Annotated in this window: 211 protein-coding genes, 9 tRNA genes, 1 other RNA gene and 1 pseudogene (1 of these 222 cut by a window edge); 138 read left to right on the top strand and 84 right to left on the bottom strand. The window is 68.9% G+C overall.

The window, feature by feature from the left end; genetic code table 11:
- The 3 genes in view from AC3ENX_RS08100 to AC3ENX_RS08090 are tightly spaced (at most 33 nt apart) and all read right to left on the bottom strand, a layout consistent with a single transcriptional unit that may run on beyond the window.
- Nucleotides 1–316 carry the beginning of an SOS response-associated peptidase gene (locus tag AC3ENX_RS08100; RefSeq protein WP_434811353.1) on the bottom strand. It extends 398 nt beyond the left edge of the window, so 316 of the gene's 714 nt are visible here — the first part of the coding sequence; it begins with the start codon at nt 314–316; the stop codon falls past the left edge of the window.
- A gap of 33 nt (nt 317–349) precedes the next feature.
- On the bottom strand, nt 350–1,378 hold the full coding sequence (locus AC3ENX_RS08095; protein WP_434811352.1) for an App1 family protein phosphatidate phosphatase: 1,029 nt from the start codon (nt 1,376–1,378) through the stop codon (nt 350–352).
- 5 nt (nt 1,379–1,383) lie between these two features.
- A complete protein-coding gene (locus AC3ENX_RS08090; RefSeq protein WP_434811351.1) occupies nt 1,384–2,067 on the bottom strand; it encodes a DedA family protein in 684 nt (227 codons plus the stop codon).
- 41 nt (nt 2,068–2,108) lie between these two features.
- Here AC3ENX_RS08090 and AC3ENX_RS08085 point away from each other — a divergent pair, with 41 nt between their 5' ends.
- The 5 genes from AC3ENX_RS08085 to holA all read left to right on the top strand — a co-directional run bounded on the left by AC3ENX_RS08085 (nt 2,109) and on the right by holA (nt 10,075).
- The gene (locus AC3ENX_RS08085; protein WP_434811350.1) at nt 2,109–3,392 is read left to right on the top strand and encodes an anthranilate synthase component I family protein; all 1,284 of its coding nucleotides are present in this window, start codon (nt 2,109–2,111) and stop codon (nt 3,390–3,392) included.
- Nucleotides 3,393–3,442: 50 nt separating this feature from the next.
- On the top strand, nt 3,443–6,046 hold the full coding sequence (gene leuS / locus AC3ENX_RS08080) for a leucine--tRNA ligase (RefSeq protein WP_434811349.1): 2,604 nt from the start codon (nt 3,443–3,445) through the stop codon (nt 6,044–6,046).
- A gap of 102 nt (nt 6,047–6,148) precedes the next feature.
- Entirely contained in the window at nt 6,149–6,733 is a 585-nt protein-coding gene (locus AC3ENX_RS08075; protein WP_434811348.1) for a ComEA family DNA-binding protein, read from the top strand.
- On the top strand, nt 6,730–9,030 hold the full coding sequence (locus tag AC3ENX_RS08070) for a ComEC/Rec2 family competence protein (RefSeq protein ID WP_434811347.1): 2,301 nt from the start codon (nt 6,730–6,732) through the stop codon (nt 9,028–9,030). Before AC3ENX_RS08075 ends, AC3ENX_RS08070 begins: the two co-directional genes overlap by 4 nt.
- A 10-nt stretch (nt 9,031–9,040) precedes the next feature.
- Nucleotides 9,041–10,075, top strand: coding sequence for a DNA polymerase III subunit delta (gene holA, locus AC3ENX_RS08065; protein ID WP_434811346.1), 1,035 nt, complete (start codon nt 9,041–9,043; stop codon nt 10,073–10,075).
- A 120-nt stretch (nt 10,076–10,195) separates the two neighbouring features.
- On the opposite strand, the gene rpsT is transcribed toward holA, so the two are convergent.
- The 3 genes from rpsT to AC3ENX_RS08050 form a co-directional block, all read right to left on the bottom strand.
- On the bottom strand, nt 10,196–10,456 hold the full coding sequence (rpsT, locus tag AC3ENX_RS08060) for a 30S ribosomal protein S20 (RefSeq protein WP_434811345.1): 261 nt from the start codon (nt 10,454–10,456) through the stop codon (nt 10,196–10,198).
- A 115-nt stretch (nt 10,457–10,571) separates the two neighbouring features.
- Nucleotides 10,572–11,315 carry an alpha/beta fold hydrolase gene (locus AC3ENX_RS08055; RefSeq protein ID WP_434811344.1) on the bottom strand — a complete coding sequence of 248 codons (744 nt, stop codon included), beginning with the start codon at nt 11,313–11,315 and terminating at the stop codon, nt 10,572–10,574.
- Nucleotides 11,316–11,370: 55 nt separating this feature from the next.
- Entirely contained in the window at nt 11,371–16,098 is a 4,728-nt protein-coding gene (locus tag AC3ENX_RS08050) for an ExeM/NucH family extracellular endonuclease (protein WP_434811343.1), read from the bottom strand.
- A 191-nt stretch (nt 16,099–16,289) separates the two neighbouring features.
- On the opposite strand from AC3ENX_RS08050, the gene lepA reads away from it, so the two are divergent.
- From lepA to hemW, 3 genes are read left to right on the top strand one after another with little or no spacing between them, the layout of a single operon-like run.
- A complete protein-coding gene (gene lepA / locus AC3ENX_RS08045) occupies nt 16,290–18,134 on the top strand; it encodes a translation elongation factor 4 (protein ID WP_434811342.1) in 1,845 nt (614 codons plus the stop codon).
- Between the two features lie 21 nt (nt 18,135–18,155).
- Entirely contained in the window at nt 18,156–18,806 is a 651-nt protein-coding gene (locus AC3ENX_RS08040; RefSeq protein ID WP_434811341.1) for a DUF1990 domain-containing protein, read from the top strand.
- Entirely contained in the window at nt 18,806–20,023 is a 1,218-nt protein-coding gene (gene hemW, locus AC3ENX_RS08035; protein ID WP_434811340.1) for a radical SAM family heme chaperone HemW, read from the top strand. The genes AC3ENX_RS08040 and hemW overlap by 1 nt, the downstream gene beginning before the upstream one ends.
- A gap of 4 nt (nt 20,024–20,027) precedes the next feature.
- Here the strand turns inward: hemW and AC3ENX_RS08030 are convergent, their stop codons facing one another.
- Entirely contained in the window at nt 20,028–20,480 is a 453-nt protein-coding gene (locus tag AC3ENX_RS08030) for a hypothetical protein (RefSeq protein WP_434811339.1), read from the bottom strand.
- Nucleotides 20,481–20,537: 57 nt separating this feature from the next.
- Entirely contained in the window at nt 20,538–21,212 is a 675-nt protein-coding gene (locus tag AC3ENX_RS08025; protein ID WP_434811338.1) for a TetR/AcrR family transcriptional regulator, read from the bottom strand.
- A gap of 126 nt (nt 21,213–21,338) precedes the next feature.
- On the opposite strand from AC3ENX_RS08025, the gene hrcA reads away from it, so the two are divergent.
- From hrcA to era, 8 genes are read left to right on the top strand one after another with little or no spacing between them, the layout of a single operon-like run.
- Nucleotides 21,339–22,373 (top strand): heat-inducible transcriptional repressor HrcA, encoded by a 1,035-nt coding sequence (hrcA, locus tag AC3ENX_RS08020; RefSeq protein ID WP_434811337.1) that lies wholly within the window; start codon nt 21,339–21,341, stop codon nt 22,371–22,373.
- A 39-nt stretch (nt 22,374–22,412) separates the two neighbouring features.
- Nucleotides 22,413–23,522: a molecular chaperone DnaJ gene (dnaJ, locus tag AC3ENX_RS08015; RefSeq protein WP_434811336.1), complete on the top strand. Its 1,110-nt coding sequence runs from the start codon at nt 22,413–22,415 to the stop codon at nt 23,520–23,522.
- Between the two features lie 3 nt (nt 23,523–23,525).
- On the top strand, nt 23,526–24,263 hold the full coding sequence (locus AC3ENX_RS08010) for a 16S rRNA (uracil(1498)-N(3))-methyltransferase (RefSeq protein WP_434811335.1): 738 nt from the start codon (nt 23,526–23,528) through the stop codon (nt 24,261–24,263).
- Between the two features lie 39 nt (nt 24,264–24,302).
- Entirely contained in the window at nt 24,303–24,650 is a 348-nt protein-coding gene (locus AC3ENX_RS08005; protein WP_434811334.1) for an HIT domain-containing protein, read from the top strand.
- Between the two features lie 46 nt (nt 24,651–24,696).
- Nucleotides 24,697–25,722: a PhoH family protein gene (locus AC3ENX_RS08000; protein WP_434811363.1), complete on the top strand. Its 1,026-nt coding sequence runs from the start codon at nt 24,697–24,699 to the stop codon at nt 25,720–25,722.
- Nucleotides 25,719–26,186, top strand: coding sequence for an rRNA maturation RNase YbeY (ybeY, locus tag AC3ENX_RS07995; protein ID WP_434811333.1), 468 nt, complete (start codon nt 25,719–25,721; stop codon nt 26,184–26,186). Before AC3ENX_RS08000 ends, ybeY begins: the two co-directional genes overlap by 4 nt.
- Complete coding sequence (locus AC3ENX_RS07990) at nt 26,183–27,520, top strand: hemolysin family protein (protein WP_434811332.1); 1,338 nt, start codon at nt 26,183–26,185, stop codon at nt 27,518–27,520. The genes ybeY and AC3ENX_RS07990 overlap by 4 nt, the downstream gene beginning before the upstream one ends.
- 1 nt (nt 27,521) lies before the next feature.
- Nucleotides 27,522–28,433, top strand: a complete 912-nt coding sequence (gene era / locus AC3ENX_RS07985; protein WP_434811331.1) for a GTPase Era — start codon at nt 27,522–27,524, stop codon at nt 28,431–28,433.
- Between the two features lie 63 nt (nt 28,434–28,496).
- Here era and AC3ENX_RS07980 read toward each other — a convergent pair whose 3' ends face one another.
- On the bottom strand, nt 28,497–29,126 hold the full coding sequence (locus AC3ENX_RS07980) for a hypothetical protein (protein ID WP_434811330.1): 630 nt from the start codon (nt 29,124–29,126) through the stop codon (nt 28,497–28,499).
- A 206-nt stretch (nt 29,127–29,332) separates the two neighbouring features.
- On the opposite strand from AC3ENX_RS07980, the gene leuA reads away from it, so the two are divergent.
- Entirely contained in the window at nt 29,333–31,093 is a 1,761-nt protein-coding gene (leuA, locus tag AC3ENX_RS07975) for a 2-isopropylmalate synthase (protein ID WP_434811329.1), read from the top strand.
- Between the two features lie 104 nt (nt 31,094–31,197).
- Here leuA and AC3ENX_RS07970 read toward each other — a convergent pair whose 3' ends face one another.
- A complete protein-coding gene (locus AC3ENX_RS07970) occupies nt 31,198–31,884 on the bottom strand; it encodes a trimeric intracellular cation channel family protein (protein WP_434811328.1) in 687 nt (228 codons plus the stop codon).
- Nucleotides 31,885–32,028: 144 nt separating this feature from the next.
- Here AC3ENX_RS07970 and recO point away from each other — a divergent pair, with 144 nt between their 5' ends.
- From recO to AC3ENX_RS07955, 3 genes are read left to right on the top strand one after another with little or no spacing between them, the layout of a single operon-like run.
- Entirely contained in the window at nt 32,029–32,757 is a 729-nt protein-coding gene (recO, locus tag AC3ENX_RS07965; RefSeq protein WP_434811327.1) for a DNA repair protein RecO, read from the top strand.
- Nucleotides 32,754–33,560, top strand: a complete 807-nt coding sequence (locus tag AC3ENX_RS07960; protein WP_434811326.1) for an isoprenyl transferase — start codon at nt 32,754–32,756, stop codon at nt 33,558–33,560. The genes recO and AC3ENX_RS07960 overlap by 4 nt, the downstream gene beginning before the upstream one ends.
- A gap of 29 nt (nt 33,561–33,589) precedes the next feature.
- Nucleotides 33,590–34,255, top strand: coding sequence for a DsbA family oxidoreductase (locus AC3ENX_RS07955; protein WP_434811325.1), 666 nt, complete (start codon nt 33,590–33,592; stop codon nt 34,253–34,255).
- A 13-nt stretch (nt 34,256–34,268) separates the two neighbouring features.
- Here the strand turns inward: AC3ENX_RS07955 and AC3ENX_RS07950 are convergent, their stop codons facing one another.
- Nucleotides 34,269–35,186 carry an alpha/beta hydrolase gene (locus AC3ENX_RS07950; protein ID WP_434811324.1) on the bottom strand — a complete coding sequence of 306 codons (918 nt, stop codon included), beginning with the start codon at nt 35,184–35,186 and terminating at the stop codon, nt 34,269–34,271.
- 16 nt (nt 35,187–35,202) lie between these two features.
- Nucleotides 35,203–35,700, bottom strand: coding sequence for a glutathione peroxidase (locus AC3ENX_RS07945; RefSeq protein WP_434811323.1), 498 nt, complete (start codon nt 35,698–35,700; stop codon nt 35,203–35,205).
- A gap of 11 nt (nt 35,701–35,711) precedes the next feature.
- On the opposite strand from AC3ENX_RS07945, the gene dusB reads away from it, so the two are divergent.
- The 5 genes from dusB to AC3ENX_RS07920 all read left to right on the top strand — a co-directional run bounded on the left by dusB (nt 35,712) and on the right by AC3ENX_RS07920 (nt 41,079).
- Entirely contained in the window at nt 35,712–36,923 is a 1,212-nt protein-coding gene (dusB, locus tag AC3ENX_RS07940; protein ID WP_434811322.1) for a tRNA dihydrouridine synthase DusB, read from the top strand.
- Nucleotides 36,895–38,286: a deoxyguanosinetriphosphate triphosphohydrolase gene (locus AC3ENX_RS07935; protein WP_434811321.1), complete on the top strand. Its 1,392-nt coding sequence runs from the start codon at nt 36,895–36,897 to the stop codon at nt 38,284–38,286. The genes dusB and AC3ENX_RS07935 overlap by 29 nt, the downstream gene beginning before the upstream one ends.
- Nucleotides 38,286–40,136 (top strand): DNA primase, encoded by a 1,851-nt coding sequence (gene dnaG / locus AC3ENX_RS07930; RefSeq protein ID WP_434811320.1) that lies wholly within the window; start codon nt 38,286–38,288, stop codon nt 40,134–40,136. The genes AC3ENX_RS07935 and dnaG overlap by 1 nt, the downstream gene beginning before the upstream one ends.
- 33 nt (nt 40,137–40,169) lie before the next feature.
- Entirely contained in the window at nt 40,170–40,964 is a 795-nt protein-coding gene (locus tag AC3ENX_RS07925; RefSeq protein WP_434811319.1) for an ATP-binding cassette domain-containing protein, read from the top strand.
- 42 nt (nt 40,965–41,006) lie between these two features.
- Nucleotides 41,007–41,079 (top strand) — tRNA-Asn (locus tag AC3ENX_RS07920).
- Nucleotides 41,080–41,114: 35 nt separating this feature from the next.
- Here AC3ENX_RS07920 and AC3ENX_RS07915 read toward each other — a convergent pair.
- The 6 genes from AC3ENX_RS07915 to def are packed head-to-tail and all read right to left on the bottom strand — an operon-like array spanning nt 41,115 to nt 45,657.
- Nucleotides 41,115–41,669, bottom strand: coding sequence for a hypothetical protein (locus AC3ENX_RS07915; RefSeq protein ID WP_434811318.1), 555 nt, complete (start codon nt 41,667–41,669; stop codon nt 41,115–41,117).
- The gene (locus AC3ENX_RS07910; protein WP_434811317.1) at nt 41,666–42,955 is read right to left on the bottom strand and encodes a DUF58 domain-containing protein; all 1,290 of its coding nucleotides are present in this window, start codon (nt 42,953–42,955) and stop codon (nt 41,666–41,668) included. Before AC3ENX_RS07910 ends, AC3ENX_RS07915 begins: the two co-directional genes overlap by 4 nt.
- Nucleotides 42,952–43,926, bottom strand: a complete 975-nt coding sequence (locus AC3ENX_RS07905) for an AAA family ATPase (protein WP_434811316.1) — start codon at nt 43,924–43,926, stop codon at nt 42,952–42,954. Before AC3ENX_RS07905 ends, AC3ENX_RS07910 begins: the two co-directional genes overlap by 4 nt.
- Nucleotides 43,927–43,931: 5 nt before the next feature.
- The gene (locus AC3ENX_RS07900) at nt 43,932–44,366 is read right to left on the bottom strand and encodes a hypothetical protein (RefSeq protein ID WP_434811315.1); all 435 of its coding nucleotides are present in this window, start codon (nt 44,364–44,366) and stop codon (nt 43,932–43,934) included.
- Between the two features lie 17 nt (nt 44,367–44,383).
- On the bottom strand, nt 44,384–45,085 hold the full coding sequence (locus AC3ENX_RS07895; protein WP_434811314.1) for a DUF4129 domain-containing protein: 702 nt from the start codon (nt 45,083–45,085) through the stop codon (nt 44,384–44,386).
- Nucleotides 45,086–45,090: 5 nt separating this feature from the next.
- Nucleotides 45,091–45,657 (bottom strand): peptide deformylase, encoded by a 567-nt coding sequence (def, locus tag AC3ENX_RS07890; RefSeq protein WP_434811313.1) that lies wholly within the window; start codon nt 45,655–45,657, stop codon nt 45,091–45,093.
- Between the two features lie 43 nt (nt 45,658–45,700).
- On the opposite strand from def, the gene AC3ENX_RS07885 reads away from it, so the two are divergent.
- From AC3ENX_RS07885 to AC3ENX_RS07875, 3 genes are all read left to right on the top strand, one after another.
- Complete coding sequence (locus tag AC3ENX_RS07885) at nt 45,701–46,846, top strand: DMT family transporter (RefSeq protein ID WP_434811312.1); 1,146 nt, start codon at nt 45,701–45,703, stop codon at nt 46,844–46,846.
- A 14-nt stretch (nt 46,847–46,860) separates the two neighbouring features.
- Nucleotides 46,861–46,934, top strand: a tRNA-Ile gene (locus AC3ENX_RS07880).
- A 145-nt stretch (nt 46,935–47,079) separates the two neighbouring features.
- Entirely contained in the window at nt 47,080–47,583 is a 504-nt protein-coding gene (locus AC3ENX_RS07875) for a DUF3145 domain-containing protein (protein ID WP_434811311.1), read from the top strand.
- Nucleotides 47,584–47,738: 155 nt separating this feature from the next.
- Here the strand turns inward: AC3ENX_RS07875 and AC3ENX_RS07870 are convergent, their stop codons facing one another.
- From AC3ENX_RS07870 to aceE, 6 genes are all read right to left on the bottom strand, one after another.
- Complete coding sequence (locus AC3ENX_RS07870; RefSeq protein WP_434811310.1) at nt 47,739–48,980, bottom strand: beta-ketoacyl-[acyl-carrier-protein] synthase family protein; 1,242 nt, start codon at nt 48,978–48,980, stop codon at nt 47,739–47,741.
- A 55-nt stretch (nt 48,981–49,035) separates the two neighbouring features.
- Nucleotides 49,036–49,284, bottom strand: a complete 249-nt coding sequence (locus tag AC3ENX_RS07865) for an acyl carrier protein (RefSeq protein ID WP_028495632.1) — start codon at nt 49,282–49,284, stop codon at nt 49,036–49,038.
- A 92-nt stretch (nt 49,285–49,376) separates the two neighbouring features.
- Nucleotides 49,377–50,378 carry a beta-ketoacyl-ACP synthase III gene (locus AC3ENX_RS07860; RefSeq protein WP_434811309.1) on the bottom strand — a complete coding sequence of 334 codons (1,002 nt, stop codon included), beginning with the start codon at nt 50,376–50,378 and terminating at the stop codon, nt 49,377–49,379.
- The gene (locus AC3ENX_RS07855; protein ID WP_434811308.1) at nt 50,375–51,295 is read right to left on the bottom strand and encodes an ACP S-malonyltransferase; all 921 of its coding nucleotides are present in this window, start codon (nt 51,293–51,295) and stop codon (nt 50,375–50,377) included. The genes AC3ENX_RS07860 and AC3ENX_RS07855 overlap by 4 nt, the downstream gene beginning before the upstream one ends.
- A gap of 114 nt (nt 51,296–51,409) precedes the next feature.
- Nucleotides 51,410–52,618: a PucR family transcriptional regulator gene (locus tag AC3ENX_RS07850; protein WP_434811307.1), complete on the bottom strand. Its 1,209-nt coding sequence runs from the start codon at nt 52,616–52,618 to the stop codon at nt 51,410–51,412.
- A gap of 6 nt (nt 52,619–52,624) precedes the next feature.
- Nucleotides 52,625–55,354: a pyruvate dehydrogenase (acetyl-transferring), homodimeric type gene (gene aceE / locus AC3ENX_RS07845; RefSeq protein ID WP_434811306.1), complete on the bottom strand. Its 2,730-nt coding sequence runs from the start codon at nt 55,352–55,354 to the stop codon at nt 52,625–52,627.
- A 144-nt stretch (nt 55,355–55,498) separates the two neighbouring features.
- Here aceE and AC3ENX_RS07840 point away from each other — a divergent pair.
- The 4 genes from AC3ENX_RS07840 to rnpB all read left to right on the top strand — a co-directional run bounded on the left by AC3ENX_RS07840 (nt 55,499) and on the right by rnpB (nt 58,488).
- Nucleotides 55,499–55,571: transfer RNA gene (locus AC3ENX_RS07840), tRNA-Val, on the top strand.
- A 55-nt stretch (nt 55,572–55,626) separates the two neighbouring features.
- Nucleotides 55,627–56,358, top strand: a complete 732-nt coding sequence (locus AC3ENX_RS07835) for a zinc ribbon domain-containing protein (RefSeq protein ID WP_434811305.1) — start codon at nt 55,627–55,629, stop codon at nt 56,356–56,358.
- A gap of 21 nt (nt 56,359–56,379) precedes the next feature.
- The gene (locus tag AC3ENX_RS07830) at nt 56,380–58,083 is read left to right on the top strand and encodes a bifunctional 3'-5' exonuclease/DNA polymerase (protein ID WP_434811304.1); all 1,704 of its coding nucleotides are present in this window, start codon (nt 56,380–56,382) and stop codon (nt 58,081–58,083) included.
- A gap of 46 nt (nt 58,084–58,129) precedes the next feature.
- Nucleotides 58,130–58,488, top strand: an RNA gene (rnpB, locus tag AC3ENX_RS07825) — RNase P RNA component class A.
- Between the two features lie 16 nt (nt 58,489–58,504).
- Here rnpB and ppgK read toward each other — a convergent pair.
- On the bottom strand, nt 58,505–59,266 hold the full coding sequence (gene ppgK, locus AC3ENX_RS07820; protein WP_434811303.1) for a polyphosphate--glucose phosphotransferase: 762 nt from the start codon (nt 59,264–59,266) through the stop codon (nt 58,505–58,507).
- A 74-nt stretch (nt 59,267–59,340) separates the two neighbouring features.
- Here ppgK and AC3ENX_RS07815 point away from each other — a divergent pair, with 74 nt between their 5' ends.
- The 3 genes from AC3ENX_RS07815 to AC3ENX_RS07805 are packed head-to-tail and all read left to right on the top strand — an operon-like array spanning nt 59,341 to nt 63,930.
- On the top strand, nt 59,341–59,547 hold the full coding sequence (locus AC3ENX_RS07815) for an SPOR domain-containing protein (RefSeq protein WP_434811302.1): 207 nt from the start codon (nt 59,341–59,343) through the stop codon (nt 59,545–59,547).
- A gap of 44 nt (nt 59,548–59,591) precedes the next feature.
- Nucleotides 59,592–60,929, top strand: coding sequence for a glutamine synthetase family protein (locus AC3ENX_RS07810; protein WP_434811301.1), 1,338 nt, complete (start codon nt 59,592–59,594; stop codon nt 60,927–60,929).
- Nucleotides 60,930–60,933: 4 nt separating this feature from the next.
- Entirely contained in the window at nt 60,934–63,930 is a 2,997-nt protein-coding gene (locus AC3ENX_RS07805; RefSeq protein ID WP_434811300.1) for a bifunctional [glutamine synthetase] adenylyltransferase/[glutamine synthetase]-adenylyl-L-tyrosine phosphorylase, read from the top strand.
- An 81-nt stretch (nt 63,931–64,011) separates the two neighbouring features.
- On the opposite strand, the gene glnA is transcribed toward AC3ENX_RS07805, so the two are convergent.
- Nucleotides 64,012–65,436 (bottom strand): type I glutamate--ammonia ligase, encoded by a 1,425-nt coding sequence (gene glnA, locus AC3ENX_RS07800; RefSeq protein WP_434811299.1) that lies wholly within the window; start codon nt 65,434–65,436, stop codon nt 64,012–64,014.
- 130 nt (nt 65,437–65,566) lie between these two features.
- Here glnA and AC3ENX_RS07795 point away from each other — a divergent pair, with 130 nt between their 5' ends.
- Nucleotides 65,567–65,995 carry an RDD family protein gene (locus tag AC3ENX_RS07795; RefSeq protein WP_434811298.1) on the top strand — a complete coding sequence of 143 codons (429 nt, stop codon included), beginning with the start codon at nt 65,567–65,569 and terminating at the stop codon, nt 65,993–65,995.
- Between the two features lie 21 nt (nt 65,996–66,016).
- On the opposite strand, the gene AC3ENX_RS07790 is transcribed toward AC3ENX_RS07795, so the two are convergent.
- Entirely contained in the window at nt 66,017–66,727 is a 711-nt protein-coding gene (locus AC3ENX_RS07790) for a DUF4191 family protein (RefSeq protein WP_434811297.1), read from the bottom strand.
- A 119-nt stretch (nt 66,728–66,846) separates the two neighbouring features.
- Between AC3ENX_RS07790 and AC3ENX_RS07785 the strand changes: the two genes are divergently transcribed.
- On the top strand, nt 66,847–68,082 hold the full coding sequence (locus tag AC3ENX_RS07785; protein ID WP_434811296.1) for a ubiquinol-cytochrome c reductase iron-sulfur subunit N-terminal domain-containing protein: 1,236 nt from the start codon (nt 66,847–66,849) through the stop codon (nt 68,080–68,082).
- A gap of 7 nt (nt 68,083–68,089) precedes the next feature.
- Here the strand turns inward: AC3ENX_RS07785 and sucB are convergent, their stop codons facing one another.
- From sucB to AC3ENX_RS07770, 3 genes are all read right to left on the bottom strand, one after another.
- Entirely contained in the window at nt 68,090–69,847 is a 1,758-nt protein-coding gene (gene sucB, locus AC3ENX_RS07780) for a 2-oxoglutarate dehydrogenase, E2 component, dihydrolipoamide succinyltransferase (RefSeq protein ID WP_434811295.1), read from the bottom strand.
- Nucleotides 69,848–69,909: 62 nt separating this feature from the next.
- On the bottom strand, nt 69,910–71,280 hold the full coding sequence (gene lpdA, locus AC3ENX_RS07775; protein WP_434811294.1) for a dihydrolipoyl dehydrogenase: 1,371 nt from the start codon (nt 71,278–71,280) through the stop codon (nt 69,910–69,912).
- Nucleotides 71,277–72,752 (bottom strand): leucyl aminopeptidase, encoded by a 1,476-nt coding sequence (locus AC3ENX_RS07770; protein ID WP_434811293.1) that lies wholly within the window; start codon nt 72,750–72,752, stop codon nt 71,277–71,279. The genes lpdA and AC3ENX_RS07770 overlap by 4 nt, the downstream gene beginning before the upstream one ends.
- Before the next feature lie 83 nt (nt 72,753–72,835).
- Here AC3ENX_RS07770 and AC3ENX_RS07765 point away from each other — a divergent pair, with 83 nt between their 5' ends.
- The 5 genes from AC3ENX_RS07765 (at nt 72,836) to AC3ENX_RS07745 (ending at nt 78,037) form a co-directional block, all read left to right on the top strand.
- Nucleotides 72,836–73,759, top strand: coding sequence for a proteasome assembly chaperone family protein (locus AC3ENX_RS07765; protein WP_434811292.1), 924 nt, complete (start codon nt 72,836–72,838; stop codon nt 73,757–73,759).
- Nucleotides 73,760–73,895: 136 nt separating this feature from the next.
- Complete coding sequence (locus tag AC3ENX_RS07760; RefSeq protein ID WP_434811291.1) at nt 73,896–75,269, top strand: RNA polymerase sigma factor; 1,374 nt, start codon at nt 73,896–73,898, stop codon at nt 75,267–75,269.
- A complete protein-coding gene (locus AC3ENX_RS07755) occupies nt 75,266–75,964 on the top strand; it encodes a coenzyme F420-0:L-glutamate ligase (RefSeq protein ID WP_434811290.1) in 699 nt (232 codons plus the stop codon). Before AC3ENX_RS07760 ends, AC3ENX_RS07755 begins: the two co-directional genes overlap by 4 nt.
- Before the next feature lies 1 nt (nt 75,965).
- Nucleotides 75,966–76,988 carry a sugar-transfer associated ATP-grasp domain-containing protein gene (locus AC3ENX_RS07750; protein WP_434811289.1) on the top strand — a complete coding sequence of 341 codons (1,023 nt, stop codon included), beginning with the start codon at nt 75,966–75,968 and terminating at the stop codon, nt 76,986–76,988.
- A gap of 35 nt (nt 76,989–77,023) precedes the next feature.
- The gene (locus AC3ENX_RS07745; RefSeq protein ID WP_434811288.1) at nt 77,024–78,037 is read left to right on the top strand and encodes a sugar-transfer associated ATP-grasp domain-containing protein; all 1,014 of its coding nucleotides are present in this window, start codon (nt 77,024–77,026) and stop codon (nt 78,035–78,037) included.
- A 70-nt stretch (nt 78,038–78,107) separates the two neighbouring features.
- Here AC3ENX_RS07745 and AC3ENX_RS07740 read toward each other — a convergent pair whose 3' ends face one another.
- Entirely contained in the window at nt 78,108–78,329 is a 222-nt protein-coding gene (locus AC3ENX_RS07740) for a DUF7455 domain-containing protein (protein ID WP_434811287.1), read from the bottom strand.
- A gap of 208 nt (nt 78,330–78,537) precedes the next feature.
- Between AC3ENX_RS07740 and AC3ENX_RS07735 the strand changes: the two genes are divergently transcribed.
- Nucleotides 78,538–80,607: a DNA gyrase/topoisomerase IV subunit B gene (locus AC3ENX_RS07735; RefSeq protein ID WP_434811286.1), complete on the top strand. Its 2,070-nt coding sequence runs from the start codon at nt 78,538–78,540 to the stop codon at nt 80,605–80,607.
- 6 nt (nt 80,608–80,613) lie between these two features.
- On the opposite strand, the gene AC3ENX_RS07730 is transcribed toward AC3ENX_RS07735, so the two are convergent.
- Nucleotides 80,614–83,064 (bottom strand): DNA gyrase/topoisomerase IV subunit A, encoded by a 2,451-nt coding sequence (locus AC3ENX_RS07730; RefSeq protein ID WP_434811285.1) that lies wholly within the window; start codon nt 83,062–83,064, stop codon nt 80,614–80,616.
- 83 nt (nt 83,065–83,147) lie between these two features.
- Between AC3ENX_RS07730 and AC3ENX_RS07725 the strand changes: the two genes are divergently transcribed.
- Nucleotides 83,148–84,287 (top strand): alkaline phosphatase family protein, encoded by a 1,140-nt coding sequence (locus tag AC3ENX_RS07725; protein WP_434811284.1) that lies wholly within the window; start codon nt 83,148–83,150, stop codon nt 84,285–84,287.
- Nucleotides 84,288–84,300: 13 nt separating this feature from the next.
- On the opposite strand, the gene sepH is transcribed toward AC3ENX_RS07725, so the two are convergent.
- Nucleotides 84,301–85,350 (bottom strand): septation protein SepH, encoded by a 1,050-nt coding sequence (gene sepH, locus AC3ENX_RS07720; protein ID WP_434811283.1) that lies wholly within the window; start codon nt 85,348–85,350, stop codon nt 84,301–84,303.
- 217 nt (nt 85,351–85,567) lie between these two features.
- On the opposite strand from sepH, the gene AC3ENX_RS07715 reads away from it, so the two are divergent.
- Nucleotides 85,568–85,861 carry a DUF4193 domain-containing protein gene (locus AC3ENX_RS07715; RefSeq protein WP_434811282.1) on the top strand — a complete coding sequence of 98 codons (294 nt, stop codon included), beginning with the start codon at nt 85,568–85,570 and terminating at the stop codon, nt 85,859–85,861.
- A gap of 41 nt (nt 85,862–85,902) precedes the next feature.
- Here AC3ENX_RS07715 and AC3ENX_RS07710 read toward each other — a convergent pair whose 3' ends face one another.
- Nucleotides 85,903–86,370, bottom strand: a complete 468-nt coding sequence (locus AC3ENX_RS07710; RefSeq protein ID WP_434811281.1) for a DUF3093 family protein — start codon at nt 86,368–86,370, stop codon at nt 85,903–85,905.
- 12 nt (nt 86,371–86,382) lie between these two features.
- On the opposite strand from AC3ENX_RS07710, the gene dut reads away from it, so the two are divergent.
- From dut to pepN, 6 genes are all read left to right on the top strand, one after another.
- Nucleotides 86,383–86,832 carry a dUTP diphosphatase gene (gene dut / locus AC3ENX_RS07705; RefSeq protein ID WP_434811280.1) on the top strand — a complete coding sequence of 150 codons (450 nt, stop codon included), beginning with the start codon at nt 86,383–86,385 and terminating at the stop codon, nt 86,830–86,832.
- Nucleotides 86,829–87,407 carry a DUF3710 domain-containing protein gene (locus AC3ENX_RS07700; protein ID WP_434811279.1) on the top strand — a complete coding sequence of 193 codons (579 nt, stop codon included), beginning with the start codon at nt 86,829–86,831 and terminating at the stop codon, nt 87,405–87,407. Before dut ends, AC3ENX_RS07700 begins: the two co-directional genes overlap by 4 nt.
- The gene (locus AC3ENX_RS07695) at nt 87,404–88,123 is read left to right on the top strand and encodes a DUF3159 domain-containing protein (RefSeq protein ID WP_434811278.1); all 720 of its coding nucleotides are present in this window, start codon (nt 87,404–87,406) and stop codon (nt 88,121–88,123) included. The genes AC3ENX_RS07700 and AC3ENX_RS07695 overlap by 4 nt, the downstream gene beginning before the upstream one ends.
- A 151-nt stretch (nt 88,124–88,274) precedes the next feature.
- Nucleotides 88,275–91,106, top strand: coding sequence for an aconitate hydratase (locus AC3ENX_RS07690; RefSeq protein WP_434811277.1), 2,832 nt, complete (start codon nt 88,275–88,277; stop codon nt 91,104–91,106).
- An 81-nt stretch (nt 91,107–91,187) separates the two neighbouring features.
- Nucleotides 91,188–93,167, top strand: a complete 1,980-nt coding sequence (gene dxs, locus AC3ENX_RS07685; RefSeq protein ID WP_434811276.1) for a 1-deoxy-D-xylulose-5-phosphate synthase — start codon at nt 91,188–91,190, stop codon at nt 93,165–93,167.
- A gap of 22 nt (nt 93,168–93,189) precedes the next feature.
- The gene (gene pepN, locus AC3ENX_RS07680) at nt 93,190–95,691 is read left to right on the top strand and encodes an aminopeptidase N (protein WP_434811275.1); all 2,502 of its coding nucleotides are present in this window, start codon (nt 93,190–93,192) and stop codon (nt 95,689–95,691) included.
- 75 nt (nt 95,692–95,766) lie between these two features.
- Here the strand turns inward: pepN and AC3ENX_RS07675 are convergent, their stop codons facing one another.
- The 5 genes from AC3ENX_RS07675 to AC3ENX_RS07655 form a co-directional block, all read right to left on the bottom strand.
- Nucleotides 95,767–96,429 (bottom strand): SPFH domain-containing protein, encoded by a 663-nt coding sequence (locus AC3ENX_RS07675; RefSeq protein ID WP_434811274.1) that lies wholly within the window; start codon nt 96,427–96,429, stop codon nt 95,767–95,769.
- 237 nt (nt 96,430–96,666) lie between these two features.
- The gene (locus AC3ENX_RS07670; RefSeq protein WP_434811273.1) at nt 96,667–98,811 is read right to left on the bottom strand and encodes a 3-hydroxyacyl-CoA dehydrogenase NAD-binding domain-containing protein; all 2,145 of its coding nucleotides are present in this window, start codon (nt 98,809–98,811) and stop codon (nt 96,667–96,669) included.
- A gap of 11 nt (nt 98,812–98,822) precedes the next feature.
- A complete protein-coding gene (locus AC3ENX_RS07665; RefSeq protein WP_434811272.1) occupies nt 98,823–100,025 on the bottom strand; it encodes a thiolase family protein in 1,203 nt (400 codons plus the stop codon).
- A gap of 71 nt (nt 100,026–100,096) precedes the next feature.
- The gene (locus AC3ENX_RS07660) at nt 100,097–101,293 is read right to left on the bottom strand and encodes a ribonuclease D (RefSeq protein ID WP_434811271.1); all 1,197 of its coding nucleotides are present in this window, start codon (nt 101,291–101,293) and stop codon (nt 100,097–100,099) included.
- The gene (locus tag AC3ENX_RS07655) at nt 101,286–101,876 is read right to left on the bottom strand and encodes a DUF3000 domain-containing protein (RefSeq protein ID WP_434811270.1); all 591 of its coding nucleotides are present in this window, start codon (nt 101,874–101,876) and stop codon (nt 101,286–101,288) included. The genes AC3ENX_RS07660 and AC3ENX_RS07655 overlap by 8 nt, the downstream gene beginning before the upstream one ends.
- A 25-nt stretch (nt 101,877–101,901) precedes the next feature.
- Here AC3ENX_RS07655 and AC3ENX_RS07650 point away from each other — a divergent pair, with 25 nt between their 5' ends.
- The 4 genes from AC3ENX_RS07650 (at nt 101,902) to AC3ENX_RS07635 (ending at nt 106,187) form a co-directional block, all read left to right on the top strand.
- Nucleotides 101,902–103,119, top strand: a complete 1,218-nt coding sequence (locus tag AC3ENX_RS07650) for an alpha/beta hydrolase family protein (RefSeq protein WP_488184908.1) — start codon at nt 101,902–101,904, stop codon at nt 103,117–103,119.
- A gap of 9 nt (nt 103,120–103,128) precedes the next feature.
- Nucleotides 103,129–104,157, top strand: a complete 1,029-nt coding sequence (gene zapE / locus AC3ENX_RS07645) for a cell division protein ZapE (RefSeq protein WP_434811267.1) — start codon at nt 103,129–103,131, stop codon at nt 104,155–104,157.
- 197 nt (nt 104,158–104,354) lie between these two features.
- The gene (locus AC3ENX_RS07640) at nt 104,355–105,572 is read left to right on the top strand and encodes an ammonium transporter (RefSeq protein WP_434811266.1); all 1,218 of its coding nucleotides are present in this window, start codon (nt 104,355–104,357) and stop codon (nt 105,570–105,572) included.
- A 69-nt stretch (nt 105,573–105,641) separates the two neighbouring features.
- The gene (locus AC3ENX_RS07635) at nt 105,642–106,187 is read left to right on the top strand and encodes a type II toxin-antitoxin system PemK/MazF family toxin (RefSeq protein WP_434811265.1); all 546 of its coding nucleotides are present in this window, start codon (nt 105,642–105,644) and stop codon (nt 106,185–106,187) included.
- Nucleotides 106,188–106,238: 51 nt separating this feature from the next.
- Here the strand turns inward: AC3ENX_RS07635 and AC3ENX_RS07630 are convergent, their stop codons facing one another.
- Entirely contained in the window at nt 106,239–106,541 is a 303-nt protein-coding gene (locus AC3ENX_RS07630) for a DUF427 domain-containing protein (RefSeq protein ID WP_434811264.1), read from the bottom strand.
- A gap of 289 nt (nt 106,542–106,830) precedes the next feature.
- On the opposite strand from AC3ENX_RS07630, the gene AC3ENX_RS07625 reads away from it, so the two are divergent.
- A complete protein-coding gene (locus AC3ENX_RS07625) occupies nt 106,831–107,520 on the top strand; it encodes a hypothetical protein (RefSeq protein ID WP_434811263.1) in 690 nt (229 codons plus the stop codon).
- 21 nt (nt 107,521–107,541) lie between these two features.
- Here AC3ENX_RS07625 and AC3ENX_RS07620 read toward each other — a convergent pair whose 3' ends face one another.
- The 9 genes from AC3ENX_RS07620 to AC3ENX_RS07580 form a co-directional block, all read right to left on the bottom strand.
- Nucleotides 107,542–108,387: a phage major capsid protein gene (locus AC3ENX_RS07620; RefSeq protein WP_434811262.1), complete on the bottom strand. Its 846-nt coding sequence runs from the start codon at nt 108,385–108,387 to the stop codon at nt 107,542–107,544.
- Between the two features lie 233 nt (nt 108,388–108,620).
- A complete protein-coding gene (locus AC3ENX_RS07615; protein WP_434811261.1) occupies nt 108,621–109,037 on the bottom strand; it encodes a hypothetical protein in 417 nt (138 codons plus the stop codon).
- The gene (locus AC3ENX_RS07610) at nt 109,030–109,710 is read right to left on the bottom strand and encodes a hypothetical protein (RefSeq protein ID WP_434811260.1); all 681 of its coding nucleotides are present in this window, start codon (nt 109,708–109,710) and stop codon (nt 109,030–109,032) included. The genes AC3ENX_RS07615 and AC3ENX_RS07610 overlap by 8 nt, the downstream gene beginning before the upstream one ends.
- Nucleotides 109,707–110,456, bottom strand: coding sequence for a terminase large subunit domain-containing protein (locus AC3ENX_RS07605; protein WP_434811259.1), 750 nt, complete (start codon nt 110,454–110,456; stop codon nt 109,707–109,709). Before AC3ENX_RS07605 ends, AC3ENX_RS07610 begins: the two co-directional genes overlap by 4 nt.
- Nucleotides 110,453–110,854 (bottom strand): hypothetical protein, encoded by a 402-nt coding sequence (locus AC3ENX_RS07600; protein ID WP_434811258.1) that lies wholly within the window; start codon nt 110,852–110,854, stop codon nt 110,453–110,455. Before AC3ENX_RS07600 ends, AC3ENX_RS07605 begins: the two co-directional genes overlap by 4 nt.
- A gap of 77 nt (nt 110,855–110,931) precedes the next feature.
- Nucleotides 110,932–111,513 (bottom strand): hypothetical protein, encoded by a 582-nt coding sequence (locus tag AC3ENX_RS07595; RefSeq protein ID WP_434811257.1) that lies wholly within the window; start codon nt 111,511–111,513, stop codon nt 110,932–110,934.
- A gap of 8 nt (nt 111,514–111,521) precedes the next feature.
- Nucleotides 111,522–112,661: an AAA family ATPase gene (locus AC3ENX_RS07590; RefSeq protein WP_434811256.1), complete on the bottom strand. Its 1,140-nt coding sequence runs from the start codon at nt 112,659–112,661 to the stop codon at nt 111,522–111,524.
- Nucleotides 112,658–112,903, bottom strand: a complete 246-nt coding sequence (locus AC3ENX_RS07585; protein ID WP_434811254.1) for a hypothetical protein — start codon at nt 112,901–112,903, stop codon at nt 112,658–112,660. Before AC3ENX_RS07585 ends, AC3ENX_RS07590 begins: the two co-directional genes overlap by 4 nt.
- Complete coding sequence (locus AC3ENX_RS07580) at nt 112,900–113,064, bottom strand: helix-turn-helix domain-containing protein (protein WP_434811253.1); 165 nt, start codon at nt 113,062–113,064, stop codon at nt 112,900–112,902. The genes AC3ENX_RS07585 and AC3ENX_RS07580 overlap by 4 nt, the downstream gene beginning before the upstream one ends.
- Before the next feature lie 268 nt (nt 113,065–113,332).
- Between AC3ENX_RS07580 and AC3ENX_RS07575 the strand changes: the two genes are divergently transcribed.
- Together AC3ENX_RS07575 and AC3ENX_RS07570 are read left to right on the top strand one after the other, a co-directional pair.
- Nucleotides 113,333–113,902: a helix-turn-helix domain-containing protein gene (locus AC3ENX_RS07575; protein ID WP_434811252.1), complete on the top strand. Its 570-nt coding sequence runs from the start codon at nt 113,333–113,335 to the stop codon at nt 113,900–113,902.
- A gap of 53 nt (nt 113,903–113,955) precedes the next feature.
- A complete protein-coding gene (locus tag AC3ENX_RS07570; RefSeq protein ID WP_434811251.1) occupies nt 113,956–115,251 on the top strand; it encodes a site-specific integrase in 1,296 nt (431 codons plus the stop codon).
- An 18-nt stretch (nt 115,252–115,269) separates the two neighbouring features.
- Here AC3ENX_RS07570 and AC3ENX_RS07565 read toward each other — a convergent pair.
- Nucleotides 115,270–115,342 (bottom strand) — tRNA-Val (locus AC3ENX_RS07565).
- 95 nt (nt 115,343–115,437) lie between these two features.
- Between AC3ENX_RS07565 and AC3ENX_RS07560 the strand changes: the two genes are divergently transcribed.
- From AC3ENX_RS07560 to AC3ENX_RS07545, 4 genes are all read left to right on the top strand, one after another.
- Complete coding sequence (locus tag AC3ENX_RS07560; RefSeq protein ID WP_434811250.1) at nt 115,438–117,000, top strand: D-alanyl-D-alanine carboxypeptidase family protein; 1,563 nt, start codon at nt 115,438–115,440, stop codon at nt 116,998–117,000.
- A 108-nt stretch (nt 117,001–117,108) separates the two neighbouring features.
- Nucleotides 117,109–117,181, top strand: a tRNA-Gly gene (locus tag AC3ENX_RS07555).
- Nucleotides 117,182–117,237: 56 nt separating this feature from the next.
- A tRNA-Cys gene (locus AC3ENX_RS07550) sits at nt 117,238–117,311 on the top strand.
- 26 nt (nt 117,312–117,337) lie between these two features.
- A tRNA-Val gene (locus tag AC3ENX_RS07545) sits at nt 117,338–117,412 on the top strand.
- Nucleotides 117,413–117,447: 35 nt separating this feature from the next.
- On the opposite strand, the gene AC3ENX_RS07540 is transcribed toward AC3ENX_RS07545, so the two are convergent.
- The gene (locus AC3ENX_RS07540; RefSeq protein WP_434811249.1) at nt 117,448–118,731 is read right to left on the bottom strand and encodes a glutaminase; all 1,284 of its coding nucleotides are present in this window, start codon (nt 118,729–118,731) and stop codon (nt 117,448–117,450) included.
- Nucleotides 118,732–118,802: 71 nt separating this feature from the next.
- Between AC3ENX_RS07540 and AC3ENX_RS07535 the strand changes: the two genes are divergently transcribed.
- The 5 genes from AC3ENX_RS07535 to AC3ENX_RS07515 all read left to right on the top strand — a co-directional run bounded on the left by AC3ENX_RS07535 (nt 118,803) and on the right by AC3ENX_RS07515 (nt 123,364).
- Nucleotides 118,803–119,315, top strand: coding sequence for a glycine cleavage system transcriptional repressor (locus tag AC3ENX_RS07535; protein WP_434811248.1), 513 nt, complete (start codon nt 118,803–118,805; stop codon nt 119,313–119,315).
- Nucleotides 119,312–119,989, top strand: a complete 678-nt coding sequence (locus AC3ENX_RS07530) for a DNA alkylation repair protein (protein ID WP_434811247.1) — start codon at nt 119,312–119,314, stop codon at nt 119,987–119,989. The genes AC3ENX_RS07535 and AC3ENX_RS07530 overlap by 4 nt, the downstream gene beginning before the upstream one ends.
- A gap of 139 nt (nt 119,990–120,128) precedes the next feature.
- Nucleotides 120,129–122,138, top strand: a complete 2,010-nt coding sequence (gene thrS / locus AC3ENX_RS07525; RefSeq protein ID WP_434811246.1) for a threonine--tRNA ligase — start codon at nt 120,129–120,131, stop codon at nt 122,136–122,138.
- Nucleotides 122,135–122,689: an HIT family protein gene (locus AC3ENX_RS07520; RefSeq protein ID WP_434811245.1), complete on the top strand. Its 555-nt coding sequence runs from the start codon at nt 122,135–122,137 to the stop codon at nt 122,687–122,689. Before thrS ends, AC3ENX_RS07520 begins: the two co-directional genes overlap by 4 nt.
- A 93-nt stretch (nt 122,690–122,782) precedes the next feature.
- Nucleotides 122,783–123,364: a hypothetical protein gene (locus AC3ENX_RS07515; RefSeq protein ID WP_434811244.1), complete on the top strand. Its 582-nt coding sequence runs from the start codon at nt 122,783–122,785 to the stop codon at nt 123,362–123,364.
- A gap of 9 nt (nt 123,365–123,373) precedes the next feature.
- Here the strand turns inward: AC3ENX_RS07515 and pdxY are convergent, their stop codons facing one another.
- Nucleotides 123,374–124,225, bottom strand: a complete 852-nt coding sequence (pdxY, locus tag AC3ENX_RS07510) for a pyridoxal kinase PdxY (RefSeq protein ID WP_434811243.1) — start codon at nt 124,223–124,225, stop codon at nt 123,374–123,376.
- Nucleotides 124,226–124,232: 7 nt separating this feature from the next.
- The gene (locus AC3ENX_RS07505) at nt 124,233–125,552 is read right to left on the bottom strand and encodes an aminotransferase class I/II-fold pyridoxal phosphate-dependent enzyme (protein WP_434811242.1); all 1,320 of its coding nucleotides are present in this window, start codon (nt 125,550–125,552) and stop codon (nt 124,233–124,235) included.
- 100 nt (nt 125,553–125,652) lie between these two features.
- Here AC3ENX_RS07505 and pdxS point away from each other — a divergent pair, with 100 nt between their 5' ends.
- The 10 genes from pdxS (at nt 125,653) to AC3ENX_RS07455 (ending at nt 135,909) form a co-directional block, all read left to right on the top strand.
- Entirely contained in the window at nt 125,653–126,543 is an 891-nt protein-coding gene (pdxS, locus tag AC3ENX_RS07500; RefSeq protein ID WP_434811241.1) for a pyridoxal 5'-phosphate synthase lyase subunit PdxS, read from the top strand.
- Complete coding sequence (gene pdxT / locus AC3ENX_RS07495) at nt 126,540–127,157, top strand: pyridoxal 5'-phosphate synthase glutaminase subunit PdxT (RefSeq protein WP_434811240.1); 618 nt, start codon at nt 126,540–126,542, stop codon at nt 127,155–127,157. Before pdxS ends, pdxT begins: the two co-directional genes overlap by 4 nt.
- Nucleotides 127,158–127,187: 30 nt before the next feature.
- Nucleotides 127,188–127,949: a YebC/PmpR family DNA-binding transcriptional regulator gene (locus AC3ENX_RS07490; RefSeq protein WP_434811239.1), complete on the top strand. Its 762-nt coding sequence runs from the start codon at nt 127,188–127,190 to the stop codon at nt 127,947–127,949.
- A gap of 59 nt (nt 127,950–128,008) precedes the next feature.
- Nucleotides 128,009–128,572 (top strand): crossover junction endodeoxyribonuclease RuvC, encoded by a 564-nt coding sequence (gene ruvC, locus AC3ENX_RS07485; RefSeq protein ID WP_434811238.1) that lies wholly within the window; start codon nt 128,009–128,011, stop codon nt 128,570–128,572.
- 50 nt (nt 128,573–128,622) lie between these two features.
- Nucleotides 128,623–129,255 (top strand): Holliday junction branch migration protein RuvA, encoded by a 633-nt coding sequence (gene ruvA / locus AC3ENX_RS07480; protein WP_434811237.1) that lies wholly within the window; start codon nt 128,623–128,625, stop codon nt 129,253–129,255.
- Nucleotides 129,248–130,285, top strand: coding sequence for a Holliday junction branch migration DNA helicase RuvB (gene ruvB, locus AC3ENX_RS07475; RefSeq protein WP_434811236.1), 1,038 nt, complete (start codon nt 129,248–129,250; stop codon nt 130,283–130,285). The genes ruvA and ruvB overlap by 8 nt, the downstream gene beginning before the upstream one ends.
- A 75-nt stretch (nt 130,286–130,360) precedes the next feature.
- Nucleotides 130,361–130,813, top strand: a complete 453-nt coding sequence (locus AC3ENX_RS07470; RefSeq protein ID WP_434811235.1) for a preprotein translocase subunit YajC — start codon at nt 130,361–130,363, stop codon at nt 130,811–130,813.
- A 43-nt stretch (nt 130,814–130,856) separates the two neighbouring features.
- Nucleotides 130,857–132,596, top strand: coding sequence for a protein translocase subunit SecD (gene secD, locus AC3ENX_RS07465; protein ID WP_434811234.1), 1,740 nt, complete (start codon nt 130,857–130,859; stop codon nt 132,594–132,596).
- Complete coding sequence (gene secF, locus AC3ENX_RS07460) at nt 132,596–133,576, top strand: protein translocase subunit SecF (RefSeq protein ID WP_434811233.1); 981 nt, start codon at nt 132,596–132,598, stop codon at nt 133,574–133,576. The genes secD and secF overlap by 1 nt, the downstream gene beginning before the upstream one ends.
- Before the next feature lie 53 nt (nt 133,577–133,629).
- Nucleotides 133,630–135,909, top strand: a complete 2,280-nt coding sequence (locus AC3ENX_RS07455) for a RelA/SpoT family protein (RefSeq protein ID WP_434811232.1) — start codon at nt 133,630–133,632, stop codon at nt 135,907–135,909.
- On the opposite strand, the gene AC3ENX_RS07450 is transcribed toward AC3ENX_RS07455, so the two are convergent.
- From AC3ENX_RS07450 to AC3ENX_RS07440, 3 genes are all read right to left on the bottom strand, one after another.
- On the bottom strand, nt 135,896–136,465 hold the full coding sequence (locus AC3ENX_RS07450; RefSeq protein ID WP_434811231.1) for a type IV toxin-antitoxin system AbiEi family antitoxin: 570 nt from the start codon (nt 136,463–136,465) through the stop codon (nt 135,896–135,898). The two genes, AC3ENX_RS07455 and AC3ENX_RS07450, sit on opposite strands and share 14 nt — an antisense overlap.
- A gap of 102 nt (nt 136,466–136,567) precedes the next feature.
- The gene (locus AC3ENX_RS07445; protein WP_434811362.1) at nt 136,568–138,142 is read right to left on the bottom strand and encodes a DUF349 domain-containing protein; all 1,575 of its coding nucleotides are present in this window, start codon (nt 138,140–138,142) and stop codon (nt 136,568–136,570) included.
- Nucleotides 138,143–138,178: 36 nt separating this feature from the next.
- On the bottom strand, nt 138,179–138,502 hold the full coding sequence (locus AC3ENX_RS07440) for a dioxygenase (RefSeq protein ID WP_434811230.1): 324 nt from the start codon (nt 138,500–138,502) through the stop codon (nt 138,179–138,181).
- Nucleotides 138,503–138,665: 163 nt separating this feature from the next.
- Between AC3ENX_RS07440 and AC3ENX_RS07435 the strand changes: the two genes are divergently transcribed.
- From AC3ENX_RS07435 to pyk, 42 genes are all read left to right on the top strand, one after another.
- Nucleotides 138,666–139,931, top strand: a complete 1,266-nt coding sequence (locus AC3ENX_RS07435) for a replication-associated recombination protein A (protein ID WP_434811361.1) — start codon at nt 138,666–138,668, stop codon at nt 139,929–139,931.
- Nucleotides 139,932–140,014: 83 nt separating this feature from the next.
- Nucleotides 140,015–140,911 (top strand): hypothetical protein, encoded by an 897-nt coding sequence (locus tag AC3ENX_RS07430; RefSeq protein WP_434811229.1) that lies wholly within the window; start codon nt 140,015–140,017, stop codon nt 140,909–140,911.
- Nucleotides 140,912–141,056: 145 nt separating this feature from the next.
- Nucleotides 141,057–141,986 carry a tetratricopeptide repeat protein gene (locus tag AC3ENX_RS07425; protein WP_434811228.1) on the top strand — a complete coding sequence of 310 codons (930 nt, stop codon included), beginning with the start codon at nt 141,057–141,059 and terminating at the stop codon, nt 141,984–141,986.
- Nucleotides 141,987–142,140: 154 nt separating this feature from the next.
- Nucleotides 142,141–142,770 carry a 30S ribosomal protein S4 gene (gene rpsD / locus AC3ENX_RS07420; RefSeq protein ID WP_434811227.1) on the top strand — a complete coding sequence of 210 codons (630 nt, stop codon included), beginning with the start codon at nt 142,141–142,143 and terminating at the stop codon, nt 142,768–142,770.
- Between the two features lie 156 nt (nt 142,771–142,926).
- Nucleotides 142,927–143,208, top strand: a complete 282-nt coding sequence (locus tag AC3ENX_RS07415) for an ATPase (RefSeq protein ID WP_434811226.1) — start codon at nt 142,927–142,929, stop codon at nt 143,206–143,208.
- 61 nt (nt 143,209–143,269) lie between these two features.
- Nucleotides 143,270–145,936 (top strand): alanine--tRNA ligase, encoded by a 2,667-nt coding sequence (gene alaS / locus AC3ENX_RS07410; RefSeq protein WP_434811360.1) that lies wholly within the window; start codon nt 143,270–143,272, stop codon nt 145,934–145,936.
- The gene (ruvX, locus tag AC3ENX_RS07405; RefSeq protein WP_434811225.1) at nt 145,933–146,406 is read left to right on the top strand and encodes a Holliday junction resolvase RuvX; all 474 of its coding nucleotides are present in this window, start codon (nt 145,933–145,935) and stop codon (nt 146,404–146,406) included. Before alaS ends, ruvX begins: the two co-directional genes overlap by 4 nt.
- Complete coding sequence (gene mltG / locus AC3ENX_RS07400; protein ID WP_434811224.1) at nt 146,406–147,833, top strand: endolytic transglycosylase MltG; 1,428 nt, start codon at nt 146,406–146,408, stop codon at nt 147,831–147,833. The genes ruvX and mltG overlap by 1 nt, the downstream gene beginning before the upstream one ends.
- A 1-nt stretch (nt 147,834) precedes the next feature.
- Nucleotides 147,835–148,668 (top strand): shikimate dehydrogenase, encoded by an 834-nt coding sequence (locus AC3ENX_RS07395; protein WP_434811223.1) that lies wholly within the window; start codon nt 147,835–147,837, stop codon nt 148,666–148,668.
- A gap of 4 nt (nt 148,669–148,672) precedes the next feature.
- Nucleotides 148,673–149,884 carry a chorismate synthase gene (aroC, locus tag AC3ENX_RS07390; RefSeq protein WP_434811222.1) on the top strand — a complete coding sequence of 404 codons (1,212 nt, stop codon included), beginning with the start codon at nt 148,673–148,675 and terminating at the stop codon, nt 149,882–149,884.
- Nucleotides 149,881–150,435, top strand: a complete 555-nt coding sequence (locus AC3ENX_RS07385) for a shikimate kinase (RefSeq protein ID WP_434811221.1) — start codon at nt 149,881–149,883, stop codon at nt 150,433–150,435. Before aroC ends, AC3ENX_RS07385 begins: the two co-directional genes overlap by 4 nt.
- Nucleotides 150,432–151,508 carry a 3-dehydroquinate synthase gene (gene aroB / locus AC3ENX_RS07380; RefSeq protein WP_434811220.1) on the top strand — a complete coding sequence of 359 codons (1,077 nt, stop codon included), beginning with the start codon at nt 150,432–150,434 and terminating at the stop codon, nt 151,506–151,508. The genes AC3ENX_RS07385 and aroB overlap by 4 nt, the downstream gene beginning before the upstream one ends.
- A 129-nt stretch (nt 151,509–151,637) precedes the next feature.
- The gene (gene aroQ, locus AC3ENX_RS07375) at nt 151,638–152,096 is read left to right on the top strand and encodes a type II 3-dehydroquinate dehydratase (RefSeq protein ID WP_434811219.1); all 459 of its coding nucleotides are present in this window, start codon (nt 151,638–151,640) and stop codon (nt 152,094–152,096) included.
- Between the two features lie 82 nt (nt 152,097–152,178).
- Nucleotides 152,179–152,739: an elongation factor P gene (efp, locus tag AC3ENX_RS07370; RefSeq protein ID WP_434811218.1), complete on the top strand. Its 561-nt coding sequence runs from the start codon at nt 152,179–152,181 to the stop codon at nt 152,737–152,739.
- A gap of 3 nt (nt 152,740–152,742) precedes the next feature.
- A complete protein-coding gene (nusB, locus tag AC3ENX_RS07365; RefSeq protein ID WP_434811217.1) occupies nt 152,743–153,153 on the top strand; it encodes a transcription antitermination factor NusB in 411 nt (136 codons plus the stop codon).
- A gap of 79 nt (nt 153,154–153,232) precedes the next feature.
- A complete protein-coding gene (pyrR, locus tag AC3ENX_RS07360; RefSeq protein ID WP_434811216.1) occupies nt 153,233–153,772 on the top strand; it encodes a bifunctional pyr operon transcriptional regulator/uracil phosphoribosyltransferase PyrR in 540 nt (179 codons plus the stop codon).
- Complete coding sequence (locus tag AC3ENX_RS07355; protein WP_434811215.1) at nt 153,769–154,743, top strand: aspartate carbamoyltransferase catalytic subunit; 975 nt, start codon at nt 153,769–153,771, stop codon at nt 154,741–154,743. The genes pyrR and AC3ENX_RS07355 overlap by 4 nt, the downstream gene beginning before the upstream one ends.
- Nucleotides 154,740–156,044 carry a dihydroorotase gene (locus AC3ENX_RS07350; RefSeq protein ID WP_434811214.1) on the top strand — a complete coding sequence of 435 codons (1,305 nt, stop codon included), beginning with the start codon at nt 154,740–154,742 and terminating at the stop codon, nt 156,042–156,044. Before AC3ENX_RS07355 ends, AC3ENX_RS07350 begins: the two co-directional genes overlap by 4 nt.
- Complete coding sequence (locus tag AC3ENX_RS07345) at nt 156,041–156,574, top strand: PH-like domain-containing protein (protein ID WP_434811213.1); 534 nt, start codon at nt 156,041–156,043, stop codon at nt 156,572–156,574. Before AC3ENX_RS07350 ends, AC3ENX_RS07345 begins: the two co-directional genes overlap by 4 nt.
- Nucleotides 156,571–157,761, top strand: a complete 1,191-nt coding sequence (gene carA, locus AC3ENX_RS07340) for a glutamine-hydrolyzing carbamoyl-phosphate synthase small subunit (RefSeq protein WP_434811212.1) — start codon at nt 156,571–156,573, stop codon at nt 157,759–157,761. The genes AC3ENX_RS07345 and carA overlap by 4 nt, the downstream gene beginning before the upstream one ends.
- Nucleotides 157,761–161,048: a carbamoyl-phosphate synthase large subunit gene (carB, locus tag AC3ENX_RS07335; protein WP_434811211.1), complete on the top strand. Its 3,288-nt coding sequence runs from the start codon at nt 157,761–157,763 to the stop codon at nt 161,046–161,048. The genes carA and carB overlap by 1 nt, the downstream gene beginning before the upstream one ends.
- Nucleotides 161,045–161,920, top strand: coding sequence for an orotidine-5'-phosphate decarboxylase (gene pyrF, locus AC3ENX_RS07330; RefSeq protein WP_434811210.1), 876 nt, complete (start codon nt 161,045–161,047; stop codon nt 161,918–161,920). The genes carB and pyrF overlap by 4 nt, the downstream gene beginning before the upstream one ends.
- The gene (gene gmk, locus AC3ENX_RS07325; protein ID WP_434811209.1) at nt 161,913–162,809 is read left to right on the top strand and encodes a guanylate kinase; all 897 of its coding nucleotides are present in this window, start codon (nt 161,913–161,915) and stop codon (nt 162,807–162,809) included. The genes pyrF and gmk overlap by 8 nt, the downstream gene beginning before the upstream one ends.
- Nucleotides 162,810–162,921: 112 nt before the next feature.
- Nucleotides 162,922–163,176 (top strand): DNA-directed RNA polymerase subunit omega, encoded by a 255-nt coding sequence (gene rpoZ / locus AC3ENX_RS07320; protein WP_434811208.1) that lies wholly within the window; start codon nt 162,922–162,924, stop codon nt 163,174–163,176.
- 124 nt (nt 163,177–163,300) lie between these two features.
- Nucleotides 163,301–164,494, top strand: coding sequence for a methionine adenosyltransferase (gene metK / locus AC3ENX_RS07315; protein ID WP_434811207.1), 1,194 nt, complete (start codon nt 163,301–163,303; stop codon nt 164,492–164,494).
- Nucleotides 164,495–164,508: 14 nt separating this feature from the next.
- The gene (locus tag AC3ENX_RS07310) at nt 164,509–166,521 is read left to right on the top strand and encodes a primosomal protein N' family DNA-binding protein (RefSeq protein WP_434811206.1); all 2,013 of its coding nucleotides are present in this window, start codon (nt 164,509–164,511) and stop codon (nt 166,519–166,521) included.
- An 8-nt stretch (nt 166,522–166,529) separates the two neighbouring features.
- Nucleotides 166,530–167,462 (top strand): methionyl-tRNA formyltransferase, encoded by a 933-nt coding sequence (fmt, locus tag AC3ENX_RS07305; protein ID WP_434811205.1) that lies wholly within the window; start codon nt 166,530–166,532, stop codon nt 167,460–167,462.
- Entirely contained in the window at nt 167,459–168,847 is a 1,389-nt protein-coding gene (locus AC3ENX_RS07300; RefSeq protein WP_434811204.1) for an RsmB/NOP family class I SAM-dependent RNA methyltransferase, read from the top strand. The genes fmt and AC3ENX_RS07300 overlap by 4 nt, the downstream gene beginning before the upstream one ends.
- Nucleotides 168,848–168,856: 9 nt before the next feature.
- Nucleotides 168,857–169,531: a ribulose-phosphate 3-epimerase gene (rpe, locus tag AC3ENX_RS07295; protein ID WP_434811203.1), complete on the top strand. Its 675-nt coding sequence runs from the start codon at nt 168,857–168,859 to the stop codon at nt 169,529–169,531.
- A 43-nt stretch (nt 169,532–169,574) separates the two neighbouring features.
- The gene (locus AC3ENX_RS07290; protein ID WP_434811202.1) at nt 169,575–169,838 is read left to right on the top strand and encodes a phosphoribosyl-ATP diphosphatase; all 264 of its coding nucleotides are present in this window, start codon (nt 169,575–169,577) and stop codon (nt 169,836–169,838) included.
- A gap of 40 nt (nt 169,839–169,878) precedes the next feature.
- Nucleotides 169,879–170,721, top strand: coding sequence for an ATP phosphoribosyltransferase (gene hisG / locus AC3ENX_RS07285; RefSeq protein WP_434811201.1), 843 nt, complete (start codon nt 169,879–169,881; stop codon nt 170,719–170,721).
- A 1-nt stretch (nt 170,722) separates the two neighbouring features.
- Entirely contained in the window at nt 170,723–171,484 is a 762-nt protein-coding gene (gene hisF, locus AC3ENX_RS07280) for an imidazole glycerol phosphate synthase subunit HisF (RefSeq protein ID WP_434811200.1), read from the top strand.
- Nucleotides 171,481–171,834: a phosphoribosyl-AMP cyclohydrolase gene (gene hisI, locus AC3ENX_RS07275; RefSeq protein WP_434811199.1), complete on the top strand. Its 354-nt coding sequence runs from the start codon at nt 171,481–171,483 to the stop codon at nt 171,832–171,834. Before hisF ends, hisI begins: the two co-directional genes overlap by 4 nt.
- Nucleotides 171,835–171,868: 34 nt before the next feature.
- Nucleotides 171,869–172,459, top strand: coding sequence for a Trp biosynthesis-associated membrane protein (locus AC3ENX_RS07270; RefSeq protein ID WP_434811198.1), 591 nt, complete (start codon nt 171,869–171,871; stop codon nt 172,457–172,459).
- A 78-nt stretch (nt 172,460–172,537) separates the two neighbouring features.
- Nucleotides 172,538–172,768 carry a DUF6704 family protein gene (locus AC3ENX_RS07265; protein WP_434811197.1) on the top strand — a complete coding sequence of 77 codons (231 nt, stop codon included), beginning with the start codon at nt 172,538–172,540 and terminating at the stop codon, nt 172,766–172,768.
- Nucleotides 172,769–172,770: 2 nt separating this feature from the next.
- Nucleotides 172,771–173,547 (top strand): indole-3-glycerol phosphate synthase TrpC, encoded by a 777-nt coding sequence (gene trpC, locus AC3ENX_RS07260; RefSeq protein WP_434811196.1) that lies wholly within the window; start codon nt 172,771–172,773, stop codon nt 173,545–173,547.
- On the top strand, nt 173,544–174,767 hold the full coding sequence (gene trpB, locus AC3ENX_RS07255; RefSeq protein WP_434811195.1) for a tryptophan synthase subunit beta: 1,224 nt from the start codon (nt 173,544–173,546) through the stop codon (nt 174,765–174,767). Before trpC ends, trpB begins: the two co-directional genes overlap by 4 nt.
- Nucleotides 174,764–175,546 (top strand): tryptophan synthase subunit alpha, encoded by a 783-nt coding sequence (gene trpA / locus AC3ENX_RS07250; RefSeq protein ID WP_434811194.1) that lies wholly within the window; start codon nt 174,764–174,766, stop codon nt 175,544–175,546. The genes trpB and trpA overlap by 4 nt, the downstream gene beginning before the upstream one ends.
- A gap of 36 nt (nt 175,547–175,582) precedes the next feature.
- A complete protein-coding gene (lgt, locus tag AC3ENX_RS07245) occupies nt 175,583–176,554 on the top strand; it encodes a prolipoprotein diacylglyceryl transferase (RefSeq protein ID WP_434811193.1) in 972 nt (323 codons plus the stop codon).
- Between the two features lie 56 nt (nt 176,555–176,610).
- Nucleotides 176,611–181,200: a glutamate synthase large subunit gene (gltB, locus tag AC3ENX_RS07240; RefSeq protein ID WP_434811192.1), complete on the top strand. Its 4,590-nt coding sequence runs from the start codon at nt 176,611–176,613 to the stop codon at nt 181,198–181,200.
- Nucleotides 181,193–182,659 carry a glutamate synthase subunit beta gene (locus AC3ENX_RS07235; RefSeq protein ID WP_434811191.1) on the top strand — a complete coding sequence of 489 codons (1,467 nt, stop codon included), beginning with the start codon at nt 181,193–181,195 and terminating at the stop codon, nt 182,657–182,659. The genes gltB and AC3ENX_RS07235 overlap by 8 nt, the downstream gene beginning before the upstream one ends.
- A 43-nt stretch (nt 182,660–182,702) precedes the next feature.
- On the top strand, nt 182,703–184,151 hold the full coding sequence (pyk, locus tag AC3ENX_RS07230) for a pyruvate kinase (RefSeq protein ID WP_434811190.1): 1,449 nt from the start codon (nt 182,703–182,705) through the stop codon (nt 184,149–184,151).
- A gap of 70 nt (nt 184,152–184,221) precedes the next feature.
- On the opposite strand, the gene AC3ENX_RS07225 is transcribed toward pyk, so the two are convergent.
- Nucleotides 184,222–184,304: transfer RNA gene (locus AC3ENX_RS07225), tRNA-Leu, on the bottom strand.
- 85 nt (nt 184,305–184,389) lie between these two features.
- Between AC3ENX_RS07225 and AC3ENX_RS07220 the strand changes: the two genes are divergently transcribed.
- Nucleotides 184,390–185,004, top strand: coding sequence for an ANTAR domain-containing response regulator (locus AC3ENX_RS07220; RefSeq protein ID WP_434811189.1), 615 nt, complete (start codon nt 184,390–184,392; stop codon nt 185,002–185,004).
- A gap of 94 nt (nt 185,005–185,098) precedes the next feature.
- Here the strand turns inward: AC3ENX_RS07220 and AC3ENX_RS07215 are convergent, their stop codons facing one another.
- Nucleotides 185,099–185,530, bottom strand: coding sequence for a hotdog fold thioesterase (locus AC3ENX_RS07215; RefSeq protein WP_434811188.1), 432 nt, complete (start codon nt 185,528–185,530; stop codon nt 185,099–185,101).
- Between the two features lie 50 nt (nt 185,531–185,580).
- Between AC3ENX_RS07215 and polA the strand changes: the two genes are divergently transcribed.
- From polA to AC3ENX_RS07185, 6 genes are all read left to right on the top strand, one after another.
- On the top strand, nt 185,581–188,214 hold the full coding sequence (polA, locus tag AC3ENX_RS07210; RefSeq protein WP_434811187.1) for a DNA polymerase I: 2,634 nt from the start codon (nt 185,581–185,583) through the stop codon (nt 188,212–188,214).
- A 64-nt stretch (nt 188,215–188,278) separates the two neighbouring features.
- Complete coding sequence (locus tag AC3ENX_RS07205) at nt 188,279–189,955, top strand: DUF885 domain-containing protein (protein ID WP_434811186.1); 1,677 nt, start codon at nt 188,279–188,281, stop codon at nt 189,953–189,955.
- A gap of 64 nt (nt 189,956–190,019) precedes the next feature.
- On the top strand, nt 190,020–191,066 hold the full coding sequence (locus tag AC3ENX_RS07200) for an LLM class flavin-dependent oxidoreductase (protein ID WP_434811185.1): 1,047 nt from the start codon (nt 190,020–190,022) through the stop codon (nt 191,064–191,066).
- A gap of 9 nt (nt 191,067–191,075) precedes the next feature.
- Complete coding sequence (locus tag AC3ENX_RS07195; protein ID WP_434811184.1) at nt 191,076–192,419, top strand: MFS transporter; 1,344 nt, start codon at nt 191,076–191,078, stop codon at nt 192,417–192,419.
- Nucleotides 192,420–192,449: 30 nt separating this feature from the next.
- A complete protein-coding gene (locus AC3ENX_RS07190; RefSeq protein ID WP_434811183.1) occupies nt 192,450–193,214 on the top strand; it encodes an SGNH/GDSL hydrolase family protein in 765 nt (254 codons plus the stop codon).
- Nucleotides 193,215–193,309: 95 nt separating this feature from the next.
- Nucleotides 193,310–193,570 carry a DUF6458 family protein gene (locus AC3ENX_RS07185; protein WP_434811182.1) on the top strand — a complete coding sequence of 87 codons (261 nt, stop codon included), beginning with the start codon at nt 193,310–193,312 and terminating at the stop codon, nt 193,568–193,570.
- A gap of 9 nt (nt 193,571–193,579) precedes the next feature.
- Here the strand turns inward: AC3ENX_RS07185 and AC3ENX_RS07180 are convergent, their stop codons facing one another.
- Complete coding sequence (locus AC3ENX_RS07180; protein WP_434811181.1) at nt 193,580–194,896, bottom strand: MFS transporter; 1,317 nt, start codon at nt 194,894–194,896, stop codon at nt 193,580–193,582.
- A 277-nt stretch (nt 194,897–195,173) separates the two neighbouring features.
- Between AC3ENX_RS07180 and AC3ENX_RS07175 the strand changes: the two genes are divergently transcribed.
- Both AC3ENX_RS07175 and AC3ENX_RS07170 read left to right on the top strand, forming a co-directional pair.
- A complete protein-coding gene (locus AC3ENX_RS07175) occupies nt 195,174–196,094 on the top strand; it encodes an AEC family transporter (RefSeq protein WP_434811180.1) in 921 nt (306 codons plus the stop codon).
- Between the two features lie 96 nt (nt 196,095–196,190).
- Nucleotides 196,191–196,736: an HdeD family acid-resistance protein gene (locus AC3ENX_RS07170; RefSeq protein WP_434811179.1), complete on the top strand. Its 546-nt coding sequence runs from the start codon at nt 196,191–196,193 to the stop codon at nt 196,734–196,736.
- 53 nt (nt 196,737–196,789) lie between these two features.
- Here the strand turns inward: AC3ENX_RS07170 and AC3ENX_RS07165 are convergent, their stop codons facing one another.
- Both AC3ENX_RS07165 and AC3ENX_RS07160 read right to left on the bottom strand, forming a co-directional pair.
- Nucleotides 196,790–198,766: a prolyl oligopeptidase family serine peptidase gene (locus tag AC3ENX_RS07165; protein WP_434811178.1), complete on the bottom strand. Its 1,977-nt coding sequence runs from the start codon at nt 198,764–198,766 to the stop codon at nt 196,790–196,792.
- A 1-nt stretch (nt 198,767) separates the two neighbouring features.
- Nucleotides 198,768–199,532, bottom strand: coding sequence for an SDR family oxidoreductase (locus AC3ENX_RS07160; RefSeq protein ID WP_434811177.1), 765 nt, complete (start codon nt 199,530–199,532; stop codon nt 198,768–198,770).
- Between the two features lie 132 nt (nt 199,533–199,664).
- Here AC3ENX_RS07160 and AC3ENX_RS07155 point away from each other — a divergent pair, with 132 nt between their 5' ends.
- From AC3ENX_RS07155 to AC3ENX_RS07140, 4 genes are all read left to right on the top strand, one after another.
- On the top strand, nt 199,665–200,159 hold the full coding sequence (locus AC3ENX_RS07155; RefSeq protein ID WP_434811176.1) for an NfeD family protein: 495 nt from the start codon (nt 199,665–199,667) through the stop codon (nt 200,157–200,159).
- On the top strand, nt 200,156–201,103 hold the full coding sequence (locus tag AC3ENX_RS07150) for an SPFH domain-containing protein (RefSeq protein ID WP_434811175.1): 948 nt from the start codon (nt 200,156–200,158) through the stop codon (nt 201,101–201,103). The genes AC3ENX_RS07155 and AC3ENX_RS07150 overlap by 4 nt, the downstream gene beginning before the upstream one ends.
- Nucleotides 201,100–201,873, top strand: a complete 774-nt coding sequence (locus AC3ENX_RS07145; protein ID WP_434811174.1) for a glycerophosphodiester phosphodiesterase family protein — start codon at nt 201,100–201,102, stop codon at nt 201,871–201,873. The genes AC3ENX_RS07150 and AC3ENX_RS07145 overlap by 4 nt, the downstream gene beginning before the upstream one ends.
- Nucleotides 201,874–202,024: 151 nt before the next feature.
- Nucleotides 202,025–202,390, top strand: coding sequence for an RNA polymerase-binding protein RbpA (locus tag AC3ENX_RS07140; RefSeq protein WP_434811173.1), 366 nt, complete (start codon nt 202,025–202,027; stop codon nt 202,388–202,390).
- On the opposite strand, the gene lnt is transcribed toward AC3ENX_RS07140, so the two are convergent.
- From lnt to AC3ENX_RS07095, 9 genes are all read right to left on the bottom strand, one after another.
- Complete coding sequence (gene lnt, locus AC3ENX_RS07135) at nt 202,380–203,927, bottom strand: apolipoprotein N-acyltransferase (RefSeq protein WP_434811359.1); 1,548 nt, start codon at nt 203,925–203,927, stop codon at nt 202,380–202,382. The genes AC3ENX_RS07140 and lnt overlap by 11 nt on opposite strands.
- A 107-nt stretch (nt 203,928–204,034) precedes the next feature.
- Nucleotides 204,035–206,506, bottom strand: coding sequence for a DEAD/DEAH box helicase (locus AC3ENX_RS07130; protein ID WP_434811172.1), 2,472 nt, complete (start codon nt 206,504–206,506; stop codon nt 204,035–204,037).
- Entirely contained in the window at nt 206,503–207,258 is a 756-nt protein-coding gene (gene tatC / locus AC3ENX_RS07125; protein ID WP_434811171.1) for a twin-arginine translocase subunit TatC, read from the bottom strand. The genes AC3ENX_RS07130 and tatC overlap by 4 nt, the downstream gene beginning before the upstream one ends.
- 66 nt (nt 207,259–207,324) lie before the next feature.
- A complete protein-coding gene (gene tatA, locus AC3ENX_RS07120) occupies nt 207,325–207,567 on the bottom strand; it encodes a Sec-independent protein translocase subunit TatA (RefSeq protein WP_434811170.1) in 243 nt (80 codons plus the stop codon).
- A 76-nt stretch (nt 207,568–207,643) separates the two neighbouring features.
- The gene (locus tag AC3ENX_RS07115) at nt 207,644–208,603 is read right to left on the bottom strand and encodes a helix-turn-helix transcriptional regulator (RefSeq protein WP_434811169.1); all 960 of its coding nucleotides are present in this window, start codon (nt 208,601–208,603) and stop codon (nt 207,644–207,646) included.
- A complete protein-coding gene (locus AC3ENX_RS07110) occupies nt 208,600–209,595 on the bottom strand; it encodes a helix-turn-helix transcriptional regulator (RefSeq protein ID WP_434811168.1) in 996 nt (331 codons plus the stop codon). The genes AC3ENX_RS07115 and AC3ENX_RS07110 overlap by 4 nt, the downstream gene beginning before the upstream one ends.
- Before the next feature lie 103 nt (nt 209,596–209,698).
- On the bottom strand, nt 209,699–210,622 hold the full coding sequence (locus tag AC3ENX_RS07105) for an FKBP-type peptidyl-prolyl cis-trans isomerase (RefSeq protein ID WP_434811167.1): 924 nt from the start codon (nt 210,620–210,622) through the stop codon (nt 209,699–209,701).
- A gap of 4 nt (nt 210,623–210,626) precedes the next feature.
- Nucleotides 210,627–211,637, bottom strand: coding sequence for a tRNA (adenine-N1)-methyltransferase (locus AC3ENX_RS07100; RefSeq protein WP_434811166.1), 1,011 nt, complete (start codon nt 211,635–211,637; stop codon nt 210,627–210,629).
- A complete protein-coding gene (locus AC3ENX_RS07095) occupies nt 211,634–212,314 on the bottom strand; it encodes an HAD family hydrolase (protein ID WP_434811165.1) in 681 nt (226 codons plus the stop codon). Before AC3ENX_RS07095 ends, AC3ENX_RS07100 begins: the two co-directional genes overlap by 4 nt.
- 91 nt (nt 212,315–212,405) lie before the next feature.
- Here AC3ENX_RS07095 and AC3ENX_RS07090 point away from each other — a divergent pair, with 91 nt between their 5' ends.
- Nucleotides 212,406–213,269, top strand: a complete 864-nt coding sequence (locus tag AC3ENX_RS07090; protein ID WP_434811164.1) for a PAC2 family protein — start codon at nt 212,406–212,408, stop codon at nt 213,267–213,269.
- A 13-nt stretch (nt 213,270–213,282) separates the two neighbouring features.
- On the opposite strand, the gene AC3ENX_RS07085 is transcribed toward AC3ENX_RS07090, so the two are convergent.
- The 6 genes from AC3ENX_RS07085 to AC3ENX_RS07060 form a co-directional block, all read right to left on the bottom strand.
- Entirely contained in the window at nt 213,283–214,116 is an 834-nt protein-coding gene (locus AC3ENX_RS07085; RefSeq protein WP_434811163.1) for an undecaprenyl-diphosphate phosphatase, read from the bottom strand.
- A 24-nt stretch (nt 214,117–214,140) separates the two neighbouring features.
- Complete coding sequence (locus AC3ENX_RS07080) at nt 214,141–215,445, bottom strand: M20/M25/M40 family metallo-hydrolase (RefSeq protein WP_434811162.1); 1,305 nt, start codon at nt 215,443–215,445, stop codon at nt 214,141–214,143.
- Between the two features lie 69 nt (nt 215,446–215,514).
- A tRNA-Leu gene (locus AC3ENX_RS07075) sits at nt 215,515–215,599 on the bottom strand.
- 68 nt (nt 215,600–215,667) lie between these two features.
- Nucleotides 215,668–216,756 (bottom strand): VIT1/CCC1 transporter family protein, encoded by a 1,089-nt coding sequence (locus AC3ENX_RS07070; RefSeq protein WP_434811161.1) that lies wholly within the window; start codon nt 216,754–216,756, stop codon nt 215,668–215,670.
- A gap of 38 nt (nt 216,757–216,794) precedes the next feature.
- A complete protein-coding gene (locus AC3ENX_RS07065; protein ID WP_434811160.1) occupies nt 216,795–217,313 on the bottom strand; it encodes an SRPBCC family protein in 519 nt (172 codons plus the stop codon).
- Nucleotides 217,314–217,334: 21 nt separating this feature from the next.
- Nucleotides 217,335–219,173: a DEAD/DEAH box helicase gene (locus AC3ENX_RS07060; RefSeq protein ID WP_434811159.1), complete on the bottom strand. Its 1,839-nt coding sequence runs from the start codon at nt 219,171–219,173 to the stop codon at nt 217,335–217,337.
- Between the two features lie 104 nt (nt 219,174–219,277).
- Here AC3ENX_RS07060 and AC3ENX_RS07055 point away from each other — a divergent pair, with 104 nt between their 5' ends.
- Nucleotides 219,278–220,162, top strand: a complete 885-nt coding sequence (locus AC3ENX_RS07055) for an SGNH/GDSL hydrolase family protein (protein ID WP_434811158.1) — start codon at nt 219,278–219,280, stop codon at nt 220,160–220,162.
- 1 nt (nt 220,163) lies between these two features.
- On the opposite strand, the gene AC3ENX_RS07050 is transcribed toward AC3ENX_RS07055, so the two are convergent.
- Nucleotides 220,164–220,955, bottom strand: coding sequence for a TrmH family RNA methyltransferase (locus tag AC3ENX_RS07050; RefSeq protein ID WP_434811157.1), 792 nt, complete (start codon nt 220,953–220,955; stop codon nt 220,164–220,166).
- A gap of 60 nt (nt 220,956–221,015) precedes the next feature.
- Here AC3ENX_RS07050 and AC3ENX_RS07045 point away from each other — a divergent pair, with 60 nt between their 5' ends.
- Entirely contained in the window at nt 221,016–221,867 is an 852-nt protein-coding gene (locus AC3ENX_RS07045; protein WP_434811156.1) for a Sir2 family NAD-dependent protein deacetylase, read from the top strand.
- Nucleotides 221,868–221,898: 31 nt separating this feature from the next.
- On the top strand, nt 221,899–222,501 hold the full coding sequence (locus AC3ENX_RS07040) for a histidine phosphatase family protein (RefSeq protein ID WP_434811155.1): 603 nt from the start codon (nt 221,899–221,901) through the stop codon (nt 222,499–222,501).
- On the opposite strand, the gene AC3ENX_RS07035 is transcribed toward AC3ENX_RS07040, so the two are convergent.
- From AC3ENX_RS07035 to AC3ENX_RS07015, 5 genes are read right to left on the bottom strand one after another with little or no spacing between them, the layout of a single operon-like run.
- A complete protein-coding gene (locus AC3ENX_RS07035) occupies nt 222,489–223,304 on the bottom strand; it encodes an HpcH/HpaI aldolase/citrate lyase family protein (RefSeq protein ID WP_434811154.1) in 816 nt (271 codons plus the stop codon). The genes AC3ENX_RS07040 and AC3ENX_RS07035 overlap by 13 nt on opposite strands.
- Nucleotides 223,301–223,783, bottom strand: a complete 483-nt coding sequence (locus AC3ENX_RS07030) for a MaoC family dehydratase (RefSeq protein ID WP_434811153.1) — start codon at nt 223,781–223,783, stop codon at nt 223,301–223,303. Before AC3ENX_RS07030 ends, AC3ENX_RS07035 begins: the two co-directional genes overlap by 4 nt.
- Before the next feature lie 9 nt (nt 223,784–223,792).
- Nucleotides 223,793–224,959, bottom strand: a complete 1,167-nt coding sequence (locus AC3ENX_RS07025) for an acyl-CoA dehydrogenase family protein (RefSeq protein WP_434811152.1) — start codon at nt 224,957–224,959, stop codon at nt 223,793–223,795.
- Nucleotides 224,956–226,869, bottom strand: coding sequence for an acetyl/propionyl/methylcrotonyl-CoA carboxylase subunit alpha (locus AC3ENX_RS07020; protein WP_434811151.1), 1,914 nt, complete (start codon nt 226,867–226,869; stop codon nt 224,956–224,958). Before AC3ENX_RS07020 ends, AC3ENX_RS07025 begins: the two co-directional genes overlap by 4 nt.
- Nucleotides 226,870–226,874: 5 nt before the next feature.
- A complete protein-coding gene (locus AC3ENX_RS07015) occupies nt 226,875–228,479 on the bottom strand; it encodes a carboxyl transferase domain-containing protein (RefSeq protein WP_434811150.1) in 1,605 nt (534 codons plus the stop codon).
- A gap of 109 nt (nt 228,480–228,588) precedes the next feature.
- On the opposite strand from AC3ENX_RS07015, the gene AC3ENX_RS07010 reads away from it, so the two are divergent.
- A complete protein-coding gene (locus AC3ENX_RS07010) occupies nt 228,589–229,197 on the top strand; it encodes a TetR/AcrR family transcriptional regulator (protein ID WP_434811149.1) in 609 nt (202 codons plus the stop codon).
- A gap of 62 nt (nt 229,198–229,259) precedes the next feature.
- Here the strand turns inward: AC3ENX_RS07010 and AC3ENX_RS07005 are convergent, their stop codons facing one another.
- Both AC3ENX_RS07005 and AC3ENX_RS07000 read right to left on the bottom strand, forming a co-directional pair.
- Complete coding sequence (locus tag AC3ENX_RS07005) at nt 229,260–229,733, bottom strand: hypothetical protein (RefSeq protein WP_434811148.1); 474 nt, start codon at nt 229,731–229,733, stop codon at nt 229,260–229,262.
- Between the two features lie 114 nt (nt 229,734–229,847).
- Nucleotides 229,848–230,210 carry an SdpI family protein gene (locus tag AC3ENX_RS07000; protein ID WP_434811147.1) on the bottom strand — a complete coding sequence of 121 codons (363 nt, stop codon included), beginning with the start codon at nt 230,208–230,210 and terminating at the stop codon, nt 229,848–229,850.
- Nucleotides 230,211–230,263: 53 nt separating this feature from the next.
- Here AC3ENX_RS07000 and AC3ENX_RS06995 point away from each other — a divergent pair.
- A pseudogene (locus AC3ENX_RS06995) lies at nt 230,264–230,686 on the top strand (HNH endonuclease); the annotation flags it as partial.

Genomic DNA, 230,686 nt, shown 5'->3' with positions numbered 1-230,686 from the left:
CCGTGGCAGGAACCACGGCACGACGCTTGATCAGCGCCTGGCGGAACATCGGCTTGTCCTCGACCTCTTCGGAGCGCGCGTTGAACGCGCGGGTACCGATCGAAGGATCCTTCGCCCAGGCCGGGACGAGCCCCCACCGCGCGCTCTCCAGGCGGCGCGTGGGCGGATCGGTCTTGGCCGAGTCCAGCACGATCGCGGCGCGCGCGGTCGGCGCGATGTTGAACGACGGCGCCGGCAGGTCGTCACCCTCGACGTCGACGCGCAGCACACCAACGAGTTCAGACCCGACGTCTGCCACTACGAATCGCCCGCACATACCGCCAGCGTACGCGGCCCGTCCGACACGCGATCAGTCGTCGACGACGCCGACGTCGGTCAAGCGCTCGAGCAGTTCCGCACCGTCGTTGCCCGTCACCCACGGCACTGCGGCAGCCGAATGGTCATCGACCGCGGTGCGTCCGCCCGCCAACACCGCCTCAGCAGGCGACAGGCGACGGATGGCGACGGCGGCGACGTGCTCTGGGAATTCGCTCGTGAACGCCGTGTACAGCGCGTCGTCGTGTTGACCGTCGTCGCCGATCAGCATCCACCGCACGTTCGGAAACTCTGCCGCCAGTCGGCGCAGATTCTCGCGTTTGTGGTCCTGACCGCTGCGGAACAGTCGGTCATGGGTCGGGCCCCAGTCGGTGAGCAGCAGGGAACCGGCGGGGAACAGGTGTCGGCGCAGGAACCTTCCGAGCGTCGGCGCGACGTTCCACGCTCCCGTCGACAGATACACGACAGGCGAGCCCGGGTGATCGCGGACGAGACGTTCGAGCAGCACCGCCATGCCCGGAACCGGCTGCCGTGCATGCTCGTCGAGGACGAACGAGTTCCAGGCCGCGACGAGGGGCCGGGGGAGCGCCGTGACCATCACGGTGTCGTCGATGTCGGAGATGACTCCGAACGTGACCTCGTCGGAGACGATGAAGACACGCGTCGACACCGGCTCGGACCCTTCGACCGACATCGTGATCGGCTGCCAACCGGGCTTGAGCGATGCGGGCAGGACGGTGTCGACGACTCCGCCGCGGTCGGCGACGACGGCGTGGGTCACCCCGTCGACCGTGATCTCGACCTGCGCGAATCCGACAGGCACCGACACGAAGCTGCGCCAGCCTCGCACGCTGGCATATTCCCCCCGCGCCCTGGTGGGGACGGGCGGCACGATGAGCACGCGGCCGACCACCCGCACCCACTTCTCGCCGCCGTAGCCGGGGAACGCGGCGACGGTCGGTCGCTGTCCGCGTTTGCGCGCCCGGCGCTCGCGCCAGGCATGGAAGCGGTACTCCAGGCGCGCCAGCCAGAGCACGTCGGAGGAGCGGGACGAACGGGACATCGTCCTCAGTCTTTCATGCCCTCCGCCTTCGGCGAGGAGTCGGGCGCGGCATCCACCCGCAGGTGATGCGCTTCGCGCGCGAGGATGACCCGCTTGATGACGTAGGCGACCACCAGGAACACCACGATCACACCGACGAACAGGTATCCCGCGTAGTGCAGCTGGTCCGCGAGCTCGCGGTAGGTTCCGGCGGCGGCCGCGGCGACGGACACGTACAGCACCGACCAGATCGTGCACGCGGGGGCTGTCCAGGCGAGGAATCGCCGATACGAGAAGCCGCTCATGCCCACCGTGAGCGGGACGAGCGAATGCAGCACCGGCAGGAACCGCGACAGGAAAATCGCCGGTCCGCCCCGCCTGCGCAGGTACAGCTCCGCGCGCACCCAGTTGTGCTCACCGACCTTCGCGCCCAGCCGGGAGAAGCGGATGTGCGGACCCAACCACCGCCCGAGCCAGAACCCGATGCTTTCGCCGACGAGCGCCCCCACGATCACGACGACGACGAGGATGCCACCCTCCCAGAAGGAGGAGACGGCGGTCCCCGAGACGATGACGATGGTGTCGCCGGGGACGACGAGTCCGATCAGCACGCTGGTTTCGAGCATGATCGCGAGTCCTGCCAGCACGGTCCGCAGCACCGGGTCGACACTCTGCACGGCATCGAGCAGCCAGGTGAGGAACTCGTTCACGGCTCCAGCGTAGGCGTCTAGGCGGCGACTAGCCTGAGAAGGTGGATCTGACCGCCCGCCCCCTGCCGTGGACGGACCCGGAGACGCTCTTCTGCGCCGGGCCGGCGAACGCCGACGGCGGGTTCTGGCTGGATGCCGGACCAGCAGCCGTCGAAGGCTGGAGCTACCTCGGCATCGGCGAGTCGCCCGTCGGCGTGCCCCGCGAGGTCGCCGTCGCGCCGTCGACGCCGGCGCCGAAGCGGTGGGGGCCGTTCTCCGGGGGATGGGTCGGATGGTTGGCGTACGATCCCGCCGCCGGTCGTGCCGGTGCTCCTGCCCGTGATGAGGGTCCGGGCTCACGCGGTGTCCGCGTGCGGGCGTTCGTCGCGATCGACCATGCGTCGCGACAGCAGTGGGCCGTCGCCGCGCCGGACGAGCTGGACGCACACGTGCAGCGCGTCGCCCGGTGGGCAAAGACGCACGCCCCTGCACTCGCTCCTGCGCCCGCGATCCCGACCCGATCCCGGCACTCGGCCACACGCTATGCGGACCTCATCGAGGCGTGTCGCGACGTCATCCGGGAGGGCGACGCCTACCAGCTCTGTCTCACGACGCGGTTCGAACTCGACGGCGCGGTCGACGCCGTCGCGGCGTATCGACGGCTTCGCCGTGCGACACCGTCGCACCACGGCGGTTTCCTGCGGGTCGGTGATCACGTGCTGGCCTCGGCGAGCCCGGAGCGCTTCCTCGACATCGTGGGCGGTACCGTGCGTACGCATCCCATCAAGGGCACGCGACCGCGCGGTCGGACGCCGGACGACGACGCGCAGCTCGCAGCGGAGCTTCGTGCGAGCGCGAAGGAGCAGGCCGAGAACGTCATGATCGTCGACCTGATGCGCAACGACCTGCAACGCGTGTGCGAGCCGGGTTCGGTGACGGTCGAGCGCCTCCTGGAGGTCGAGTCCTACCCGGCGGTCCACCAGCTGGTCAGCACGGTGGCAGGCCACGTGCGGGAGGGGACGACCATCGGGCAGGTATTGGATGCCGCGTTTCCCGCCGGCAGCATGACCGGCGCCCCGAAGCTGTCGGCCATGACCGTCCTGCACCGGCTGGAGGATGGCACACGGGGTGTGTTCGCCGGGTGCTTCGGCTGGATCGGTGACGAAGGTGCCGCTGACCTCGCGATGGTGATCCGCTCGATCTTCGTCGGGCCCGACGCCGCGTATGTCGGCGCGGGCGGCGGCATCACGTGGAGTTCGATCACGGCCGACGAGGTCGCCGAGGTCGGGATCAAGGCGCGCGGTCCGCTGGCAGCGGCGGGCGGACGTCTTCCGGCCGGGTGGTGAGCGCTGCTCCGGTAATCTGAGGGGACGCCTTGCGGCGTTCCCTGCTTTCGATGATTGGTACCTCCTCCGTGTCACAGATCAACGCCACCGACACCGACGCGCCCGCCGACGGCTTCGACGCGTACGCGATCCAACAGAAGTGGCAGGCCCGCTGGGCCGAGGCCGACCCGTTCCGTGCGGGCGGCGAGGAGGACACGCGCCCCCGCAAGTACGTGCTGGGCATGTTCCCGTACCCCTCAGGCGACCTGCACATGGGTCACGCTGAGAACTACGCGTACGTCGACGTCGTCGCGCGCTTCTGGCGACACCGCGGCTACAACGTGCTGAACCCGATCGGCTGGGATTCCTTCGGCCTCCCCGCCGAGAACGCCGCCATCAAGGGCGGCGCAGGGTCCGACCCCCGCGAGTGGACCTACCGCAACATCGACCAGCACAAGAAGAGCTTCCGCGAGTTCGGTTCGTCGTACGACTGGAGCCGCGTGCTCCACACGAGCGACCCCGAGTACTACCGCTGGAACCAGTGGCTGTTCCAGCGTCTCTACGAGCGCGACCTCGCGTACCGCAAGGACAGCCCCGTCAACTGGTGCCCGAACGATCAGACGGTGCTTGCGAACGAACAGGTCGTCGACGGGCACTGCGAGCGCTGCGGCGCCGAGGTCGTGAAGAAAAAGCTCACGCAGTGGTACTTCAAGATCACCGACTATGCCGATCGGCTGCTCGACGATCTGAACCAGCTCGAGGGCTTCTGGCCGTCGAAGGTCATCCGTATGCAGCGCAACTGGATCGGTCGCTCGGTCGGCGCGGACATCGACTTCGAGATCGAAGGTCGCGCCGAGAAGGTGACCGTCTTCTCGACGCGTCCCGACACGCTGCACGGCGCGACCTTCATGGTCGTCGCGCCCGACAGCGACCTTGCGGCGGAACTGGCTGCCGGCTCGACGGCCGAGGTGCGCATGCGCTTCCAGGACTACCTCGATCAGGTGCAGCGCCAGAGCGACATCGAGCGTCAGAGCACCGACCGGCCGAAGACGGGTGTCTTCCTCGATCGGTTCGCCGTCAACCCGGTCAACGGGGAGCGGCTGCCGATCTGGGCGGCTGACTACGTGCTCGCCGATTACGGTCACGGCGCGGTCATGGCCGTTCCCGCCCACGACCAGCGCGACCTGGACTTCGCTCGTGCGTTCGATCTGCCGGTGAGAACGGTCGTCGACACGACCGCCCCGGTCACCGGCGCGATCCCGGTCATCGAGACCGATGAGGACGGTGTTCCCATCCTTCCCGAGGACGAGAGCCTCGAAGAGATCGACCCCGCGCGGACCGGTATCGCCCTCACCGGCGATGGACGCATGATCAACTCCGGCACCCTCGACGGGCTGTCGAAGCGTCATGCGATCACCCGCGTCATCGAGCAACTCGAGGCCGCCGGCACGGGTCGTGCCGCGAAGTCGTACCGCCTTCGCGATTGGCTCATCTCACGTCAGCGGTTCTGGGGGACGCCGATCCCGATGATCCACACGCAGGACGGTCGCATCGTGCCGGTGCCCGACGAGCAGCTTCCGCTGCGCCTGCCGGACGCGACCGGCCTCGATCTGAAGCCGAAGGGCACCTCGCCGCTGGGCGGGGCGACCGAGTGGATGCAGACGACCGATCCCGAGACCGGTGAACCGGCGCTGCGGGATGCCGACACGATGGACACGTTCGTCGACAGCTCGTGGTACTTCCTGCGCTTCCTCGCCGCGAACGATCCGACGCAGGCGTTCCCGTCGAGCGAGGCCGACCGGTGGGCGCCGGTCGACTCGTACATCGGTGGCGTGGAGCACGCGATCCTGCACCTGCTGTACGCACGCTTCATCACGAAGGTGCTGTACGACATGGGCCTCATCGACTTCACGGAGCCGTTCTCGAGCCTCATCAACCAGGGCATGGTGCTGCTGGACGGCTCGAAGATGTCCAAGAGCAAGGGCAACCTGGTCGAGTTCGCCTCGAGCATGATGGACCCGGGCGCCGACGTGGTGCGCACCGCCATCGCCTTCGCCGGTCCGGTCGAAGACGACATCAACTGGGAGGACGTGTCGACCACCGGTGCCCAGAAGTTCCTGGCGCGGGCATGGCGCGTCGCCAAGGACGTCACGAGCGACCCGGACGTGCTGTGGAAGACCGGCGACCCTGCACTCCGCCGCGTCACGCACCGGCTGCTGGCCGACGCTCCGAGCCTCGTCGAGCAGACGAAGTTCAACGTCGTCGTCGCGCGCCTCATGGAACTCGTGAATGCGACGCGCAAGGTGATCGATTCCGGTGCCGGCCCGGCCGACGCCGCCGTCCGCGAAGCAGCCGAGGCGACCGCGATGATCCTCGACCTGTTCGCGCCGCACACGGCCGAGGAGATGTGGGAGGTCCTCGGCTACGACGGCTTCGTCGGGCTCGTCGCGTGGCGCAGCCCCGACCCGTTGCTGCTGGTGGAAGAGTCGGTGACCGCCGTCGTGCAGATCGACGGCAAGGTTCGCGGCACCCTGACCGTCTCGGCGAAGATCTCGGCCGATGAGCTCGAAGCGCTCGCGCGTGCCGACGAGAAGGTGCGCCGTTCACTCGGTGACCGCGAGATCGCGCGGGCCGTCGTTCGAGCGCCGAAGGTCGTCAGCTTCACGACCGCCTGAGTCGCCGCTTCCGCCGTCTGCACAGCACGGCGCTTCGTCGCGTTCTCCACAGATCGTCCGCTGAAGGCGTGGGCAGGTCGTGGCGCCTGAAACCGTGGAGGCGTGGGATCGGACGGGTCCGCCACCGGCGGGATGCGAAAGTTCGGCGTCGGCGCGGCTGTCGTCGCCGTGCTCGTCGTCGCTGCCGTCGCGGTCGCGATCGGCGCGGTTCGAAGCCTGGGGGACCAGCCCCAGACGGTTGCCCTGTCGCCGACGGCCGCCGCTGTCGAGTCCGCCGTGTACGTCCACATCCACGGCGAGGTGGTCGCGCCGGGGATCTACCGCCTCGGCTCGGATGCACGCGTCGTCGATGTCATCGCCGCCGCCGGGGGCCTCACGACGGATGCGGACGACTCAGCCGTGAACCTGGCACGCCTCGTCGTCGACGGCGAGCAGCTGCGGGTCCCGGCCGTCGGCGAGGAGGCCGCGCCGCACTCCGGCGCACCCACGGCCGACGGCCGCGTTGCGCTCAACAGCGCCGATGCCGCCGCGCTCGAGACGCTGCCAGGGATCGGTCCCGCTCTCGCCGAGCGCATCATCTCCTGGCGCAGCGAGCATGGCCCGTTCCGCGCCGTGGAGGACCTCCTCGGCGTGCCGGGCATCGGAGACAAGGTCCTCGCCGGATTGCGTGATCAGGTGACGCTGTGAGCGGGCGCCGTGCGCGCAGGCGCGATGTGCGCCTGCTCATCGTCGTCGCCGTCGCGTGGCCGGCCGCGATCGCCGCGATCGTCCTGCCGGAGGCTGCACCGGTCCTTGCCGCCGCGTTGGGCGTGACGATGATCGGGTTGCTGTTCCTGGCCCGCACCCGCCCGGAGCCCGCGCGCACGGTCGCGGTGCTGGTCGCGGTCGGGTGCGCTGTCGGGGCCGCCGTCGCCGTGCACGTGTCGTCGACCTTGCCGTCGCGCGGCGAGGCGACCGCGCTCCTGGTCGACGGCGGTTCCGCGGAGTTGACGGCGATCGTCGTCGGCAAGGTGGACCGCTACGGGGACCGCTGGGCGTTCGATGCCGCCACGGTCGTCATCGACGGCGGGCAGGGCGCCGAGGCGCGACTCTCCGCCCCCGTACAGGTGATCGTGAGCGACCCGCCCGATACCGTCGACGTCGGCGCGCGCGTTCGCATCCGCGGGACGGGGCAACCGCTGCGCCCCGGAGACCGAGCCGTAAGCCGGGTCATCGCCGACCGCATCGAGGTCGAAGCCGGTCCCGTAGGCATCCTCGAGACCGCGGCGGCGTTGCGCAACGGGCTCTCCGACGTGACGGCCGGCCTTCCTGCCCCGGCATCCGGACTGGTCGCGGGCCTCGCCGTGGGCGACACCTCGAACGTGACCACCGAACTCGACACCCGCATGCAGGATGCATCGCTGTCGCACCTCACCGCGGTCTCGGGCGCGAACTGTGCACTCGTCGTCGCCATCGCGTTCTTCGCCGCCGCCGCATGCGGGTTCGGGCGACGAATGCGGGTCGTGTTCGCGCTCGGCGCCCTCGCCGGCTTCGTCGTCCTCGTCACGCCCGAACCGAGCGTCGTGCGTGCCGCCACGATGTCGGCGATCGCCATGCTCGGGATTCTGCTCGGCAGGGTGGGCGCGGGCGTGTCGTTGCTCAGCACGGCGATCATCGGCGCACTCGTGCTCGACCCCTGGCTCGCACTGTCGCTCGGGTTCGCCCTGTCGGCATCGGCGACCGCGGCACTGCTCCTGCTGGCCGGCCCGCTCGCCGCGGGTCTGGAACGCTGGCTGCCCACGCCACTCGCCATCGCGCTCTCGGTTCCGGTCGCGGCGCAACTCGCCTGCGGACCCCTGCTCGTTCTCCTCACCCCGTCGATTCCGGTCTACGGCGTCATCGCCAATCTGCTCGCCGCTCCTGCCGCGCCGATCGCGACGATCGTCGGCCTCGCGGCGTGCCTGCTGTCAGGAGTCCCGCTGCTGGGCGCGGGGCTCGCGACGCTGGCCTGGGTGCCGGCCGCCTGGATCACCGGTGTCGCGAACGTCTTCGCCACGCTGCCCGGCGCGCTCCTACCGTGGTGGTCGGGACCCGTGGGACTGCTCGTGCTCCTGGGCGCCGGTGGCGCCGTTGCGGGCGTGCTGATGGGGCGCGCCCGGCGCACGTCGGCCACCGTGCTCGCCCTCCTGTGCGCGGTGCTGATCGCGATGGGTCCCGTCTCGCGGATGGTGGACCGCACCCGCGTTCCGGCATCGTGGTCGATCGCCGCATGCGCTGTGGGTCAAGGCGATGCCCTGCTCATCCGTTCGGCCGAGCACATCGCGCTCGTCGATACCGGGCCCGACGAGGCGTCGCTCGGGCGATGTCTCGATCGGTTCGGCATCGAGAAGATCGATCTGCTCGTCCTGACGCATTTCGATCTCGACCACGCCGGGGGCGCGGCCACCGTGATCGGAGACGTGGCGACTGTCCTCCACGGCCCCGTCGCCGACCCTGACGACGACGCACTGCTCGCGGCGTTCGAGTCTGCCGGCGCGGCCCTCCACGCAGTGAAGCCGGGAACCTCCGGACCTCTCGGCGACGCCACCTGGCGCGCGCTCTGGCCGAGCGCCGACACGCCACCGGGCAACGATGCGAGCGTCGTCATCGAGGTCTCCGGCGGTGGTCTGCCGCGCACACTGTTCCTCGGCGACCTCGCCGCGCGTCCGCAGGCGCGCGTGGCCGGTGCGCTCTCGGGCACATACGACGTCGTCAAGGTCGCCCACCACGGCAGCGCGGACCAGTACCCGCCGGTGTACACGAACGTGCAACCTCGGCTCGCGCTCGTCACCGTGGGGGAGAACACCCACGGACACCCTCGCGACGAGACCCTCAAGGTGCTCGAGGCGGCCGGTGCGTCGATCGCGCGGACCGACACCGAAGGCGATATCGCGGTGTGGACAGACGGTGGTGCACTCAACATCTGGCGCTCCCGGCCTCTGCCCGGCGTCGGTGCCGATCGGTAGGCTGGTCCCCATGCCGCCTGCACCGCGTCGTGCTCCCGCCCGAGCCGCCTCCACGATCCCGCAGGTGTCGTGGCGACAGCCCCAGCCCGCCCCCATCGTGCTCGTCTCCGGACCCGAGGACGTCTGCGCGGAGCGTGCGATCGCCGGCATCCGCGACTACCTCCGCGCCGAAGACGCGAGTCTCGAGGTGTCCGACATCCGCGCCGACGACTACGCCGCGGGTCAGCTGCTCGGATTCACCTCGCCGTCGCTGTTCGGTGAGCCCCGGCTCGTCCGCGTCGCGGGCGTCGAGAAGTCCAGCGACACCTTTCTCGCCGAGGCGCTCGCCTACCTCGAAGCGCCGCAGGACGGCGCGACCGTGATCCTGCGTCACACGGGTGCCAGTGTGCGGGGCAAGAAGCTGCTCGACGCCGTGCGCGCCGGAACCGGTGGTGGCATCGAGATCGCGTGCGCCGCCATCAAGCGCGATGCCGACCGGTTCGATTTCGCGGCGGGGGAGTTCCACGCCGGGCAGCGACGTATCGCACCCGCAGCGCTGCGCTCGCTCGTGTCGGCGTTCGCGGACGATGTCACAGAGCTCGCCGCGGCCTGCCAACAGCTCATGTCGGACGTCGCCGGAGACATCGGTGAAGACGTCGTGCAGCGCTACTACGGCGGCCGCGTCGAGACGAGCGCGTTCACGGTCGCCGACACGGCCATCGCGGGTCGCTACGGCGATGCGCTCGTCGCCCTTCGGCACGCGCTCGCGAGCGGCGCCGACCCGGTGCCGATGGTCGCTGCGATCGCGAGCAAGCTGCGGACGATGGCCCGCGTGGCCGGCAACCGCGAACCCTCGAAGGCGCTTGCCGCCCGCCTCGGCATGAAGGACTGGCAGGTGGACCGCGCCCGTCGCGACCTATCGGGGTGGAACGAGGCGTCGCTCGGCATCGCCATTCAGGCCGCGGCGCGGGCGGATGCCGAGGTCAAGGGCGCTTCGAGGGACCCCGTGTACGCCGTCGAAAGGCTCGTCACGGTGATCGCGACCCGCGCGCCGTACGGCGCCTGACCGACGTCTCGAATCGCGGTCTGCGGTCTCCTCTCCGTGTCGGCGCTGTGCGCGATCGGGGTGTGCCACAAAGGACGAAGCCCCGTCCCACAGGGGGACGGGGCTTCGATGTCAGTGTGCTCAGAGAGCGGCGACCTGCTTGGCGATGGCCGACTTGCGGTTCGCAGCCTGGTTCTCGTGGATGACGCCCTTGCTCACGGCCTTGTCGAGCTTCTTGGTCGCCTTGGCGAGCGCCTTCTCGGCTGCGGCCTTGTCGCCTGCGGCGATGGCCTCACGGGTGCGGCGCACCTCGGTCTTCAGCTCGCTCTTGACGGCCTTGTTGCGCTCGTGCGCCTTCTCGTTGGTCTTGTTGCGCTTGATCTGCGACTTGATGTTCGCCACGTTCGACGGCTCTTTCGTTCGGAGTGTTTCGGTTGAGTGTGCCGGACGACGGTAGAGGGGCGCCGAACGGCGGCGCATGAGGTGGGACTCACACGCAAGCCAATGCACGAGTCTATCAGGTTTCGCCTGGCGTCCCCGCGGGCGGGTGCTCGACCGTGGCGATCGCGACGTCGAGCAACGCGTTGAACACGCGAGGGCGCATCGCGGTCACGAGGTGGCTCGTGCGGGGCACCACGATGAGTTCCGCCTCAGGCAACAGGCGCGTGAACAGGCGCTCGTTGAGTCGCAGTTGGTCGTACTGCCCGTTGATGAACCAGGTGGGCACAGCGATGCGACGCAGCGCGTCGAGCAGGTCGAGCACCGAAAGGCTCTTCAATGCGACGTCCTGGGCGTCGTACGCGTAGCCTCCGGCTCCGAAGTCCGCTCGTGTCTCGGCGGGCAGCGTGTTGTCGAGGACCCAGTCCGCGATCGGCTGTCCGCGCCCGGGGAGTCGATCGAGCCCGCGCGCGAGTGCACGGTAGGCGGCCAGCCCGACGCCACGGGGGAGGGCGGTGCACGACGCAGCGATGAATGCCGCGATCGGCGGCGGATCGGTCCGTCCGGCGTAGGCGATCGACAGCAGGCCGCCCATCGAGTGTCCGACGAGGATGACCGGCCCGTGCGCAGCGGCCGATCGCACGGCCGCGTCGATCGTGTCGAGTGCCACGTCGAGCGTGAACGGCTCGGCCATGCGGGTGCCGTGGCCGGGCAGGTCGAGGGCCGTGACGCCGACGCCCCGCTCGGTCAGGTGTGCCACCTGCGATCGCCACATCGTGGCCGATGTGCGGATGCCGTGGACCAACACCGCCTGCGCCGTCATGCGACCCAGCCTACGCAGGGCCGGCTGGGGAGGTGCCGACCCTGCGTAGTGGGGGTCACAACAGCGATCGGACGGTGACGGTGCGGCTGGTCGACCCGGTCGCGACCGACTCGTCCTCGGGGACGAAGACCGCCACGTATCGGTGCGTGCCACGGCTCAGCGTGCCCAGTCGCAGGGTCGCGAAGCCGCTGCGCGAGAGCGTCGCCGTGCCGACGACCGCTCCGTCAGCACCGTCCTCGCGGAACTCGACCACACCGGCGGGACGCCCCTCGTCCTGTCGCACGTGCGCGACGAGCGACGTCGGCAGGACGCGGTTGATGTGGATCGGGAGCACCGCGTACAGGCTCGTGCGCGTGGCCGACGGGTCGGCGACCTGTTCGACCGTGAGCGCGACCTGGACGACGGTGCCGGATGCAGCCGACGTCAGCGTCACCGGATAGGTTCCCGCGGGGGCTCCCGCGGGCACCGTGAAGGTCACGGTCGACGATCCCGCCGTGATCGCGGCCGTTCCGAGCGATGCGCCGCCGGAGGTGATGTCGAACGCCGTGTTCTCGGGTGCTCCTCGACTGGTCATGTCGACGCCGCTCACCTCGAACGTGACCTCGTCACCGGCCGCGACGACCTCGGGGATGCCGGTGACCTGCACGGCCTGCTTGGCGAACGACGGCGCCAGCGGCGAGCCGTCGGCGATGTAGTCCATCCATGCCTCGTAGTCGACCAGTCCGGTGTCGACGGCATCCGCGCCTTCGGTGAAGACCCGGAAGTTGTCGCCACCGGCGGCGAGGAACGAGAACGTGCCGATCCGGTAGGTCGCTGCCGGGTCGATGGGTGCACCGTCGATCGTGACCGACGTGATCCGCTCGCCCTCGGGCAGCGTCTCGTCGAAGGTGTAAGACACGTTGTCGGAGAGGCCGAGCTGCAGGTACGGCCGCGACGGCACATTGCCGTCTGCGTCGCGCTGCCACTGCTGCTCGAGCAGGGTCGTGAACTGCGCACCCGTGAGGGTCACCAGCGCCAGCGTGTTGTTGAACGGCAGCACAGCGTTCGCCTGCGAGAACGAGACCTGGCCGTCGGCCAGACCCGCCACGGCGTTCGCCCCGTACTCGGCCTGCGTGTCCCACAGGTCCGCCCGTAGCCCGCCCGGGTTGGTGACGCCGATGACGGCACCGTCGGGAAGATCCGCGAGGGAGTCGCGCAGCATGTTGGCGACCGTGTTGCCGAGGGCCGATTCGGCCGCACGGTTGTCGCGCGTCCCGCCCGTCCAGACGCCGTCGACGAACGAGCCGCCGGCGTGCGCAGTCGTGATGTCGGCAGAGACCTCACCGACCGCCGTGTTGCCGATCTCCGCGGCTGCGTCCAGCGCGGCCGTGACGATCCGGTCCACCTCGGCGACCCGGGGATAGGCCGCGATCAGGGCGGCCGCGTCGTCTGTCGTGCGGGGCACGAGACGCTCGGTGTGCGCGTCGACGGTGAACGTCTCCGGGTCGACCGTCAGCACGACCTCGCCGATGTTCGCGCCGTACGAGCCGGTCTGCACGATGGGGCGGGTGCGATCGGTGCCTGGCAGGGGAGCCGACCAGACGTACTCCTTGTGCGTGTGTCCCGTGAAGATGGCGTCCACCTCGGCGCTCGTGTCGTTCACGATCGCCTCGAATGCGCCACCCGCAGCCAGTTCCGCGTCGAGGGTCGACCCGTCGGGCGTGCCGGCGCCGGCGCCCTCGTGGTACAGCGCGACGAGCACATCCGCTTCACCGTTCGCGTCGTCACCGTCGGTGAGCTGCGCAGCGACGCGGTTCACCGCCGCCACCGGCTCGCCGAACTCGAGGTCGGTGATGCCTGCGGGAGAGACGAGCGCGGGGGTCTCTTCGGTGACCGCGCCGATGACGCCGACCGTGATGCCGTCGGCGTCCAGCAGTGCATACTCGGGCAGCGCGGGGGTCTCCGTGCCGGCGAGGTACACGTTCGCACCCAGCTGCGGCGCATCGAAGGCGTCCGAGACCCGACCGGAGAGGTCGTCCCAACCGCGGTCGAATTCGTGGTTGCCGACGGCCGTGGCCGACAGCTCGAGAGCGTTGAGCACGTCGATCGTCGGCTGATCCTGCGCGACCGCGGAAGGGAACAGCGACGCGCCGATGTTGTCGCCGCTGGAGAGGAACAGCACCGGACCGGACGCCGCCTCACGCAACTGCTCGACGGTGCCGGCGAACTCGACGGTGTTGCCGTCGATACGGCCGTGGAAGTCGTTGATGCCGAGGAGGGTGACATCCACCGGTGCGGCGTCGGCGGAGAGGCCCACGATAACCGGGTCGTGATCGCTCGAGCGGTAGACGTCGTCGGCGTAGAACAGCGTGCCGTGCGAGGCGTAGCGGCTGTATTCGAGCGCGACCGACTCGCCGGAGTTGATGTTCCAGATGTCGGCGTCGGTCGCTCGCCCCAGCGCTGCGGTGTTGAGCAGCACGTGGTCCAGCGATCCCGAGAGCCCCGAGAAGCTGTACGACGACGTGTCGAGGTCGAACGCGTGCTCCGCGTCGGTATAGCCCGCCTCGTACAGCACCTGCAGCGGGTCCTCCTGGCCGTAGGAGTTGAAGTCGCCGACGAGTGCGACCGCTTCGACGTCGCCCTGGATCTCGCCGACCCAGTCGCGCAGCGCCGTGGCCTGTCGTACGCGCGACTCGTTCGACGCGCCCTGACCGTCACCCGTGTCGACGTCACCGGGCCAGGGCCCGGCCGATCCCTTCGACTTGAAGTGGTTCACCGCGAACAGGAACGGCGCGCCGCCGGCTGCCGGTTCGAACACCTGCGCGATGGGTTCGCGCGCGTTGCCGAACGCTTCGCCGTCACCGCTCTGATCGCCGAGGGCACGTGAGGCGCCGACCGTGTCGACAGCCGCGGTGCGGTAGATGATCGCGTTGGTGATGACGTCCTGCTCGGTCGCGGCGGGCAGATCTGCCGACGAGGGCACGAACGCCCAGGTATCGGCGCCAGCGGCCGCGTTCAACGCGTCCACGAGGGTCGCAGTCGCCTCGTCGACCGGCTCGCCGAGCGCAGCGGAGTTCTCGATCTCCATGAGGCCGACGACATCCGCATCCAGTGCGTTGATGGCGGCGACGAGTTTGTCCTGCTGCCGGTCGAGGTCTTCGGCATCCCACGCGCCGCGCTGGTCGCAGCCCTCACGCACGGTCACACCGTCGCCGAACCGGTCGGTGTACGCCACGCACGACGCGTTCTCGTCACCGAGGGTCGTGAAGTAGTTGAGGACGTTGAACGAGGCGATCGACAGGTCGCCGCCCACCGACTCGGGAGCGGCGGTGCGAGGAGAGGAGAACGCCACCCCATCGGCGCCAGTCCCGTCCGCAGTCAGGGGTGCGGTCGGGTTCAGCTTCCACGTGTTGTTGCGCCAGTCGACGATCACGGGGTCGACGAACGAGACACCGCCGCCGACGACGATCGGCTCACCCAGCGAGACGTAGGCGGGAGTGAGCTCGCGGTTCGCGGTCGAGAGGAAGTTGAGGGTCGTGCCGTCGTCGAGCACGACACCTCGAGCGGCGTTGTCGGCCGCGACCGCGTCGGCCTCGGCGGTTCCGGGGCGGGCCACGTCGGTGGGCTGGCGCAGCGGCGTCGTGCCGGCGGCAAGACCCACCTCGCCGTACTGGTTCGTGGAGTAGGTGTTCGTGACGGTGTACTCGCCGGCGGGCGCGATCAGCATCGACTCGAGTCGCTCGCGTTCCACTTCGGTCTCCGGCCATGCGACGGCGGCGGGCGAGACCGGCTCACCGGCGGCGACCACCGTCGCGTCGCCGGGTTCGACGGTGAGCTCGGTCAGGCCGTTCCACTCCGAGACGACGCCGGTCACCTCGACGGTGTCGCCGAGCGCGACCTCGTCGACCGCACCGGGCGCGTAGACGAAGACGGCGTCGGATGCGGTGTGGGCGGCCAGATCGATCGCGCCACCGGTGCCGGGGGTCTGGATGACGTAGCCGTTGAAGCCGCCGGTCGGGTAGTGCGCGGTGACGACGCCGGTCGTGATGACCGTGGCGCCCTGGTGCCCACTCGCGGCATCTGTGCCCTGGATCTCCGCGATCGACAGGGTCTCGGGGTCGGGCTCGGGTTCGGGATTGGTGCCCGGGTCGCCGAGGCCGGTAGGTGTCGGCGTGCCGGTCGTGAAGTCCGCACCGTTGTCGGCGGTGTTGGTCCACGACGCGTCCCGCGCGATGCTCGTCGAGTTCGACGTCGCCGGCGCCGCAGCCGCACCGGCGAAGTGGGTCGCCCCGCCCCAGCCGACGAAATCGACCACCTGGGGAAGGTCGACGAGCCCGCTCGAACCGCTCAGCGCGTTCTGATCGGATACCAATGCGACCTTGCCCTGTTGGCCGCCCATGGCGATACTGCCGTCGACGTCCGCGGCGATGTCGGTCGCGTCGAGGTTTGCCCCGAACGCCTGACCGACGAGCACGTTGCCACCGGCCGGAATCGTGATGCCGGTCAGCGGCGTCAGCTGCCAGCTCGACCCGGTCGGCGACGCGTACTGCACGCTGTACCCCGACAGGTCGACCGCTGTGTCGCTCACGTTGGCGAGTTCGACGAAGTCACGGTCGAACGGCGCACCGCTGTTGCCACCGCCGCCGTAGACCTCGGAGATCACCACCGCGGCATCCGGCGACACGGCCGCCGAAGCGGCTCCAGGTGTCAGCGCGAGGCCCGCGATCGCGGTGGCGCCTGCCGTAGCGGCGGCGATCCACCGACGATGCGGACGAAGGGCAGAGTGTGCTGCGTCGTTCGTCACGTCGTCTCCCGTGCGGCCGCGCGCGTGGGTGAGCGCTGAGAAACGACCGCAACTCCGAGCGTGCTGGGAATCCGCTGAATGCCGCAAGGTAAGGGGCGGTTAACTCTTTCTCATGTGGAGGCGAACCGCAGGAGATGGCTCCCGGTCGGTGGCGCGGCGGCCGCCACGCGCGCCGGTAGACTGCTGCAGACATGTCACCGCGCGCCCTGAAGCCCCTCGAGCCCGCCGCAACGCCGCCCGAGCTGATCCGCAATTTCTGCATCATCGCCCACATCGACCACGGCAAATCGACGTTGGCCGACCGCATGCTGCAGATCACCGGCGTCGTCTCCGACCGCGACATGCGGGCGCAGTACCTCGACCGCATGGATATCGAGCGCGAGCGCGGCATCACGATCAAGTCGCAGGCCGTGCGGATGCCGTGGTCCCTCGACGGATCGACGTTCGCGCTCAACATGATCGACACCCCGGGCCACGTCGACTTCACGTACGAGGTCTCGCGCAGCCTCGCCGCCTGCGAAGGCGCGATCCTCCTCGTCGACGCGGCACAGGGCATCGAGGCGCAGACCCTCGCGAACCTCTACCTCGCGCTCGAGAACGACCTGCACATCATTCCGGTCCTCAACAAGATCGATCTGCCGGCAGCCGACCCCGACAAGTTCGCCGCCGAACTCGCCGGCCTCATCGGCGGCCGCCCCGAAGACGTCCTTCGCGTCAGCGGCAAGACCGGCGTCGGGGTCGACGCGCTGCTCGACCGCCTCGTCAACGAGATCCCGGCGCCCAAGGGCGACGCCGATGCGCCGGCGCGGGCGATGATCTTCGACTCGGTCTACGACTCGTACCGCGGCGTCGTCACCTACGTGCGCATGGTCGACGGTGCGCTCAAGCCGCGCGAACGCATCCAGATGATGTCGACGAAGGCCACGCACGAGCTGCTCGAGATCGGTGTGTCGAGCCCCGAGCCGACACCGACCAAGGGACTCGGCGTCGGCGAGGTCGGGTACCTGATCACCGGCGTGAAAGACGTGCGCCAGTCGAAGGTCGGCGACACCATCACCAATCAGCGCACCCCCGCCACGGCGGCCCTGGCCGGATACACCGACCCGAAGCCGATGGTCTTCAGCGGCATCTATCCGATCGACGGCAGCGACTACGCCGACCTGCGTGAAGCGCTCGACAAGCTGAAGCTCTCGGATGCGTCGCTGCAGTATGAGCCCGAGACCTCCGTCGCCCTCGGGTTCGGCTTCCGCTGCGGGTTCCTCGGTCTCCTGCACCTCGAGATCATCACGGAGCGACTCTCACGCGAGTTCGACCTCGACCTCATCACGACGGCGCCGTCGGTGACCTACACGGTCACCACCGACACCGGGGAGACGGTCACCGTCACCAACCCCAGCGAGTACCCCGACGGCCGCGTCGCCGAGGTCTCGGAGCCGGTCGTGAAGGTCGGCATCCTGCTGCCCAAGGATTACGTCGGCACCGTCATGGAACTGTGCCAGTCGCGCCGCGGCACCCTGCTCGGCATGGACTACCTCAGTGAGGATCGAGTCGAGCTGCGATACAACATGCCGCTCGGTGAGATCGTGTTCGACTTCTTCGACCAGCTCAAGTCGAAGACGCAGGGCTACGCGAGCCTCGACTACGAACCCGCCGGGTCCCAGACCGCCGACCTGGTGAAGGTCGACATCCTGCTGCAGGGCGACAAGGTCGACGCGTTCAGCTCGATCGTGCACCGCGAGAAGGCCTACAGCTACGGCACGATGATGACCGAGCGGCTGCGCAAGCTCATCCCTCGGCAGCAGTTCGAAGTGCCGATCCAGGCCGCGATCGGCGCCCGCATCATCGCGCGCGAAAACATCCGCGCGATCCGCAAGGACGTGCTCGCCAAGTGCTACGGCGGCGACATCACCCGAAAGCGCAAGCTGCTCGAGAAGCAGAAGGAGGGCAAGAAGCGCATGAAGATGGTCGGGCGCGTCGAAGTCCCTCAAGAGGCGTTCATCGCCGCGCTCTCCGGTGACGTCGAGAGCAAGAAGTAGCCCCGAACTAGGCTGGAGACCATGCGCCGCGGAAGCTTCCAAAACGGAACGGTCGACTACGCCGCTGTCGGCGCCACCCAGGCTGCCGACCTCATGGGCTATCCGCCCGAGAGGAGCACGCCCGCCGAACAGTCCTGGCGGATCGGCAGCGGCGAGGAGCGGTTCACGACGTCGGCCGACGCACTGTTGTCGTGGTCGGCGCTGCGCGGAGCGGGCCTCGACGTCAGCGACGTGCGCCCTGCCGCAGGTCCGATGTATTCGGGTGTGAGCTTCGACGAAGAGGGGGCGCCCGTCGCGCCCAGTCGCCTCGAAGCCGATCAGCGGTTCGACGCCGACGGCACCCCGTACGTGAGCGCCGGCACGACGATCCACGTGCACGGTCGCGTCAAGGGCTTGAAAGCCGACGGCGAACTCCGCGTCATCTACTCGATCGAGGAGCCTCGACGGGTCGGCTTCGCACTCGGCACCGTGTCGGGCTCCGTCGTCAGCGGTGAGGAGTCGTTCGTCGTCGACTGGCGAGACAACGACGAGGTCTGGTTCACGGTGCGCGCGTTCGATCGCGCCACCGGCATCGTCTACCGGCTGCTCCCCGGGCTCGTCAAGCGTCGCCGCCGCGAGCTGTTCCAGGGGTATTTGCGGGCGATCTCGCCGCTGTACCAGACCCCCGCCTGATGGGCTCGGCGCTCCCGCTCGGCGACCCCGTTCCGACCGATGGCGCACTGCCGGCCGACCTCCGAGTCGACCCCGGCGTCGACTTCGGCGTGTACGTCCACGTGCCGTTCTGTCGCGTGCGGTGCGGGTACTGCGACTTCAACACCTACACCGCCACCGAGTTGCGCGGGGCGCGGCAGGACGCGTACGCCGACGAAGTGCTGCGCGAGATCGCGGTGGCCCAGCGGGTGCTGTCCGAGGCCGGCGCGGTGCGCGCGGCATCCACGGTCTTCTTCGGCGGCGGCACCCCGACGCTGCTGCCGCCCGGTGACCTCGCCCGCATGCTCGCGGGTATCCGCGACGCGTTCGGCGTGCAGCCGGACGCCGAGGTGACCGTCGAGGCGAATCCCGACACCGTGACGGCCGAGGTGGCGCTCGAACTCGCCGCCGCCGGCGTGACGCGGATGTCGATCGGCATGCAGTCCGCCGTCCCGCACGTGCTCGCAACCCTTGATCGCACGCACGACCCGGCCGGCGTGCGGACCGCCGTCGAGGCGGCCCGTGCGGCGGGGCTCGGCGTGAGCGTCGACCTGATCTACGGCGCTCCGGGAGAGGGGCTGGACGACTGGCGGCTGTCTCTCGAAACGGCGATCGATCTCGCGCCCGACCACGTGTCCGCGTACGCCCTGATCATCGAGGACGGCACCGCGCTGGAACGGCGCATCCGGCGCGACGAGCTCGCTGCACCCGATGACGATCTGCAGGCCGACATGTACGAGCTCGCCGACGATCTGCTCACCGCAGCCGGTCTGCACTGGTACGAGGTGTCGAACTGGGCGCGGGGCGAGGAGCATCGGTCGCGGCACAATCTCGCCTACTGGCGCGGCACCGATTGGTGGGGGTTCGGCCCGGGAGCACACAGTCACGTCGCCGGGTTGCGCTGGTGGAACGTGAAGCACCCGGCCGCGTACGCCCAGCGCCTGGCGGCGGCGCAGTCACCCGCGGCGGCGCGGGAGCGGCCGGACGAGGCGGCACGGCGCCTCGAGCGCGTGCTGCTGCGCTCGCGCATCGCCGAGGGGCTGCCCGTGTCCGAACTCACCGGCGCCGGGCGGCACGCGGTGGCCGAACTCATCGCGGACGGACTGATCGAAGGCGCATCGGCGCTGCGCGGCCGCGTCATCCTGACACGCCGCGGCCGCCTGCTGGCAGACGCCGTCGTCCGCGCGCTCACCGGTTGAGCGGTCAGCGCGGCCGCGGGCTTTCCAAACCGGGGCGGCCGAGCGCGAGCAGGTAGCACGCTTCGATTGCGGACCCCACACCAGGCCCCACGCCGGTCGCGACGCCCACCGGGCCATCTTCGATCGGCACCCTCGCCGTCGGTGAGCCAGCGCGATCGACTGCGAGTTCAAGGATCCACCCGCTGAGCCCGCCGGGACGCAACTCGGGCGGATGGACCACAACGCGGTGCCAGGTGTCCGGCGTTGCAGAGCCCGCGATCATCTCCCCGCGCCGCTCCAGGCGCCGGCGGGGCAGCCCGCGAGATCCCGTCGTTACGAGCGTGAGAAAGCCGGTGGCGTACCCGGCGGCGAGATCACGCTGATTGCTGACCAGCGAGTACGGCACGACGACGATCTCCCCCGGAAATCGCTCCGCGAACGCCAGGGTCTGGTCCAAAGCGGCCTGAAGCGATTCCATTTACCCTACCGTTCCATTGCAGTGACACTGCAATTGAACGGTAGGGGTGGCTCCGTGTCAAGCGTCGGCGGCGGCTTGCGCGGCTCTCGTCATCGACGTCACGACCCACTGCTGGTACACGGCGCGCCGCCACCCCATCGTCCTCGTGATGAGCAACCGGGACTCGGCCGCGGTGAGCACCGTCGTGGTGTCGATCAGCCACGGGAGATCGACGCTTGCAGGAAGGAGCCCATCGGTTCGCATCGTCGTCCAGAACAGCGCCAGGTAGTCGCGGGTGGCCGCGCGCCACCGTCCTGCCGAGTCCTGCACGCTCGGCTCGGATCCCTCCACCTCGCCGTTTACCGCCATCAGCGGGCCGAGGCGTTCATGCATTGCAGACACGCCGTCGGCGAACGCGGCGATGCGTGCCGATGTGGTCGCTGCGGTCAGTGCGTCCACACTCCACTCACGCTGCGGCATCGGCGTCGCGTCAACATCGCCGACGATCCCGACTTCGATCACTCGCTGGAAGAGGACCACTTTGCTCGCGAATCGGACATAGACGGTACGCTCGCTGACGCCCGCCGCCTCGGCGACCGCTGCGATGCTCGTGGCGGCGTAGCCCTCTCGGAGAAACAACTCCGTTGCGGCCGCAACGATGCGCTCCTCGGTGCGGCGGCGCCGTGTCGCGGCAGCTTGTTCACGCGCCGTCGGCGGTGTGAGGTCGTCGGATCGGGGCGAGTTCGGGCGCATGGGTGCCCACGCTACCCGCGCGCGGCACCGTCGATGCGGAGGTGGTTCATGCACGCGGTGTACCGGGCGTTGCGCGCCGCGATAGAATTGGCACTCAGGGATCGGGAGTGCCAACGAGGAGGGGTCATGGTCTCGGAACGCGGACTACAGGTCCTCCGCGCCATCGTGCAGGACTACGTCGACACACACGAGCCCGTCGGCAGCAAGGCGATCGTCGACCGGCACCACTTCGGTGTGTCCGCAGCGACCATCCGCAACGACATGGCCCTCCTCGAAGACGAAGAGCTCATCACCGCGCCGCACACGTCGTCAGGCCGGGTTCCCACCGACAAGGGGTATCGCGTCTTCGTCGACCACCTCGCCGAACTGCGGCCGCTCACCTCCGCGCAGCGGACGGCGATCACCTCGTTCCTGCAGGGTCCCGCCGACCTCGACGATGTGCTGGTGCGCACCGTGCGCGCCCTGACGCGCCTCACCGGTCAGGTCGCGCTCGTGCAGTATCCGTCCTTCGAGCGGGCCAACGTCTCGCACGTGGAGGTCGTGCCGTTGGGGGCGGGGCGTCACGTCGTGATCGTCGTGACCGACAACGGCCGCGTCTCGCAGCGGGTCGCCGCACTCAGCGTCGATCTCGACGACGACGAACTGCGCATCGTCAAGGGTCGCATCGCCGACCTCGTCACCGGCAAGCGGATCCGTGACGGGTTGCAGGCGGTCACCCAGTTCGCCGACACCCCGACCACCGGCGCGGCCGATCAAGCTGCGCACGCCGTGGCATCGATCGTGGCCGAAGAGCTGGAGGAGTTCCGGCAGGACCGCCTCGTGCTGGCAGGTTCGGCGACCCTGGCACGCAGCGAGTCCGACTTCCGCGGCAGCATCTCGCCGCTGCTCGAGGCGATCGAGGAGCAGGTCACGCTCGTGCGACTCATGAGCGAGATGGTCGCTGACGAGCAGGGGCTCGCGGCGAGCATCGGTCGTGAGAACGAGGCGTTCGGTCTCGATGAAGCGTCGGTGGTCGCCAGCGACTACGACGCCTCCGTCTCACGCGCCCGGGTGGGCCTCCTCGGCCCGACCCGCATGGACTATCCCACCAACCTCGCGGCGGTCCGCGCCGTCGCGCACTATCTCAGCCGGCTGCTCGAAGAAGACGAGCGCGCCCGCTGACCCGAGCAGACCGCGCCCGAATGGGCAGGAAAGGCGACTGTGGCTGACCACTACGAGGTCCTCGGCGTGTCGAAGGACGCGTCACCCGAAGAGATCAAGAAGGCGTACCGCCGGCTTGCCCGTGAGCTGCACCCGGACGTGAATCCGGGCGAGGACGCATCAGAGCGCTTCAAGCTCGTGACGCACGCGTACGACGTGCTCAGCGACCCCGAACAGCGCCAGCGCTACGACATGGGGGATGCCGGCGGCTTCGGCGGCGCCGGCGGCTTCGGCGGGTTCGGCGACATCTTCGAGACATTCTTCGGCGCCGCCGGCGGCGGGCGCGCGGGCCGTCCTCGGGACCGTCGCGAACGCGGCCAGGACGCCCTCGTGCGGGTGACGCTCAGCCTCGGCGACGTCGTCTTCGGCACGCACCGCGACATCGAGGTCGACACCGCAGTGCTGTGCGAGTCGTGTCAGGGGTCGTGCTGCCAACCCGGCACCCAGCCCGCGACGTGCGACATCTGCCACGGCTCCGGTCAGGTCCAGCGCACCGTGCGGAGTCTGCTCGGAAACGTCGTCACCTCTGCGCCGTGCACGACATGCCAGGGCTACGGCACGACGATTCCGTATCCGTGCGCAACGTGTCAGGGACAGGGTCGCGTGCGCGCCCGTCGCACGGTGTCGCTCGACATCCCCGCCGGCGTCGAGTCCGGCCTGCGGCTGCAGCTGCCGGGATCGGGCGAAGTCGGTCCGGCGGGCGGCCCGAACGGCGACCTCTACCTCGAGGTGACCGTCGAACCGCACGACACCTTCAGCCGTGAGAACGACGACCTGCTGGCGACGCTCGAAGTGTCGATGCCCGACGCGATCCTCGGCACGACCACAACGATCGAGTCCCTCGATGGTCCGGTCGAACTCGAGGTGCGGGCAGGTGTGCAGTCCGGCGACGTCCTCACGATCAAGGGCCGGGGCATCACGCCGCTTCGCGGCACGCAGCGCGGCGACCTGCGTGTCGGCGTCCATGTGATCACCCCGACGCGCCTCGATCACAAGGAGCGCGCGCTGATCGAAGACTTCGCCAAGCGGACGAAGGCGCCGTCGCCGCGCCTGGCCGAGTTCCACCAGGGCCTGTTCGCGAAGCTGCGCGACCGCTTCCGGAGCAGCTGACCCGTGCCGCTGCACTTCGTCGTCGAACACGCGCTCACCCAGGCGCCCGGTGAGACGGTCGAGCTCACCGGGACGGAGGCGCACCACGCCGCGGTCGTGCGGCGGGTCCGGACGGGTGAGACCGTCACGGTGGGAGATGGCGCCGGTGCGTGGTTGACCGCGACCGTCGAGTCCGCCGAGCCCACGTCGGTCCTGGTGCGGGTCACCGATCGGATGGATGTCGCCCCCGCGACGCCCCGGCTCGTGCTTGTGCAGGCGCTCGCCAAGGGTGACCGCGACGAGCTCGCCGTGCAGGCGGCGACCGAACTCGGGGTCGACGAGGTCGTGCCATGGCAGGCCGCGCGGAGCGTCTCACGGTGGGAGGGTGCCAAGACGGCCAAAGGGGTCGCGCGCTGGTCGGCGATCGTCCGCGAGGCCGGCAAGCAGGCCCACCGCGCCTGGCTTCCCGCCGTGACCGCGCCGGTCACGACGAAGCAGCTCGCGGCGCGCGCGGGCGCACGCATCCTGGTGCTCGAACCGACTGCCACCACCGCGCTGAGCTCGCTCGATCTCGACCAGAGCGGCGATCACCGCGACATCGTGCTGGTCGTCGGCCCGGAAGGCGGGATCGCTGCGGAAGAGCTGACCGCGCTGTCGGCGGCAGGCGCCGAACGCGTGCGCCTCGGCGACACCGTGCTGCGCACGTCCACGGCGGGTCCCGCCGCCCTCGCGCTGCTCAACGCACGCCTCGGCCGTTGGTGACCCGAGACCACGCCTGACCCGAAAGCTAGACTGGAGCGCATGAGCGAGCCGTCGATCTTCACCCGCATCCTGCGCGGCGAGATCTCATCCGAGATCATCGCCGAGACTGAGAACGTGTTCGCGATCCGTGACATCGCACCCCAGGCGCCGGTGCACCTGCTGGTGATCCCGAAGACCGAGGAGTACCGCAATGTCGTCGAGCTCGCAGCCGGCGACCCGGCGTTGCTCACCGAGATGATCGGGCTCGCGAATACGCTCGCCGCCGAGCACGCGGACGGCGATTTCCGACTGATTTTCAACACCGGCGAAGCCGCCGGGCAGACCGTCTTCCACGTGCACGCGCACGTGCTCGCGGGCGGTCTCGAAGAAGGGAGGCTCGGTGGCTGACGCCCCCGAACCGACCGTCGAGCGCATCCTCGCCGACGGTGTCGCCATGGTCCAGCTGCTGGGCCCCCAAGATCGCCTGCTCCGCGTCGTCGAACGCGAGCACCCGGACGTCGACGTGCACGTGCGCGGCAACGAGATCACGCTCTCGGGATCACCCGAGCACGTCGCCGCGGCACGCTCACTCGTCGACGAGCTGATCGCGATGGCACGCACCGGGCAGGGACTCGACCCCTCCGACGTGTCGGCGTCCAATCGCATCCTGCGCGACAACGGCCCCCGCCCGTCCGAGGTGCTCGGCGAGGCGATCCTGTCGTCGCGCGGCAAGATCATCCGCCCGAAGACGCTCGGCCAGAAGGCCTATGTCGACGCGATCGAAGACCACACGATCGTCTTCGGGATCGGCCCTGCCGGCACCGGCAAGACCTACCTCGCCATGGCGAAGGCCGTGCAGGCGCTGCAGCGCAAAGAGGTCAACCGCATCATCCTGACCCGGCCCGCCGTCGAGGCAGGGGAGCGGCTCGGCTTCTTGCCCGGCACACTCACCGACAAGATCGACCCGTACCTGCGGCCGTTGTACGACGCGCTCAACGAGATGATGGACCCCGAGATCGTCCCGAAGCTCATCGCGTCGGGCACGATCGAGGTCGCGCCGCTCGCGTACATGCGCGGCCGTACGCTCAACGACTCCTTCGTCGTGCTCGACGAGGCGCAGAACACGACGCCCGAGCAGATGAAGATGTTCCTCACCCGTCTCGGGTTCGGCACGCGCATGGTCGTCACGGGCGACATCACGCAGATCGACCTCCCGCAGGGCGCGTCGGGGCTCCGACTGGTCACGAGGGTGCTGAAGGACATCGACGACATCCACTTCGCGATGCTTACGAGCGAAGATGTCGTCCGCCACACGCTCGTCGGCCGCATCGTCGACGCGTACAGCGTGTACGACGAGCAGCGTCTCGCGGGCCGTCGTGAGCGAGACGAGGCATCAGAATTCGCGAACCGCGCGGAACGACGTGCTGGGATGCGCCCCCACAACCCCCGCGACCACATGCCCAAGCGAGGACGCTCATGACCATCGAGATCACCAACGAGTCCGGCGTCGACATCGATGAGACGGTGCTGCTGCGCCTCACCGAGAACAACCTTGCGGAGCTTCGGGTGAGCCCTGACGCCGACCTGGCGATCCTGCTCGTCGACGAAGGCGCGATGGAGGCGCTCCACGTGCAGTGGATGGATGAACCCGGCCCCACCGATGTGCTGAGCTTTCCCATGGACGAGCTGCGCCCCGGCACCGAGGAGGCGCCGACCCCTCCGGGCCTGCTGGGTGACATCGTGCTGTGCCCGCAGGTCGCCGAGACCCAGGCGCAGGCGGCGGGCCACGCGACCGTCGACGAGCTCATTCTGCTCACGACGCACGGCCTGCTCCACCTGCTCGGGTTCGACCACGCCGAGCCGGCGGAGGAACGCGAGATGTTCGGGCTGCAGCGCGAACTCATCACCGCCTTCCACCATTCCGAGCGTCGACGACGCGCATGATTCCGACTCTGCTGCTCATCGGCGCGGTGCTGCTGGTCGCGCTCGGCGGGCTCATGGCGGCCATCGACGCAGCGCTCGGTGTGACGTCGCGGGCCGATCTGGCCGACCTCGCCGACAGCGGTCGCAACCGAGGGTTCCTCCGCAAGATCGCAGCCGACCCCGATGCGCACGACAACGCCGTCGTCTTCATCAGGATCCTCGCCGAGACGGCTGCCGCCGTGGTCGTGACGGTCGCCTTCAACCTGCTCTTCGACAACATCTGGTGGGCGATGCTCGCCGCTGCGGTGCTGATGACGGGGGTCTCGTTCGTCCTCGTGGGCGCCAGTCCTCGCTCGGTCGGTCGTCAGCACGCGAAGGGACTGCTGCGTCTGTGCGCGCCGTTGATCCGCGGGGCACGGCTCGTTCTCGGACCCCTCGCGCATCTCCTCGTGATCCTGGGCGACCGATTTACCCCCGGCGTGCGCCGCAACGCCTCGTTCGCGTCCGAAGAGCAGCTGCTCAGCATGGTCGACGAGGCCGTCTCGCAGGATCTCATCGAGGAGGACGATCGCGACCTCATCCACTCCGTCTTCGACTTCACCGACGCGTTCGTGCGCGCCGTCATGGTGCCGCGCACCGACATGGTGACGATGGATGCCGGCACGACGACGCACGAGGCCATGCAGTTGTTCCTCGATAAGGGCGTCTCGCGTGTGCCGATCGCAGACGACGAGGCCGACGACATCACCGGCATCGTCTATCTGAAAGACCTTGTGCAGTTCGCCTACCGTGACGAGACGGCGTGGCGCGACGCGCCGGTGAGCCGCATCGCGCGCCCGGCGGTGTTCGTGCCCGAGTCGATGCGTGCTGAGACGCTGCTGCAGCAGATGAAGCGCGACGCCGTCCACGTGTGCATGGTGGTCGACGAATACGGAGGCGTGTCGGGCCTTGTCACGCTCGAGGATCTCATCGAGGAACTCGTGGGGGAGATCGCGGACGAGTACGACCCACGCCAGGCCGAGATCGTCCCGCTCGAGGACGGCCGCTTCCGGGTGAGCGCGCGACTCGGGCTCGACACCGTCGGCGAATTGTTCGACATCGAACTCGACGACGACGACGTCGATTCGATCGGGGGCCTGTTGGGCAAGGCGCTCGGCCGGGTGCCGCTGCCGGGTGCGACGGCGACCTACGGCGGCGTCGTGATGACCGGCGGTGCTTCGCGCGGTCGCGGGCGAGGTCTCGCGACGGTGTTCGTGGAACGCGCGCCGCGCGAACACGACGACGATGACGACGGGCCCGGCACCGGGCCGATCCGCATCGGTACGATCCTCGACGATCGCCGGAAGGGTGAATGAGATGACCGATGCAGACCTGACGCCGGCGAGGTCCGGATTCGTCACGTTCGTGGGCCGCCCCAACGTCGGGAAGTCCACATTGACGAACGCGCTCGTCGGCGAGAAGGTCGCGATCACGAGCGACAAGCCGCAGACGACCCGCCGCGCGATCCGAGGCATCGTCAACCGCCCGGGCGGGCAGCTCGTGATCGTCGACACCCCCGGCATCCACAAGCCGCGCACGCTGCTCGGGCAGCGCCTGAACGACCTCGTCGAGCAGGTGCTGGGCGACGTCGACGTGATCGGCTTCTGCGTCCCCGCCACCGAGAAGGTCGGCCCCGGAGACCGGCGGATCGCGGACTCGCTCGACGGCTACCCGCGGGCGAAGAAGGTCGCGATCGTCACGAAGGTGGATGCCGCGGCCCGTGACGAGATCACCGAGCGCCTGATGGAGGTCGACAGCCTGCGCGAGGACTGGGCGGCGGTCATCCCGCTGTCGGCGGTCACCGACGACCAACTCGATGTGCTGTCCGATGAACTCCTCAAGCTCATGCCCGAAGGTCCTGCGCTCTACGAGGACGGCGTCGTGACCGATGAGTCGCTCGAAGACCGCATCGCGGAGATCATCCGCGAAGCGGCGCTCGAGGGTGTCCGCGACGAGCTTCCGCACTCGATCGCCGTCACGATCGAAGACATCGCTGCGCGCGAGGGCCGCGACGACCTCACCGACGTGTTCGCGAACATCGTCGTCGAGCGCGACAGCCAGAAGGCGATCATCATCGGCCGCAAGGGCTCCCGCCTGAAGGACGTCGGCGCCCGTGCCCGGGCGGGCATCGAACCGCTCGTCGGCACGAAGGTGTTCCTGTCGCTGCATGTGCGGGTCGCCAAGGAATGGCAGCGCGACCCGAAGCAACTGGGCCGACTCGGCTTCTGACGAAGAAGCCCGTCCGCGCCGGAGAAGCCGTTCCGGCGCAGACGGGCGGTGTCGGCGGCGCGGTCAGCCGACCGGGCGCAGCGCCGACTGGATGACGACGACATCCACCCCGTAGTCGTCGTCGGCCGCGCTCTGCCAGGTGCCGTCATCCCACAGCACCTGCACCCACAGGCGCCCGTCCTGCGGCCACGAGCCGAGCAGTTCCGCACCGAGCAACGCCGGCAGCTCGTCCTGGATGCGCACGAGCTGTTCCTCGTCGGTGTCGCCGGGCACACCACCCGTGGGGTCCTCGGGCATCATCGGGTCGTAGAGGGCGAGCATGATGGGCGGCTGCGTCACCGCGAACGAATCGCCGTCGTATGTGCCCTGCACGGCATACGACCCCCAGCGCACGTCGCCTTCGGACTCGGAGCCGTCGAGACCGTCCCAGGACCAGCCTGTGAGGGGGATGCCGCTGCACTGCGGCGGCCAGGACTCGGCGACCGCTCCGAGGCACAGCTCGACCGTGCCCGCCACGTCCATGACGGTGCCCTGCCCGATGACCTCACCCGTCGGCGGGTCGGGCCACGTGACGCCGAGCGCGGCACCCGTGTCCGGCGCATCGGGGGAGGTCCCCTGGGGCGGGACCTGCGTCGCACATGCGCTCAGCACCAGCACGGGTGCCGCGACGAGGAGGAGGGAACGGAGCTTCATGCCTGTGGAGTGTCGCGATCGGCCGCTCCGTCTCACGGCACTGCGCGGGCTCGCGCGGCGGCACCGCGCCGTGCGGGTGTACGCTGGTCGCATGCGCGTGCGCTCGCTTCTTCTTAGCAGCCGCGGCGAGGCCTCGATCTAGGGCACTCCTCGTCGCGGAGTTCGTCGCGTGCCCGCATCCCGACGACGAAGAGAAGCGACACATCATGGAAAACACCCAGAAGCCCTCGGCGATGCCGATCCACAAGTATCGGCCGTACCACGAGCAGATCCGCGTCGATCTGCCTGATCGCACCTGGCCCGACGCCCGCATCACGACCGCACCGCGCTGGTGCGCCGTCGACCTGCGTGACGGCAACCAGGCGCTCATCGACCCGATGAGTCCCGAGCGCAAGCGCATCATGTTCGAGCTGCTCGTGCAGATGGGCTACAAGGAGATCGAGGTAGGGTTCCCGTCGGCATCGCAGACCGACTTCGACTTCGTGCGTCAGCTCATCGAAGAGGATCTCATTCCCGATGACGTGACCATCCAGGTGCTGACGCAGGCGCGCGAGCACCTGATCGAGCGCACGTACGAGTCGATCGCCGGCGCGAAGCAGGCGATCGTGCACCTGTACAACTCCACCAGCGTGCTGCAGCGCGAGGTCGTCTTCCGCACGGACAAGCAGGGCATCGTCGACATCGCGCTCGAAGGCGCTCGGCTATGCCGGCAGTTCGAGCAGCGCATCCCCGAGACCAAGGTGTTCTACGAATACTCGCCCGAGAGCTACACGGGCACCGAGCTCGAGTTCGCGGTCGACATCTGCAATCAGGTGCTCGAGGTCTTCGAGCCGACGCCCGAGCGCAAGGTCATCATCAACCTGCCCGCGACCGTCGAGATGGCGTCTCCGAACGTCTACGCCGACTCGATCGAGTGGATGAGCCGGCACCTGAACCACCGCGAGAACGTGATCTTGTCGCTGCACCCGCACAATGACCGTGGTACCGCGATCGCGGCCGCAGAGCTCGGCTACATGGCAGGTGCCGACCGCATCGAGGGGTGCCTGTTCGGCAACGGTGAGCGCACCGGCAACGTCGACCTCGTCGCACTGGGAATCAACCTGTTCACGCAGGGCATCGACCCGCAGATCGACTTCAGCGACATCGACAACGTCAAGCGCACCGCGGAGTACTGCAACCAACTGCCGGTTCCCGAGCGCAGCCCGTGGGCGGGCGACCTCGTCTTCACGGCGTTCAGCGGGTCGCACCAGGACGCCATCAAGAAGGGCTTCGAGGCGATGGCCGCCCGAGCCGATGCCGCCGGTGTCACCGTCGACGACATCCACTGGGCCGTCCCCTACCTGCCGGTCGACCCGAAGGACCTCGGCCGCTCGTACGAGGCCGTCATCCGCGTCAATTCGCAATCGGGCAAGGGTGGCGTGGCCTACCTACTCAAGAGCGACCACGCGCTGGATCTGCCCCGCAAGCTGCAGATCGAGTTCTCGGGTGTCGTGCAGGCCAAGACCGATGCCGAAGGCGGTGAGGTCTCGAGCGACCAGATCTGGTCGATCTTCACCGACGAGTACCTGCCCGCCGACGAGGCGGACGCCAAATGGGGCCGGTTCGAACTGCTGTCGACCGCGACCAGCAGCGACATGTCGGGCGATGTCTCCCTCGAGGTCACGTTGCGCGACGGCGGCACGGCGACCCCGGCATCCGGTCGCGGCAACGGCCCGGTGGCGGCGTTCCTCGAAGTGCTGCGCGCACAGGGCTTCGACGTCGCCGTGTACGACTACGTCGAGCACGCGCTGAGCTCGGGTGGCGACGCCCAGGCCGCCGCGTACGTCGAACTGCAGGTCGACGGCGAGCGGCTGTGGGGCGTCGGCATCGACGGCGACATCTCGACCGCAAGCCTGAAAGCGATCGTGTCGGGCGTCAACCGTGCGATCCGCACCCGCGACCGCTCCGGTGCCCTCGCGGGCGTCTGAGTCGTCTCGCTCCGTCTTGTTTCGTCTCGCTCCGCTCGCTCAACGACCGGGTCCAGCATCCCGGTCGTTGAGCGAGGAGGACAGCGACGAGACGAAACGCCGCGTCAGGGCTTGACGATCGGGATCGCCGCGGTCTCGAGCGCGACCTTGCGGCGGTGCAGGGCGCGCTGCTCTGGCAGTGAGATGTCGAAGATGACGGCGAGCAGGCGGATCACGGCGGTGACCGTGACGCCGGCGACCGCCGCCCAGACGAGGTCGGCGCCGAGTGCTTCGGCAGCGACGAGAACGATGCTGCCGCCCGCCGCTGCGACCGCGTAGAGCGAGCCCACGTGCATGATCGCGACGGGCAGGCCCATCATCATGTCGCGGAGCACGCCACCGCCTGCCGCGGCGCACACACCGACGAACACGGCCGGAACGACAGGCAGCCCGACCACGAGCGCCTTCGCAGTGCCGAACGCCCCGAACAGGCCGATGACCACGGCATCCAGTCCGACGATGACGCCGTTGAGCCGGTGGAAGAAGCCGGCAAGCAGCATGCCCACCAATGAAGCCGCCGTCGCGGTGAGCAGATACCAGTTGCTCTGCAACGTCACCGGCGTCGTGTTCAGCAGCAGGTCACGGATGAGGCCGCCGCCCATGCCCATGAGCATGCCGATGATGGCGACGCCGAGCAGGTCGAGGCGCCGTTGGCCGACGAAGCCCGATGCGAACAGGGCACCCTGCACGCCACCGAGTCCGACGGCGAGAAGGTCGGCCCACAGCGGGATCACGAAGAGCGGCTCGTCCACGGCATCCATTCTGCCTCGACGCGCGCAGGACCGGCGGGCAGGTCGACGTCGACCGGGTGCTCCAGTGCGATCCGCACGTTGGTGAACACTTGACGGTCGCCGCGCCTCCAGCCCGCTGTCGGGAGCGCGACCGATAATGGAGGGGTGCCCACCTACCGCGACGAGGTCGTGATCCTGCGCACCCACAAGCTGGGTGAAGCCGATCGCATTCTCACGCTGCTCAGCCGTCGCCACGGCAAGGTGCGCGCCGTCGCGAAGGGTGTGCGACGCACGTCGTCGCGGTTCGGATCCCGCCTCGAGCCCTTCATGGTGGCCGACGTGCAGCTCTCCAAGGGCCGCAGCCTCGATGTCGTCCAGCAGGCCGAATCCCTCGGCTCGTACGGGGCTGACATCGCGGCACACTACGAGCGCTACACCGCTGCGCACGCGATGGTCGAAGCCGCTGACCGGCTCAACGAGGCCGAGGCCACCCCGCAGCAGTATCTGCTGCTCGTCGGGGGCCTGCGTTCCCTCGCCCGCGGCGATCACGACTCGCGCGCGATCCTCGACTCCTATCTGCTCCGAGCGATGGCCCTCTCGGGTTGGGCCCCGGCACTCGACGGCTGCGCCCGGTGCGGCGCGCCCGGTCCGCACACCGGATTCGTCGCGCAACTGGGCGGCAGCATCTGCGACGACTGCGCTCCCGCGGGCTCGGCCCGCATCCGCTCTGAGGCGCTGCAGCAGCTGCGCAGTCTGATGGCCGGCGAATGGGACGTCGTCGATGCCGCGGCGCCCGCGACAAATGCCGCCGCTTCGGGCCTCGTGGCGGCGTACGCCCAATGGCACCTCGAACGCGGCATCCGATCCCTGTCCCACCTGGAGGCCATGCGGTGACCCCCAAGCCCTACACCCACCCCGACGCGGTGCCGTACCGGCCACTGGATTGGACCGGCATCCACCCGCCAGCCTTCCCGAAGGGATCGGTGCCCGGCCACGTCGCGATCGTCATGGACGGCAACGGCCGGTGGGCCAACCGCCGCGGGCTCACCCGGATCGAAGGGCACCGCGCGGGCGAGGAGGTGCTGCTCGACGTCGTCGCGGGAGCCATTCAGGCCGGCGTCAAGCACCTGAGCGTGTACGCGTTCTCGACCGAGAACTGGGCGCGATCGCCCGAAGAGGTGCGGTTTCTCATGGGCTACAACCGCGACGTGCTGCACCGACGTCGCGATCAGCTCAACGAGTGGGGTGTGCGGGTGCGGTGGGCGGGGCGCAAGCCGCGCCTGTGGGGATCGGTGATCAGAGAACTGCAGTACGCCGAGCAGCTCACCGCCGGCAACGATGTGCTGACCCTCACGATGTGCGTCAACTACGGCGGGCGGCACGAGCTCATCGACGCGATGCGCTCGATGGGGGAGCAGATCGCCGCCGGGCGCCTCAAGCCGTCGGCCATCACCGAGAAGCTGCTGCGCAAGCACCTGTACGTGCCCGACATGCCCGACGTCGACCTGTTCCTGCGATCGTCGGGGGAGCAGCGCACCTCGAACTTCTTGCTGTGGGAGTCCGCGTACGCCGAGATGGTGTTCCTCGACACGCTGTGGCCCGACTTCTCACGCACCGAGCTGTGGCGTGCAATCCAGCTCTACCTCGATCGCGATCGCCGCTTCGGCGGCGCCGTCGACGCGCCGACGACGGAATAGATCCGCCCGGGCGAGCGGTTGCATCCGGTGTGACGGATGCCATCAAGATCGACGTGTGGAGTGACATCGCCTGCCCCTGGTGCTACATCGGCAAGCGCAACCTCGAGAACGGACTCGCCGCGGCAGCCGCCGATGACGACGCACCCGTCGTGGAGGTGACGTACCACTCGTTCGAGCTGTCGCCCGACACCCCCGTCGATTTCGACGGCGATGAGGTCGACTTCCTGGCGGGGCACAAGGGGATGCCGCGCGAACAGGTCGGGCAGATGCTCGAGACCGTCACCGGCAAGGCGCGCGAGGCGGGTCTCGAGTACCGCTTCGATCTGCTCAAGCACACCAACACCGTCAAGGCGCACGAGCTCCTCCATTTCGCGAAGGAGCAGGGTCGCCAGCACGAGATGGCCGAACGCCTCATGGCCGCGTATTTCACCGAAGGACGCCACGTCGGCCGCGTCGAAGACCTCGCTGCCCTGGCGGGCGAGGCGGGATTGGATGCCGATGCCGCGCGCACGGCGCTCGACGACGGCCGGTATCTCGACGCCGTGCGCGCCGATCAGGATCAGGCACGCCAATTCGGGATCAACGGCGTGCCGTTCTTCGTCATCGACGGCAAGTACGGCGTCTCGGGTGCGCAGCCGGCCGAAGCGTTCACGCAGATCGCCCGTCAAGTGTGGGCGGAGCACCGCGCCGGCTGAGGGGCCGACCCGGTCAGAACACCTGCCCGAGGAATCCAAGAAGGGCCGCGTCGTACGCGTCCGGATCATACGCCCATGCATCGGCATGCTCGGTCGGGGTCTCAACCAGCGTGACGAGATCGGGATGCCGCGCCGCGAGCTCCCTGCTCTGCGTGATCGGGACCATGTCGTCTGATGTGCCGTGCATGACCAGCGCCGGCATCACGAGCGGGTCCGTCGGCTCCAGGTAATCCACCTGCTGCCAATCCAACCCGGTGCGCCACGACGTGACCTGCTTGCCCAGCCACAGGACCGTCGGCGGAATCCAGACACCGAGCCGATCTGCGCCGGCGTCGACGGCATCCGAGAAGTCGAGGATCGGCGAATCGAGTACGACCGCCGACACCGCCGGGTCCGCGCCGTCACGCAGGGAGCTCATCACCGCCGCTCCGCCGAGCGAGACGCCCATGAGCACGACTCTTGTCGCCCCGTTCGCCACCGCATAGTCGACGGCCGCGGTGACATCCTCACCCTCCGTGGCACCCATCCCGTACCGGCGATCGGGCGCGGATGGTGCGCCGGCATCATTGCGATAGGTGATCGTCATCGACGTGTAACCGGCGTCGTGGATCGTGTCGATCTGCGCCATCCAGTCCTCGGGTGCACCGGCCCGGCCGTGGACGAGCACCACCCAGTCGTCCGGTGCCGCACCGGGAACCACCCACGCCGGTGTCGGGCCCAGCGGCGCGTCGTAGTGCACGGTTTCGAACGGCAGTCCGAGCGCCTGCTCCGGATCGGTCGCCGTCGGCGGCCTGTCGATCACGTCCAGTTCGGCGGCGACTTGATCCGACATGCCCCACGCCGCCGCGACGTGTCCGCCGATCAGGACGACGAGCAGCGTGGCGACGACCCAGATCAGGATCCGTCGGCGACGCGCCTTCCTCGGTGCCATCACTGCACGATGCCGATCAGGCCAGGGCGGCCTCAATCGCCGCGACGACTTCCGGCGCGTCGGGCGTGGTCTTCGGTCGGAACCGGTGCACCTCACCCGACGGCGTGATGAGGAACTTCTCGAAGTTCCACTGGATCGGCCCCTTTGCACCCTCGACGTTCTTCGTCTTCTTCAGCGCCTTGTACAGCGGGGCCGCGTGCGAGCCGTTCACGCGCACCTTGTCCATGATCGGAAAGCTCACACCCCAGGTGACCGAGCAGTACTCGAGGATCTCGTCCATCGAGCCCGGCTCCTGACCCATGAACTGGTTGCAGGGGAAGCCGACGATCGTCAGCCCTTTCTCGCCATAGGTGCGCTGCAGCTGCTCGAGTTGCTCGTACTGGGGGGTCAGGCCGCACTTGCTGGCGACGTTGACGACCAGGATCGCGCCGTCTGCGACGCCCCCGAGGGTCGTCTCGGCACCGTCGGCGGTGCGGAAGGGGATGCTGCGCAGGTCTTCGGTCGATTCGCTCACATCCCCAGGCTATGCCGGTTCCGCCCCGCGCGGTGCGCTTCTGGGAGAATGGTCGGGTGACCACCCCCGCCACCGCTGTGCGCCCGCTGCGCATCGGCCCGCTCACCCTCGACGCGCCCGTCGTGCTCGCCCCGATGGCGGGCATCACGAACACCGCGTTCCGACGGCTGTGCCGCGAATACGGCGCCGGCCTGTACGTGTCCGAAATGATCACGACGCGCGCGCTCGTCGAACGCAACCAGACCACGCTGCGCCTCATCCGCCATCACGAGTCCGAGACACCGCGAAGCATCCAGCTGTACGGCGTCGACCCGGCCACTGTCGAGGCGGCCGTGCGCATCCTCGTCGAAGAGGATCACGCCGACCACATCGATCTGAACTTCGGCTGCCCCGTCCCGAAGGTGACCCGCAAGGGCGGCGGCTCGGCACTGCCGTGGAAGACCGGACTGTTCCGCGACATCGTCACCCGCGCCGCGCGCGCGGCGGAGCACATTCCGCTGACGATCAAGATGCGCAAGGGCATCGATGCCGACCACCTCACCTACCTGGATGCCGGCCGCATCGCCGAGGATGCCGGTGTGGCCGCCGTCGCCCTGCACGCCCGCACGGCAGCAGAGTTCTACTCCGGCTCGGCCGACTGGGACGCGATCGCGAAGCTCAAGGAGGCGGTCACCTCGGTGCCGGTGCTCGGCAACGGCGACATCTGGTCGGCCGACGACGCGGTGCGCATGATGTCCGAGACAGGCTGCGACGGCGTCGTCGTCGGGCGCGGATGCCTCGGTCGTCCGTGGCTGTTCGGCGACCTGGCGCGTGCGCTCGGCGGCGCGGACGCGGCCCCCGGGGAACCCGTCGACGCGGACCTCGCGTTCGTCGCGCGTGCGTTCCGCCGCCACGCAGAGCTGCTCGTCGAATTCTTCGAGAGCGAGGACCGCGGCTGCCGCGACATCCGCAAGCACGTCGCCTGGTACTTCAAGGGGTATCCGGTCGGCGGCGACCTGCGCGCACGACTGGCGACGGTGTCGAGCCTTGCCGAGATCGACGACCTGGTCGGCGAGATGGACCTCACCGCGCCGTACCCGGGCGCCGCCGCCGAGGGCCAGCGCGGCCGGGCCGGCAGCCCGAAGCGCCCCGCCCTGCCCGACGGGTGGCTGGATTCCCGTGACCTCGGCGAAGATGCCACCTGCGCCCTCGCCGATGCCGAACTGGACCACAGTGGCGGTTGAGCTCGCCAGCGGCGTCGGTGTCGCAGCGGGCCGCCCGCACGGATACACCGATCACGACGCCGAGCGATTCCACCCCGAGCGGCACCGTTCCCAGCGCGACAGCTTCGCGCGCGATCGCGCCCGCGTGCTGCACTCGGCGGCGCTGCGCCGCCTCGGCTCGAAGACGCAGGTGCTGAGCCCGGCGAGTCCCGCGGATTTCGCGCGCAACCGGCTCACGCACTCGCTCGAGGTCGCACAGGTCGGCCGCGAGCTCGCGATCGCGCTCGAGCTCGCCCCCGACGTCGTCGACACGGCGTGCCTGAGTCACGACCTGGGGCATCCGCCGTTCGGACACAACGGCGAGCGGGCCCTCAACGAATGGGCCGAAGACATCGGCGGGTTCGAGGGCAATGCGCAGACACTCCGCATCCTCACCCGTCTCGAGGCGAAGGTCATCGACGATGACGGCGCCAGTTTCGGCTTGAACCTCACGCGGGCGAGCCTGGACGCCACCTGCAAGTACCCGTGGACGGTCGACAATCCTGTTCCCGATCCCGGCGGACGGCTCAAGTTCGGCGTGTATCCCGAAGACGAGGCGGTGTTCGCCTGGCTGCGCGCCGACGCGCCGGGACGCGTGCGCTGCATCGAAGCCGAGGTCATGGATCTCTCCGACGACATCGCCTACTCGGTGCACGACGTCGAGGATGCGATGCTCAACGGCTACCTCGACCCACGCCGCCTCGCCGATCCGCGCGAACGCGAAGCACTGCTGACGGCGATCCAGGCGTGGGTCGGGTACGACTACACCCGCGACGAACTCGCCGACGCGTTGTACCGGCTGTCGCAGCTGCCCGAGTGGCTCACGTCCTTCGACGGCACGCGGGCCGCCGTCGCGCGCCTGAAGAACCTCACGAGCGATCTCATCGGCCGGTTCGCGCGCGCCGCGACCGCAGCGACCCGCGAGCACTACGCGAGCCCCGTCCTCACCCGTTACGCCGGGCGAGTCATCGTGCCCCGCGTCATCGAGGTCGAGATGGCCGTGCTGAAGGGCATCATCGGCGCGTTCGTCGTGACGATCGAGGGGCGCAAGGGGCTGTACAAGGAACAGCGGCGCGTGCTCAAGCGGCTCGCGTCGGCCCTGCTGGCCCACCCCGAGCACCTCGATGCGCTGCACGCCGAGGACTTCGCCCTCGCCGAGACCGACGCCGCCCGCAAGCGCGTCATCGTCGACCAGGTCGCGAGCCTCACCGACCGCTTCGCGATCGAATGGCACGGGCGCCTGATCGGCCCCGTCGACCTGCGCGAACTGGGCTTGTGGTCTTCGGATGCCAGGGTGATCACATCCAACGCGTTCGCACTGCCCGAGCCGATCGAGGGGCTGTAATGCCCCGCATCCGGCAGGCCGACGTCGACGAGGTCAAGGCGCGCACGAACATCGCCGACATCATCGGAGAGCGTGTCGCGCTGAAGACGGCGGGCGTCGGATCGATGAAGGGCCTGTGCCCGTTCCACGACGAGCGCAGCCCCAGCTTCAATGTGCGCCCCCAGGTCGGGTACTACCACTGCTTCGGATGCGGCGAGTCCGGCGACGTGTACTCGTTCCTGCGCGCGATGGACCACCTCTCGTTCACCGAGGCGGTGGAGCGGCTGGCCGCGCGCATCGGCTACCAGGTGCACTACGAAGACGGGGGAGCGGCGCCCGAGACGAGCGGCCGCACCCGGCTCTACCAGGCCAACACCGCCGCCGCCGAGTGGTACCGCGGGCAGCTGTCGAGCCCCGAAGCCGATGCCGGTCGTCGCTTTCTCGGGGAGCGCGGGTTCGACGCCGGCGCGGCAGCGCATTTCGGCATCGGCTACGCGCCGAAGGGCTGGAACAACCTGCACCACGCGATGCGTGCACAGGGGTTCACCGACGAAGAACTCACCGCGGCCGGGCTCGTCTCACAGGGTCAGCGCGGTGTGTACGACCGCTTCCGTGGCCGGGTCGTCTGGCCGATCCGCGACATCACGGGGCAGACGATCGGCTTCGGCGCGCGGCGACTGTTCGACGACGACAACGGCCCGAAGTATCTGAACACCCCCGAGACCGCGATCTACAAGAAGGCGACCGTGCTCTACGGCCTCGACCTTGCGAAGAAGGCCATCTCGCGCGACCACCGCGTCGTCGTGGTCGAGGGCTACACCGACGTTATGGCGTGCCACCTCGCCGGCGTGACCACGGCGATCGCGACCTGTGGCACGGCCTTCGGCGCCGACCACATGAAGGCGGTCGGCCGCATCGTGGGGCAGGAGGCGTCCGGCGAGATCATCTTCACCTTCGACCCGGATGCCGCAGGCCAGAAGGCCGCTGTCCGCGCGTTCGCCGAAGCGCGCGGTTCGAACCTGCAGAGCTACGTCGCCGTCGGTCCGGACGGTCTCGACCCCTGCGATCTGCGGCTCGGCAAGGGCGACGGCGCTGTGCGCGCCATGATCGACATGAAGTCGCCGCTGTTCGAGTTCGTCATCGACCAGCGTCTCGCCGGCTTCGATCTCAACTCGGTGGAGGGTCGCTTCTCCGCGCTCACCCACGCCGCGCCGATCGTCGCCGAGATCCGCGACCACGGCATCCGCACCGGCTACGAGCGTGTTCTCGCCCGGCGACTGGGCGAAGACCTGCGCGACGTGCACCGCGCCGTGACCCGCGCCGCTGCCCGCACGAACGACACGAGCGACGGCGCCCACCCGGCACCGGAAGCAGGCGACCAGCAGGGCGAGCCGGCCGTCCGTGTCACCCTCGCCTCGCTCCCGCGCTCGGTCGACGTCGGGCTCGAACGCGATGCGCTGATGGGCATCTTGCAGTACGGGCACGTCGTCGACGCCGTCGAGGTGGATGCCGCACTGTCGCTGACCATGCTCCATCCCGCGCTCGACGCGGTCCGCCAGGCGATCGTCGAGGCGGGCGACCGCTCCCGCGTCGGCTGGACCTCCACGGTGATCGACACGACACGGGAGCCGTACCGCTCCCTTGCCGCAGAACTGCTCACCGGCGCGTTCCCGGCGTTGACCGAAGAGGAGGCTCGCGCTTCGACGAAGTCTCTCGCGCGACGCCTTCGGATGCGCGCCCTGGAGCGTCGCAAGGCAGATCTGATGAGTGCGCAGCGTCGCGCGTCGACGGACTTCGATGAGGTGCGCCGCATCGGCCTCGAGATCCGCGATCTCGACCAGCAGCGGCGCGCGCTGGCCGAGGCGCAGTAGCGTCCGCCCGGTCGACCAGGCAGGATGAACCGCATGCGTGCGCCGATCTCCACTCCCGAGGCGGGGGCCGTCGCGATCCAGTGCGACGACCTGTCCCTCGCGCGGGCGGGAGAGCGCGTGATCGAGGGTGTGAGCATCACCCTGCGATACGGCGACGCGCTGGCGGTCATGGGCGGCACCGGGTCGGGCAAGTCCTCTCTCGCCTCGATCCTCGGCGGCGGCGCCGAGCGTGGGCTCGTCGTGGCCGGTGGTTCGGCACGGGTCGCCGGCATCCCTGTGCACAAGCGCGGACGGTCGCTGCGGGTCCGCGAGTACCTGACCGGCCGGCTCGCGCAGGGTGCTGGGGCGGCGCTGCCTGCCAGGCTGACAGTCGCCGACGTCATCGGCGAGCCGATCACCGCTCGCGACCGCACGGTCAACCGTCGCGCGCTTGCGGTTCGCGTCGCGGGCCTGCTCGACGAGCTCGAGCTGCCGCTCGGCGCGGCCCCGAAATACCCGTACGAGCTGAGCGCGGGCATGCGGCAGCGTGTCGCGCTGGCGCGCGCACTCGTGCTCGACCCGCAGGTGCTCGTCGCCGACGAACCGTTCGCGAACCTCGACCCGGAAGTGCGCGCGACGGTGCGCGGCGCGCTCGCGCGGCGCATGCATGAGCGTCCGATGGCGCTGCTGATGATCACGAGCGACCGCGAAGCGATCGACGAACTCGAGGCCGATGTGCTCGTGCTTCGCAGTGGCCATCCGGTGGCGTTCGGCCACGGTGTCGACGGGCTGCAATGGACGCCCGGGGACGCGCCGCCGGTGGGTACCGAGGTCACGAGCACGCCCTGAGCTTTGCTATGATCGTCTGGTTGCCCTCGCGGGGGTGACTGATCCTCGGTAGCTCAATTGGCAGAGCAATCGGCTGTTAACCGATAGGTTCTTGGTTCGAGTCCAAGCCGGGGAGCGCAACGGCTCCGAGCTCCACCTCGGGGCCGTTCTTCATGTGCCACCACCCTGCCCGTCTTCGACAGCGGGCCAGAGGATGAGCGCCGCGCCGACCAGCAGGAGCAGCACGGTCAACAGGCTGATCGGCGCCGCTTCGGGGAGCGCGACACCCGCCGTGAGCGCGGCGATCGCGGCGATGAGCAGGACAGCCGCGGCCGTCATGGCCGTGGGGATCAGGAACGCGCGACGCACCCGTACGCCGACCCGCGCCCACGGCCTGCCCATCGACAGCACCGTCGCGCACGCGTGCCAGAGCGACAGCAGCACGGCGACGGGCGCGAGCCAGAGCGCCCCCAACCCGGTGACCGCCGCTTCGGCGATGATGACTCCGGCTGCAAGCAGCGGGAGGATCGATCGCGGAAAGCACACGCCGAGGGCGATCGCGAGCCCGGCCGCCACCGACCAGAGCGCATCACCGGTCGCGACGACGAGCCACAGCTGCGCCGCTGCACCGCTGCACGCCATCGCCGCGCGCGCAGCCCAATGGGAGGCCGGACGGCGTCGGGCGGCGTCGACGACATCGACGATCATCTGGGACAGATCGCTCATCGGCCCGCCGTCCGCACGACGGGACGCTGCACGGCGAGCGATGCCGCCAGCGCTGCAACGCCGTCGATCCCACGCCAAGGCGCGACCGGGATGCCGACGTCGCGCAGTTTCGCGACTGCGACGTCGCGCTCCAAACGCCGCAGGACCCAGGCCTCTGCCCGCAGCGAGGACTGCGCGTCACTGCCCAGCAGATTCCGCCACACACCGCCGCGTGCCCGCCACCCGTCCGTGCTGCCCAACGCGGCCGGGAGGGTGTCGACGACGAGGACGGTCGCTCCCCGGCGCGCCACGGTCGCGATCTCGGTGAGGACCCGTTCGTCGAGGAGAGGTGAGCACACGACCGCGAACGTGCCCGGCCGCAGGTGGGCGACACGGTGGAAAGCGCCGTGGACCATGCCGTCGGTGTCGACCGCGGCCAGACGCGCGGTGAGCGCCGCATGCTGGCGCGCGCCGGCGCGAGCGGGGAGCGGCCCCACGAGCGAACCGAGGTCGTGCACCGCGACCCGGTCGCCGAGGCGCAGGTAGTGTTCCGCGAGCGATGCGGCGGCCACCACGGTCGCGTCGAGGCTCGATGCCTCCGTCGTCGGGTCCACGGCATCCTCGAGGGTGTCGAGCATGATGAGCACATCGGTGTCGCGGTCTGCGGTCGTCGTGTTGGTGTGCAGCGCACCGGTGCGTGCCGTGACCCGCCAATTGATCTGGTTGAGTCGGTCGCCGGGCTGGTACTGCCGGATGTCTGCGAGGCTGCTGCCGTCACCGGGTCGCCGCGAGCGGTGCAGGCCGGCGAGTCCGATCGGATGCGGAATATCATCGCCGCGTCCCGGCACCGCCGCCGCGGGCGAGACGTCGACGGTGCCGAGCGGATGCCGATCCCGTGTGCTCCACATGCCCCACGGATCGGTCACCGACACCTCCGCCGCACCGAGGTCGAGGCGTCCCCATCTGCGCGGGCGCACCGCCACGCTGACGGTGTCGGCGTCGCACGCAGCGCCCCAGACCGGCGAATTGTCGACCGCGCCCGACATCGGCAGCGACAGATCCACGACGTGCCCTGTGGCGGTCGCTGTCACGCCCACCGCCTCCCCGGAGCGCACCTGTCGCGTCGAGACCTCGATGTGCGGCGGGCCGCCCGGCCGGGGACGACGCAACAGGCCCATGACGCTCCACACGACGAACGGGGCGGCCAGCACGGCGAGTTCACCGCGTCCGGTGACGACGGCCAGCACCGTGGTGCCTGCAGCCAACAGCACAGCGCGCACGAGCGAGGTCGTCGGGAAGAAGGTCATGTGTGGGGGAGGTATTCGGCGGGCACGGGCACCCGCGCGACCGCGCCGCGGACGACCTGCTCGCCCGTCACACCGCTGAGCCACAGTTCGGGGCGGATGGTCACACGATGCGCCAGTGCAGGCTCAGCGAGCGCCTTGATGTCTTCCGGGGTCACAAAGGCGCGGCCGTCGATGAGCGCGCGGGCGCGCGCGCAGGTCAGCGGGGCGAGGCTGCCGCGGGGAGACGCGCCCACGAGCGTCGCCGACTCTTCCCGGGTCGCCGCGGTGACGGCGACCGCGTAGCGGCCGACGGCGGGGTGGACGAAGACGTCCTCAGCGGCCTGCTGCACGGCCATCAGACTTTCGGTGTCGAGCACCTGGGCGACCGCGATCTCGTCGGTGCGCCGCGCGATGCGGCGTTCGAGGATCTGCCATTCTTCCGCCTCGGTGGGGTACCCGAATCGCAGGCGCAGCAAGAACCGATCGAGCTGCGCTTCAGGCAGGGGATAGGTCCCCTCCGTCTCGATCGGGTTCGCGGTCGCCATCACATGGAACGGTCGGGGCAACCGGTGCGTATGCCCCTCGACGGTCACCTGACGCTCCTGCATGGCCTCCAGCAGTGCCGCCTGCGTCTTCGGTGGCGTGCGGTTGATCTCGTCGGCCAGCAGGAACCCCGCGAACAGCGGACCGGGGCGGAACACGAACTCCGATCGGGTCTGGTCGAACACGTAGCTGCCGGTGAGATCAGCAGGCAGCTGATCTGGCGTGAACTGCGCGCGACGGAACGGCAGGCCGAGGGCCTGCGCGAAACTGCGCGCGGCGAGGGTCTTACCCAGTCCGGGAAAGTCCTCCAAGAGCACGTGGCCGCCGGCGACCACGGCGGTCAGCACGAGCGAGAGGGCGTCGCGTTTGCCCACGACTGCCCGCTCGACCTCGTCGAGCACCTGCCGGCATCGTGCCCCGGCTTCGGTCACCGATTCCGCTGCGTTCATTCCTGTCACAGGCTGCTCAGCTCCTTGAGGATCATCCGCAGATGCCTGCGGTCGACGGTGCGCGGCGCTGCACGCAGATAGCGCTCGAGGTTCGGCGGATAGGTTCCCGCACCGGCTCGCTGCCGGGCGAGCTCGCCGATGGTGGCGTGGAGGGCGCCGGTCGTCGTGCCGACCCCGGGCTGCGCGCCGCGCACCTGCGCTTCGAGCACGCGGGTACGCCGGTCGGCGAGCCCCACCACGCCCGCTCGGTGCGCAACCGGTTCGTCGAGGGGACCGTCGTCGGCACGGATGCCGGATCGCCGAATCACCCACCACGCCAACCCCGTGCACACGCCGCCACCGATCCACAGCGCGGGCGGGACCCCCACGCCGAGCTGCCCGAGCAACAGCGACACCAGAGCGCCGATCGCACCCCCAACCGCGCACGCGATCAGCGGCATCCGTATCACCCTCACCTTCACGCGGAACCTGCCCGGGTCGCGCTGATGGCGGTCGCAATGCGCGTGACGCACTCGCGCGCGTCGTCGACGGCGCGCGCGTCGAGCCGCTCCGACGAGAAGAGTGCCCGACCGTAGAGTCGCGCGAGTTGCTCCGCGGGCGCGCGCGGCACGTCCATGGCGGCGAGGATGCCGATGACGTACTCCGAAGCGGTCTCGCTCTCGGATCGCGGCACGCCCGCCGAGGCGCCGAGCGCCTCGAGCGACTCCCAGCATCGGATGACGGCGATGTTCGGGTCATCGTCGGTCATGATCCGTTCCTGCGCGTGCCGCAGCACGTCCTGCACCTGGCCGACGTCGACCGTCGACTGCACGATCACGCCATCGATCGGCTCAGGGGCCTGCCTGGAGGCGAGAATTCGCGCCGCTCGTGCGATCGCGAGCACGACCGCGATGCACATCAGCACCACGAGGATCAGCCCGACGACGCCCAGCGTTCCGTCGCCGACGCCGCCGTCGGATGCGGCCGGCAGGTCGATCGGGTCGGATGGTGGGGTCTGCACATCGGGTGCGTCGGTGGCACGCGGTTGCTCGGCCGGTGTCGGATTCGGCATCGAGGTGATCCACACCGGCGCCGCCAGGGCGCTCACGGCGACGACGCCCGCACACACTGCACAGCCGACCAGCGCGGCGATCGCGGAGGTGCGAGTGCGGGTCGACATCGCAGTCAGGCTTCGAAAGCGTCGACGCCCGGCATCCAACTCGAACCGGGGCGACCCCACCCGCGCTTGCGTGCGATCTTCTGCACGGTCTTCCAGTCGCCGTCGTCGAGCCGATCGATGTACAGGATGCCGTCGAGGTGGTCGAACTCGTGCTGCATGATGCGCGCGCGCCACCCGGTCACCTGGATCTCGACGGGTTCGCCGTCGAGGTCGGTGCCCGTGACGAGCACCTCGTCGGACCGTCGCAGCCCGAACCGCTCGCCAGGGAACGACAGGCAGCCCTCGGACTCCTCGTCGGGGTCCGGGGCGCCGGGCTCGAGCGGTCGCATCCAGAGCTTCGGATTGATGATGACGCCGCGCCACGGCGCACCTTCATCGTCCTCGTAGTTGTACGTGTAGATCCGCAGGCCCACGCCCACTTGGGGGGCGGCCAGACCGACGCCGGGCGCGGCATCCATCGTCTCGAACATGTCGGAGACGAGCGTACGGATGTCGTCCGTGATGTCTTCGACCTCGGCGGCGACGGAATGGAGGACGGGATCGCCCATGATGCGGATCGGGAGAACTGCCACGTCCTGAGCCTAATCCAGGCGGGTGTGCCGTTAGGGTCGAGGAGTGGAATGGGCGCGCGGGGTCGAGCACGTGATCGACGACCTGGATCAGCTCACCGATGAGCTGGTCGGCGTCTTCGCCGACCCCGGCATCCTCATCGGCATTCCGCTGGCGCTGCTCGGCGCGGTCTTCATGTCGTTCGGCGCGCAGTACCAGCACCGCGGCGTGCAGAAAGTGGAAGCCGAATCCCGCGCTTCGGGGGGCGCAGGCCTGTCCGGCGGTCAACTCGTCCGACTCATCCGACGCCCCTCGTGGGTCGCGGGGACGGCGATGCTGGGGCTTGCGATCGTCTGCCAGTTGTCTGCGCTGTCGTTCGCGCCGCTGATCCTCGTGCAACCGCTGGGCGCCATCTCGCTCGTCATCACGACGCTCCTCAACGCACGGATCACCGGCCACCGTCCGACGCGCAGATCGATCACCGCCATCGGGCTGTGCGTGGGCGGGATCCTCGTGTTCGTCACGGTCGCGGCACTGTACGCCACGGAGCGCCCGGTCTCGGACGCGCAGTTGATCACCGTGCTCGTCATCCTCGCCGCCGTCATGGTCGTGCTGACCGGCCTGTGGATCTGGCTGCGCCACCGCATGAAGGCGCTCTTCTACATCGTCGCTGCGGGCATCGTCTACGGCTTCGTCGCCACCCTCGCGAAGATCGTCATCAGCCGTGTGCAGTCCGGGGACTTCGAATGGCTCACGCTGCTGTGTCTGCTCGCGCTGCTGACCGGCACCGGTATCGGCGCGTACTTCGTGCAGAACGCGTACGCCTCCGGCCCCCCCGACCTCGTCATCGCCGGCCTCACGGTCATCGATCCCATCGTGGCGATCGTCATCGGCCTCGCCGTGCTCGGCGAGGCGCGGTATGCGCCGTTCGGCGCATACATCGGCTTCATGATCGCCGGTGCCATCGCCACCTTCGGCGTGTATCAACTCGCCCGCCATCATCCGCAGATCGTCAGCGACAGTCAGGATCTGCCGATCGTGCGGGGGAGCGGCACCCCCGCCGATGCAACCGATGCGCCGGTGGACGAGTCATCGCCGAAGACCGGAGCGATCCGCATCACCGAAGCTGTGTCGAAAGTGTGGCCGAACCCGCCCGTCGACGACGACCACGAGATCGGCCCGCATCTCGGACCGCGGCGCTCCAAACGGTAGGCTCGATGCCGCAGGGGGCGGTGGCCAAGCTGGTCAAGGCAGCGGGCTCATAACCCGACGATCGTGGGTTCAAGTCCCACCCGCCCTACAACATGTCCGACAGGCGCGACGCGCCGAATGACAGGCTTGTGATTCGCCCGGCCCATGGGCGATACTTGAGCCACAACCGCATATCCCGCCGCACTCCGGCACCAGGTCGTAGGGGAAGACGTACCTGATGAAACGGAGAGATGATGGCGACACCTCAGGCGCGTGGAGTGATCCTCATTCACTCTGCGCCACGCGCGTTGTGCCCACACCTGGAGTGGGCTGCCGGTCGTGCCCTCGGGCAGGCCGTCAACTTCGACTGGACCGATCAGCCCGTCCTCGACGGCAGCCGGCGCACCGAGTTCTACTGGGAGGGCCCCGCCGGCACCGGCGCGGCGCTCGCGACCGCGATCCGCGGGTGGGAGCACCTGCGCTTCGAGGTGAGCGAGGACCCGACGCCTCGCAGTGACGGCGGCCGCTGGATGCACACCCCCGGCCTCGGCATCCACTTCGCGCAGACCGACACCGCGGGCAACGTCGTCATCGGCGAGGACCGCATCCGCTACGCGATGGAGATCGCCGCCGGCGACGCGTTCGAACTGCAGCGCGAGCTCGATGTCGCACTCGGCGCGGCGTGGGACGAAGAACTCGAACCCTTCCGGCACGCAAGCGACGACGCACCGGTCGTCTGGCTGCACAAGGTGGGCTGACGCGAACGGACACCCCACAGACTTCAGGCGGCGTGAGAGCGCCGGTACCCAGCCTCGGAAGGGCTTCCCGGGGACGGGGAGCGCGCATCACCCGCCTGACACGAAAGACGCCCCCGGTCGGCTTCCCGGGGGCGTCTTGACGTATGTGCGGCGATTCAGACCGATGCGAAAGCGGCGACGGCGTTGTGCCCGCCGAAGCCGAACGAGTTGCTGATCGCCAGTTGGTCGCCGGCACCGAGCGGCGTCGGCTCGCCCGACAGACGGAACGGCACGGCCGGATCCTGCTCGGTGAGGTTGATCGTTGGCGGTGCGATGCGGTTCTGCAGTGCGAGGATCGTGAAGATCGCCTCCAGCGCGCCGGTGCCGCCCAGCAGGTGTCCCGTCGACGCCTTGGTCGCCGAGACCGGGATCTCGTCGATCCGAGCGCCGAAGACGCTCTTGAGGGCCACGTACTCGTTCGGGTCGCCGACCGGGGTCGACGTCGCGTGCGCATTGATGTGCGTCACCTCGTCGGCCGACCGACCGGCCATCTCGAGCGCCGTGCGCACGGCACGGGCCGCGCCGGTGCCCTCGGGATCGTTGGCCGTGATGTGGTACGAGTCGGCGGTCACGCCGCCACCCACGACCTCTGCATAGATCCTGGCTCCGCGAGCCTTCGCGTGCGCGTCGGTCTCCATGATGAGCACCGCGGCGCCCTCACCCATGACAAATCCGTCACGGGTGATGTCGCCCGGACGGGATGCCGTCTCGGGGGAGTCGTTGCGCTTGGACAGCGCCTGCATCGACGCGAACGAGGCGATGGTGACCGGGTGGATGACCGACTCGGTGCCACCGGCGATCACGACGTCTGCGAGGCCGTCGCGCAGGTGTTCGACCGCGTTGACGATCGACTCCGTGCTCGACGCGCATGCGCTCGCGACGGTGCGTGCATAGGCACGCGCACCGAAGTGCAGCGAGAGGTTGCCCGCCGCGGAGTTGGGCATGAGCATGGGGACCGTCATGGGCAGCACCCGCCGCGGCCCCTTCTCGCGCAGGGTGTCCCAGGCATCCAGGAGCGTCCAGAGACCGCCGATGCCCGTCGCGAAATCAACACCGAGGCGTTCCGGATCGACCTCGGGGGCGCCGGCATCCGCCCACGCCTCCAATGCCGCGACCAGCGCGAACTGCGACGACGGATCGAGGCGCTTGGCGACCGGGCGCTCCAGCACCGTATCGGGGCGCACCTTCGCCTGCGCGGCGAACGTGACGGGCAGCTGGTACTGCTCGACCCAGTCGTGCTCGAGCGTGCTCGCGCCGGACTCACCGGCCAGCAGCGCCTCCCAGCTCTCTGCGGCGGTGCCGCCGATGGGGGAGCTCGCGCCGATTCCGGTGACGACGATTCGCGGTGTGCTGCTCATGGGTGTCCTCGTTGGTCTTCCGGTGGGGGCGGTGCCGCCCCCACCGACATGGGGCTTACGCCTGGTTCGACGTGATGAAGGTGACGGCGTCGCCGACGGTCTTCAGGTTCTTGACCTCTTCGTCGGGGATGGTGACGCCGAACTTCTCTTCAGCGTTGACGACGATCGTCATCATCGAGATCGAGTCGATGTCGAGGTCGTCGGTGAACGACTTCTCGAGCGCGACCTCGTCGGCCGAGATGCCCGTCTCGTCGGTGATCAGCTCGGCGAGCCCAGCGAGGACCTCGTCGTTGGTGAATGCCATGGTGTTCTCCTTGTTTCCAGTGGTTCGCCGGCCCGGGCGGGCCGAGATTCAGTTTAGGTGCGGGGTACGTGTGCAGCCGGGATCTGCGCCGGTCAGGGCAGAACCACGACCTGCGCCCCGAAGACGAGGCCTGCGCCGAACCCGATCTGCAACGCGAGTCCGCCGCTGAGTTCGGGACGCTCCTCGAGCAGTCGGTGCGTGGCCAGTGGGATCGAGGCGGCCGAGGTGTTGCCCGTGGTCTCGATGTCGCGGCCGATCGCGACCGATTCGGGCAGACCCAGCTGCTTGGCGAACTCGTCGATGATGCGCATGTTCGCCTGGTGTGGCACGAACGCGGCCAGGTCCGACGCCTTGACACCGGCAGCCTCGAGGGCGCGGCGGGCGACCTTGACCATCTCCCACACCGCCCAGCGGAACACGGTCGGCCCCTCCTGCCGGAGCGTGGGCCACGGCGCTGCACCGTCGCGGAATTCGGTGAGCGTGTGGTTCATGCCGACGGCATCGGCCTTCGAGCCGTCCGATCCCCAGACCGTCGGACCGATCCCGGGGAAATCGCTCGGCCCGACGACCACAGCGCCGGCGCCGTCACCGAGCAGGAACGAGATGGATCGGTCGGCGGGGTCGACGATGTCGCTGAGCTTCTCGGTCCCCACGACGACCGCATACGTTGCGGCGCCGGAGCGGATGAGCGCGTCCGCCTGCGCGACGCCGTACGCGAAGCCTGCGCACGCGGCGTTCACGTCGTAGGCGGCCGCAGGGTTCGCCCCGATCCGGTCGGCCACGATCGCCGAGACGGACGGCGTCTGCTTGGGGTTCGAGATCGTCGCGACGATGACGGCGTCGACCTGGGAGGGCACGACACCGGCCCGCTCGATGGCCTCCGCGGCGGCCGTCGTCGCGAGGTCGATCGCGTCGACGTCGGCGCCGGCACGGGTGCGGGTCACGATACCCGTGCGCTGGCGGATCCACTCGTCGCTCGAGTCGATCGGGCCGACGAGATCATCGTTCGGCACGAAGTGCTCGCCGCGCGCAGCGCCGTACGAATAGATGCGGGTGTGGGCGGGCCCGGTGGCCTGCGTGAGCGTGACGCTCATGCGTCGCCTCCTGTCAGCAGTGCCGCAGCGGCCTCGAGGTCTTCGGGGCTCTTGACGGCGACGGTGGGAATGCCGCGCAGCGCGCGCTTGGCGAGACCGGTGAGCGTCCCCGCCGGCGCGAGTTCGACGATGCCGGTGACGCCGGCGCCCGCGAAGGACTGCATGCAGAGGTCCCATCGAACGGGGGAAGCCACCTGCGCGACAAGCAAGTCGACCGCGGAGCGGCCATCGTCAACCGTCGATCCGTCGCGGTTCGTCCAGAGTGTCGCGGCAGGTGCGGCCACCGCGACGTCGGCCGCGGCAGCGCGCAGTGTGTCGACGGCTGGAGCCATGTAGTGCGTGTGGAACGCGCCGGCAACCTGCAGCGGAATGACGCGGGTGCCGCGGGGAGCCTGCTCGCCCAACCGGGCGAGTGAGGGCAGGGCCCCTGCGGCGACGATCTGCCCGCCGCCGTTGTGGTTCGCGGGCGTGAGGTCGAGTTCGGCGAGCAGATCCAGCACGACCTGCTCATCGCCGCCGAGCACGGCGCTCATGCCGGTCTGCTCGATGGCAGCGGCTTCGGCCATCGCGCGACCACGAATGCCCACCAGGCGCATGCCGTCTTCGGCGCTGAACACACCGGCCGCCGCGAGTGCGGCGATCTCGCCGACCGAGTGACCCGCGACGCCGGCCGGACGCGCGCCGGCCGCAGACACCAGGGCGTCGAACGACAGCAGAGACGCGGCCACGATGAGGGGCTGTGCGACCTTCGTATCGCGGATGGCGTCGGCATCCCACTCGGTGCCTGCTGCGACGAGGTCCACCTCGGAGAGCTCGGAGAAGCGTTCGAGGCGCTCTCGCACCCCGTCGATTTCGAGCCACGGGGTCAGGAACCCGGGGGTCTGCGAGCCCTGACCGGGGAACACGGCAATGATCACGCTTTTCATCCTCCCAAGAACCTCGATCCCCCTCCTGGCGGATCGCTCACAAGAAAGTCTTGATGCTTTGTGCGTGGCCTACAGCGCCACGCCGCCGTTCAGGCTAGCGCGCGATCAGGGCCGGCGCACGGGTGAGGCGCGTCGGCGTGTCACCTCGGTGCCGATCGAACCGATGATCAGCGCGGTCTGGAGGATGAGCGCCTCACGCGGACCCGTGGCATCCCACCCGATCACGTCCGAGACGCGCTTGAGTCGGTACCGCACCGTGTTGGGGTGAACGAACAGCTCGCGAGCCGTCGCTTCGAGCGACCGACCGTTGTCGAGGTAGCTCCACAGCGTCGTCACGAGATCGGTCGAATGCGCCTGCAGCGGCCGGAAAATGCGCTCGACGAGCGTCGTCTTCGCGAGCGGGTCACCCGCGAGCGCGCGCTCCGGCAGCAGATCGTCGGCTTCGACCGGCCGTGGCGCGTGGCGCCAGGCCTTCGCGACCGCGAAACCCGCCAGGGCTGCACGCGCACTCTGACTGGCGTCGACGAGCGCCGAGACGGCCGGGCCGAGCACGAGGTGTCCGGCACCGAATCCAGGCTCGAGTCGCCGTGCGATCTCGGGAAAGGGCAGCGGGGCGACCTCGTCGGCCGCGGGGGCTTCGGAACGCCCGATCACCAGCACCAGCCGCGATCCCTGCACGCCGATGAGCACGTCGACACCGAGCTTGCGGGCCATGCGTCGCAACTGGTCGACGTCGAACTGCGCGGGCGTCGTCCCGACCAGCACCGCGACTTCGCCGTGCCCGTGCCACCCCAGCGCCGCGATGCGGCTCGGCAGTTCCTCGTCGGCTTCGCCCGTGAGGATTGAATCCACCACGAGCGCTTCCAGACGCGCATCCCAGAGCCCTCGGGCCTCGGCTGCACGGGCATACACGTCAGCGGCGGCGAAGGCGACGTCCCGCGAGTACAGCAACATGCTCTCGCGGATGTCTTCGCCGCGACCCGCCACGCGCTCCTCGGTGACCTCGACGGTCACGCGGATCAGTTGGAGCGTCTGCGTCAGGCTCACGCTTCTCAGCAGTTCGCGGGGCGCCGCGGCGAACACGTCGGCCGCGATCCACGGCGTCGCGCCCGGGTCGTCATACCACTCGATAAAAGACGTGATGCCGGCCTGTGCGACCAGTCCCACCGCGGAACGACGAGCCGGCGGCATCTCGGCGTACCAGGGCAGCTGGTCTTCGAGCCGTTTGATGGTCGCTGTCGCCAGGTCACCCGAGATGCGGCGCAACCACGCCAACGTCTCGGCCTTCTGCTCCGGGGTGGGACGTTCGGGCACGCCGGGTCAGCTCTCGCCGCCGGCGTTCCCGCTCGTTCCCGCGGTGACGTCGTGCAGGCGGTACTTCTCGATCGCCTGCGCCGAGAGCGAGCGGTCGACGACACCCTCATCGGCCAACGCCTGCAGGGTGCGCACGACCACCGAGGGGCCGTCGATCTTGAAGAACCGGCGGGCCGCGGCGCGCGTGTCCGAGAAGCCGAAGCCGTCTGCGCCGAGCGTGGCGAATCGACGCGGCATCCACGGGCGGATCTGGTCTTGCACGGCGTGCATGAAGTCGCTGACGGCGACGATCGGGCCCGCGGTGTCCTGCAGCTTCTGGGTGACGTACGCGGTACGCGGTTCGTCCATCGGGTGCAGGAAGTTGTGCTCGTCGGCGGCGAGGCCGTCGCGGCGCAGTTCGGTCCAGCTGGTGACCGACCAGACGTCAGCGGTCACGCCCCAGTCGTCCTGCAGCAGCTTCTGCGCCTCCATCGCCCACGGCACACCCACGCCCGAAGCGAGGATCTGGGCGCGATGCCCCTCACCCTCGCCGACCGAGACGCGGTGGATGCCGCGGACGATGCCCTCGACGTCGACGTTCTCGGGCTCGGCGGGCTGCACGAGCGGCTCGTTGTAGACGGTGATGTAGTACATCACGTCGGGGTCGGGGTGGTTGCCGCCGTACATGCGGTCGAGGCCGCTGCGCACGATGTGGGCGATCTCGTACCCGTAGGCCGGGTCGTAGGAGACGGTGGCCGGGTTCGTCGATGCGAGCAGGTGCGAGTGCCCGTCGGCGTGCTGCAGGCCCTCACCGGTCAGCGTCGTGCGACCGGCTGTCGCGCCGATGATGAAGCCGCGCGCCATCTGGTCGCCGGCGGCCCACTGAGCGTCGCCGGTGCGCTGGAAGCCGAACATCGAATAGAACACGTACACCGGGATGAGCGGCTCGCCGTGCGTCGCGTACGACGTGCCGACGTTCGTGAACGCGGCGACTGCGCCGGCCTCGTTGATGCCGACGTGCATGATCTGCCCTTGCGGGCTCTCCTTGTAGGCGAGCAGCAGTTCACGGTCGACCGACGTGTAGTTCTGGCCGTTCGGGTTGTAGATCTTCGCGGTCGGGAAGTACGCGTCCATGCCGAACGTGCGCGCCTCGTCGGGGATGATCGGCACGATGCGGTGGCCGAAGTCCTTCGCGCGGAGCAGATCCTTCAGCAGCCGGACGAACGCCATCGTGGTGGCGATCTCCTGCGTGCCCGAACCCTTCTTAGGCAACGCGTACGCGCTGTCGTCGGGGAGCGTGATCGGCACGTGGTGCGTACGGCGCTCGGGCAGGAAGCCGCCCAGGTCGCGACGCTTGTCGACCATGTACTGGATCGTCTCGTCCTCCATGCCGGGGTGGTAGTACGGCGGCGTGTAGGGGTTCTCTTCGAGCTGTGCATCGGTGATCGGGATGCGCATCGAGTCGCGGAAGTGCTTGAGGTCTTCGAGCGTCATCTTCTTCATCTGGTGGGTCGCGTTGCGGCCCTCGAAGTGGTGCCCGAGGCCGTAGCCCTTGATCGTCTTCGCGAGGATGACGGTGGGCTGGCCCTTGTGCGCCTTGGCGGCGGCGTATGCCGCGTACAGCTTCTGGTAGTCGAGCCCACCGCGGCGGAGCTTGCCCCAGATGTCGTCGTCGGACCAGTCCTTGACCATCGCGGAGGTGCGCTCGTCACGTCCGAAGAAGTGATCGCGGATGAACTTGCCGTCTTCGGCGCGGTACGTCTGGAAGTCACCGTCGGGGGTGGTGTTCATGAGGTGGACGAGCGCTCCGTCCACGTCGACCTGGAGCAGTTCGTCCCAGCCGCGACCCCAGACGACCTTGATGACGTTCCACCCGGCGCCGCGGAAGTAGCTCTCGAGTTCCTGGATGATCTTGCCGTTGCCGCGCACGGGTCCGTCGAGTCGCTGCAGGTTGCAGTTGACGACGAACGTGAGGTTGTCGAGCCCCTCGTTGGCGGCGACCTGCAGCTGCCCGCGGCTCTCGACCTCGTCCATCTCGCCGTCGCCGAGGAAGGCCCACACGTGCGAGTCGTTCAGGTCTTTGATGCCACGGTTGGTCAGATACTTGTTCGTCATCGCCTGGTAGATGGCGTTGATCGGACCGAGACCCATCGAGACGGTCGGGAACTGCCAGTACTCGGGCATGAGGCGTGGGTGCGGGTATGACGGAATGCCGACCGGCGCCTTCGACTTCTCCTGGCGGAAGCCGTCGAGCTGGTCGGAGGTGAGGCGGCCTTCGAGGAAGGAGCGCGCGTAGATGCCGGGGGAGGCGTGGCCCTGGATGAAAATCTGGTCGCCGCCGCCTGCGTGGTCGAGGCCCCGGAAGAAGTGATTGAAGCCGACTTCGTACAGCGATGCCGACGAGGCGTAGGTCGAGATGTGCCCGCCGACGCCGATGCCGGGACGCTGTGCGCGGTGCACGGTGACGGCGGCGTTCCAGCGGATCCAGCGGCGGTAGCGGCGCTCGAGCTCTTCATCGCCGGGGAACTCCGGTTCGTTCTCCGGCGCGATCGTGTTGATGTAGTCGGTCGTCGGAACCTGCGGGACGTTCAGCTGCAGTTCGTGCGAGGTCTGCAGCAGGCTCAGCATGATCTCGCGTCCGCGGCCTGCGCCCTTGGCATCGACGAGCTGCTGGAGCGACTCCTGCCACTCTGACGTCTCTTCGGGGTCGCTGTCGAGGGGGCCCTGGGAGTATGGGTCCTGGTCGTGAACAGTCACAGGTGACCTTTCGTTCGCTGGCAGATCATGCCAGTTCTGGGGCTTCTGAGGCGTGCTGCTTTGTTCAGCAGAGACAATCGCGTCGTGCATCAGCCTAGCGACCTCCGCGACCGACGAGGACGCACCCGTAGGATGAGAACCCGAGGGCCTTTAGCTCAGCTGGTAGAGCGCCACGTTTACACCGTGGATGTCGTCGGTTCGATCCCGGCAGGGCCCACTGTCGCTTCCTGCTCGCACACGCCGACCGCCGTCCCGCGCGGTAGGTTGGAGGCGTGAACGCAAGCCCCGCCGACCAGCGCAAGCTCCTCGACATCGCACAGCTCGACGCCCGCGTCCGTCAGGCGGAGCAGGCGCGCAGCAACCCACCGCAGGCCGCCCGTGTGCAGGAATTGCTGGCGCAGCGCCAGACGCAGTCCGGCGAACTCACGCGACTGCTCGGGGTTCGTGACGACGCACGAGCCGAGCTGTCGCGGATCGAGGCCGATGTCGCGGTCGTCGATGCCCGCGCCAAGCGCGATGCCGATCGACTCGCCGCAGCAACCAACCCGAAGGATGCCGTCGGTCTCGAGCACGAGATCGCGTCGCTGGAGCGCCGCAAGAGCGCGCTCGAAGACGCCGAGCTCGATGTGATGGAGCGACTGGAAGCGATCGAGTCCGAGGTGGCGGCGCAGGAGGCCCTCGTCGCCCAGACGAACGATGAGGGCGCGCGGCTGAGCGCAGAAGGCAAGCAGGCGGTCGCCGAGGCGACCGCGGTCCTCGACACGGCCCGACGCGACCGCGATGCCATCGCGGGTACGGTGGCGGCGGACCTGCTCGCGATGTACGAGCGACTCGCGGCTCGCGGTGTGGGAGCGGGGCTCCTCCACCGCCGTACCTGCGAAGCGTGCCGTATGGTCTTGTCGGGCACAGACCTGCAGCAACTGCGTCAGGTGCGCGAGGACGAGGTGGCGACGTGCCCGGAGTGCGGCGCAATCCTCGTGCGCACCGACGAATCCGGGCTGTGATGCCATGAGCACCACCCGAGGATGACGAACGCCTCGGGCGGCTGGCGCGCGATCGGCCGCGATGACGCGGGACGAATCGTCACGGTGGCCGTCGATGCGACCGGTCGGCGTCTGAGCGAACCGTCGTCGTTCGATGACGTCACGGCCGCCGTGGCTGCGGACGTCGGCGCACGGTGGGTGTGGAACGATGCGCGTTCGTGGCTGCCCGTTGCGCTCGAGGCGGGGGTCGAGGTCGCCCGGTGCCGAGATCTGCGACTGTGCCACGCGATCCTCCGCGACAGCGCGCATGTCGACGACGCCGACGATCTCCGCGCCGCGACGGCATGGGACGTCGCATCCGAGCCGACGAGCACATCCGAGACGCTGTTCGACCTCGCGCACGGTCCGGCGCTGCCAGACCACATCGACGACATCTGCGCCGAGTTCTCGAGACAGCAGCACGCAGTCGACGCCTCGCGTCATCCAGAGGCCCTCCGTCTCCTGCTCGCCGCCGAGTCCGCCGGGGCGATGATCGCTGTCGAGATGCACGCCGCCGGGGTGCCGTGGGATGCCGCTGTGCACGATGGGCTGTTGACGGAGGCACTGGGCGCACGTTCGAAGACCGGCGGACTTCCGCACCGTATCGAAGCGGTGGCAGCCCAGGTGCGTGCAGCGTTGGATGATCCATCGGCCAGCCTCGATTCGCAGCCCAAGCTGCTGCGTGCCCTGCACAGCGTCGGCGTGATGGTCTCGTCGACCAGCAAGTGGGAGCTCGCCGAGCACGACCATCCGGTCGTCGCACCCCTGCTCGAGTACAAGCGGATGACCCGTCTGCTCAGCGCGAACGGATGGTCGTGGTTGCAGGAGTGGGCACCGGACGGCCGGTTCCGTCCTGTGTACGTCCCCGGCGGCGTCGTCACCGGGCGGTGGGCCTCGTCTGGCGGCGGGGCACTCCAGCTGCCGCGGCAGCTGCGTCCGGCGGTGCGGGCCGATCCGGGTTGGGTGCTCGTCGTGGCGGACGTCGCGCAGCTCGAACCGCGGGTGCTCGCGGCGATGGCTCGCGACCGAGGGCTCGCGGACGCGGCGCGGGGAACCGATCTGTACGCGGGAATCGTCGCGTCGGGAGTGGTGCCGACCCGCCAGGACGCCAAGATCGCTGTACTCGGCGCGATGTACGGCGCGACGACCGGCGACAGCGGGCGGCTGGTTCCGGCGCTTCGCCGGGCCTATCCGCGCGCGATGGGGCTCGTCGACGACGCGGCGCGGGCCGGCGAGCTCGGCGAGGTCGTTTCGACCTGGCTGGGTCGATCGTCGCCTCCGCCCTCAGCGGGCTGGCGCAGGCTGCAGGCGGATGCCGCTGAGCCCGACGCGGGGGAGGGCGACAGGGCGACGGCCCGTCGGAGCGCTCGTGATCGAGGGCGGTTCACACGGAACTTCATCGTGCAGGGCACTGCTGCCGAGTGGGCCCTTGCATGGCTCGCCGACCTTCGCGTCCGCCTCGCCGCCCTGCCTGCGGTGGATGCCGGCGCCGTTGCCGCGCGATCAGGGCCCGTCTTCGGCGCTCGTGCCCATCTCGCGTTCTTCCTGCACGACGAGATCATCGTGCATGCCCCAGCGTCGCAAGCCGATCAGGCGGCCGAAGCGGTGCGTGCGGCTGCTGCGGCCGCGACGGACCTCCTGTTCGGCGGATTCCCGATCGACTTTCCGCTCGACCTGCGCATCACGATCGACGCGGGCAAGGCGTGACCGGCGCACGCCCACGACCACGGGGCCGTAGGATCGGGGATGCGAATGGGTCGGCCGGACGGTCGCGTTGCGGGAGACCGCACCGAGGAACGTCCGGGCTCCGCAGGACAGGGCGGTGGGTAACACCCACCCGGAGCGATCCGCGAGACAGTGCCACAGAAAGCAGACCGCCCCGGTTCACCGGGGTAAGGGTGAAAGGGTGGTGTAAGAGACCACCGGGGTCGTGGCGACACGACCCGCAAGGTAAACCTCGTCCGGAGCAAGGCCAGACAGGGGATGACGACGCGGTCCGCCGAGTCCCCGGGTAGGCCGCTGGAGCGGCACGGCAACGTGTCGCCGAGAGAGATGACCGTCGAAGGGACTTCGGTCCCGGAACAGAACCCGGCGTACAGGCCGGCCCATTCGCCCCGCCCGACGCCGGTCAGCCGATCGAGAGTGCCGCCGCGCCGATGATCCCTGCGTTGTTGCGGTGCGTCGCCGGCACGATCGGTGTCTTGAGATCGAGCAGGGGCAGGAACTTGTCGGCGTGCTTCGAGACGCCACCGCCGACGATGAACAGGTCAGGGCTGAACAGGAACTCGAGGTGGCTGTAGTACCACTGCAACCGCCCCGCCCACTTGTCCCAGGTGAGTTCCTCGCGCTCCATCGCCGAGTACGCCGCCCACGCCTCCGCATCCCGCTTGTGCCCGGCCCGGTCCAGGTGGCCGAGTTCGCTGTTGGGGATGAGGACGCCGTTGTGGATCATGGCGCTGCCGATCCCGGTGCCGAGCGTCGTGAGGATGACGAGCCCGTCGACGTCACGAGCTGCCCCGAAGCGAACCTCCGCCACGCCCGCCACATCGGCGTCGTTCGCGAAGTGGATCTCGCGTCCCAGTCCCTCTTCGAAGAACTGCTCCGCCTCGAAATCGATCCACCGGTCCGACACGTTCGCGGCCGACAAGGTGCGTCCGCGCTTGACGATGGCGGGAAAGGCGACCCCCAGCGGCACGTCGGCGTCGGTCACCTCAAGACGCTCGAGCACGGTCTTGACCGCAGCGAGGACGTCGTCGGGCTTCGCGCCTTCGGGCGTTGCGACCTTCACCCGATCACTCAGCAGCTCCCCGGTCGAGATATCGACCAGGGCGCCTTTGATGCCGGTTCCGCCGATGTCCACCCCGACAGCGCGGGTCGTCGTGCTCGCCATGCCGCCCAGCCTATCGACCACGAGGCGTCATCGTTAGGATCGTGGCACTGCGCACGCATCCCCGAGGAGGCTCCATGAGCGGCGACGAGAAGTACTGGTACAACCTCACGACCGGTCAGGTGGAGTACGGCCTGGAATCACCCGCCGTCGATCGGGCCGGCCCGTTCGACACCGCTGAAGCGGCCGCCGACGCACCGCGACTGCTCGCAGAACGCTCCCGCGCGTGGGCGGAGGAAGAGGCTCGTGAGGACGACTGGGGGTCCGGTGCGTCGAAGGGCTGACCAGGCCCGATAGTCTGGGCGCAGGCCCCTTCGGAGAGGACGCGATGGACAAGCAGCGGGACTTCGTACTTCGTACGATCGAGGAGCGGGGCGTCAAGTTCGTCCGCCTCTGGTTCACGGACGTGATCGGCACCCTCAAGTCGGTCGCAATCGCACCGGCAGAGGTTGAGGGGGCCTTCGCCGAGGGCCTCGGTTTCGACGGCTCGGCGATCGAGGGCCTTACGCGATCACACGAGTCCGATCTGCTCGCATACCCCGACCCGACGACCTTCCAGACGCTCCCGTGGCGCGGTGAGGTCGACCCCACTGGGCGGATGTTCTGCGACATCACGACCCCTGACGGTCAACCGGCCGTGGCCGACCCCCGCAACGTGCTCAAGCGCACGCTGGCGAAGGCCGCAGACGCCGGCTTCACGTTCTACACGCATCCCGAGATCGAGTTCTACCTGTTGAAGTCGTCGCAGGTCGGTCCCGAGGGTCCTGTGCCCGTCGATTCGGCGGGCTACTTCGACAACGTGCCCGGCGGCACCGCGCACGATTTCCGTCGCAGCTCGGTGCGCATGCTCGAAGACCTCGGCATCTCGGTCGAGTTCAGCCACCACGAGGGCGGCCCGGGCCAGAACGAGATCGATCTGCGTTACGCGGACGCGCTCGCGACGGCGGACAACATCATGACCTTCCGCACGGTGGTCAAGGAGGTGGCGATCGAGCAGGGCGTGTACGCCACGTTCATGCCCAAGCCCCTCAGCGGCCACCCCGGCAGCGGCATGCACACGCACATGTCGCTGTTCGAAGGCGACCAGAACGCGTTCTACGAAGAGGGCGCGCAATACCAGTTGTCGAAGACCGGCCGTCACTTCATCGCCGGTCTGCTGAAGCACGCCAACGAGATCGCCGCGGTCACCAACCAGTTCGTCAACTCGTACAAGCGCCTCTGGGGTGGCGACGAGGCCCCGAGCTTCATCACGTGGGGGCACAACAACCGTTCCGCACTGGTGCGTGTGCCGCTGTACAAGCCGAAGAAGGGCCAGTCCTCGCGCGTCGAGTACCGTGCACTCGATTCTGCTGCCAACCCGTACCTGGCCTTCTCCCTGCTGCTCGCGGCGGGCCTGAAGGGCATCGAGGAGGAATACGACCTTCCGCCCGAGGCGGAGGACAACGTGTGGTCGCTCACCGACGCGGAGCGCCGAGCACTCGGCTACGCGCCGCTGCCTGCGAGCCTCGATCACGCGCTCGAGTACATGGAGGAGTCCGAACTCGTCGCAGAGACGCTGGGGGAGCAGGTCTTCAACTACGTCCTCCTCAACAAGCGACGCGAATGGCAGGAGTACCGCGCGCAGGTCACGCCGTACGAGCTGAAGAGCAATCTGGAGATGCTCTGAGGCCATGGCCGGGGAGCGTTCCTCTGGCCTGACGGCGCTCGCTCGTGCGGGCTTCGGCGACCTCGCCGACGGCGAACGTTCGCTCGACGAGCTCGCGTCGCTCACCGGGCTCGACCGCAGTGCGCTGCTCGTCGGCGCCGAACGAGCGGCCGATCCTGACACGGCAGCGGCGGCCCTGGTGCGCATCGCGCGACGCGATGCGGCGCCCGTGCGCACCGTCCTCGCGGACAGTCCGGAGACTGCGTGGTTGGTGATCGGGGCGTCGGACGGCTTCGCAGACTTCTACCTGCGGCATCCAGAAGAGCTCGTGCACCTCGTCGGGGCCGGGTCGATCCTGCCGGACGCGGAGCGGATGCGGCGCGAGCTGCTCGAGTCGGTGGGCGCGGATGCCGAGGGCTTCGCCGCGCTGGGCGACGAGAGCGCGTGGGTCGCACTGCGCGTCCGCTACCGTCGCATGCTCGCCCTCATCGCGGCCTTCGATCTGACGGCCCCGAGCGCCGAAGACGTCCTGCACCGGGTTGCCGCGACGCTCGCCGACGCGGCGGGCGCCGCGCTGGAGGCCTCACTCGCCGTCGCGCGCACGCGGGTGTCGGGCGGCGCTGCGGGTGCCGGCCTGTTCCCGCGCGAGCACGTCGCCGGCACGAGGCTGGCCGTGATCGGCATGGGCAAGACCGGTGCACGCGAGCTGAACTACGTGAGCGACGTCGATGTGATCTTCGTCGGCGGCGCCGACGAGATCCTCAAGGAGGCGGTCGGCGAAGGGCGTGCCGTCGACATCGCGACGCGGCTCGCGGTGCAGACCATGCGCGGCATCTCGGGCGTCGAGATCGAACCGCCGCTGTGGGAGGTCGACGCGAACCTCCGGCCGGAGGGCAAGCAGGGCGCCCTCGTGCGCACACTCGAGTCGCATCTGTCGTACTACGACCGGTGGGCGAAGAGCTGGGAGTTCCAGGCGCTGCTGAAGGCACGCCCCCTCGCCGGCGATGCGGCGCTCGGGGCCGAGTACGTCGCCGCCGTCCAGCCGAAGGTGTGGACCAGCGCCGCCCGCGAGAACTTCGTCGACAGCGTGCAGCGCATGCGCGAACGTGTCACCGAGCACATCCCGCCCGAAGAAGTGCCGTATCAGCTCAAGCTCGGGCCGGGCGGCATCCGCGATATCGAGTTCACCGTGCAGCTGCTGCAGTTGGTGCACGGGCTCTCCGACGATCAGATCCACCAGCGCGGCACGCTCGACGCGCTCGACGCGCTCGTCTCGCAGGGGTACATCGGCCGGGAGGATGCCGCGACGTTCTCGCGCGACTACCGCATCCTGCGGGTGTTGGAGCATCGGCTGCAGTTGCGAGGGCTTCGGCGCACGCATCTCATGCCGCAGTCGCCGGAGGGGCTGCGCGCGCTCGCCCGAGCGTCGGGCCTCGTCGACAAGGGCGCCGACGTCTGGGCGCTGTGGGAGTCGGTCAAGCGTGAGGTGCGCGAGATCCACGTGCGCCTGTTCTACCGGCCGCTGCTGTCTGCAGTGGCCGCGCTGCCCGCCGACGAGCACGCCCTCTCCACGCAGCAGGCGCACGACCGACTCGCCGCGATCGGCTTCGCGGACCCGGCGGGCGCGCTCCGACACATCGGCGCCCTGACGACCGGCATCAGCCGCAAGACGACGATCCAGCGGCACCTCATGCCGGTGATGATCCGGTGGTTCGCCGACGGCGTCAATCCCGACTACGGTCTGCTCGCCTTCCGGCGCATCTCGGAACGACTCGGCGACACGCCCTGGTTCCTGCGGATGCTGCGCGACTCCTCGGGAGCCGCCGAACGGCTGACGCGGGCCTTGTCGGGATCGCGGTTCGTCGGCGAGCTCATGGAGTGGATTCCCGAGTCGGTCGCCTGGCTCGATTCCGACGATCAGCTCAGGCCGCGCTCGGGAGTCGCCCTCCAGGAGGAGGCCCGCGCGATCCAGACGCGGCACCAGACCATCGACGACGCGATGCGGGCCGTGCGAGCGCTCCGGCGTCGCGAATTGCTGCGACTCGCGCTGGCAGGGCTGCTGACGCCGATGACGATCGAGGATCTCGCGGCAGGGCTCACGACGATCAGCGAAGTGACGATCCAGGCATCCTTGCGCGCAGTGCGGCGCGAGGTCGTTGCGCCCGAAGACGACGCGCTCGACTTCTCCGTCATCGCGATGGGTCGATTCGGCGGCGCCGAGCTCGGGTTCGGGTCGGACGCCGATGTCATGTACGTGTACGACGCGAACGGCGTGGACCCGCAGCGTGCGGCCGAGTACGCGCGAAATATCGTGCAGGGTCTGCGGAACGCTTCCGAAGACCACCGCGTGCCGTTCGAGCTCGATGCGGATCTGCGTCCCGAGGGGCGCAACGGCCCGATGGCGCGGTCGCTGGACTCGTACGCCGAGTATTACCGGCGGTGGTCGCTCTCGTGGGAGGCGCAAGCACTCCTCCGGGCCCGAGGGATCGCCGGCAGCGTGAAGTTGATCGAGCGCTTCATGGCACTGGCGGACGAGGTGCGCTATCCGGCGGATGCCAAGCTGCAGGATCTGCGTGAGATCAAGCGCATCAAGGCGCGCGTCGAGAACGAACGACTGCCACAGGGTGCCGACCGCAGTCGGCATCTGAAGCTCGGCCCGGGCGGCCTCAGCGACGTCGAGTGGCTCGTACAGCTGCTGCAGCTGCAGCACGGCCACCGCGTGCCGGGCCTGCGTACGACTTCGACGCTGGCGGCACTGGACGCGGCACGGCAGGCCGGTCTCGTGCCCGATGCATCCGCGACGCGCCTCGCGGAGTCCTGGCATCTCGCAAGCCGACTCCGGTCGGCCAATACCCTGCTGTCCGGCCAGACCAGCGATGTGCTGCCGACAGACCGCGGACAGCTCGACGGGATCGGGCGCATCCTGGAGTACCCGGACGGCTCCGCGACCCGTGTCGAAGAAGACTGGATGCGTGCCTCCCGTCGAGGCCGACGAGCATTCGAAAAGCTCTTCTACGGCTGACCCGCGTCACCTCCACGACAGAGAAACCCCTCCGACCCCGCACATGTGCGGAAATCGGAGGGGCTCTCGTGTCAGGTGACCTCAGACACCGAAGTACAGCTCGTACTCGAACGGGTGAGGACGTGCAGCGATCGGCTGGATCTCGTTCTCGATCTTGTACTCGATCCAGGTCTCGATCAGCTCGGGCGTGAACACGCCGCCCTGCAGCAGGAACTCGTGGTCGGCGCGCAGCGCCTCCAGCGAGTCGAGCAGCGAGTTGGGCACCTGCGGGATGTTCTTGGCCTCCTCGGGCGGCAGTTCGTAGAGGTCCTTGTCGACCGGCTCGTGCGGCTCGATGCGGTTCTTGATGCCGTCGATGCCGGCCATCAGCTGCGCCGCGAAGGCGAGGTACGGGTTGCCCGAAGCGTCCGGCGCGCGGAACTCGATGCGCTTGGCCTTCGGGTTCGTGCCGGTGATCGGGATGCGGATCGCAGCGGAGCGGTTGCCTGCCGAGTACACCAGGTTGACGGGAGCCTCGTAGCCCTTCACCAGACGGTGGTAGCTGTTGAGCGTCGGGTTGGTGAAGGCGAGCACGGCCGGAGCGTGGGCCAGGATGCCGCCGATGTACCAGCGGGCGATGTCGGAGAGACCGCCGTAGCCCTTCTCGTCGTAGAAGAGCGGCTCGCCGCCGTTCCACAGCGACTGGTGGGTGTGCATGCCCGAACCGTTGTCACCGAACAGCGGCTTGGGCATGAAGGTCGCGACCTTGCCCCACTGGTCTGCAACGTTCTTGACGATGTACTTGAACTTCAGGATGTCATCGGCCGCGTGCACCATCGTGTCGAAGCGGTAGTTGATCTCCTGCTGGCCGCCGGTGCCCACCTCGTGGTGCGCGCGCTCGAGCTGCAGGCCCGACTCGATCAGCTTGAGGCTGATGTCGTCGCGGAGGTCAGCCGTCTTGTCGACCGGTGCGACGGGGAAGTAGCCGCCCTTGTAGGGGGTCTTGTTGGCGAGGTTGCCGCCCTCTTCCTCACGGCCGGTGTTCCAGGCGCCCTCTTCGGAGTCCACCGAGTAGAAGCTCGCGTTCTGCTTCACTTCGTAGCGGACGTCGTCGAAGATGTAGAACTCCGCCTCGGGTGCGAAGAACGCCGTGTCGGCGATGCCCGTGGAGGCGAGGTACTTCTCGGCCTTCTTGGCGACCTGGCGCGGGTCCTTGCTGTAGATCTCGCCGTTGCGCGGGTTGTAGATGTCGAAGACCATCACGAGGGTCTTCGCCTCGCGGAACGGGTCCAGGTAGGCGGTGGAGACATCCGGGATCAGCTGCATGTCGGACTCATGGATGTTCGCGAAGCCGCGGATCGACGAGCCGTCGAAGAGCTGGCCGACCGTGAAGAACTCCTCGTCGACGGTCGAGGCCGGAATGTTGAAGTGCTGCTGCACGCCAGGAAGATCCGTGAAACGGATGTCGAGGAACTTGACGTCCTCGTCCTGGATGAACTTGAGCACCTCGGATGAATCTTTGAACATGGAGTCTCCAAGATCGGGTGAGGAACACGCCAGCGCTGATGCCGACACGGTCGAAACTAGCGGGGCGGGGTTGCTCTCCAGTATCCCGCATGTTTCGGGCATGTTACGCGGGCGCCGATAGGCTGGACGCGTGGCGACCCCCGAGAATTCCTACCCCGGAGAGCGCCTCGGCCTCCCCGCGTCCGGCTCCGGCAGTGTCGCGCGGTTCGGCCGCCGGCTCGTCGCCCTGATCATCGACTACGCCGCGGCGACACTCGTCGCGACCGCGTTCTTCGGCTACGACCAGTTCGCGCTGCCGTCTGAGGCGGGACTGAGTCTGTTCGCGCCCATGACCGTGTTCGCCGCGCTCAACCTGTTGTTCGTGCCGACGATCGGCGGCACCCCGGGGCACCGGATCGTCGGGCTGCGCATGCAGCGGTTCAGCGGGGGATGGGTCGGCCTCTGGCGACCCATCGTCCGGACGGCACTGCTGGTGCTCGTCATTCCCGCGCTGGTCTGGGACGCTGATCAGCGCGGGCTGCACGACAAACTGGCCGGCACGATCCTGCTGCGGGCCTGATCCTGTTGCAGGCCTGAGGGGTCAACGCGGGCGCGGCGCGCGCGCCTTCATCGGGTCGATGCCCTTCGGGATCGGCAATGACGTGACCGACTGCGACACCGAGTCGACACGCTTGATGATCGCGGCCATGGTCGCGCGGTCGATCTTTTTGGGCAGGGCCTTGATGGTCTTCGCGAGGTCGGCGATTGCGACGTCGCCCTCGTCGTGGCCCACGTACATGACGGCGACCGGCACGCCGGAGGCGACGCGCTGCACCTTGAGTCGCTCGTCGCTGATGAGCCGCGTCAGACGCCCGCGCGCACCCTCGCCGATGATCACGACGCCGCCGCGACCGATGACGCGATAGACGGCGTCCTGCGTCTTCGGGTTGATGCCGACGGGTGTGTCGGAGGCCGTCCAGTTGCGGCCGAGGGCGGTGGAGATCACGTGGCCGGTCGCACCCGGCATCCCGTCGATCTTCTTGTACATCGCACTCGTCGACAGGCGCGTCATCGTCATCATCGCCCCGAGCAGACCGAGCATGAGGCCCGTGAAGCCCCACAGGATGATGCTCCACACGGCGACCGGCGGCACGAAGAATCCGACGACCACGCCGATCGCGATACCCACGACGAGCACGCCGCCGAGCAGCCACGGGAGCCACGAGTAGGTCGATGCCGTGAACGTGTAGAGCGAGCGGAGCTGCTTGAAGAAGCCGGGACGCTTCTCCGGTGCGGTACTGCGGGAGGACATGGCTCCAGCCTACCTTTCGCGTCGCGCCGCCGTCTGCACAGAACGGCTCCGTGACGGGTTGTCCACCGATCGCGACCGAGTGAGACCACGCGCCCGCCCGGGAGGCGACACTCGGGTGCATGACCCAGCGCCTCATCGACGAACTGCGACCCCGAGTACTGCGACGGGTCGCCCCTCCCGAGGCGCCCTTCGCGGCCGACCTCGTCGCGGGCGAGCCGCCGCGGATGTGGGTCGAGCGGAAGGATTTCGGGCCGGGTCCGGGTTGGCGGGCCGCCGCCGACGGGCATGTGCTCGCGCCCGTCGACCTCGCCCTTGCCGGGGATGGGACCGCCGTCATCCTGCCGGTGTGCACGATGCGTCTCGACGCGGATGCCGTCGCCACGGCCGGTGAGGCGGTGACGGTGGCCGTCAGCCTGCTGCGCGGCGCAACCGAGGCGGACGGTCTCGCAGGCGACGCGGGCAGTTGGTGGGTGACCGCCGACGGGCGCCCCGTGCTGGCGTTGACCGGCTCGGTGCCGTGGCGACCTGACACGGTCGCCCTCCTGCACCGGCTCGCCGACGCCATGCCCGACATCGAGCCGCAGCTGCGTCGGGCATCCGATGTGATTGCGGACGCGCGAAGACTGGCGCGTGACGGCGCGGCGTGCGAGGGCGACCTGTTCGCAGCGGCCGAGGCGAGACCGTTGGCGCAACGCGAGCTGCGTGAGCAGCACGCCCCGACGCCGAACCGCCGGCGCGCGCGTGAGGCCGATCGCGCACCGTCCACCGCGGGCGCCCCCGCGTCCGGGAGATGGTTCGACGTGTTCGTCGACCTGGAGCTGGGGGAGCGGGCGCGCGAACTGCTGGCCCGCCCGCGCCGCGCGATCCGCAAACGACCGGCGTCCGCGAACGGACCCGAGTCCGGCGCGCCGGCACCCTCAGGTTCGGGCTCCCGCCGGCGCGTGCTGCTGCTCGCAACCGGCGCGGCCGCCGCGGTCCTCGCGGCCGGCGCCCTCTGGCCGAGCGAGGGCGGCGCCACCGAATCGATGCAGCCCCAACGCTCTGCAGCAGCCGAGACGCCGTCACCGACGGCGTCGGATCCATCTCTCGACGATGTGGGTTCGGTGCTGGTGGCACGACTGGCGGCCTGCGGCGACGCGGTGCACTGCGACGTCCTCGAACCCACTGCGAAGCGTCCGACCGCGGGTGCAGCCCTCGTCGCCTCGGCCGAGACCACCTTGGTGGACGAGTACGGCGGGGTCGCCGTCTATCGCGCCGAGGCGCCGGGGCACGACACGCAGATCATCGTGGCCGTCCGCACCGATGACGAATGGCTGGTCCGCGAGGTGTACGACCTCGCGGACCAGCCATCGTGAACAGGGATCAGATGCCGAGGTCGCCCTCGAACTGCGCTGCCTCGAGGCGGGTCTTCACCGCGCCGAGGAATCGCGCAGCATCCGCGCCGTCGATGGTGCGGTGGTCGTACGACAGCGCGAGGTAGACGTAGGAACGGACCGCGATCGCGTCCTTGCCGTCGACCGAGACGATGCCGGGGCGCTTGACGACGACGCCCAGCCCGAGAATCGCGGACTGCGGGAGGAAGACCACCGGGGTGTCGAACAGCGCGCCACGCGAACCCGTGTTGGTCAGCGTGAACGTGCCCCCGGCGAGCTCGTCGGGCTTGAGCTTGTTGTCGCGGGTGCGGGCGGCGAGATCGGCGATCTCGTGCGCGATCTGCGCGATGTTCTTCGAGGCCGCATCACGCAGCACCGGCGTCAGCAGTCCGCGCTCGGTGTCGACCGCGATCGAGAGGTTCTCGGTCGCGGGGTAGACGATGTCGGTTCCGTCGACCGTCGCGTTGATGATCGGGAACGTCTGCAGCGCCTCGGCGGCGGCCAGCGCGAAGAACGGCAGGAACGACAGCTTGTCGCCCGTTTTCTCGAGGAACGGCCCCTTGACGCCGTCGCGCAGCGCGGCGAGCTTGGTGACATCCACTTCGACCACGGTCGTGAGCTGAGCGGTCTGCTGCATCGAGGCGACGGCACGCTCTGCGAGCACCTTGCGAAGACGGGACATCGGCTGCGTCGTCCCGCGCAGTTCCGAGATCTCGCGCGGCGCGGGCGCGGCGGGAGCAGAGGCCGCAGCGGGCGCTGCCGCGGGCGCGGCCTTGGCGGCCTCGGCCGCCTTCAGCACATCCTCCTTGCGGATGCGACCACCGACACCGGTGCCCGTGACACTCGCGAGGTCGACGCCCTGCTGCTGCGCGAGGCGGCGCACAAGCGGCGTGACATAGGTGGGCCCGTCGTCGTCGGACGTACCGAGGCTGGGCATCGTCGGAGCCGGCGGCTCCTGCGCGGCCGGTGCGGCCTCCGGCGCCGCTGGCGCAGCCGGCGCCTCCTGGACGGGAGCCTCCGCGGGCGCCGCAGGAGCGGCGGCCTCTTCAGCGGCCGGTGCGGCCGGAGCTTCGGCAGCGGGCGCCGCAGGCGCCTCGGCGGCAGCCGGTGCAGCACCGGACCCGATGCGCGCGAGCACGGAGCCGACCTCGACCGTCTCGTCTTCTTGCACGAGGATCTCCGTCAGCGTTCCCGCGACGGGCGACGGGATCTCGGTGTCCACCTTGTCGGTGGAGATCTCGAGCAGCGGCTCGTCGACCTCGACACTGTCACCGACGGCCTTCAGCCAGCGGGTGACCGTGCCCTCGGTGACGCTCTCGCCCAACTCGGGGAGCGTGACATCCTTCGCGTCACCGGACGACGCGGGTGCAGCCTGCTCGGGTGCCGGTTCGGCGGCCGGCTGCTCGGCGGCGGGTGCCTCCGCTGCCGGCGCGGCTTCAGCCGGGGCCTGCTCCTGCGCAGCGTCGGCGGGCGCCTCGGCGCTGGGCTCGTCCTGGCTGGGTGCCCCGGAGCCGTCACCGATCTTGGCGAGGATCGCGCCGACCTCGACGGTCTCGTCCTCGTCGACCAGGATCTCTTCGATGACGCCGCTCACGGGCGACGGGATCTCGGTGTCCACCTTGTCGGTCGAGATCTCCAGCAGACCTTCATCGGCCTGGATCGTGTCACCGACCTTCTTGAGCCAGCGGGTGACCGTTCCCTCGGTGACGCTCTCTCCGAGCGCGGGGAGGACCACGGAAGTGCTCATGTCGTTTGCTCCTTCAGGATGTCGATGTCGTGTCTAGCTTAGTGATGTCGGGGGTGCGCCGGTCAGAGCGCGTGGAGGGGCTTGCCGGACAGCGCCAGGAACGCCTCGCCGAGCGCTTCGCTCTGCGTGGGATGGGCGTGGATGAAGGGGGCGATATCCTCCGGGTGCGCCTCCCATCCGACGGCCAACTGGCCTTCGGTGATCAGCTCACCGACACGGTCGCCCACCATGTGGACACCGACGATGGGTCCATCGGCGACGCGCACGACCTTGACGATACCCGCGGTGCCGAGGATCTCGCTCTTGCCGTTGCCGGCGAGGTTGTATTCGTACGCGACGATGGCGTCGCCGTGCGCATCGCGTGCCTGCGCCTCGGTGAGGCCCACCGAGGCGACCTCGGGGTGGGAGTAGGTCACGCGGGGAATCGTGCTCTCGGGCACGTCGACCGACGCGACGCCTGCGATGAGTTCGGCGGCGCGGATGCCCTGCTGGAAGCCGCGGTGCGCGAGCTGCAGCCCGGGCACGATGTCGCCGACGGCGCGGATGTGCGGCACCGAGGTGCGCAACTGCTCGTCAACGGTGACGAAGCCCCGGTCGAGCGCCACCCCTGCTTCTTCGAAGCCGAGTCCGGCCGTGACCGGACCGCGCCCGACGGCCACGAGAAGGTAGTCGGCGGACAGCTCGGATCCGTCTTCCAAAGCCACGGTGACCGACGACTCGTGATGTGTCGCCGAGGCGAAGCGCACGCCCAGCCTGGAGGTGATGCCGCGCTTGCGGAACGCCCGCTCGAGTGCCTTGCTGAGCGCGACGTCTTCGTTGGGCACCAGGTGGTCGAACGCCTCGATGATCGTGACCTCGACCCCGAACGAGCGCCACAGGCTCGCGAACTCCACACCGATCACACCGCCGCCGAGGATGAGCACGCTCGCGGGGATTTCGCCGAGCGCCAGCGCCTCCTCGCTCGTGAGGATGCGCCCGCCGGCCTCGAGGCCTGGCAGCAGACGCGTCATCGAGCCGGTGGCGAGCACCACGTCGGTGCCGCGGTAGACGTCGTCACCGACCTGCACTGCGCCGTCGACGGTGAGCCGCCCGGCGCCCGCGACGACGTTGATGCCGCGGGCTTTGATGAGCCCTTCGAGGCCCTTGAACTTCTTTGCGACGATGCCCTCGCGGTAGGCGGTCAGGCGTTCGACGTCGACACCGCCGAGCGTGGCCTCCACGCCGACGGCCGATGCCTCGCGCACGTGGTCGGCGACCTCGGCTGCGTGCAGGAGCGCTTTGGTCGGGATGCAGCCGCGGTGCAGGCAGGTTCCACCGACCTTGTCCTTCTCGATCAGCGTGACGGTCTTGCCCAGTTCGGCGGCACGCAACGCGGCAGCGTAACCGCCGCTTCCGCCGCCCAGGACGACCAGATCGCTCCGGTGCTCGGTCATCGTCCGGCTCCTTCCAGCAGGGCGATCAGTGATCGCACGGTGACGGCCGTCGGGCCCTTGTCCGTCGCGCCGAACGCGGCTGACTTGCTCGTGCCGGCGCCCGCGATGTCGAGGTGCACCCAGGGGATGCGCGCGGCGTCGTCGGCATCCGAGACGCGACCGACGAACCGCTGCAGGAAGAGTCCGGCGAACAGCGACCCGCCGGCGGGGTCACCGATCTTGGCGTTCTGCAGGTCGGCGATCGGGCTGTCGAGTTCGTCCTCCATGTGCGCCGGCAGCGGCAGATGCCATGCGAGCTCTCCCGTCGCCTTCGAGGCGGCGAGGTATTCGGCGACCGCATCGTCAGATCCCATGACCCCGACGTGGCGGTGCCCGAGCGCGACGATGATCGCGCCCGTGAGGGTCGCGACATCGATGAGCAGGTCGGGACGTTCGCGGCTCGCGGCCACGAGTCCGTCTGCGAGCACGAGGCGCCCCTCGGCATCCGTGTTGAGCACCTCGACGCTCGTGCCGTCGAGCATGGTGAGAACGTCGCCCGGTCGCGTCGCGCGACCCGACGGCATGTTGTCGGCGATGGCGAGCCAGCCGCTGACACGCACCGGCAACTGGAGGCGCGCGGCGGCGATGACGACGGCGAGCGCGGTCGCGGCCCCCGCCATGTCGAACTTCATGCCGACCATGCTCGCCGCGGGCTTGAGGGAGAGGCCGCCGGTGTCGAACGTGATGCCCTTTCCGACGAGGGCGACGTGGCGCTGCGCCCCGGAGGGGGAGTAGTCCAGTCGAACCAGCCGCGGCGGGCGGTCCGAGCCGCCGCCGACCCCGAGGATGCCGCCGTACCCACCGGCCTCCAGCGCGTCTTCGTCGAGCACCTCGACCGTGATGGGCAGCTCCGCCGCAGCGGCGACAGCAGCATCCGCCAGATCAGCGGGGCTCTGCCGATTGGCGGGGGTGTGCACGAGGTCCTTCACGAGGGCCGCGGCGTCGGCGACGGCGACCGCGCGGGACACCTGTTCGGACGAGAGCGAATCGTCGGCGTGCAGCAGCACGCGATCCGCACGGGAAGTGCCCCTGTCCTTCTTGAAGCCTGCGAAGCGATAGCCGCCGAGCGCCGCGCCCTCGGCCGCCGCGGCCCACAGGTCTGCGTCGGTGACCCCCGGGAGCGCGACGGACAGGGTGGCGAACCCGGTCGTCGTCCGGACGGCGGTGCCGACGGCATCCCGCACGTCGGCCGGAGCGGGGTCGCCGCCGGTGCCGACGGCGATGAGCGGTCGTGATGTCGCTTCGGGTGCGTACACGCGCACGCAGGTGCCGCGTGCGCCGGTGAAGGCGAGTGCTTCGAGTGCCGCGGCGACGCCCGGCCACGCCTCGAGCACATCGCCGGATTCGGCAAGCGGCGGGAGCGCGACGACGATGGCATCGGCCTTGGAGTCGAGTGGGGGAACGGACGAGATCTCGAGCTCGGGGTACGGCATGCCTTCCATCCTAGGGAGGTGGTGTTCGCTGTCAGCGGGACGCCACGGGATCCGACCTGCTGAGCGGCTCGTACAGTGGAGGTATGCCCCTCTCCGGTCCGCTCTACGAACGCGTCGCGTCAGCGCCGCCGGTCCCGGCCGGACTTCCGCTGGTCATCGCATTGACGGGCTTCACGGATGCCGGCGGAGCCGTCGCACGCACCGTGGAGTACTTCCGTGATCAGCTCGAGCCTGCGCCGGTTGTCGCGTTCGATCCAGACGTCCTGCTGGACTATCGGGCCCGCCGCCCCATCGTCACCTTCGAGGCGGATCACCTGACCGACTTCCGACCGGCGCGACTCGAGTTGTCGCTCGTGCATGACGCCGCGGGGAGACCGTTCCTGCTGCTGGCCGGCTTCGAGCCGGACTTTGCATGGGAGGCGTTCGCAGAGACCGTCGTCGGGCTCGCCGAAGGACTGAGTGTCGCCAGCATCACGTGGGTGCACGCCATTCCGATGCCCGTGCCGCACACCCGACCCATCGGCACGACCGTGAGCGGGAATCGCGAAGATCTCACCAAGGCGCATTCCGTCTGGCAGCCGCATACGCAAGTTCCGGCAACGGTGGGCCACCTGCTCGAGTACCGGTTCTCGCAGGTCGACGCCTCGATCGCGGGCTTCGTCCTGCTCGTGCCGCATTACCTCGGCGACACCGAGTTTCCGGGTGCCGCGATCGCTGCCCTCGACAGCCTGTCGGTCGCAACCGGCCTCACGTTCGACATCGACGTCCTGCGTGAAGAGAACAAGCCGTTCCTCGAGAAGGTCGCGGAGCAGGTGGAGGGGTCCAGCGAGCTCACGACGATGCTGCAGAACCTCGAGGAGCGATACGACTCGTATATGGCGGGCAGTGGGCTCGGCCAACCGATCATCCACACCGGCGACCTGCCCAGCGCGGATGAGCTCGCAGCGGAGCTCGAACGCTTTCTCGCGAGCCGGCCCGCCGACGACGACAAGCGCGGTCTGCGCTGAGCGGTGTCGGGGTATAATGAATACCCTGACCCGTTGTCGAATCCGCCGCACGATGCTCGCATCGTCGGCCGGGACTTGACAAGGGTCATACTCCTGTCCGAAAACACGACGGAATCCCGTCGGTGAAAGGCGAGACGTGGCGACGACCAAATCCACCCGCACCCGTAAGACGGACGACGTCGAGGACGTGCAGGAGGCGACGACGACTCCCGCGACCAAGGTCGCACCCAAGGCGAAGGCCGCAGCCAAGAAGCCCGCGGCCAAGAAGACTGCTGCCAAGGCCGCTCCCGCGACCTCGCGCACCAAGGGCACGTCCAAGAAGGATGACGACGAGTTCGACGACGAGGTCGAAGACAACGACATCGAGATGGACGACGCCGGCGACGACTCGGACGACAGCGACGACTCCTCGGACGACGCCGCTGCGGCGAAGTCCGACGCGAAGAAGAAGAGCGACGCCTCCGACGACGACGAGGACGACGACGAGGACGCACCTGTCAAGAAGGTCGTCACCGAGCCGCTCCCCACCGGGGCGATCGTCATCAGCTCGAACGACGAGGACGAGGTTCCCGTCTACTCGACGCAGATCACGGGTGCGACCGCCGACCCCGTCAAGGACTACCTGAAGCAGATCGGCAAGGTGCCGCTGCTGAACGCGGCCGAAGAAGTCGAGCTCGCGATGCGCATCGAGGCGGGGCTGTTCGCCGAAGAGAAGCTGTCGAACATGTCGGCGGCCGAGAAGAGCTCGCAGCTCGGGCTCGACCTGCAGTGGGTCGCCCGCGACGGTCAGCGCGCCAAGAGCCACCTGCTCGGGGCGAACCTGCGTCTGGTGGTCTCGCTCGCCAAGCGCTACACCGGCCGCGGCATGCAGTTCCTCGACCTCATCCAGGAGGGCAACCTGGGCCTGATCCGTGCCGTCGAGAAGTTCGACTACACGAAGGGCTTCAAGTTCTCGACCTATGCGACCTGGTGGATCCGTCAGGCCATCACCCGCGCCATGGCCGACCAGGCCCGCACCATCCGCATCCCGGTGCACATGGTCGAGGTCATCAACAAACTCGCCCGCGTGCAGCGGCAGATGCTGCAGGACCTCGGCCGCGAACCCACGCCCGAGGAGCTCTCGCGCGAGCTCGACATGACGCCCGAGAAGGTCGTCGAGGTGCAGAAGTACGGCCGCGAGCCGATCTCACTGCACACCCCGCTCGGCGAGGACGGCGACAGCGAATTCGGTGACCTCATCGAGGACACCGAGGCGGTCGTACCGGCCGACGCGGTGGGCTTCACGATGCTGCAGCGTCAGCTCGAGTCGCTCCTCGACTCGCTGTCGGAGCGCGAGGCGGGCGTCATCCGCATGCGCTTCGGTCTCGGCGACGGCCAGCCGAAGACGCTCGACCAGATCGGCGACACGTTCGGCGTGACGCGTGAGCGCATTCGGCAGATCGAGTCCAAGACGATGGCGAAGCTGCGGCACCCGTCGCGCTCGCAGTCGCTCCGGGACTACCTCGAATGAGTTCGGCCGCCAACGACGGCAAGGCGCTGGAGGTCGCCGTCGACGGGACGTCGTTCGCGCGCATCCCGATCCGCACCCGCGTGGTGATGCCCGGTGACGATCTCGACGAGGTCGTCACCGAATACGCGCCAGAGCACCTGCAAGACGGCGACATCCTCTTCGTGACGGAGAAGATCGTCGCCATCACGCAGGGCCGCTCGTACCGGCTCGACGAGATCCAGCCGCGTCCGCTGGCGAGGTTCCTCTCGAAGTACGTGGCCCGCACGCCGTACGGCATCGGCCTCGGCATGCCGGAGACGATGGAGATGGCACTGCGCGAGTGCGGCACGCCCCGCATCCTCCTCGCCGCCACCGTCAGCGCCGTCACGAAGGTCTTCGGCCGCCGCGGCGACTTCTACCGCGTCGCCGGCGAGAAGGCCCGCGCGATCGACGGCCCGACCAGCGGCACGATCCCGCCCTACAACGAAGCGGTCGTCCTCGGCCCGAGCGAGCCCGACAAGGTCGCCCGGACACTGCAGCGCCAGCTCGGCGGGGCCGTCGAGGTGGCCGTCGTCGACATCAACGACATCGGTGGCAACATCCTCGGTTCGACGCTCGACAAGGCGGGGGAGCAGCGCCTCGTGCGCATCCTCGGCGACAACCCGCTCGGGCAGGGACACCAGTCCACGCCGATGGGCATCATCCGCGAGGTCTGACATGGGCGCGATCAACCGCCTCTACCGGCGCGGCCGCTTCTTCGTGCGGCGCGTCGCGATGTTCGACCGCGAACGGGTCATGCAGTTCGCGCGGCAGTCGGCGAAGCTCTCCAAGGCACCCGTGTGGTGGGTCGCGCTCGACATGGCCTACTGCGCCGTGCGCTACGAGACGACCTTCGAGAACTATTCGGAGTGGGACTTCCGCATCCTCAAGCGCCGCGAGCGCAAGACCTACATGACCGACCCGAAGTCGTTCCACCTGTCCCGCCGACTCAACGACGACGCACAGCGGGGGATCTTCGACGACAAGCTGCAGTTCGCGGCGCGCTTCGGCGACGAACTCGGTCGCGAGTGGGTCGACGTGCGCGAGATCGACGATGCGCAGCTCGAGGCCTTCGTCCGTCGCCACGAGCGGGTGATCTCGAAGAACCCCGGCGGTGTCGGCGGCAACGGCATCACGATGCGCGACACCGCCCAGATCGACGACATCCCCGCACTGCGCGCAGAGCTGCTCGAGACGGGGCAGGTGCTCGTCGAAGAGGTGCTCGTGCAGCATCCCGAGATGGCGCGTCTGTACCCCGGCAGCGTCAACTCGCTGCGCATGGTCACCTACCGCGACCCCGACGACGAGGTGCACCTGCTCGCGGCCGTGCTCAAGGTCGGCAACGGCGGCGTCATCGACAACTTCTCCAACGGGGGCATGTACACGATGCTCGGCGAGGACGGTCGCGCCCTGCACGCCGCGAGCGATGAAGAGGGTCACCCGTTCGAGACGCATCCGATCACGGGTGTGGAGCTCACCGGCTTCCAGGTGCCGCTGTACGACGAGATCCTCGCGCTGGTCGACCGCCTGGCCCGCCGCGTGCCCGACCTGCCGTACATCGGTTGGGACATCGCGATCACCCCGGAACGACCGGTCGTGATCGAGGGCAACCACAACACCGGCGTGTTCCAGTCCAAGCCGTCCGTCTCCGGCATCCGCCGCGGGCTGCTGCCGCGCTACCGCGCCGCGATGCGCTTCTGACCTGCCGTCTCACCGACCACTGGGGGAACCACGCCATGGGCAAGGCCACCGTCCGACTCGGATACCTCTTCAACCGCGCCCGGAACATCCGGGTGGGCAACCTGTTCGAATTCGCCAAGCAGGTCAAGAAGGTCTCCAAGGCTCCGACACCGGTGATCATCGCCGACATGCTGTGGTGCTCCGTCAAGTACGACATGGGCTTCCGCGACTACGCCGTGTGGGACATCCGGCTGCTCAATGCGAAGGAGCGGGCGACCTGGATGACGCACCCCAAGTCATTCCGCATCACCCGCATGCACAACACCCCGGAGGGTCGCGCGAAGCTCGAGGACAAGCGCCGCTTCGCCCGCGAGTACGCCGACCTCCTCGGACGCGAGACCGTCGACCTGCGCGACGTCGACGACGCGGCGCTTGCGGCCTTCCTCGGCCGCCACCCGAAGGTGCTCGCCAAGCCCCTCGACGGCCACGGCGGGGGCGGCATCGCCCTGCACGAACTGTCGGGCGACGTGGATGCCGCGGCCTTCCGAGCCGAGGTGAACGCTGCCGGTCAGACGATCATCGACGAGTTCATCGTGCAGCACCCCGATATGGCCTCGCTGTACCCCGACAGCGTCAACACGGTGCGCATGATCACGTACCTGCGTCCCGACGGCGACGTGCGCCTGCTGGCCGCGGTGCTGCGGATCGGCAACGGTGACGTCATCGACAACTTCGCCTCGGGCGGCATGTTCACGATGCTCGACGAGGACGGCGTCGCGCTGTACCCGGGCGTCGACAAGAACAGCAACGTCTACCGTGAGCACCCGGTCACGGGAACGTCGATCGTCGGGTTCCAGGTGCCGCTGTACGACCAGGTGGTCGAGCTCACCGAGGCCCTCGCACGTCGCACACCCGAAGCGCCGTACGTCGGCTGGGACCTCGCGATCACGCCGAGCGGCCCGGTCGTCATCGAGGGCAACCACAACTCGAGCGTCTTCCAGCCCAAGCCTTCGGCATCGGGCGTGCGGACCGGCCTGCTGCCGGTCTACCAGGCCGCCGTCGGCTTCTGACCCGCCGCTCACCCACAACGACAGAAGCCCACACCGTCAGGTGCGGGCTTCTGGATGAAGCAGGGGAGCGTCAGTCGCGCTCGTCGAGACGTGCCGTCTCGTCGTGCCACGATGTGGCGATGGCGCGCAGCTTCTCTTCGTACTTGCGGCCGTGGTGGGCGCAGTACAGCAGTTCGCTGCCGCCGACCTCCGCGGCGATGTACGCCTGAGCACCGCAGGAGTCGCAGCGGTCGGTCGCGCTCAGGCGGTACTCGAGGACGGCTGCGGGCTCAGTGGTGGTCGTCATGCTCATGTCGGTGCCTCCTCGTTCGTCTGGTGCTCTGCCTCGTGCGGGTGCACGTCGGTCTATGGAATACAACCACGCCGATGTTCAGAGAATGCCCGGAGGCCGTCACATTTCGCTGTGCGCGTACGGCGTTTCGGCACTCGCGCAGTCCGCCTGCATCTCGGCTCGTGTGTCGCCGCCGCCGTGTCGCACCCCGCGGATACGCTTGAGGATTGTGACCGCCGAGTATTCCGCCCATCATCTCCAGGTGCTCGAGGGGCTCGAGGCCGTTCGCAAGCGCCCGGGCATGTACATCGGGTCCACCGACTCCCGCGGGCTCATGCACTGCCTGTGGGAGATCATCGACAACTCGGTCGACGAGGCCCTCGGCGGCCACGGCACCAAGATCGACATCGTGCTCCACGCCGACGGCAGTGTCGAGGTCCGCGACCGTGCTCGCGGCATCCCCGTCGATGTCGAACCGCGCACGGGCCTGACGGGCGTCGAGGTCGTCTTCACGAAGCTGCACGCCGGTGGCAAGTTCGGCGGGGGATCATATGCGGCATCCGGCGGATTGCACGGTGTCGGCGCGTCCGTCGTGAACGCACTCTCCGAACGACTCGACGTGCAGGTCGACCGCGGCGGCAAGACGTACGAGATGTCGTTCCACCGCGGCGAGCCGGGCACCTTCGCCGGTTCCACGCCCGACTCGCCGTTCACGCCGTTCGAGAAGTCCTCCGAACTGCGCGTGGTCGGCAAGGCCGCGCGAGGCGTGACCGGCACCCGCATCCGTTACTGGGCCGACCGTCAGATCTTCACGAAGGATGCCGAGTTCGGGCTCACCGAACTCGAGCAGCGCGCCCGACAGACCGCTTTCCTCGTCCCGGGACTCGAGATCGTCATCATCGACGAGCGCGGCGACGAGCCCACCTCGACCTCGTACAAGTACGACGGCGGCATTTCGGAGTTCGCCGACTTCCTCGCGCCCGACCCGGCCATCACCGACACCTGGCGCCTCACCGGCGCCGGTACCTTCACCGAGACCGTCCCGGTCCTGCAGGCCTCCGGCGCGATGGTGCCGACCGAGGTCGAACGGGAGTGCCACGTCGACGTCGCACTGCGCTGGGGCAACGGGTACGAGACGGTCACGCGATCGTTCGTGAACATCATCGCGACCCCGAAGGGCGGCACGCATCAAGCCGGCTTCGAACAGGGTCTCGTGAAGGTGCTGCGCGCGCAGATCGAAGCCAACGCGCGGCGGTTGAAGGTGGGCAAGGACAAGCCCGAGAAGGACGACATGCTCGCGGGGCTCACCGCGGTGCTCACCGTCCGGGTACCCGAACCGCAGTTCGAGGGTCAGACGAAAGAGGTGCTCGGCACCCCCGCCGTGCGCCAAATCGTCAACGCGGTCGTCACCAAGGAGCTCACCGCCCGCTTCGCCTCGACCAAGCGCGACGACAAGAACCAGACCGCGCTGCTGCTGGACAAGGTCGTCTCCGAGATGAAGGCGCGCATCTCAGCGCGTGCCCACAAAGAGACCCAGCGACGCAAGAACGCGCTGGAATCGTCTTCGCTGCCGGCCAAACTCGCCGACTGCCGCACGAACGACGTCGCCGACTCGGAGCTGTTCATCGTCGAGGGTGACTCGGCACTCGGTACCGCCAAGAACGCGCGCAACTCGGAGTATCAAGCGCTGCTGCCCATTCGCGGCAAGATCCTGAACGTGCAGAAGGCGTCGGTCTCCGACATGCTCTCCAACGCCGAGTGCGCCGCGATCATCCAGGTGATCGGCGCAGGCTCGGGCCGCTCGTTCGATCTCGAGGCCGCACGCTACGGAAAGATCATCCTGATGAGCGACGCCGATGTCGACGGCGCGCACATTCGCACGCTGCTCCTCACGCTGTTCTTCCGGTACATGCGCCCGTTGATCGAGGACGGTCGGGTGTACGCCGCGGTACCGCCGCTGCACCGCGTCGTCGTGGTCAACCCGGGCAGCAAGCCGAACGAGACGATCTACACCTACTCCGAGCAAGAGCTGCACACCCTGCTCGCGAAGCTCCGCAAATCGAACCGTCGCTGGCTGGAGCCGGTGCAGCGCTACAAGGGCCTCGGCGAAATGGACGCCGACCAGCTCGCGACGACCACGATGGAGCGCAACGGCCGGATGCTGCGCCGCGTGCGCGTGCAGGATGCCGAGATGGCGGCGAGCGTGTTCGAGCTGCTCATGGGCAGCGATGTCGCCCCCCGGCGCGATTTCATCGTCTCCTCGAGCGACCGGCTCGACCGCGAGGCGATCGACGCCTGACGACCGTCAGCTGATCGGGGATCCGACGGCGGCGATGACCGCATCCAGCGGTTGACCCGACGCGTCGCGCTTGGCGCCCGCAGCCGGCAACTGACGGACGGCACCATCGCTGCCGACGGCGCGCGGATCGGCGCCGACCCATGCGAGGCGCAGCGTGTCTTCGCCCTTCAAGAAGCGCTGCGCCCGCACGCCGCCGGTCGCGCGTCCCTTCGGCGGGAACTCTGCGAACGACGAGACCTTGCCGGAGCCTGCGTCGGCACCGGCGAGCGACTGCGTCGAACCCGCGATCGTGACGACGACCGTCTCATCACCGGCGACGACAGCCGTGAACGAGATCACCTGCTCACCCGGCGCCACGCGCATCCCCGCCATGCCGCCGGCCGCCCGCCCCTGCGGGCGGACCGCTGCTGCGTCGAAGCGCAGGAGCTGCGCGTCGGAGGTGACGAACACAAGCTCCGTGCCGTCTTGGGCAGGTGCTGCGCCGACGACGCGGTCGCCGGGTTTGAGCGAGATGATCTCGACGTCGGTCTTGCCGGGGGCCAGCTCACTGGCGGCGACGCGCTTGACCACGCCCTGGGCTGTCCCGATAGCGATCACCGGCGACTCGACGAGCGGAACGACAGCGACGACGCGCTCGGTGCCGGTGAGCGCGAGATACTGGTCCGCCTTGCTGCCGGCCGCGAGCTGCACCGAGTTGCCGGGCACCGACGGGAGGTCGACGGGGGAGAAGCGGACGAGGCGCCCAGCGCTGGTCACGGCGCCCAGGTCGGCGCGCGTCGTCGTGTCGACTGCGGAGCGGATCGCGTCGTGCTTCGCCCGACGTGCGGGCGGAACGATGCCACCGCCGAGGATGTCGTCGTTCAACTCCGCACGCACCATACGCCCGGTCGCCGAGAGGAACACGCGACAGGGCGCGTCGGCGATCTGCAAGTCGGCGGGCGCGGCGGTGCGGGCGCGGGCTGCGGGTGCGCCGCCGTTGAGCAGGAGCGTCCGGCGCGGCGTCCCGTACGCTTCGGCCGCGGCATCCAGTTCGCGAGCCACCTGCGACCTGAGCAGACTGTCGCTGCCGAGCAGTTCTTCGAGCTGAGCGATCTCGGCCTTGAGGTTGTCGCGTTCGGTCTCGAGCTCGATCCGCGAGAACCTGGTGAGGCGGCGAAGGCGCAGTTCGAGAATGTACTCGGACTGCGGCAGCGACAGGTCGAACACGTCGATCAGGCGCTGCCGGGCCTGCTCGGAGTCGTCGGACGAACGGATGACCTGGATGACCTCGTCGATGTCGAGGATCGCGATGAGCAGTCCCTCGACCAGGTGCAGTCGTTCCTGCCGACGGGCCAGGCGATAGCGGCTGCGACGGGTGACCACCTGGATGCGGTGGTCGAGGTAGACGCGCAGCAGCGCCTTCAGGCCCAGCGTCTGGGGCTGGCCGTCGACAAGCGCGACGTTGTTGATGCCGAAGCTGTCCTCGAGGGGCGTAAGACGGTACAGCTGCTCGAGCACCGCATTCGGGTCGAAGCCGGTCTTGATGCCGATCACCAGGCGCAGGCCGTTGTTGCGGTCGGTGAGGTCGGTCACATCGGCGATGCCGGTGAGCTTCTTGGCGCTGACGGCGTCTTTGAGCTTTTCGATGACCCGCTCGGGACCGACCATGTAGGGCAGTTCGGTGACGACGATGCCGGTGCGGCGCGGCCCGAGCGATTCGATCGACACCTTCGCGCGGGTGCGGAAGGTGCCGCGCCCCGCTGCGTACGCGTCCTTCACCCCGTCGAGCCCGACGATGACGCCGCCACCGGGAAGGTCGGGACCCGGCACGAACTCCATGAGCTCTTCGAGCGTGGCCTCGGGATGGTCGAGCAGGTGGATGGCCGCGGCGACGACCTCGATGAGGTTGTGCGGGGCCATGTTGGTCGCCATGCCGACAGCGATGCCGGTCGTGCCGTTGACGAGCAGATTGGGGAAGGCCGCGGCCAGCACTTCGGGCTGCTGGAACTGGCCGTCGTAGTTCGGGATGAAGTCGACGACGTCTTCGTCGAGGTTCTCGGTGAGCGCGAGGGCTGCCGGGGCGAGGCGGGCCTCGGTGTAGCGGGCGGCAGCGGGGCCGTCGTCGAGCGACCCGAAGTTGCCGTGCCCGTCGACGAGCGGCACGCGCAATGCGAAATCCTGAGCGAGGCGGACGAGCGCATCGTAGATGGCGGAGTCACCGTGCGGGTGGAGCTTTCCCATGACCTCGCCGACGACACGCGCACTCTTGACGTGACCACGGTCGGGGCGCAGCCCCATGTCGGCCATCTGGTACAGGATGCGGCGTTGTACCGGCTTGAGCCCGTCGCGCGCGTCGGGAAGTGCCCGCGAGTAGATGACGGAGTACGCGTACTCGAGAAAGGAGCCCTGCATCTCCGTCGAAAGGTCGACGTCCTCGATGCGTTCGTTGTCAGTCGGTTCGGTGCGCGAAGCTGCCATGGAACTGCAGGGTCCTCCGGTGACGGGCGGTGTCGAAGATCGGGTACCTGGGGCTGCACCGGCCGTGTGCGAGACTTGCCCCGATGCCTCTCAGCCTACCCGCGGACCCACCGACGGCCCGGAGCCTCACCGGTGTCGTGCCCGACATGTTGGCCGCCCTCTCGGGGCGATCACCGTCGCTGAAGCCCGCGCGTTCGGCGGTACTGATGGTGGTCGACGGGCTCGGCCGGCTCAACCTGTCGGCCCGCGCCGGGCACGCCCGATTCCTCTCCGGCCGCATGACGAAGAAGGACCACGCTCGCACGGTGTTCCCGTCAACGACGGCGACCGCCTTGACGAGCCTGCTCACCGGCACGGATGCGGGTGAGCACGGCATCGTCGGGTACCGAGTGCGCATCCCCGGCACCCACGACGCGCCCAACCAGCTGAAGGGCTGGGAGACGCATGGGCTCGACCCGCTCACGTGGCAACGCGCACTGCCGCTGCTCGAGCGTGAGGCCCTCGATGGGCGCCCCGTCTTCGTCGTCTCCCGGCCCGGCTATGCCGGTACCGGCTTCACGAGGGCGATCCAGCGGGGCGCGCAGTTCGTGGGAGCCGATTCACTCGATGACCGCGTCGAGACGGCGGCAGCGCTGACCGGCAGCCACGACAACGCCCTCGTCTACCTCTACACGCCTGAACTCGATGCGACGGGCCACGCGCACGGCTGGGAGAGCGACGCGTGGAGCGACCGCCTCGAAGCCGTGGATGCCGCCGCCCGAAGGCTCGAACAGCTCATGCCCGCCGACGTCGGGGCGCTCCTGACCGCCGATCACGGCATGGTCGACGTTCCCCGCCACCGCCAGGTGCTGCTGGGCGAGGGCGACGCGCTTGTCGAGGACGTCGAGATCGTCGCCGGCGAGCCTCGCATGCTGCACCTGTACACGGCCGCAGACGCATCCGGTGCGGTGCGCGACCGCTGGGAGCGCGCAGAAGGACAGCGGTCCTGGGTCCTGACGCGCGGGGAGGCGATCGAAGCCGGGCTGTTCGGGACGTCGGTCGCACCCGAGGTGGCCGAGCGCATCGGTGATGTTCTGGTGGCCGCGCGTGCGGGCATCGCCTACTACGACGACCGGGAAGCCGACAAGAAGGCGCAGAACATGGTCGGACAGCACGGGTCGCTGACCGACCAGGAACGCCTGGTGCCGCTCATCCGACTGGGAGCGTTCGCGCCCGAGGCGTGACGGTTCGCGCCGGTCAGCCGTCTTCGGTGCGGGCGCCGAACACGATCTCGTCCCACGAGGGCATCGACGTGCGGCCCTTACGACGGTTGCCGTCAGCAGCCGCGGTGTCGTCCTCGTCGACCGTTTCGGTCGCCGCCGGCTGCGCAGCGGACGTGTCGTCGTAGCCGGGCTCGAGCGCGTCGAAGAGCGCGACCGGAGCCTGCCCACGGGGCGCCTGCTCGCGCGGCGGCGCGGGCTGCTCGTCACCGGGCATCGGCTCGCGCTGACCGCGACGACGACGCAGCGCCTCGAGCAGATCCGCGGTCTCGGCGCTGGTGACGACCTGATCGGGGGCGCGCTTGATCGCCGCCTCCTGCGCCGCGGAGCCATCCTTGGTCACCTCGGCGTCAGCCTCGGGCGCGGGGTCGGGCAGGCGGCGCGGACCGAACGCGGCGCTGTCGAACCGAGAGTCGTCCTTGACCGGTGTCGCATGGTCGAGAGCGCGCAGTCGGGGGATGAGTCCTTCGGGCAGCGAGCCCTGTCGCGAGAGCTGCACGGCGTCGGCGTTCTGCGGCGAGAGGCTCGACCGGCGAGGGTCGAAGCTCCATCGAGCGTCGTGGTCGACCTCGGCAGCGGTGAACTCGAGCTTGACGATCCAGCCCGATTCCTCGCGCCAACTCGACCAACGCTCGCCCGAAGCGCCGGCCTCGGCCAGCTTGCCTCGCACGGCGGTGCCGAACGTCGGCTGGGCGTCGGGGTCGAGTTCGCCGCCCATGAGCACCGGCACCGACAGTGCCTGGGTCACGATGTGCTCACGCTCGGCGAGGACGGGTCCCTCGTAGCGGGCCACGTCGTCGACGCGCACGCCGAGCAGTTCGGCAACCTCTTCCGCAGTGAGACCGCTGCGGATGTGGGCCTGGATCTCGCGCGGGCTCGGGCGCACGGCCTTGGGTTCAGCGACGCGCTCCAAGCGGCGCAGCTGCGAACGCAACGACTCGTCGACGGGCAACGCGAATCGGTCGCCCTCTTCGGTGGCGAGCACCAGGACGCCCTCTTCGGTGCCGATGACTTTGAGCTGCTCCATGCGAGAGTCCTCCAGATCCAGCGGGTGCGTTCATGCTGTCACAGGGCGAACGCAGAGCCGGGAATATCGTGGGCGCGCCGCGAGTTCGATGCGATGACGGCGCGCACACCGCCTTCCGGCGGGACGCCATTTGCGAAATGCACCGGCGTCGTGCAAACTATCGCCGCCCGTTCGGGCCGGCAACCGCCACACAACTGGGAAGAAGAGACGTTCGAGCATGGCCACCGATTACGACGCCCCGCGCAAGACCGAAGACGACAGTGAGTCGATCGAGGCCCTCAAGGAGCGCGTTCCGGACACGCGCTCCGGCGCGGTCGACGTCGAAGATGCCGACAACCCCTCGGGCTTCGAACTGCCCGGCGCAGACCTGTCCGACATGGATCTCGATGTCGTCGTGCTGCCCGCACAGGACGACGAGTTCACGTGCGTCGAGTGCTTCCTGGTGAAGCACCGCACGCAGATCGATCACGAGACATCGATCGGCGCGATCTGCACCGAGTGCGCCGCCTGACCGCGAACCACTGACCCGCCCGCGCGTCTGCGCGGGCGTTGTCATGCATGCGCGCGTTCCAGCACCGCCGCGATCCGCTCCGGCGTGCGCGACGAGAAGGCCCACGCGGTGTGCGGGTCGTCGACGTCGGTGAGCGAGACCACGACCACTCCGTCGACGCCTCCGCGAAACCGGTGCCACCACGTGCGCTGCAGCCCCGGGCCACGGACCTGCCGAGCGTCGTCGCCGGTGAACGTCTCAACGGCGCCGAGGTGCTCGTGCGCGATGTGTGCGCGCCCGACGCGGAGCTCGTGGTCGTCGATGCGGATGACGGGGGAGACCCCGATGAGCGTGGTCAGCAACGCGGCGCCGACCGCGAGCCCGACGATCAGCGCGAGCGTGCCATCGACCGGCACGAACACCAGGGCCGCCATCGGTGCGGCCACCGCGGCGCTGACGAGGATCCACAGTGACGGCGTCAGCCGTTCGCGGTATCGGAGCTGGTTCGTGTCGGCGGAAGTGATGTGCATTACCCTCGTGGAGTGACCGAATCGGTGGACATTCCCATTATCGCGCCCCAGGTCCCCGTCTACGCCCACCCGGGCGACGCGGGTGCCGACCTGGTCTCGACCGAGACGGTCGTCCTCGACCCCGGGCAGCGGGCACTCGTCGGCACGGGTGTGCGCATCGCGCTGCCCGACGGCTATGTGGCGTTCGTCGTGCCGCGCAGCGGTCTGGCAGCGAAGCACGGCATCACGATCGTCAACTCGCCCGGCACCGTCGATGCGGGCTACCGCGGCGAGATCAAGGTGTCCCTCCTCAACACCGACACCACGGAGACCTATCGTGTCGAACCCGGGGACCGCATCGCGCAGCTGATCGTCATGCCCGTCCCCAAGGTCACCTTCATCCCCGTCGAGACCCTGCCCGAGAGCCACCGCGGCGAGGGTGGCTTCGGGTCGACCGGCTATCAGACAGGAGCCTCCGCATGAGCGACGCCCTCGACAAGACCGCTCCCGCCGATCGATCCGCGTCCGGGCCGTTCGACGAATCCGAAGCGAACCCGGTTCGCCCGTACATCGACCTGGGTGGGATCAAGATCCTGCCGCGCGAGGGGCTCAACCTGCGCCTCGAGGTCGAGGAGCAGTCCAAGCGCATCGTCGCGGTCGGCCTCGACTACGCCGGCTCGACGCTGCAGGTGCAACCGTTCGCGGCGCCTCGATCGACCGGGCTGTGGGAGGAGACGCGTGAGCAGATCCGTCAGCAGATCCGATCGCAGGGCGGCCGCGTCGAAGAGCGCGAAGGACCGCTCGGTCCCGAACTGCTCGCCGAGGTGCCTGTCGTGGCAGGCGACAGCCAGACCAAGCGGCTCGCACGCTTCATCGGCGTCGACGGACCCCGCTGGTTCCTGCGCGGGGTGATCGGCGGCGCGGCGACGGCCGACATCGAAGCGGCCGCCCAGGTCGAGGACCTGTTCCGCTCGATCGTCGTCGTGCGCGGCGGCACGCCCATGCCCCCTCGGGACCTCATCCCGCTGAAGATGCCGGCATCCCCGGGCAGCGCGTGAGCACGCCCGAATCCGAGGACGACCGTGCCCGCGATGAGCCCAGCGCGTCAGAACTGATCGGCCAGGCCCTCGGCGGCGCCGCCCGGCGAGCGGGGATCGACCCGGTGGAGCAGTCCACGACCGGACACGTCGTCTGGGCCGCGATGGGTGGCTGGCGCGGCGTGCTGGAGTCGGTCCTGCCGGGTCTCGCGTTCGTCCTGCTCTACACCTTCACCCAGCACCTGCCGCTCTCGCTCGGCGTCTCCGTCGGATTGGCGGCGATCTTCACGATCGTCAGACTCGTGCAGCGATCCACGCTCAGCGCCGCCCTCGGTGGGCTCATCGCGACCGGTGCGGCCGCGGCCCTCGCACTGTGGACCGGGCGCGGCGAAGACAACTTCGTCCCGGGGCTGATCACCAACGCGGTGTACGGCACGGCGTTCCTGATCTCGGCGGTCATCGGCTGGTCGATCATCGGTCTGGCGGTCGGCTTCCTCATGAACGACGGTGTCGCGTGGCGCTCCGACCGCCGCAAGAAGCGTGTCTTCTTCTGGCTCGCGATCGCGTGGGCGGCGCTGTTCTTCGCGCGCCTCGCGGTGCAGCTGCCGTTCTACTTCGCCGGTGATGTGACCACGCTCGGCACGCTGAAACTGGTGATGGGGCTGCCGCTGTTCGCACCCCTCGTGGCCGTGACATGGCTCGCTGCGCGATCGGTCTACTCACGCGCCGACGCGTGATAGATTTATCTCGATATCAAGATACTTTTCCCGTTGTTCGCGGTTAGGCAGACCTCACTAGCCTGACGCGCTGGGTGCGGGGATGATAGGAGCGGCAGGGCTTCCGACGCACGCGTCGCTGAACCTGCATCGCCGACGAAGGAGAGCATTCGTGTCCACAGTTGACAGCTTCGGTGCCAAGAGCACCCTCACAGTCGGTGGCACCGACTACGAGATCTTCCGCATCGACACCGTCGCCGGGTACGAGAAGCTCCCCTTCAGCCTGAAGGTGCTGCTCGAGAACCTGCTGCGCACGGAGGACGGCGCGAACGTCACGAAGGCGCAGATCGAGGCGCTCGGGGCCTGGAACCCGGATGCCGAGCCCAACACCGAGATCCAGTTCACGCCTGCACGCGTCGTGATGCAGGACTTCACCGGCGTCCCGTGCATCGTCGACCTCGCGACCATGCGCGAGGCGGTCACCGCACTCGGCGGCGACCCGAACAAGATCAACCCGCTCTCGCCGGCCGAGATGGTCATCGACCACTCGGTCATCGCCGACCTCTTCGGCACCGAGAACGCCCTCGAGCGCAACGTCGAGATCGAGTACGAGCGCAACGGCGAGCGGTACCAGTTCCTTCGCTGGGGTCAGACCGCCTTCGACGACTTCAAGGTCGTCCCGCCGGGCACCGGCATCGTCCACCAGGTCAACATCGAGCACCTCGCGAAGGTCATCTACGACCGGACCGGTCGCGACGGCGTCCTGCGCGCCTACCCCGACACCTGCGTCGGCACCGACTCGCACACCACGATGGTCAACGGCCTCGGCGTGCTCGGCTGGGGCGTCGGCGGCATCGAGGCCGAGGCTGCGATGCTCGGCCAGCCCGTGTCGATGCTCATCCCGCGCGTCGTCGGCTTCAAGCTCACCGGCGAGATCCCGGCGGGCGTGACCGCGACCGACGTCGTCCTCACGATCACCGACATGCTGCGCAAGCACGGCGTCGTCGGCAAGTTCGTCGAGTTCTACGGTGCGGGTGTCGCATCGGTTCCACTCGCGAACCGCGCCACGATCGGCAACATGAGCCCCGAGTTCGGATCGACGGCCGCCATGTTCCCGATCGACGATGTCACCCTCGACTACCTGCGCCTGACCGGTCGCGACGAGCAGACCGTCGCCCTCGTCGAGGCCTATGCGAAGCAGCAGTCGCTGTGGCACGACGCCGACAACGAGCCGGGCTTCAGCGAGTACATGGAACTCGACCTGAGCACCGTCGTCCCCTCGATCGCCGGGCCCAAGCGTCCGCAGGACCGCATCCTGCTGTCCGAGGCGAAGTCGCAGTTCAACGTCGACCTCACCAACTACGCCGACGAGGACCACGACCTGGTCGACCTGACCGTCGCCGAGTCGTTCCCGGCATCCGACCCGCCCGGGTTCACGCCCGAGGACGAGCACAGCCACCACGAGCACCACCACCACTCGCACGCACCGACGTCGGTCTCAAAGCCGACCGCCGTCAAGACCTCTGCGGGTGACGCGTTCACGCTCGACCACGGCGCCGTCGCGCTCGCGGCGATCACGTCCTGCACCAACACGTCGAACCCCTCCGTCATGCTCGCCGCGGGCCTGCTCGCGAAGAAGGCCGTCGAGAAGGGCCTCAAGCAGAAGCCGTGGGTGAAGACCACGCTCGGCCCGGGCTCGAAGGTCGTCACGGACTACTACGAGAAGTCCGGTCTCGACAAGGCGCTCGAGGGCCTCGGCTTCTACACGGTCGGCTACGGCTGCACGATCTGCATCGGCAACTCGGGCCCCCTCATCGAGGAGGTCTCGGCGGCCATCAACGAGAACGACCTCGCCGTCACGGCCGTCCTCTCGGGTAACCGCAACTTCGAGGGCCGCATCAGCCCCGACGTCAAGATGAACTACCTCGCTTCGCCGCCCCTCGTGGTCGCGTACGCGCTCGCGGGATCGATGAACTTCGACTTCGAGACCGACCCGCTCGGCAAGGACCAGAGCGGCAACGACGTGTTCCTCAAGGACATCTGGCCCTCGCCGGAGGAGGTCCAGGAGGTCATCGACTCCTCGATCTCGCGCGAGCAGTTCATCAAGCAGTACGCGACCGTGTTCGACGGCGACGAGCGCTGGACGAGTCTGCCGACGCCGACCGGCCCCGTCTTCGAGTGGGATGCCGATTCGACGTACGTCCGCAAGGCCCCGTACTTCGACGGCATGTCGATGGATCTGACCCCGGTGACCGACATCTCGGGCGCGCGGGTCATGGCGACCCTGGGGGACTCGGTCACGACCGACCACATTTCCCCGGCCGGCAACATCAAGGCGGGCACCCCCGCGGCGCAGTACCTCACCGACCACGGCGTCGCGCAGAAGGACTTCAACTCCTACGGCTCGCGCCGCGGCAACCACGAGGTCATGATCCGCGGCACGTTCGCGAACATCCGTCTGAAGAACGAACTCGTCTCCGCCGTCAACGACGGCCAGATCGTGGAGGGCGGGTTCACCCGTGACTTCACCCAGCCCGGCGGCCCGCAGTCGTACATCTACGACGCGTGCGAGAACTATGCCGCGCAGGGCACGCCGCTCGTCGTCTTCGGCGGCAAGGAGTACGGCTCCGGCTCGTCGCGCGACTGGGCGGCGAAGGGCACGTCGCTGCTCGGCGTCAAGGCGGTCATCACGGAGAGCTTCGAGCGAATCCACCGCTCGAACCTCATCGGCATGGGCGTCGTCCCGCTGCAGTTCCCCGACGGGGAGAGCTGGAAGTCGCTGGGTCTGGACGGCACCGAGTCCGTCTCGATCACGGGGCTCGAGCAGCTCAACGAGGGCGTCACTCCCAAGACCGTGACCGTCACCGCCGAGCCGACCGAGTTCTCGCCCGAGGGCAAGCAGACCATCACCTTCGAGGCGAAGGTCCGCATCGACACCCCCGGTGAAGCCGACTACTACCGCAACGGCGGCATCCTGCAGTACGTGCTGCGCTCGCTCGTCTGAGCATCTGCCGAAGAGCCCTGGATCGTCGCCGATCCGGGGCTCTTCGCATGCGAACGCATGGTCGACGCGTAGACTCGCAGGATGAGTCTCCTCGCGTCGATCAAGGGCCCCCGCGACCTCGATGCGCTCTCCCGAGACCAACTGCGCGAACTCGCCCAGGAGGTACGGGACTTCCTCGTCGAGAACGTCTCCCGCACCGGCGGGCACCTCGGCCCCAACCTCGGTGTCGTGGAGTTGACGCTCGCGATCCACCGGGTCTTCGACTCGCCGGGCGACCCGATCGTGTTCGACACCGGCCATCAGTCGTACGTGCACAAGCTGCTCACGGGGCGCCAGGATTTCAGCGGCCTCCGGGCCCGCGGCGGGCTCGCTGGCTATCCGCAGCGCGCTGAGAGCGAGCACGACGTCGTCGAGTCGTCGCACGCGTCGAGTTCACTGAGCTGGGCGGACGGCATCTCGCGCGCACTCACCCGCACCGGTCGCACCGACCGGCACGTGGTCGCGGTCGTGGGCGACGGCTCACTCACCGGCGGCATGACGTGGGAGGCGCTCAACAACATCTCCGACGACAACGATCGCAATCTCGTGATCGTCGTCAACGACAACGGCCGGTCGTACGCACCGACGATCGGCGGCATGGCGCGCTACCTCAACCGCGTGCGCACGACCGAGGGGTACGAGAGTCTGCGCCGCGGTTCCGCGTCGCTGTTCCGTCGGCTGGGCCCCGCCGGGCGCGCGATCTACCGCGGTGTGCGCGGCGGCACCCACGGATTCCTGTCTCGATTCACGAACAACGAGGCGCTGTACTCGAATCTCGACATCAAGTACCTCGGCCCGATCGACGGACACGACCTCGATGCCCTCGAAGAGACCCTGCGATTGGCGAAGTCGCACCGGGCGCCGGTCATCGTGCACGTCATCACCGAGAAGGGACGTGGTTATGAGCCCGCCCGCAACGATGAGGCCGACCAGTTCCACGCCGTCGGCAAGATCGATCCGACGACCGGAGAGCCGCTCGGCTCGTCCGACGCACAGGCGTGGACAGACGTGTTCGCCGACGCGCTCGTCGAGGCCGGGGAGCAGCGCGACGACGTCATCGCGATGACAGCGGCGATGCTGCGCCCGACCGGCCTGCAGCCGTTCGCACAGCGCTTCCCCGACCGTGTCTACGACGTGGGCATCGCCGAACAGCACGCCGTCACCTCGGCGGCGGGACTCGCGTTCGGCGGGTTGCACCCTGTCGTGGCGATCTATGCGACGTTCATGAACCGCGCGTTCGACCAGGTGATCATGGACGTCGCTCTCCACCGCGCGGGCGTCACCTTCGTGCTCGACCGCGCCGGCGTCACAGGACCCGACGGGCCCAGCCACCACGGCATCTGGGATCTTGCGATGCTGCAGTTGGTGCCCGGCATCCGCATCGCCGTTCCGCGCGACGCCGAGCGGCTGCGGGAGGAGTTCGCGGAGGCAGTGGCCGTCGAGGACGCGCCGACCGTAGTGCGATTCCCCAAGGGCACCGTGAGCCCGGACCTGCCCGCGGTGGAGCGGCTCGACGACGGTGTCGACGTGCTCGTGCGCAGCGACAGTCAGGACGTGCTGCTGATCGGCATCGGCCCGATGGCACACATCGCCGTCGACGTGGCGGCGCGGCTCAGCGCGCAGGGGATCGGTGCGACCGTCGTCGATCCGCGATGGGTGGTTCCCGTCCCGGATTCGATCGTCGAACTCGCCCGTGCCCACCGACTCGTGATCACGATCGAAGACGGCATCCGTGTCGGAGGGATCGGCACGCGCGTGCGCCAGGTGCTGCGCGAGGCGGGTGTCGACACTGCCGTCGATGAGCTCGGTCTGCCGGACGCGTTCATCGATCACGCGTCCCGCGAGCAGATCCTCGAAGACGCCGGGATCACCCCGTCGAAGATCGCGCAGGACGTCGTCGCCCAGGTGCTCGGCACGCGCATCCCGGTGGCCCGCCCGTCTGCCGATACGGGTGCGATCTGGATGCCGGGGCCCGCCGCTGCGCAGCACGACGCGGCCGATTCGAACGAAGCCCGTTCCTGATCCTGCGTGACAGCATGGAGGGATGAGCACCGCCAATCTCCACCGCGACGAGACGGCCGACCGCGCCGCCTCGATCAGCGTGCACACCGTGTCAGTCGACCTCGATCTGCGAGGCGCGCGAGACCTCGGTGACGAGACCTTCGCGACGGCATCGACGTTCGTCTTCGACGCCGATGGCGCGACGGCGACGTGGATCGACTTCATCGGCACGTCGGTGGATGAAGTTGTGGTCAACGGGGCGGCGCAGGAGGTCGACTGGGACGGTGCGCGCGTGCGGGTGTCGTCGCTTCAGTCGCGCAACACAGTGACCGTGCGCGGGCGCGGCCGCTTCAGCCGATCGGGCGAGGGATTGCACCGTTTCGTCGATCCCGTCGACGACGCGGTGTACCTGTACACGCAGTACGAACCGGCGGACTGCCGCCGTGTCTACCCCTGCTTCGAGCAGCCGGATCTGAAGGCGCGATGGTCGTTCCAGGTGAGCGCGCCGACCGACTGGACGGTGCTGTCCAACGGCGCCGAGACAAGCAGAGAGCCGGTGAAAGGGGGAGTGCGCATCGACTTCGCCGAGACGCTGCCGCTGTCGAGCTACATCACCGCCGTCGCCGCGGGGCCGTACCACCGGGTCGACGGCGTGTGGCGCAGCGGGGAGCAGCAGGTCGCGCTCGGCGTGCTGTGTCGGGCGTCGCTGGTCGAGCACCTCGACGCGGACGAGATCCTCGACGTCACCCGACGGGGCCTGGACTTCTTCTCGGAGGCGTTCGACTACGCCTACCCGTGGGGCAAGTACGACCAGATCTTCGTGCCGGAGTACAACCTGGGCGCGATGGAGAACCCTGGGCTCGTGACCTTCACGGAGGCGTACGTCTTCCGCGGTGCGTCCACAAGGGCACAGCACGAGGGCAGGGCGAACACGATCCTGCACGAGATGGCGCACATGTGGTTCGGCGACCTCGCGACGATGCGATGGTGGGACGACCTGTGGCTCAAGGAGTCGTTCGCGGACTTCATGGGTGCCCACGCGAATGTCGCGACCGGGGCGCACGAGGACGCCTGGGTGTCGTTCGCGAGCCGCCGCAAGGGGTGGGCGTATGAGCAGGATCAACTGCCCACGACCCACCCGATCGTCGCGGACATCACCGATCTGGAGGCCGCGAAACTCAATTTCGACGGCATCACCTACGCCAAGGGTGCCTCGGTGCTCAAACAGCTCGTCGCGTTCGTGGGGGAGGATGCCTTCTTCCGCGGCGCGCAACGCTATTTCGCCGCGCACGCGTTCGGCAACACGACCCTCACCGATCTTCTCGACGCACTCGAACGTGCCTCTGGGCGCGATCTCCGCGCGTGGAGCGACGCGTGGTTGCAGACGACCGGCATGTCGGAGATCTCCGTCGACCGTGACGACGACATGTTGCACGTCGTGCAGACTGATCCGCGCCCGCACCGCCTCACGGTGGGGCTTTACGGGTTGGAAGGCGATCGTCTGGTCAGGCGCGGCGGGGTCGACGCCGACATCGTCGGCGCGCGCACGCGCCTCTCGGCGCCCGTGCTGCCCGATGCGGACCTGATCCTGCCGAACGACGATGACCGTACCTATGCGAAGGTGCGGCTCGACGAACGGTCGACGGATGCCGTCGCCGCTGGTCTCTCGAGCATCGACGATGCGCTCGCCCGTGCTGTCGTGTGGGCGGCGCTGTGGAATGCGACCCGCGACGGCGACCTGCCCGTTCGTCGCTATCTCGACATCGTGGCGCGCCACGCGCCGGCAGAGGCGAACTCCGCGCTGCTGGCTGACGCGATTTCGCACGCGAGCGCCGCGATCGCGCGCTATGCGAGCGAGAGCGATCGTGCAGGACTGCGACGCAGCTGGCTGGCGGCCGTGTGGGATGCGCTCTGGACGGCGCAGCCCGGAAGCGACGCGCAGCTCGCGTGGGCGCGAGCGCTCGGGGTCGCCGCAGCTGTCGCCGACGAGAATGCGCCGGAGATCTCAGCGATGCTCGCCGGCGAGGCGCAGGTACCCGACGGACTGGTCCTCGACGCCGAGTTGCGCTGGGGGTGGCTGTTCGCGCTTGCGGCAACCGGGCACGCGGATGCAGCACGGGCTGACGCGGAGCTCGCGTCGGATCCGACGGCGAAGGGTCGAACGATGCACCGCGCCGTCCTCGCCGCCCGCCCCGATTCGGACGTGCGAGCTGCCGCATGGACGGCTGCGTGGACGGACGAGTCCCTCAGCAACGACCATCTGGATGCGACGATCTCCGGCATCCGCGCCGGGGCCAGGCGGGATCTGATCGCCGCGTTCGATGCCGACTACTTCGGGCGGATTCGGGACGTGTGGTCACACCGCAGCATCGAGATCGCACGGCGGCTGGTGCGGGGGCTGTTTCCGAGCGCCGAGTCGCTCGATGCCGCGGACGGGTGGCTGGCGGCGAACACGGACGCACCAGGTGCCCTCCGACGGATCGTCATCGAGCAGCGCGACGGGCTGGCCCGCGACCTGCGGGTGCGGGCCGCTCAGCCGGACTGATCGACCGCGAGCGCGACTTCGGCGTCGGCGGCGAGAGGGCGGTCACGATCGCACCTCGCGATGAGGTCGAGCAACTCAACCACGGAGTGCCGCCGGCCACGCCGCCGCGAGCGCCCTGTGCGCCCGGTCGTCTCCGGTTGCCGTCAGCGCCTCCGACAGCAGGTAGCCGTCTGTCAGCGCATCGCCGGTGACGTCGACGGTCAGCAGCTCGATTCCGCACCGCCTTCGCACGCGCTCCGCGCACGCTGCGACGATCATCGGCCCCAGCACCGTGTTCGGGGGAAGGACCGCCCCACCGAGGTCGTGCACGATGTCGCGCAGTCCCGCGCCGATGATGTTGCCGGCGCGTTCCTTGACGTTGACCACGTCGAGCTCGAGCACCCGCAGATCGGCGCCGGTCACGATCGGCCGCCAATCGAACGACGCATGCACGAGGTGCTGGTGGCCGGCCGCACCGGTGAGCTGCCGCGGCGCCAGGTCCGTCGAGCGCACCCGCACATCGACCAACCGGTACCACGCGAGCACGGGAAAGGCCCCGTGGGTGCCCGGCCGCAGCACGACCAGCTCGCCGGGCTCATCACGGGGCGCACGGGCGGGCCTGCGAACGATCGGCTTGCCGTTGCGGGTTCTGATCGCGGCCGAGCCTTCTTCGACGGTGACGACGAAGAGCTTGAACAGTGCGGGGATCACCAACAACACCGTGAGGACAGCGCCACCGGTCTTGATCGCGGTGTTCATGGAACTCGCGGTGAACAACGAACTGACGGCTTCGACCATCCGAATGCGCTCCTCAAGTCTGGTGACGACGGGATCCGACGCGACCAGAATGCCCCGTCGACAAGCCCCCGAAAGCGCGTTTCGGGGCGCAGCGCGCAGAGTTCACCGGACCGTCGCCGACCGTTCGCTTCGCGGCTCGGACACGGAACGACCCCGCACGCTGACGCGATACGGGGTCGTTCCGGTGGAGCAGGTCGGTCAGGCTCCGATGCCGCGGATCGGCGGGTTGTGGAACGTGTCGCCGAACACGCGCTCGCTTGCGCCTTCACGGTCGAGGTAGGGGGTTGCCCCGCCGTCGATGAAGGGCCAGCCCGCGCCCAGGATGAGGCACAAGTCGATGTCCTCGACCTCGGGTACGACACCCTCGTCGAGCATGATCTTGATCTCCTGCGCGAGTCCGTCCTGCACGCGCTGCAGGATCGTCTCGGCAGATGCGGGCGTGGTGCCGATGGCATCCTTCGAGACCTTCTCCGCGGCTTTCGTGAAGCCGGTGACGCGACCGCCCTTGTCCTTCTCGACGACCTCGGGCAGCTCGGCGAGCTTGTGGAAGTTGTCGTTGGCGTAGAAGCGGTCGGGGAACGCGCGCACCATCGTGTCCTGCACGTGCGCGGCGACCTTCCAGCCGACGAGGTCGATGAGCTGGAACGGCCCCATCGGCAGACCCAGTGGGCCGAACGCCTTCTCGACGTCGGCCACCGGCGTGCCTTCGTAGACGGCACGGGCCGCCTCGCCCATGACCTTGGCGAGCAGCCGGTTGACGACGAAGCCCGGCGCGTCGGCGGTCAGCACCGCGTTCTTACCGAGGCCCTTCGCCACGACGAACGCAGTCGACAGCGCAGCCTCGGAGGTGTGCTCCGTCTTGACGATCTCGATGAGCGGCATGACGGCCACCGGGTTGAAGAAGTGGAAGCCGACGAGGCGCTCGGGGTGGGCGAGTTTCGCGCCGATCTCTTCGACCGACAGCGACGAGGTGTTCGTCGCAAGGATCGTGTCTTCGGCGATGATCCGCTCGATCTCACCGAACACGGCCTGCTTGACGCCGACCTCCTCGAAGACGGCCTCGATCACGAAGTCGCAGTCCGCGTAGAGCGACTTGTCGGTGGTGCCCGTCACGAGCCCGCGCAGCTTGTTCGCGCTGTCGGCATCCAAGCGACCCTTCGCCTCGAGCTTTCCGATCTCGTCGTGGATGTAGGCGACGCCCTTGTCGACGCGCGCCTGATCGAGGTCGGTGATGAGAACGGGCACCTGCAGTCTGCGCACGAACAGCAGCGCGAACTGGCTGGCCATGAGCCCGGCACCGATGATGCCGACCTTCGTGACCTTCTTCGCGAGCGCCTTGTCGGGCGCGCCGACAGGTCGCTTGGCGCGCTTCTGCACGAGGTCGAACGCGTACATGGATGCCGCAAACTGATCGCCGACGACGAGGTCGGCCAGGGCCTCGTCCTCGCGCGCGAACCCTTCGGCCTTCGTACCCGAGCGCGCCTTGTCGAGCAGATCGAGCGCGACGTATGGGCTCTTGGGCACGGTGCCGATCTTCGACTCGAGCATGCCGCGCGCCATCTTGATGGCGATGGGCCACTTGGTGAGGCGCTCGATCTTGCCGGGCTCGTTCTTGCGCTCCACCTTCGTCTTGCCCGACAGCACGCCGTCGGCCCAGCGCAGCGAGTTCTCGAGGTAGTTCGCCGCCGGGAAGATCGCGTCGACGATGCCGAGGTCGAACGCCTGCTGGGGCTTCAGCATCCGGTTCTGCTTGAGCGGGTTGCTGATGACGACCTCGAGGGCGTTCTCGATGCCGATGAGATTTGGCAGCAGGTACGCGCCGCCCCAGCCGGGGATGATGCCGAGGAAGACCTCGGGCAGCGCGATGGCCGCGGCCGACGCGTCGACGGTGCGGTACGTCGAGTTCAACGCGATCTCGAGCCCGCCACCGAGGGCGAGACCGTTCACGAACGCGAACGAAGGCACGCCGAGGTCGGAGAGCTTGCCGAGCACGTGGTGGCCGAGCTGCGCGACGAGCTTCGCGTTCTCACGCGAGCCGACCTTGGTGATGTCGGACAGGTCGGCGCCGGCGGCGAGGATGTACTGCTTGCCCGTTATGCCGACCGCCTGGATCTCGCCAGCCGCCGCGCGCGCCTTGACTGCGTCGAGCGTTTCGCCGAGCGCCGTCATCGTCGCGGGACCCAGCGTGTTCGGTCGGGTGTGGTCGCGTCCGTTGTCGAGCGTGATGAGTGCGAGGACCTTGCCGGACGGCAGCGTGATGTCGCGTGCGGTCGAGCGGGTGATCACCTCGTCACCCGTGAGCGCCTGAATGGGGGAGAAGTCGATGCTCTCGTAGTTCGTCATGTCGGCGTTCCTCAGCGCTTCTTACCGTTGTAGTGCGGGTTCTCCCAGATGACCGAGCCGCCCTGGCCGAGGCCCACGCACATCGCGGTGAGGCCGTAGCGGACGTCGGGGCGCTCGGCGAACTGTGCCGCGAGCTGGATCATCAGGCGCACGCCGGACGCGGCGAGCGGGTGACCGAGGGCGATCGCGCCGCCCCACTGGTTCACGCGCGGGTCGTCATCGGCGATGCCGAAGTGATCGAGCAGCGAGATCACCTGGATCGCGAAGGCTTCGTTGAGCTCGAACAGGCCGATATCGGTGATCGACAGGCCCGCCTTCTTCAGCGCCTTCTCTGTCGACGGGATCGGCCCGATGCCCATGATCTCCGGCTGCACGCCGGCGAAGGCGTACGACACGAGCTTCATCTTGGGCTTCAGGCCCAGTTCCTTCACGGCGCCGCCACCGGCCAGCAGCGACATGGTCGCGCCGTCGGTGAGTGGGGAGGAGGTCCCGGCCGTCACCCGACCGTGCGGACGGAAGGGCGTCTTGAGGGCAGCGAGATCCTCCATCGTCGTCTGCGGGCGACGTCCCTCGTCCTCCGTGGCGAGCCCCCATGCACCCTCGGCGTCCTTCACCGCGACCGACACCAGGTCGGACTGGAACTTGCCGGCGTCGTACGCGGCCTGCGCTTTGTGCTGGCTGAGCATGCCGAAGCGGTCGGAGCGCTCCTTGGTCAGGTGCGGGAAGCGATCGAAGATGCGCTCGGCGGTCACACCCATGTTGAGAGCTCCCGGGTCGACCATCTTCTCGGCGACGAATCGCGGGTTGGGGTCGGTGTTGCCGCCGATGGGGTGGTGGCCCATGTGCTCGACACCACCGGCGAGCGCGACGTCGTACATGCCCGCCGCGATGGAACCGGCCATCGTGGTGACACTCGTCATGGCACCGGCGCACATGCGGTCGATGGCGAAACCAGGCACGGTCTGCGGCAGGCCGGCCAGAATCGCGACCGAGCGGCCCAGCGTCAAGCCCTGGTCGCCGGTCTGGCTGGTCGCGGCGATGGCGACATCGTCGACGCGATCGGCGGGCACGCCCGCGTTGCGTTCCATGAGTCCGATCGTCGCCTTGACGGCGAGGTCATCAGCTCGTGTGTTCCAGTACATGCCCTTTTCGCCGGCACGCCCGAACGGGGTGCGCATTCCATCGACGAAGTAGACGTCCGAAAGCTCGGCCACACTGCCTCCAAAGGTAGGGATGATCCCAGCGTAGGGAGGCCGTCGGTCCGAAGAAATCGGTTGGGCCGAATCTACGAAGCGCGCTCCGAGCCGGGTGCGGGCTCGTGCACGGAACCGACAAAGGCATCGGCGATCACCTGTGCAGTTTGCCCAATCTGCCACGAGCGCGCGCCAAGCCCCGCGAGTGCCTCGCCGATGGTCCCGGCATCGATCTGGGTCGGCGGCGTCCACGCGACACGGCGCAGCAGATCCGGCGTCAGCAGGTTCTCTGTGGGCATCCCCAGGGCCGCTGCGACGGCCTCCACTTCGGGCCGCGCGGCCTTCAGCCGCGCATCGGCCTCGGGATTGCGGTCTGCCCATGCCCGCGGTGGCGGCATGCCGTCACCGCTGCCGCGCGCGGCAGGAAGCTCAGGGTCGACCCGGCCCGCCTCGATGGCAGCCCACCAGCGGTCGAGTTGACTGCGACTGGCGCGACCTGTGAACTCCTTCAGCCGTGCCAGATCGGCCTTCGTCGCGGGCTCGGCGCGTACCGCCGCTGCAAGGGCGCGATCGGGGACGAGTCGACCCGGTGCCGTGTCCTGCTCCCGCGCGTAGTCCTCTCGGGCCTGCCACAGGCTGCGCGCGACGGCCAGGGCACGCCGCCCCTTGACCGTGTGCAACCCACTCAAGCGGCGCCACGGCTCTTCGCGCGGAGGCTTTGCCGGGCGGGTGCGGACGGCCTCGAACTCCTCGGCCGCGAAGTCGGACTTGCCCTGCTCGGCCAGTTCCGCGACCAGGGCGTCATACACGTCGATCAGATGCAGCACATCGAGCGCCGCATACTCGAGCCACGATTGCGGCAGGGGCCTCGTCGACCAATCCGCCGCAGAATGCGCCTTGGCGAGTGTGATCCCGAGTGTGTCCTCGACGACGGCGCCGAGCCCGACACGCTCGTGGCCGAGAAGGCGCGCGGCCAACTCGGTGTCGAAGATGCGAGGCGGCACGAGTTCGACCTCGCGCAGCGACGGCAGATCTTGACTCGCCGCGTGCAGCACCCACTCCGCGTCGCCGATCACGGCCTGCAGCGGCGAGAGGTCACCGACGGCAGGCGGATCGATCAGGAACACTTCGGCCCCTCGTCGGTACACCTGGATCAGATAGGCACGCTGGGAGTATCGGAATCCCGAGGCCCGTTCCACGTCGACCGCGACCGGGCCGTTCCCCGCGGCGAGCGCCGCACACACCTTTTCCAGTCCCGCCTGATCGGCGATGACGTCGTACTCAGCCACGGATCGTCCTGTTCCCTCCGAAGACGGCGATCCCCTCCGAACCGGGCGGGAGCCCGGCCATCATGCACGTCACTTCGGCCCACGCATCCAGGTGCGCCCGCATGTCCCCGGCAGGGGACCATGATGCGCGCAGCTCGATCTGCGCTCCGTCGCCCTCCACCGCGAGCGAACCGAACCCCTTCGACAGGGTTTTCGTCGCTGTGGCGGACATCGAGTGGGCCGACGCGCTTCGAGTGCGCAACGCGTCCTCCAACCATGACCACGTGACGTCGGCGAGGAACGGATCCATGCCGATTTCGACTTCGAGCGGTGCTTGCGCGAAGCACACGACGCGCCACGCGCCGTTCCAGGCATCCGGTTCGTCGGGGTCATGGAGCAGGATGAATCGGCCAGTGCCGTACATCGAGTCCACGCCGTGCGCTTCCGGGCGCACGTCGCCCGCGAACGCGACCGCCTCGGGGGCCAGCGAACCGGGAGCGGGGATCTCGCGCACGACGAAATCGCTTCGGAACGTCATCGCACGCAAACCGTCGGCCACGGCGGAGAAGGCCGCGGAACCGGCCGGGGGACGGGGATCATCCACGCCGACAGACTAGAGTGAGCGCACGATGATGGCACCCAGGCGCGCCGTGCCCGGCGGCGCGGCACGGAACACCGCGTTGCGGGGGGCGTTGACGGTGACCGCTGCCGGGTTCGCCGCCGTCGCGGCAGTTTCAGCGGCGGTCTCGGTGCGCATGGCGCGCCGCATCGTGACCCCGGGCGGCCGGGTCGCCGACACCGATATCCTCGACGTCGACACATCGGCGCAGACCATCACCCTGCGACGCACCCCCGACACGGCGTTGCCCGGACGGTACGGGCTGTTCACGACCGGCACGTCGAGCTATGTGAAGCTGGGCACCGTCCTCTCCTCCGATACGACGCGGGTCACGCGGAAGCTGCTGACCGAGGTCGACGAGCATTCCCGCCTGTCGGCGAAGGCCGCGTTCAGCGGCTGGTACTTCGATCACCCCGACCAGCTCCACCTGCCGTACCGCGACGTACAGATCGACGCGCCGATCGGTCGCTGCCCGGCGTGGCTGTTCCCTGCTCCCGACGATTCGTCGCACACCTGGGTGATCCAGGTGCACGGCCGGGGTACGACGCGGGCGGAATGCCTGCGAGCGGTGCCGCTGTTCCACGCCGCCGGTGTGACGAGTCTGCTGGTCTCGTATCGCAACGACGGTGACGCACCCAGGAGCCGGGCCGGGACATACGCGCTCGGACTGACGGAGTGGCGAGACGTGGACGCGGCGATCACCTACGCGCTGCGCAACGGCGCGAGACGTGTGCTGCTGATGGGGTGGTCGATGGGTGGCGCGATCACGCTCCAGCTGTCGCTGAACTCGGCGCACCGCGAGCGGATCGCGGGCCTCGTGCTGGAGTCGCCGGTCGTTGACTGGCGCATCGTGCTCGGCTACCACGCTCGCCAACTGCGGGTACCGGCTGCGGTCGCGGGACTGGCGATGGGCACGCTCGAACGCGGATGGACCCGGGCGGTCACCGGCGCCGACACGCCCATACGATTCGACCGGCTCGATCTGGTGGCGCGGGCGGCGGAGCTTCGGCATCCCATGCTGATCCTGCACAGCGACGACGACGGGTTCGTGCCGTCGGATGCGTCGCACGGGCTGGCCGCAGCCAGGCCGGACCTCGTCGAGCTCGAGACGTTCTCGGTGGCGCGCCACACCAAGCTGTGGAACTACGATCCGCAGCGATGGGAGGCCGCGATCACGTCGTGGCTGGAGCGTCATATCGCTGCGGAGGACGACCGGGGCGGCGTCTAGGCTTTCGGTGTGAGCAGCACGTCGACCGCCATCGTCCATCTGAGCGACCGTCACCCGCAGGTGACCGGCGATGAGATGGTCGCGGCGCTCGTGCCACCGCCGCAGTTCGATGGTGCGACCTTCGACACCTACCGCGCCGATGCGGACTATCCCTCGCAGCAGGCGGCGAAGGATCAGCTGATCGCCTTCAGCAGCGGGGGAGCACCCGTGAAAGGCGGCGGCCTGTTCCGCCGGGCGAAGAAGGCTCCGGAGATGAAGCCGGGCGTCTACCTCGACGGCGGTTTCGGCGTGGGAAAGACGCACCTGCTCGCGTCGATCTACCACGCGATGCCCGCGCGCCGGAAGTACTTCGGCTCGTTCATCGAGTACACGGCGCTCGTGGGCGCACTCGGGTATCAGAAGACAGTCGAACTGTTCCGCGGTGCACAGTTGCTGTGCATCGATGAATTCGAACTCGACGACCCCGGGGACACGATGGTGATGACCCGATTGCTCGGGGAGTTGGTTCCCGGGGGGACGAAGCTCGCCGCGACCTCCAATACACCGCCGAACGCGCTCGGCGAAGGCCGATTCGCGGCGCAGGACTTCCTCCGCGAGATCCACGCCATGTCGGCGAGCTTCGAGACGATCCGCATCGACGGCACCGACTACCGCCAGCGCGCCGTCGACGGACACGCGCGGGTGCAGGACAGCGATGCGTACGAGGCGGCCCTGACCGAGGCGGCCGGCGGCGGGACGGCATCCGACGACGCCTTCGCCGACCTGGTCCGCCATCTCGCCTCCGTGCACCCCTCTCGCTACATCCGCCTCATCGCCGGTGTCGACGCGATCGGACTGCGCGAGATCACACAGCTCGACGACCAATCCGCCGCGCTGCGTTTCGTCGCGTTCGTCGACCGCGCGTACGACGCGCAGATACCGATCCGCGCGACGGGAACGCCGCTGGACGACGTCTTCAGCCAGGAGATGCTCGCCGGCGGGTACCGCAAGAAGTACCTCCGCGCCATCTCACGACTCGTCGCACTCACGCACAGCTGACCGCTGGATGCGGTGGCGGTTCCCGGCCCCGCGAAACGTGATGTTTACCTCACAGACACTTGTGTAACAGGCGCGAAACACGGCACGCACGACGCCGGTAACGGCACCTCGCGAAACTGGTCGCGCCCGAAAACGCCGCGTCCCGACGTCTGCAGCGGACCGGGACCGAGTTACACAACACATGAGTGAGGAACTTCATGGACAGCGGAAACCTCGCGTGGTCTGTCGCCGCGACAGCCCTCGTACTCTTCATGACGCCCGGCGTGGCGTTCTTCTACGGTGGCCTCGTCAAGGCCAAGAGCGTCGTCAGCATGATGATGATGAGCTTCGGTGCGATGGGCCTGGTCGGCGTGCTCTGGATCCTCTTCGGATTCAACATGAGCCTCGGCGGCGGCACGTTCGCCTTCTCCGGCAACCCGTTCGCCGACTTCGGCCTCGCGAGCGCTGACAGCGACACGCTCGTCGGCGCGACCTTCGGAGCCACCTTCGCCATCATCACCGTCGCGCTCATCTCCGGCGCCATCGCCGACCGCGCCAAGTTCGGCGCCTGGATGCTGTTCGCCGGACTGTTCGCGGTCGTCGTGTACTTCCCGGTCGCCGCATGGGTGTGGGGCGACGGCTGGATCTTCAACTGGGGTGACGAGACGGGCCTGCCCGCCGTCATCGACTACGCCGGTGGAACCGCTGTCCACATCAACGCCGGCGCAGCCGCACTCGCCCTCGCGCTCGTCCTCGGCAAGCGTGTCGGCTTCCAGAAGGGCATCAACAAGCCACACAACGTGCCGCTGGTCATGCTCGGTGCCGCGATCCTGTGGTTCGGCTGGTTCGGCTTCAACGCCGGCGCCGAGGGCACCTTCGGCCTGCTCGGCACCGAAGACCAGTCGGTCGGTCTCATCGTCGTCAACACGCTCGGCGCGACCGCAGCAGCCATCCTCGGCTGGGTCCTCGTCGAGAAGCTGAAGGACGGCAAGGCGACCTCCGTCGGTGCCGCCTCCGGTGCTGTCGCCGGTCTCGTCGCGATCACCCCGGCCTGTGCCGCCCTCGCCCCGGGTTGGGCGCTCCTGCTCGGCCTCATCGCCGGTGTCGTGTGCGCCTTCTCGATCGAGCTGAAGTGGAAGCTCGGCTTCGACGACGCGCTCGACGTGGTCGGCATCCACCTCGTCGGCGGCCTCATCGGAACCCTGTACCTGGGCTTCTTCGCAACGGGCACCGGACTGTTCGTCGGCGGCGACGCCGGCCAGCTCCTCTCGCAGACCGTCGCGGCCCTCGCGGTGCTGGTCTACTCCTTCGTCGTCGCCTACATCATCGGCTTCGCCATCGAGAAGACGATCGGCTTCCGCGTGAAGAACGAGGACGAGATCGCGGGCATCGACACCGTGGTCCACGGTGAAGAGGGCTACGCGCTCGTCGACTGATCCACATCTCGCACCCGAAGGGGCGCCGGGCTTCGGTCCGGTGCCCCTTCGGCGCGATACCGTGAAGCCATGACACCGAAGGACACCTCCCGCCGGGGGCTCTGGAAGGGGCTCGTCAACCTGTTCACCGGTGGTGCCGCGGTGCTCGACGAACAAGTGCAGCGACCACTCCCGGGCGAGACCGAGCGCGCGTCGAGGGGGTCCTCGGAGACGATCGAGATCGATCCGCCGACGGCGGACGGCCTGCGCATCACGTATGCGCCCGACCGGGATGGCGACCCCGACGCCGGCGAAGTGATCTGGACGTGGGTGCCGTACGCCGAGAACGACGGGCGCGGCAAGGACCGCCCGGTCGTCGTGATCGGTCGGATCAGTCCGGAGCGCGTGTACGCCGTACGAATGACCAGCAAGTCCCACGAGGGCGATCGCGACTTCCTCCCACTCGGGACGGGGGAGTGGGACGCGCAGGGGCGCGAGTCGTGGGTCGATATCGAACAGCTGTACAGCGTGCACCACGATGGCATGCGACGGGAAGCCGCGATCCTCGATCTCGAAAGATTCGCCATCATCGCGCAGGCCCTCACCCGACGTTACGGCTGGAAGGTCGGTGCATGAGGCCTTCACCGTGGTGACCCTGGCCGCAGCGAATCCCGGGATCGGGTGAGCTCAGTCGATGATCTGGACTCCGGGCGCGAACGCGACGTAGCCGGCGAAATCGCGACCGACGCGCTCGACCGCCCCCGGGAGCAGATCGGGGTATGCCCACGCACCGTCGGGAACACGCTGCTCGCCGGCCGTGATGTCGTAGTACTGGCACGCACCTTTCCAGGGGCAGGTGTACGGCGTGGGGCTCTCCGCAAGGGCGCCGTCGACGATGCTCGACGGCGGGAAGTACCAATTGCCTTCGATGCGGACGAGATCCTCCTGGGGCGCCTCGGCGACCACGGCACCGTCGATGACAGCCTTCATGGCTCCTCCTCTCCGTCGGTGTGCCGGCCAGTCTACGTTCACCCGAACGGACGAGGCCCGCTCGATCAGAAGATCGGCGGGCCTTCGGCGGTGGGCGATACCAGACTCGAACTGATGACCTCTTCCGTGTGAAAGAGCGAAGGGCCATCCCTTCGAGTCCCCGGGAGTCCCCTTCCGGCCCGGAATATCAAGGGTCGGGAGGGGACTCCTCCCGTTTGGTGACGACCGTTCACGTCGGCTCCCAGTGAGTCTGTCCACACCGTGTCCACACGCCCGATAGCCTTCGACAGTGACGAACCCTGCCCGCCACCTTCATTCGCAACTGGTCACCTGGTACGCAAACCCGAAAGGCGCGGCGGCCCATGCCCGCGGCCTGGGAGGGGACCAGAGCGCCGACGACACACACGGGATGCTTCGCGCAATGGGAGCCCTGATCGCGATTGACCGTGAGTTGACGGCGCTGGAGACTCGCGGCCGAAACATGGCTTCCTATCGGCGCATCTACCCCCAGTGGATGCACGGCGTGCTCGCCTACCCGCATGGTTGGACGACCACGCAGGGGGACTTTTCGATTCACGCGCTGGACTCGCTTGACCACCTTGCAGAACTTCTCGACCTGACCACGGCGGCACACGTTGCCCCCGAAGTCGTCGCGACGATACCCGCGATGCTCGACAACATCAGCGCACTCCTCGCGGAAGACGATTCGATCACTCCTCAACTTCGCGCCTATCTCCTCCGGCTAGTCCAGGAGACGAGAACCGCTGTCGAAGAGCACGACGTGCTGAACACCTTCGATCTGGACGTAGCGATGGAACGACTCTGGGTCGCGCTCCAGGCCGCGGCGGATCAGTCCGAGAAGAAGTCTGACAAATGGCGTTCGTTCTTCTCGCAGGTCGCAGTGTCAGCGTTCGGCGGCGCAATCGCATCCGCACCGACCGTCATTCAGGCCGCGCTGACCGCGGGCGGCGCAGGCTAGCGCGGCCCGCGACCAACGTGATCAGGCGCTAAGCGCGATCTTCTGAATCGCCGCCGCGTGCGGGAACGCGAACGACACGCGCATGGTCGCGCGGATCGCCGTGCGGTCACTGGTGAAGTACGCGGAACGGTCCACGGCCAGGTCCACGTCGTTCCGGCGCACCAGGATCGCCCGTACCTTCGGGATGCCCCACACGGTGCCCGCCGTCACGGCCGAGGAGACGAACAGCGGCACACCCTGAAGAAGCCGCTTCGACGGCTGAGTGGGGTCCGGGGTGAGAAGCGGGCGCTGGCTGGTCGTGGATTCCTTCAGGGTCGCGAGGATCAGCGCGTCCGCAGGGTTCGCCACGAACGAATCGACCATGAGCCCCAGGCCCTCCGCGTTCGACAGGGCCTCCGCGAACGGGTCGAGGTTCGCCCACGCCGAACCGGCGTCCACGTCCGCGACACCGGCCACGTCCTCCAGGCCCTCCGGCTGGACGGCACCGCCGCCGTTCGTGCCGAAGAATGCGGCGTCGATCTTGCGGGCGATATCCCGCGAGAGGCCGTCCCCGACGATGCCAGCGGCGGCGGGGCTGGTGTCGGCGGCAAGTTCGTTCGTGATGATCGTCAGGCCCGCGATCTTCGCCGGGGTCACGATCACGTCGTCCAGCGTCGGGTCCGACGCGGTGATTTCCGCGCCCTCCGCGACCCACGCGGCCGAGGGGTCCGCGGTGACCAGCGGAATGTGCGTGCGGGTCGCGTTCGTCGGGATGACGGTGGCGACCTGAGCGGCGACCGACTGACGCTCCACCGGGAGCGTGATGAGAGTCGAGATTGCGTCCGGGCTGATGCCCTTGACGTCGTTGGTAGTCGTGAAGAGAGTCACGAGAAAGCCCCTTCCAGAGCAGAGAGAAACGATGAGTTCTCGTCTGCCCGCAAGGGGCGTCAGAACGTGCCGCAAGGGCACGCCCTCAGTATACGACCGATCAGACACATGTGCGAGATTGACGGCCGCACCGGCGCGCCAGAATCGAATCTAAGCGCGTGGCTTGGCAGGACGACCAATCACCCCGCCAGGCCACGAAAGCCGCTCAGAACGGCGCACAACGCCGCCCAGCCCTACCGGAGCACGTCCGACCAGGACACAGGCGAGCGGAAGCCCTCAGCGCCCCCGAACGACTCCGCGCCAGACGGCCCGCCCCGGAACAGGTGGGGACGTTCCTGCCGCAGGCCGATCAGCGCCTCCGACACCTTCTCCGCGTCCACCAGGCCCGCCTCATCCAGCACCGACTCCAACGGCACCAGAGCCTGAACGTCCTTCACAGCGGACTCCACCACGCGGCCGTCCTTCGCCAGCGCCGCGAACCGGTCACCCTGCCACGCCGTCACCCGCTCCGACAGCGCATCCCGCTCCGTCTCGACCTCGCGGAGCCGGGAGCGCACAGCCGCCTCCGCGCGCCGCTTCTCTCGGAGCATCTCCGCCAGCCGCTCCGAGGGGAGCGCCGCCAGGTCGTCGTCCTTCACATCGTCAGTCATTGCTTGCTCCCTTCAGAGCATCGGTGTTCTCGACCACTTCCGGCCGAGAAATTGTGTTGTCCTGGAACAGCGCCAGAGACAGCGCCGTCACCAGGTCGCCGTGCCCCTCACCGGCACGCCGCTGTAGATCGAACGTGTCCCGCCCGGAGTCGCTGATCTTCTGCCGGAACGACACCAGTTCGCGCTCCAGCACCGGCCCCAACGCCAGCCCGTCCGCGACCCGCAGAGTGCCCTGCTGAAGGGGAACCTGAATCGCCGCGAGAAGGTCAGACTTCGGGACGTGCATGCCGTTCCGCTTCGCCCCCGCCGTGATCGTCACGCCCAGCGGATACGACGCGCCGAACTCCTCCGCCTGCCACGCCTCCACGAACATGTCGAACACCGCGCGGCCCACGCCCGTCCGGTCGATGAACAGGAGGCCGTCCCGCATGGCGTCCGCGCGCATCATCGTCGCCACGTCGTCCACGATCGCCGGATACGGCGTCCCCAGTTCCCAGCGCCGCAGGTGCCGCACATGCCGCTCCTCCCGGATCGACGGGCCGATCAGTTGCGGTGCCCGCCAGAACGCGCCCACGCTCACCAGCGGCGGCAACACCAGCACCCGCTCCACCACCACCAGGGCAGAGAAGTCCTGCCCTTGCCCGAGGTCCAGGCCCACCGTGTACGAACTCATGGCAACTCCAATCCCTTGACCAGCGGCGAGAACGCCGCGCGCACCAGTTCGGTGCCGAACAGTTGCGAATCCGTGTCCCCGAACTCGCATTCGTAATCCGACGCGAACGTGAACGACCCCAGAGCCGCCCGAACCTCCGCGATCCTCGCGGGCGTGTACTGGGCCGACTCGTACACCGTCACCTTGTGCCGCTCCCAGCCGTTCACCGGGTCCTCATGCAGAGCGTGGAACCAGCCCCGACGACCCCACGGCGTAGACAGAGCCCAGATCGCCCCATCACTCGCCACCATCGGAAGCACCGACGCGAAAATGTCATCCTCCACACGGGACGCCTCATCCAGCACGATCAGTCGCGCCCCACTGAAGCCGCGCGAAGTGCCCTCCGTGCCCGGCAGACTCACGATCCGCGACCCGTTCTCCAGGACCAACTCCGACCCCGAATCCCGCGACGGCTTCGCCCGCCCCAACCCCCGATAGAGGGCCTTCACCCGCAACAGCATCTCGTCCGACTGACGCTGAGACGGCGAGATAATCAGCACCAGCGACCCCGGCTCAAACACCGCCACATGCAGAGCCTTCATGCTCGTCGTCTGCGTCTTCCCCACCTGCCGGGCACACAGCACCAGCGTCCGCGCCGACGACGACCGCAACAGCCGCTCCTGCCACGGCTCAGCATCGAACCCCAGCCGCCGCCCGAACACCACCGGGTCCAGCGCCGCCGCGAGGTCCTGCCCCAGTTCACTCACGACCCCGCCTCCAACGCCAGCGCCACAGCCCGCCCCGCCTCCGGGAACGGCCGAAGCGCGGTCAGCACCACACCGCGGAGCGCATCCCACTCAGGGGACGCCGTGACATTCAGCACCTGCACCTGGGGCCGGTCGTCCAGTTCACCCGTCAACTTCGCGATCAGTTCAACCGTGGACCGGAGTTCCCGGATCGCCTGAAGCGACAGCGCCGCCTTCCCCTCAGCCTCAGCCGCCGCCAGCACCCGCTCCGCCCGATCATGCAGAGCCTCCAGCCGGTCCAGTGCCGTCCGTGCCCCCGCCGTCTCCCGCTCCGCCGCCACCGCTTTCAGCGCAGGGGACAGGTGCCCGCGACGATGCCGCCCCACCGCGTCACGAGTCAGCCCGAATCGCTCAGCCACCGCTGTGTCCGTCTGCCCCGACACCAGCGCCGCGTCCAGGGCCTCACGCTCAGGGTGCGCACACCCGCCGCACCGGCTCACTGGTCGCCCTCCAGCGCCGCGAGGTCAGCCGCGAGGGCGCGGGCGTACTGACGATAGGCGCGTGCCTCATCGTTCGCGGCCCGTGTGTAGTCCCGGACAGCCGCGCCGACGACCGGCAGATGGCGCTCCAGGATGCGGATGACAGGCCACGCATGCTTGCCAACGTTCTGCCGTGCCCGGTCAGCCCGCATAGCCTCTCGACGCGCCTCCAGCACAGCCGCCGAGGGGCGGATGCCGTGCGGTCGCGTGCGATCCTCTCGCACCGTGCCCTCTTCCTCCGTGGGGAAATCCTGGACCTCAGAGCCGCGAGATTCCGCGGCGTGTGGACGACGTGTGGACAGGCCCTCAGCGCCATCACCGGCCGACTGTGTGGACTCCTGGGACCGCGTGCGGAAGGAAGAGGACGAAGCGATGGCTTCGATCTGTGCGGCATTGTCCTGAATCTCGCGGCGGAGGTCGTTGCGGGTGCCGTAGTGGGTGGGGAGTTGGCCGGTGTTGATGATGTTGTCGAGCCATGCGTGATCGCTCACGGTGCTCTCCTTCCTGTTGGCTTCGGACGGTGTTTCGGACAGTCGCACGGTGCGTCCTATCTGTCCGGTGTGTCCGGTTGGTCCTGTGAAGCGGAGAGAGAGGACACATTTTGCTCTCGCGCGAGGGTGTGGAATCCGGACAGTTCGGACACTTCGGACGCCGTGTGTGTGGTGTCCGTTTCGGTGTCCGGTTGCCAGCCGAGGGGTGCGAATCGGCCGCGTTCGGCGCGTTGGATGCGGCCGGATTCGGTGAGGCGGCGGAGGTAGCGGGACACCTTGTCTTCAGGTTCTCCGACTTCGGCGGCGACTTCGCGGGCGCTGACAGGTTCGGCGGCGTGGCTGACGGCGGCGACGATCTGGGTGGACACGTCTCCGAGGGTGCTCGTGTCGCGGTTGAGGAGGTCCTGGACGGTGAGGGACGTTTCTCCGAGGAGTCGGGCGCGGCCGACTGTGGCTGTGGAGCCGTCTGGGAGCGGCACGGCGGCGGATTCGACGCTGAACGCGAGGGAGGGTTTCCGGGCGCTGTAGTTGCTCTTCTCGACGCTCAGGATGCGGTCGTCTGTCTCTTCATCGACGGCGAGGACCAGGAGGGAGCGGGCGATGTCGCGGAATGCGTGGGACCCGGACACCTTCTCTCCGGCGCGGCCCCCGCCCTTGTTGAAGTGGGCGACGCAGACGATGGCGATGCCGAGGTCAGCGGCCATTGATGCGAGGGGGTCGAGGTTGCGGCGCACGTCCTCCAGCCGGTGGGAGTCGCCGGACATGAGGCTGATGATGGGGTCCACGATGAGGACGCGCACGCCGAGTTCCTGGATGGTGTGGCGGATGCGGGGGAGGTCGTCCGCGAGGGTCGCGCCGGACACCCACGTTTCGCCGTTCTCGTCGGTGACGCGCACGCCGTCGATGGCGTGGACGTGGCGGAGGTCGGCCCCGGCCGCGATGAGGCGCGGCACCAGCACGCGGGCCAGGTCGTCCTCTCCGTTGATGATCGCGACGGGCGACGGGCCGGTGAAGTCACCGACCGACCCGCCGAGCGTCCATCGGGCGATGTAGTGCGCGAGGATGGTGGACTTCGCGATGCCGGCCGCTCCGGCGAGGATCGTGATCGTGTGCGTAGGAATCTGGTCCCGCACAGCCCAGGTGACGGGTTCGGGCTGGATCATCGCGAGGGGCGTGACCAGCAGTTCGCGGCTCACCGGTCGCCTCCGAGTGCGGCGCGCCAGGCGCGGACGGTGTAGGCGTCAGGGCCGGTGACCTGGACGGTTGCGGTGTCGGGGATGAGGTCGGCTACGTCTGCGGGGACGCTGTTGCGGCCGACGTTGATGCGCACGGTGTCGCCGGGCTGGAGGCCGTCGAGCGCGTGCCGGATGGCGCGGCGGGTGTCGTAAGCGGTGCGGGACCGTGCGAGGTCGAGGGAGACGCACCCGAGGACCCTCATTCGGTGACCTCCACTCCGAAGAGCGCGAGGAGACGCGCCGATGGGATGAGGACGCGCCCGCCGATGCGCACGGACGGGATGTCGCCGCGGGCGATGGCCTCATAGGCGCTGTTGCGCCCGATGCGGAGGACTCGCGCGGCCTCTTCGACGGTGAGTGTCACCGGGAGAGGGTCGGGGAGGTCGAGACGGACAGATGACGTCGAAAGCATGGAGGGCTCCAGGCGGCTCGCAGATGAGTGATTGCGGCCCGCGCCTGGCTCTACCTGGTCACGGTGCTAGCGACTCCGACTCCTGGTCGGGGTGTCGCCCCGTTCAGCGCCCATACCCTCCAGGCGGATGCGCTGTCGGAACAGTTGTACCACACAAATGGCGGCATTTCCGGTAGTCTGGGTTTCGAGAGTTCTCGAATACCGATTGAAGGGTTACAGGGTGGAACCGGAGATTCCGAGCACGATGACGATGCGAGAGATCATCGCGCACAACATCAAAACCCTCCGCAAGAGCGGCGTTCAGGAAGGTCAAGCCGCGTTCGCTGAGCGGCTGAAGACCCTGGACCCAAGCAAGCGTGCGTGGTCCGTGAACCGCGTCAGCGAAGCGGAGCGCGGCGAACGCAACTTCACAATGGACGACTTGGTGCTGTTCGCGCGCGCGCTCGGTAAGCCCGTCTCACGCCTAATGCTGATCCCCGTCGGTGTCGAGAGCATCCGCATGGACAACGGCGAGAACGTGCCGCGAAGCGCACTCCAGGACTCAGGTACGCACCCCGACGCACCGGAGGAGTATCTGCTTGAGGTCGGCCGTGCGGTACTCGACCACATAGAGAAGGCCGAGGAACTGGCGAAGAGTCTGGGCGTGATCGGCGGGATGATTCGCGGCGCTCAGATCGCCGCCGAAACTCTCGCGGGCGACTCCGCCAGCATCCACAGTTTGACGGCGACCGCGCGCCGCGACATTCTCCGCCACAAGCGCGGCAACGCTCCCGAGGTCGGCACGATCTGACCGGGAGCCCATCGACCACCCGGCCAGTTGCCGGGGGAGAAGGGAAGAACCCCATGAAAGGAACGACGGCGCACTATCAGCGCCGCTGTGGATGCCGCGAGGACGGCAAGCAACTGGGCGCGAAGTGCCCGAAGTTGAGCAACCCGAGACACGGCACCTGGGCGGTGTTCGTGAACCAGCCCGCCACACACAACCAGGAGCGCCAGCGCATCCGCAAAGGTGGGTTCGCGTCGAAGGGTGCCGCCGAGGAGTGGGCCAAGCCCTACCTGCGCGCGTCACTCGACGGCCAGCGACTCACCCCCACGCGGGAGACGCTGACGACGTACCTGCCGACGTGGCTGAAGCGGCGCGAGACGATGGGCCGGACACTGAAGCCCAGCACCCTCGCGGTCTACGAGTTGTATGTGGGTGTGATCCTGGGCCACCGGGTCGCATCCATCCCGCTCACCGAACTCCGCCGCGCGGACGTTCAGGCGTTCGTAGACGACATGGCGAAGTCTCGCGGGGCTCAGTCGGTCGCCAAGATCATCACCGTTCTGAAGTCGGCCCTGTCGGCCGCCGAGCGCGCGGAAACGATCATCGCGAACCCTGCCCGGCTGGTGGAGTTGCCGACCGTCCAGGCGAAGGACAAGACGCTGTGGACCCCAGACCAGGCGTCCGCGTTCCTCACCGCGGCGAAGGAGTCGAGCATGCTCCACTTCTACGAACTCGCCCTGTACACCGGCCTCCGTCGCGGCGAACTCGCCGGGCTCCGCTGGTCGGACGTGGACATGGGCGGGAAGGTGCTCCGCGTGAACACCAACCGCGTCCAGGTCGCGCGCCGCGGCGGAGAGTACGGCGCGAACGTCTCCGAGGGCACGGCGAAGAGCCGCGCCGGGCAGGGGCGAGAGGTCGGGCTGGGACCGCGTGCACTCCGCGCGCTCAGGGCCCAGCGGCTCACACAGAACGCCGCACGAGTCGCGGCGGGTGAAGCATGGGAGGAGTCCGGCCGAGTGTTCACCACCGCGGACGGTCACCCGATCATGCCCGAGTACCCGTCAAAGCAACTCGCGGTGATTGCGAAGCGCGCAGGGCTCACCCCGATGCGCCTCCACGGGTTCCGTCACCTGCACGCGACCCACCTGCGCGAGACGGGGGCTGACGGCTTCCTAATCGCAACCCGACTGGGCCACGCACAGGCCCACGTCACCGCCATCTACGCGCACGTATCGCTGGGCGCGCAGACGGAGGCGGCGGACCGTGCCGAGCGCATCGTGCCCGACACGCTGTCCACACAACCGGCGATTCTGTCCACACAGCCCGCTTCTGAGGGCACGAAAAAGCCCCGGTCGTTCGCGGCTTCCGCGTGATTCCGGGGCTAAATCCTGTGGGCGATACCAGACTCGAACTGATGACCTCTTCCGTGTGAAGGAAGCGCGCTACCAACTGCGCCAATCGCCCGTGGCCCCTGCGGGCCGAGCACCAAGCTTATAGGATGCCAGCGCGGTGACGTAATCGGGTCGAGGAGCGACCGGTCAGTCGTACCTGGGGGAGTCATGGGCAGCTTGTTCCGTCGTGCAGCGGGTGTGATCGCCGCCGTCGCCGTTGTGACCGCCTTGCTGGTCGTCGTACCGGGTTCGGCCGCCGATGCCGCAACGCGGGCTACAGGCCGCATTGTCGGCGACGCCGAAACGACCACGAGCGTAGCGGCATCGCAGCGAGCCCGTCCCGAAGGCCAGACGGCCCCCGTCGTCCTCCTGGTGAGCCAAGACTCCTCGACCGAGGCACTGAGCGCGGCGCCGGTGGCGGCCGCGCTCGGCGGCCCGATGCTTCTCGTCGGGCGCGACGGCATTCCGGTTTCGGTCGTCGAAGAGATCAGGCGCCTGCGCCCGGATCGCCTCATCATCGTCGGTGGCACCGGCACGATCTCCGCGCGCACAGAAGAACGAGTGCAGAAGCTCGCTCCCTCCGTCGAACGGATCGCCGGCTCGAATCGATATGGCACTTCGCGAGCGCTCGTACGGTCAGCGTTCACGAACGAGAGCGAAGTGTTCATCGCTACAGGCCGGAGCTTCGCGAATGCGCTCGTCGGTGGTGCGCTCGCTGCGGCGCGTGGTGAGCCGCTGATCGCCGTCGACGGGCTCGCCGACCGTGTGCCCGAGCGCACGCTCGACCTCGTGAGCGATCTTGGGGCGAAGCGCGTCGTGCTGGTCGGCAACCCGGACTCGGTGAGCAGCGGCATCTATCGGCAGTTCGCACGGTCCGGTCTGGAAGTCGTCCGGTTGAAGGCCGACAGCGCGTCGGAGATGTCCGCCGTCATGGCTCGACGCTTCCCCGAGTCGGCCGATCGCGTCATCGTCGCGAACACCACCGACTACCGCGGCGCGATGGCGGGGTTGACATACGCCATCGTCCGCCGATCGCCGCTCGTGCTCAGCGGGCGGATCTGCGCCGACCGGCACCTGCAATCGGCCGTGCGCGCGGTCGATGCGCATGGCGTCGCCGTCGTCGGGTCTCCTCGGATGCTCCGTGGCCTCGTCGCGCGAGTGACACCGTGCCGCAGTACCACTGACCCGTCGAGCACGTGGGTTGTCGCGAACAAGAAGAACGCGCTGCGTCCGACGTCGTACCGTCCCTCCGACCTGCAGTACGTGTCGGGCACGGGGTACCTGCTGCGAAAGGAAGCCGCGACCGCGTTCCAGAAGCTGCGCTCGGGCGCGTCGACTGCCGGCGCAGGGCGCCTCGGCCTCACCAGCGCCTACCGCAGCTATGCGACGCAGAAGTCCCTTTACGCAGGCTACGTGGCATCCAACGGTCGCACCTGGGCAGATCTGCACTCAGCGAGGGCCGGACACTCCGAGCACCAGACGGGATTCACCGTCGACGTCGTCGCATGCGGCAGCGGTTGCGGATCGATCTATTCCTTCGCGGGAACGCGACAGCAGAAGTGGGTCGCCGCCAATGCGTGGAGGTACGGATTCGTTGTTCGGTACGAGAAGGGCTACACCGACATCACCGGCTACACCTCTGAGCCCTGGCATCTCCGGTATGTCGGGAGAGAGGTCGCGGCCGACTATCACCGCGGGGGTTTCCACACGCTGGAGCAGTACTTCGGGTAACCGGCGGCGCCCCGATACTGAGCCAGACACGCGCGGGACGCTCCCGGTTTTGCAGAGCGCCGATCGTCGGCTAAAGTCATTCAAGCGCCCGGAGAGATCCGGGAGCACGCGGATGTAGCGCAGTTGGTAGCGCATCACCTTGCCAAGGTGAGGGTCGCGAGTTCGAGTCTCGTCATCCGCTCGAGTGCGGGGATTCCTCCTCGGAGGAACCACGTCACGTGGGTCCGAACCACACGCGGTGGCGTGGCCGAGAGGCTAGGCACCGGCCTGCAAAGCCGTTTACACGGGTTCGAATCCCGTCGCCACCTCCACTCTTGCAACTGAAGAGCCTGTATAGGCGCGATTGGCGCAGCGGTAGCGCGCTTCCCTGACACGGAAGAGGTCACTGGTTCGATCCCAGTATCGCGCACCACCGAAACCCCCGGCCACGGCCGGGGGTTTTCTTATTCACCCGCGGGTGGCCGCTCCGGCGTCCTCGTAGCGGTCGGGCACGTACCCGCCGCGCGGCTGCTCGCCATGCACGATCTCACCGGTTCCGGCCTCAGCAGACCCCAGCACGCGATCGGGGTCGACCAGTCGCACGGGATGACCGTCGGCATTGAGCCGGCGGATGCCTTCCAGCAGCAACCGGCGGGCGACGTCGTTGACGTGGTGCACATGGGTGAGATCCACCACGACGACATCCTCGCCCTCGCGCTCCTCGGCGAACGTGCGCAGCACGCGCTCAGCCTCGACGAACCGCAGATCGCCCGTCACCTCGAGCACCGGAATACCGTCGTGCAGCCGCCGGCGCACGACCGCCGGCGCGACCTCGGCGGCATCCATCAGATGCAGCCCCATGTCGCGGTTGAGTCGTTCGAAGATCCGCACCCCGCGCACGCTGTTGCCGTGCTCGTCCAGCCGCGGCGAGAACGCGGCGATGCCGACCTGCCCGGGCAGCACGCCGACGAGACCGCCGGCGACCCCGCTCTTTGCAGGGATGCCGATATGGGTCAGCCAGTCGCCGGCCGCGTCGTACATCCCGCACGTGGCCATCACGCTCAGCACCTGACGATTGACCTCGGGGGAGAGCACGCGCGAACCGGAGGGTGTGCGACCGCCGGCGGCCAGCACCGCGGCCATCCGGGCGAGGTCGCGCACGGTGACGGCGACCGAGCATTGACGGGTGTATCCGCGGACGACCTCCAGCGGCGGCTGTTCGAGCGTGCCGACGGTGCGCAGCATGTACGCGATCGCGGTGTTGCGGTCTGCAGTGGACAGTTCCGATTCGAACACGGCCTCGTCGATGCGCAGTCGCCGGCCCGCGATCTCGGAGTAGAAGTCGAGGATGCGGCGGTCGCGCTCGTCCTGGTCGGCGCCTTCGACGAGCCCGTGCGCGGCGATCGCCCCGGCATTGATCATCGGGTTGCGCGGCCTGCCGGTCGCCTCGTCGAGGGAGATCTCATTGAAGGCGTCACCGGACGGTTCCACGTCGATCGATTCGAGCACCTCGTCGAGGCCGCGGTCGGCGATCGCCAGCGCGTAGGTGAACGGCTTCGAGATCGATTGGATCGTGAACTCGAGGTCCGCATCGCCCGCGGCGTACACCTCGCCGTCCGGGGTCGCCAGCGCGACAGCGACCCGATCCGGATCGGCCGCCGCCAGCTCGGGGATGTAGTCCGCGACACCACCGCCATCGTCGGCACACGCGTCGAGCAGCAATTCCAGATAGCGACCGATCGGCATCCTCATGGCCACCGATCGTGCCAGAGCCCGCCGGTCGGCGCACCCCGGGCGGTGGCCTGACCCCGTAGGCTCGGCACATGGCACAGCTCGTACTGACCGTCGTGGGAGATGACCGGGTGGGCCTGGTCGGCGCCCTGGCCGAACGCATCGCCGCGCACGGCGGCAACTGGGAGCGTAGCGAGCTCGCCGAGCTCGCCGGCGCGTTCGCCGGCATCGTGCTGGTCTCCGTGCCCGACGCGAACGTCGACGCGTTGACGGCTGCCGTGCAGGAACTCGACGGGATGCTGCGGGTCACGGCGCACAGCGGCACCGGCACACCTGTGGCAGGGGATGTGCGCGAGCTGCAGTTCACGGTGCTCGGCAATGATCGTCCCGGCATCGTGCGCGACGTGACCGCCGCCATCACCGCGCACGCCCTCTCGATCGACGGCTTCCGCAGCCGCACGCTCGAGGCGCCCATGGCGGGCGGGACCCTGTTCGAAGCCGTCGTCGATGTGCGCATCCCCGACAGCGACGCCGCCGGCCGGCTCACCGAGGCGCTCGAGCGGCTCGCCGGGGAGATCCAGGTCGACGTCACCGTCGCGCAATGACGGCGACCGTCGCGCAGCTCCGCGCCGAGTTGCGCGCCGCCGCCGACCCCGCCCGCGCACCGGGCCAGCAGGCCTACATGAAGTCGGTGATGCCGTTCCTCGGTGTCACAGTGCCGCAAGTGCGCCGGCTCGCGCGCGCCGCCGCCAAGACGCTGCCGGACGCCGCTGCCGTCCTCGTTGTCGCCCGGGAGCTGTGGGATGCCGCGACCCATCGCGAGGAGCGCTATGCGGCGATGATGATGCTGGGCGCGCCGAAGGCCCGCGCCGACCTGGCATCGGTTCCGCTCATCGAACACATGGCCACGACCGGCCGGTGGTGGGATTTCAGCGACGACCTGGCCTCCCGTATGCAGGAACTGCACGATCGACATCCCGCGGAGACGGCTGAGATCGCGCGCCGGTGGAGCATCGGCGAGGACATGTGGCTGCGGCGCATCGCGATCATCTCGCAACTCGGACGCAAGGAGCGGGTCGACCTCGAGCTCCTCGACGCCGTCATCACCCCGAACATCGATGACCCGGAGTTCTTCATCCGCAAGGCGGTCGGGTGGGCGCTGCGCGACGCGGCGCGCGCGCACCCGGATTGGGTCCGCGACTTCGCAGCCACCCATCCGCTCAGCCCGCTGAGCCGCCGCGAAGCGCTCAAGCACGTCGGCGCGCGAGCGGTAGACTGACGCCATGGAACGTCGCCCGATGCGCAAGGCCGTCTGGTCGTGCGTCGGCACGCGAACGCGTCAGGCCTGAGCGGGCAGAGCGCGGCGTGCGCTCGAAGCTGAGTAGCCTTGACCGAGCCACCCACCTGGAGACACTCCCTTGACTGACGTCATCATCCCGTCGGACGTCACCTACCCGGCCGACGGATTCACCCTCTTTCCCGATCGCTCCGTCGTCGCGTTGCGCGTGAACGGCGAGTTGAAGGACCTCGCCACCGTCGTGACCGCGGATGACGCGGTCGAGCCGGTCACCGTCGACAGCCCAGACGGACTGTCGATCCTGCGCCATTCGACCGCGCACGTCCTCGCGCAGGCGGTGCAGCGCATCCGCCCGCAGGCGAACCTCGGCATCGGCCCGCCCGTTGTCGACGGCTTCTACTACGACTTCGGTGTCGACGAGCCGTTCACTCCCGAAGACCTCAAGGCCATCAAGAAGGAGATGGAGCGCATCGTTCGCGAGAACCAGCGCTTCGTCCGCCGCGTGGTCACCGACGACGAGGCCCGCGCCGAGCTCGCAGACGAGCCGTTCAAGCTCGAGCTGATCGGCCTCAAAGGCGGCGGCGCAGAGAAGACCGAGGGCGCCTCGGTCGAGGTGGGCGCAGGCGAGCTCACCATCTATGACAACGTGACCCGCGACGGCGAGACCGCGTGGAAGGACCTGTGCCGCGGTCCGCACGTGCCCGGAACCCGCATGATCGGCAACGGCTGGGACCTCACCCGCATCGCCGGCGCCTACTGGCGCGGCAGCGAGAAGAACCCGCAGCTGCAGCGCATCTACGGCACCGCGTGGCCGACCAAGGACGAGCTGCGCGCCTACCAGACCCGGCTCGAAGAGGCCGCCAAGCGCGACCACCGCAAGCTCGGCAAGGAGCTCGACCTGTTCTCGTTCCCCGACGAGATCGGGTCGGGCCTGAGCGTCTGGCATCCCAAGGGCGGCATCGTCCGCGGCGAGATGGAGCAGCACGCGCGCAAGCGTCATGTCGAGGGCGGCTACACCTACGTGTACACCCCACATATCTCGAAGGAGGACCTGTTCCTCACCTCGAATCACCTCGTCACCTACAAGGACGGCATGTTCCCGCCGATCGTCATGGACGAAGAGGTGGATGAGGACGGCACCGTCGTCAAGAAGGGCCAGGACTATTACCTGAAGCCCATGAACTGCCCGATGCACATCCTCATCTACAAGGAGCGCGCACGCAGCTACCGCGACCTGCCGATGCGTCTGGCCGAGAACGGCACCGTGTACCGCAACGAGCTCTCCGGCGCCCTTCACGGGCTCACCCGGGTGCGCGGATTCACCCAGGACGACTCGCACTTGTTCGTCACCCCCGACCAGCTCGAGGCCGAGACCACTCGGGTGCTGGCGTTCGTGATCTCGATGCTGCGCGACTTCGGTCTCGACGACTTCGAGCTCGAACTGTCGATGCGCGACGATGAGAAGGCCAAGTGGATCGGCACCGACGAGTTCTGGGAGTACTCGACCCAGGCCCTGCGAAACGTCGCGGTCGCAAGCGGGCTCAAGCTCACCGAGGTGCCCGGCGAGGCGGCGTTCTACGGTCCGAAGATCGACCTGAAGACCCGCGACGCCATCGGACGCACTTGGCAGCTGTCGACCGTGCAGGTCGACCCGAACCTTCCTGAGCGGTTCGGGCTGGAGTACACCGGCCCCGACGGTGAGAAGCACCGTCCGATCATGATCCACCGGGCACTGTTCGGGTCGATCGAGCGGTTCTTCGCGATCCTGCTCGAGCACTATGCGGGCGCGTTCCCGGTGTGGCTCGCGCCGCTGCAGGTCGTCGGCATCCCGGTGGCCGAGGCCTTCGGGCCGTACCTCGACGACGTCGTGCAGCGGCTGAAGGTCGCGGGCGTGCGCGCCGAGGTCGACCACTCCGACGACCGGATGCAGAAGAAGATCCGCACCCACACCACCGGGAAGGTGCCGATCCAGTTGATCGCGGGGGAGCAGGACCGCTCCGCCGGCACCGTGTCGTTCCGCTTCCGCGACGGCTCGCAGACCAACGGCATCCCGATCGACGAGGCGATCGCCAAGATCACCGCCGCGATCGCAAACCACACCCTCGTCGACACCGCCGAGGACCTGCCGTGACCGTCGGGGACGCCGGAGACGTGCGCAGCGAACCCGCAGACCACCTCGCCGGCGTCCCCGACGAGTTCCAGCGGCTGTGGACGCCGCACCGGATGGCATACATCCAGGCGGGCCCCGAGCCGCTGCGCGAGGAGTGCCCGTTCTGCGCCGCCCCGCAGCGCTCCGACGAGGACGGTCTGATCGTCGCGCGCGGTGAGACCGCCTACGTCATCCTCAACCTGTACCCGTACAACTCGGGCCACCTGATGGTGTGTCCGTACCGTCACATCGCCACGTACGACCAGGCGACGGTGGAGGAAGTCGCTGAGATCGGCGCCCTCACGCAGACCGCCATGCGGGTGCTGCGTGAGGTCTCGCGGTGCGACGGGTTCAACCTCGGCATGAACCAGGGTCGGGTCGCCGGCGCAGGCGTCGACGCGCACCTGCACCAGCACGTCGTCCCGCGATGGGCCACGGACGCGAACTTCTTCCCCATCATCGCGAAGACGAAGGCGTTGCCGCAGCTGCTCGGCGAAGTGCGCGAGGCCGTCACCGCCGCCTGGCCCGCCTGACGAGGACGCGCACGCGGCCGCTGCCCGACTGTGGACAATCGCGGGGGCAGGTATTTGCGCGTGGCTAGCTTGGACGTGACGAGAGGATCATCCATGCGCCATCGAAACGCGACGTTGCTGGTGGCAGCCGCCTTCCTGACGGCCGGACTCGCCGGCTGTGGAACGAACGCATCGCCCGAGCCCGACACGACCACGGAACCGGACACGAGCACGTCGGCTTCGCCCACACCGACGCCGACCGACAGCGTCACCGACGGAACGGCCGAGGCCCTCGCCGAACGCGACCGCTTCCTCGCCGAGCAGCAGCTGCCCACCGACAGCAGCATGCTGGTCGCCGTCACGCCGGAGCAGAAGGAGTTCATTGCGCAGCAGCGCGAGTACCTCGAGAGTCAAGGCGTCGCCTGGACCGAGCAGCACGAGACCATCTATCTCGCAGCCGCGGTGGATGCCTGCGAGACCGCCATCCTCAACGGCCACGACGTCGACGCCGCGCTGCTGGACGCGCACGTGACGAGCTCACCGATCTTCCAGACGGTGCTCGGAGATCTCGAAGGACGAGAGCGGGAGGCGGGTGAGCGCAACCTCGTGAGCATCATGGTGTTCGGCACCGGCTTCATCTGCCCCGACGACGCTCCCGGCTGGGAAGCCGCGTTCGACGAGGTCTACGGCTCGTAGCCGGCGGCCTCAGCGGACCTGCGTCACGTCGAACTGCATGCGCGGGTGGGCATACGCGTCCTGCGACTCGATGAGCTGCAGTTCGCGCTGCCCCGAACGGTGGGTGTTGTCGAGCAGATCCCACACACTCGACGTCGTCTTCGCGAGCGCGTCGGCGGCATCACCGCTCGCGCGGTAGTGCGCCGTGAACAGCGCCGCGGTGACGTCGCCGGAGCCGTTCGCCTTCATCGGAATGTGCGGCGTCTGCACGATCCACGCGCCGTCGGGTGTGACGGCGAGCATTTCGATCGTGCCCTCCGGCCGGTCGGGCCGCTCCACGCTCGTGACCAGCACCGTCGACGGCCCCATCGCCCGGGCCGCGTCTGCCGAGGCGAGGGTGGATGCCAGATCGTTCGGCTCGGTGCCGGTCAGGAACCCGAGTTCGAACTGGTTGGGCGTGATGATGTCGGCGGCCGGCACGACCTTCTCGCGGAGCAGGATCGGGATGGCGGGCGCCACGAAGCAGCCCGACTTTGCATTGCCCATTACCGGGTCGCACGAGTAGACGGCACTCGGGTTGGCGGACTTGACCCGAGCGACTGCATCGAGGATGACATCGGCGATGCCCTCGCTGCCCTGGTAGCCCGAGAGGACGACATCGATGTCGCCGAACGCGCCGCGTTCTTCGATCCCTGTGATGACCTCGCGCACGTCGTCGGGGGCGATGAGCGGTCCTCGCCACGCCCCGTACCCGGTGTGGTTGGAGAAGTTCACCGTGTAGACGGGCAGCACTTCGACGCCGATCCGCTGCAGCGGGAAGACGGCGGCCGAGTTGCCCACGTGACCGTATGCGACAGCGGACTGGATGGACAGGATCTTCATCGGAGGATCATCCCACTTTCGGGTTCGAGACGGCGGCGGCGATGTCTGCCGCCAGGCGACGCTGATCGGCATCGCCGAGATCGTGGACGGTCAGTCGCAGGTGCTGGGCGACGCTCGACGCTGCAAGCACGAACTCGTCACCGGGCCGGGCGAGCCAGCCGCGGCGCATGAGGTGGTCCGCGACGGTGCGGCCTGGCAGCGGCAGCGGCACCCAGACGTTCAGACCATCGCCGACGCTCGCATCGAGGCCGACATCGTGGAGCGCGCCGACGAACGTCCTGTTGCGCGCGCGGTAGTGGGCGCCGGCATCCGCGATCTGCCGCACGACCGACGGGTCGGTCATGAGCGCGTGCACCAGCCGCTGCAGCAGGTGGCTCACCCACGTCGTGCCGGGCGTGAGCCGCTGCGCCAGGCGCTCTGCAGTGTCGGGGTCGGATGCCGTCACGGCCAGACACATGTCGGGGCCGAGGAACTTCGAGACCGATCGCACGAGCGCCCAGCGGCGATGGTCGGGTCCGATGATCGAGTGGTAGTCCTGTGAGGACAGCAGCGAGAAGTGGTCGTCTTCGATCACCAGCACGTACGGGTGGTCGGCAAGCACGGCGCGGAGCGCCTCGGCACGCGCGGCACTCGTGCTCGCACCCGTCGGATTCTGGGCTCGCGGGGTGCAGACGACGGCCCGGGCACCGGCCGCCAAGGCCGACCGCAGCCCGTCGACGGTCATGCCCTCGTCGTCGACGGGCACCGCCAGCGGACGGTATCCGCCCAACCGCACGGTGTGGATGCTGGAGAGGAAGCACGGGTCTTCGAGGGCGACCGCGTCGTCGCGGGTGAGTGCCCCGGTGAGCAGCCGCTCGATCGCGTCCGATGCGCCGCCGGTGATCGTCAGGGCGAGGTCAGGGGAGGCCTGGGCCGCGTCGGCGAACCAGTCTCGCGCCCAGCGCTCGAGCCCCGGGTCGATGAGCGGCTCGCCATACAGAACGGGTCGGCCGGCCATCGCGGTGAGCGCGGCCGACGGATCCGGGATGCGTGTCGGGTCGGGATTGCCCGTGCCGATGTCACGCAGGACGCTGTCGGCGGCGAAGCCCTCCTGCGGGACGGGCGCCGCCCCCGTGACCCGCGTGCCTCCCCGGCCGTGACCTGCGACCACGCCTGCCAGCGCCAGCTGTCGATACGCGGCGACGACCGTGTTGCGGTTGACGTCGAGGTTTTCGGCGAGGGCGCGCACCGACGGGAGTGCATCGTCGGGGCGCAGGACGCCGCGGTCGACGAGCCCACGCACACTCTCGGCGATCTCCGTCGCCGATCTGCCCGAGATCGTCGTCATGTCACATCCCTTCACGCACGATCAGCCTACGTGGTGGGCCATGCTAGCTTTTGACCTAGGCCATAGCCCTATCCCCTTCCACCGCTCGAGGAGAGTGCCCATGTCGACGCCCACCACCGGATCCTCGCGCGTGAAGCGCGGTCTCGCCGAAATGCTGAAGGGCGGCGTCATCATGGACGTCGTCACGCCCGACCAGGCGAAGATCGCCGAGGATGCCGGCGCGGTCGCGGTCATGGCGCTCGAGCGTGTGCCTGCCGACATCCGTGCGCAGGGCGGCGTTTCGCGCATGAGCGACCCCGACATGATCGACGGCATCATCGAGGCCGTCTCGATCCCCGTGATGGCGAAGGCCCGCATCGGCCACTTCGTCGAAGCGCAGGTGCTGCAGGAGCTCGGCGTCGACTATATCGACGAGTCCGAGGTCCTCTCACCGGCCGACTACGTGAACCACATCGACAAGTACGACTTCACCGTGCCGTTCGTGTGCGGCGCGACCAATCTCGGTGAGGCGCTTCGCCGCATCAACGAGGGCGCCGCCATGATCCGCTCCAAGGGCGAGGCCGGCACCGGCGATGTCTCGGAGGCGATGAAGCACATCCGCAAGATCAAGGGCGAGATCGCGGCCCTCGGCGCCCTGTCGAAGGACCAGCTCTACGTCGCCGCCAAGGAACTGCAGGCACCGTACGAGCTCGTCGTCGAGATCGCCGAAACCGGCACACTGCCGGTCGTGCTGTTCGTCGCCGGCGGTGTCGCCACCCCGGCCGACGCGGCGATGATGATGCAGCTCGGCGCCGATGGCGTGTTCGTCGGCTCGGGCATCTTCAAGAGCGGCAACCCCGCCGAGCGCGCCGCGGCGATCGTGAAGGCGACGACGTTCTTCGACGACGCCAAGGTCATCGCCGACGTCTCGCGCGGCCTCGGTGAGGCGATGGTCGGGATCAACGTGTCGGACCTGCCCGCACCGCACCGCCTCGCTGAGCGCGGGTGGTGACCGCGACCCGCATCGGCGTGCTCGCCCTGCAGGGCGACGTCCGCGAGCATGCCAAGGTGCTCGCCGAACTCGGCGCGGACGTGACGCTCGTGCGCCGACCTGCCGAGCTCGGCGAGGTCGATGGGCTGGTGCTGCCCGGCGGCGAATCGAGCGTGATCGACAAACTGTCGCGCACGTTCGGCATGCAGCAGCCGTTGCGTGACGCGATCACGGGCGGCATGCCGGTGTACGGCACGTGCGCCGGACTCATCCTGCTGGCTGACCGCATCACCGACGGCATCGCCGGTCAGCAGACCTTGGGCGGCCTCGATGTCACGGTGCAGCGCAACGCCTTCGGCAGTCAGGTCGACTCGTTCGAGACCGATCTCGACGTCCCGGCGCTCGGCGACCCGCCCGTGCACGCCGTGTTCATCCGGGCACCGCTCGTCCTCGAGACCGGGCCCGGCGTCGAGACACTGGCGGCGCTGGACGACGGTCGGATCGTCGCGGTGCGCCAGGGCGACCTCATCGGCACCTCATTCCATCCGGAGGTCACCGGCGAGCACCGATTCCACGCACTGCTGGTCGAGACGGTGCGCGCGAGGGTCGAGGCCGCACGCGACGCCCGCGGGTAGACTGATCGACGGCTTTTCGAGAGGAGCTCCGTGTCCGGACATTCCAAGTGGGCCACGACCAAGCACAAGAAGGCGGTCATCGACGCGCGCCGTGCCAAGTCGTGGGCCAAGCTCATCAAGAACATCGAGGTGGCGGCCAAGCTCGGCGGCGCCGACCTGCAGGGCAACCCGACGCTGTTCGACGCTGTCCTCAAGGCGAAGAAGACCTCGGTCCCCAAGGACAACATCGATCGGGCGATCAAGCGCGGCGCCGGCATCGGCGGCGAGTCCGTCGAGTACTCGTCGATCACGTACGAGGGCTATGGTCCCAATGGCGTCGCGCTCATGATCGAGTGTCTGACCGACAACAAGAACCGCGCTGCGGCTGAAGTCCGCACCGCGCTCAGCCGCAACGGCGGCACGCTTGCCGACCCCGGTTCGGTCGCCTACAACTTCACTCGCAAGGGCGTCATCGTCGTCGGCGGCGAGGGCACCACCGAAGATGACGTGATGCTCGCCGTGCTCGAAGCCGGCGCCGAAGAGGTCGAGCCGCACGCGCAGGGCTATGAGGTCGTCACCGAGGCGACCGATCTGGTCACGGTACGCACGGCACTGCAGGATGCCGGCATCGACTACGAGTCGGCGGATGTCGAGTTCGTGCCGAACCTCAAAGTCGAGATCGACGCGGACACCGCTCGCAAGATCTTCCGTCTGATCGACGCCCTCGAAGACAGCGACGACGTGCAGAACGTCTTCAGCAACTTCGCCCTGAGCGCCGAGGTGCAGGCCGAGCTCGAGAACGACGAGGACTGACCTCGGCGAAACGCATGCGCCGTTGAGCGGATGCCGCGATCCGCGCGTAGCGTGGACACGTGGCATCCGCTCTTCGCGTTCTCGGCATCGACCCCGGTCTCACCCGCTGCGGCGTCGGGGTCGTCGATGTGCGCCGCGATCGCTCCGCATCGCTCGTGCACGTCGGCGTCGTGCGCTCTGCGCCCGACGAGCCGATCGAGCGTCGCCTCGCGACGATCGCCGCGGGGATCCGCGTCGTGCTCGGTGCGCACAGTCCGGATGTCGTCGCGGTGGAACGCGTGTTCGCACAGCACAACCGCAACACCGTGATGGGCACGGCCCAGGCCAGCGGAATCGCACTCCTGCTCGCGGCCGAGCACGGTCTGCCGGCGGCCACGCACACACCATCCGAAGTCAAAGCAGCGATCACCGGCTACGGCTCGGCCGACAAGCTGCAGGTGCAGACGATGGTCGCGCGTGTGCTGCGACTGGACACGCTCCCGCAGCCCGCAGACGCCGCCGACGCGCTCGCACTGGCCCTGTGTCACGCGTGGCGACGGGGGAGTGCCGCCACCCCGACGGGCGGCGCGCTCACGCCGGCTCAGCGCGCGTGGGCAGATGCCGAGCGGCTCACCCGGCGCTGACGACGCGTGTCGCTCGAACAAATGTCCGAAGGGGCCCGTAGGCTCAAAACATGATCTCCTCCCTGCGCGGTCACGTTCTGCACCTGGACGCCGAGTCGGTGATCGTCGACGTCGGTGGAGTCGGCTACGCAGTCGCGGTGACGCCGCAGTTGGCCCGGGAGTTCCACGTCGGCGATGAGATCGTCCTCCACACGAACCTCGTGGTCCGCGAAGACTCGCTCTCGCTCTTCGGTTTTCAGGGTCGCGACGAGCTCTCCGTCTTCCTGCACCTGCTGAGTGTGTCGGGGGTCGGCCCGAAGTCCGCACTCGGCGTGCTGTCGTCGCTCACCGCCGATCAGATCCACGATGCGGTCGCGGCGGAGGACGACGCACCGTTCCGGCGCGTGTCCGGCATCGGCCCGAAGACGGCGAAGCTCATCGTCGTGCAGTTGGCGGGCAAGCTCAAGGCGCTGCCGCGCGCCGCGGCGACCGCCGGATCGGCGTCCGCCGCGCCGGACCTGGCCCGGCAGGTCGTCGAAGCGCTCATCGCCTTGGGATGGTCCGAACGCGTGGCCACCGAAGTGGTCGACGACGTCACCGCTGCGTCGGACGCCGCGACCGTGCCGGCACTCCTGAAGCTCGCGCTCGCTCAGCTCGGCCCGGCGCGAAGCCCGAAGGCGACGAAGGAGCAGAGCAGTGTCTGAGGCGAGGGCTGCACACGACCCCGCGCTTGCCGAGGACGAGACCGAACTCGCCGTCGAAGGCGCGCTCCGGCCCGGCTCACTCGCCGAGTTCGTCGGCCAGCAGAAGGTGCGCGGGCAGCTGCAGCTGTTGCTCGACGCCGCCCGCATCCAGGAGCGGCCCGCCGATCACATCTTGCTGTCGGGGCCGCCCGGACTCGGCAAGACGACGCTCGCCATGATCGTCGCGCACGAGAGCGGCAGACCGTTGCGACTGTCGAGCGGTCCGGCGATTCAGCACGCGGGTGATCTCGCGGCGCTGCTTTCGAGCCTCATGCCGGGCGAAGTGCTCTTCATCGACGAGATCCACCGCATGGCCCGCTCCGCCGAGGAGATGCTGTACCTCGCGATGGAGGACTTCCGCATCGACATCATGGTGGGCAAGGGCGCCGGCGCCACCAGCATCCCGCTCGACCTCGCGCCGTTCACGCTCGTCGGGGCCACCACTCGGGCCGGGCTGCTGCCCAATCCGCTGCGCGACCGCTTCGGGTTCACGGCGCATCTGGAATATTACGAACCCGACGAACTCGAACAGGTCGTCGCACGATCGGCATCCATGCTCGATGTGCGCCTGCCCCGAGAGGCACGCGCCGAGATCGCCCGACGCAGCCGCGGCACTCCCCGAATCGCGAACCGCCTGCTGCGCCGCGTGCGCGACTTCGTCATCGTGCACCGCGCGGGACTCGACGCCACGATCGACGACGTGTCGGCTGCGCTCGAGCTCTACGACGTGGATTCCATCGGCCTGGACCGACTCGACCGAGCCGTGCTCGATGCCGTTGTGCGTCGCTTCCGGGGCGGCCCCGTCGGGCTCGGCACGCTCGCCGTCACCGTCGGCGAAGAGGCGGAGACGATCGAGTCGGTCGTCGAGCCGTACCTCGTGCGGATCGGGTTTCTGGGGCGCACGCCGCGTGGGCGGGTGGCCACCCCCGACGCGTACCAGCATCTGCAGGTGCCGCGCGCCGAAGAGGCGCTGAGATTCGATGACCTATAATCGCTGAAGGCTTTCGCCTGCCATCGTTTCGCGCGCCGCTGCGCGCATCCACTTGTGAAAGGTGCCTCCGCGCCCATGCTTTTCGCTGCGACTCCCGCACCCGCCCAGGCCGACGGCTTCGCCGGCTTCTTCGCGCAGTACGGTCTGCTGATCCTGCTGCTCATCCTCATCGTCTTCATGTTCTGGAGCTCGCGTCGTCGCCAGCAGCGCATGAAGGCCGAGCAGGAGGAGAAGGCCGCGAAGATGCTGCCGGGCGCGAAGGTGCTCCTGCAGGGTGGGCTGTACGGCACGATCGTCGAATACGACGGCGACGACCTGTCGAAGTCGGCACACGTCGAACTCGCCCCGGGCGTGGTCGTCGAGGTGCACAGCCAGGCCGTGCTGCGGATCGTCGAGGACGAAGCGGTCGCAGACGCCGACGAACAGATCCCCGGCGACGACGTCATCGAGTCGACCCCGGCGCCTGAATCCGTCGAGAAGCCGGCCGCAGAGGCTGCGCCCGACACGGACGACAAGCCCAAGGCCTGAGTTCCCACACCGCCAGGCGGTGCTCCCAGAAAGCTGACCATCCGTGGCCACATCCACCCCTGTCCGCCATGCCTGGCGTGCGCTGACCGGCCTCATCGTCGTCACCGCCGTCCTGTTCGGGATCAACGCGCTCGGCGCATTCGTCTTCAAGGACGCCGACGGCGGGCCAGCCAGCTCCTGGCTGCCTGAGCTCGCCCTCGACCTGCAGGGCGGCACGCAGATCATCCTCGAAGCCCAGACCGAGGACGGAGCGGCGCCGAGCACCGAGCAGATGGATCAGGCGGTCACGATCATCCGCCAGCGCGTCGACGCCTCGGGTGTCGGCGAAGCGCACATCACGACCCAGGCCGGCAACCAGATCGTCGTCCAGGTTCCGGGCGAGGCCGACGAGGACACCCGCAACCGCATCGAGGCTTCCGCGCAGCTGCAGCTGCGTGCCGTGCTCGCCACCACAGCAGGCACGAACACGTACATCGGCGAGGACGGCAACGAGACCCCGTACCCGACCCCCGACCCGACACTCAACGCGGTTCCGACACCCGAGCCCACCGGCGCGAGCGACCTCGCGTGGGTCACCGAGGCGCTGTACGCCGAGTTCCTCGCCTACGACTGCGCATCGACCGAGAACGACCCGGCATCGCAGCCCGCAAGCGAACCGCTCATCACGTGCGACGCCGAGGGCGCGGGCAAATATCTCCTCGGCCCGGTCGAGATCACCGGCGAATCGATCGACGACGCCAGCAACGGCGTGAACAGCCAGAACGGTCAGTGGGTCGTCAACATCGTCTTCGACTCGGAGGGCACCGAGACATTCGGCGAGATCAGCCAGCGCCTCTACGCGTTCACCCAGGCGGGCACGACGCCGCAGAATCAGTTCGCATTCGTGCTCGACGGCGCCGTCCTCTCGGCACCGACGATGAACGCCGTCATCCTCGACGGCAAGCCGCAGATCAGCGGCAGCTTCGACCAGGACTCGTCGAAGGTGCTCGCCGACCAGCTCAAGTACGGCGCGCTGCCGCTGAGCTTCGAAGTGCAGTCGAGCAACTCGATCTCGGCGACCCTCGGCTCGCAGCAGCTGCAGATCGGCCTCATCGCCGGCCTCATCGGCCTCGCCCTGGTCGCCATCTACTCGCTCGTCGTGTACCGCGCACTGGGCTTCGTCATCATCGCCTCGCTCGGCGTGATGGCCGTACTCACCTACATCACGCTCTGCATCCTGGCGTGGCGGATGGGCTTCCGCCTGTCGCTCGCCGGCGTCGCAGGCCTCATCGTGACGATCGGCTTCACGGCCGACTCGTTCATCGTCTACTTCGAGCGCATCCGCGACGAGTTGCGCGACGGCAAGTCGATTACGAGTGCCGTCGAGGACGGGTGGGGCCGCGCGAAGCGCACGATCTACATTTCGAAGTCGATCAACATCCTCGCCGCCGTCGTGCTCTACATCCTGGCGGATGCGACGGTGAAGGGCTTCGCGTTCACCCTCGGCCTCACGACCGCGATCGACATCCTCATCTTCATCCTCTTCACCCACCCGGTGCTGCAGCTGCTCGCCCGTACGCGGTTCTTCGGGAGCGGGCACCCGCTGTCGGGGCTCGATCCCGACGCACTCGGCGCCGTCTACCGTGGGCGTGCGCAGTTCCGCACTCCCGTCGCGGCGGCGAGCAAGGGCTCGGCAGCCAGGTCGTCGAAGGCCCGAGGCGAAGCGCAACGCCGACAGACGATCGCGGAGCGCAAGCTCGCGCAACAGGACGATAGTCGCCGCACGACGGAGGGGGACGACTGATGCGCTCCATGAATCAGCTCGGAAACGACCTCTACACCGGTAAGACATCGTTCCCGTTCGTCGGGCGCCGCCGGCTGTGGTTCATCATCGCCGCCGTGCTCGTGATCGGCGCGGCACTCGTGCCGCTGTTCCGCCCGGTCGCCTTCTCGATCGAGTTCACGGGCGGATCGCAGTTCACCGTCAACGGGGTCAGCGATCTCGACCAGGCGACGGCGACCGACGCGGTCCAGAGCGTCGTCCCCGACGCGACCACGAAGGTCACCACGATCGGTCAGGACGCAGTTCGCATCCAGACCGATCAGATGGAAGACCAAGAAACCCGTGACGTGACGGCCGCTCTCGCCGACGCTTACGGTGTCGAAACGGCGCAGGTCAGCTCGTCGTTCATCGGTCCCGCGTGGGGTGAGGACGTGACCCGTCAGTCGCTGTGGGGACTCGCGATCTTCCTCGCGTTGACCTTCCTGATCCTGGCGATCTACTTCCGCACCTGGAAGATGTCGGTCGCCGCGATCGTCGGTCTCGTCGACGTGCTCGTGATCACGATCGGTGTGTACGCACTGTTCGGCTTCGAGATCTCGCCCGCCGCCGTCATCGGCTTCCTGACGATCCTGTCGTACTCGCTGTACGACACGACCGTCGTCTTCGACAAGATCCGCGAGAACACGAGCGAAGAATCCGGTCGCACGTTCGGCGAATCCGTCAACCTCGCTGTGAACCAGACACTCGTCCGATCGATCAACACGACCGTCGTCGCGGCGCTGCCGACCGGCGCGATCCTGTTCATCGGAGCGCTGTGGCTCGGCGCCCAGACACTTACCGACATCTCGCTGTCGATCTTCGTCGGCACGATCGTCGCCGCGTACTCGACGCTGTTCGTCGCAGCGCCGCTCTACTCGCTGCTGCGCGAGGGCGAGGAGTCGATCACCGACCGCGACGGGCGCATGCGCACGACGCGGGACCGTGAGCTCGGCGAGATCTGACACCGCCGCCGCGGGCGTAGGATTGTCGGGTTGCACACGTCGGAGGTGACCGGATGACGCAGGCGAGTCAAGCGCCCCTTCCGGGCGCCCAGCCGCCATCGTCACTGCGCCGTCTGGTGCCGCGCCTGTTCTCGCGGGCGCCCTCTCGAAGCGACGGCGTCGAGCAACTCATCCGCACCGTCCGGACACACCATCCCAAGGGCGATCTGGCCGTCATCGAGCGCGCGTACGCGGTGGCCGAGAAGGCGCATTCGTCGCAGAAGCGCCAGAGCGGCGAGCCGTACATCACACACCCGCTCGCCGTCGCGCAGATCCTCGCCGATCTCGGCCTCGGCCCGCGCGCGATCGCAGCCGCCCTGTTGCACGACACCGTCGAAGACACCGACTACAGCCTCGAGACCCTCAGCTCGGAGTTCGGTGACGAGATCTCGATGCTCGTCGACGGCGTGACCAAGCTCGACAAGGTCAAGTACGGCGACGCCGCGCAGGCCGAGACGGTCCGAAAGATGATCGTCGCGATGTCGAAAGACATCCGGGTGCTGCTCATCAAGCTCGCCGACCGGTTGCACAACGCCAGGACGTGGGGCTTCGTGCCACCCGAGAAGGCCGCAAAGAAGGCGACCGAGACCCTCGAGATCTATGCGCCGCTCGCGAATCGACTCGGCATCCAGGCGATCAAGAGCGAACTCGAAGACCTCTCGTTCGCGGTGCTGCACCCGAAGCTCTACGTCGAGATCGACAGTCTCGTCAAGCAGCGCACGCCGCAGCGTGAACAGTACGTGCAGACTGTGATCGACGCCGTCGAATCCGACCTGCGGGAGCTTCGCATCCGCGGCCGTGTCATGGGCCGCCCGAAGCAGCTGTATTCCGTCTACCAGAAGATGGTGGTGCGCGGTCGCGAGTTCGATGACATCTACGACCTGATCGGCATCCGCGTGCTGGTCGGTACCGTGCGCGACTGCTACGCGGTGCTCGGTTCGATTCACGCGCGGTGGACGCCGTTGCCGGGCCGGTTCAAGGACTACATCGCGACGCCGAAGTTCAATCTGTACCAATCGCTGCACACGACGGTCATGGGCCCGGGCGGCCGCACCGTCGAGATCCAGATCCGGACGAACGAGATGCACCAGCAGGCCGAGTACGGCGTCGCTGCGCACTGGAAGTACAAGGAGCAGGTCAACGGCGGCAGCGGCGCAAAGAGCGGCGCCGGCTCGGTGGATGCCGATATGGCCTGGCTCGCGCACATCTCCGACTGGCAGGCCGAAACGGCCGATCCGGGTGAGTTCCTCGATTCGCTGCGGTTCGAGATCGGGGCGAAAGAGGTCTACGTCTTCACCCCGAAGGGGCGCGTCGTCGGACTTCCCGCCGGGGCGACACCGGTCGACTTCGCCTACGCGGTGCACACAGAGGTCGGCCATCGCACGATGGGTGCCAAAGTCAACGGCCGGCTGGTGCCGCTCGAGTCGGAGCTGAGCTCCGGCGATGTCGTCGAGGTGTTCACGTCGAAGAACCCCGATGCGGGTCCCAGCCAGGACTGGCTGGGCTTCGTGAAGAGCACCCGCGCGCGCAGCAAGATCCGCGGCTGGTTCACGAAGGAGCGTCGCGAAGAGGCCATCGAGCAGGGCAAGGACGCGATCGCACGGGCGATGCGGCGCCAGAACCTGCCGCTGCAACGCCTCATGGGGCAGGAATCGCTCGCCGAGGTCGCGCAGCAGTTGCGCTACGAGGACGTCTCAGCCCTCTACGCCGCCGTCGGCGAAGGGCACGTTTCGACGCAGTCGGTGATCGAGAAGGTCACCGCGCTCGTGCGCAGCCAGGAGGAGACCTCCACCGGTCCCATCGACATACCGCAGGTGGGCCGTTCGAAGGCGCCGCGCGGTGGCGACTCGGGCGTGCTCGTTCGCGGTGCCGGCGACATCCTCGTCAAGCTTGCGAAGTGCTGCACGCCGGTTCCCGGCGACGAGATCGTCGGGTTCGTCACGCGTGGCAGCGGTGTCTCGGTGCACCGTGCCGATTGCACGAACGTGCGTTCGCTCACCGACGAGCCGGACCGCATGATCGATGTGAGTTGGGCGCCGACGACCAAGAGCGTGTTCATGGTGCAGATCCAGGTCGAGGCGCTCGACCGCTCCGGTCTGCTCAGCGACGTCACGCGGGTGCTCAGTGAGCATCACGTGAACATCCTGTCCGCGTCGGTGTCGACCAGCAACGACCGGCTCGCGGTGAGCCGCTTCGTCTTCGAGATGGGCGACATCGTGCACCTCGACCGTGTGCTGAACGCCGTCCGCCGCATCGACGCGGTGTACGACGTGTACCGCGTCACCTCGTCCTGACCGCGCTTGCGCGCGAGGCCTCCGCGCGCAGCCACGCCAGCGCCGTCCGCTTGTGATGGACCGGTTTGGTCTGCTCGAGCCATTCGACGGCGGCATCCCGGAGGTCTGGGTGCGCGTCGAAGAGGCCTCGCAGCGCGCGTTGATCGCCGTGCTCGCCTGCGACGGCTTCACGCGTGAGATCCGCACAGGTCCGCGCCGGAGTGGTCACGAGCACGCCCCCGATCAATGCGACGTCGTCATCGGGAATGGCAAGGTCGCTGTACCGAAGCCGAACGTCGATCACGTGCGGAATCCGGTGGCCGACGGCCCGCTGCACGCGATGCCGGGCCGGGGGCGTCAACCGGAATCCGTGCACCCACGCCGCGGATTCGTGCGTGAACGCGATTTCGCCCCGCGCCAACGTGCGGAGCGAGCTTGCCCGCAGCTCTCGCGTCTCGACCGCGTCAGCCGGGATGTAGCCGTCGCCGAGTTCGACCAGCACGCCGTCCAGTCTCGCCGCGGCCAGCTCAGCGCGGGAGAGTCGTTCATCGGCAAAGTACAGGAACGGTGACGGCATGTGCCGAGTCTGACCGCTCATGCGCCCATGGATGCGATGAAGGCTGCATCTGTGGACAGATGCAGCCTTCATCGTGCGGGGGAGGAGGCGATGCTCCGAGCGTCAGCCGCCCAGCGCCTTGAGCCATGCCTTCCGTGCGTCGAGTGCTTCCTTCGCGGCCGCGATCGCACGCTTGTCGCCCTGCTTCTCGGCGGCGGTGACGTCGGCTTCGAGCTTGGAGATGGCATCCTGCAGCTGCGACGTCATGTCGTTCTGCCGGGCCTTGGTCTCGGGGTTGTTGTTCTTCCAATCGGCGTCTTCGCGGCCGCGCACGGACTGTTCGATCTTGCGCAGGTCGTCGTCGAGCTTGCGCTCGGCGTCACGGGGGAAGATGCGGCCGATCTCGTCCCACCGACGCTGGATGCCGGTGAGCAGGGCGCGGGCGCGCGCAGTGTCCTTCTCCTTGCCGACGGCGGCCGCTTCCGCGAGAAGCGCCTGCTTCGCGTCGATCTTGTCCTTGGATTCCGCGACCTCGACACGCTCACGTTCTGCGCGCGCCCCGTAGAGCGCGTCTCCGGCGGCCTTGAATCGCGCCCACAGGGCGTCATCGGCCTTCTTGCCGGCGCGCCCGGCACGCTTCCACTGGTCGAGCAGGTTGCGATAGTCGGCGATGCCGTCTTCCCCGCGGCTCGCGAGCGCTTCGGCACGGTCAATGAGCCGCTGCTTCTCGGTGCGCGCCGACTTGTGCTGCTCGTCGAGGGATGAGTAGAACTCGCGACGGTGTCGGTCGACGATCGAGCGGGCGTCACGGAATCGCTTCCAAAGTTGCTGCCCGAGCGCCTTCGGCAGGCGCGGACCCTCGGCCTGGTGGGTCTGCCACTGGTCGAACAGACCGGACACCTCGGTCGTCGTCTGCTTCCACTGGATCGACTTCGGATCGCGCGCGGCGATCGCCTCCATCTGCTCGACGATGCCGGTCCGGTGCGCGACCGCAGCATCGACGGCCTCGCGGGCGGCCTGGGCCTCTTCCGCCGTCGCCTCGACGAGCAGCGATTCGAGCGCAGTCACGCGTGCCGCGAGCGACGCCAGATCACCGACGGCCGCAGCATCCGTGAGTCGATCGCGCACGGTCTGCGCCGTCGAACGCAGTTCGGCGGCCGTCGCGCCGCCACGGCGGTGACGGTCTTCGAGCAGGCTGACTTCGCCTTCGAGGTCGGCGAACTTCCGCTCGAAGTAGGCGAGTGCCTCCGCCGGTGTGCCATCGGGGTACTGGCCGACGACACGCCACTGGTCGCCCTCGCGGACCGAGACGGTGCCATCGTCTTCGACGCGCCCCCACGGCTCGGTGCTCGTGTTCGAGGGGGTGGCTGCGGGGACCGGTGCCGCAGCGCTCGGACGCGGCGCGGGCCTCGGTACGGGTCCAGGGCGCGGCCCGGGGGTGGGGACGGGCGCGGGCACGGTCGGCCCGCTCGCAGCGTCCTCAACGGGGGCGGCGTCCTCGGCGGGAGCAGCGTCCTCGACGGGCGCGGCATCCTCAGTGGGAGCAGCGTCCTCAACAGACGCAGCGTCCTCGACGGCAGCGGCGTCTGTGACAGCGTCGTCACGCGTGGCGACGGCCTCGTCGTCGGGAGTGGAGGCCGAAGAATCAGGGGCAGATGCGGAAGTCACGGTCTTACCTCGTCGCGGCGCACGCCGCATGGGGATCGGTCGGCTCACAGCCTAGTACGAGCGACCTCAGGGGGTGGAGGTCGGCTCGGGCGACGGCGAGTCGGTGGATGCGGGGGACTCGGAGGGCGCGGGGGTCTCGGACGGCACTGCCGTCGGCGTCGGGGTCATGCTCGTCGTCGGCTCGGGGGTCGGTGCGCCGGGTCCCGCCGTGAAGTAGAGCACCTGGCCGCCGATGACCGCGAGGATCAGCGCGCCGCCGGCGATTCCTGCGACGAGGTTGTCGCGCGTGCGTCGACGCACCGTCCCGTCGTGGAACTGCTGTCGCGCCTGATAGACACGCGAGCGGTCGCGCGCTGCACGCGCGTCCTTCTTGCCGACACCCTTGGCCACGGATCCTCCTCGTGCCCGGGCGTCCCGGGCCGTGGGAAAGCCTATCGCCCGAAACAGCGCCGCCTGGATGCGGGCGCGCCTGAGTGTCGGCGCGCCCGACTAGCCTGGTGCGGTGAGTACGAGTGGCGCGCTGTTCCAGGGACAGACCCCGCTCGCCGTGCGCATGCGGCCCACGTCGCTCGACGAAGTCGCAGGGCAAGCGCACCTCCTGAGGCGAGGGTCGCCGCTGGTCGCGCTCGCAGGTCCGGATGCCGGTGGCAAGACTGCCGTGTCAGTGATCCTCTGGGGTCCACCGGGCACCGGCAAGACAACGCTCGCGCAGGCGATCGCACGCACCTCGGGGCGCCGGTTCGTCGAGTTGTCGGCGATCACCGCCGGCGTCAAGGACGTGCGCGAGGTCATGCAGGAGGCGATGAACCAGCGCGACCTGTACGGCCAGTCGACGATCCTCTTCCTCGACGAGATCCACCGCTTCACGAAGGCTCAGCAGGACGCGCTGCTGCCGGGCGTCGAGAACGGCTGGGTCATCCTCATCGCCGCCACGACCGAGAACCCGTCGTTCTCGGTCATCTCCCCGCTGCTGTCGCGCTCGCTCCTGCTCACGCTGCAGCCGTTGACCGATGACGATCTCGGTGCGCTCGTCGATCGGGCCGTGGGCGATCCGCGCGGCCTCGACGGTGCGGTCGAGCTTGCTCCGGAGGCGCGGACGGCGCTCATCCAACTGGCATCCGGAGATGCGCGCCGCGCCCTCACTGCGCTCGAGGCGGCGGCATCGATGGTCGCGGATGAGGAGGACGCGACGATTTCGGCCGCGCATGTCGCTCAAGCGGTCGACCGGGCACTGCTGCGCTATGACCGGCAGGGTGACGAGCACTACGACGTCATCAGCGCGTTCATCAAGTCGATCCGCGGGTCGGATGTCGACGCAGCGATGCACTATCTGGCGCGCATGATCGAGGCGGGGGAGGATCCCCGGTTCATCGCGCGCCGGCTCGTGATCTCGGCATCCGAAGACATCGGACTCGCCGACCCGCAGGCGCTCACGATCGCTGTCGCCGCCGCAGACGCCGTCGCCTTCATCGGCATGCCCGAAGGGCGGATTCCGCTCGCCGAGGCCACCGCCTATCTCGCAACGACCGCGAAATCGAACGCCGCGTACATGGCGATCAACGCCGCGATCGCGGACGTGCGCGCGGGCGGGTTCGGGCGTGTGCCGATCCATCTGCGCGACGCGCACTACGCCGGCGCGAAGCGGTTGGGGCACGGCAAGGGGTATGTGTACCCGCACGACCTCGACGTCGGCGTCGCGACCCAGCAGTACCTCCCGGACGAACTGCGCGGCAAGCGGTACTACGAACCCACCGGTCGCGGCCTCGAACGCGACGTCGCCGCCAGGCTCGGGAAGATCCGCCGTATCCTGGGCGACTGAGCGAAGGCGCGAGACGCTTCCGCGGTGGGCGACACTTGCGTTGTGACAGCACCATCTCGGTGCCGACGGCGAGGGGGACCCACGTGCACACCACCGTCCACCGCATCAGCGCCGCGTTCGCCGTCACGGCACTCGGTGTCGCACTGAGCGCCTGTGCGACGACGCGGCCGCAAGCCGAGCCCAGCGAGCACCCGCCGCTGGTCGTCACGACAACCGTCCCGGTGATGGTGCTCGACGACGGCGATGGCGCGGAGGCGTGTCTCGGTGGTGTCGCATACTCTTTGCCGCCGCAGTGCGGTGGACCGAAACTGACCGAATGGGACTGGCAGTCGTGGGTCGGCTCGTTCGAGGAGGCGAACGGCGTGCGGTGGGGATCGTTCGTGATCACCGGCCATTACGACATCGATGCGGGGACCATTGCACCGACCGACGTCGTCCGAGCCGAAGACGCCACGCAGCCGACATCCCCACCCGAGGTCGACCTCGGCACCCCGTGCCGCGAACCAGAGGGCGGATGGCGCGTTGTCGATGAATCGCTCACGACAGCCTCATCGATGGACGCGGCAATCCAGCGTGCCATGGCACTCGACGGCTACTCGCTCGTGTGGCTGGACCAGTCACCGAACCCGTCCGCCGATGATCCCGAACCCGACGAGTCGACGATGAACGACCCGCTGCTCACGATCATCAACGTGACGCTTGTCGGTGACGTGGGCGCCGCCGAACGAGACCTCCGCGAGGTCTGGGGCGGCATGCTGTGTGTCACAGAGGCGGAGCGTACCGATGCCGAGTACCAGTCGGTCAGCGCAGAGATCTTCTCCGGCGAGTGGCCGCAGGTGCTCGGCGGCGGACGGATGGGCGTCGAAGAGGCGATCGAAGTCCTGGTCGTCTTCGACGATGGCACCCTGCAGCGCGAGTTCGACGAGCGCTTCGGCGACGGGGTCGTCCGCGTCGAGTCCGCACTCACACCCGTGGCGTGACCAGCGGCGCGTCAGCAACGGGCACCTCGTCAACACAGGAGAAGTCACGAAGACAGGACGAATCGGCGTGGATCGTCCTGTAGCGGTGATTTCTCCTGTGCCGCGGAGAGGGGCTTGGCGAGGATCGGGATGCGACGATGGGCGGATGACCCACGACATCGACGCCCGGATCGACGCCTTCTGGGCGGATGCCGACGACACACGCCCGGAGGAGATGTGGCGCGCGCTCGACGCGCTGCTGCAGCCGCTGGCGAGCGATGATCCACGGGTACCTTTCGAACGCGCGTCGCTGCATGACTTCCTGGGCGAGGAGGCCCAGGCGATCCCGCTGTACCGCGCCGCACTCGACGGCGGGCTCGCGGGGGAGTTGCGCACGTTCGCGACGATCCAACTCGCGAGCTCGCTGCGCAACGTCGATGACGCCTCGGGGGCGATGCGCCTGCTGCAAGGCGTATCGGCGGACGATCCGCACGCCGACGCAGCGCAGGCGTTTCTCGCGCTCGCGCAGTACGACGACGACAAGGCGCGCGTCGCACTGCGCACCGCCCTGACCGCCCTTGCGGGCAGACTCCCCGCGTATCGGCGGGCGATCGAGGCCTACGCGGCTGATCTCGCGCCGCTGCGACGGGTGCGCAGCATCGTCGTCGCCCTGGTGGTGCGTGACGGGTACGTGCTGTGCGAGGAGTACCCGGGTCTCGCGGGCGGTGCGCCGTTCCTGCGGGCGCCGGGCGGCGGCATCCGGTTCGGCGAGCCCGCCGCAGACGCGATGCGGCGCGAGCTGCGCGAAGAGCTCGGCGTCGACGCCGACGAGGTGCGACTCCTGGGCGTGACCGAGAACATCTTCGCGGATGCCGCGCACCCCGGCCACGAGATCGTCCATGTCTTCGCCGTGCGCAGCGCACGTCTTGAAGCCCTCCCGTTGCGCGCCCGCTTGCCCGTGCTCGATGCCGACACAACGGTCGGCTGGTACGCGCTGGATGCCCTTGCCGCGTCCGGTGCGCCGGCCTTCTACCCCGACGGCATCCTCGACCTCGCACGGCAGCTCGCCTCGCCCGGCTCGAACCCGCGGATCTGATAGCATGGATCGGCTCGAAACCGAGTTTTCGGGCATCCCCCTCCGCTGATCAAGACCTTCCGGCGTGCCCCGGCGTGCAGTCCGGTCAGGGAGCGGAGCGGGAGATACGTCCGCAGGCCATGACCGACATGGCCGCGTAACGGAAGGATCCTTCGTGACCACGAAGTCCCAGGACCGCCGCAAGGTGCGCCTCTCGCGCGCACTCGGCATCGCCCTGACCCCCAAGGCCGCCAAGTACCTCGAGAAGCGTCCCTACGCTCCGGGCGAGCACGGCCGCACCAAGCGCAAGCAGGACAGCGACTACGCCGTCCGTCTGCGCGAGAAGCAGCGTCTGCGCGAGCAGTACGGCATCCGCGAGAAGCAGCTGCGCATCCAGTTCAACGAGGCCCGCCGCAAGGACGGCCTGACCGGTGAGAACCTGGTCGAGCAGCTGGAGATGCGTCTGGACGCGCTCGTCGTCCGCGCCGGCTTCGCCCGCACCACCGCCCAGGCCCGCCAGCTCGTCGTGCACCGCCACATCCTGGTCGACGGCCAGCTCGTGGACCGCCCGTCGTTCCGCGTGAAGCCGGGTCAGCTCATCCACGTCAAGGAGAAGAGCGAGTCGCTCGAGCCCTTCCAGGTCGCCGCTGCCGGTGGCCACGCCGAGGTGCTGCCCCCGGTTCCGGGATACCTCGAGGTCGAGCTCGACAAGCTCCAGGCCCGTCTCGTGCGTCGCCCCAAGCGCGCCGAGGTTCCGGTCACCTGTGACGTGCAGCTCGTCGTCGAGTACTACGCGGCGCGCTAAGCGACGCGTAGTACAGCCGCGCAGCGGCCACGTGCACAGCTACGCGGCGCGCTAAGCGCGTTTCGTCTCGCTTCGCTCGCTCAACGACCGAGCAAGCATGAAGGGCGTCGGGGGTCACCCCGGCGCCCTTCGTCGTTTGCACCTAACATGGATGCCATGAAGAACGCGCTGTGGTTCGTGCTCGGCCTCGCCGGCGGCTTCGTCGTCGCCCACCTGGTCAACAAGGACCCCCGCGGACACGAACTGCTCGCCGAGGTCGACGCGCGCATCACCGAGTTCACCGACCGCATCGGCGATGCGTACCGCGACCAGGAGTCGAAGATCGAAGGCATCGCCGCCGACGTCCGCACTGCCGCCGCCGAGGCCGTCGAGGCCGCCAAGGGCGCCGCCGCCGATACGGTCGCTGCCGCCCGCGACGCCGCAAAGCCGACCGACTGACCCCCGCATCGACCGGCCCCCGCAACGGGGGATCGATGCCCGCATGCCCGAGGACCCCATCATGCAGACCGCGGAGATCGCACAGCGATACCTGAACTACTTCGAGCGCAACGGCCACACGATCGTGCCGTCGGCCTCTCTCGTCAGCCCCGACCCGTCGGTGCTGTTCACGATCGCCGGCATGGTGCCGTTCATCCCGTACCTCAACGGAACCGTGCCGCCGCCCTATCCGCGCGCCGCCGACAACCAGAAGTGCATCCGCACGAACGACATCGAAGAAGTCGGCAAGACCGCCCGGCACGGCACGTTCTTCCAGATGCTCGGCAACTGGTCGTTCGGCGACTACTTCAAAGAGGGCGCGATCGGCTATGCATGGGAGCTGCTGACCTCGTCCGAGGCCGACGGCGGACTCGGGTTCGCCGAGAAAGATCTGTGGGTCACCGTCTACCAGGACGACGATGAGGCCGCGGCGCTGTGGCAGAAGGTCGCCGGGCTGCCCGCCGACCGCATCCAGCGGATGGGGCGCGAGGACAACTACTGGTCGACCGGTCAGCCAGGCCCCGCAGGGCCCTGCTCCGAGATCTACTTCGACCGGGGACCCGCATACGGCCGCGAAGGCGGGCCCGCCGTCGACGACAACCGCTTCACCGAGATCTGGAACCTCGTGTTCATGCAGGAGCAGATCACGAATGTGCGCTCCAAGGTCGACTTCGACATCGTCGGCCCGCTGCCCAAGCAGAACATCGACACCGGCATGGGCCTGGAGCGCGTCGCGTTCATCAAGCAGGGCGTCGACAACATGTACGAGACCGACCAGGTGCGCCCCGTGCTCGACCGCGCGGTCGCGCTCAGTGGCCGCGCCTATGGTGCGGAGCACGCGGACGACGTGCGCTTCCGCGTCATCGCCGACCACGTGCGCTCGTCGCTCATGCTGCTCAGCGACGGCGTCACCCCGTCGAACGAGGGTCGCGGGTACATCCTGCGCCGCCTCATGCGCCGCACGATCCGTGCGATGCGACTGCTCGGTGTCGACGCGCCGACGTTCCCCGAGCTGTTCTCCGCCTCGCGCGATGCCATGCAGACCGCCTACCCCGAGGTCGCCACCGACTGGCAGCGCATCTCGCAGTACGCGTTCGCCGAGGAGGAGACCTTCCTGCGCACCCTCGCCTCCGGTTCGCAGATCCTCGATCTCGCCGTGACGGATGCCAAGAAGGACGGCAAGAGCGCACTCAGCGGCTCTGAGGCGTTCCTGCTGCACGACACGTACGGCTTCCCGATCGACCTCACCCTCGAAGTCGCCGAAGAGGCGGGTCTGAGCGTCGACCGCGACGCATTCGACACGCTCATGCTGGAACAGCGCACCCGCGCGAAGGCCGACGCGAAGTCGCGCAAGCGGGCACTGGCCGACCTCAGCGTCTACAGCGACCTGCGCGCCCAGGGCGAGACGGTCTTCACCGGCTTCACCGACCTCGAGACCGAATCGCGCGTGCTCGGCATCCTCGTGGACGGGCAGCCGGCAACGGCGGCGACGCAGGGCCAGATCGCCGAGATCATCCTCGCCGAGACGGCCCTGTACGCCGAGTCCGGCGGTCAGGTCGCCGACAAGGGCGTCATCGTCGGCCCGGGCTTCGAGCTCGAGGTGCTCGACGTGCAGAAGCCCGTGCCTGGGCTGGTCAGCCACACGGTCGAGGTCACCACCGGCGAGGTCGGTGTCGGGCAGACGGCAACCACCGTGGTGGATGCCGCGAATCGTCGCGCCGCGCAGCAGGCCCACTCGGCGACCCACCTCGTGCACGCAGCGCTCCGCGACACGCTCGGTCGCAGCGCGACGCAGGCAGGATCGCTCAACCGCGCCGGGTACATGCGCTTCGACTTCACGTGGAGTCAGGCGCTGTCGGATGCGACCAAGAGCGAGATCGAAGAGATCGCCAACAACGCGGTGCGCGACAACCTCGAGGTGACCACGCGCGTGCTGCCGCTGGCCGAAGCCAAGGAGCTCGGCGCGATGGCGCTGTTCGGCGAGAAGTACGGCGAGACGGTCCGCATGGTCGACATCGGCGGCCCGTGGTCGCGCGAGCTGTGCGGTGGCACCCACGTGGCCTCCATCGCCGAGGTCGGCCTGATCTCGCTTGTGGGGGAGTCGTCGGTCGGCGCCTCCAACCGTCGCGTGGAGGCGCTCGTCGGACTCGATGCCTTCCGTGAACTCGCCGCCGAACGCGCGATCGTCTCGCAGCTGACATCGTCACTGAAGACGCCTCGGGACCAGCTGCCGGCACGCATCGCGGAGCTCGCGGCGAGCCTGAAGGCCGCCGAGAAGAAGATCGCGCAGTTCGAGGCGAAAGCCCTCGGCGAGCGTCTGCCTGCCCTCGCAGAGACCGCCCGCGTCGTCGGTGGCGTGCGCGTCGTGGCCGAGACGCTGGGTGAGGTCGCGTCCGCCGACGACGTCCGCGCGCTCGCCCTGCAGCTGCGCGAACGCCTCGGCTCGGATGCCGCGGTCGTCGCCCTCGCCGGCTCGACGGGTGGCCGCCCGGTCGTCATCGTCGCGACCAACGACGCCGCACGTGCCGCCGGCGCCAAGGCTGGCGCCCTCGTGAAGACGGCGGCCGGGGTGCTCGGTGGTGGCGGCGGTGGCCGCGACGACGTGGCACAGGGCGGCGGCACGGACGCATCCGCGATCCCGGCCGCGCTCACCGCGATCGTGACCGCGCTGGAGACGGCGACCGCGTGAGCGGGTTCCGCCGCGGGGTGCGCCTCGGCGTCGATGTCGGCAAGGCCCGTGTCGGCGTCGCGCGCTGCGATCCGGACGGGCTGCTCGCCGTGCCGGTCGAAACCGTGCCTCGCGACGAGCACTCCGCCGCACGGATCGCGCAGATCGCTGCCGAGTATGACGCGTTCGAGCTGCTCGTCGGTCTGCCGGTGAGCCTGAGCGGCAACGAAACAGCCTCGACGACCGATGCACGCGACTTCGCGGCGCTGCTGCATTCAGCGGCATCCCGCCCGGTCCGGCTCGTCGACGAGCGACTGAGCACGGTGTCGGCGCACGCGGCGCTTCGCACGTCTGGCCGTTCTCAGAAATCGTCTCGTAAGATTGTCGACCAGGTCGCCGCGGTCGTCCTCCTCCAGCAGGCGATCGACGTCGAGAAGCGTTCCGGGACCCCCGCCGGGACGCTGTTGTCAGACTCTCAGGAGCCCGCCTGATGCCCGATTCCCCGTCGAACGACGATAAGTTCGCGGATCTGTTCGATCGACTACCCGATCCCGCCGCCCGCCCAGCGCCTGCCGCCGCACCGGGCAGCCGGAGGGCCGCGCGCGAGGCTGCGCTGACGGCCACGGGGCACCATGCCGTGCCGCCGCGCAGCGAGCCGGCGACCCCGTCGCCCGCCGAGAACCCTGTTCCGGCGGCCGCGACGTCTGCGCCCGCCTCGCCCGCGGTCGCGCCGGATGCGGGCCCGAACGAATCCGGCACGCTCGACGCGTTGTTCGCCGCCGAGCACGCACGCGATCGACACGCGCAGCAGCATCGCCACGACCGTGACGCCCGCAAAAGCCGGGTTGCGAAGTGGGTGGTCCTCTTCGTCGTGCTCGCCATGATCGGCGGCGTCGTCGCCGGTGGCGTGTGGGTGTGGAACACCTACGAGACGCAGATCCGTGAACTGTTCGGGTGGACCGAACCGGCGGACTACGAGACAGGGGAGGCGACCGGCGAGGCGACGATCACCATCATCGAGGGCGACACGGGCGCCGATGTGTCGGTATCGCTGTTCGAGGCCGGCGTCACGAAGACGAGAAATGTCTTCTACGACCACCTGATCGCCACTGCTCAGAACACCGACTTCATCCAGCCCGGGAGTTACGCACTGCAGCAACGGATGACGGCAGCGGCGGCATTGGAGGCGCTGAGGGACCCCGCAAACAAGCAGGAGAACACCGCACAATTGCGTGAGGGGCTCACCGTCGCGCAATCGCTCCCGTTGCTGGCAGAGGGTATCGGCCTCGAGCAGGCCGACCTCGAAGCAGCCGTCGCCGACCCGTCTGCGTACGGCGTCGAGGCCGATTCGCTCGAAGGCTGGCTGTTCCCCGCGACCTACACGTTCGACCCCGGCATCACGGCGGAGGGCGTCATCCAGACGCTGGTCGACCGCACGCGCAAGTCACTCAGCGACGCCGGAGTCCCCGAGGACCGTCACCATGAGATCCTCACGATCGCGTCGATCATCCAGAAGGAAGCGCGGTACGAGGAAGACTTCTACAAGGTCTCGCGCGTCATCCAGAACCGGCTCTCACCCGACAACACCGACACCGGCGGGCGCCTGGAGATGGATTCGACCGCCCAGTACGGCGTCGGCGAGGACGACGGCACAGTCAGCTCGACCGAAGATGCCCTCACCGACGACAACCCGTGGAACACCTACGTCCATGCAGGCCTACCGGTCGGGCCGATCTCCAATCCCGGCGACATGGCGATCGACGCAGCCATGCACCCCGCCGACGGCCCATGGATGTACTTCGTGACGGTCAACCTCGACACCGGGGAGACCGTGTTCACCGAGACGCTCGCCGAGCACGAGGCGGCCGTCGCACAGTGGGACTCGTGGTGCGAAGACAACCCCGATTCGGGGTGCTGACGTGACCGCGCCCGCGTTCGAGGTGTGGGGCGATCCGATCGACCACAGCCTGTCGCCGGCGCTGCATCGCGCCGCGTACGCGCATCTCGGGTGGGACTGGACGTATGACCGTCGGCGCGTCACCGAGTCCGAGTTCGCTCCCACGCTCGCGGGCCTGAGCGCGCACCATCGCGGCCTGTCGGTGACCTTCCCGCTCAAGGGCGCCGCCTTCGCCGCATCCACGAGGCGTGATCGAAGGGCGGAGCTGACCGGCGCCGTGAACACGCTGCTGCTCACGCATGGCGGGCCGGTCGGGCACAACACCGATGTGGGCGGCATCGTGAACGACCTGGCCGATCACGGCATCGACCGAGTGGATGCCGCGCGCATCGTCGGCGCGGGCGCGACCGCCACCTCGGCCGTCGTCGCCGCCGCAGAAATCGGTGTCACCCGACTCGACGTCGTCGCCCGCCGACCTGAGGCTGCTGCGCCGCTCGTGCGGCTCGGCACCTCGCTCGGGCTCGAGGTCACCTCCACCCCGATGGATGTCGCGGCGTTCCGGCCCGCACAGCTCACGATCGCGACACTTCCCGGGGGCGCGGCCGTGCCCCGAGCCGCGGCCGAAGCGCTCGCGACCGACGGTGGGTTGCTGTACGACGTCGTGTACGGACACTGGCCGACCGACCTCGCCGCGGCATGGACGGATGCCGGGGCGACCGCCGTGCAAGGGCAGGGGATGCTCCTGCGGCAAGCGGTGCTGCAGATCCGGCTTTTCGCCACCGGCGACCTCGACGAGCCCCTTCCCGACGAGGAGTCGGTCGTCGACGTCATGCGGCGCGCGCTCGTGGGAGGATAGAGCAATGCTCCGCGTGCTCACGGCCGGCGAATCGCACGGCCCAGAACTCGTCGCCCTCATGGAGGGTCTGCCGGCCGGCGTCCCCATCTCGCGTGCCGCCATCCAGGCCGACCTCGCCCGTCGCAAGCTCGGCTACGGCCGCGGCTCGCGCATGAAGTTCGAAGAGGACGAACTGACCCTGTCGACGGGCGTTCGTCACGGCTTCTCGCTGGGCAGCCCGATCGCGTTGCGCATCGGCAACACCGAATGGCCCAAATGGGTCGAGGTCATGAGCGCCGAACCGGTGGAGTTCACCGACAAGTCCCGCGGTCGCGGCGCGGCGCTCACGCGCCCCCGCCCGGGGCACGCTGACCTCGTCGGGATGCAGAAGTACGGCTTCGACGAAGCCCGCCCGATCCTCGAGCGCGCCTCCGCACGCGAGACCGCGGCGCGTGTCGCGCTCGGCGCGATCGCCCGATCGTTCCTGAGCGAACTCGGCATCCGCCTCGTCAGCCACACCCTGTCGATCGGGCCCGTGCAGGCCCCCGCCGACGCGGCATTGCCGACGCCGGACGACGTCGACGCACTCGACGCCGATCCGCTGCGCTGCTTCCACGCCGAGACGTCGGCCGCCATGGTCGCCGAAGTCGACGCCGCCAAGAAGGACGGCGACACGCTCGGGGGCATCGTCGAGGTGCTCGCCTACGGCGTCCCGCCGGGGCTCGGCTCGCACGTGCAGTGGGATCGCCGGCTCGACGCGAAGCTCGCGCAGGCGCTCATGAGCATCCAGGCGATCAAGGGCGTCGAGGTCGGCGACGGCTTCGAGACGACCCGCCGCCGCGGATCGGCCGCCCACGACGAGCTGTTCGTCACCGGCGACGGCATCACGCGCTCGAGCGACAAGGCCGGCGGCACCGAGGGCGGCATGTCGACGGGCACAGTGCTCCGTGTCCGCGCCGGCATGAAGCCGATCGCGACCGTGCCCCACGCCCTGCGGACGGTCGACACCGCCACCGGCGACACCGCCACCGCACACCACCAGCGGTCCGACGTGTGCGCCGTCCCGGCCGCGGGAGTCGTGGCCGAGGCGATGGTCGCGATCACCCTCGCAGAGGCGATGCTGGAGAAGTTCGGCGGCGACAACGTCGCCGAGACGCGCCGCAACCTCGAGGGCTACCTCGCGGCCATCCCCGACACGCTTCGCACGACATCAGCGAGCGACGCCGCGCTGGCATGACCACGGCATCCGGGGAGCGCCCCGTGATCGTCCTGATCGGTCCGATGGGTGCCGGCAAGACGAGCATCGGTCGTCGGGTCGCCAAAGCGCTCGGCGTGCCGTTCGTCGACACCGACGCCGCCGTCGTCCGCGACCACGGCCCCATCGAGGCGCTGTTCGAGGCACACGGTGAGGCGCACTTCCGCTCGCTGGAGCGCGAGGCTGTCGCATCCGCGGTCGCCACTGCCGAGCGTGACGGTGGCGTCATCGCTCTCGGCGGCGGCGCGGTGCTCCACGCCGAGACTCAGCACGATCTCGCCGGTCATCAGGTCGTCCTGCTCACGGTGCCGCCGGAGCGGATCGCCTCGCGCATCCGCGGCACGAACCGGCCGCTGCTGCAGGCAGACGATCCGATCGCACGGTGGACCGAGGTGTACGAACAGCGTCGCCCGCTGTACGAGCGCCTTGCGACGACGACCTTCGACACGTCGGTCGGCCCGCTGCAGGGCGTCGTCGATGAGATCGTCACGTGGGTGCGAGCAACCGACCAGACCGCGAAGGAGCAGGTATGACCGATGCGACCGTCATCCCCGTGGGCGGAGACCGCCCGTACGAGGTGACCGTGGGGCGCGGCGTGCTCGCCGGGCTGGCCGACGCGCTGCCAGAGGCTGCCCGCAAGGTGCTCATCATCCACCCGCCGACCCTCGGGGCCCGTGCGGAGCAGCTGCGCGCGCAGCTCGGCGATGACCGCCAGGTGCTGCTGGCCGAGATCCCCGATGCCGAAGCCGGCAAGCGGGTCGAGGTCGCCGCCTTCTGCTGGCAGGTGCTCGGCCAGGCCGACTTCACCCGCACCGACGTCGTCGTCGGCTTCGGCGGCGGCGCCGTCACCGATCTCGCGGGCTTCGTCGCCGCGACCTGGCTTCGCGGCGTCGACCTCGTGCAGGTGCCGACGACCGTGCTCGGCATGGTGGATGCCGCGGTCGGCGGCAAGACCGGCATCAACACGAGCGAGGGCAAGAACCTCGTCGGCGTGTTCTGGCCGCCCCGCGCCGTGCTCTGCGACCTCGAGCTGCTCGACTCACTGTCGCGCAACGAGCGGGTGGCGGGGTTCGCCGAGGTGATCAAGGCCGGGTTCATCTGGTACCCCGAGATCCTCGACATCATCGAGGCAGACCCCGAGCGGGCCGTCGACCCGACGACGCCGGAGTTCCGCCGCTGCATCGAACTCGCGATCGACATGAAGGCGAAGGTCGTGGGGGAGGACCTGCGCGAGGCGGGACTGCGCGAAGTGCTCAACTACGGGCACACGCTGGGTCACGCCATCGAGCACGCCGAGCGGTACCAGTGGCGCCACGGCGCCGCGATCTCGATCGGCATGGTCTTCGCCGCAGAGCTGTCGCGACTGGCGGGGCGACTGTCGGATGCCGCCGCCCAACGGCACCGCGACATCCTGACGTCGCTCGGACTGCCGACCGGATACCGTGCGGGCGCCTTCAAACAGCTGCTCGCGACGATGCAGCGCGACAAGAAGTCGCGCGGCGGCATGCTGCGCTTCATCGTCCTCGACGACATCGCCAAGCCGACGGTGCTGCAGGCCCCCGACGAGTCCCTCCTCTTCGCCGCCTACCAAGAACTCGGCGACTGACGCGCCTCCTCGCTCGCCGAGTTCGTGGCACTCGTTGTCGCCTGAAGGAGCGCCACGCCACAACGACTGCCACGAAGTCGGGCGGAGCGATGTCACGGCCGCTGTGAGTCGCGTCGGTAGGCTGGCCCGGTGACGACACCCCGCCGCCTGCTGCTCGTCAACGGGCCGAACCTCAACCTGCTCGGCACCCGCGAGCCCGACATCTATGGGCACGAGACGCTCGCCGACGTGGAGCGGCTCGTCGCAGACCGCGCAGCCGCACGAGGCTTCGAGGTGCGCGCCGTGCAGTCCAACCACGAGGGTGTCCTGCTCGACGCGATCCACGCCGCGCGCACCGAGTGCGCCGGCATCGTCATCAACCCCGGCGGGCTCACGCACACCTCCGTCGTGCTCCGCGACGCACTCTCGGGCGTCTCGCTCCCGGTCGCCGAGGTGCACATCTCCAACGTGTACGAGCGCGAAGCCTTCCGGCACCACTCGTATGTCGCCGACGTCGCCGTCATCCATGTCGTCGGTGAGGGCGTGCCTGGCTACGCGCGTGCGACCGACGCGCTCATCGACGTGATCACCGGCCAAGCCGACGGCTGAGCACGCCATCACGTAGAATCGGATGCTGGTCCGCGATCTCGACGCGGGGCCACCGCACGCAACGAACGGAAACTCCACACTCATGGCATCCACCGCAGACATCAAGAACGGCGTCGTCCTCTCGATCGAAGGGCAGCTCTGGAGCGTCGTGGAGTTCCAGCACGTCAAGCCCGGCAAGGGCGGCGCGTTCGTGCGCACCAAGCTGAAGAACGTCCTCACCGGCAAGGTCGTCGACAAGACGTTCAACGCGGGCGCCAAGGTCGACATCCAGAACGTCGACCGTCGCGACTTCACGTACCTGTACAACGACGGCGACAGCTTCGTGTTCATGGACATGACCGACTACGACCAGCTCAACGTGCCCGCCGCCACCGTGGGGGATGCCGCGAACTTCATGCTCGAGAACCAGCAGGTCACGATCGCCCTCCATGACGGCACGCCGCTGTACCTCGACCTGCCGGCATCCGTCGTCCTCGAGATCACCTACACCGAGCCGGGCCTGCAGGGCGACCGCTCGTCGGCCGGCACGAAGGCCGCGACGGTGGAGACCGGCTACGAGATCCAGGTGCCGCTGTTCCTCGAGACCGGCACCAAGGTCAAGGTCGACACCCGCACGGGCGACTACCTCGGCCGCGAGAAGTAAGGCGTGAGCGCACGTTCGAAGGCGCGCAAGCGCGCGCTCGACATCCTGTACCAGTCCGATGTCCGCGGCGACGACCTGCCGACGACGCTCGCCGCCGAGGCGAAGCGCGCGGCCAACGAGCCGGCGCGCGAGGCATCGTGGCTCTACGCCCGCGAGATCGTCGACGGTGTGATCGACAACCGTGACGAGATCGACGAGCAGATCACGACGTTCTCGAAGGATTGGCCCCTCAGCCGCATGCCCGCCGTCGACCGCGCCGTGCTGCGTATCGGTGTGTGGGAGATCCTCTTCAACGACCAGGTGCCGTCGGCCGTCGCGATCGACGAGGCCGTGGAACTGGCGAAGGAGTTCTCCACCGACGGCTCCGGCTCGTTCGTGCACGGCGTGCTCGCCCGCATCGCGCGCGCCGGCTGACACTCGCCGTCCGGTAGGCTGGACGGCGAACCACAGCAACCTTTAACACCGTCCCGTGAGGCGGAGAAGGGAGCGGCGGATGAGTGAGTCCGGGCAGGGACGTACCGTCCTGCACGAAGACGACATCGCGCGCGCACTGACTCGGATCTCCCACGAGATCCTCGAGTCGAACAAGGGCCCCGATGATCTGGTCGTCCTCGGCATCCCCACCCGCGGCGTCGCACTCGCGACCCGCATCGCGGCGCTTCTGGAGCGCTTCGCAGGCACGCCTGTACCCAACGGCGCGCTCGACGTCACGATGTACCGCGACGATCTGCACCGGCATCCCACGCGGGCGCCGCACCCGACCGACATTCCCGCCGGCGGCATCGACGGCAAGACCGTGGTGCTCGTCGACGACGTGCTGTTCAGCGGCCGCTCCATCCGCGCCGCCCTCGACGCATTGCAAGACATCGGACGCCCGGCCGCCGTGCGACTGGCGATCCTCGTCGACCGCGGGCATCGGGAGCTCCCGATCCGCCCCGACTTCGTCGGCAAGAACCTGCCGAGCGCCCGTGAGGAGCGCGTCAACGTGCGCCTGGCAGAGGTCGACGGCGCCGACGAGGTGACGATCGCATGAGGCACCTGCTCGACACCCGCACCCTGTCACGCGCCGATGCGCTGCAGATCCTCGACGTCGCAGAGGACATGGCCGACACCCAGCGTCGTGAAATCAAGAAGCTGCCGACGCTGCGCGGCAAGACCGTCGTGAACCTCTTCTTCGAGGACTCGACCCGCACGCGCATCTCATTCGAGGCGGCCGCCAAGCGCCTGTCGGCCGACGTCATCAACTTCTCGGCGAAGGGCTCGTCGGTCAGCAAGGGCGAGTCGCTGCAGGACACCGCGCAGACGCTGCAGGCGATGGGCGCGGATGCCGTCGTCATCCGCCACGGCGCCTCCGGCGCCCCGCACACCCTCGCCACCAGCGGTTGGATCTCGGCCGGTGTGCTCAACGCCGGCGACGGCACCCACGAGCATCCCACGCAGGCGCTGCTGGACGCCTTCACGATCCGCAAGCGCACCTTCGGCGATGACAGCCGCGGCCGCGATCTGGCGGGCCTCAAGGTCGCGATCGTCGGCGACATCCTGCACTCGCGCGTCGCCCGCTCGAACGTGTGGCTGCTCACCACGCTCGGCGCCGAGGTCACGCTCGTCGCACCGCCGACGCTCGTGCCGCAGGACGTCTCGGCGTGGCCCGTAAAGGTCGTCTACGACCTCGACGAGGCCATCGCCCTGAAGCCCGACGCGCTCATGATGCTCCGCATCCAACTCGAGCGCATGAACGCCGCCTATTTCCCCACTGAACGGGAGTATTCCCGCCGCTGGGGGTTGGACGCCGGGCGGATGGCTGCCCTGCCGGGCGGTAGCATTGTCATGCACCCGGGGCCCATGAACCGGGGCCTGGAGATCTCCGCCGATGCCGCCGATTCCCCGCGCTCGACTGTGCTCGAACAGGTGAGCAACGGCGTGTCGGTGCGGATGGCGGCGCTCTACCTGCTGCTGGCGGGGGAGCGGAACGAATCGAGCACGGAAGAGGACGCAACCCGATGACGAACCCGATCCTCATCCGATCCGCACAGATCGTCGCGGGCGACCGCTCCGACATCCTCGTCGAAAACGGCCACATCGCCGAGGTCGGCACCGGCCTCGACCGCAGCGGCGCCACCGTCATCGACGCTGACGGCCTGATCGCCCTGCCCGGCCTGGTCGACCTCCACACGCACCTCCGCGAACCCGGATACGAAGCGTCCGAAACGATCCTCACCGGATCCCGCGCGGCTGCGGCCGGTGGCTACACGACCGTCTTCGCGATGCCGAACACCTCACCGGTCGCCGACACGGCCGGCGTCGTCGAGCAGGAGCTCGCCCTCGGCGAGGCCGCCGGCTACGTGCACGTGCAGCCGATCGGCGCTGTCACCGTCGGGCAGAAGGGGGAGCGGCTCGCCGAACTCGGCGCCATGGCCTCCTCCCGCGCGCAGGTCCGTGTCTTCAGCGACGACGGCTTCTGCGTCTTCGACCCGCTCATCATGCGCCGGGCGCTGGAGTACGTGAAGGCCTTCGACGGTGTCATCGCCCAGCACGCGCAGGACCCGCGCCTGACCGAGGGCGCCCAGATGAACGAGGGCACCGTCTCGGCCGAGCTCGGCCTCGCGGGGTGGCCCGCGGTCGCCGAGGAGTCGATCATCGCCCGCGACGTGCTGCTGGCCGAGCACGTCGGCTCGCGACTGCACGTGTGCCACCTGTCGACCGCGGGTTCGGTCGACATCATCCGGTGGGCCAAGGCACGCGGCATCAACGTGACCGCAGAGGTCACGCCGCACCACCTGCTGCTGACCGAGGAGCTCGTGCGCGGCTACGACCCGCGCTTCAAGGTGAACCCGCCGCTGCGCCGCGACGAAGACGTGCGGGCCGTGCGCGAGGGCCTCGCCGACGGCACGATCGACATCGTCGCGACCGACCACGCCCCGCATCCCGCAGAGGTGAAGTCGTGCGAGTGGCAGGCCGCCGCAAACGGGATGGTCGGCCTCGAATCCGCGCTGCGGGTCGTGCAGCAGGCGGTCGTCGACACCGGGATGCTGTCGTGGGACGACGTCGCACGCGTCATGTCGACGGCACCTGCGCGGATCGGGCGCCTCGCCGATGCAGGCACCCCGATCGCCGCGGGCGAGGTGGCGTCGTTCACGCTGTACGACCCGACCCCGGGCCGCACCTTCACGACCGATGACCTTCGCGGTCGGAGCCTGAACTCGCCCTATCTCGGCCGTGAACTGCCTGGACAGGTCCGCTGGACGCTGTCGCGCGGCGCCATCACGGTGCACGACGGCAGCGTCGTGTCGGAGGTGGTCCGATGACCCGTGAGCTGGCGCTCATCGTCATGATCGCCGCCGCCCTGCTGCTGCTGGCTGCCGGCGTCTACGGCTGGTGGCGACGGACCAAGCGCGACCGTGGCCTCGCTGCGCCGGTGGGAGAGCTGCCGGCCGGAGCGGTCACCCGCGCCGAGTTCCACGGCCTCTACGTCGCGACGACCGTGCACGAGGAGCCGTTGGAGCGGCTCGCGATCTGCGGCCTCGCGTTCCGCTCGCGTGTCGACATCACGATCACCGACGCCGGCGTGGCGCTCGATTTGACCGGGCAGCCGCGCATCGTGATCACCCGCGACCGCATCGAGTCCGTCGACCAGGCCACGGTTGCCATCGACCGCGTGGTCGAGAAGGACGGCCTCGTCCGACTCGTCTGGCGCACCACCATCGCCGACGGCACCGAACAAGCCGTCGACACCTACCTGCGGGCACAGGATGCCTCGGCACGCGAGGTCGCAGCTGCGATCACCGCGATCCTGCCCGAACCCACAGCCACCACACCCACGGGAAGCGACGCATGACCTCTGCATTCCACCCGACCACCGACCCCGCCGTCCTCGTGCTCGAAGACGGCTCGCGCTACGCGGGTCGCGCCTACGGCGCCCGCGGCACGACGCTCGGCGAGGTCGTGTTCTCCACCGGCATGACCGGCTACCAGGAGACCCTCACCGACCCGTCGTACGCCGGCCAGATCGTGCTGCAGACCGCGCCGCACATCGGCAACACCGGCATGAACGGCGAAGACCCCGAGTCACGCCGCATCTGGGTCGCCGGCTACATCGTGCGCGACCCCTCGCGCGTGGTCTCCAACTGGCGCGCCGACGAATCGCTCGATGACGCCCTCGTGCGCGACGGGATCGTCGGCATCAGCGGCATCGACACCCGCGCCGTCACTCGCCGCATCCGCTCGGAAGGATCGATGCGCGGCGGCGTGTTCTCGGGGGCGGATGCCGCGCTCGACGCCGACGAGCAGCTGCGCCGTGTGCAGGAGGCGCCGCAGATGGCGGGGCAGAACCTGTCGGCGGCCGTCTCGGTCGCCGCCGCCGAGGTGACGCCGGCCACCGGCGAGCGCATCGGCAACCTCGCCGTGCTCGACCTCGGTGTCAAGCAGGCGACGATCGACAACCTCGCAGCCCGCGGATTCGACGTGCACGTGCTGCCGCAGACGGTCACCTTCGCCGACATCCAGGCGATCGACCCGGTCGCGGTCTTCTACTCGAACGGGCCCGGCGACCCCGCCGCAAGCGGCGACCACGTCGGCCTGCTGCGCGAAGTGCTCGATGCCCGGCTGCCCTTCTTCGGCATCTGCTTCGGCAACCAGCTGCTCGGCCGTGCGCTCGGCTTCGGCACCTACAAACTGCCGTTCGGTCACCGCGGGATCAACCAGCCCGTGCTCGACAAGGCCACCGGCCGCGTCGAGATCACCGCGCACAACCACGGCTTCGCCGTCGACGCACCGCTCGAGGGCACCGTCGACAGCCCCAACGGCTACGGCCGCGTCGAGGTCTCGCACGTGGGGCTCAACGACAACGTCGTCGAAGGGCTGCGTGCCCTCGACATCCCGGCGTTCTCCGTCCAGTACCACCCCGAGGCCGCCGCCGGCCCGCACGATGCCAACTATCTCTTCGACCGATTCCGCGACCTGGTGGTCAGCGATCTCGATACACGCGCTCCGCGCGCACTCGATCACCGGGAAGGTGGCAAGTAATGCCCAAGCGCGACGACATCAACAGCGTCCTCGTCATCGGCTCCGGCCCGATCGTCATCGGTCAGGCCTGTGAGTTCGACTACTCCGGCACCCAGGCCTGTCGCGTGCTGCGCGAAGAGGGCGTCCGCGTCATCCTCGTCAACTCCAACCCGGCGACGATCATGACCGACCCCGACTTCGCCGACGCGACCTACATCGAGCCGATCACCCCCGCCGTGATCGAGACGATCATCGCGAAGGAGAAGCCCGACGCGATCCTCCCGACCCTCGGCGGCCAGACCGCCCTGAACGCCGCCATGGCGCTGCACGAACAGGGCATCCTCGCCAAGTACGGCGTCGAGCTGATCGGCGCGAAGGTCGACGCGATCCAGAAGGGCGAAGACCGCCAGGTCTTCAAGCAGCTCGTGCTGGATGCCGGGGCCGACGTCGCACGCAGCGTCATCGCGCACACGATGGACGACCTGCTCGCGGGCGCCGCCGAGCTCGGCTACCCGCTCGTTGTGCGTCCCTCGTTCACAATGGGCGGGCTCGGTTCGGGCTTCGCGTATGACGAAGAGGACCTGCGTCGCATCGGCGGGGCTGGGCTGCGCGACTCCCCGACGACCGAAGTGCTGTTGGAGGAGTCGATCCTCGGGTGGAAGGAGTATGAGCTCGAGCTCATGCGCGACACCGCCGACAACACGGTCGTGGTCTGCTCGATCGAGAACGTCGACCCCGTCGGCGTGCACACGGGCGATTCGATCACCGTCGCCCCGGCCCTCACGCTCACCGACCGCGAGTACCAGAAGCTGCGCGACATCGGCATCGACATCATCCGCGCCGTGGGCGTGGACACCGGCGGCTGCAACATCCAGTTCGCGGTCGACCCGGCCACCGGCCGCATCATCGTCATCGAGATGAACCCGCGCGTTTCGCGCTCGTCGGCGCTCGCTTCGAAGGCGACCGGTTTTCCGATCGCGAAGCTCGCCGCCAAGCTCGCCATCGGCTACCGCCTCGACGAGGTGCCCAACGACATCACGCAGGCGACGCCGGCGAGCTTCGAGCCGACGCTCGACTACATCGTCGTGAAGGTGCCGCGGTTCAACTTCGAGAAGTTCCCCGCCGCCGACACCACGCTCACGACCACCATGAAGTCGGTCGGCGAGGCGATGGCCATCGGCCGCAACTACGCCTCGGCGCTGCAGAAGGCGCTGCGCTCGCTCGAGAAGCGCGGCTCCAGTTTCCACTGGGGCGAGGAACAGCGTTCGGTCGAAGAGCTCCTCGAGATCTCGAAGACCCCGACCGACGGCCGCATCGTCGTGCTGCAGCAGGCCATGCGCAAGGGCGCGACCATCGAGCAGGCCTTCGAGGCGACGGCGATCGACCCCTGGTTCCTCGACCAGATCGCGCTCATCAACGAGGTCGCCGAATTCGTGCGCACGGCGGGCGAGCTCGACGAGCACGTGCTGCGCGTCGCGAAGGAGCACGGGTTCAGCGACGTGCAGCTCGCCGAGCTGCGCGGCGTGACCGAGGCCGAGATCCGCGGCATCCGTCACGGCCTGGGGGTGCGTCCGGTCTACAAGACGGTCGACACGTGCGCGGGGGAGTTCCCGGCGCTCACGCCGTACCACTACTCGTCGTACGACACCGAGACCGAGGTGACGCCGTCCGACCGCAAGAAGGTCGTCATCATCGGCTCGGGTCCCAACCGCATCGGGCAGGGTGTCGAGTTCGACTACTCGTGCGTGCACGCGTCGTTCGCGCTGGCCGATGCCGGGTTCGAGACCGTGATGGTCAACTGCAACCCCGAGACGGTGTCCACCGACTACGACACGAGCGACCGGCTCTACTTCGAGCCACTGACGCTGGAAGACGTGCTCGAGGTGCTGCACGCCGAGGCGCAGTCGGGCGAGATCTACGGCGTCGTCTGCCAGCTGGGCGGGCAGACCCCGCTCGGCCTTGCGAAGGGGATCGAGGCCGCAGGCTTCACGATCCTCGGCACGTCGCCGGCGGCGATCGACATCGCCGAAGAGCGTGAGCAGTTCTCGCAGCTGCTCGACCGCGCCGAGCTCACCGCACCGCGCCACGGCACCGCGACCGACGAGGCCACAGCGATCGCGATCGCCGAGGAGATCGGCTTCCCCGTGCTGGTCCGCCCGAGCTTCGTGCTCGGCGGTCGCGGCATGGAGATCGTCTACGACACCCCGAGCCTCCGCGACTACTTCGTGCGCATCGCCGACCAGGCGATCATCGGGGAGGGGGCGCCGCTGCTGGTGGACCGCTTCCTGGACGACGCCGTCGAGATCGACGTCGACGCGCTGTACGACGGCAATGAGCTCTACATCGGCGGTGTCATGGAGCACCTCGAAGAGGCCGGCATCCACTCCGGAGACTCGTCGTGCACCCTGCCGCCCATCTCGCTCGGCCGCACCGAGATCGACCGCGTGCGCACCGCGACCCTCGCGATCGCCGAGGGCATCGGCGTGCGCGGCCTGCTCAACGTGCAGTTCGCGGTGTCGGCAGGCGTGCTGTACGTCATCGAAGCGAACCCGCGCGCGAGCCGCACGGTGCCGTTCGTCTCGAAAGCGCTCGGCATTCCGCTGGCCAAGGCCGCCGCGCGCGTCATGGCAGGCGCCTCGATCGCCGAACTGAAGACCGAAGGGCTGCTGCCCGCACAGGACGGCTCCCGCGTGCCGCTGGATGCCCCTGTCGCCGTCAAGGAGGCCGTCCTGCCCTTCAAGCGGTTCCGTACCGCCGAGGGCGAGACGGTCGACTCGGTGCTCGGCCCAGAGATGCGCTCGACCGGCGAGGTCATGGGCATGGACCGCGACTTCCCGACAGCGTTCGCCAAGAGCCAGGCGGCGGCGTACGGCGGCATGCCGACCTCGGGAACCGTGTTCCTGTCGGTCGCCGACGACGACAAGCGCGCCGTCATCCTGCCCGCCCACCGGTTGCAGGAGCTCGGCTTCCGCCTGACCGCGACCGAGGGCACCGCCGAGATCCTCGCGCGCAACGGCATCCGCGTCGAAGTCGTGAACAAGTACTCCGCGACCCACGAGACGGGCGAGACGAACGTCATCGACCTCATCAACGCGGGCGAGATCGACATCGTCGTCAACACGCCGTCCGGCGGCATCGCCCGGGCCGACGGGTACGAGATCCGTGCAGCCGCGGTCGCGGCCGACAAGGCGCTGTTCACCACGATGGCCGTCCTCGGTGCCGCCGTCAGCGCGCTGCCGGTGCTGCGCGAAGGGTTCGAGGTGCGAAGCCTGCAAGAGTACGCCGACGACCGGAAGGTGCAGGCGTGACGGGTTTCGGCGCACGGTTGACGCAGACGCTCGCGGCCTCCGGGCCGTTGTGCGTCGGCATCGACCCGCACGAGCAGCTGCTCACCGAGTGGGGGCTCGAGCAGTCCGGCGCCGGCGTGCGGGAGTTCGGCCTGCGGGTCGTGGATGCCGCGGCCGGCCGGGTCGGCATCGTCAAGCCGCAGATCTCGTTCTTCGAGCGGTTCGGGTCTGCTGGATTCGCAGCGCTCGAAGCGGTGATTCGCGCTGCTCGCGACGCCGGGCTGCTCGTGATCGCCGACGCCAAGCGCGGTGACATCGGCACGACGATGGACGCATACACACGTGCCTGGCTCGAGCCCGGCTCGCCGCTCGAGGCCGACGCGCTCACGGTCAATCCGTACCTCGGCACCGACTCGATCCGCGACGCGCTCGCCTTCGCCGCACGGCATGACAAGGGCGTGTTCGTGCTGGCGGCGACCAGCAACCCCGACGGCCCCGTGCTGCAGGCGGCGCAGACCGTCGATGTCGCGGCATCCGAGGGGCAGACCGTGGCCGCCCGCGTCGCGCAGGATGCCGCGGCCGTCAACACGTCGTCGGCGTTCGGCGGGGGACTGGGACCTATCGGACTCGTCGTCGGCGCGACCGTCGACCGCGCCGACGTCGGACTGAGCGACGACCTTCTGCGCGGTGCACCGATCCTCGCGCCCGGTTTCGGAGCGCAGGGCGCCCAGCCCGACGATCTCGTGCGCGTGTTCGGCGTCGTTGCGCCGCAGGTGATCGCGAGCGAGAGCCGCAGCATCCTGTCGGCCGGACCCGCCGGCCTCGCCGACCGCATCGCGGAGCGCGCCGGGCTCTATCCGCGCGACCTGTACCGTGGGGGATCCGATGGCTGACTCCCGCACTCCACCCGACGTCGACCGCGCTGCCGCCTCGCGGCGCGCCGTCGCCGCCCGCCGCGAACGCGCGTCGCTCAAGCGCGACGTCACGACCCGTGTCATCACACCGCAGGACCTGTTGCGGCGCGCGCTGGCCGACCCGGACTCGGCTGCGGGACACATGCGGGTGCCCGAGTTCCTCACCGCGATCCCGGCGATCGGCGACGGCAAACGCGACCGCATCCTCGACGAACTGAAGATCTCTCCCGTCAAGCGACTCGGCGGCCTCGGCGCACGACAGCGCGTCGACCTGCAGGCGTTCCTCGATGAGCGCCTCCCTGAGCCCGCACCGCGGGCGGGCCGCAGCCGCCTCGTCGTGCTCGCGGGCCCGACCGCCGTCGGCAAGGGCACGGTTGCGCAGCACATCAAGGAGCATCACCCCGAGATCCTGCTGTCGGTGTCGGCCACCACGCGCGCACCGCGCCCAGGAGAGGTCGACGGCGAGCACTACTTCTTCGTCGACGACGCCGAGTTCGACCGGATGGTCGAAGCGGGCGAACTGCTCGAGCACGCGACCGTCCACAACAAGTACCGCTACGGCACCCCCCGCGGTCCCATCGATGCGGCACTCGCAGACGGCCGCACGGTGCTGCTCGAGATCGACCTGCAGGGCGCACGTCAGGTGCGGGCCGCAGCCCCCGACGCGACGCTCGTGTTCCTGCTGCCGCCGAGTTGGGACGAGTTGGTCAACCGGCTCGTCGGTCGCGGCACCGAGGACGACGAAGAGCGCGCCCGGCGCCTGCGCACCGCGAAGGTGGAACTGGCATCGCAGGGCGAGTTCGACTTCCGCGTCGTGAACGACACCGTGCCGCGCGCCGCCGCCGAGGTCGCCGCCCTCGCACGGTGACGTGCCTGGCGGCGTCCGCCCTGTAGAATGGTCGGATGCCGCGACCGGCGCCCGTCGAGGGGATGGTCGCGCCGCAAGATCTTCCCACCGCCATCCGACCAGGAGGTCCACTATGGCCAACCGTGACCAGGGCATCATCGACCCGCCCATCGACGCGCTCCTCGAGAAGGTCGACTCGAAGTACCAGCTCGTGATCTACGCATCCAAGCGTGCCCGGCAGATCAACGACTACTACTCCGACCTGCACGAGGGGAACCTCTTCGACAACGTGGGTCCGCTCGTCGACTCGAACGTCGAGGACAAGCCGCTCACGATCGCGCTGCACGAGATCCACGAGGACAAGCTGCGCCTGCGCCCGGTCGAGTGACCGTATGACGCCGGAAGGCGTCTGACATGCCCGCGCGTCCCCGCATGTCGGGGGCCGCGGGCATGATGGTTTGTGTACTCCTTGCGCGATACGTTCCGCGCACCACCCGTCGACTGGAGCCCCGATGACTTCGCTGCGCCTGTTCACCTCCGAGTCCGTGACCGAGGGTCACCCCGACAAGATCTGCGACCAGATCTCCGACTCGATCCTTGATGCGCTGCTCGGCGTCGACCCGAACAGCCGGGTGGCGGTCGAGACCCTCGTGACGACCGGCCTCATCCACGTCGCCGGTGAAGTGCGCACCGACGGGTACGTCGACATCCCCGGCATCGTCCGCGGCGTCGTCAACCGCATCGGCTACACCTCGAGCGAGACCGGTTTCGACGGCGACTCGTGCGGTGTGACGGTGTCGATCGGCGAGCAGTCCAGTGACATCGCCTCTGGCGTCGACAGTGCGCTCGAGCACCGGGAGGGGGGCTCTGCCGATCCGACCGACGCGCTCGGGGCGGGCGACCAGGGCATCATGTTCGGCTACGCCACGAATGAGACGCCGCAGCTCATGCCGACGGCGATCTGGACGGCGCACCGCATCGCGGAGCGTCTCACCGACGCGCGTCGCAGTGGAGCACTGCCGTTCCTGCGCCCCGACGGCAAGACTCAGGTGACCCTCGGCTACGACGGTGCGGCGCCTCGCACGATCGAAACGGTCGTCCTTTCCACGCAGCATCAGCCCGACATCTCGTTGGCGGCGCTGCGCGCAGCGGTGCGCGCCGAGGTCATCGACCCGGTGATCTCAGAGACCGGACTCGACATCTCCGACGTCGAGTACGTCATCAACCCTGCGGGTCCCTTCGTGATCGGCGGCCCCAAGGGCGACGCCGGCCTCACCGGCCGCAAGATCATCATCGATACCTACGGGGGCGCCGCCCGCCACGGCGGCGGCGCGTTCAGCGGCAAGGACCCGTCCAAGGTCGACCGCTCGGCCGCCTACGCCATGCGCTGGGTCGCCAAGAACGCCGTCGCAGCAGGCCTCGCAGACCGCCTCGAGGTGCAAGTCGCCTATGCGATCGGCCGCGCCGCGCCCGTGGGACTGTACGTCGAGACCTTCGGCACCGGCCACGTCGCCGACGAGATCATCACCAAAGCGATCCGCGACGTCTTCGACCTGCGTCCGCAGGCGATCATCGATCGCCTCGACCTGCTGCGCCCCATCTACGCGAAGACCGCCGCCTACGGCCACTTCGGTCGCGAACTGCCCGAGTTCACGTGGGAGCGCACCGACCGCGTCGAGGAGCTGCGGTCGGCCGCCGGCCTCTGATCGGGGATACGGCGATGGGGGAGGAGGGCACCGTCGGCGTCGTCGCGCGCGTGCTCGTCGAATCCCCCCTGCCGCAGTTGGACCGACTCTTCGACTACGCCGTCCCCGACGGGCTCGTAGACGACGTCCACCCCGGAGTGCGCGTCAAGGTGCCGCTTCGCAGTGCGGGACGCATGATGGAGGCGTTCGTCGTCGAACTCGCCGAGCACGACCCCGAGGATCGGGTCCTGTCAGAGATCGACACCGTCATCTCATCCGTCCCCGTGCTGACACCCGCACTGTACGAACTCGCACGCAAAGCGGCTGATCGCGCGGCGGGGTCGGCGAGTGACATCCTGCGGCTGGCGATCCCCAAGCGGATGGTGCGCGCCGAGAAGGCGTGGCTGGCAGCGGCGCCTCCCGAGGCACCGATCGTCGCGGATGCGGCGAAGGAATGGGCGGGCACCGTCCTCGGGGCGTTTCCCGATCTGTCCGGTGCGCTGCGCGAGGGGGAGCGGATCGCCGTCGACGCACCTCCGCACCCGGCCCGCTCCGCTGTCGACGGCGACCCCGACGTCCCGCCGGTCGGAGCCTGGGCGCAACTGCTGGCTGCGGTCGCCGTCGACACGCTCGCTCGTGGCCGCAGCACCCTGCTGGTCGTGCCGGACCATCGCGACCAGGCGCAGTTGACGGCAGCGCTCGCGCCCCACGCACCCGATGATGCCGTCGTCGCGGTGGATGCACGCCAGTCAGGACCAGAGCGTTACGCCGCCTATCTGCGACTGCTGTTACCGGCGGCGTGCATCGTGGTCGGCAATCGGTCGACGGTGTACGCACCGGCCCACGACGTCGGCACGATCGTGATCTGGGACGACGGCGACCCGCTGCTGGCCGAGCCGCTCAGCCCCGGCGTCCATGCCCGCGACGCGGCGCTGCTGCGCCAGGAGCTGGAGGGTTCGGCGCTCGTGCTCGCCGGGCACACCCGCACCACCGACGTCGAACGCCTCGTGCAGATCGGCTGGGTGCGCGAGATCCTTGCGGCGCGCCCCGCAAAGCCCCGGGTCGTCCTCTCGGCGACCCATGAGGGCGAAGGGCACGGCGTCCGCGTGCCCTCGACGGCGTTCGCCGCAGCCCGCGAGGCGTTGCAGCACGGTCCGGTCCTGGTCCAGGTCGCGCGGCCCGGCTACGCACCGGTGCTGGTGTGCGCGGATTGTCGAACGCCGACGAAGTGCCCGCACTGCACGGGTCCGTTGCGCGCCCGACGTGCCGGCGCCGCACCCGACTGCGGCTGGTGTGGTCGACGGTACGCGAACTGGGCCTGTGCGAACTGTTCGTCCACCCGATTGCGCATGGCCTCGTCGGGCAGCGAACGCACCGCGGATGAGCTCGGCCGCGCGTTCCCCAACACACGGGTCATCGTCGCGGACGGCGACCATCCGGTCACGAGTGTCGATGCGCGGCCCGCGCTCGTGATCGCCACCCGCGGCGCAGAGCCGATCGCCGAGAGCGGCTACCGGGCGGTCATCCTGCTGGACGGCGACAAGATGCTGCTCACCGAACAGCTGCGCATCGGCGAGTCGTGCCTGCGATGGTGGTCCAACGCCGCAGCGCTTGCCGCGCCGAACGCACCCGTGCACCTGGTCGGGGTGACCGGCCCGGTCTCCCGTGCGATGGCGACCTGGACGCAGCCGGCGTACGCACGAGCAGAACTCGCCGACAGGCAGCCGCTGCACATGCCGCCGACCATCCGGGTCGCCGCGGTCGAAGGCACCCAGCGTGCCGTCGCGGGGGCCATCACCCAGTTGCGGGCCGACGTGCCGTCGTTGCCTCCCACCGCCGTACTCGGCCCCGTCGCACTTCCCAGCGCAGACGGTGAAGTGCGGGCGCTCATCAGGTTCGACTACGCGGCCGGTCGCGCCGTGGCGACGTCGCTGCGTGCCCTCGTCATTGCCGAGGCACTGCGCGGGCGCCGCTCCCGCAAAGATCGCACGGCCCGCAACACGCCTACACTCAACGTGCGGCTCGACGTGCCCGAGCTCGATCTGTGAGGAATCCGATGCGCATCGTCTTCGCGGGCACCCCTGAGCCCGCCGTTCCGTCCCTGCACGCCGTCGCGGCTTCGGGCCACGAACTCGTCGCGGTGGTCACCCGCAACGATGCCCCTCTCGGGCGCAAGCGTGTGCTGACCCCGTCGCCCGTGGCCGAAGCTGCGGGACAGCTCGGCATCCCCACCATCAAGACCGATCGACTGGATGCCGATGCGACCGAACGCATCGCTGCGCTGCGGCCGGATCTCGGCGTGATCGTCGCCTACGGCGGCCTGGTGCGGGAGCCGCTGCTGTCGACGCCGCGGCTGGGCTGGATCAACCTGCACTTCTCGCTGCTGCCGCGGTGGCGCGGTGCCGCCCCGGTGCAGCACGCGCTCATCGCCGGTGACCGCGAAACGGGAGCGGCTGTGTTCCAGCTCGTCCCTGCCCTCGACGCGGGCGATGTGTTCGCCGAACTTCGCTACACGGTGCCGCGTGGCGCGACCGCAGGCGAGGTGCTCGACGAACTGGCGGATGCCGGTGCCGCACTGCTGACCGGCGTGCTCGACGAGCTCGCCGCCGGGACGGCGCACGCCGTCCCGCAGATCGGGGAACCGACGCTGGCGCCGAAACTCTCTCTCGCCGACGGCGCCCTCGACCTGCGACAGGGCGCTGAGCGGGTGTTGGATCGCTTTCGCGGAACCACCCCCGAACCGGGCGCGCATGTGATGCTCGACGGTCAACGGTTGAAGCTGCACGGCGCCCTGCGGGGGCCCGACGTGCAGCTCGATCCGGGCGCGCTGGTGTTCCGCGACGGCCAGGTGCTCGTCGGCACGGGCGACGGAACGGTCGCACTCACACGCGTGCAGCCGGCAGGCAAGGGTGCCATGGCTGCGGGGGACTGGTGGCGAGGACTGCGCATCGACAAGCCGCACGTCGACCTGCCGGAGGTGACGGCGTGAGTGGGCGTGCGCAAGATCGGGCACCTCAGTCGAACCCGGCGCGGTGGGTCGCCTATGACGTGCTGCGAGCCGTGGGCGAATCCGATGCGTACGCCAACCTGCTGCTGCCGCGCGAGCTCGCGAAGGCGCAGCTCTCGCCGGCCGATGCGGGCCTGGCCACAGAGCTGACCTACGGCACGCTGCGTCGACAGGGCACCTACGACGCCGTCATCGCCGAAGCCGCCCGCCGCCCGGTCGACGAGATCGACCCTGCCGTCCTCGACGCACTCCGCATCGGCGTGCACCAACTCCTCGCCACTCGCGTACCGGCCCACGCAGCCGTCAACGAGACCGTACGACAGGTGCGACAAGCAGCCGGCAAACCGGCATCGGGCTTCGCGAACGCGGTGCTGCGCCGCGTGTCGGAGCGCACGACCGAGCAATGGCAGGCCCGCCTCGACGAGCTCGCTCGCTCCGACGACGAACGACTCGGGCTCCGGCACGCGCACCCCGTCTGGGTGATCCGTGCGCTGCGCCGCGCCCTCGCCGCAGAGGGTCGCGCAGATGAGCTCGACGACCTGTTGGCCGCCGACAACGCGTCGCCCTCCGTCACGATGACGGCGCTTCCAGGCCTGGCCGAACGGCCCGCCGATGCCGAACCGACGCGCCTCTCACCGATCGGATTCCGCCTCGGCGGCGGCGACCCGGCGCGGATCATCGCCGCCACCGAGGGTCGCGTGCGGGTACAGGACGAAGGTTCGCAGCTCGCAGCGCTCGCACTGACCCGCGCCGAGCCGGTGCGAGCGGGGGAGCGCTGGCTCGACCTGTGCGCCGCGCCCGGCGGCAAGACGGCGGTGCTCGCCGCCGAAGCCCTCGCTCACGGTGCGGTCCTCGAAGCCAACGAACTGTCACCGAGTCGCGCCCGCCTCGTGCGCGACTCGGTGGCCGGTGTGCCGCTCGACGTGCCGGTGTCGGAAGAGGACGGCCGGGAACGCGCCGGCCGCGGCCGCTACGACCGCATCCTCGTCGACGCGCCGTGCACTGGCCTCGGGGCGTTGCGTCGACGCCCGGAAGCGCGCTGGCGCAAGCAGCCCGCCGACGTGCCGGCGCTCAGCGAACTGCAGCGTGAGCTCTTGAGTGCTGCAGTCGACGCACTCGCACCCGGCGGCATCGTCGCGTATGTCACCTGTTCGCCGCACCTCGCCGAAACCGCCGCCGTCGTTGCCGAGGTGCTGCGCGAGCACGGGGATGCCGTCGAAGAACTCGACGCGCGGGCGGTGCTCGCAGGACTCTCCGACGCCCCCATCGACCTGCCCGCGCAGCTCGACGGTTCGGGCCGCGCACAGCTGTGGCCCCACCGCCACAACACCGACGCGATGAGCATCTCCCTCCTGCGTCGCCGCTAGGGTGGTCGCGTGGCCGACAGCGACATCCGCATCAACCCCAGCATCCTCGCCGCCGACTTCGTGAACATGCAGGCGGAGCTCGCCCGCATCGCGACCGCCGACTTCGCGCATGTCGATGTCATGGACAACCACTTCGTGCCGAACCTCACGTTCGGGCCGCAGATGGTCGAGCGGATCCAGGCGACCAGCCCCGTGCCGCTCGATGTGCACCTCATGATCACGGACCCCGATCGGTGGGCCCCCGGCTACGCCGAACTCGGTGCCGCGTCGGTCACCTTCCATCTCGAGGCGGCGACCGAGCCCGTGGCGCTCGCCCGACGGCTGCGACAGATCGGCGCGCGCGCGGGTGTCGCCGTGAAACCTGCCACCGCGGTCGAGGGTCTGTACGAGGTGCTCGACGAGTTCGACCAGATCCTGGTGATGACGGTCGAGCCGGGCTTCGGCGGTCAGTCGTTCATGGCCGACCAGATGCCGAAACTCGCGCGACTGCGAGAAGAAGCCAATCGCCGCGGATCCCAGGTGTGGCTGCAGGTCGACGGCGGCATCTCCGCGTCCACGATCGCGCAGGCGGCCGAAGCAGGCGCCGACACGTTCGTCGCGGGGTCTGCCGTCTTCGGTGCCGAAGACCCGGAACAGGCGATAGCGGCGTTGCGCAGCGAAGCCGCAAGCCACCATACGCATTGACACGCGGCATCCGGCACCGGCGGCGGGCCGGTAGCCTGTCAGGGTGAAGACGTTCGACGGGCTGTTCGCTGAGCTCACCGCTACCGCCGCGGCACGACCCGAGAGATCGGGCACCGTCGCGCAGCTCGACCGCGGTGTGCACGCCATCGGCAAGAAGATCGTCGAAGAGGCCGCCGAGGTGTGGATGGCCGCCGAGTATCAGTCCGACGCCGAGACGGCCGAGGAGATCTCGCAGCTGCTGTACCACCTGCAGGTGCTGATGCTCGCGAAGGGGCTCAGCCTCGAAGACGTCTACCGACATCTCTGAGCGCATCCCTCCGACCGCTCCGACTCGAAAGAACCCCGACATGCTGCGCATCGCCGTGCCGAACAAGGGATCGCTGGCCGAGACCGCCGCCGAAATGCTGGCCGAAGCCGGCTACACCGGCCGCCGCGACCCCAAAGACCTCCACGTCATCGACCCCGTCAACGAGGTCGAGTTCTTCTACCTCCGACCGAAAGACATCGCGACCTACGTCGGCTCCGGCGCGTTGCACGTCGGTATCACGGGCCGCGACCTGCTGCTCGACGCCCGCATGCCCGGTGCCCGCGAGATCGAGAAGCTCGGCTTCGGCGGGTCCACGTTCCGCTTCGCGGGCCCTCCCGGCACATTCACCGAGCTCTCCGACCTCGAGGGCCACCGCGTCGCGACGGCGTATCCGGGCCTCGTCGACGCCTACCTCGACGAGCACGGTGTCGCCGTCGATCTGGTGCCCCTCGACGGCGCGGTCGAATCGGCTGTGCGACTCGGCGTGGCCGACGCGGTCGCCGACGTCGTCTCGACCGGAACGACCCTGCGGCAGGCGGGGCTCGAGATCTTCGGACCGGTGCTCCTCGAATCCGAAGCGGTGCTGATCGCCGCCCCCGAAGAGGCCGACGGCACCCAGACGCTGCTGCGGCGTCTTCGCGGCGTGCTCGTCGCGCGCCAGTACGTGCTCATCGACTACGACCTGCCGGCACACTTGGTCGACAAGGCCGTCGAGATCGCGTCCGGCATCGAATCGCCGACCATCTCGCCGCTGCGCGACCCGGAGTGGGTCGCGGTGCGGGTCATGACGCCGCGCAAGACCGTCAACCAGGTGATGGACGCGCTGTACGCGATCGGCGCCCGGGCGATCCTGGTCACACCGATCCACAACGCGAGGCTCTGACATGGCCCTCGTGTGCCGTGTGATCCCATGCCTCGACGTGGCCGACGGCCGCGTCGTGAAGGGCGTCAACTTCGCGAACCTGCGCGACATGGGTGACCCTGTCGACCTCGCCCGTCTGTACTACGCGCAGGGTGCCGACGAGCTGACCTTCCTCGATGTGACCGCGACGGTCGATGACCGCGCCACGACCTACGACGTCGTCCGGCGCACGGCCGAAGAGGTGTTCATCCCGCTCACGGTCGGAGGAGGGGTGCGTACGACCGACGACGTCGCGCGCCTGCTCGGGGTCGGCGCTGACAAGGTCGGCGTGAATTCCGCCGCCATCGCACGACCCGACCTGCTCGGCGAGATCGCAGACCGTTTCGGATCACAAGTGCTCGTCCTCTCACTCGACGTGAAGCGGGCACCGGGAACACCGTCGGGTTTCGTCGTCACGACCCACGGTGGCCGCACGGCCACGACACTCGACGCGCTCGAGTGGGCGCGCGAGGCGATCGAGCGCGGCGCGGGCGAACTGCTCGTCAACTCCATCGACGCGGACGGCACCAAGGACGGCTTCGACCTCGAGCTGGTCGGACTCATGCGGGAGCTCTCGAGCGTGCCCGTCATCGCGTCGGGCGGCGCAGGTTCGGCCGAGCACTTCGCTCCCGCGATCCACGCGGGCGCCGACGCCGTGCTCGCGGCATCCGTGTTCCACAGCGGACAGCTCACGATCGGCGACGTGAAAGCGGCGCTGAAGACCGACGGGATCGACGTGCGATGACCCTCGACGACCCCCGCATCGCACGCGTGCGCTTCAATGACGACGGTCTGGTGCCGGCCGTCATCCAGCAGCACGACACCGGCGAGGTGCTCATGCTCGGCTGGATGGATGCCGAGGCCCTTCGTCGCACACTCACCTCCGGCCGCGTCACGTTCTGGTCGCGGTCGCGTCAGGAGTACTGGCGCAAGGGCGACACGTCGGGGCACATGCAGTTCGTCAAGGGCGCTCGCCTGGACTGCGACGGCGACACGCTGCTGATCAGCGTGGACCAGGTGGGCGCCGCCTGCCACACCGGCGACCGCACGTGCTTCGACGCCGACGACCTGCACCCGGTGACGGGCACCGCGTGAGCGCTCGCACCTCTCTCGCCGCTACGGAGGCGAAATGAACCGTCTGTTGCGACGGGCCCGCGCGACCGGCGTCCTCGCCGTGCTCGTGGGCGGCATCTCCAGCCTGCTCGCATCGACGCAACCGTGGATGCTGGTGACACTCGCAGACGGGAATGCCGACACGCTCGAGGTCGTCGGATCGGATGCCGTCGCGCTGTTTGCACCGTTGAGTCTTGCGGCGCTCGCGTTGGGACTCGCCCTGACGATCGTCGGACGCGTGCTGCGGTACATCTTCGGCGTGGTCGCCGTGGCCCTCGGGATCGGACTGACCGCGGCGGCTGCCTCCGCCCTGCCGGCGCCCCTCGGCGCGTACGCGACGGCGGTGACGGAGGCGACCGGCCTCGGCGGCGTCGACGCGATCGCGAGTCTGGTCGATCATGTCGCTGTCACCGGCTGGCCGGTCGCGGCGCTCATCAGCGGCATCCTTGTGGCCACCGGTGGCGTATGGACGCTCGCGACCGCCCGCAGCTGGGGCAGCGGCGGGCGACGGTACGACGCGACGGCGACGGCTCCCGCGGGGTCGCGTCCGCACGACGCAATCGACGACTGGGACGACCTGTCGCGGGGCACCGACCCGACGACATGAACGCGGCAGCGCGCGGGTTCGGAACCGGCCGACGCGCCCCGCTAGACTGGGACCAGCGCCCGATCGCGAAGGAGAGACATGAGCAACCCCATCGGTGACCCCGGCCACGGACACAGCCCCGCCGCGTGGACGGCCGTGATCATCATGCTCGTGGCGGTTGCTCTCGGCACCCTCTTCTACTGGCTCGACCTGCCGGTGCTGGTCTGGGTCTCCGGCGGGCTGCTGCTCGTCGGCGCGATCGTCGGCTGGGCGCTCGCGCGCGCCGGCTACGGCGTGAACGGGCCCAAGTACACGCCGAAAGAGCACTGATCATGCTCGCCGGACTGACAGCCGGCGCGGTGGAGGATGCCGAAACGCGTGCGCGCACGCGTCCGCTGGCGACCGTGGAGCAGCTCGCGCTCGCTCAGCCGGCCGCTCGCGACGCCCTCGCCGCCCTCGCACCTGCCGACCGCGTGAAGATCATCGCCGAGGTCAAGCGCGCGAGTCCGTCGCGCGGTGACCTCGCCGACATCCCCGACCCGGCCCACCAAGCAGGGTTGTACGAGACCGGTGGCGCGTCCGCCATCTCGGTGCTGACCGAGGGTCGCCGATTCAAGGGTTCGCTCGCCGACCTCGAAGCCGTCAAGGCATCGGTCTCACTGCCGGTGCTGCGCAAAGACTTCATCGCCACGCCGTACCAGGTGTTCGAGGCGCGCGCCTCGGGGGCCGACCTCGTGCTGTTGATCGTCGCGGCGCTCGAGCAGCCACTGCTGGCCGAGTTGCACGAACTCGTGCTCGAGCTGGGCATGACGCCCCTCGTTGAGACGCACTCCCTCGACGAAGTCCACCGGGCCGCTGACATCGGGGCACGTCTGGTCGGCGTGAACGCCCGAGACCTGTCGACGTTCGAGCTGGATCGCGACCTGTTCGGACGACTCGCCGAGCACATTCCGGCAGATGCCGTGAAGATCGCGGAGTCGGCCGTCCTCACGCCGGCCGACGTTGGCCACTATCGAGCGGCCGGGGCCGATGTCGTCCTGATCGGTGAAGCACTCGTGACGGGTGATCCCGTCGCGACGCTGACGAACTTCCTGGAGGCGGGCGCATGAGTCTTCGTGAGGCCGCAGGCCCTTTCTTCGGCGAGTTCGGTGGGCGCTACATGCCCGAATCCCTCATCGCCGCGATCGACGAACTCACGGCGGAGTACGAGTCCGCCAAGGCCGATCCGGCGTTCCAGGCCGAATTCACCCGTCTGCTGAACACGTACGCAGGTCGACCATCCGCGCTCACCGAGGTGCCGCGCTTCGCCGCGCACGCCGGGGGTGCACGCATCTTCCTCAAGCGCGAAGATCTCAACCACACGGGCTCGCACAAGATCAACAACGTCATCGGGCAGGCGCTGCTGACCAAGCGCCTCGGCAAGACACGCGTGATCGCCGAGACCGGTGCCGGCCAGCACGGTGTCGCGACCGCGACAGCGGCGGCCCTGTTCGGGTTCGACTGCACCGTCTACATGGGCGAGGTCGACACGCAGCGACAGGCCCTGAATGTCGCGCGCATGCGATTGCTGGGTGCCGAGGTGATCCCCGTGACGACGGGGTCGCGCACCCTCAAGGATGCGATCAACGACGCCTACCGAGACTGGGTGGCGACGGTCGAGTCGACGAACTACATCTTCGGCACGGCCGCAGGACCGCACCCGTTCCCCGCGATGGTCCGCGACTTCCAGAAGGTCATCAGCGAGGAAGCGCGCCGGCAGCTGCTCGACGAGACCGGCAAACTGCCCGACGTCGTCGTCGCCTGCGTCGGCGGCGGATCGAACGCGATCGGCATGTTCGATGCGTTCCTCGACGACCCGGGGGTGAAGCTGTACGGCGTCGAAGCCGCCGGCGACGGCGTCGACACGCCGAAGCACGCGGCATCCATCGAGCGTGGCCGACCCGGCGTGCTGCACGGCGCGAAGACATACGTCCTGCAGGACGAGGACGGTCAGACGGTCGAGTCGCACTCGATCTCGGCAGGGCTCGACTATCCAGGGGTCGGTCCCGAGCACGCCTGGCTCGCCGACATCGGCCGCGCCGAGTACATTCCGGCGACCGACACCGAGGCCATGGACGCGCTTCGGCTGCTGAGCCGCACCGAGGGCATCATCCCCGCGATCGAGTCCGCGCACGCATTGGCCGGCGCGCTGCGTCTGGCGCGCGAACTGGGCCCCGACGCCGTGATCGCCGTGAGCCTGTCGGGCCGCGGCGACAAGGACATGGACACCGCCGCGAAGTGGTTCGGCCTGTATGACGAACCCGGTGACGACGAGGGAGCGCAGGGATGAGCCGCGTCGCTGACGCGATCGACCGGGCCCGCGCCGAAGGGCGCGGCGCATTCATCGGCTACCTCCCGATCGGCTACCCCGACCTGCAGACGAGCATCGATGCGGCCGTGACCCTCGCCGAGAACGGCGTCGACGTGCTCGAGCTCGGCCCGCCGTACTCGGATCCGGTCATGGACGGCCTGGTCATCCAAGAAGCCACCCAGGCTGCCCTGGCGGGCGGATTCCGACTGCGCGACACCTTCACCGCAGTGCGCGAGATCGCGGCACGCGTCGACGTGCCCATCCTCGTCATGACGTACTGGAACCCCGTCACGCAGTACGGCGTCGACCGATACGCCGATGACCTCGCCGCCGCCGGGGGAGCAGGGCTCATCACACCCGACATCACCCCTGATGCCGCGAGCGAGTGGATCGCCGCCTCCGAACGCACGGGGCTCGACCGCGTCTTCCTGGCCGCGCCGACGTCGACCGACGACCGGCTCGAGATGATCGTGCAGCAGTCCACGGGCTTCGTGTACACGGTCTCCACGATGGGCATCACGGGGGAGCGGGCGCAGTTGGATGCCGCAGCCCGCACACTCGTGGCACGCCTGCGCGAGCACGGCGCCGAGCACGCGTGCGTCGGCATCGGCATCTCCTCCGCGGAGCAGGTCGCGGATCTCCTCGACTACGCCGACGGTGCGATCGTGGGTACCGCGCTCGTGCGCGCGCTGCGCGACGGCGGGCTCGACGGCCTCGCCGCCACGACCCGCGCCATCGCCGCCGGCACCACCCGCTGACGCAACGCGGGTGCGGGGCGAAGTAGACTCGCGGTCGTGACTTTCTCCGCCCTCGACGTCGTCGCCAGCATCCCGAGCCCCGACATCAGCAGCTTCCAGATCGGCCCGCTCACGATCCACATCTACGCGCTGTGCATCATGACGGGCATCATCGTGGCGGCGCTGTGGACGAACCACCGGCTCACCAAGCGCGGCGCCGAGCCGTGGGTGGTCATCGACATCGCCCTGCTGGCCGTGCCGCTGGCGATCATCGGGGCTCGGATCTTCCACGTACTGACCCACCCGGGGTTCTATTTCGGCGAGGGCAAGGACCCGCTCGCGGTGTTCTACATCTGGGAGGGCGGTATCGCGATCTTCGGATCGCTGATCGGCGGCGCGGTGGGCGCGTGGCTCGGCTGCCGTTGGACCGGCATCCGTTTCTGGTCCTTCGCCGACGCCCTGGCTCCCGGCCTGCTGCTGGCGCAGGCGATCGGCCGCTTCGGCAACTGGTTCAACCAGGAGCTGTTCGGCCTGCCCACCGACCTGCCGTGGGGTCTCGAGATCGACCCCGACAACGGCGCCTTCCCGCCGGGGCTCGCCGAAGACACCCTGTTCCACCCGACATTCCTGTACGAAGTCGTTTGGAACACGCTCGGCGTGCTCGTGCTGCTGTGGGCCGCGCGGCGTTTCCGCCTGCAGTGGGGACGCCTGTTCGGCCTCTACCTGGTCTGGTACAGCGCCGGCCGCATCGTGTGGGAATCGATCCGCATCGACCCCAGCGAGGTGTTCTTCGGGCTGCGCACCAACGTGTGGGCGGCGATCTTCGGCGTCGTGTTCGGACTGGTCATCATGATCGTGCAGAAGCGCCGTCATCTCGGCGACGAGCCCTCGCCCTACGTCACTGGGCGCGAATGGTCCGGCGACGGGGCTGTACAATCGCAGGACACCGATGACTTCGTGGATGTGAGCGCACCCCCGGCATCCGAAGTCAGCGACGGGCAAGCCACAAGCGCCATCGCCGCCAAATAAAGAACATCTCGGGCCGACGTCGTCCCACTTGAGCTTCTCCAGGAGGACGGTCAGGTATGCCTTCGAGCCCCCGTTCCACCGCCGCCGACACCCGAGTCGGAGGTGCGTTCCCGCCCAAGCAGGGCATGTACAACCCCGCGTTCGAGAAGGACGCGTGTGGTCTCGCAATGGTCGCCACGCTACGCGGCGAGGCGGGTCACGACATCGTCGACCTCGCCCTGACCGCGCTGCGAAACCTCGAGCACCGCGGCGCGATCGGCTCGGATGCCGGTACGGGCGACGGTGCGGGCATTCTCACGCAGATGCCCGACGACTTCTTCCGCGCAGTCGTCGAGTTCGACCTGCCACCGGTGGGGGAGTACGCGGCGGGGCTCGCCTTCCTCCCCCTGGATGCCGATGCGCGTCGCACGCTGAAGGACCGCATCGCCGACCTCGCCGCCACCGAGGGCCTCACCGTGCTCGGTTGGCGTGCCGTGCCGACGGCGGACGAGCACCTCGGCAAGCTCGCATTCGACGCGCGGCCCGCGTTCGAGCAGGTGTTCCTCTCGCACCCGGCTTCCGGCGGCAACGCCGCGCTGTCGGGGATCGACCTCGACCGCCGCGCCTACCGCCTTCGCAAGCGCGCGCAGCACGAACTCGACGCGTACTTCGTGTCGCTGTCGTGCCGCACGATCGGCTACAAGGGCATGGTCACGACGCTGCAACTCGAGCCGTTCTACCCCGACCTGCAGGACGAGCGTTTCACGACCGAACTCGCCGTCGTGCACTCGCGCTACTCGACCAACACCTTCCCCTCGTGGCCGCTCGCACAGCCGCTGCGCATGCTCGCCCACAACGGCGAGATCAACACCGTCAACGGCAACCGCAACTGGATGCGGGCGCGCCAGTCGCAGCTCGAGGCAGAGAACCTGGGCGACATCCGTCAGCTGTTCCCGATCTGCACCGACGGTGCAAGCGACTCGGCGTCGTTCGACGAGGTGCTCGAGCTGCTCACCCTCACCGGTCGCAGCCTGCCCCACGCAATCATGATGATGGTGCCCGAGGCCTACGAGAAGCAGGCCGACATCGCACCCGACCTGCGGGCGTTCTACGAGTACCACTCGATGCAGATGGAGCCGTGGGACGGTCCTGCCGCCCTCATCTTCACCGACGGAACCCTTGTCGGCGCGACGCTCGACCGCAACGGTCTGCGTCCCGGGCGCTGGACCGAGACGACCGACGGTCTGGTCGTCATCGGCTCGGAGACGGGCGTGCTCGACTTCGAGCCCGAGCGCATCAAGCGCCGCGGCCGCCTGCGTCCGGGCCGCATGTTCCTCGTCGACACGGCACAGGGTCGACTCATCGAAGACGAAGAGATCAAGGCGCAGCTCGCTGCGCAGGAGCCGTGGCAGGAGTGGCTCGACGAGGGCCGGGTGCAGCTGCGCGACCTGCCCGAGCGCGAGCACATCGTGCACCCGATCGCCTCGATCACCCGCCGTCAGCGCACGTTCGGCTACACCGAGGAAGAAGTGAGGATCCTCCTGACCCCGATGGGTCAGACCGGCGCCGAGCCCCTGGGCGCGATGGGTTCCGACACGCCGATCGCCGCGCTCAGCGAGCGGCCGCGCCTCCTGTTCGACTACTTCATCCAGCAGTTCGCGCAGGTCACCAACCCACCCCTGGACTCGATCCGCGAAGAGGTCGTGACGTCCCTCGCGCTGGGCCTCGGCCCCGAGCGCAACCTGTTGACGTGGGGCCCGGACCACACGCGGACGATCACGCTCGACTTCCCGGTGATCGACAACGACGAGCTCGCCAAGCTGCAGAACATCGACAAGCTGCTGCCCGGCCGCCGCTCGGTGACGATCCGTGGCCTGTACCCGTTCGAGGCGGGACCCGACGCCATGCGCGACCGCCTTGAGCAGATGTGCGCCGAGGTCGACACCGCGATCGAGGCGGGCGCGGAGTTCGTGATCCTCAGTGACCGCGACTCGAACAAGGACCTGGTCCCGATCCCGTCGCTGCTCATGCTGTCCGCGATCCACCACCACCTCATCCGCAACGAGAACCGGATGAAGGTCGGGCTCGTGGTCGAGGCCGGTGACGTGCGCGAAGTGCACCACGTCGCGACGCTGCTCGGCTATGGCGCCTCGGCGGTCAACCCGTACCTCGCGATGGAGACCGTCGAGTATCTCGTGCGCGCCGGGTTCATCACCGGCATCGCGCCTGAGAAGGCCGTCAAGAACCTGATCTACGCTCTCGGCAAGGGCGTGCTGAAGATCATGTCGAAAATGGGCATCTCGACCGTGTCGTCGTACGCGGGTGCGCAGGTGTTCGAGGCCGTCGGCCTCTCGCAGGAGTTCATCGACACCTACTTCACCGGCACCGAGACCAAGCTCGGCGGCATCGGCATCGAGGCGGTCGCCGCCGAGAACCAGAAGCGCCACGACTTCGCCTACCCCGAGGATGCCGCGGCCCGCGCGCACGAGCGCCTCTGGACGGGTGGCGAATACCAGTGGCGCCGCGACGGTGCTCCGCACCTGTTCAACCCGGAGACGGTCTTCCGGCTGCAGCACTCCACGCGCAACCGTCGATACGACATCTTCCGCGAGTACACGCGGTTGGTCGACGACCAGGCCGCCGAGCTGAAGACGCTGCGCGGGCTGTTCAAGCTGCGCACCGAGGAGCGCCGGGCCGTGCCGATCGACGAGGTCGAGTCGGTCGCCTCGATCGTCAAGCGATTCTCGACCGGCGCGATGAGCTACGGCTCCATCTCGAAGGAAGCGCACGAGACGCTCGCCATCGCGATGAACCGTCTGGGCGCGAAGTCGAACACCGGCGAGGGCGGCGAGGACGTCGACCGTCTGCTCGACCCCGAGCGTCGCAGTGCGATCAAGCAGGTCGCGTCTGGACGCTTCGGTGTGACCAGCATGTACCTCACGCACGCGGACGACATCCAGATCAAGCTCGCCCAGGGCGCCAAGCCCGGCGAGGGCGGTCAGCTGCCGCCCGCAAAGGTGTACCCGTGGATCGCCCGCACCCGTGGCGGCACACCCGGTGTCGGACTCATCTCGCCGCCGCCGCACCACGACATCTACTCGATCGAAGACCTCAAGCAGCTGATCTTCGACCTCAAGCGCGCGAACCCCGCGGCTCGTGTGCACGTGAAGCTCGTGAGCCAGTCCGGGATCGGCGCGGTCGCGGCGGGCACTGCGAAGGCCCTGGCCGACGTCATCCTGGTCTCGGGGCACGACGGCGGCACGGGTGCGAGCCCCTTGAACTCGCTCAAGCACGCCGGCACCCCGTGGGAGCTGGGTCTGGCCGAGACGCAGCAGACGCTCATGCTCAACGACATGCGCGACCGCGTCGTGGTGCAGGCCGACGGGCAGTTGAAGACGGGGCGCGACGTCATCGTCGCCGCGCTCCTGGGCGCCGAGGAGTTCGGCTTCGCCACCACGGCCCTCGTCGTGGAGGGCTGCATCATGATGCGTGTCTGCCACCTCGACACCTGCCCGGTCGGCGTCGCGACCCAGAACCCCGTGCTGCGCAGCCGCTTCACCGGCAAGCCGGAGTTCGTCGTGAACTTCATGGAGTTCATCGCGCAAGAGGTGCGCGAGTATCTCGCCGAGCTGGGCTTCCGTTCGCTCGACGAGGCGATCGGTCACAGTGAGCTGCTCGACGTGAACGGCGCGATCGATCACTGGAAGGCCAGCGGGCTCGACCTCGGCCCGATCCTTCGCGGCCCCGCCTTCGCTGCCGACGTCCCGCGTCGCAACATGCGCGCGCAGGACCACGAACTCCACGAGCACTTCGACGTGCAGCTCATCGAGCGCGCACAGGACGTGGTCGCGCACGGCGGACACGTGTCGATCGACCTGCCGGTGCGCAACACCGCACGTGCGGTCGGGACGATGCTCGGCAACAAGGTGACCCTCGCCCACGGTGAGAACGGGCTGCCCGCGGGGTCGATCGAAGTGAACCTGACGGGTTCGGCCGGTCAGTCCTTCGGAGCCTTCCTGCCCGCAGGCATCACGCTGCGCCTAGAAGGCGACTCGAACGACTACGTCGGCAAGGGGCTCTCGGGCGGACAGATCGTGGTGCGTCCGCCGCGCGATGCGAGCTTCGACGCCTCGAAGAACGTCATCGCCGGCAACGTCATCGGCTACGGCGCAACCCAGGGAACGATGTTCCTGCGCGGCGTCGTCGGCGAGCGCTTCCTGGTGCGCAACTCGGGTGCCACCGCCGTCGTCGAGGGCGTCGGCGATCACGCACTGGAGTACATGACCGGGGGACTGGCCGTCATTCTCGGCACGACGGGTCGCAACCTCGGTGCCGGTATGTCGGGAGGCTCGGCCTACATCTACAAGCTGGACCGCGATCTCGTGAACCGCGAGGCCCTCGCCAGTGGCGAGCTCGAGCTGCTCGAGATGGGCTCCGGCGACGTCGAGATGCTGCGCGACCTCCTCGAGCAGCACCGTACCGAAACCGGCTCGGCGCTTGCCGCCCAGCTGCTGGACGACTTCGAGGCCGAGGCCGCGAATTTCGTCCGTGTCCTGCCGCGCGATTACGCAGCGGTGCTGCAGACCCGCCAGAACGCAGTCGCCGAGGGGCTCGACCCCGACGGCGACGTCGTCTGGACCCGCATCCTGGAGGTGACCGGTGGCTGACCCGAAGGGCTTCCTCAAGACGACGGAGCGCGAGCTGCCCGCCCGCCGCCCCGTGCCCGTACGCATCATGGACTGGAAAGAGGTCTACGAGCCGGGCGACACTGCCGTCCTGCGCCGTCAGGCTGGACGCTGCATGGACTGCGGCGTGCCGTTCTGTCACCAGGGCTGCCCGCTCGGAAACCTCATCCCGGAGTGGAACGACCTGACCTGGCGCGGCGAAGGTCGGGCCGCGATCGAGCGCCTGCACGCGACGAACAACTTCCCGGAGTTCACCGGGCGGCTCTGCCCGGCACCGTGCGAGAGCTCGTGCGTGCTCGGCATCAACCAGCCTGCCGTCACGATCAAGCAGATCGAGGTCTCGACGATCGACGAGGCGTTCGCCAATGGCTGGGTCGAGCCCGAGCCGCCGGAGCGCCTCACCGGCAAGACGGTCGCCGTCGTCGGATCCGGACCCGCGGGGCTCGCGGCCGCACAGCAGCTGACGCGCGCAGGCCATACGGTCGCCGTCTTCGAGCGCGACGACCGCATCGGCGGTCTGCTGCGCTACGGCATCCCCGATTTCAAGATGGAGAAGCGCCACCTCGAGACGCGTCTTCGTCAGATGCAGGGCGAGGGCACCCGCTTCCGCGCCGGCGTCGAGATCGGCCGCGACATCTCGTGGAGCGACCTGCGCGCCCGGTACGACGCCGTCGTGGTGGCCACCGGCGCGACGCTGCCGCGCGACCTGGCGATCCCGGGCCGCGACCTCGCCGGCGTGCACTTCGCGATGGAGTACCTCGTCGAATCGAACAAGGCCGTCGCGGGGGACCAGGTTCCCCACCAGATCCACGCCGAAGGCAAGCACGTCGTCGTGATCGGCGGCGGCGACACCGGCGCCGACTGCATCGGCACGGCCCACCGCCACGGCGCGCTGAGCGTGACGAACCTCGCCATCGGCAAGCAGCCGCCGCACGAGCGTCCCGAACACCAGCCGTGGCCCATGGCCCCGACGGTGTTCGAAGTGCAGTCCGCGCACGAGGAAGGCGGCGAGCGGGCCTACCTGGCGTCGACCGTCGAGTTCCTCGCCAACGATGCCGGAGAGGTGCGTGCCCTGCGCGTTGCCGAAACCGAGTACATCGACGGCCGCCGCGTGCCCAAGAGCGGCACGGAGCGAGAGATCCCCGCTGATCTGGTGCTGATCGCGATGGGCTTCACCGGCCCCGAGCGCACCGCGCTCGAGGAGCAGCTCGGTGCCGTGTTCACCGGACGCGGCACCGTCGAGCGCGCCGACGACTATCAGACGACCGCTCCCGGCGTGTTCGTGGCCGGTGACGCCGGGCGCGGACAGTCGCTCATCGTGTGGGCGATCGCCGAGGGCCGCGCAGCCGCCGCAGCGGTCGACGAGTACCTCATGGGCCAGACCATGCTTCCCTCACCGGTGCGCCCGACCGACATCGCCATCGGTCTGCTGCCCGCGTAGGGTGAGAACCAATCCCCGATAACCCAAGACCGGAGTCAGATACGTGAGACGCGCGAAGATCGTCGCCACCCTCGGCCCCGCCACTTCCACCTACGAGATGGTCCGCGCGATCATCGACGCCGGTGTGGATGTGGCGCGGTTCAACCTCAGCCACGGAGACTATTCCGTGCACGACAGCAACTTCGCCAACGTGCGCAAGGCGGCTGACGACGCCGGACGCCCGGTGGCCATCCTCGTCGACCTGCAGGGACCGAAGATCCGCCTCGGCAAGTTCGAGAACGGCCCGCATGAGCTCGCGGTCGGCGACGTGCTCAGGATCACCACCGATGACATCCTCGGCACGAAGGACATCGTCTCGACGACGTTCAAGGGCCTTCCGGGCGATGTCAAGGCGGGCGACTTCCTGCTCATCGACGACGGCAAGGTGCGCGTCCAGGTGACGTCGGTCGAGGGCAACGTCGTCACGACGGAATGCATCGTCGCCGGCCCGGTGTCCGACAACAAGGGCATCAACCTGCCCGGTGTCGCCGTCAACGTTCCCGCCCTCAGCGAGAAGGACGAGGCGGACCTGCGCTGGGGCCTTCGCGCCGGTGCCGACATCATCGCCTTGTCTTTCGTGCGCAACGCCGAAGACGTGACGCGCGTGCACGAGATCATGGCGGAGGAGGGGCGCAAGGTCCCCGTCATCGCCAAGATCGAGAAGCCGCAGGCCGTCGATGCGCTCGAAGAGATCATCGATGCGTTCGACGGCATCATGGTCGCTCGCGGCGACCTCGGCGTGGAGCTGCCCCTCGAGGCGGTGCCGATCGTGCAGAAGCGCGCGGTCGAGCTCTGCCGCCGCATGGCGAAGCCCGTCATCGTCGCGACGCAGATGCTCGAATCGATGATCGAGAACCCCGTCCCCACGCGCGCCGAGACGAGCGACGTGGCCAACGCGGTCCTCGACGGCGCGGACGCCGTGATGCTCTCGGGCGAGACGAGCGTCGGAAAGTACCCGACCGTCGTCGTCAGCACGATGGCGCGCATCATCGAGTCCACCGAAGAGCACGGGCTCGAGCGCATCGCACCGCTGAACACGAAGCCCCGCACGCAGCCGGGCATCATTACGCTCGCCGCAGAAGAGGTCGCAGAGTTCGTCGAGGCGAAGTACATCTGCATCTTCACCGAGTCGGGTGACACGGCACGACGGATGTCGCGCCTGCGCCCTCGCATTCCCATGATGGCGTTCGCGACCGACCCGGCGATCCGTCGCCGCATGGCCCTCACGTGGGGCGTCCGCTCAGCGCTCGTGGAGCCGGTCGCGCACACCGACCTCATGTTCTTGCAGGTCGACGACTACTTCCTCGGCAATGGCCTGGCCACCGAAGGCGACAAGGTCGTCGTGATCTCGGGATCGCCTCCCGGGATCATCGGCTCGACCAACGACATCCGCATCCACAAGCTCGGCGACGCCATGTACGGCAAGGCACCCATCTACCAGGCGGGCAACTGACCGCAGACGCGGAAGGGGCGGATGCTGCATCGTGCAGCATCCGCCCCTTCCGCGTTCGTGCGGGATCGCGTGCCGGTGGTGGGAGTCGAACCCACACGCCCTTTCGGGCAACCGAGTTTGAGTCGGTCGCGTCTGCCATTCCGCCACACCGGCGTGGTGCACATCGAAGATACCGCAGCGGGGGAGCACCTTCGGACACGCTTCGCGTCGGGTTCTTCGCGTGCCGTAGGATTCAAGGGTGACTGAGCAGGAACAGACCCCCACGGCACCGGCCGCACCGCGTCGCGTCGTCGTGGCGGAAGACGAATCGCTGATCCGCCTCGACATCGTCGAGATCCTCCGCGACAACGGCTTCGACGTCGTCGCCGAGGCCGGTGACGGCGAAACGGCTGTACAGCTCGCAACGGAGCTGCGCCCCGACCTCGTCATCATGGACGTGAAGATGCCCGTCCTCGATGGCATCAGCGCCGCGGAGCGCCTGTCGAAGGCCCACATCGCACCGGTCGTGCTGCTGACGGCGTTCAGCCAGAAGGAGCTCGTCGAGCGCGCGAGCGAGGCTGGGGCCCTGGCCTATGTCGTCAAGCCCTTCACGCCGAACGACCTGCTGCCCGCGATCGAGATCGCCCTGGCCCGCCACGAGCAGATCATCACGCTCGAGGCCGAAGTCGCCGACATGGTCGAACGCTTCGAGACCCGCAAGCTGGTCGATCGCGCCAAGGGGCTGCTGAACGAGAAGATGGGCCTGTCCGAGCCCGAGGCGTTCCGCTGGATCCAGAAGGCGTCGATGGACCGCCGCCTGACCATGCAGGACGTCGCCAAGGCGATCATCGAACAGCTCTCGCCGAAGAAGTGAGTCGGCTGCGGGTCGATGCCGCGAAGCGGCGTTGACGCGAGCCGACTCAGGTTGAGTGCCGCGGCGAGGCCGCGGTGTATCGAAACCTCAACACTCAGCGCGCGGGCATGTCCTTGATCATGTTCGTGATGCGGATCGTCGAGCACCGCCGGCCCTGATCGTCGCTCACGACGATCTCGTGCACGGTCATGCTGCGGCCGAGGTGGATGGGCGTGCAGACGCCCGTGACGATGCCCGACGTCGCTGAGCGCGTGTGGGTCGCGTTGATGTCGACGCCGACAGCGAGTCGGCCCGGTCCGGCGTGGAGGTTCGCCGCCATCGACCCGAGCGACTCGCCGAGCACCACGTACGCGCCGCCGTGGAACAAGCCCACGGGCTGCGTGTTGCCCTCGACGGGCATCGTCGCGACACAGCGTTCGACCGAGAACTCGGTGAACGCCATGCCCATCTTCTCGGCGAGGGCACCCATGCCCCGCTGCGCGGCCCATTCCATGCCGTTGACGTCGGGGGGCGCAGTCTCGGTCATCGTTCCTCTTCGCTGGGGGCGGTGTCGCCGACCCTCGTTAGGCTGGACGGGTGAGCGACTCCGCAAAGCCTACCCTTCTCGTCGTCGACGGCCATTCGCTGGCGTACCGGGCGTTCTTCGCCCTCCCGGTCGACAATTTCTCGACCAAGGACGGCCAGCACACGAACGGCATCTACGGCTTTCTGTCGATGTTCGTGAACCTCGTCAAGGCCGAACAGCCCACGCACCTGGCGGTCGCCTTCGACACCTCGAGGCAGTCGTTCCGCACGCGTGAGTATGCGGAGTACAAGGCGAACCGCTCCGAGTCGCCGGCCGAGTTCAAGGGGCAGATCCCGCTGCTGCAGGACTGCCTCGCCGCAATGAACGTCACGGTGCTCACCAAGGAGGACTTCGAGGCCGACGACATCCTCGCGACCCTTGCGACGCAGGGCGCCGAACAGGGCTACGAGGTGCTCGTGTGTTCGGGCGACCGCGACACGATCCAGCTCGTCACCGACGACGTGACCCTGCTCTACCCGAGTGTGCAGGGCGTCTCCCAGCTCAAGCGCTACACGCCCGCCACCGTCGTCGAGAAATACGGTCTGCCGCCGCAGAACTACCCCGACATCGCGGCGCTCGTGGGGGAGACCAGCGACAACCTCCCCGGCGTCCCGAAAGTCGGCGAGAAGACCGCGGTGAAGTGGCTCACCCAGTTCGGTTCGCTCGATGCGCTGCTCGAGCGCGCCGACGAGATCAAGGGCGTCGTCGGGGGCAATCTTCGCGACCACCTCGACGACGTGCGCCGCAACCGCGCGCTGAACGCCTTGCTGCGCGACGTCGAGCTCGAAGTGGCGCCCGCCGATCTCGCCATGCGGGCGATCGACGCGCAGGCGGTGCGCGACATCTTCGCGCGACTCGAGTTCCGCACCCTGTTGCCGCGTGTGTTCGAAGCGATGGGCGCCGACCCCGCCGAGTCCGTCAGCGAGCCGGCGCAGCAGGCGCCGATACCGTCCGAACCCGACCCGGTCGCCCTCGCGGCGTGGGTCGAGGCGGCGGCCGGCGATGTCGGCGTGACCCTGACTGTCGACGGCGGCCTGCCCGGGCGCATCGGGCTCGCGACGCCGGATGCGGCGGTCGAGGCGACCTGGACCGACGAGGTCGCCGCGGCGCTGACCCCGTGGCTCACCGGCGACGCCCCGAAGGTGCTGGCCGACGCGAAGACCCAGGTGAAGGCGCTGCGCCGAGCGGGTATCCGCCTGCGCGGGCTCGCGTGCGACGTCGTGCTCGCGGGGTGGCTGCTGCGCCCCAGCTTTCCCGACAAGGGACTCGGGGACCTGGTCGACCGCTACCTCGACGAGAAGCTGCCTGAAGCAGATCCGACGCAGCTCGTGCCCGAAACCGAGGGCGCGACGCCGGGACAACTGTCGTGGTACGTGCTGCGGGTCGCCGAAGCCCTGCGCGCCGAACTGCCGGCATCCGTGTCGACCGTGCTCACCGACATCGAACTGCCGACGCTCGACACTCTTGCCGACATGGAGCTCGCCGGTGTCGCCGTCTCGCACGAGAAGCTGTCGTCGTTCTCGACTGAGCTCGCCGCGCGCGCCGACACGATCGCGCAGGAAGCGTATTCCGCGATCGGCCGCGAGGTGAACCTCGGGTCGCCCAAGCAGCTGCAGGAGGTCCTGTTCGAGCAGCTCGAGCTGCCCAAGACCCGCAAGACGAAGACCGGATACTCCACCGATGCGGCCGTGCTGGCCGACCTGCAGGAGTCGAACCCGCATCCCTTCCTGAATCTGCTTCTGCAGCACCGCGAAGCAACGAAGCTGCGGCAGATCATCGAGTCGCTCGACGTCGCCATCGCCGCCGATGGCCGTGTGCACACCACGTATGTGCAGACCGGCAGCCAGACCGGGCGGCTGTCGAGCACCGACCCCAACCTGCAGAACATCCCGATCCGCAACGAGGAGTCGCGCCGCATCCGCTCGGCGTTCGAAGTCGGCGAGCAGTTCGAGACGCTGCTGACGGCGGATTACTCGCAGATCGAGATGCGCATCATGGCGCATCTGTCTGAGGACCCGGGCCTGATCGAGGCGTTCAACTCCGGTGAAGACCTGCACCGCTTCGTCGGCTCGCGGGTGTTCGGGGTCGAACCGGCCGATGTCACCCCGGCGATGCGCACGAAGGTGAAAGCGATGTCGTACGGGCTCGTCTACGGGCTGTCGGCGTTCGGGCTGTCCAAGCAGTTGCGCATCGAGCAGGCCGAGGCCAAGCAGCTCATGCTCGACTACTTCGCGCGGTTCGGTGCCGTACGCGATTACCTGCGCGAGTCCGTCGCCCAGGCGCGCGTCGACGGCTACACCGAGACGATCTTCGGTCGTCGTCGTCCCTTCCCCGACCTCGGCAGCCCCAACCGCGTGCTGCGCGAGAACGCCGAGCGTGCGGCGCTGAACGCCCCGATCCAGGGCAGCGCGGCCGACATCATGAAGATCGCCCTGTTCCGCATCCACGACGAACTCGTCGACAAGGGGTTGGCCTCGCGGGTGCTGTTGCAGATCCACGACGAACTGGTCGTCGAAGTCGCAGCGGGAGAGTGGGACGAGGTGGAGGGCATCGTGCGCGAGCGCATGGGTGATGCCGCCGATCTCACGGTGCCGCTCGACGTGCAGATCGGGCGCGGCGGCGATTGGGATGTCGCGGGGCACTGACGGGCGTCGGCACCGCGCGGAAGCGGTCCCACACCGGAGCTGGTCCAGCGCATAGGCTCGGGGGATGACCAACGAACAGCGCACCCCCACGCCGATCGACAAGATCGCCGAGGACTGGGTGGACACCGCCGCCGAGCTCTCACCGGGGCTGGCGACCTACATCGGACGTTTCGAGCACAACGCGCGCCTCGACGACCTGTCGCCGGAAGGCACCGCGCGTGGCCTGGCCGCCACGAAGGCCGCGCTGGCGGCCCTGGAGGCGGCTGAGCCCGTCGACCAGGTCGATGTCGTCACGAAAGCAGATCTCGCGAGCACACTGCGCCTCGACATCGAACTGCACGAGGCCGGCGACCACCTGCGCGACGTCAACGTCATCGCGTCGCCCGCGCAGGCCCTGCGCGAGACGTTCGACCTCATGCCGACCGACACGGTCGAGGACTGGTCGGTCATCGCGATGCGCCTCGCTGCGGTTCCGGCGGCGATCGACGGGTACATCCAGACCCTCCGCGAAGGCATCGCTCAGGGTGTGACCCCCGCGCGCCGGCAAGTCACCGAAGTGGTCGATCAGATCGCCCGCTACACGGCCGACAACGGGTTCTTCGCCGATTTCGTCGGCAATGCTGCACCCACAGAGGGCGGCCTGCCCGCGTCGCTGGCACGCGACCTCTCCGACAACGCCAATGCCGCTCGGGTGGCCTACGACGGCCTCGCTGCGTTCCTCGGATCGGACCTTGCTGCCGCGGCGACTGAGGAGGATGCCGTCGGGCGCGAACTGTACGCGCTGCAGTCACGCCGATTCCTCGGGGCAGAGATCGACCTCGACGAGACGTACGAGTGGGGCATCGAAGAGCTCGCCCGCATGGTCGCCGAGCAGGAGCGCATCGCCGACGAGATCAAGCCCGGCGCGTCCGTCGAGGAGGCTGTCGCGTTCCTCGAGACCGACGCGAGCCGTAAACTGCACGGCACCGAGGCCCTGCAGCGGTGGATGCAGGAGACGAGCGACCGTGCCGTCGAAGAGCTCGGCCGTTCCCACTTCGACATCCCCGAACCGATCCGCACCCTGCAGTGCATGATCGCGCCGACGCAAGAAGGCGGCATCTACTACACCGGCCCGACCGACGACTTCTCCCGTCCGGGTCGCATGTGGTGGTCGGTGCCCGAGGGCGTCGACACCTTCGACACGTGGCGTGAGCTGACAACGGTCTACCACGAGGGCATTCCGGGGCACCACCTGCAGATCGCGCAGGCCGTCTACAACCGGGCCGAACTGAACTCATGGCGCCGCCTGCTCGCGGGATCGTCGGGGCACGCTGAGGGGTGGGCGCTGTACGCCGAGCGACTGATGGAGCAGCTCGGCTACCTCGATGACCCGGCCGACCGCCTCGGCATGCTCGACGGTCAGCGCATGCGCGCGGCACGGGTCGTGCTCGACATCGGCGTACACCTCGGCAAGCCGAAGCTCGACGGCGACGGCGTCTGGGATGCGGACTATGCGCTCGAGTTCATGCGGCGCAACGTCAACATGCCCGACGAGTTCGTCCGGTTCGAGGTCAACCGGTACCTGGGGTGGCCGGGACAGGCCCCGTCGTACAAGGTCGGCCAGCGCATCTGGGAGCAGATCCGCGACGACTACCGCGAACGTGCGGGCGATGCCTTCGACTTCAAGACCTTCCACATGAAGGCGCTGCAGCTCGGTGGCGTCGGGCTCGACACCCTGCGGATGGCGCTCGCGCAGCACTGATCGCATCCACGGGAATACATCCGTCGGCCGCTCGTTGACCTCGACAGAGGAAAGGGGGCGGCCGATGGGCGTTTCGGTGCAGCTGGGACTGGACACGTTCGGCGACATCACACTGCGCGAGGACGGCACCCGAGTCTCCGACGCGCAGGCGATCCGCGACGTGGTCGAGCAGGCCGTCGTGGCCGACGAGGTCGGCCTGCACGCGTTCGGTGTGGGGGAGCACCACCGGCGCGAGTTCGCGATTTCGAGCCCCGAGGTCGTCTTGGCCGCGGCCGCTGCGCGCACCCGCAGCATCCGGTTGGGCACCGCGGTGACCGTACTGTCGAGCGATGACCCGGTGCGCGTGTACGAACGTTTCGCCACGCTGGATGCCGTCTCGTCGGGTCGCGCCGAGATCACGCTGGGGCGCGGCTCGTTCGTCGAATCGTTTCCGCTGTTCGGCTTCGACCTGCGCGACTACGAGGTGCTCTTCGACGAGAAGCTCGCGCTGTTCTCGCAGCTGCGTGCCGAGCGTCCCGTCACCTGGTCCGGCACGACACGGGCACCGTTGGACGCCGCCGACGTGTTCCCCAAGACCGAGGGCGGATTCCCCGCGTGGGTCGGTGTCGGTGGCAGCCCCGAATCCGTCATCCGTGCTGCCGAGCACGACTACGCCCTCATGCTCGCCATCATCGGCGGGCCTGCGCATCGGTTCAAGCCGTTCGTAGACCTCTTCCATCAGGCGCGCGCGGGCAAAGCCGCGCTGCCGATCGGAGTGCACTCGCCCGGGCATGTCGCCGACACCGACGAGCAGGCGTGGAGTGAGGCGTATCCCGCCTTCGAGCAGATGCGCAACGTGATCGGTCGCGAGCGCGGCTGGGGTCCGTACAACCGCATGCAGTTCCAGCGGGATGTCGGCCCCGAGGGGGCGGCCTACGTCGGCTCACCCGAGACCGTCGCCCGCAAGATCGTCGACACCGTCCGCACGCTCGATATCGATCGCTTCGACATGAAGTTCTCGACCGGCACGCTGTCGCACGCGCGCATGCTGCGCTCGATCGAACTGTTCGGCACCCGCGTCGCTCCGCTCGTGCAGGAACTCCTCCACGACGCACCGGAGTCGGACCGGTAGCATCAGGGCATGACGCAGACCACCCGAGTCGCGACCCGCCTCGACGCGCTGCCGTTCACGGGTGGGCACCTGCGTGTCCTCACCGGCTCGGGCATCGGCTGGGCACTCGACGCGATGGATGTCGGGCTCATCTCGTTCATCATCGCCGCGCTCGTGTCGGAGTGGTCGCTCACCGGCGAGCAGGCATCGTGGATCGCGAGCGCCGGCTTCGTCGGCATGGCCGTGGGCGCAAGTCTCGGCGGCCTGCTCGCCGACCGACTCGGTCGGCGGTCGGTGTTCGCGATCACGCTGCTCGTCTACGGGGTCGCCACTGGTGCGAGCGCCCTGGTCGGCGGCCTCGTCGCGCTGCTCGTACTGCGGTTTCTCGTCGGCCTCGGGCTCGGAGCCGAACTGCCCGTCGCCAGCACCTACGTCTCCGAGTTCGCGCCCGCACGCATGCGCGGCCGGCTCATCGTCATCCTCGAGGCGTTCTGGGCCGTCGGCTGGACGGCCGCGGCGCTCGTCGGCTACTTCGTCATCCCGAACGTCTCCGAGGGATGGCGGTGGGCGTTCGCGATCGGGGCGCTTCCAGCCGTGTACGCGCTCGTCGTGCGCTGGGCGCTCCCCGAATCACCGCGCTGGCTCGAACGGCAAGGTCGCCACGCGGAGGCCGATGCGATCGTCACGACCCTCGAGCAGTCCGCGTCGCTCACCGCGGCCACGCGGCGCCGGCAGGTGATCGCGGACACGCCGCCACCGGCCGCCTCCTCGGCCGGGCAACGCCTCGCGGCGCTCTGGTCGCGCGAATTCGCCGTGCGCACGGCGGCGCTGTGGATCGTCTGGTTCTGCGTGAACTTCGCCTACTACGGCGCGTTCATCTGGATCCCGACGCTGCTGTTCCAACAGGGCTACGACCTGGTGCGCACGTTCGAGTTCACGCTCATCATCACGCTCGCGCAGCTGCCCGGGTATGCCGTCGCCGCATGGCTCATCGAGGTGTGGGGGCGGCGGCTCACGCTGTCGGTGTTCCTGGTGGGCTCGGCTGCGGCAGCGATCGCGTTCGGCCAGGCAACCGACCAGACGACGATCATCATCAGCGGCATGGCGCTGTCGTTCTTCAACCTCGGTGCGTGGGGCACGCTGTACGCCGTCACACCCGAGATGTATCCCACCTCCCTGCGGGCAACCGGTTCAGGGTGGGCGGCCGGTGTCGGCCGCATCGCGTCGATCATCGCCCCACTGAGCGTTCCACTGCTGACCGGCATAGGAGGCATCGGCTTGCTGTTCGTCGTGTTCGCCGTATTCTTCGTCGTCGGAGCCGCCGCCGCGTGGGGGCTCGTGGACCGGCGCGGGGCGGCGCTCGACGAGCGCTGACCGCGTCGGCACCGCGGCTAGGCTGGAACGATGGATCCGGTCCGCTTCGTCGCGCTCGGCGACTCGTTCACCGAGGGCGTCGGCGACGAGCTGCCTGACGGCACCGTGCGCGGCTGGGCGGACCTCGTCGCGACCGGCTGGGCGTCCTCCCGCGGTGAGGCGATCGAGTACGCGAATCTCGCGATCCGGGGCAAGCTCGTCTGGCCGATCGTCGAGGAGCAGCTCGAACGCGCGCTCGCCCTGCATCCGACGCATCTGTCGTTCAACGGGGGCGGCAACGACATGCTGCGGCCCCGCACGCCCATCAGTCGCATCGCGGACGCGTTCACGCACGTGCTGCGTCGCTGCGACGAGGAGGGCGTCACGCTCGTGCTCCTGTCAGGTGCGAACCCGTCCGGCCAGCTGCCACTCAGCCGCGTCATCCAACGTCGCGGCGACGAGCTCTCGCGTGCGGTGGTGGCCCGGGTGCACGGGCGGGACGATGTCGTGATGGCACTCAACTGGCCCGATGCGACCTTGACCGACCCGTCGTTCTGGTCGGCCGACCGGTTGCACATGAACACCCGTGGACACCATCGCGTGGCGGCACGGGTGCTGGAGGCGTTGGGGGAGCGGGTGCCCGACGGGTGGTGGTCGCTGCCGGAACTTCCGGAATGGGTTCGGCTGGGTCGCGGCGCGTACGTGCGCGAGCACCTCGGCCCCTGGGTTCGACGCCGTCTCACCGGAACGTCTTCGGGTGACGGCAGAGCTGCGAAGCATCCGCAATGGGTGTCGATCGCGCCCTCGGCGGGCTAAACACACCCCCATCGTCGGTGTCAAGGGCCTCGCTCACGCGCCCGTCGATGCGTCAGGATGCTCGTATCCCGACCCCCGGAGAAGGAGTCCTGCACATGAGTATCGGAGCCGGCATCGCCCTGTTCGTCATCGGAGCGATCCTCGTATTCGCCGTCAACGTCGAGACCGACGTCGTCAACCTCGACATGATCGGCTACATCATGATGGGCGCTGGAGCGCTCGTGTTCCTCATCGGCCTCGTCTTCCTCTTCCGTCGTCGACAGACCGAAGTCGTCACCCGCACGGTCGACCCGGTCGAAGGCGAGCGCGTCACGCGCAACACGACCAGCAGCTCTGGCGAGCCTCCCGTCGCCTGAGCGCCCCCGTCACGAGCGCGAGCGGCGCGGCGGATCCATGCCGATATGGATCCTCGTCCGCTTGCGCTCGATGACGATGAACACGCCGCCCAGCACCCAGAGGGGAAGCTGGGTGAGAAACGCCCACCGGAACGCCTCGAGGCGATACGTGTCGGGGGTTCCCGCACCCTGCAGGTCGAGCGCGAGGCCGATCAGCAGGATCGCGATGAGCGCGGCGAGGAAGCCGCCGGCGTTGGTCACTCCGGTCGCCGTGCTCAGCCGGTGAGCGGGGTTGTGCGTCCGAGCGTGATCGAACGCGATCATCGAGGCCGGTCCACCCATCGCCAGCGCGACGGCGAGCGCGTACAGCAGCCACAGCGGCGCAGCCGTTGGCCAGACGATGACCACCAGCCACGCGAGTGCCTGCACGCCGACCGCCGGCAGCACGAGCGCCCTGGAGCGCAGATGGGGGATGCGGCGCGACAGGTCGCCCATCACGGGGCCGATGACCATGCCGACCAGCACGTACGCCGAGGTGACGCCGGCGGCTGCGGCGAGCGAGAGTCCCTCACCGGCGGTGAGGAACGGCACGCCCCACAGCAGCACGAACGCGGTTCCCGCGAACGGCGTCGTGAAGTGCGTCCAGAACGCCAGTCGGGTGCCCGGATGCGCCCAGGCGGCTCGGATGCCCACGCCGGTGTCGACCGAAGAGCGCACGACGCGGATCGCGCCGGTATCGGTGTTGACCGACACGTCGGCTGCGACCTCGGGCGGGTGGTTGCGCACAAGAAGGACGACGAGGATCGCGAAGAGCACGCCGAGTCCGGCGATCGAGCCGAACGTGATCGACCACGACGTCGCGTGCAGGAGCGCGGCAAGCGGGATGACGGCGATGAGCTGCCCGGTCTGCCCGACGATGCCGGTCAGTTGCACCATGACCGGCGCACGCTGCGCGGGGAACCACGTGGCGATGAGGCGCAGGACTCCCGGAAAGATGGCGGCGTCTCCCGCGCCGAGCAGCATGCGGGCGACGAGCGCGACCCCGACGCTGGGCGAGAGCGCCATCGTGAGCTGCCCCAGGGCCATCACGAGCATGCCGATGGTCATCACCGGTCGCGCCCCGTACCGGTCCAGCAGCACGCCGACGGGGATCTGCATGCCGCCGTACATCGCCAGCTGCACGACGGCGAACATCGACAGGGTGGCGGCATCCGCCGTGAACCGCTCCGCCGCGTCGACCCCGACGGCCGACAGTGACGAACGGTTGGTGATCGCCAGCACATAGGCGGCGACACCGACGACCCAGATGATCCAGGCACGGATGCCGGGGCCTGCCGTGTGCGTCACCCCTCAACGTTACGCCCGAGGGAACCCGCCGAAAGAATTCTCTTCGCCGACTTCGCCGACAACGAGTACATCAAGAAAAGGTCCGAGTGGCGTGAAGAACTCGTAGGCGCCTGGCGCAGCACGCACCAGCGACGCACGTCGCAGTGCTGCCGCAGGGCGGCCTCCACCGATCTCGCCTGACCGCGGGAGGAGGGGCATCACTCCGATAGTTGACATAATGTGCATTATCGGTGAAATGCGGTCGAGGCGGGATGCCGGGCGGCCGTAGGCTCAGAGCATGCTCGACACGTTCACCGGATTCGTCGTGGTGGGCGTCGCGATCGTCGTCGGCTGGATCATCGGGCGCATCGATCTGCTCGGCCCGCACGGACGACACGTGCTGAGCCGTTTGACGTTCTTCGTGCTGTCACCGTTCCTGCTGTTCGTCGTGCTCGCCACCGCCGATGTGCACACGCTCTTCTCCGCGTTGCTGCCGGTGTCGGCGATCGCTGCGGTGTCGGTGTTCGCCGTCTACGTCGTCGTGGCGCGGTTCGTGTGGCGTCGCAGCGTCGGCGAGACGCTCATCGGCACGCTGTCGGCCGGTCAGGTCAACTCGAACAACATCGGCATCCCGCTGTCGCTGTATCTGCTCGGCAGCGCTGCCTACCCGGCGCCGGTGATCCTGTTGCAGCTCATCGTGTTCACGCCGCTCACGATGGCGATCTTCGAGGCGATCTCGACGGGCCAACGGCGCGCATGGCCGATCCTGCGTCGCACGCTGACGAACCCGCTGGTGGTCGGCTCGGTGCTGGGCGTCGCGGTGTCGCTGTCGGGCATCGACCTGCCCGCGATGATCTACGAGCCCGCACGCCTCATCGCCGACGCGTGCGTGCCGGTGCTGCTGATCAGCTACGGCATCTCGCTGTACGGCCAGCGGGTGCTGGGTGCAAGCGGCCGGCGGCGCGACATCCTGCTCGCATCGGCGCTGAAGCTGTTCGTCATGCCGCTCGTCGCGTGGAGCACCGCCCGATTCATGTTCGGGCTCGACGACCACGACGTGCTCGTCATCACCGTGCTCGCGGCGCTTCCGACCGCCCAGAACGTGTTCAACTACGCGCAACGGTTCGATGTCGGCGAGACGATCGCCCGCGACACCGTCTTCCTCACGACGCTCGGCTGCGTGCCGGCGCTGCTGCTCATCACGGTGCTCCTCGGCTGACCCCGGCCCGCTCCCCCGCGTCGATACCATCCCGCGCGCGCAGCCGGGTTTACGCTGGATGAGATCGTTCTCAGGTTCCTTTCAGAAAGGCCGAGCATGTCCACCACCCTCGACAAGTCCGAGGTCAACGCCATCCGCATCGCGCTGGGCATCGGCGGTGTCCTCGCACTCATCACGGGCATCGTCATCCTGGTGTGGCCGGGCCGCAGCGCCATGGTCGTCGCGGCCATCGTCGCGATCTACGCCATCGCCACCGGACTCGCCTACGCCGGTCTCGGCATCTTCTCCAAGACCAAGGGCGGATGGTCACGCATCGGCCACATCCTGCTCGGCGTCCTGTTCATCGTCTCCGGCATCGTCGCGTTCGCCAACCTCGGCGCCACCGCCGTCTGGCTCGCCGTGTTCCTCGGCGTCCTCGTCGGCGTCATGTGGATCGTCGAAGGCGTCGTGTCGCTCTCGACCCTCGGCCAGGCGACCACCAAGGTGTGGACCGTCGTGTTCGCCACGATCTCCATCATCGCCGGCATCACCCTCGTCACCTCGCCGCTGTGGGGCGCCGCCGTGCTGTTCCTGATGCTCGGCATCTCGGCCATCGTGCTGGGTATCGCGCAGATCATCCGCGCGTTCACGTTCGGCAAGTAACGACTGCACGAAGATGGCCCGGAGCGCTCAGCTCCGGGCCATCTTCGTGTTCGTCAGTCGATCGGCAGGTAGCGACGCCACCAGTCCACGACCGCGTCGAAGCGTTCGATGCGGTGACGCGGCTGACCCGAGCGGGTGAGTTCGTGGTCCTCCCCCGGAAAGATCAACATCTCGGCATCTGTGCCCTGCCGCTTCAGGGCTGTGTAGTACCGGGTCGCCTGCTCGAGCGGGCACCGGAAGTCGAGCTCGGAATGCAGCACGAGTGTCGGCGTGCGCACCCGGTCGACCACCGCCATGGGACTCTGCGCCGCGATTTGCGCCGGGTCGACCCCGACGTATTCGTCACCGAAGAACGAACCGATGTCGCTCGTGCCTTGGAACGTCGCGGGGTCCAAGAACCCTCGCTCGACGATCGCGCCTGCGAACCGGTGATCGTGCGCGATCACCCATGCCGTCAGATAGCCGCCGTACGAACCTCCCATGACACCGACGCGCGCCGCATCCAGTCGCGGATCGGCTTCGATCGCCGCGTCGAAGAAGTCCATGACGTCGTGGAAGTCGACGGTACCCATCTGCTGACGGATGCTGCGGCCGTGCGCGCGGCCATAGCCGGCACTCCCCCGCGGATTGCTGTACACGACGGCGTAGCCGGCATCGACGAGCACCTGCGTCTCATCGAACAGGTGTATGCCGTACGAGGCATACGGCCCGCCGTGGATCTGGAGGATGACCGGGAACGGCCCCTCCCCCTCCGGCGTCGCGACCCAGCCGTGCACCGGGTAGCCGTCGCGGCCCACGATCTCGAGTTCGCGTGGCGCCACGAGGCCGCTCGCACCGCTGCCCGCCCCGAAGTCGGTGAGCGTGCCGTGCCCGACGAGCGCGAGTTCGCCGAGACTCGTCGGCGAGGCGATCGCTGCGACAACACGACCTCCCGCTGCATCGTGCCCGACCACTTCGATGTCGCCGCCGAGTTCTTCGGTGATGACGCCGTCGCGGGTGACCCGCAGCAGTGTGACGCGCCCGCGGGTGCGGTTCTGCACCAGGAAGTCATCGCCGTCAAGTGTCAGGTGCGAGCCCACCTCGCCGAGATCGATCTGCTCGGGATCGGTGAGGGTGTGCAGGTCGCCGTCGCGCCAGAGATGCAGCGCGACACCCGGTGCGATGAAATCGACGCCGTCGCCCGCAGCAGCGGCGAGCAGCGCGATCGTGCCATCCGCGAGTTGCACGGCCTCACTGATCATGAGTCCGGCTTCGCGACCGATCACCTCGCGGGTGCCGGACCCGTCGACGGCGACGGCCAGCAGCGGGGCGCGGAGATCGCGACGATCCGCCTCGATCGCGTCGGGCACGGTGAAGATCTCGGTGCCGTCGGTCGTGAAGCGGACGCCGCCGTGCGAGACCTCTCCCGTCGTCAGCTGACGGGGCTCGGCGGCGATACGACGCGCCTTCGGCGCGTCTTCACCCTCGGCGCGCACAGCGGGGGCCGGCTCGTAGAACGGCTCGGCATCCACCTCGGGTGCATCGATCACGAACACGTGCGATGGGCGATCGGCGATATAGCCGAGACCGTTCGCGTGCCAGCGGATGCCGGTCACCCGCCGCGGCGACTCGTGCGCGGCATCGAGGCCCTCGACCGAGCCGTAACGCCCGGGCTCGACCACCCGCGCCGTGTACGCGATTCGTGAGCCGTCGGGGCTCCAGTCGAAGCCGCCGACGCCGGCATCCGCCGCGGTGGCCTGTACCGGCTCACCACCGGATGCCGGGATCACGAACACCTGCGCCTTGCCGTCGGCGTCGGCACGCACGAATGCGATCGCCGCACCGTCTGGGCGCACGCGCGGCGAAGCGTCGGCGACACCGCGGGTCAGGCGCCGGGGCGCTCCTCCGGGCAGGTCGACGCGCCACAACTGGCCGACGTTGCGGTTCGCGGCCAGATCGGGACGCGAGGTCGCGAACACCGCGAACGTCCCGTCCGGGGCGATCGAGGGGCGGCCGACGGAGACGAGCGATTCGATGTCGTCGGCGCGCATGTCACTCGCCGCCGAACGATCCGGTGTCGCCGATCAGCCGCGTGTTGTCGGAGGGAATCGGCTCGACGGCGGCAGTGGCGACCTCGGCGGCGAATTCGGAGACGTTGTAGAGCTTGCCTGCCGACTCGCGACGGTCAGCGATGGCCCCAGGGTTGGCGCGCTCGAGCAGTGTCGCGGTGATGGTGCCTTCGATCATGTCGCCCGAGACGACGACGAACCCGACCCCGCGCTCGGTGAGGTCGCCGATGCGCTCGCGCAGGGCGTCTTCGCCCGCGCGCTTTGACAGGGCGACCGGCTCGTATTCGGGCATGGTCGGGGTGGTGCGGATGAAGTGCGCCTGGTGGCTCGTGACGAACACGACGCGGGAGCCGTCGGGCATGATCGGCAGCGCGTGCTCGAGCACGCTCACCTGTGCGTCGCGGTTGAGCACCATGGCGTAGTCGCCGGCCATACCGCTCTCCATGCCGCCCGAGGCGTTCAGCACGAGCAGATCGAGCGCGCCGAACTGCTCCTTGACGGCCTGCATCATCGCGGCGACCGACTCGGGGTCGGTGAGGTCCGCGCCCACCGTCAGCACCTCGACGCCCAGTTCGCGCAGTTCGTTCGCGAGCTTCTCGGCGCGGGGTGCCTTGTTGCGGAAGTTGATGACGACGTTCGCACCGGCCTGCGCGAGGTAGCGCGCAGTGTCGGCGCCGATGCCGCGCGAGGATCCCGTGACGAGGGCTGTGCGGCCCGTGAGCGTTCCTGCGGGAATGGGCTGTGACATCGGTGTTGCACTCCTGTGATGGCTGTCGATGCCCGGATCCGGGCGGTTTCGACACTACCAACCGCCGGTTTCCCGCGCCGGATCGGCACCCGGTGTTATCGTTCGAAGAACGCCGGACGGAAGGGGGCCGCGATGCTGCCGGACCTCACGCAGTATCTCTGGATCGCGTGGCTCGTGCTGGCTCTGCTGTTCGTCATCATCGAACTGCTCACGCTCGAATTCACCTTCCTCATGCTCGCCACCGGCACCCTCATCGGCGGCCTCGGCGTCAACCTGCTGGGCGGTGTGTGGTGGCTGCAGATCCTCATGGCCGCCGCCATCTCGGCATTGCTGCTGTTCACGATCAGACCGCTCCTGCTACGGGCATTGCATCGCAGCAGCGCCGCGGTGCCGATGAACGTCGACGCCCTGCAAGGCATCGGTGCGCGCGTCACGACCCCGTTCGTCGACGGCGACGGCGCCGTCAAGCTCGACAACGGCGAGACCTGGACGGCCCGGCTCGTCGGCGGCGGTGACGGACTCGCGGTCGGCACACGCGTCACAGTGCAGGCCGTGCGGGGCGCGACCGTCGAGGTCGTCCCCCTGCAGACACCACCTCAGACCACGGAACGGAGTGCGGAATCATGATCGACCCCGGCGCCTTCATCGGGCAGATCTTCATCATCATCCTGTTGATCGTCGTAGCGATCTTCGTGGTGATCGTGATCTTCCGTTCGATCCGCATCATCCCGCAGGCCTACGCAGGCGTCGTCGAGCGACTGGGTCGCTATCAGCGCACCCTCTCGCCCGGCCTGAATCTGCTGGTGCCGTTCATCGACCGCCTTCGCCCGCTGGTCGACATGCGCGAGCAGGTCGTCTCGTTCCCGCCGCAGCCGGTCATCACCGAAGACAACCTCGTCGTCTCCATCGACACGGTCGTCTATTTCCAGGTCACCGACGCGCGCGCCGCGACCTACGAGATCGCCAACTATCTGAGTGCCGTGGAACAGCTCACGACCACGACGCTGCGAAACGTCGTCGGCGGGTTGAACCTCGAAGAGGCCCTCACAAGCCGCGACGAGATCAACAGCAAGCTGCGCATCGTGCTCGATGAGGCCACCGGTAAGTGGGGTCTGCGCGTCTCGCGTGTGGAGCTGAAGGCGATCGATCCGCCGGTGTCCATCCAGGATTCGATGGAGAAGCAGATGCGCGCCGAGCGCGACCGGCGCGCGGCGATCCTCACGGCGGAAGGATCCAAGCAGTCGCAGATCCTCGAGGCGGAGGGGCGGCGCCAGGCTGCGATCCTCGGCGCCGAGGGTGAGAAGCAGGCCGCGATCCTGCGCGCCGAGGGTGAAGCGACTGCGATCCAGTCGGTGTTCGACGCCATCCACAAGGGCAACCCCGACGACAAGCTGCTCGCCTACCAGTACCTGCAGACGCTCCCGAAGATCAGCGAGAGCGCGTCGAGCAAGCTCTGGATCATCCCGAGTGAGTTCACCGAGGCGCTCAAGGGGCTCCGTCAGGGGTTCGCGCCGCGGGCGGGTCAGACGCCGCCGCCCACCGCAGTGCCGCCGGCGGACCCGGCTCCGTGACGCATCCCTGGTTCTCGGCTGCTCCTCTCCCCCGTGTACTGGCCCACCGCGGCTTCGTGCCGCCGGACGCTGAGGGGGTCGTGGAGAATTCGTTCGCGGCGGTGGCGGCCGCGCATGCCGCGGGTGCGGTCTACGTGGAATCGGACTGTCATCTGACCGCCGACGGCGAGGTGGTGCTCTTCCACGACGCAGACCTCACGCGCGTCATCGGCGACCAGCGCCCGATCGCCGATGTCCGCGCGCGAGAGCTCGAAGACCTCATGTCGACGCGCGGCGGACTGATCACACTGCCGCAGGCACTCACGGCCTTTCCCACGGTGCGGTTCAATCTCGACATGAAGGCGGATGCGGTGGCTGCACCGGCCGGTCGGATCGTCGCCAAGCACGCCGACCGGGTGCTGGTGACGAGCTTCGATGACGGGCGTCGCATCGCCGCACTCGATGCGGCTCGGGCGGCGGGCGGAACACCGGCCACCTCCCCCGGAACGAAGACGATGGCGCGCGTCGTGGCCGCCGTCGCAACGGGTTCGCGACGACTCGTCGGTGCCGCTGTGCGCGGGCTCGATGCGTTGCAGGTCCCCGAGCGGCACAAGGGCGTGCGCGTCGTCTCGCGGCGTCTGATCGATGCGGTGCACCGACACGGTGTCGAGGTGCACGTGTGGACGATCAACGAGCCCGACGACATGTCCCGACTGCTCGATCTCGGGGTCGACGGCCTCGTCACCGATCGCTGCGATCTCGCGCTCGCGGTGGTCGCCTCGCGCTCCTGAAACCGTCTCGAGGGCGACCCGTGCGCGGCGGGTATGCACGCATGCCACGCGGCGCTGAGCATCCGCTGTGAAAAGGGCCTTCAGGGCCCTTCTTCGGATGATGCACACAGGTCGAGTCGTTATACCTGATGATCGACGAGAGGACCACAAAATGGCAGACCGCAGCTTGCGCGGCATCCGACTCGGCGCCTCCAGCCTACAGAGCGAGGAAGGCGTCGTTTTCCACGAACGCACCAACCACACCTACGTCTGCACCCAGTGCGACCGTGAGAGCGTGCTGACCTTCGCGGCCGACGCGGAGGTGCCCGAGGCCTGGGAGTGCCGCACCTGTGGCGGCGAGGCCCTGCTGCGTGTCGGCGACACCGTCGCCGAGGTCGATCACTCCGGCGACAAGGCTCCCCGTACCCACTGGGACATGCTGATGGAGCGTCGCACCATTCCCGAGCTCGAGGAACTGCTCGAAGAGCGCCTCGCTCTGCTGCGCGAACGCCGCGGCGCAGCCAAGCTCAGCGCCTGAGTCCTTCTTCTTCGATGCCGGACCCCTCGGGGTCCGGCATCGTCGTGTTTCGGTAGCGTCGCGTCCACACGCCGACGACCGCGAGCGCCAGGACGCTCCCCCACAGCAGCACGAGCTGCACGGCCGGCCCGATGATCACGGCGGGTGTGAGACCGGTGCGCAGCGGCACGTCAGTGAGCATGGCGCCCGCCTCCCCGGCCGGGAGCCCCTCGATCGTCGAGCCATCAGGGGCGATCACCTGGCTCGTGCCGACCGTCGAGATGTTGACGACGGCGCGCCCGGTCTCGATGGCACGCATTCGCGCGAAGGCCAGCTGCTGCAGGTTCTCATCGGTGTCGCGGAAGTCTGCGTTGTTCGTCTGGAACATGTAGACCTGCGCGCCGTCTCGAGCGCTGTCCCAGATGACGTCGTCGTAGATCACGTCGAAGCAGATCGCGAGCCCCACGCCGATGCCGTGCACGTCGAAAAACGCGGGGTTCGTGCCCGGCGTGTACTCGCGCTGGATGAGCCCGATCAGGTCCGGGGCGATGGCCTCGTAGAACCACCGATCGGGCACGTACTCCCCCATCGGCACGGGGTTCGCCTTGTCGTGCAGGGCGACAGGGTTCTCGGCGCCGTCCTCCCACAGGATCGACGTGTTGAACGTGTCATCGCCGCGCGTGGTGGCGGCGTTGACGATGAGCGGGGCATCGACGGCGGCTGACAGCCGGTCGAGCACGCGCGCCACGGATGCGTTCGCGAGCGGGTCGCCATCGATCCCGCCCTCCGGCCACAGCAGCACATCCATGTCCTCGCCGATGAGCGGCTCGGTGGCTGCCATCTGCGCGTCGAGCACCGCCCACGGCTCGCGCTCGTCGAAGTACCCGGTCGGTCCGTTGCCCTGCACGGCGCCGACGGTCAGGGTGCCGGCATCCGCCGTCGGGAAGGCCGGCAGCGCCACGAGCGCTGCCAGCACCGCGACCGCGGGGCCGGCCGTGCGCACTTCGCGGAGCCGCCCGAACCGCGCCCATTCGATGACGGCGGCGACGAACAGCACCATCAGGAACGTCAGGCCTGACACGCCCACCCACGAGGCGACGTCGCCGAACGGGCTCTCGGCCTGACTCATGCCGATGCGCCCCCACGGAAACCCCGTGTAGGGCCACGACCCCAGGAACAGTTCCCGCGCGGTCCACAGCCCCGCGACGAGTGCGGGAAGCGCCACGAGCCGCCCTGCGGCGCCACGGGCGAACCGCGGCATCCAGCGGTAGGCCAACGCGATGAGCACCGCTCCGGCCGCGCTGAGGACCGTTTCGACCCCCGACAGGGCGAACCACGGCACGAGGCCGAGGTACCGGGTGATCCAGACGATATGGATGAGGTAGAAGGATGCCGCGAACGCAGCTCCGACCAGGACCGCGCCCCAGGCCGAACGACCGATCAGCGAGACGAGCGAAAGTCCGACGCCGACGAACGCGAGGGGCCACCAGCCCACGTCGGGGAAGGCGAGGTCGAGCACCGCACCACCGAGGAGGGCGCACAACACGGCCGCCCACATCGGCAGCAGCGGACGTTCGGGCACGCCTCCAGCCTACGTGCGCACGCGCATCTCGATCCGCGCACACGGAGGAGAACTGCGCTCGTGCCTGGAACCCGCATATCGGATCAAACAGACGAGTAGGCGACGATGCCGCGGCGGACGGCATCCAACGCCTTGCGCGCCGTCGTCGCGACCGGCGGATCGGCCACGAGGGAGAGCTGATCGAGCAGATCGATCGTCTGCTTGGCCCACCGCACGAAGTCGCCGGCAGCCATGTCGGCTTCCATGAGCACGCGGTCCAGGGCAGCACCCCGAGCCCACGCGTGCATGGCCGGCGCCAGCCCCGTCGCGATCGACTCGGAGCCCGGCAGATGATGCTCCTGCTCGAGATCGTCCAGTCGCACCCACAGCTCCTGAGTGTCACGGAGTGCCTGGCGGAACGCGCCGCGGGGCAGCCCGTGCTCCCCCGGTGCTGCGTCGTCGCGTCGGGGCTCGTATACGAGGCTGCAGGCGAGCGCGGCGAGGCCGGCGGCATCCAGCTCGTTCCAGATGCCACGTCGCAGCGATTCGGCCACGAGGAGGTCGCGCTCACCGTAGATGCGCTTCATGGTTGCGCCGGCCGGGGTCAGTGAGGTCACGCCGCCGTCCACCGAGACGTATTCCAGCGCCGTCAGCACCTCGACGATGCGGTCGAAGACACGCGCGACCGTGCCGGTGCGACTCTCGATCTGCCCACGCAGCTTGTCGGTGCGCCGCCGCAGCTTCCAGTACCGCTCCGCCCACCGCGCGTGGTGCTCGCGGTCGGGGCACTCATGACACGGATGCCGCTGCAACGACCGCCGCAGCGACTGGATACGTCGCTGCCGCTCGGTCTGCGTCGCCTTCGGCGCCTCACGATCGGAACGGTTCTTCTTCTCGAGGTCGCTCAGTTCACGCCGCATACGCGCGTACTCGGCGAAGTCGCCCCGATCGCAGACCATCGCCTGCTCGTAGCCGCCGAGCGATTCCTCGGCCTCTTTCACCTGACGCGCAAGCCCGACGACGGATCGGTCCGCCTGGAACTGTGCGAACGACGATTCGAGGATCTCGCGCGCCTGTTCGCGGCCGAACTGGTCGATGAGGTTGACGGCCATGTTGTAGGTCGGTCGGAAGCTCGAGTTCAGCGGATATGTGCGGCGTGAAGCGAGCGCGGCGACCGCCTGCGGGTCGAGACCCGCCGTCCACTGGATGACCGCGTGTCCCTCGACGTCGATGCCGCGGCGTCCCGCCCGGCCGGTGAGCTGGGTGTACTCCCCCGACGTGATCGCGACACGCGCCTCACCGTTGAACTTCTCGAGCTTCTCGAGCACGACGGTTCGGGCGGGCATGTTGATGCCGAGCGCGAGGGTCTCGGTGGCGAACACGACCTTCACGAGCTTGCGTTGGAACAGTTCCTCGACGACCTCCTTGAACGCCGGCAGCAGCCCGGCATGGTGGGCGGCGAGGCCGCGCTCGAGGTTCTCGCGCCACTCGAAGAAGCCGAGCACTGCGAGATCTTCGTCCCGTAGCGTGCGGGTGCGGTCATCGACGATGGCGCGGATCTCGTCGCGCTCCTCACGGCTCGTCAGCCGCACACCGCTGCGGCGCACTTGTTCCACCGCCGCTTCGCACCCCACGCGGCTGAAGATGAAGAAGATCGCCGGCAGCAAGTTCGCACGCCCCAGCAGCTCGACCACCTGCGGACGGTCGATGCGCTCGACGCGCTGCACATTGGACGGGCGGATCGGGCGCTTGTTGCCCTTGTAGGGGCGCCGCTTCGCGGCGTCGCCCATTCCGCTGCTGCGGTACTCCTGCGAGCGGCGGTTGTTCTCGTAGATGGGTCCCTTGAACGAGCGCACCCGCATGAGTTCTTGATTGACCTGCGCGGTCGCCACTCCGGCCCGGTCATCGAACAGCGGCAGCAGATCGCCGCGCACGAGCACGTGCTGCTCGAGCGGCACGGGGCGTGTCTCCGAGACGATGACCGCGGTGTCGCCGCGCACCGTGTCGAGCCAGTCGCCGAACTCCTCGGCGTTCGACACGGTCGCCGACAGTGACACGAGTCGCACGTCCGGCGGCAGGTGGATGATGACCTCTTCCCACACCGCACCGCGGAAGCGGTCGGCGAGGTAGTGGACCTCGTCCATCACGACGTACCGCAGCCCGCGCAGCGCCGCCGATTCTGCGTACAGCATGTTGCGCAGCACTTCGGTGGTCATCACGACGATGCGGGCGTTGCCGTTGATGTTCGTGTCACCGGTGAGCAGTCCCACTTCGTCGGCGCCGTACACCTGTTGCAGTTCGCGGAACTTCTGGTTCGACAGTGCCTTCATGGGCGTCGTGTAGTACGCCTTCGCGCCCGGCTCTCGCATGGCGAGGTGGATCGCGAACTCGCCCACGATCGTCTTGCCGGCGCCCGTCGGCGCGGCCACCAGCACGCTTCGCCCCTCTTCGAGGGCGTGGCATCCGGCGACCTGGAACGGGTCGAGCTCGAACCGCTGGGACTGCGCGAACGCGGTCGATTCGGGGTGCGCCTTCGCCGACTCCGCCCGCGCGAACCGCTCTGCCGGATCGGTCACGCGGTCAGGCCCAGTTCCTTGGCGTCACGCTTGGCTCGGCGGCGGTCGAACAGCATCGAGAGGCCCGCTGCGGCGAAATACAGCACGATGAGAATGCCCGCGAGCAACAGCATGCTCACCACATCGGCAGCGGGAGTTGCCAGCCCCGCGAAGACCGTCGCGACCAGGATGGCGACGCGCCACCCCTTCAGGATCGCCTTGCCGCTCATGATGCCGGCGACGTTCAGTGCCACCAAGAACACGGGCAGCACGCACGCGACACCGACGACGAGGATGAGCTTGAAGACGAAGTCGTAGTAGTAGTTCGCCGTGAACCAGTTCGCGGCCTCGTCGGGTGTGAACGACGCCATGATCTCGACGACATGCGGCATGACGAGCCAACCGATGAAGCAGCCGCCGAAGAACAGGGGCACTGCGGCGGCCACGAACCAGATCGTGTACCGCACCTCTTTGCGCGTGAGGCCGGGCATGAGGAACGCCCAGATCTGCCAGAGCCACACCGGTGCCGAGATGAGCAGGCCGACGGCGAACGAAATGCGCAGTCGCAGGTCGAACGCGGCCGTCACGGTCTGGAACATCAATCCGACCTTCTCCTCCTCGCCCCGGTTGTCGGCGACGATGCGGATCGGTTCGGTGATGGCCCAGATGATCCAGTCGGTGAGGAAGAACGACACGACCATGCCGATGACCAGCGCGAGCGCGCCGATCATCAGTCGCTTGCGCAGCTCCTGCAGGTGCGCTCCGAGCGACATGCGCTTGTCCCGCTTCGGAGCGTCATCCTCTCCGATTCGCGGGTGTTCGGCCGTGGCCACCGCCGACTACGGCTTGGGATCGCCGGATGCGGTCGATCCCGACTGCGTCGGCGTCGCAGGGTCGGCGGCAGTGGATGCCGCGGTGCCGTCGGCGGGAGCGTCTTCGTCCTTCATCGCCTTCATCTCGCCCTTGAACACGCGGGCGGACTGTCCGACGCTCTTGGCCAGGGCCGGCAGCTTCGCCGCACCGAACAGCAACAGGATGACAGCGAGGATGATCAGCAGGTGCCATCCGGTCAGGTTTCCCATGAGATCTCTCCTCGAATTGAGTCGTGTGGCGAGTCTACCCGTCCGGGGCGGCGGATCGACCGCGGGCGGTGACGTGTCAGCGGTAGCCGTCGAGCCCGGCGGAGGCCCACGATCTGGCCGCCTCGCGCGCCGTGTCGGGTCCGATGACCTGCAGGTCGCCTCCCAGTCGTGCGGCGATCCGTTTGACGCTGCGCTCGTCAGCCACCCGCAACTGGGCCCGTTGCCATCCGGCATCGTCGGTGACCGTGGCCTCGTCGAGGTACTCCCCGAGCAGCGGTGCGACAGCAGCACGGAACCGCACCTCGACGACCGTGTCGGCAGGACTCGGCTCGAACAGGTCGGGCACGTGCTCGCCGCCGTGGGTGATCGGGATGTCGGTCAGGCGCACATCGCTCACACGTTCCAGGTGGAACGTGCGCATCGCCTGACGCAGATGGCACCAGCCCTGCAGGTACCACTGCCCGCCGGCGATATGCACCTTCACCGGGTCGACGGTGCGGGTCGTGGCGTCACTGTCGGGCGCCCGGTAGGTGAACGCGACCGCGACGCCATCGCGAAGCGCCTCGGCGACCGCGACGCGCACGTCGTCGACGCCACCGGGCGCGACGATCACATCGGCGGGCGCGCTGGACGCACCGGCCGCGAGCTTGGCGAGGAGCCCCTGCACGACACCGTTGTCCCCGACGCCGGGCAGACTCGCGGCCAGCTGAAGACCTGCCAGCAGTGCCGCTGCCTCGCGCGCAGTGAGTCGGGGCGTGCGCTCCAGCCCCACGGTGTTGGTGATCGAGATGACCCCGCGCTCGTCGAGCAGGTCCCAGTCGATGTCGAACAGGTCGTTCGCCATCTGCCAGAATCCACCGTCGCCGGGCAGCCCGATGACCGTGAGCTTCTCGACCATCCGTTGCATCTCGGCCGGCGTGACGTCGAACTCGTCCGCCGCTTCGGCGACGGTCACCTCGCCCTTGCCGATCAGGTACGGCACGAGTTGGAGGATGAGCGCTGCGCGTTCGGTCGCCAGCAGCGGCCGCGCGCTCATGCGGGCACCGCCTCATGCGCATCGACGGTCCGTTGCAGGCGCGCGACGACCTGCTCCCTGAGCGATGCCGGTTCGACCACCCGCACCTCGGGTCCGTACGAGGCGAGCTCGTCGGCGAAGATGTGCAGGTCGACGTACGGCACGTACAGCCCCTGGTCGGCGGGCGTCGCACGACGCCCGAGCCGCAGCGAGGCCTCAGTGCCGGGGGTGACCTCCAGCAGCGCGCGCTGTCGCGCGGCGACGTCGTTCAGACCGCTCAGCGCGCGCTCACCGGCGCCGTCGCGCAACGCGAGGTCGAAGCTGCTCCGGGTGAGGGTGACGGTCGACACGATGCGCGACAGCAGGAACGTACGGTCGGCGCCGGCCGCGAGATCGATGCCGAACACGTGCCAGCGCGCTTCGTACTCGACGAGCGCGAGGGGTTGGATGCGGCGTCTGCGCGCGGCATCCTCTCCCCCCTTGAGATAGTCGAACTCGACGACACGGGCCTGTTCGATCGCCCGCTGCAGCGGCGCGAACGACGGCTCGCGCAGGCTGATGCGCGGCGAATACCCGATGATCGGGGCGTCCACGTCATTGCCGAGCGCGCGGATCTTGCGCAGGCCGCTGCGCGCCTGCGCCGACATGGAACTCTCGCTCCAGACGCCGCCGGCGAGGTTGAGCACTGCCAACTCGGCCGGCGTGAACGTGATGTCGACGGGCAGTTCGTACTCTGCGGTGGGCACGCGATACCGCGCCTCGCGCAGGTCGTCGGGGTCGGCGTAGTCGCCGATCGTCTCGATGGGCACGCCGAGGCCGCGGAGGTTCTCCTTGTCGCGCTCGAACATCTTCTCGAGGGCGTCCTTGCCGGCGCCGGCTTCGCTCTGCTCGCGGTACCCCGAGACCGATGAGAGGATCGTCTCTTTCGTCAGTCCCTGCTCGGTCGCCATGAGGGCGACGACGAGGTTGACGAGACGCTCCTCAGGGGCGGAGCGGACGGATTCGGTGGGCACCAGCCCATCCTAGGCACGCGCGAGTGCACCGAGCCGGAGCCCCGCGCACGAGCCGTGCGGTCGCCGCCTCAGTGCACCCGAGGTGACCGCGCCGCACTTCCGGTTACTGCGTCGCGACGAGGTCGGTGCCGAGGATGTCGACGACGTAGACCGTGGCGGATGCCGCGTCATCGGCGGCCGGCACGACCACCAGCAACTGCGATCCGACGGTCTGGCCCTCGAGTGCTGCGGCGAACTCCGGGCCGTCGCCCGCGAGCGTCACGGCGGCCGAAGCCCCGTCCGTCCAGGTCGAGGCGACCACGGTGCGATCGTCCCAGCCGACGGCGGTGTAGTGCACACGCACCGAGTCGGCAGCGGTGACCTCAGCGCCGTCACCCTTCTTCAGCACCTCGACGACCTGCTCGGTCGGTGCATCGGCATCGGGGACGATGATGCCGGGGCGGCCCGACGGATCGAGCACGACCGACGGCATTCCGGGGCGGTCGTTGTACTGCGGCGCGCCGTTCGCAGCCGGCAGGTAGACCCGCTGCAGATCGATGACGATGGCGGCCGCGTCGCCCTCGGTGAGACCCAGATCGGCCGCAGCCGTCTCGGAGAGATCGCTCGCCGGAATCGCACCGACCACGCGCGACCCTTCCGTGGCGCACTCGAGCATCACTGCGATGCCTTCGTAGTGCTCGGCCCAGTTGCTGAGCGGGGTGACCTGCGTGCCGGAGGCGATGATCGTCTCGCCCGAAGAGCCGTTGGCGATCGCCACCGTGAACTGCACGTCCTGTGCGCGCGTCGTCACGGCAGCGCCCTCCCCGACCGTGAGGTCGGTGAAGACGGTGTCATCGACGTGCACCGGGGAGCCGAGCGAGACCGTCGGCTGCCCGAGTTCGCCCGATGCGTCGATCACATCGAGCACCGTCGAATCGGAGACCGGACGCTCGCAGCCCGCCGCGTCGCCGGGCTGCGCAGACGCGCAGCCGACGAGGGCAAGGGCGGACAGGCTGAGGACAGAGAAGACAGCGGGGATCCGACGCACCGGATCAGTCTACGTCGTCGTCGCCGCGCTCCCCGGCCGCTTGACGGGCTCCTTCGACGGCGCGCTTCGCGTCGCGGACCCGCTTGCGCAGGTTCTTGTCGGTGATCTGCCGGTCTCCGACGGCGCCGGGCGTCCACAGTTCGACGTCCTCGTCGGCGTAACTCGGCTTCTTCAACGCACGCTTGCGCACGTCGGGCGGCACGGCTCCCGGCGCAAGGCGACGAGCGGTCAGCAGGAACCCGGTATGGGCGACCATGCGGTGATCGGGTCGCACCGCGAGCCCCTCGACGTGCCACCCACGGACCATCGTCTCGGTGGCTTCGGGGTCGGTGAACAGTCCGGAGCCGCGGATGTACTCCGCGACACGGCTGAGCTGCGTCGCGGTCGCGATGTAACAGAGCACGACGCCGCCCGGCGTCAACGCCTCGGCCACCGCATCGATGCACTCCCATGGTGCGAGCATGTCGAGCACGACGCGGTCGACGCTGCCGGGTTCGACGGCGCTGGGCAGCGATTCGACGAGATCGCCCACCACGACCCGCCAGGCGTCGGGACGCTCACCCAGGAAGGTCTCGACGTTCGCCTCGGCGACCTCGGCGAACTCCGCCCGCCGCTCGAACGACACGAGCCTGCCCGACGGGCCGATCGCGCGCAGCAGCCACAGCGACAGCGCGCCCGACCCGACACCGGCCTCGACGACGGTCGCACCGGGGAAGATGTCGGCCGAAGCGAGGATCTGCGCGGCATCCTTCGGATAGACGATCGCCGCTCCCCGCGGCATCGACATGACGAAGTCCCGCAGCAGCGGGCGCAGCGCGAGGTACTCGTGCCCGCCGCTGTTGGTGACGACAGACCCGTCGGGCTGCCCGACGATCGACTCGTGCCGCAGCACCCCGTGATGCGTGTGGAGCTCGCCGCCCTCGCGGAGCGTCACGGTGTGCAGGCGCCCCTTTGGCCCCGTCAACTGGACGCGGTCGCCGAGGCGGAACGGGCCGCTCGGTCGCAGCGCGTTCACAGCGCGGCCCCTGCGCGGTGCTCGGCGTGAAACGCCGCGACGTGCTCAGCCGTGCGCCCTTCCAGCGTCGGCCAGAGGGTGTCGGCGCCGACTTCGTCGAGCGAAACGATGTGCGGCACGCCGATGCTCGGCACCTCGGCCGCCAGCGACGCGCGCAGTCCGTTCGGCGAATCCTCGATCGCGACGGCGTCCTCGGGCGACACGCCGAGGGCGCGGCAGGCCTGCAGATAGGGATCGGGATGCGGCTTGGGTCGCTCGACGTCATCGCCACCGATGACGATGTCGAACGCCTCGAAGCCGATGAGGGAGACGACGATGTCGGCCATCCGTCGCATCGACATCGTGACCAGCGCCGTCTTGACACCGGCCTCGCGCAGGCTGCGCAGCAGCTCCTGGGCGCCGGGTCGGAACGGCGCACCCTGCGTCTGCAGCTGCACCATCACGTCGCTCGTGAGCGTCTGGACGATCTCGTCGACGTCGAGCGACACGCCCGCGTTCTGCAGGATCTTCGCGGCGTCTTCGAGTCCCGACCCGACGAGCTGCAGGGATTCCTCGTGGGTCCACGTGCCGCCGTGGCTCGCGACGAGTCGCTCCTCCGCAGCCATCCAGTAGGGTTCGGTGTCGACCAGGGTGCCGTCCATGTCCCACAGGACCGCGGCAGGGGTAGGGGATGTCACTGATCCATCCTACCGAGCGCGCCGGTCGCGCCCCGGGGGCACCGCCCCGGCGTATCGTGGGGTGATCGACCCCGGCAGCGGAAGGAGCGCAGTGGCGACTCTCGGACAGCGAGTACTCGTAGTGGCCTTCGACGGCTGGAACGACGCCGGCGAAGCGGCCTCGGCCGCCGTCAGCCGCATCCGCACGTCGGGCGACTACACATCGGTGTTCTCGGTCGACCCCGAGCTCTACTTCGACTACCAGTACACGCGGCCGACCATCGGCATGGATGCCGACGGCACGCGAACACTGTCGTGGCCGGAGGCGACCGTGTGGCGACCGAACGCGCCGGCCGACGGTCCGGAGCTGTGGGTGTTGAGCGGGGTCGAGCCCGCCCGCGCCTGGCAGGCCTTCGCCGCGGAGTTCATCGACATCGCCCTCAGCCACGACGTCACAGGGCTCGTCGCGCTGGGATCGATGATGTCGGATGTGCCGCACACCCGACCGATCTCGGTCTTCGCCGGAAGCGAGAACGAGCAGCTGCGTGCCGAGTTCTCTCTGGAGCGCTCGACATACGAGGGGCCCGTCGGCATCCTCAGTGTGTTGTCGGCCGCTGCTGAAGAAGCCGGCATCCCGACTGCGGGGCTCTGGGCGAGCGTGCCGCACTATGTCGCGGGCCACTCCCCCTCGCCGAAGGCGACGCTCGCCCTGCTGTCGAAGCTCGAAGAGCTCACCGGCGCGCACGTCGACCGCGGCGAACTGCCCGCCGAGGCGCTCGCCTGGGAGGCGTCGATCGACGCTGCCGCCGCAGACGACGAGGAGATGACCGAGTACATCCGCCAGCTCGAGCAGACCCGCGACACGTGGGACTCGCCCGAAGCCTCGGGAGACGCCATCGCGCAGGAGTTCGAGAAGTACCTGCGCCGCGGCGGCGACGGCCCGACAAAGCCCGGCCGCGACGACCCGCGCCGCTGACCGGCCGACCGGATCAGTACGGCTGCAGCACCCCGACGCTGAGCAGGATGATCAGCGCGATGCCGAGCAGCACACGGTAGACCACGAACGGCAGGAAGCTGCCGCGCTTGAGGTAGCGCATCAAGAACGCGATGACCGCGAGACCGACACCGAACGCGACGACAGTGGCCGCCGCCGTCTCACCGAGCGAGAACACCGACTGGCCGGGCTCGCGGATCGCCTGGATCAGCTCGTAGACGCCCGAGCCGAACACGGCGGGCACGGCCAGCAGGAATGCCACCTCGGCGGCGGCGGGACGGGTGTAGCCGAGTGCGCGCCCCATCGTCGTGGTCGCGCCGGAACGCGAGACACCGGGAATCAGGGCGAGGGCCTGCGCGAATCCGAGCGCGAGCCCGTGCGGGTAGGTCATGTCGGCCTCGGTGCGCTCACGGCGACCGAGCGCGTCGGCGATGCCGAGGAGGATGCCGAAGACGATCAGCACGACGGCGACGAGCCAGAGATTGCGGAACGTATCGCGGATGACGTCCTGGAAGAGGAACCCGAGCACACCGATCGGCAGCGTGCCGATGATGACGATCCACCCGATGCGCACGTCGGGGTCGTTACGGTCGACCTTGCCCGCCAACGACTGGAACCACTTCGTGATGATGCGCGTGATCTTCTTCCAGAAGTAGACGAGCACGGCAAGCTCGGTGCCGATCTGGGTGATCGCGGTGAACGTGGCGCCGGGGTCTTCTGCAGACGGCAGGAACTCGCCCACGATGCGCAGGTGCGCGCTGGAGGAGATCGGCAGGAACTCGGTCAGTCCCTGGATGATCCCGAGGAAGATCGCCTCGAACAGATCCATGGTGTCCTTCGGGTTTCGGCGCGGTCAGGCGGAGCGGATGAGGTCGGTGAGCACGGCCTGGCCGAACGTCAGCGCGTCGACGGGGACGCGCTCGTCCACCCCATGGAACATACCCGTGAAGTCGAGATCGGACGGAAGGCGCAACGGCGCGAACCCGAACCCGACGATACCGAGCTCGGCGAGGGCCTTGTTGTCGGTGCCGCCGCCCATCAGGTACGGCACGACGGGGACGCCCGGGTCGTGCCGGTTCAGTGCGGCGACCATCCGGTCGACCAGATCGCCGCCGAACGGCACCTCGAGCCCGATGTCGCGGTGGACGACCTCGATCTCGATGTCGTCGCCCACGAGCCGCTGCACTTCGGCGAGGACGGCGTCCTCTTGACCGGGCAGGGTGCGGATGTCGATCGCCGCGACGGCGTTGTCGGGAATGACGTTGTGCTTGTAGCCGGCGGTGAGCCCGGTCGGATTCGTGGTCGTCCGGAAGGTCGAGCTGAGGAATGCGGATGCCGGCCCCGTGGCCGCCGCGACGGCGTCGGGGTCGGTGGGGTCGACGCCCGCCATGCGCGCGAGTTCGTCCACGAGTTCGCGCGTCGTCGCAGTCAATTCGATCGGCCACGACGCACGCCCGAGCGCGGTGACGGCCTCGGCAAGCCGGGTCACGGCGTTGTCATGGTGGAACCGGCTGCCGTGACCTGCGAGGCCGCGGGCGTGCAGACGGATCCAGACGAGCGCCTTCTCCCCGACCTGCAGCAGGTAGGCCCGGCGGTCGCCGACGGCGATCGAGTAGCCCCCGACCTCGCTGATGGCCTCGCTCGCGCCGGCGAACCACTGGGGCCGGTCGCGGACCACCAACTGCGAACCCTCGACCCCGCCGTTCTCCTCGTCGGCGAAGAAGGTCAGGATCAAGTCGCGCTCGGGCTGCTCGCCCCCGCGCAGCAGGTCGGCGACCGACGTGAGGATCATGGCATCCATGTCCTTCATGTCGACGGCGCCGCGGCCCCACAGCATGCCGTCCTTCACGATGCCCGCGAAGGGGTCGACGCTCCAGTCCTCGGCGACGGCGGGCACGACGTCGAGGTGCCCGTGGAGGACGAGCGCAGGCCGGGAACGGTCGCGTCCCGGGATGCGCGCCATCACGTTGGTGCGGCGCGGAACCGGTTCGTAGTACTCCGGGACGAGTCCGAGCGATTCCAGGTACGCGCCGACGTACTCGGCGGCTTCGCGCTCGCCGCGCGAACGACCCTCGCCCCAGTTCGTCGTGTCGAATCGGATCAGATCACGCGCGACGCGCGCCACCTCCGGCAGGTCCGTCTCGGTGCTCTCGGTCATGGCCGTGCTCCCTGTCGTCGCCGTCCGCCGGATATGGAAAAGGCCCCGAGATCGGGGCCTTTTCTCTTGTGCGCGAGGGGGGACTTGAACCCCCACGCCCTATACGGGCACTAGCACCTCAAGCTAGCGCGTCTACCTATTCCGCCACCCGCGCATGGGTGTGTGGTTGTCACCAACCGAAGATCGAGCCTAGCACGTCCGAGCTCGTGCGACGAACCGCGCTCACGCCAGCGACACCCCGAACACGAGCCCCAGCGCGTAGGTGACAGCGGCTGCGCCGAAGCCGATCGCGAGCTGCCGCAGCCCGCGTCGAAGCGGCGGCCCACCCGAGAGCAACCCGACGGTTGCGCCGGTCGCGAGCAACGCGATCCCCACGAGGGCGAGAGCGATCACGACAGCCGGGATGCCGGACAGCCCGAACAGCCACGGCAGCACCGGGATGATGGCACCCGAGGCGAAGAACAGGAAGCTCGAGGCCGCGGCGCCGAAAGCGCCGCCGACCACGTCGTGGTCATGGGCGTCGGCGGCCTCCGGCCCGTACGGGTGCGACGGATCCTGGGTCTGCGCGGCGTGCACGACGCGGCGGGCCCGCGCGAGCGCGTCGGCTTCGGCCATGCCCCGCGTGCGATAGACGAGCGCGAGTTCGTTGGCGTCGAGGTCGAGATCGGGCAGTGCGTCCGCGGCGTCGGCGGACGGCTGGGTGGCATCGAGCAGCTCGCGTTGCGACCGCACCGAGACGAACTCCCCGGCCCCCATCGACAAGGCGCCCGCGAGCAGCCCCGCAACGCCGCTGAAGAGGACGAACTGCGGGGCGACGCCCGTCGCGCCGATGCCCATCACGAGGGCGAGGTTCGAGACGAGTCCGTCGTTGGCCCCGAAGACGGCCGCGCGGAAAGTGCCCGACAGCCGGCGACGGCCGCGAGCAGCGAGGCCCCGGACGACCTCACTGTGCACCTTCTCGTCGGCCGCCATGCGGGCCGTCGCGTAGGGCTCGGTGTCGTACGGCGACCGGCTTTCGGCGTTCTGGGCGAGCGCGAGCACGAAGATCGAGCCGAACCGGCGCGCCATCCACGCCAGCATCCGCGTGCCGATGCCGGGGCTCGGCAGGCGCGTCGGCTCACCGCCCAGCAGCTCGAGCCAGTGCGCCTCGTGACGCCCCTCCGCGTCGGCGAGGGCGAGCAGGATCGCCCGCTCCTCCCCCGACCGGCGGGCGGCGAGTTCGCGGTAGACGCGCGCCTCGGCGCGTTCGTCGACGAGGTACTGCGCCCAGCGGCGACGATCGCGGGCGGTCGGGGTGGCGGGCAGGCTCACGCGGGCTCCGATTCGGGGGCGGGAAGACGCCTTCCACGCTAGCCAGCGGTCGGGGTCCGATCGGACGAAAGCCCCGGATTGCCAGCATTTCGGGGCTCCGAACCGTGCGCGACCGCGCGCAGCAGGCCGCGACGCCCCCGCGCCATGACGGTGGCGTGCGCGAGGCCGAAGACCGGTCGCAGCACCGGCTCGAGCAGTCGCATCCACTGCGTGTGCGCGCGGACGGTCCACACCCAGGTCACGAGGGTGCCGTGCGAGCCCGCGGGCGTGAGTGCGATGCTGCCGCCGCCGACGAGGTCACCTCGGGCGTGCGCCGCCAGGCGCCGCGGCGGATCCACCTCACAGAAGCGCACACGCACCCGCAGCCGGTATCCGAGCGGACTGCGCACCACCAGCATCCGCTCCTCGCCGTCTCGCAGCGGACCCGGCTCGAGACGCACCCCCGGCCACCAGGGCGTCTCGCCGCGCTCGACGGCGTCGGCGATCGCAGCCCAGCACGCGTGCACCTCGAGCGGCACGCTCCAGTGCGAGGTGAACGCGTAGCGGTGGCCGGTCATGGCCGGGAGTGTAGCGGCCGCTCAGGACCGGACGCGCGAGCGAAGGATGTCGATGCGGGACTGCAGCTGCGTGACGGTGGCCTGCGCGACCGCCGGCCCACCGCACACGCGTCGCAGTTCTGCATGCACAGCCCCGTGCGGCTCGCCGCTCTGCCGGGCGTACAGTCCCACGAGGCTGTTCAGCAGCTGCCGCTGTTCGCGCAGCGTCCGGTGCAACGGCGCCGGCACCGCGGTGTCGGACTCGACGGCCTCGCCGCGGTCGCGGGCCTCAGCCTCGGCGGCCTCCCGCACCTTGCGGTGCCGGGACTGGCGGGCCTGCCGCTGCATGAGCAACTCGTGCACGTGCTCGGGTTCGAGCAGGCCCGGCAGTCCCAGGAACTCCTGCTCCTCGGGCGTGCCGGGAACGGCGAGCTGACCGAACTCGCGGCCGTCGAACACGACCCGGTCGAAATGCGCGACCGACCCGAGTGCCTGGTAGGTGAACTCCTCGGTCAGTGCGTCGGATGCCTTGTCTTCGCGCTCGGCCTCGTCGAGCAGGCCGTCCTCGAGGCCGTCGTCGTCACCGTCGGTGTCGCGGTCGAGCGCGTGATCGCGTTCGCGTTCCATCTCGCCGGCGAGCGTGAGCAGCTGCGGCACGTTGGGGAGGAAGACGGATGCCGCCTCGCCGCGGCGTCGGGCACGCACGAAACGCCCGATCGCCTGCGCGAAGAACAGCGGCGTGGAGGCGCTCGTGGCGTAGACGCCGACGGCGAGCCGTGGCACGTCGACGCCTTCGGAGACCATCCGCACCGCGACCATCCAGCGGGAGTCGGTCTGCGAGAACGTTTCGATGCGCCCCGAGGCGGCCTTGTCGTCGGAGAGGACGACGGTGGGCGACTCCCCCGTGATGGTCTTCAGGATCGCAGCGTAGGCGCGCGCGGCGGTCTGATCGGTCGCGATGACCAGGCCACCGGCATCTGGCACGTCCTGCCGCACCTCGGTGAGTCGCTGATCGGCGGAGGTGAGGACCGCGGGGATCCAGTCACCGTCGGGGTCGAGGGCGGTCCGCCACGCCTGGGAGGTGACGTCCTTCGTGTTGTCCTGACCGAGCTGCGCTTCGAGCTCGTCGCCCGCCCGCGTGCGCCAGCGCATCTTGCCCGCATACACGTGGAACAGCACGGGGCGCACGACCCCGTCTTCGAGCGCGCGACCGTAGCCGTAGTTGTAGTCGGTGCGCGAGAGGCGGATGCCCTTCTCGTTCGGGTGGTACTCCACGAACGGGATGGGTGCGGTGTCGCTGCGAAACGGCGTACCGCTGAGCAGCAGGCGGCGGGTCGCGCGACCGTAGGCCTCGCGCAGCGCCTCACCCCAGCTGAGTGCGTCACCGCCGTGGTGCACCTCGTCGAGGATGACCAGCGTGCGCTTGTCGAGCGTGAGGGTCTGGTGCACGGATGCCTTGACGGCGACCTGCGCGTAGGTCACGGCGACACCGTGGTACTGCCTCGACGGCGTGTGATGCCGGTTGCTGAACCGCGGATCGAGTCGGATCGACACGCGCGCGGCCGCATCGGCCCACTGGGTCTTCAGGTGCTCGGTGGGCGCGACAACGACGATCCGGTCGACGACGTTCCGGCGCAGCAGTTCGGATGCCAGGCGCAGGGCGAAGGTCGTCTTTCCGGCGCCCGGGGTCGCGGCGGCGAGGAAGTCACGGGGACCCGATCCCACCCCGTCGGGGCCGTCGGCGGCGAAGTACGCTTCGAGCGCTTCAGCCTGCCAGGCACGCAGGTTCTGCGCCGTTCCCCACGGGGCGCGCTGCGGGAACGACGGAGACAGGTGCTCGGCGGCGAAACTGCCGAAATGCTCCTGTTCCCGTGCCGTCACGAGTGACCACCCTAAACGACCCGTACCCCACCGGCGGCGATCCGACGCGGTTCACCCCCCAGTCCAGGTAGCCTCGATGGCGACCACGAGTCGAGGAAGAGGCAATGCGCAGGAACGACGCGTCGAACGACGAGCACCGCAGTCCGTATATCCCGAACGAGAGCACGCACCCGTGGCGGCGCATGGTCTCGGTGGGCGACTCGTTCACCGAGGGCATCGGCGACCCCGAGCCGTCGCTGCCGGGCGGGCACCGCGGCTGGGCCGACCGCGTCGCCGAAGTGCTCGGCGGGCAGGTCGACGACTTCGCCTACGCGAACCTGGCGGTCCGCGGCAAGCTCATCGGGCAGATCGTCGCCGACCAGATCGAACCGGCCCTCGCGCTGGCGCCCGACCTCGTGACGTTCTCGGCGGGCGGCAACGACGTCATCCGCCCCGGCAGCGACCCCGATGCCGTCGCGCAGCAGTTCGAGGATGCCGTGGCCCGCCTCACCTCGCAGGGCGCCACCGTGATCGTCTTCACCGGGATCGACACCAACTTCACGCCCGTGTTCCGCGGGATCCGTGGCAAGGTCGCGATCTACAACGAGAATATCCGCGGCATCGCCGACCGCTACGACTGCATCGTCGCCGATCAGTGGGCGCTGAAGGACATCCAGGACATGCGGTTCTTCGACGACGACCGGCTGCACCTGAACGCCCTCGGCCACCACGAGGTCGCGCGGATGGTGCTTCGAGCCCTGAACGTGCCGAACGACCTGCAGCCGATGCAGCCCGACCCGCTCCCCTCGCTCACATGGCGCGAGGCGCGCGTGAACGACCTGGTCTGGGCGCGGGCACACCTCGTGCCGTGGGTGCTTCGACGCCTGCGCCACCAGTCCAGCGGCGACAACGTCACGGCTAAGCGGCCCGACGCCGCGCCGATCGGTCTGCCCACGATCGTCGAGGCCCCGGCCGCCGACCGCGCCGCCGGTCGCGGCCAGCAGGCCTGACTCAGCGCAGCGCCCAGAGGGCGACGGCGCTCGCGGCGGCGACGTTGAGGGAGTCGACGCCGCCGGCCATCGGAATCGTCACGATCGTGTCGGCCGCTTCGATCGCGCGTGGTGACAGCCCGTCACCCTCGGCTCCCATCAGCAGCGCCACGCGCTCGGGGCGCGCTGACGCGAATGCATCGAGCGGCACCGCATCGTCGGCGAGCGCGAGTGCGGCGAGATGGAAGCCGGCGGCGTGCAGTTCATCGCGCGCCGCCGGCCACTCCGGTAGCCGCGTCCACGGCACCTGGAACACGGTGCCCATGCTCACCCGCACACTGCGCCGGTAAAGCGGGTCGGCGCATCGGGGTGCGACGAGCACGGCGTCGGCACCGAGTCCGGCTGCGGCGCGGAACGCCGCTCCGACGTTCGTGTGGTCGACGATGTCTTCGAGCACCAGCACGAGTCGGGCATCACGCACGACGTCTGCGACCGCGGGCAGCGCGGGGCGGTGCATGGCCGCGAGTGCCCCACGATGCACGGCGTAGCCGGTCAGCTGCTCGGCGACGACGTCACTGACGACGAGCACCGGCGCATCACCCGCGAGTTCGGCGACATCGCCCAGCCACTTCTCCTGTACGAGCACCGAGCGCACACGGTGCCCCGCCGCCACCGCTCGAGCGATGACCTTCGCCGACTCGGCGATGTACAGCCCCTCCTCGGGCTCACGAACACGGCGGAGGGCGACATCGGTCAGGTCGCGGTAGTCCGACAGTCGCGGATCGGCGGGGTCGGCGATGCGGACGGGTTGCATCCGCCCACTTTCGCACGCGCCGTAACCTGCGCGAAAACCGGGCCGCGTAGGCTCAGGGCCATGACCGCGCTCCTCGGCTTCGACCCCGCGACCACGGCTGCCGTCGGCCGCGCGGTCGATGCACTCGCCGGGCGGCGCATCGCCGTGCTCACGGGCGCCGGCGTCTCGACCGACTCCGGCATCCCCGACTACCGCGGCAAGGGCGCGCCGACCCGCACGCCGATGACCGTGCAGCAGTTTCTGGGCAGCGAAGAGGCACGGCGCCGGTACTGGATCGGCAGCCACCTCGGGTGGCGCACGTTCGCGGCGTCGCAGCCCAACGGCGGACACGCGGCGCTCGCCGAGCTGGAGGCGACGGGGGTCGCCACCGGTGTCATCACTCAGAACGTCGACGGGCTGCATGTGCGCGCCGGCAGCCGACGCGTCGTCGAGCTCCACGGGACGATGCGGCGTGTCTTCTGCACCCGTTGCGGGCAGGTGTTCGACCGGCGTGACCTCGCCGCGCGCGTCGAGCACGAGAACCCGTGGATCACCGTGCCCGACAGCGTCGATCTCGGCCCGGACGGCGATGTGCTGCCGTCGTCGAGTGACGGGTTCATCGTGCCCACCTGCAGCGTCTGCACCGGCATGCTCAAGCCCGACGTCGTCTTCTTCGGCGAGTTCATCCCCACCGAGAAGTTCCACGAGGCCGAGCAGCTCGTGCGTTCGAGCGACGCCCTGCTGGTGGCGGGGTCGTCGCTCGTGGTCAACTCCGGCATCCGGCTCGTCGAACGCGCGCGCCGTCGCAAGCTGCCTGTCGTCATCGTCAACCGCGGGCAGACCCGCGCCGATGCGAAGGCCACCGTCAAGATCGACGCCGGCACGACCGAGGTGCTGCAGCAGCTCTCGCGGGCCCTCGGCGCCCTGGGCTGAACCACGCCGCGGCACGCGTAGGCTCGACAGGGTGACCACCCTCACTCTCGTCCGCCACGGACAGACCGACTGGAACGCGCAGCGCCGCATCCAGGGGTCCGCCGACATCCCGCTCAACGACACCGGCCGCGAGCAGGCTCGAGAAGCCGCCGCCGGCCTGCGGCACCTCGTCGACGGCGACCCGCTCGTCGTCGTTTCGAGCGATCTGTCGCGCGCGCACGAGACGGCGCTGCTCATCGCCGCCGAACTCGGCGTCGACGCGCCGGCGACGTATCCCCAACTGCGCGAACGCAACTACGGCGAAGCCGAAGGGCTCGGCATCGACGAGTTCCACGAACGCTGGGGCGACTGGCATGTCGCCCAGGTGCCCGGCGCCGAGACGTGGACCGACGTGCGCACCCGTGCGCTGTCGGGTCTGCGTGCGGCGATTCGCGACGCACGTCACGCGACCGCCCCGCAGGCGCCGTCGCTCATCGTCGTCTCGCACGGGGCGCTCATCCGCGAGCTCATCCGGCACGCGACGGGCGGTGCGTTCCCGGCCGAGGGCGAACGCCTGGCCAACGGATCCGCGCACACGTTCTTGATGGAACGTGACCGGCTCAGCCTGCTCTCGTACGCCGCCTACCCAGCCTGATCGCGCGCGACGAGCGTGCGGGCGTGCCGCAGCACCGGCTCGTCGACCATGCGCCCGCCGTGCGAGAAGACGCCGGGCTGCCCATCCGCAGCCGCGAGCACACCCCGCGCCCAGGCGAGATCCTTCGGATCGGGACGGTACGCGGCACGGATGGTCTCGACCTGCCCCGGGTGGATGCAGGCGGTCGCAGCGAATCCGCTTGCTGCCGCGTCCGCGGCTTCGCGCGCGAGCCCGGCCTCGTCGGCGATGTCGAGGTGCACCGCGTCGATGGCCGCCTTGCCCGCGGCTGCGGCGGCCAGCAGCACGCGCGAGCGTGCGGCCCGCGCCACGTCGCGGTAGCGCCCTTTCGCGGTGCGGCTGGACGTGCCGCCGAGGGATGCGACGAGGTCTTCTGCACCCCACATGAGCGCGACGACGTTCTCGAGGCCGGCGATCTTCTCGGATGCGACGACGCCTTTGGCCGTCTCGCACAGCGCGACGATGTCGAACCGGGCGTCGATGCGCGCGATCTTTTTCGCCGATTCGGCCTTCGCGAGCATGATCGTGCGGAAGTCGGTCTGCGAGAGCGTGGCGATGTCGGATTCGAAGTCGGCGCTGCCGACGGAGTTGACACGCACGATGACGCGTTCGGGGTCGACGTGGGCGTCGATGAGCGCGCCACGGGCGGCCTGTTTCGCGGCCGGCGCGACGGCGTCTTCGAGATCGAGGATGACGGCGTCGGAGCGCACGAGTGCTTTGCCGAACCGCTCGGGTCGGTCGGCCGGGCAGAACAGCAGTGCCGGTCCGAGCGCGAATGCACTCATGATTCCTCCTCAGCAGCCGGCGACGCCCACATGAGGGCCGTTCGGGTGGCGACCGCGACGACCTCGCCGTCTTGATTGCGGCCGGTGTGGCGCATCGTGACGATGCCCTGCCCGGGGCGTGAGCGCGATGGCCGCGCCTCGACGATCTCGGTCGAGGTGTACAGGGTGTCGCCCGCGAACAGCGGATGCGGGAACGAGATGTCGCCGAGGCCGAGCTGTGCGACGAGCGTGCCCTGCGTGAGCTGGGTGACCGAGGCGCCGACCATCGTGGCGAGTGTCCACATCGAGTTGATGAGCGGTTTGCCGAACGGCTGGGTCGCCGAGTAGGCGGCATCCAAGTGCAGGGCCTGGCTGTTCATGGTGAGGGTGGTGAACAGGACGTTGTCGGCCTCGGTCGCGGTGCGTCCGGGGCGGTGTGCGTAGACGGTGCCCACCTCGAACTCGTCGAAGAACAGTCCCCGCTGCACGATTTCGGTCACGCTGTCACGCTACCCGGCAAGGCCCAGTTCGCGCGCGATGACGAGCAGTTGCACTTCGCTCGTCCCCTCACCGATCTCGAGGATCTTCGAGTCGCGGTAGTGCCGGGCGACGGGGAACTCGTTCATGAACCCGTTGCCGCCGAAGATCTGCGTCGCGTCGCGGGCGTTGTCCATCGCCGCGTCGCTCGCGGTGAGCTTTGCGATGGCCGCGGCGCCCTTGAAGGGGCGCCCCTCATCACGCAGTCGCGCTGCGTGATGCCACGCGAGTCGGGCGTTGTGCACGCGCAGCTGCATGCGGGCGATCATGAACTGGATCGCCTGCCGTTGCGAGAGCACCTCGCCGAACACGGTGCGGGTCTTCGCGTGTTCGATGGCGGCGTCCAGGCATCCCTCGGCGGCTCCGGTCGACAGCGCGGCGATCGCGATGCGGCCCTCGTCGAGGATGTGCAGGAAGTTCGCGAACCCGCGTCCGCGCTCCCCCAGCAGATTGGCTTCGGGTACGCGTGCGCCGTCGAAGGTGAGTGGATGCGTGTCGCTCGCGTGCCAGCCCACCTTGTCGTAGGCGGGTTCGACGGTGAATCCCGGGGTGCCGGAGGGCACGATGATCGTCGAGATCTCCTTGCGGTCACCGTCGCGCCCCGTCACAGCGGTCACCGTCACGAAGCGGGTGATCGGCGTGCCCGAGTTGGTGATGAACTGCTTGGCGCCGTTGATGACCCACTCGCCGCCGTCGAGCGTCGCCGTGGTGCGGGTGGCACCGGCATCGGACCCGGCGTCGGGTTCGGTGAGCCCGAAGCCTGCCAGGGCACGCCCGGCGAGCAGGTCGGGCAGCAGCTCTGCCTTCTGCGCGTCGGTGCCGAACCGGTGGATCGGCATGGCGCCGAGGCTGACGCCTGCCTCGAGGGTGATCGCGATCGATTGGTCGACGCGCGCGAGCGCTTCGATCGCCAGGCACAGCGCGAGGTAGTCGCCACCCTGCCCGCCGTGCTCATCGGGGAAGGGCAGTCCGAACAGGCCGAGGTCGCCCATCTGGGCGACGATGTCCATCGGCAGCGTCTTCGTGCGGTCGGCTTCGTAGGCGACCGGGGCGACCTGCTCATCGGCGAATGCGCGCACCATGCGCGCGAGTTCGACGTGGTCCTCTTCCAGCCCGTAGTCGGTGAGCTCGAACGTCATTTCTGTTCCTCTCCAGCGTGATGCGCCGTGACGTCTGCCAGCAGTTCGTCGCGGCGCACCTGCGCGCCGCTGCTGACGTGGATCCGTGCGACGCCGTCGTGGGGCGCCGTCACGGTGTGCTCCATCTTCATGGCCTCGATGGTCACGAGGCGGGTTCCTGCGGTGACGACGTCGCCGTCGGTGACGTGCACCGCGACGACGGTGCCGGGCATGGGGGCGCGCAGTTCGGGAGCCGCCGCATCCGCCCCTCGTCCGGCCGCTGCGAGGCGCGACAGCATCGCGGCGCGCCGGCCGACCGGCTCAAGCCGGTGCGCTCCGCCGTCGGCGTGCACCCAGACGGCGCCGTCCGCATCGGCAATCGCTTCCGGCTCGGCGGGGTCGCCGACCGGCACAGCGTGCACGGCACCCGTCGCGTCGCGCAGCAAGACCGTGTCGGTGGTGGGCGCCCCGCTTCGGAACCCGGTCAGCTCGCCCCACACGCCGTGCGCACGCGGGCGTGACGCCGCCACCAGTGCCGCTGCTGCTGCGAGGGCGGCCTCGGGTGCCGGCACGGGTTCGGGCGGCGGCATCCGATCGATGAGCCCGGTGTCCATATCGCCCGCGCGCACGGGCGGGTCAGCGATCAATGCGCGCAGGAACCGGATGCCGGTGTCCACACCGAGCAGCACCGTCTCGGCGAGCGCCGTGTCGAGCCGGTTCAGCGCAGTTGCCCGATCCTCGGCGACAGCGATGACCTTGGCGATCATCGGGTCGTAGTCGGCCGTGACGACCGATCCGGTCTCGACGCCACCGTCGGTGCGGGCGCCCTCCGCAGCGCGCCACCGCAGCACCTCACCGGTCGCGGGCAGAAAGCCGCGCTCAGGGCTCTCGGCGTACACGCGGGCCTCGATCGCGTGGCCGCGCAGCCGGATGTCGTCCTGCACGAACGGGAGCGGCTCCCCCGCCGCGATGCGCACCTGCTGTTCGACGAGGTCGACGCCGGTGACCTCTTCGGTGACCGGGTGTTCGACCTGCAGGCGCGTGTTCATCTCGATGAAGAAGCACTCATCGGGGCGGTCGCCGGGCACCAGGAACTCGACCGTGCCGGCACCGCGGTAGTCGACGCTGGCAGCGGCGGCGCAGGCAGCCGCGCCGAGACGGGCACGCATGGCGTCGTCGACCAGCGGCGACGGCGCCTCCTCGATGACCTTCTGATGGCGGCGCTGCAGGGTGCACTCGCGTTCACCGAGATGCACGATCCCGCCGTGCTCGTCGGCGAGCACCTGCACTTCGATGTGGCGGGGCTTCTCGATGAGCCGCTCCAGCAGCAGCGTGTCGTCGCCGAATGCGGCCCGCGCCACACGGCGTGCCCCGGCGAGCGCATCGAGAAGCTCGGCTGCACTGCGGACGACCTGCATCCCCTTGCCACCGCCGCCGGCGGACGGCTTGACCAGGAGCGGGTAGCCGACGTCGTCGGCGCGAGCGGCGATATCGGCGTCGTCGATTCCCGCGGCGCTGAAGCCGGGAACCGTCGGCACGTCGAACGCCTCCACCTGCGCCTTCGCGCGGATCTTGTCGCCCATGACCTCCAGCGCACGCTCACCCGGGCCGATGAAGACGATGCCCGCGGCGGCGCACGCGCGGGCGAATGCGACGTTCTCGGAGAGGAACCCGTAGCCGGGGTGGATCGCCTGCGCGCCGGTGGCACGGGCTGCACCGACGACGGCATCCACATCGAGGTACGACGACGATGCCGCTGCCGGTCCGATGCGCACGGCGACGTCGGCCTCGCGCACGTGTGGGGCGTCGGTGTCGGCGTCGCTGTACACGGCGACCGAACGGATGCCGAGCCGGCGCAGCGTCCGGATGACACGGCGGGCGATCTCGCCGCGGTTGGCGACGAGCACGGTGGTGAAGGGGGGCTGAGGCACGGTGATCACATCCGGAAGATGCCGAAGCGGGGCTCGGGCAGGGGCGTGCGGGAGCAGACGTCGAGGGCGAGGCCGAGCAGATCTCGGGTGTGCAGCGGATCGACGATGCCGTCGTCCCACAGCCTGGCGGTTGCGTAATACGGGGAACCCTGTTGCTCGAACTGCGCGCGCACGGGTGCTTCGAAGGCCGCCTTGGCCTCGGCATCCCATTCCTCGCCGGCCGCGGCGAGTTGGTCGCCCTTGACAGTCGACAGCACCGAGGCCGCCTGCGGACCGCCCATCACCGAGATGCGGCTGGCGGGCCACGACCACAGGAACCGAGGCGAGTACGCCCTGCCGCACATGGAGTAGTTGCCTGCGCCGAACGAGCCACCGATGATGACGGTGAGCTTGGGCACGCGCGTCGTGGCGACGGCGGTGACCATCTTGGCGCCGTCTTTCGCGATGCCGCCGGCCTCGGCATCCCGCCCCACCATGAACCCGGTGATGTTCTGCAGGAACAGCAACGGCACACCGCGCTGGTCGCACAGCTCGATGAAGTGCGCGCCCTTCAACGCGGACTCGCCGAAGAGGATGCCGTTGTTCGCGACGATCCCGACCGGGTGCCCGTGGATGCGCGCGAACCCGGTGACCAGCGTGGTGCCGTACTCGCGTTTGAACTCGTGGAACTCGCTGCCGTCGACCAGGCGCCCGATGACCTCGTGCACGTCATACGGCTGGTTGACGTCGACCGGCACGACACCGTCGAGCTCAGTAGGGTCCATGAGCGGTTCGACGCTGTCGGCCACCTCCCACACCGGCGCGACCGGTGCGGGCAGGGTCGCGACGATGTCGCGGACGATCTCGAGCGCGTGCTCGTCGTCTTCGGCGAGGTGGTCGACGACCCCCGAGGTGCGGGCGTGCAGTTCTCCGCCACCGAGCTCTTCGGCGGTGACGACCTCACCGATCGCTGCTTTCACGAGCGGCGGTCCGCCCAGAAAGATCGTGCCCTGGCCCCGCACGATGACGGTCTCGTCGCTCATCGCGGGGACATACGCGCCGCCTGCGGTGCAGGAGCCGAGGACGGCGGCGATCTGCGGAATGCCGGCGGCCGACAGCCTGGCCTGGTTGTAGAAGATGCGCCCGAAGTGGTCGCGGTCGGGGAACACCTCATCCTGCTTGGGCAGGAACGCGCCCCCGGAGTCGACGAGGCTGATGCACGGCAGGCGATTCTCGAGGGCGACCTCCTGCGCGCGCAGGTGCTTCTTGACGGTCATCGGATAGTACGTGCCGCCCTTGACGGTCGCATCGTTGCAGATGACCATGACGTGCCGCCCGTGCACCAGGCCGATCCCCGCGATCACCCCCGCGGCCGGCGCGTCGCCGTCATAGAGTCCTTCGGCGGCGAGGGGCGCGAGTTCGATGAAGGGACTCCCCTCGTCGAGCAATCGGGAGACCCGGTCGCGCGGGAGCAGCTTGCCGCGTGCCGTGTGACGTAAACGTGCACGCTCGGGTCCGCCGGCGGCGGTACGGTCGAGTCGTTCGCGCAGTGCTGCGGCAGCGGCGCGCTGTCCGTCGCGGTTCCTGTTGAAGGCGTCGTCGTGTGCGGCGGCGCCGGTGAGCGTTGCCATGGCATCTCCGTCGATGTCACAATCCGGTCTCATCGTCTGGCGGCCCCGCCGGACGATCGGTTAGTGTGCACTAACTCGATGCATCCCAGGTTAGCGAGGATTAACTGAGATGGCAAGCACTCCAGACACGACCCCGCGCGAGCGCGCGAAGGCCGATCGATCTGCCGCGCTTCTGCGTGAAGCTGCACGACTGTTCGCCGCAAAGGGATTCGACGGCGTGAGCCTCGAAGACCTCGGGTCAGCGGTCGGCATCACGGGCCCGGCCGTGTACCGCCACTTCCGCAGCAAACAGGCCCTGCTCGGAGCGCTGCTGCAGCGCACCAGTGAACGCCTGCTCGACGGTGGGCGTGCCGTCGTCGACGCGCACGGGACCGCGACCGATCAGTTGCGCGCACTCGTCGCATTCCACGTGGACTTCGCCGTCGACGAGAGCGACGTCATCCGCGCCCAGGACCGCGGCCTCGGCCGCCTCGAACAGGATGACCGTCGAGAAGTGCGACGGCTGCAACGCGAGTACATCGATCTGTGGATCGACGTCCTCTCGCACCTCCACCCCGGTGCCAGTCGCGACCGACTCCGCGTCCAAGCGCATGCCGGGTTCGGGCTCATCAACTCGACACCGCACTCACTGCGCGCGCTGCGCACCGCCCACGACGACGGCGAAGTGCGAGAGATCCTCGCCGCAGCCGCCTACGCGGCACTGACCGCCGGTCACTGATCGCGGCCGGGCGCGCCGAGGCCGCCATGCGCCTGCTCTCGCGATCGCGGAGACGTCAGTCGCTAACCGTGCAGGCAACCCGTGAGGCTTGTGGCCGTGCTCGAATCGCACGTGCTTCGCGTCCACTGAGGGTCTCCGCCCCACGAATCGAAGGCGTTCGTGGTGTAGACGGTGACATCGGAGCCCTCCGCTGCGAACGCGAAGGACACGATCGGGTCGCCTTCGGTGGTGGGGAAGCTCCAGGCGAGCTGCGCGCGCTCGCCCGAACCGGCAGCCGCGGCCAGGCACTCGACCGCCTCAGTCGGAATTGCTTCTCCCTGACCGAGGACGAACGCTCCACAGCTCGCGCCGGCATCGCTTGCCCGGACCTCGTCCGGAGCATCTGCCAGCGCCTTCGCCGCCTCGATCGGATCATCGTCGGGCGCGCGCGGGATCGGACCGGACTGCGCGCAGGCGGAAAGGAGCGAGACAGCGGCAATGACGGCGAGGATGCCGTCGAGCTTCAAAGCGCGGCCTCGTTTCCCGATGTCACCCATACGGATCAAGGTAGCCGGTGGATCGTGTTCGAGTCGCGGTCCCTCAACGAGCATTTTCTCTGCAGCCGCGACTGACCCCAGCGGGAGAAGTTCGACCGCACGCGACGTGTGCGATCACGACTCGGAAACCGCTCTCGCAGCTACACCGCCGACCCGAGCCCCGTACAAGACGAATCCGAGCACGACGAGCGCGGCGGCCAGCACGCCGATGAGCACCACCGGCATCGAGACGGGAAGGAGTGCGAAGGCCCCACTCAGGATGCTGACCACTCCGGCGCACACCGTCACACCCCGCGCACGCATATGCGCTGCAAGCCAGGCTTCGTCGCTCACCATCGTGCTGGGAATCCGAATGCCGGCGAGCTGGTTGCGCTTCAGACGTCCGGACGCCGCCGCATTCGCCATCCACACGAGAAGGACGCCCGCGACGACCATGACGGCGCACAACACCACTCTCGCGACCCACTCGTTCTCCACCGCTCCACGCTATCGCGGCTTGAATGTCGTAGGTATGTTCTAATGTCGAAGGCATGAAGGACGCGCTCGCCGGCATCACCGAGGCCCTCGCCGCGCTCGCTGCGGCGGGTGGTGATGGTGAGCCGGGCGGGCTCGCTCCTGGGGAGTTGCTCGCGGTGAATCGTGCGTTCGGGGAGTTGAAGCGGCATGTGGATGCCGCGTACGCGCCGGTCGCGGCCGAGGTGGCACGGCAGTCCCGTGTCGAACTCGGGAAGGACTCCCTCGCCCGGCGGCAGGGGTTCCGGTCGCCGGTGTCGATGATCCAGGCGACCACCGGCGCATCGGTTGGTGAAGCGATCAAGATCGTGCAGGTCGGTGAAGCCACCGCACCCCGCATCTCGCTCACCGGTGAACGGATGCCGTGCAAGCACCCGCACGTCGGCGACGCCGTCACGGCGGGCCGGTTGGGGATGGCGGCGGCGTCGGCGATCGTGACG

It is taken from the genome of Microbacterium sp. bgisy189 (assembly GCF_057707225.1).
Note: the sequence above shows the minus strand (reverse complement) of the source record. Positions and strands in the feature narration are given on the sequence as shown.

Coding starts and splice junctions, on each gene's coding strand:
- AC3ENX_RS08095 (WP_434811352.1), bottom strand. CDS start 1,378: ATGTCCCGTTCGTCCCGCTCCTCCGACGTGCTCTGGCTGGCGCGCCTG.
- leuS (WP_434811349.1), top strand. CDS start 3,443: ATGATTGGTACCTCCTCCGTGTCACAGATCAACGCCACCGACACCGAC.
- holA (WP_434811346.1), top strand. CDS start 9,041: ATGCCGCCTGCACCGCGTCGTGCTCCCGCCCGAGCCGCCTCCACGATC.
- AC3ENX_RS08055 (WP_434811344.1), bottom strand. CDS start 11,315: ATGACGGCGCAGGCGGTGTTGGTCCACGGCATCCGCACATCGGCCACG.
- lepA (WP_434811342.1), top strand. CDS start 16,290: ATGTCACCGCGCGCCCTGAAGCCCCTCGAGCCCGCCGCAACGCCGCCC.
- AC3ENX_RS08040 (WP_434811341.1), top strand. CDS start 18,156: ATGCGCCGCGGAAGCTTCCAAAACGGAACGGTCGACTACGCCGCTGTC.
- hemW (WP_434811340.1), top strand. CDS start 18,806: ATGGGCTCGGCGCTCCCGCTCGGCGACCCCGTTCCGACCGATGGCGCA.
- AC3ENX_RS08030 (WP_434811339.1), bottom strand. CDS start 20,480: ATGGAATCGCTTCAGGCCGCTTTGGACCAGACCCTGGCGTTCGCGGAG.
- AC3ENX_RS08025 (WP_434811338.1), bottom strand. CDS start 21,212: ATGCGCCCGAACTCGCCCCGATCCGACGACCTCACACCGCCGACGGCG.
- hrcA (WP_434811337.1), top strand. CDS start 21,339: ATGGTCTCGGAACGCGGACTACAGGTCCTCCGCGCCATCGTGCAGGAC.
- AC3ENX_RS08005 (WP_434811334.1), top strand. CDS start 24,303: ATGAGCGAGCCGTCGATCTTCACCCGCATCCTGCGCGGCGAGATCTCA.
- AC3ENX_RS08000 (WP_434811363.1), top strand. CDS start 24,697: ATGGTCCAGCTGCTGGGCCCCCAAGATCGCCTGCTCCGCGTCGTCGAA.
- ybeY (WP_434811333.1), top strand. CDS start 25,719: ATGACCATCGAGATCACCAACGAGTCCGGCGTCGACATCGATGAGACG.
- AC3ENX_RS07990 (WP_434811332.1), top strand. CDS start 26,183: ATGATTCCGACTCTGCTGCTCATCGGCGCGGTGCTGCTGGTCGCGCTC.
- era (WP_434811331.1), top strand. CDS start 27,522: ATGACCGATGCAGACCTGACGCCGGCGAGGTCCGGATTCGTCACGTTC.
- AC3ENX_RS07980 (WP_434811330.1), bottom strand. CDS start 29,126: ATGAAGCTCCGTTCCCTCCTCCTCGTCGCGGCACCCGTGCTGGTGCTG.
- leuA (WP_434811329.1), top strand. CDS start 29,333: ATGGAAAACACCCAGAAGCCCTCGGCGATGCCGATCCACAAGTATCGG.
- AC3ENX_RS07950 (WP_434811324.1), bottom strand. CDS start 35,186: ATGGCACCGAGGAAGGCGCGTCGCCGACGGATCCTGATCTGGGTCGTC.
- dusB (WP_434811322.1), top strand. CDS start 35,712: ATGCCGGTTCCGCCCCGCGCGGTGCGCTTCTGGGAGAATGGTCGGGTG.
- AC3ENX_RS07935 (WP_434811321.1), top strand. CDS start 36,895: ATGCCGAACTGGACCACAGTGGCGGTTGAGCTCGCCAGCGGCGTCGGT.
- dnaG (WP_434811320.1), top strand. CDS start 38,286: ATGCCCCGCATCCGGCAGGCCGACGTCGACGAGGTCAAGGCGCGCACG.
- AC3ENX_RS07925 (WP_434811319.1), top strand. CDS start 40,170: ATGCGTGCGCCGATCTCCACTCCCGAGGCGGGGGCCGTCGCGATCCAG.
- AC3ENX_RS07915 (WP_434811318.1), bottom strand. CDS start 41,669: ATGAGCGATCTGTCCCAGATGATCGTCGATGTCGTCGACGCCGCCCGA.
- AC3ENX_RS07910 (WP_434811317.1), bottom strand. CDS start 42,955: ATGACCTTCTTCCCGACGACCTCGCTCGTGCGCGCTGTGCTGTTGGCT.
- AC3ENX_RS07905 (WP_434811316.1), bottom strand. CDS start 43,926: ATGAACGCAGCGGAATCGGTGACCGAAGCCGGGGCACGATGCCGGCAG.
- AC3ENX_RS07900 (WP_434811315.1), bottom strand. CDS start 44,366: ATGCCGCTGATCGCGTGCGCGGTTGGGGGTGCGATCGGCGCTCTGGTG.
- AC3ENX_RS07895 (WP_434811314.1), bottom strand. CDS start 45,085: ATGTCGACCCGCACTCGCACCTCCGCGATCGCCGCGCTGGTCGGCTGT.
- AC3ENX_RS07875 (WP_434811311.1), top strand. CDS start 47,080: ATGGCGACACCTCAGGCGCGTGGAGTGATCCTCATTCACTCTGCGCCA.
- AC3ENX_RS07870 (WP_434811310.1), bottom strand. CDS start 48,980: ATGAGCAGCACACCGCGAATCGTCGTCACCGGAATCGGCGCGAGCTCC.
- AC3ENX_RS07865 (WP_028495632.1), bottom strand. CDS start 49,284: ATGGCATTCACCAACGACGAGGTCCTCGCTGGGCTCGCCGAGCTGATC.
- AC3ENX_RS07860 (WP_434811309.1), bottom strand. CDS start 50,378: ATGAGCGTCACGCTCACGCAGGCCACCGGGCCCGCCCACACCCGCATC.
- AC3ENX_RS07830 (WP_434811304.1), top strand. CDS start 56,380: ATGACGAACGCCTCGGGCGGCTGGCGCGCGATCGGCCGCGATGACGCG.
- ppgK (WP_434811303.1), bottom strand. CDS start 59,266: ATGGCGAGCACGACGACCCGCGCTGTCGGGGTGGACATCGGCGGAACC.
- AC3ENX_RS07815 (WP_434811302.1), top strand. CDS start 59,341: ATGAGCGGCGACGAGAAGTACTGGTACAACCTCACGACCGGTCAGGTG.
- AC3ENX_RS07810 (WP_434811301.1), top strand. CDS start 59,592: ATGGACAAGCAGCGGGACTTCGTACTTCGTACGATCGAGGAGCGGGGC.
- AC3ENX_RS07805 (WP_434811300.1), top strand. CDS start 60,934: ATGGCCGGGGAGCGTTCCTCTGGCCTGACGGCGCTCGCTCGTGCGGGC.
- glnA (WP_434811299.1), bottom strand. CDS start 65,436: ATGTTCAAAGATTCATCCGAGGTGCTCAAGTTCATCCAGGACGAGGAC.
- AC3ENX_RS07790 (WP_434811297.1), bottom strand. CDS start 66,727: ATGTCCTCCCGCAGTACCGCACCGGAGAAGCGTCCCGGCTTCTTCAAG.
- AC3ENX_RS07785 (WP_434811296.1), top strand. CDS start 66,847: ATGACCCAGCGCCTCATCGACGAACTGCGACCCCGAGTACTGCGACGG.
- sucB (WP_434811295.1), bottom strand. CDS start 69,847: ATGAGCACTTCCGTGGTCCTCCCCGCGCTCGGAGAGAGCGTCACCGAG.
- lpdA (WP_434811294.1), bottom strand. CDS start 71,280: ATGACCGAGCACCGGAGCGATCTGGTCGTCCTGGGCGGCGGAAGCGGC.
- AC3ENX_RS07770 (WP_434811293.1), bottom strand. CDS start 72,752: ATGCCGTACCCCGAGCTCGAGATCTCGTCCGTTCCCCCACTCGACTCC.
- AC3ENX_RS07765 (WP_434811292.1), top strand. CDS start 72,836: ATGCCCCTCTCCGGTCCGCTCTACGAACGCGTCGCGTCAGCGCCGCCG.
- AC3ENX_RS07755 (WP_434811290.1), top strand. CDS start 75,266: ATGAGTTCGGCCGCCAACGACGGCAAGGCGCTGGAGGTCGCCGTCGAC.
- AC3ENX_RS07750 (WP_434811289.1), top strand. CDS start 75,966: ATGGGCGCGATCAACCGCCTCTACCGGCGCGGCCGCTTCTTCGTGCGG.
- AC3ENX_RS07745 (WP_434811288.1), top strand. CDS start 77,024: ATGGGCAAGGCCACCGTCCGACTCGGATACCTCTTCAACCGCGCCCGG.
- AC3ENX_RS07740 (WP_434811287.1), bottom strand. CDS start 78,329: ATGAGCATGACGACCACCACTGAGCCCGCAGCCGTCCTCGAGTACCGC.
- AC3ENX_RS07730 (WP_434811285.1), bottom strand. CDS start 83,064: ATGGCAGCTTCGCGCACCGAACCGACTGACAACGAACGCATCGAGGAC.
- AC3ENX_RS07725 (WP_434811284.1), top strand. CDS start 83,148: ATGCCTCTCAGCCTACCCGCGGACCCACCGACGGCCCGGAGCCTCACC.
- sepH (WP_434811283.1), bottom strand. CDS start 85,350: ATGGAGCAGCTCAAAGTCATCGGCACCGAAGAGGGCGTCCTGGTGCTC.
- AC3ENX_RS07715 (WP_434811282.1), top strand. CDS start 85,568: ATGGCCACCGATTACGACGCCCCGCGCAAGACCGAAGACGACAGTGAG.
- AC3ENX_RS07710 (WP_434811281.1), bottom strand. CDS start 86,370: ATGCACATCACTTCCGCCGACACGAACCAGCTCCGATACCGCGAACGG.
- AC3ENX_RS07700 (WP_434811279.1), top strand. CDS start 86,829: ATGAGCGACGCCCTCGACAAGACCGCTCCCGCCGATCGATCCGCGTCC.
- dxs (WP_434811276.1), top strand. CDS start 91,188: ATGAGTCTCCTCGCGTCGATCAAGGGCCCCCGCGACCTCGATGCGCTC.
- pepN (WP_434811275.1), top strand. CDS start 93,190: ATGAGCACCGCCAATCTCCACCGCGACGAGACGGCCGACCGCGCCGCC.
- AC3ENX_RS07675 (WP_434811274.1), bottom strand. CDS start 96,429: ATGAACACCGCGATCAAGACCGGTGGCGCTGTCCTCACGGTGTTGTTG.
- AC3ENX_RS07670 (WP_434811273.1), bottom strand. CDS start 98,811: ATGACGAACTACGAGAGCATCGACTTCTCCCCCATTCAGGCGCTCACG.
- AC3ENX_RS07650 (WP_488184908.1), top strand. CDS start 101,902: ATGATGGCACCCAGGCGCGCCGTGCCCGGCGGCGCGGCACGGAACACC.
- AC3ENX_RS07640 (WP_434811266.1), top strand. CDS start 104,355: ATGGACAGCGGAAACCTCGCGTGGTCTGTCGCCGCGACAGCCCTCGTA.
- AC3ENX_RS07635 (WP_434811265.1), top strand. CDS start 105,642: ATGACACCGAAGGACACCTCCCGCCGGGGGCTCTGGAAGGGGCTCGTC.
- AC3ENX_RS07630 (WP_434811264.1), bottom strand. CDS start 106,541: ATGAAGGCTGTCATCGACGGTGCCGTGGTCGCCGAGGCGCCCCAGGAG.
- AC3ENX_RS07615 (WP_434811261.1), bottom strand. CDS start 109,037: ATGACTGACGATGTGAAGGACGACGACCTGGCGGCGCTCCCCTCGGAG.
- AC3ENX_RS07610 (WP_434811260.1), bottom strand. CDS start 109,710: ATGAGTTCGTACACGGTGGGCCTGGACCTCGGGCAAGGGCAGGACTTC.
- AC3ENX_RS07585 (WP_434811254.1), bottom strand. CDS start 112,903: ATGAGGGTCCTCGGGTGCGTCTCCCTCGACCTCGCACGGTCCCGCACC.
- AC3ENX_RS07570 (WP_434811251.1), top strand. CDS start 113,956: ATGAAAGGAACGACGGCGCACTATCAGCGCCGCTGTGGATGCCGCGAG.
- AC3ENX_RS07560 (WP_434811250.1), top strand. CDS start 115,438: ATGGGCAGCTTGTTCCGTCGTGCAGCGGGTGTGATCGCCGCCGTCGCC.
- AC3ENX_RS07540 (WP_434811249.1), bottom strand. CDS start 118,731: ATGAGGATGCCGATCGGTCGCTATCTGGAATTGCTGCTCGACGCGTGT.
- AC3ENX_RS07535 (WP_434811248.1), top strand. CDS start 118,803: ATGGCACAGCTCGTACTGACCGTCGTGGGAGATGACCGGGTGGGCCTG.
- AC3ENX_RS07530 (WP_434811247.1), top strand. CDS start 119,312: ATGACGGCGACCGTCGCGCAGCTCCGCGCCGAGTTGCGCGCCGCCGCC.
- AC3ENX_RS07515 (WP_434811244.1), top strand. CDS start 122,783: ATGCGCCATCGAAACGCGACGTTGCTGGTGGCAGCCGCCTTCCTGACG.
- pdxY (WP_434811243.1), bottom strand. CDS start 124,225: ATGAAGATCCTGTCCATCCAGTCCGCTGTCGCATACGGTCACGTGGGC.
- AC3ENX_RS07505 (WP_434811242.1), bottom strand. CDS start 125,552: ATGACGACGATCTCGGGCAGATCGGCGACGGAGATCGCCGAGAGTGTG.
- pdxS (WP_434811241.1), top strand. CDS start 125,653: ATGTCGACGCCCACCACCGGATCCTCGCGCGTGAAGCGCGGTCTCGCC.
- ruvA (WP_434811237.1), top strand. CDS start 128,623: ATGATCTCCTCCCTGCGCGGTCACGTTCTGCACCTGGACGCCGAGTCG.
- AC3ENX_RS07470 (WP_434811235.1), top strand. CDS start 130,361: ATGCTTTTCGCTGCGACTCCCGCACCCGCCCAGGCCGACGGCTTCGCC.
- secF (WP_434811233.1), top strand. CDS start 132,596: ATGCGCTCCATGAATCAGCTCGGAAACGACCTCTACACCGGTAAGACA.
- AC3ENX_RS07455 (WP_434811232.1), top strand. CDS start 133,630: ATGACGCAGGCGAGTCAAGCGCCCCTTCCGGGCGCCCAGCCGCCATCG.
- AC3ENX_RS07450 (WP_434811231.1), bottom strand. CDS start 136,465: ATGCCGTCACCGTTCCTGTACTTTGCCGATGAACGACTCTCCCGCGCT.
- AC3ENX_RS07445 (WP_434811362.1), bottom strand. CDS start 138,142: ATGCGGCGTGCGCCGCGACGAGGTAAGACCGTGACTTCCGCATCTGCC.
- AC3ENX_RS07435 (WP_434811361.1), top strand. CDS start 138,666: ATGCGGCCCACGTCGCTCGACGAAGTCGCAGGGCAAGCGCACCTCCTG.
- AC3ENX_RS07425 (WP_434811228.1), top strand. CDS start 141,057: ATGACCCACGACATCGACGCCCGGATCGACGCCTTCTGGGCGGATGCC.
- AC3ENX_RS07415 (WP_434811226.1), top strand. CDS start 142,927: ATGAAGAACGCGCTGTGGTTCGTGCTCGGCCTCGCCGGCGGCTTCGTC.
- alaS (WP_434811360.1), top strand. CDS start 143,270: ATGCAGACCGCGGAGATCGCACAGCGATACCTGAACTACTTCGAGCGC.
- mltG (WP_434811224.1), top strand. CDS start 146,406: ATGCCCGATTCCCCGTCGAACGACGATAAGTTCGCGGATCTGTTCGAT.
- aroC (WP_434811222.1), top strand. CDS start 148,673: ATGCTCCGCGTGCTCACGGCCGGCGAATCGCACGGCCCAGAACTCGTC.
- AC3ENX_RS07385 (WP_434811221.1), top strand. CDS start 149,881: ATGACCACGGCATCCGGGGAGCGCCCCGTGATCGTCCTGATCGGTCCG.
- aroB (WP_434811220.1), top strand. CDS start 150,432: ATGACCGATGCGACCGTCATCCCCGTGGGCGGAGACCGCCCGTACGAG.
- efp (WP_434811218.1), top strand. CDS start 152,179: ATGGCATCCACCGCAGACATCAAGAACGGCGTCGTCCTCTCGATCGAA.
- pyrR (WP_434811216.1), top strand. CDS start 153,233: ATGAGTGAGTCCGGGCAGGGACGTACCGTCCTGCACGAAGACGACATC.
- AC3ENX_RS07355 (WP_434811215.1), top strand. CDS start 153,769: ATGAGGCACCTGCTCGACACCCGCACCCTGTCACGCGCCGATGCGCTG.
- AC3ENX_RS07350 (WP_434811214.1), top strand. CDS start 154,740: ATGACGAACCCGATCCTCATCCGATCCGCACAGATCGTCGCGGGCGAC.
- AC3ENX_RS07345 (WP_434811213.1), top strand. CDS start 156,041: ATGACCCGTGAGCTGGCGCTCATCGTCATGATCGCCGCCGCCCTGCTG.
- carA (WP_434811212.1), top strand. CDS start 156,571: ATGACCTCTGCATTCCACCCGACCACCGACCCCGCCGTCCTCGTGCTC.
- carB (WP_434811211.1), top strand. CDS start 157,761: ATGCCCAAGCGCGACGACATCAACAGCGTCCTCGTCATCGGCTCCGGC.
- gmk (WP_434811209.1), top strand. CDS start 161,913: ATGGCTGACTCCCGCACTCCACCCGACGTCGACCGCGCTGCCGCCTCG.
- rpoZ (WP_434811208.1), top strand. CDS start 162,922: ATGGCCAACCGTGACCAGGGCATCATCGACCCGCCCATCGACGCGCTC.
- metK (WP_434811207.1), top strand. CDS start 163,301: ATGACTTCGCTGCGCCTGTTCACCTCCGAGTCCGTGACCGAGGGTCAC.
- AC3ENX_RS07310 (WP_434811206.1), top strand. CDS start 164,509: ATGGGGGAGGAGGGCACCGTCGGCGTCGTCGCGCGCGTGCTCGTCGAA.
- fmt (WP_434811205.1), top strand. CDS start 166,530: ATGCGCATCGTCTTCGCGGGCACCCCTGAGCCCGCCGTTCCGTCCCTG.
- hisG (WP_434811201.1), top strand. CDS start 169,879: ATGCTGCGCATCGCCGTGCCGAACAAGGGATCGCTGGCCGAGACCGCC.
- hisF (WP_434811200.1), top strand. CDS start 170,723: ATGGCCCTCGTGTGCCGTGTGATCCCATGCCTCGACGTGGCCGACGGC.
- hisI (WP_434811199.1), top strand. CDS start 171,481: ATGACCCTCGACGACCCCCGCATCGCACGCGTGCGCTTCAATGACGAC.
- AC3ENX_RS07270 (WP_434811198.1), top strand. CDS start 171,869: ATGAACCGTCTGTTGCGACGGGCCCGCGCGACCGGCGTCCTCGCCGTG.
- AC3ENX_RS07265 (WP_434811197.1), top strand. CDS start 172,538: ATGAGCAACCCCATCGGTGACCCCGGCCACGGACACAGCCCCGCCGCG.
- trpC (WP_434811196.1), top strand. CDS start 172,771: ATGCTCGCCGGACTGACAGCCGGCGCGGTGGAGGATGCCGAAACGCGT.
- trpB (WP_434811195.1), top strand. CDS start 173,544: ATGAGTCTTCGTGAGGCCGCAGGCCCTTTCTTCGGCGAGTTCGGTGGG.
- trpA (WP_434811194.1), top strand. CDS start 174,764: ATGAGCCGCGTCGCTGACGCGATCGACCGGGCCCGCGCCGAAGGGCGC.
- gltB (WP_434811192.1), top strand. CDS start 176,611: ATGCCTTCGAGCCCCCGTTCCACCGCCGCCGACACCCGAGTCGGAGGT.
- AC3ENX_RS07215 (WP_434811188.1), bottom strand. CDS start 185,530: ATGACCGAGACTGCGCCCCCCGACGTCAACGGCATGGAATGGGCCGCG.
- AC3ENX_RS07205 (WP_434811186.1), top strand. CDS start 188,279: ATGACCAACGAACAGCGCACCCCCACGCCGATCGACAAGATCGCCGAG.
- AC3ENX_RS07200 (WP_434811185.1), top strand. CDS start 190,020: ATGGGCGTTTCGGTGCAGCTGGGACTGGACACGTTCGGCGACATCACA.
- AC3ENX_RS07195 (WP_434811184.1), top strand. CDS start 191,076: ATGACGCAGACCACCCGAGTCGCGACCCGCCTCGACGCGCTGCCGTTC.
- AC3ENX_RS07190 (WP_434811183.1), top strand. CDS start 192,450: ATGGATCCGGTCCGCTTCGTCGCGCTCGGCGACTCGTTCACCGAGGGC.
- AC3ENX_RS07185 (WP_434811182.1), top strand. CDS start 193,310: ATGAGTATCGGAGCCGGCATCGCCCTGTTCGTCATCGGAGCGATCCTC.
- AC3ENX_RS07175 (WP_434811180.1), top strand. CDS start 195,174: ATGCTCGACACGTTCACCGGATTCGTCGTGGTGGGCGTCGCGATCGTC.
- AC3ENX_RS07170 (WP_434811179.1), top strand. CDS start 196,191: ATGTCCACCACCCTCGACAAGTCCGAGGTCAACGCCATCCGCATCGCG.
- AC3ENX_RS07165 (WP_434811178.1), bottom strand. CDS start 198,766: ATGCGCGCCGACGACATCGAATCGCTCGTCTCCGTCGGCCGCCCCTCG.
- AC3ENX_RS07160 (WP_434811177.1), bottom strand. CDS start 199,532: ATGTCACAGCCCATTCCCGCAGGAACGCTCACGGGCCGCACAGCCCTC.
- AC3ENX_RS07155 (WP_434811176.1), top strand. CDS start 199,665: ATGCTGCCGGACCTCACGCAGTATCTCTGGATCGCGTGGCTCGTGCTG.
- AC3ENX_RS07150 (WP_434811175.1), top strand. CDS start 200,156: ATGATCGACCCCGGCGCCTTCATCGGGCAGATCTTCATCATCATCCTG.
- AC3ENX_RS07140 (WP_434811173.1), top strand. CDS start 202,025: ATGGCAGACCGCAGCTTGCGCGGCATCCGACTCGGCGCCTCCAGCCTA.
- lnt (WP_434811359.1), bottom strand. CDS start 203,927: ATGTGGGCGGCCGTGTTGTGCGCCCTCCTCGGTGGTGCGGTGCTCGAC.
- tatC (WP_434811171.1), bottom strand. CDS start 207,258: ATGTCGCTCGGAGCGCACCTGCAGGAGCTGCGCAAGCGACTGATGATC.
- tatA (WP_434811170.1), bottom strand. CDS start 207,567: ATGGGAAACCTGACCGGATGGCACCTGCTGATCATCCTCGCTGTCATC.
- AC3ENX_RS07115 (WP_434811169.1), bottom strand. CDS start 208,603: ATGAGCGCGCGGCCGCTGCTGGCGACCGAACGCGCAGCGCTCATCCTC.
- AC3ENX_RS07085 (WP_434811163.1), bottom strand. CDS start 214,116: ATGGATCTGTTCGAGGCGATCTTCCTCGGGATCATCCAGGGACTGACC.
- AC3ENX_RS07080 (WP_434811162.1), bottom strand. CDS start 215,445: ATGACCGAGAGCACCGAGACGGACCTGCCGGAGGTGGCGCGCGTCGCG.
- AC3ENX_RS07065 (WP_434811160.1), bottom strand. CDS start 217,313: ATGACCGGCCACCGCTACGCGTTCACCTCGCACTGGAGCGTGCCGCTC.
- AC3ENX_RS07055 (WP_434811158.1), top strand. CDS start 219,278: ATGCGCAGGAACGACGCGTCGAACGACGAGCACCGCAGTCCGTATATC.
- AC3ENX_RS07050 (WP_434811157.1), bottom strand. CDS start 220,955: ATGCAACCCGTCCGCATCGCCGACCCCGCCGATCCGCGACTGTCGGAC.
- AC3ENX_RS07045 (WP_434811156.1), top strand. CDS start 221,016: ATGACCGCGCTCCTCGGCTTCGACCCCGCGACCACGGCTGCCGTCGGC.
- AC3ENX_RS07035 (WP_434811154.1), bottom strand. CDS start 223,304: ATGAGTGCATTCGCGCTCGGACCGGCACTGCTGTTCTGCCCGGCCGAC.
- AC3ENX_RS07025 (WP_434811152.1), bottom strand. CDS start 224,959: ATGACGTTCGAGCTCACCGACTACGGGCTGGAAGAGGACCACGTCGAA.
- AC3ENX_RS07015 (WP_434811150.1), bottom strand. CDS start 228,479: ATGGCAACGCTCACCGGCGCCGCCGCACACGACGACGCCTTCAACAGG.
- AC3ENX_RS07010 (WP_434811149.1), top strand. CDS start 228,589: ATGGCAAGCACTCCAGACACGACCCCGCGCGAGCGCGCGAAGGCCGAT.
- AC3ENX_RS07005 (WP_434811148.1), bottom strand. CDS start 229,733: ATGGGTGACATCGGGAAACGAGGCCGCGCTTTGAAGCTCGACGGCATC.